This is a genomic window from Roseobacter sp. MH60115, assembly GCF_015644665.1.
Classification (GTDB): Bacteria; Pseudomonadota; Alphaproteobacteria; order Rhodobacterales; family Rhodobacteraceae; genus Roseobacter.
In genome coordinates this window covers 626,599-851,177 of the sequence record NZ_JADOBQ010000002.1, presented here as the reverse complement: position 1 = coordinate 851,177, position 224,579 = coordinate 626,599, and the positions used below count along the sequence as shown (strand labels likewise).

The window sequence follows — 224,579 nt, the reverse complement described above, 5'->3', positions numbered from 1 at the left end:
ATCATTGCCACGGAGTACGGCTTTACCCGCGACGATGCCGACCAATTGGCGGTGGAATCCCAACGTCGGGCCAAAGCGGCATGGGATGACAAACGCTTTGCCAAATCGGTCATTGAAATCAAGGACCAGAACGGCCTGCCCATCCTCGATCATGACGAATACATGCGCCCGCAGACGGATATGCAGTCCCTTGGCGGGCTGAACCCGGCGTTTCAGGCGATGGGCGAGGTCATGCCCGGTTTCGACAAGGTCGCGCTGATGAAATACCCGCATCTGGAGAAGATCAACCACATCCACCATGCGGGCAATTCGTCCGGCATCGTGGATGGGGCCGCTGCGGTCCTGATCGGTTCCAAGGCCTTCGGTGAAAAGCATGGGCTGAAGCCCCGCGCTCGCATCCGCGCCACGGCGAAAATCGGCACCGACCCGACAATCATGCTGACCGGTCCCGTTCCCGTGACCGAGAAAATCCTTGCCGACAATGGCATGAACATCAAGGATATCGACCTTTTCGAAGTGAACGAAGCCTTTGCCGCCGTCGTCTTGCGCTTCATGCAAGCCTTTGATGTGGAAAGTGAAAAGGTCAACGTCAACGGCGGATCGATCGCTATGGGCCACCCGCTGGGGGCCACCGGCGCGATGATCATCGGCACCCTGCTGGATGAGATGGAGCGGGCGGATAAGGAAACCGGCCTTGCCACCTTGTGTATTGCATCAGGAATGGGAGCCGCCACGATCATCGAGCGGGTCTGATTTGTGACCCCCGCCGACGCCATCGCAATCTATCAGGACACGTTGGACGCAATATCCAACGCGATCATGACGGAAGATGCGGTGACGTTACTGGAACGCGTCAAGCTGCCCCACATGTGGCGCACGCTGAGCCACGAAGTCATCGTGGAGACGCGGGAAGACCTGATCGATGGGATGGTGACCTTTGGTCAGGCCATCAAGGGGCTGGGCGCGACCAACCTGGTGCGTCTGGCCACAGATGCTGAGTTTCTCAGCGAGAACTACATCACCGGGCACCACGTCACCCACACGTTGCGCGACGCGGTCCCGGTGATTGAAAGCTACGCAAACCGCATGGTTTTGATCCGCGAGGACGACGTCTGGAAGATGCTGGAACTGGATAGCATGTTGGATAATCCCCATTGGCCGATCTACGTCCCCCGTGTGCAAAAGCACGGGGACGGATTGCTGGCGCCGCGGTCGCCGGAAAACGACGCGCGCCGGCTGTCGGTCGCGCCGCTCACCATCTACCAGAATTTCATCAACGAGCTTTCCGATGCCAACAATCGGGACGATCTGACGCTTTACTGTAGCTACCTGCTCTTCCCCTATACCTCGCACACCGAATCCACCGATACGATCATTTCGACGCCAGAGGAGGTGCGACCCTTTTTTGACATGCTGCGCGACCTGCTGGAGGAGAAATCCTGCGACCGGCTGGTGCGGCGCGCGGAGAAGGCGGAGTTCATCTCCAGCGATCTGATCTGCGGCTACCATGCCACTGAATTCTGCGCGGGCGAGACCTGCGTCTTTGGTCCCATCAAATCGCGCATGGTGCTCAAGCGCGAGAACACCAGCTGGTACCTGAAATCGGTAACCAATTCGCTTTCCAACTCTAATTTCCCGTATAACGTCCCCAAGCCGTCGAACGCCTTGGTGACCCTCAGAACCATCCAAGAAAGGACCCGGACATGACCGAGTTTACAAGCAAGACCGATGGCGACGGCATCGCCACGATCACCTGGGATGTGCCCGGAAAATCCATGAACGTGATGTCCTATGAGGGGCTTACGCAGGTCGACAAACTCATGGATGAGGCGCTGGCCGATGAGGCCGTGAAGGGCATCATCCTGACCTCCGGCAAGGAGGGTTCTTTTGCCGGTGGGATGGACCTGAACCTGATTGCCAAGATGAAGGCGGATGCGGGCGAGAACCCGGCCAAAGGCCTTTTTGACGGTGTCATGGACATGCACCGCCTGCTGCGCAAGATCGAACTGGCGGGCATGGACCCCAGGACGCAGAAAGGCGGCAAGCCCGTGGCCTGCGTGCTGCCCGGTACGGCGTTGGGGATTGGTCTGGAACTGCCACTGTCGTGCCATCGCATCTTTGCCGCGAACAACCCCAAGGCCAAGATCGGCTTGCCCGAGATCATGGTGGGCATCTTCCCCGGTGCCGGTGGCACTACACGGCTGGTGCGCAAGATGGGGGCAATGGCCGCCTCCCCCTTCCTGCTGGAAGGCAAGCTGGTGGACCCGGTCAAGGCCAAGGCAGCCGGTCTGATCGACGAGGTTTCCGACGACCCCATGGCCGCAGCCCGCGACTGGGTGCTGAACGCCAAGGACGCCGATCTGGTGAAGCCTTGGGACGCCAAGGGCTACAAGATGCCCGGCGGCGCGCCCTATCATCCGGCGGGCTTCATGACCTTCGTGGGGGCTTCGGCGATGGTCAACGGCAAGACCCAAGGGGTTTATCCGGCGGCCAAGGCACTGCTTTCCGCGGTCTATGAAGGCGCGCTGGTGCCCTTCGACACCGCGCTGAAGATCGAGGCGCGCTGGTTCACGAGCGTTTTGATGAACCCCTCCTCTGAGGCGATGATCCGCTCGCTTTTCATCAACAAGGAAGCGCTCGAGAAAGGCGCCGTGCGCCCTCAGGACGTGGCCGACCAGAGAGTGAAAAAACTGGGCGTTCTCGGCGCGGGCATGATGGGCGCGGGCATTTCGCTGGTCTCCGCCCAGGCCGGTATCGAGGTGGTCCTGATCGACCAGACGCAGGAAGCCGCCGACAAGGGCAAGGCCTATACAGCCAACTTCGCCGACAAGGGTATTCAGCGCAAGAAAACCACGCCGGAGAAGAAAGAACAGCTGCTCAGCCTGATCACCGCCACCACCGATCTGGACGCGCTCAAGGGCTGCGATCTGATCATCGAGGCGGTCTTTGAGGACCCCAAGGTCAAGGCCGAGATGACGCAAAAGGTCGAGGCGGTGATCCCCGAGGACTGTATCTTTGCCTCCAACACCTCCACTCTGCCGATCACGGAGTTGGCCAAGGCGTCTTCAAGGCCTGAGCAGTTCATCGGCATCCACTTCTTCTCGCCCGTCGAGAAGATGCTGCTGGTGGAGATCATCAAGGGCAAGGGCACCGGCGACCGCGCCGTGGCCAAGGCGCTCGACTACGTGCGCCAGATCCGCAAGACGCCGATTGTCGTAAACGATGCGCGGTTCTTCTACGCCAACCGCTGCATCATTCCTTACATCAACGAAGGTATCCGCATGGTCGCGGAAGGCGTTGAACCCGCGCTCATCGAGAATGCGGCACGTCTGGTGGGGATGCCTCTGGGGCCGCTGCAACTGGTGGATGAGACCTCCATCGACCTCGGCGCCAAGATCGCCCGCGCCACGAAATCCGCGATGGGCGACGCCTATCCCGACGGCGTCGTGGACGAGGTAATCTTCTGGATGGAGAGCGAAGGCCGGTTGGGACGCAAGTCCGCCGCAGGCTTCTATGCCTATGACGACAAAGGCAAACGTCAGGGACTGTGGGAGGGTCTTGGCGAGAAGTACCCGCCGGCGGAGGAGCAGCCGGAGCTGACGGATGTGCAGCACCGCCTGCTCTTTGCCCAGTCGCTGGAAGCAGTCCGTGCGCTGGAAGAAGGCGTGCTCATGGACATCCGCGAAGGTGACGTGGGCGCCATCCTCGGCTGGGGCTTTGCGCCCTGGTCCGGTGGCCCGCTGAGCTGGCTCGACATGATCGGCGCGCCCTATGCCGCTGAGCGGTGCGACGCGCTGACAGAGGCCTTTGGGGATCGCTTCGCCTGCCCGGATCTGTTGCGGGAGATGGCCGCAAAGAACCAGACGTTCTACGGACGGTTCAGCAAGACTGCAGCAGCGGCCTAGCACCCCCGTCGCCGCGCGCCAGAGATATCGACCTGGCGCGCCCAAGCGGTGGCCTAAAGCCCACCTTACCTGTTGGTCTCGTCCGTTGGTTCTGGCAGGTAGGGTGGGCTTCAGGCCACCCCGGGATCACCCCCACGCGCCTGGCCTTCCAAGGGATGACTGGGCCCGGGATCAAAGCGATAGCCGAACCGCGCTATGTCCTCAGCGCAGAAGTCTTCGACACGTGCCCGTGTTTCTGCGTCATAGAGCGACCGGTAGTCATGTGGCCGTTTGGAGGCATTCGCGTGGGGCAGGACCAGAGGAAACCCCAGATTGGCAACAAGCGTTGCAGCGTCGGCCTCGAAGTGCTCAAGCCGGATATAGAGCTCACAGCGCTCAACCCCCGCGACATCCTGCATGTAGCTGCGCGCCGGAGAGTGGCGCAGGCTGTCCTGAATAAAGGGCTCCGCGAGAAACGCGGCAAAGCTGCGGGACTGTGCCAGACCAACCGCAGGGTGATCGAAGCTTTGGACCTGGAGCCAGGAATAGTAGCTCACCATCCGGTCCCAGGGATTGCGGACCAGGGTGAAGGTGAACATCCGCGCGATCTCCGGCGGAGACAGCACCCCGTCGATATCGGCCAGCGTCGCATGCTTCCACAGCCGCCCACGCGGCGTGAGGGTCTTGAGCCGCCCCTTGCGGCGACGCGCCTTTGGCGTGTCTCCGATCAGGATATCGTCTTTCATCGCCCGCGCTTCGAGGGCCAGTGCCAGCGCAGTGCCCCCGGTTTTGGGAATATGCACGAAGATGTAGTTCCGGCCCCGGGAAATGATCACACCAGCCTCCTAAGGTGATATCGAAACCGGCGCGCGCTCCAAATGTAAGACAATTGACTTTCCAAACGCCACAAGAACAATATCCTACTAGCCTTGCGGCACGTAAACTGCCAACGGCAATCGGGGAGGACGACCAAATGGGCTGGATGAGTGACGAAACCGGGCTGGACAAATGTGCGGCCAACTATGTGCCGCTGACCCCGCTGTCACATTTGAAGCGCGCGGCGCACGTTTTTGCCAACCACCCGGCGGTGATCCATGGCGCGCATCGGGTGAGCTATGCGCAATATCACGACCGCTGCACGCGGCTTGCGTCGGCGCTGGCCGCACGCGGGGTGGTGTCCGGCGACGTGGTGGCAACGCTGTTGCCCAATGTGCCCGCACAGGTCGAAGCGAGTTTTGGGGTGCCCGCCTGCGGCGCGGTGCTGAACACGATCAACACGCGGCTGGATGTCGATACGGTAGCGTATATTTTTAGCCACGGCGAAGCAAAGATCGTGCTGGTGGACAGCCAGTTTCTGGGATTGGCAGAAGCCGCTTGCGCGCAGATGGATGGCACCGCGCCCGCCCTGATCGAAGTGCCCGATACGGACGCTGGGTACCCTGCGTCGGGCCGCCACGAGACCTATGAGGAGATGATTGCGGGCGCGGACCCGGCGTTTGACTGGATCCTGCCGCAGGACGAGTGGGAGAGCCTCGCGCTGAACTACACCTCCGGCACCACCGGGCGGCCCAAGGGGGTGGTCTATCACCATCGCGGTGCCTATCTGATGACGATGGGCACGGTGGTGAGCTGGCGCATGGTGCTGCACCCGGTGTACCTGACGATTGTGCCTCTTTTTCATTGCAATGGCTGGAACCACACCTGGATGATGCCGCTGCTGGGCGGCACGATTGTCTGCTGCCGAGACATCACCGCACCCGCCATTTTCGGCGCAATTGCGGATGAAGGCGTGACCCATCTGGGCGGAGCGCCCATCGTGCTGAACATGCTGGTGAATGCCCCTGCAGAGGAGCGGCGCAGCTTCGATCACGCGGTGCAGGTTTTTACGGCGGGCGCGCCCCCTGCCCCCGCCACGCTCAGCAAGATCGAAACCCTCGGCTTCAACGTCACGCAGGTCTATGGGCTCACAGAGACCTATGGCCATGTGACCGAATGCCTGTGGCGCGGCGCGGATTGGGATGGGTTGGCAAAGCCCGACCGGGCGGCAGTGAAAGCGCGTCAGGGGGTGGCCTTTCCAATTATGGAGGACATCACCGTGCTGGACGAAAATATGCAGCAGGTGGCAATGGACGGCAAAGCCCAGGGCGAGATCATGATCCGCGGCAACGCCGTCATGAAAGGCTATTACAAGAATATGCAGGCGACCGAAGAAGCCTTTGCGGGCGGGTATTTTCATTCCGGGGATATCGCGGTGCAGCATGAAGATGGCTATATGCAGATCGCCGACCGGGCCAAGGACATCATCATTTCCGGCGGGGAGAACATCTCGTCCGTCGAAGTCGAGGGCGTGCTGATGGGACACGAAGACGTCATGCTGGCTGCCGTCGTGGCCAAGCCGGATGAGAAATGGGGCGAAGTCCCCTGCGCCTTTGTCGAGCTCAAATCCGGAGCAACCGTCGATGCGGCGGGTCTGATTGCTTTCACGCGGGAAAGACTTGCCGGGTTCAAGACGCCCAAACATGTGGTGTTCGAAGAGCTGCCCAAAACCTCCACCGGCAAGATCCAGAAGTTCGAATTACGCAAGCGCGCCCGGGATATGTCCTGATCGACATGCCAAAGGTGGCCTGAAGCCCACCCTACCTGCCCCTTTGCCCGGCGACAGCCAGATGGTAAGCTGTGGCAAAGCACCAACGAGCAGCAGATCACCGAAATGACCGCCCTCAAGAAATACGCCCGGCTGGAAGCCAGCGGCCTCTGGCGTGCGTCGCCGGAGGATCAGCGGCGCGAGGTGATCATCTCCATCGGTGACGCCACCCTGATGATCTCGGATCTGCAGGATCGGGCCATCACGCATTGGTCCTTGGCCGCCATCCAACGGGCCAATCCGGGAAAGCGCCCCGCGCTCTACCACCCTGATGGCGACACCGGCGAAACCCTGGAGTTGGGCGAAGACGAACACCATATGATCGATGCCATCGAAAAGCTGCGCCGCGCGGTGGAGCGGACGCGCCCCCGGCCCGGACGGCTGCGCTGGCTGGGCATGTCGCTGTCGATTGCGGCGGTTGTCGCGGTGGGGGTGTTCTGGGTGCCCCGCGCTCTGATCGACCACACGCTGGCGGTTGTGCCGGAGGTCAAACGCGTTGAGATCGGCGATGCCTTGTTGCGTCGGATCGAGCGGATGACCGGCCCCGCCTGTGCCGAACCCGCGGGGCTGCGAGCGCTGGCGACCTTCCGGGCGCGGCTTGGGGCGGACCGGATCAGCATCCTGCCCGGCACCGTTCAGACCAGCCTGCATCTGCCCGGGCGGCACATCCTGTTGAACCGCGCGCTGGTGGAAGACTTCGAGGAACCGGATGTGGCGGGCGGGTTTGCGCTGGTCGAGCAAAGCCTGTCCCGCGCGCGCGATCCCCTGCACGACCTGCTGGACGTCAGCGGGACCTGGGCCAGCTTTCAATTGCTCACCACCGGACAGCTGAAAAGCGAAATTCTGGACAGCTATGCCGAAACCCTGCTGACCCGCGACAGACCCGTTCCTTCGCCCGAAAGCCTCCTGCCTGTCTTTGCCGCGGCAAACCTGCGCAGCGCCCCCTACGCCTATGCCCGCGATATCACCGGCGAGACCGTGCTGCCCCTGATCGAAGCCGACCCGATGGCCGGCAAAGAGCCCAAGGCCCTTCTCAGCGACGCAGACTGGCTGCGCCTGCAAAACATCTGTGGTGGCTAGTCAATCAGCCTACTGGGCGAAGATTTGGTCCAGATCCGATGCATGTCTTCATGCCCTGCCAGCGATTGCTCGGCCCGGCGCGGGTTCAGACGATCATCCTCCCAGACCGATCGATAGCCTTTGGGTACTTTGACATTCTGCGTGTTCCGCCGTGCCTCAAAGACATGGCGCGGCAGCACGCGCGTGGTCGGCGTAACGCCTTTGGAGGCCGCAGTCGATGGCGTGACAACCGTGCCCACCAGGCTCGGCTCAGGCGCTCTTCGGGCCGAGGGTGTTCGGTTCGGTACGCCCGGGCGCGTGACGACCGGGGCAGATGCGGGATTGAGGACCAGCACTCTGCTGGACCCTTCGGCTGGCGCCTGCGGCGCCGGGGCGCGCACGGTGAAGGTGGGTTTTTGGCCACAGATCAGACGACGCTCCCGGGTGACACGCGGCACCCATTGCACGGCGTTGTCGACACCGGCCCGAATGAAGGCACAGCCTGCGCTGTCCACGTATTGACGGCCCGTATAACCGGCTGGGGGAAATTCCTTGGGCGCGACGGTTGTCTGCGCCTGAACACTCAGATCCCCGGTCGCCAAGGATGCGGCGGCCGCTAGAATCGCGACAAGTCTGGTAAGTCTCATCATTGCTCCCACAAGATACCGGGGGACGATGCCCGAAGAGCAAATTCAAAGCAAGGCTCGCCGCAGCCGTTTCCACGGCAGCTGTGGCATCTGTGATCTTTACTTGGTGCCGAACATCCGGTCACCGGCGTCGCCCAGACCCGGCACGATATAGCCGATGTCGTTCAGTTTCTCGTCCACTGCGGCGGTCACGATGGGAACATCCGGATGCGCCTCCTTCATGCGGGCAATCCCTTCGGGCGCTGCCAGCAGGCACAGGAAGCGAATGTTGGTCGCACCGGCTTTTTTCAGCAAATCGACCGCGGCCACGGATGAATTGCCGGTGGCCAGCATCGGGTCAACAGCAATGACCAGACGATCATCCAGCCCTTCGGGCACCTTGAAGTAGTATTGCACGGGCTGCAGCGTCTCTTCATCGCGGTAGAGGCCGACAAACCCTACGCGAGCGGAAGGGATCAGTTCCAACACCCCGTCAAGCAACCCGTTGCCTGCGCGCAGGATCGAGATCAGCGCGAGCTTCTTGCCATCCAGCGTCGGCGCATCCATCACCTGCATCGGTGTTTCGATCTGCTTGGTGGTCATCGGCAGGCCGCGCGTCACCTCATAGGCCAAGAGCTGGCTGATCTCGCGCAGCAACTGGCGGAAAACGGCGGTCGGCGTGCCCCTGTCGCGCATGATCGTCAGCTTGTGTTGCACCAGCGGATGGTCAACAACGGTCAGATGGTCGGTCATGGGGCACCTCTTTTTGAACCTGCTTCCGTTTAGACCCGAAGGCTGTCGGGCTGCAAGCAGGCGAGGCAAAATTGCTGGCCCGATCCCGCATCAGATCAGGTGGCAGGCACCGGCACACCCAGATGCTGCGCAACAAGGGTGGCGACGTCGCTGAACCCGATGTGCCCCAGAGCCTCGGTCCCCATGCCGGCGATCAGCACCGGTACCCGTTCGCGGGTGTGATCCGTGCCAACCCAGGTGGGATCGTTTCCATGATCCGCCGTGAAAACCATGATGTCCCCCTCCCGCAACTGGCCCAGCAGCTTGCCGACCTCGGCATCGAACCACTCCAGTGCCCGCGCGTACCCGGATACATCGCGCCGATGTCCATAGAGGCTGTCGAACTCGACAAAATTGGCAAAGACAAGGCTGCCCGGCTCCGCCGTCGCCATCAGACCGGCAAGATGCTGCATCAGCGCCTTGTCCGGCCCTTTCCGCACGCGGTCGATGCCCTGCATCGAAAAGATATCGCCGATCTTGCCGACGCCATAGACCTTGTGCCCAGCGTCCTGCACCCAATTGGTCAGCACGGGTTTCGGAGGTGCGATTGCAAAATCACGCCGGTTTGCAGTGCGGCGAAACCCGGTTTGCGGACTGCCAACGAAGGGGCGCGAAATCACGCGGCCCACGCGCATCTCATGTAGCGTCGGTGCGAGCGCTTCGCAGAGCGTCAGCAGCTTGTCCAACCCGAAGGCCTCTTCATGGGCTGCGATCTGGAACACGGAGTCCGCGGAGGTGTAGCAAATCGGGCGGCCCGTCTTGATATGCTCCGCGCCGTGTATCTCGATGATGGCGGTGCCCGATGCATGGCAATTGCCCAAAATACCATCTGCCTCGGCCAGCGCGATGGTCCTTTCGACCAGATCCGCCGGAAACGCAGGCTCTTTATCCGGGAAATAGTGCCAGTCCCAAGGCACCGGCACACCGGCCAGTTCCCAATGGCCGGACGGTGTGTCCTTGCCCTTCGAGACTTCGGTTGCGACCCCCCAGGTTCCCGTGGGCTCCTGCCCAAGACCCAAGGCGATCTGCCCGCTGGCCAGTTGTACGGCCCGCCCCAGGCCCAAGGCGTCCAGATTGCGCATCCGCAAGGGGCCAAGGCGCCCCTCGGCTGCCGCGCCCTGCGCACAGGCGCGCGCGATGTGGGCAACCGTATTTGCGCCCTCATCCGGAACGACGCCGTTGTAATAGAGCGCCGCGTCAGGCGCCCCACCGATCCCAACGGAATCCATCACAATCAGGAATGCGCGTGCCATCAACCTACTCTCTCTTTGATCAACGGCAGGGCCGCTGCGGCGGATGGGCCGATCATGATCGCCGCCCGCACCGCCGCCGCCGCCCTGTCCGCCGCATCAGGCCGTGCCGCGTGGACAACCGCCAATGGCTGGCCCTGCGCAATCTTGTCGCCCAGGCGCACCACCTGCCCCAAACCGACAGCAGGGTCAATCGTGTCGCTTTCCACCACGCGTCCGCCGCCCAGATCGACCACAACCATGCCCAATGCTTCGCCGTCTATGGCCGTGACATAGCCCGATGCGGGGGCTTTGACCTCGCGGATCACCGTCGCTTCGGGCAGGAAACGCGCCCAGTTCTCGACAAATCGAACAGGCCCGCCCATGGCCGCAATCATCCGCCCAAAGCGCTCTGCCGCGCGCCCGTCCTGCAACGCCGCCGTGATAGCATCCGTGCCCGCCTGCACGTCCTTTGCCAGCCCGGCATTGGCCAGCAAAACACCGCCAAGTGCTGCGGAAATCTCCACGAGGGGGCCGCTTGGGTCGACGGTCAGAACCCGCATCACCTCCGCCACTTCCAGCGCGTTGCCAAGGCTCGCAGCCAGCGGTTGGTTCATGTCGCTGATGACAGCCGTGGTCTTGCATCCGGCGGCATTGGCGGTTTCCACCAGCGCATTTGCAAGCGCACGGGCCGCGTCCATGTCCTTCATGAAGGCGCCGCTGCCGGTTTTCACATCCAGCACAAGACCTTCCAACCCGCCTGCCAGTTTTTTGGAGAGGATGGACGCAGTGATCAGATCAAGGCTGTCCACGGTCGATGTGACATCCCGCACCGCATAAAGCCGCTTGTCTGCGGGCGCGATATCCGCGCTGGCCCCGACGATCGCGCATCCGGCCTCGCCGACGACATCCCGAAAGCGCGCCTCGTCCAGTTGCGTGGTGACGCCGGGGATCGCGTCGAGTTTATCCAGCGTTCCGCCGGTGTGGCCCAGACCCCGGCCCGAGATCATCGGCACAAAGGCGCCACAGGCGGCCAGCGCGGGCGCCAGAACCAGGGACACGCAGTCCCCGACACCGCCGGTGGAGTGTTTATCGACCACCGGCCCGTCGAGTTGCCACGCCAGCACGCGCCCACTGTCGCGCATGGCCAATGTCAACGCGACCCGCGCCGCGTCACTGAGCCCACGCACGCAAACACCCATGGCAAAGGCCCCGGCCTGCGCGTCACTCACCGATCCATCGGCCAGACCATCAGCGAGCCAGACCAGGTGTTCCTTCTGCAAGGCCTCGCCATGCCGCAATCGGGTCAGGATGTTGCGCGCGGTCAGCAGGCTCATGTCTCCATATGCGCCGCGTTGAACACGCCCGGCAAAAGCTCTGCAACCGTCGTGACCTGCTCCACGCCGCTGGTGGTCGCCATGGTGACGCGGGTGGTGCCCTGAGCGAATTCCGCCAGTTTCTGACGGCAGCCGCCACAGGGGGTCACGGGCATCGGCGATCCCGCAATCACATAGGCTTCGGTCAGCGCCGTCTCGCCCGCAGCAACCATTGCAGCAATGGCGCCAGCCTCCGCACAGGTCCCTTCGGGATAGGCGACATTCTCCACATTGCAGCCGACGTAAATGGTGCCCGACTGCGCCCGGATCGCCGCACCGACCTTGAAATTCGAGTAAGGCGCATGCGCGTTCTCGCGCACCGCGTTTGCTGCCTCTTTGAGGGACATCGACAAAGCTCTCCTCACCATCGTTCGGCCCGCAGGGTGTCCTCAGTTGCACAGGTTTGCAAGGGCTCAGCGTGGTTTTCTATGCTATCCCACCGTCGTCCGAAACACGCCCGGCAGGGAGACTTCGAGCAGTTCCACGTCGTCGGAGGGGTCGGCATAGCGTGTTTTCATCCCCGGCGGGATCACGAATGCATCACCTGCTTCCAGCGCGTGAGGCGCGCGCCCGTCACCTTCCAGCACCATGCGCCCCTCCATGACAAAGGTGAAAAGGATATCGCTATCGTGCCGCGTCCACGCGCCGTCACCGCCCGCCTTGCGCACCACATGTACCCCGGCGACGTTTTCCGTGTGCTCGGCGATGGTCGTGTCCCGGCTCTGGAAGCCCGGCACGCGGAACGGCTGCCACCGGGCATGCTCCGCCTTGTGGTGCACAAACCGCTGACCCTGAAACACCCGGTCCGGGTTCGCAGGCCCGTTCGGCAACTCCATCTCGTGATCAATGGTCGTGACATGTTCGGCTGGTACCCCGATCTCGATGACCTCGATGTTGTCGGAGGCATAAAGCACCCGGTGGCGGATTTCCGGTGGTTGGATCACGCAATTGCCCGCATGCAGGCGAAACGGCTCCCCCTGGTCTTCGTAAACCAGATCAACCCAACCCCGGTAACAGAAGATCAGCTGAAACCCGACCGTGTGATAATGCACCATGTCCGGCACCGGTCCACCGTCCGGAATGCGGATGTGGCTGGCGATAATAGACCCGCCGAGCCGGTTGGGGATCAGATCGCGGTAGTGCATACCCGCGCGCCCGATCACCCAGGGCGCCTGATCCGCCAATCGGCGCACGACAAAGCTGTGCACGGTGTCCGGCATCACCAAAGGCTCCTTCAGCGGGCGGATTTCGATGCGCGTGCCATTCGGCGCCGTCAGGTTCGTCCGACCCTCGGCAAAGTCTTTCGGATCATCTGTCAGAATGCGCAACACGCCGGGCGAGACGTCAGCATCCTTTTGCACCCGGACGCGCAGCCCGTGGCCGCAAAAGACGGCGACGGTTGGATCATCTGCCGGATAGATCATCTCCATGCGCATCCCCAACACCTTGGTGAAAAAGGGAATATCCTCGCGCAATTCATGTGTCGGCAGCAATACTTCAGCCCTTGTCTCGCTCATCTCATCCTCACAATCGTCGCGGCAACCTGCGCCCGGTGCCTTGATTTGACAAGCCACCCCACCTTCTTCTGGCCAAAAATATCCGGGGAGCTCGAGGGGCAACGCCCCTCGTTAAATCAGCACCTTGGCCCCTGCGGCCAACTGGTTTAACACTAAACTATCCCGGGGAGAAGGCAGGCAGATCATGAGCGACACCACCAACTTGCGCCAGGCGGCGCTGGACTACCACGAACACCCCAAACCGGGAAAACTCGAAATCCGCGCCACCAAGCCGCTGGCGAACGGTCGCGATCTGGCCCGCGCCTATTCTCCCGGGGTGGCCGAAGCCTGCCTTGAGATCAAGGCCGATCCCTCAACCGCCGCCCGCTACACCGCACGCGGCAATCTGGTGGCGGTGGTCAGCAACGGTACCGCGGTGCTGGGGCTTGGCAACATCGGTGCGCTGGCCTCCAAGCCGGTGATGGAAGGCAAGGCGGTGCTCTTCAAGAAATTCGCCTCCATCGATTGCTTTGATATCGAGGTCGACGAAACAGACCCGGAAAAACTCGCCGATATCGTCTGCGCGCTGGAGCCTTCTTTCGGGGCGATTAATCTCGAAGACATCAAGGCGCCCGACTGTTTCACGGTCGAACGCATTTGCCGCGAACGCATGAACATTCCCGTCTTTCATGACGATCAGCATGGCACCGCCATCGTCGTTGGCGCGGCTGTGAAAAATGCCCTGCATGTATCGGGCAAGTCCTTTGAGGACATCAAGATCGTCTCGACCGGCGGCGGCGCGGCAGGCATCGCCTGCCTGAACATGCTGCTGAAACTTGGCGTGAAACGTGAAAACATCTGGCTCTGCGATATCCACGGGCTCGTCTATGACGGGCGCGAGGTGGATATGAATCCCTCCAAGTCTGAATTTGCGCAAAGCTCCGATCTGCGCACCCTAGAAGACGTCATCCCCGGCGCCGATCTCTTTCTGGGTCTCTCCGGGCCGGGCGTGCTGACGCCTGAGATGGTCAAGCAGATGACCGACCGGCCGATCATCTTTGCCCTTGCCAATCCGACGCCGGAAATCCTGCCCGATCTGGCCCGCGAGGTTGCGCCCGATGCGATCATTGCCACGGGCCGAAGCGATTTTCCCAATCAGGTCAACAACGTGCTGTGTTTTCCCTTCATCTTCCGGGGCGCGCTGGATGTAGGCGCCACCACGATCAATGACGAAATGGAACTGGCCTGTATCGACGGGATTGCCGAGCTTGCGCGCGCCACCACCTCTGCCGAGGCCGCCGCTGCTTATCAGGGTGAAGAACTGACCTTCGGGGCCGACTACCTGATCCCCAAGCCCTTCGATCCGCGACTGGTCAGCGTTGTCTCCTCTGCCGTGGCGCGGGCGGCGATGGAAACCGGGGTGGCCACGCGGCCCATCGAAGACCTGGATGCCTACCGGCAGAAACTCGACGGCTCCGTGTTCAAATCCGCCCTGCTGATGCGCCCGGTGTTTCAGGCGGCCCGCAGCACACCGCGCCGCATCGTCTTTGCCGAAGGCGAGGATGAACGCGTGCTGCGCTGCGCCCAGGCGATGCTGGAGGAAACCACCGAACGCCCCATTCTCATCGGGCGCCCGGAGGTCATCGAGACGCGACTGGACCGCGCCGGCCTGACCATCCGGCTGGGCAAGGACGTCGATCTGGTGAACCCCGAAAACGACCCGCGCTACCGGGACTACTGGGAGACCTACCACGAGCTCATGTCCCGGCGCGGTGGCACGCCGGACATCGCCCGCGCGATCATGCGCACCAATACCACCGCCATTGGCGCGGTGATGGTGCACCGCGAAGAGGCCGACAGCCTGATCTGCGGCACCTTCGGCGAGTTCAGCTGGCATCTGAACTACCTGACCCAGATCCTTGGCCGGGACGATCTGCGCCCTGTCGGGGCGCTGTCGATGATGATCCTCGAAGATGGGCCTCTCTTTGTCGCCGACACGCAGGTGCACCTGCATCCTGACCCCGAGCAGATCGCCGAGATCGCCATCGGGGCCGCGCGCCACGTGCGCCGCTTTGGCATCGAGCCGCGGATCGCCTTCTGCTCACAATCGCAATTCGGCAACCGCGGCGACGGCACCGGCGGGCGCCTGCGGGCGGCCATCAGGCTGCTGGATTCCCAAGGTCACGACTTCTGCTACGAAGGCGAGATGAACATCGACACCGCGCTCGATCCGGAGCTGCGCGCGCGCATCCTGCCCGGCAATCGCATGCCGGAGGGGGCAGCCAATGTGTTGGTCTTCGCCCATGCCGATGCGGCCTCGGGCGTGCGTAACATCTTGAAAATGAAAGGCGGCGGGCTCGAGGTTGGACCGATCCTGATGGGCATGGGCAACCGGGCCCATATCGTCTCGCCCTCGATCACGGCGCGGGGATTGCTGAACATGTCGGCAATCGCGGGCACGCCTGTGGCTCACTACGGCTGACCCCTGTCGACGCGGCGGGCTTTCGGAGACAGGTAATTCTGCAAGGAATGCGTCAGCGGGCGTACAGTCGCGCGCTTTTGAAGCGGACCGAAAACTGCACCCAGAGTGATGCACTCTGGGCGCTGGATGTTTGCGCGATCTAAGCCGTGGCGACCATCGGTGGCGACCCGCTCTTGGCCAGAACCTTGCGCTCAAAGAGCCCGCGTGAAAGGCGCGCGCTCTGCGCCAGTCACGTATCCCCACGCTTGGGTCACGAGGACGCGCATGGGTTGAATTCCGACCGCGAAGTCACATCTCATTTTCACGTCGGTGCAGAAAGTGCCGGTATTTTAGTTCAGAAGGAAATTATCCGGTGTCTCGCAAATTGCGTTTTTCACCCGCCCTCTCCGTGCTCGCCGTTGGGGCCTGTGCCACCGTTGCCGAAGAGCGGCTCAGCTCGATTGTCGTTGACGACGAGAGCTATGTCCTGCGCACCCGGGTGATCGAAACCGAAAACGGCTCCTTCGAAACGACAAGCGCCCGTGTCCGAGGCAAGTATTTCATCTGCAAGATCGACAGCCCCGGCGACTGCGAAGCTGCCGTGCGGCGCGGCAAGGAATCCAATATCTTCGACCGGGACTAATTCTGATCCCAACCGGCGGGCCATCGTGCCACGCGCCTGTCACGCGCGATCACTAGCCTTCCAGATCCTGCAACAATTCGCGCAGCGGCGCGCGCATCTTCCTAGATCGATACGGTAAGGCCCGGCATCCCCCAGAGGCCGCGCCGCCATTGATACAGGAGAATTCCATGAAACACTTCCCCTTACCCGCTGTCATCCTCGGTGCGGCAGTCGCGCTCAGCGCCTCGACCGCCTTTGCGGCCACACAATCCAGCACGGTGACCGTTCACGGTCGTGACTATGAAACCATCATTCGCGAATTCCAGCAGCGCGGCGGCACCGTGCTGACCGGCGAGGTGCGCGTCTATAATCGCAGCTGGGGGTGCAACCCGCTCGCGCCCGGCGATTGTGAAGATGTGGTGCAGCGCGTCCTCAACGCCGACTCGATCAGCACCAATGGCGGGGTCAACGCCAGCCCGATCCGTGAAATAATCGGAAAGCGTTAGCCCTCACATACTTGCTCTCCCCCGCACCTTGGGCGTAACCATGGCGCCGATACGGTTCAGGGGGAGACTAATCGATGACATACCGCGCCACCTATGACGCCAGCATGGCAGATCCCGAAGGTTTCTGGATGCAGGCGGCGGATGCCATTGACTGGATGAAACCGCCCAGCAAAGCCTTGTTTGATCGCGGAGACCATCTTTATGAATGGTTCGCCGACGGGATGACCAATGGCTGCTACAACGCGGTGGACCGCCATGTCGAAAACGGCCGTGGCGATCAACCCGCAATCATCCACGACAGCCCGATCACCGGCACGAAATCCACCCTCACCTACGCGGAGCTGCAGACCCGTGTCGCATCCCTGGCCGGTGCGCTGGCGGCCCAGGGCGTGACCAAAGGCGACCGCGTCATCATCTACATGCCGATGGTGCCCGAGGCATTGGAGGCGATGCTGGCCTGCGCGCGCATCGGTGCCATCCATTCGGTGGTTTTCGGCGGGTTTGCGGCAAACGAACTGGCCGTGCGGATCGACGATTGCCAGCCCAAGGCCATCCTCGCCGCCTCCTGCGGGTTGGAGCCGGGGCGTGTGATCCACTACAAACCCCTGCTGGACGGCGCGATCGAGATCGCCGCGCACAAGCCGGACGTCTGCCTTATCCTGCAACGGGAGCAGGAACGCGCCACGCTGATCGAGGGGCGTGATCTTGACTGGCATGCCGCGCAGAACGGCGTTGCGCCCGCCGATTGCGTCCCGGTGGAGGGCAACCATCCCGCCTATATCCTCTACACCTCCGGCACGACCGGCGCGCCCAAGGGCGTGGTGCGGGCCACCGGCGGGCATCTGGTGGCACTGCACTGGACGATGAAGAATATCTACAACGTCGACCCGGGCGATGTGTTCTGGGCCGCCTCCGATGTGGGCTGGGTCGTGGGCCACAGCTACATCTGCTACGGCCCCCTGATCCACGGCAACACCACCATCGTCTTTGAGGGCAAGCCCGTGGGCACACCGGATGCGGGCACCTTCTGGCGCGTGATCGAAGAGCACAAGGTGCGCAGCTTTTTCACCGCCCCCACGGCCATTCGCGCCGTGAAACGCGAAGACCCCAAGGGCGAATACAAGGCGAAATACGACCTCTCGGGCCTGCGTGCGCTCTATCTTGCGGGGGAACGTGCCGATCCCGATACCATCGAATGGGCGCAGGACCTGCTGGGTGTCCCGGTTTACGATCACTGGTGGCAGACGGAAACCGGCTATACCATCGCGGGCAATCCCGCAGGGCTGGAGGCATTGCCTGTCAAGGTGGGCTCTCCCACGGTCGCCATGCCGGGCTATGACGTGCAAATCCTTGACGAAGCCGGACATCCGCAAGAACCAGGCGAGCTTGGCGCCATCGCAATCAAGCTGCCGCTGCCCCCCGGCACGCTGCCCACGCTCTGGAACGCGACGGACCGGTTCCGCAAAAGCTATCTGACCACCTTCCCCGGCTACTATGAAACCGGCGACGCGGGCATGATGGACGCGGATGGTTATCTCTACATCATGGCGCGCACCGATGACGTGATCAATGTCGCGGGCCACCGGCTCAGCACTGGCGCGATGGAAGAAGTCCTTGCAGGGCACCCGGATGTGGCGGAATGTGCCGTGGTCGGCGTCTCCGATCCTCTCAAGGGGCAATCACCCTTGGGTCTGTTGTGCCTGACCAACGGCGTGAACCGCCCGCACGGTGAGATCACGGGCGAATGCGTCAAACTGGTACGCGAAAAGATCGGCCCGGTGGCTGCTTTCAAGAACGCCCTGGTCGTGGACCGCCTGCCCAAGACACGGTCCGGCAAGATCCTGCGGGCCACGGTTGTGAAAATCGCGGACAATCAAGAGTTCAAGATGCCCGCGACAATCGATGATCCGGCCATTCTGGATGAAATCCGCACGGCCCTGCAGACCATCGGATATGCCAAGGGATAATGCCGACGCCACCAGGCCCGCTGGCCGAGGACACAGATCAATCGTGAAAAGGACCCCCACATGTCAAAGACCTCCGTCAGGCTGGGCGTCGATATCGGCGGGACTTTTACGGATGTGGTGCTGGAAGTCGCGGATCAGTCCTTTTCCACCAAGGTCCTGACAACTTATGCCGCCCCCGAAAACGCGATTATCGCGGGCATGCATCAGGTCTGTGCCAAGGCGGGCATCTCCCCCGACCAGATCGATCAGATCATCCACGGCACCACGCTGGCCACCAATGCGCTGATCGAAAGGCGTGGGGCAAAGACCGCGCTGATCACCACCGAAGGGTTCCGCGATGTCATTGAAATGCGCACCGAATCCCGGTTCGAGCAATATGACCTAAACCTCACGCTGCCTGAACCGCTGCTGCCACGCCAGCGCCGCTATACGCTGTTGGAACGGGTGGATGCGCGTGGCGGCGTGCTGATCCCGCTGGACCGATCCCAGGTGGAAACCCTGGCGGATCAGATCGGTGAGGCGGGCTATGACAGCGTTGCTGTGGGCCTGATCCATTCCTATCTCAACGACGCCCACGAACGTATGATCCGCGAGGTTCTGGCCGAAAAACTGCCCGACGTAATGGTGTCGCTCTCCTGCGAAGTCAGCCCGCAGATGCGGGAGTACGAGCGTTTCAACACCACCGTCGCCAATGCCTATATCAAGCCGCTGATGAAATCCTACCTTGGCCGTCTCAAAGGCCGCCTGCGCGATGAAGGCGCAGATTGTGATGTCTTTTTGATGCATTCGGGCGGCGGCATCATCTCGCTGGAAAGTGCGGCTGAATTTCCGGTGCGGCTGGTGGAATCCGGGCCGGCAGGTGGTGCTGTCTTTGCCGCCCATATCGCCGCGCGCTACGGGCTTGAGAAGGTGCTGAGCTTTGACATGGGCGGAACAACCGCCAAGATTTGCCTGATCAAGAACCAGACCCCGAAAACCTCGCGCGTCTTTGAGGTGGCCCGCACCTACCGGTTCAAGAAAGGCTCCGGCATGCCGATTTCCATCCCGGTGATCGACATGGTGGAGATCGGCGCGGGCGGCGGTTCCCTTGCGCATGTGGATGCGCTGCGCCAAATCCGTGTCGGCCCCGAAAGCGCGGGGTCGGAACCGGGCCCGGCCTGTTACGGGCGCGGCGGTGAGAAACCTGCGGTGACGGATGCCGATCTGGTGTTGGGCAGGCTCGACCCGGACACATTCGCCGGAGGCGCGATCCAGCTTCACGCCGACCGCGCCGAAGCGGCCTTGCGCACCCATCTTGGCGCGGACCTTGAAATGGATGCCCCCACCGCCGCCTTCGGGCTGGCCGAAGTGGTCGATGAAAACATGGCCAACGCCGCCCGCGTGCATGCGGTGGAAAACGGCGAGGATCTCAGCGAATACACCATGATCGCCTTTGGCGGCGCGGCCCCTTTGCACGCAGGCAGGCTCTGCGAAAAGCTGGGCGTAGATCGGTTGCTGGTTCCGCCCGGGGCGGGTGTCGGCTCCGCCATCGGCTTCCTGCGCGCGCCCTTCAGCTTCGAGGCGAACCGTTCCGTCTATATGAAACTCTCGGATTTCGACGCCGCCAAAATCAAGGGGCTGCTGTCTGACCTCAAGGCTGAGTCCGAAGGGTTTGTGCGCAGCTGCGATGCCCGGAGCGACATTCTTTGCGAATTCAAGGTCTACATGCGCTACACAGGCCAAGGCTGGGAAATCCCCATCGTTCTCAGCGCCGCACAGGCCATGGCCCCGGAGGCGGAAACCTTCAAGACACTGTTTGAGCAGGACTATACCAAGCTTTTTGGCCGCACCGTCGCAGGCCTCGACATCGAAATCACCGTCTGGTCGGTGAATGCCACAACACCGCCCGACCCTGTTCTACGCGAAGAGACCACATCCGGCACCCTGCAAGCGCCTGTCGACGCGGAGCGCCAGATGTTTGATCCGGCACAGGCTGCCTTCTTGACCACGTCGGTGGTTCAGCGTGCCGCAATGACCGTGGGCGCAGAGGTTGCAGGCCCCGCCGCCATCACCGAAGACGAGACCACCATCATCGTGCCCGAAAGCCGGCGCGCGATCCGCCAGCCTGACGGCTGCATTGACGTGATCCGGAAAGGATGAACGCATGACACAGCCTTCGAATGTCGCCTATCAGGTCATGTGGAACCGGTTGATTTCGGCGGTGGAGGAACAGGCGCAGGCTTTGGTACGCACGGCCTTTTCCACTTCTGTGCGCGAGGCCGGTGATCTCTCTGCCGGGGTCTATGACACGCAGGGCCGGATGCTGGCGCAGGCCGTCACCGGCACCCCCGGCCATGTGAACGCCATGGCCGACGCGGTGGCGCATTTCATCCGGCGCATCGGGCGGCAGAATATTTTCCCAGGCGATGTCTATATCACCAATGACCCCTGGGAGGGCACCGGGCACCTGCATGACATCACCATGGTCACCCCCTCCTTTCACAACGACGTGCTGGTGGGTTTCTTTGCCTGCACCGCCCACGTGGTGGATATCGGCGGGCGCGGCTTTGGCGCAGATGCCAACAGCGTCTACGAGGAAGGTCTCTATCTGCCGATTATGAAATTCGCCGAAAGGGGCACCGTGGACGAGACCATGATCCGCATCATTCGCGGCAATGTGCGCGAGCCCGATCAGCTGGTTGGTGACATCTACGCGCTGGCCAGTTGCAACGAGATCGGGCACCGCCGCCTGACGGCGATGATGGCGGAGTTTGGCCTCGACAATCTGGATGGCATCGCCGGGTACATTCTGGAGAACTCCCGCCGCGCGACGCTGGAACGCATCAACGCCCTGCCCCATGCCGAGGCCAGCGGCGAAATGACGGTAGACGGGTTTGACACGCCGATCACACTGCGCGTTCAGCTGAGCATCGAGAAAGACCGCATCCTGTCGGATTTCGACGGCACCACAGGCCTCGACAAGAAAGGCATCAACTGCCCGCTGGTCTATACCAAGGCCTATGCCTGCTACGCGCTGAAATGTGCCATCGCGCCGGAAATTCCCAACAACGCGGCCTCGCTTGCGCCCTTTGAGGTCACCGCACCGGAAAACAGCATCGTGCATGCGCTGCACCCCGCGCCCGTCGCCCTGCGCCATATCGTGGGGCATTTCGTGCCGGATGTGGTCTATGCAGCACTTGACCAGATCCTGCCCGGCGTGGTGCCCGCCGAAGGGGCCGGGTGCCTGTGCAACTTTCAGGTCTCCCTGCGCCCGCGCAGCGATGCGCCTGCCCCGGCGGATGCCGTCCGCTCCGAAGTGCTGACGTTCAATTCGGGCGGGTCCGGCGCGCGGCCAGCGCATGACGGGCTGAACGCGACCGCCTTTCCCTCGGGCGTGATGACCATGCCGATCGAGGCCACGGAACACGCGGGGCCGGTGATCATCTGGCGCAAGGAGTTGCGCCCCGATTCAGGCGGCCTTGGCACCTATCGCGGCGGGCTTGGTCAGGTGATGGAGGTCGGCGCGCGTGACGGACACGAGTTCGACATCTCAGCCATGTTCGACCGCGTGGATCACCCCGCCCGCGGCAGACGCGGTGGCACGGCAGGTGCCCCGACGACCATTGCGCAGGATGACGGCACGCCCATGCGCGGCAAGGGCAAACAATTCATACCCCACGACCGCCGCGTGCAAATGGCGTTTCCGGGCGGCGCGGGCTATGGCGACCCACAGGCGCGGGACAAATCGCTGGTCCGCCGGGATCTGCTGCGCGGCTATATCTCGCCCGAAACGGCGCGAGATGCCTACGGTATGAGCGAGGCCGACATCGCAAGGATCGAAACCGCGCGCAAAAGCGGTGACGAGCGCTAGAGCCCACAAAGCTCATCAACGAGCGGGCAAAAGCGACGGCAGAAACGAAAGGGGCTCTGGCAACGGCGAGCGGCAGCGGCATGCCCGGCAGAACATCCGGGTGGATGGCGGCGTTACCCGCTCCGTCTGATACCGGATGTAAAAAGGCGACCCCCTTATGGGAGCCGCCCTTTAAAAAATCAGTCGCGACGAGGTAAATTACGCGGCTGACTTATGCTCTGCGATGAAGGCGTCGATCTGGCGCTCGGCTTCATCCTTGGCCACGCCGTAGCGCTCCTGAATGAGCCCGGCAAGGCGCGTGCGGTCGCCCTCGGCCTGATCGATCTCATCGTCGGTCAACTCGCCCCACTTGGACTGAACCTGACCCTTCATCTGTTTCCAGTTGCCTTTGATAATGTCCCAGTTCATTGGTCTCTCCTTTATCTGTCGAAATCGTTGAACCAAGCACATGCGCATCACATGCTCTTGCCAAGCCAACACACGTCTTTGCAATTGGTTCCCCAAAAAAGTGATCGATGTGGTGGATTTCCGCCGTTGATCGAAAAAGAGCCTGCTCGTAGGCTTCCGGCACAAGAACCGGAGGAATTGCCGCATGCGCCTAATGTTATCCCTGCTCTTATCCAGCCTCGCACTGCCCGGTTGGGCCGCGGAGGGCACCCGCATTCAGGTAACCGGAGAGATCATAGACACCTGGTGCTATTATTCCGGCGTGATGGGCGGGCCTGACGCGGTTGTGGGGTCGGCGCATCATACCTGCGCGCTGTGGTGTTCGGCTGGGGGTATCCCCGTGGGTCTGCTGGCCGAGGATGGCACTGTCTATACGGTTTTGAAGATTGCACAGGATGCAGGATCGGCGAGTGGTGACACCCAGCTCAGCCTTGCGGCCCACACGGTGACAGCCGACGGGATGCTCTATGAACGCGACGGGTTGAAGTATCTCGTCGTCAGCGAGGTGGTCAGCGATATGGATATCGTGAACCCGACCCACGAAGATTACGGCACCGTGCCGCCCTTCTCATTCCCGGAGCCGAAGTGATGCGCAACCTGATTTTAATTTTCGCCCTGACCGCCAGCCCGCTGACGGCGCAGAATTTCTCCGAAGGATCGGAGGCCAAGACCTGGAACCTCTATGCCGAAGTGCCCGCCCGGTTCGAGGCCAAGGTGGTGGATGTGCTCTGTGAATTGACCGGCGATTGCACGGATGACTGCGGTGCGGGGGCGCGCCAACTGGGGCTTGTGCGGTCCGTTGACAATGTCATGGTTCTGCCCATGAAGAACTCGCAGCCCGCGTTCACAGGTGCCGCCGAAGAGCTGGCCCCGTTCTGCAATCAGGTGATAGAGGTCGATGGCCTGATGATCGAGGATGAGGATCTGGGCGCCAGCAACATCTATCTGGTGCAGCGCATCAAAGCCGGGGATGCCGATTGGATCAAGGCCAACACCTGGACCAAGAAATGGGCTCAGAAATATCCTGAAGCCAAGGGCAAGGGCCCCTGGTTCCGCCGCGATCCTCGGGTGAAGGATGTGATCGCCTCCGAGGGGTATCTGGGCCTGGGTCTTGAGGCGGATGACACCTACGCCGAAGAAAACTTCTGATGCGCGCGGCGTTTTGGGTCACGACCTGCCTGGCCACCGGCGCCATGGCAGAGGCCCCACCGCTGCCGTTTGACCTCGGCGGGCCATTTGCGCTGACCAATCAATATGGCGAGACCCGGACGCAGGCCGACCCGGACGGACGCGCGCAGCTGTTGTTTTTCGGATATGCCAATTGCCTGAACATCTGCTCCGCGGCACTGCCGCTGATGGCCGATGTGGTGGACGCGCTGGCCGATGAGGGGTTTGCTGTGACCCCGGTGATGATCACCGTCGCCCCGGATCAGGATCAGGTGGAGACGATGGGCGCGCCGCTGGCCGAAATCCATCAGGACTTTATCGGGCTGACGGGCGATAAGATGGCGCTACAGACGGCCTATGATGCGTTTTCCGTAGAGGTCGAGCCGCTGTTTCAGGACCCCGAATATGGCTGGATCTATGCGCACGGCAGCTTTGTGCATTTGCTGGATGGATCCGGGGAGCTGTTGACCCTTCTGCCGCCCATTCTGGATGCCGCGCGCACCACCGACATTATACGCGGGTATCTGCCCCCCCGCGGGTAAGGGGGCCAGCCCCCGCCTGAGCCTTTGGCTCAGTCTCCCCCGGGATATTTCTTGCCAGAAGAAGCCGGTGTTTCCTCTGGCCCTGGCTGCAAGCCGTAGGGCGCGGCGATGTCCCAGACATGTTCGGGTACCATGTTTTTCATCTTGGCAGGCGCTTCGCGGCGCAGGTGCAGGATAGTTTCCGCCGCTTTCATCTCCACCCGTGCGCGGGCAAACTCGAGCCCTCTGGGTCCGATGCGCGGTTGCAGCCAGCTGACGATGGGGCGTAGCCAATTTGGCATCCGCCGCAGTGGCAGACCGCCGGCGGCACGTTCGGTGTTGGAGACAAATCCCTTTACCGCGCTTGCTCTTTTTCCTGCGCTGCCCGGGGTGCTGAGGCGGATCTGATCGCCAAGACTGTCGAGCATTTCCGCGCCACGGGCGTTGCGCACGAGCAGCCATTGCGCGCCCTGCCCGCCCATGTAGCCCACGGTGATGTCGGCAAGACTGTTGGTGTAGTCCACGCAAGTGCGACAGGTCAGCGGAAAGAAATCTGCAGGCAGATCCGAGATCGGCAGGGAGAGAAACGGGATCAGCCGTTGGCGCCCGTCCGCATAGCGCAGTTCCACTTTGAAATCAGCGCGGAACTCCAGATAGGTGATGCTGGCGGGGTCTTCATCCAGCAAGCTGAGAAAATGGTGAAAATTCTCGGTGGTTGTGTTGTCGGAGCAGGGCGTACCAATGACGTAGAGCCGGTCCAGTCCCAATTCCTCCTCCAGACAGCGGAGCGCGTAGATCTGACAAGGGATGCCGATCACCGCCAGCCGCTTGAACCCCAGGTCCTGCGCGGTCTCCAGCAAAGCCAGCAACGGCGCGTACCCCATGCGTATGCCCCGCGCTTCTGCCATATCCTGCGGGTCCGTGATCAGGGCAGGTTTCGGACGCCAGACATCCGCCGGGTCCGGCACCATGGTCAGCACCGCCTGCACCTGATCGCGCTCCAGCAAGGCGGCGGCCAGTGACGTGGTGATCCCCGTCCACTGCGCCCCTGCCTTTGGCGATGCCATCTCCGCGCGGCACATTGCCTGGAAGGGACCAAAGAAGTGTTCATCCCCGTCTTGCCGGGAGCGCCCGTGCACCTGCCGTTCCAGCCCGGGGTAGTCCGGCGCGATGAACTGGCAGGCCCGCCCGCAGGCCTTGTCATTCTGCATGCGGGAAACGCCGCAATCGGTACAGAGCCCGCGGGGGGCCGCCGGACCGATCTGCGGCGTCAGCGTCACGTGAATTGCTCGTTGATCAGCCGTTCTTCCAGCCCGTGGCCGGGATCAAAGAGGATGCGGTGCACGACGCTTGGTTCAGAGCGGATTTCAACGCTCACCACACCCATGACGGAATTGGCATCGGCCTCTGCCATCACCGGGCGTTTTTCGGGCTCAAGCACGTCGATCTGGACCACTGCCTTTTTCGGCAGAAGCGCCCCGCGCCAGCGCCGGGGGCGGAAGGCGCTCATGGCGGTCAGGGCCAAGACCTCGGAGCCGATGGGGATGATCGGCCCATGGGCGGAGTAGTTATAGGCGGTGGACCCGGCGGGCGTGCTGACCAGCGCGCCGTCGCAGACCAGTTCCGCCATGCGCAGCCGCCCGTCAACGGTGATCTTCAGCTTGGCCGCCTGGGGCCCGGCCCGCAGGAGAGATACCTCGTTGATGGCCAGCGCCTTTGCGGTGCTGCCGTCGGCCTTGGTCGCCGTCATGCTCAGCGGGTTCAGGTCCGCCTCCTCCGCCGCGACCAGCCGGTCCTGCAGATCGATCTCCGAATAGGCATTCATCAGAAACCCGATGGTGCCGCGATTCATACCGTAAACGGGGGCCGCGAGATGTTGCATGTCGTGCAGTGTCTGCAGCATGAACCCATCCCCGCCCAGTGCGACGATCACGTCCGCCTCCTCCGGTTTGGCATTGCCATACCGGGTTATCAGCGCGGCCCGCGCGGTTTGCGCGACTTCTGCACGGCTGGCCGTGAAGGCGATCTTTTGGGACATCTTGTTTCCGATCCGGGACTTTGTGATCCGAAACAAGCACATATCCGCTGCGGAGGCCAGTATTGCGCTGAGATGCCACGGCATGCCGGATTGCGTGAATGCAACGCAGGCCTTATGAACGCCGCACAGAGCCTGACAAAGGTCGCATTACACTCTTTTCCGTCTTGCAGGTTTCCGATAGGAAACTGCATCTTTGCTCATTTATCAGGGAAACCGCTCATGAACGCTCCGCACCGCGCCCCCGGATTTTTCACCAAGTCGCTGGCCGACAGCGATCCGGAAATCTTTGCCTCGATCACTGATGAGCTGGGCCGCCAGCGCGACGAGATCGAACTGATCGCATCTGAAAACATCGTCTCTGCCGCCGTGCTCGAAGCGCAGGGTAGCGTCATGACCAACAAATATGCCGAAGGCTATCCGGGGCGGCGCTATTATGGCGGCTGCCAGTTTGTCGACGTGGCCGAAGATCTGGCAATCGAGCGGGCCTGCAAGCTCTTTGATTGCGGGTTTGCCAATGTGCAACCCAACTCCGGCTCACAGGCCAATCAGGGGGTTTTTCAGGCCCTGCTGCAGCCGGGCGACACCATCCTCGGCATGTCGCTGGATGCGGGCGGTCACCTGACCCACGGCGCAAAACCCAACCAGTCTGGCAAGTGGTTCAATGCGGTGCAATACGGCGTGCGCAAGGAAGACAATCTGCTGGACTACGATCAGGTTGAGGCGCTGGCGAAAGAGCATCAACCCAAGATGATCATCGCAGGGGGATCGGCCATTCCGCGTCAGATCGACTTTGCTCGCATGCGCGAGATCGCCGATATGGTGGGCGCTTATCTGCACGTGGACATGGCGCATTTCGCCGGCCTTGTGGCGGCGGGAGAGCACCCGTCGCCTTTCCCGCACGCACATGTGGCCACCACGACCACACATAAAACCCTGCGCGGTCCGCGGGGAGGCATGATCCTGACCAACGATGAAGCGCTGGCGAAGAAGTTCAACTCGGCGATTTTCCCGGGCATTCAGGGCGGCCCGCTCATGCACGTGATTGCGGGCAAGGCCGTGGCCTTCGGCGAAGCGCTGCGTCCCGAGTTCAAGGATTACATCAAACAGGTGATCGCAAACGCTCAGGCGCTGTCGGATCAGCTGATCAAAGGTGGGCTCGACACGGTGACCCATGGCACCGATACGCATGTGCTGCTGGTCGATCTGCGCCCGAAAGGCGTGAAAGGCAATGCGACCGAGAAGGCTCTGGGCCGCGCGCATATCACCTGCAACAAGAACGGCGTGCCCTTCGATCCGGAAAAACCAACGGTGACATCGGGCATTCGTCTCGGCTCTCCTGCGGGCACGACACGCGGCTTTGGCGAGCCGGAGTTCCGACAGATCGCGGATTGGATCATCGAAGTGGTTGATGGGCTTGCCGCCAACGGCGAAGAGGGCAATGCCGCAGTAGAGGAAAAGGTGAAGGCGGAGGTCGCCGAGCTTTGCGCACGCTTCCCGCTCTACCCCAACCTCTGAGCGTAAAAGCCAAGGTGGCCTGAAGCCCACCTTACCTGCTTTAAGCACCGGTCGCTTTTGAGCGCAATCTTTGTAATTGACAGGTAGGGTGGGCTTCAGGCCACCTTACCCAGGGCGCTGGAAGGAGAAAGCAGATGCGCATTACCAGAGCAGGTAGCCAAGCCTCGAGCAAAGGCGCCGCGGAATACTTCACCGGTGCCGTGCGCATCGATCCGGTGATTGCAACCGATCCGCCTGCCCGGCTGACAGGCAACCATGTCACGTTCGAACCCGGTGCACGCACGGCGTGGCACACGCATCCGCTTGGTCAGACACTGATGATTACGTCGGGGCTGGGGCGTGCGCAGACCCAGGGGGGTCCGATACGGACCTTGCGCCCTGGCGACGTGGTCTGGTTTGCACCTGACGAGAAGCACTGGCATGGCGCGGCGCCCGAAACAGCCATGACACATCTGGCATTTCAGGAAGCCCTGGACGGGAAAGCCGTCGTCTGGCTCGAACAGGTCAGCGACGAAGACTACGCTCAACCCCCGGCCGAGGGCTGAAAACCCGCGACGGAAATCGGCACGTGCTCCGTATCACTCCTATCCAACAGATAGGAGAACCCTCATGCGCTCCCCATGGCCAGCCCCTCTTGCCCTGACAGCGGCGATTGTCTTTCTGGGCATCCTGGCCTCCACCACATCCGCGCGGGTGGAGATGGAAACATCGGAAGACAAACGCTGTGTTCAAACCGACAGCCTGCCGGACCATGCCACAGGGACCTTTCCCAACAGCGGCAATCCCAACCGGATCAAAGCCCAGTCGATCAGCTTCTGCGTAACCACCAAGCCCGAGCGTGGCACACGCGCCCAACCCGTGCGCGTCACAGGCATTGCCGAAAACGGTGTGATCATCCGGCCCGGTACGGCAGATTACTACGACGCCAGCAGCCCGCGCGGCCATTCCCGGGACCGCAGCTCCGGGTGGAACCTCGACGGGATGGGCGCGCGAGCCCTGTTGGGGCTGGATAACTAGAACGCCCATGTGGGTCCGCGCGGAACCTACCACTATCACGGCGTCGCCCCTGCCCTCGCCGGCGCCAGCGAAGACACACGGATCGGCTGGGCTGCGGATGGGTTTGAAATCCACTACCTCGGGGATCAGGGACGCTCCAGCTATCTGCTGCTGCCTGGTGCACGCGAGACGGCGCCCGGTGGCGCGCATGATGGCACCTATAACGAAGACTGGGCCTACATCGCCGGCGCGGGCAACCTTGATGACTGCAACGGCGGGATGATCGATGGCCGCTACGTCTACGTTGCCACGGACACCTACCCTTTCTTTCCCCGGTGCCTTTACGGGACGGACATCACCCGGATCAGATAGCGCCGCGCAGGCGCCCAATGACCACAAGAGCCGTGAACAACAGGATCAGGTTGAAGGCAATCGCAGCCAGAATCGACAGGATGCGGCCACGTCGGGCCTCTGCCCGGTCGATACCTGCCAAATGCGCCGAAACGTCCGAAAAGGCCTGCACGACCCTTTCATGACCCAACTGCCGCAAAAGCCGCGGATTGCCGCGCAGGGCATCCGCCTCCGCCACCAGCTGTGCCTGCGCCCGGAGGCGACGCGGCAGCCTGTGCCCCGCGCGCTTCACCTGCTGCGCCAAAGACTTGCCCTTGACGCCCAAATGCCGCTCCAGCGCGCTGCTCAATGCCTCTGATTTCGCCTCGATATCGATCATGACCGGACCCTAATCACCAGTGCGCAGGTGGCGCAATAGCACTGGCACCACATCTGCAAATCCGTTAGCCCTAGCTGCATGCTCAGCTATTCCGAATTCGGTGCCCCGGATGCCCCTGCCGTCCTTATCGTACATGGCCTTTATGGCTCAGGTCGCAATTGGGGTGTCATCGCCAAACGTCTCAGCAATGAGCTGCGCGTCATCACCGTGGATCTGCGCAATCACGGTCACAGCGACTGGACCGATACGCACAGCTATCCGGATATGGCGCGGGACCTTGCCGAATTGATCCAGCACATCGGGGCCCCCTGCCACGTTGTCGGCCATTCCATGGGAGGCAAGGCCTCGATGGTCCTGGCCGTGGAGAACCCCGATCTGGTCAGCCGTCTGATCGTGGCCGACATCGCACCGGTTACCTACAGCCACAGCCAGATGCAATTCATCGAAGCAATGCGTCAGGTCGACCTGAGCACCTTGTCCCGCCGCTCGGACGCCGAAACCCAACTGGCAGATCTGGGTGTCGAGCCCGCATTGCAGAGTTTCTTTACCCAATCTCTTGATCTGACCAAAAAACGCTGGCGGTTGAACCTGGATGTGCTGGCGGAGGAGATGGATAAAATCCTGAGCTTTCCAGACCTGAACGGGGCTTTCGACGGTCGGACGCTGTTTCTTTCAGGGGCGGACTCCGACTATGTCACGCCCGAACACCGCCCCAGGATCAAATCGCTCTTTCCCAAAGCGCGGTTTGCCAAACTGCCGGATGCGGGTCATTGGCTGCATGCGGACAAGCCTCGGGAGTTCGAGGCCACCGTACGCGCCTTTCTGCAACATCCCTGAGCGGCGCCCCGTTGCCTGTGCTCTGCATTCACATGCACGTGCTGTCGCAGCCACAGTGCATGACGGCGGTCTCGCGACCGGGCAATAGGCGCGCGTCCCTTTGGGACTGGCTCCTTTGGCATTTTAGCACTCTTCACCGGCTCTTGCTCTCCCGGACCCCGCGTCTATTTGCAGCCTAGCAGGTCCGGGTCTCGCCTGGTCATTTGGGCAAAAGCCATCCTTTCGCGAGCGCCTTTTGCATATCTCACGGCAATGCCCCCGGATTCACCTGGCTCGCTGACATTCGGCCCTTGCGCACGGCCCCTTGATGCCTATAACGCAGGACAATTTGGGCACACCTGCGTGCCCGTCTGCCCAGGGGTCGCGCCATGCCAAAAAGAACCGATATCAAATCGATCATGATCATCGGCGCGGGGCCTATCGTGATCGGGCAGGCCTGCGAATTTGACTACTCCGGCGCGCAAGCCTGCAAGGCGCTGAAGGAGGAAGGCTACCGGGTCATCCTAGTCAATTCCAACCCGGCAACGATCATGACCGATCCGGGGCTGGCGGACGCCACCTACATCGAGCCCATTACGCCCGAGATGGTCGCCAAGATCATCGAAAAGGAACGCCCCGATGCGCTGCTGCCCACCATGGGCGGGCAGACAGGGCTGAACACCTCGCTGGCGCTGGAAGAGATGGGTGTGCTGGATGAATTCAACGTCGAGATGATCGGCGCCAAGCGTGCCGCCATCGAGATGGCCGAAGACCGCAAGCTCTTCCGCGAGGCGATGGACCGGCTGGGCATCGAGAACCCAAAGGCCGCGATTGTGACCGCGCCCAAGGATGCCAACGGCAAGAAGGACCTCGCCGAAGGTGTGCGCCTGGCGCTGGACACGCTGGAAGAGGTCGGCTTGCCCGCAATCATCCGCCCCGCCTTTACCATGGGCGGCACCGGGGGCGGTGTGGCCTACAACCGTGATGACTACGAGGCGATCTGCCGCTCCGGTATGGACGCCTCTCCCGTGGGCCAGATCCTCGTGGACGAGTCGCTGCTCGGCTGGAAGGAATTCGAGATGGAGGTGGTCCGCGACACCGCCGACAACGCCATCATCGTCTGCTCCATCGAAAACGTGGACCCGATGGGCGTGCACACGGGCGATTCCATCACCGTGGCGCCAGCGCTGACGTTGACCGACAAGGAATACCAGATCATGCGCAACCACTCCATCGCGGTGCTGCGCGAGATCGGGGTGGAGACGGGCGGCTCCAACGTGCAATGGGCGGTGAACCCCGCTGATGGCCGCATGGTGGTGATCGAGATGAACCCGCGGGTTTCGCGCTCCTCGGCGCTGGCGTCCAAGGCCACGGGGTTTCCCATCGCCAAGATCGCCGCAAAGCTCGCGGTGGGCTTCACCCTTGATGAGCTCGACAATGACATCACCAAGGTCACGCCCGCGAGCTTCGAGCCGACCATCGACTATGTGGTCACCAAAATCCCGAAGTTCGCCTTCGAGAAATTCCCCGGCTCCACGCCCGACCTCACAACCGCGATGAAATCCGTGGGCGAGGCCATGTCCATCGGGCGGACCATCCACGAGTCCATGCAGAAGGCTCTGGCTAGCATGGAAGAGGGCCTCACCGGCTTCAACGAGATCGACATCCCCGGCGCGCCGGACAAAGCCGCCATCGTGAAAGCCATCAGCCAGCAGACGCCGGACCGGCTGCGCACCATCGCCCAGGCCATGCGCCACGGCATGAGCGATGACGAGATCCATGCCGTGACCATGTTCGACCCGTGGTTCCTCGCCCGCATCCGCGAGATCATCCAAGCCGAAGCGGAAGTGCATATGAACGGGTTGCCCCGCGATGCCACGGCGCTGCGGCAGCTGAAGATGATGGGCTTCACCGACGCCCGCCTGGCTGAGTTGACCGGCCAACAGGAAGCCGATGTGCGCCGCGCCCGCCATGCGGAAGGCGTCACCGCCGTCTTCAAGCGCATCGACACCTGTGCTGCCGAATTCGAAGCCCAGACGCCTTACATGTACTCCACCTACGAAAGCCCGGTCTTCGGCGAGGTGGAATGCGAAGCGCGCCCCTCCGACCGCAAGAAGGTTGTGATCCTCGGCGGCGGCCCGAACCGGATCGGGCAAGGGATCGAGTTCGACTATTGCTGCTGCCACGCCTGCTATGCGCTCACCGACGCGGGCTATGAGACGATCATGGTCAACTGCAACCCCGAGACGGTCAGCACCGATTATGATACCTCCGACCGGCTCTATTTCGAGCCGCTGACCTTCGAGCACGTGATGGAAATTCTTCGGGTGGAGCAGGAGAACGGCACGCTGCACGGCGTGATCGTGCAGTTCGGCGGCCAGACGCCGCTCAAGATCGCGCAGGCCTTGCACGCCGAGGGCATTCCGATCCTCGGCACCACGCCCGATGCCATCGATCTGGCCGAAGACCGCGAGCGTTTCCAGCAGCTCGTGCAATCCCTCGGCCTCAAGCAGCCGAAAAACGGCATCGCCCATTCCGACGCCGAAGCCCTTGAAATAGCATCAGATATCGGCTTCCCGCTGGTGATCCGCCCGTCTTACGTGCTCGGTGGTCGCGCCATGGAGATCGTGCGCGATCAGGCCTCTCTCGAACGCTACATCACCTCCGCCGTGGTGGTCTCGGGCGACAGCCCGGTGCTGCTCGACAGCTACCTCGCGGGCGCGGTGGAGCTGGACGTGGACGCACTCTGCGACGGCACCGACGTACATGTGGCAGGCATCATGCAGCACATCGAAGAGGCGGGCGTCCATTCCGGCGACAGCGCCTGCTCCCTGCCGCCCTACTCCCTGCCGCGCGACATCATCACCCAGATCGAAACCCAGACCCACGCGCTCGCGAAGGCCCTCAACGTGGTCGGCCTGATGAACATCCAGTTTGCGATCAAGGACGGTGAGATCTACCTCATCGAGGTCAACCCCCGCGCCTCGCGCACCGTGCCCTTCGTGGCCAAGGCGACCGATTCAGCGATCGCTTCCATCGCCGCCCGCGTGATGGCCGGCGAACCGCTCAGCACCTTCCCGCAACGCCCACCCTATGACGCGGATGCCGCTTATGAGGCCACGCTGCCCCTGGGCGATCCGATGACGCTCGCCGACCCCAACATGCCGTGGTTCTCCGTGAAAGAGGCGGTGCTGCCCTTCGCCCGTTTCCCCGGCGTGGACACCCTGCTTGGCCCCGAAATGCGCTCCACCGGTGAGGTCATGGGCTGGGACCGCGACTTCCCCCGCGCCTTCCTCAAGGCGCAGATGGGCGCGGGCACGATCCTGCCTACCAAAGGCTGTGCCTTCCTGTCGATCAAGGATGCGGACAAGACAGACGACATGCGTGAAGCCGCGGCAATCCTGCTAGATCAAGGCTTTACGCTCGTGGCCACCCGCGGCACTGCCCAGTGGCTCAACGCGCAGGGGTTGAGCGCAGGCGTCGTGAACAAGGTCTACGAAGGCCGCCCTGACGTGACGGACATGATGAAGGACGAAGCGATCCACCTCGTCATGAACACCACCGAAGGCGCACAGGCGGTGGAGGATTCCAAATCCATCCGCTCCATCGCTCTCTATGACAAGATCCCCTATTTTACCACCGCCGCAGGCAGCCATGCCGCAGCGTTGGCGATCCGTGCGCAGGCGGATGGAGACGTCGGTGTAAAAGCATTGCAAGGGTAAGGGGCTGATCAACGGCGGAGGGTCTGAGAAACGGTTGAGGTCCAACCGAACGCAGGCCACATTGAAATTCCCGAGCACCACGGACGTGGAAAAACAGACTTCGAAAAGGGCATCCAACCTTGCCGGGCGCCATCAGATCGCGCGCATTTCAAGGCGAGCACACATACACCAGCGCTGGACTGACTTCTGGGCACCGGGATTTCTAAGAAACGGATCAGACGGCGCGGTCTTTTCGCAAAGCCGTCACACCGGATCAGATTTCCCTATCCGGCTTCGATCTGATCCAGATCGCGGCCACACATTAGGTTGTATGCCGCCTGGATGACCTGCTCTTGCGTAAACGGGCGACTCAGATGCTGCCACTGTGGGAATTGTGTCCTGTCGGCCAGGTCCAGCGTGATAACCGCGCGGCCCTCAAGCCATGACAGATCCTCGCTGTCGAGATCAAGAACACCGTTCTGCGCTGCAATAAAGACCAGCCCGGGATCAAAGTTTTTGTCCGCCGCCGCGCGGACCTGCGCTACGGAACCGAAGGTTTTGCAGATGCATCCAGCCTGCCAAAACGCAAAGATTCCCGACACGTCCTGAGATATGAGTGGGTCTGATACGACGATCCCGACGAAAAGTGTTTGTTGCAAAGAGATATTCTCCGATTCCAGCCAATAGTATGGAACCCTTTTGGATGGTTCGCATTAAACTATGACATAGTAAGGAGCATTACCTATGGTCACCCACTGCGAGTCATGTCCGCTGCGAAAACATTCGTTCTTTCAGGACATGACACAGGACGAAGTGGACAAGACGCAGCGGTTTAAATCCGGTGAGCTATCGGTGGACCCTGGAACGCCCATTCTGATGGAGGGCAGCAATGCACCGCAGCTCTACACGGCGCTGCGCGGCATGGGGCTGCGGTACAAGACATTGCCTGACGGCAGCCGGCAGGTCATAAACCTGATCTTCCCGGGTGATTTCATCGGCCTGCAAGCAGGGATTCTTGGAGAGATGGGCCATTCGGTCGAGGCGACGACACATATGACGTTCTGTGTCTTCGACCGAGGCGATTTCTTCCAATTTTTCCGTAATTCCACCGCACGGGCATTTGACATTACCTGGCTTGCGGCCACCGAAGAGCACTTTCTGGGGGATACGCTGACAACGCTGGGGCAGCGTGATGCGATCTCGGCGATTTCCTGGGCTCTTGTCCGGATTTTCCAGCGGGCGGATGCCTTGGGTATGGTGCGGAGCGGCACGATGCCCTTTCCCTACAAGCAGCAGGATATAGCGGATGCCATGGGGCTGTCGCTGGTTCACACCAACAAAACCCTCGCCCGTCTGCGCGAGCGCCAACTCGTTGTCTGGGATGACGGCGAGCTGAAGATCCACGATGTGGCGGAATTGGCCGCCGTGGCGGAGATGGAGCTCGAACCGCTCAGAGCCCGCCCGCTGATCTGATGTCGCGGCGGTCGCCAATCAGGTCGGGACATGCCATGATGCAGGAACCATACTCATCCGGAGGTTTTTCAAATGCGTTTCTTTCTCCTGACACCCGCGCTGGTACTGGCCGCCTGCGCGCCGACGCCGGAACCTGTCACCGGCTCGCTGCCCTTCTTCGGCGACGGCTACAGGTTCAAGGGCGATATCTGCCGCCGGGTAGGCGAGGATGATTTCACCAACCAGTTCCTCGACGACGCCGCCGACCTTGTGGGCTGCCCGGAGGACGCTGAGAACCTCGGCGTTTTCGTGATCGACACCGGGGCAGTCGAGGTGGCGCGGCGGGATGGCTACGTGCTTTACTCCGTGCCTGTGCGCTGACCACGGCCGCACCGCTCAACGCCTTGCGCACACGCCCTGCACGGCTGTAACGCCACGTCCGCCACCTTGACCTCAGCGGGGGAAATGGGCCACATTGGTTAACCTTTTGGAGAGCCTGTTATGAATACCCCCGCCATCACCGGTACCGGTGTTTTCACCCCGTCTGAGGTCATCACGAATGCGGAACTGGTTGCCGCCTTCAATGCCTATGTCGATCTCTTCAACGCTGAGAACGCCGATGAGATCGCGGCAGGCACAGTGGCGGCAAAGGAGTATTCCTCGGATGACTTCATCTTCAAAGCCTCCGGTATTCAGCAGCGCTATGTGATCGACAAGAAGGGCGTTCTCGACCCGAAGGTCATGCATCCGCTGCTCCGCCAGCGCAGCGACGATGAACCCTCGCTGATGGCCGAGATGGGCGTGAAGGCCGCACAGGACGCTCTGGCACAAGCCGGGAAATCGGCAAAGGATGTGGACCTGGTGATTTGTGCAGCCTCCAACATGGAACGTGCCTACCCCGCGGTCGCCATCGAGATTCAGCAGCAGCTTGGGATCGACGGCTTTGCCTTTGACATGAACGTTGCCTGCTCGTCGGCCACCTTCGGCATTCAGGCGGCGGCAGACATGGTGCGCTCCGGCAGCATTGGCGGCGCGCTGGTGATCAACCCGGAGATCTGTTCAGCCCATCTGGAATGGCGCGACCGGGATTGCCATTTCATTTTCGGCGATGTGGCAACCGCGACCCTGATCGAAACGGCAGAGGCTGCCACCGGCCCCTATTTCGAGATCAAATCCACCCGCTGCGCCACGGAATTCTCGAACAACATCCGCAACAACAACGGGTATCTGCGGCGGTCACGCCCCGATGGGATGCTGGACCGTCGCGACATGCAATTCATGCAGAACGGGCGCAAGGTCTTCAAGGAGGTGTTACCGATGGTCAGCGAACACATCGCCGCGCATATGGCCCGCGAGGGTGTGCAGGCCGCCGACCTGAAGCGCCTTTGGCTGCATCAGGCCAACAAGACCATGAATGACTTCATCGGCAAGAAAGTCCTGGGCCGCACCCCGGCCCCATCAGAGCAGCCCAACATTCTGCAGGACTATGCCAACACTTCCTCCGCGGGGTCGATCATCGCGTTTTCCAAATACTCCAGTGATCTGGAAGACGGGGACAAAGGGTTGATCTGTTCCTTCGGTGCCGGTTACTCCGTGGGCTCCGTGCTGGTGGAACGCCACGTCTAGCCGTTAGACGGCGCCGTGATCATTTTCCAGATGCAGCTTCATATCGATCAGCACCTGCTGCAGTAGCCCGGTTTCCCGCAACAGCCGCTTGGCTTCGTTCACGGTGATCTTTCCGTCTTCCATGGATTGCTGATACTCGCCCATCAGCATGGCAAAGCGCTGGCTCAGCGCGATCACGTCTGCATTCACGCCGCCGGGTCGTTCGGCATTCGGGCGGCGTTCGTCGTATTGCAAAGAGGTGCCCGACAGCTCGGCCAGCGCGCCGGTGACATGCGGATACTTCGCCGCCTGCTCCAACAGGGCCACCGCCTCGACAGGCATGAACCGGTCGGCGTGTTCATCATGGTCGGAATAGTACCGGCCCAGCGTGGCCTTTGACTTGCCGGTCAGTTTGCAGGCCTGTTCAACACCCACGTCTTTCACCAGCGCTTCGGTGTGTTTTTTCAGATACCTGCCGATCGCCGTCATAATCGTCCTTCTCAACAAAACGTGCCGCTTTTCCTTGGCGGGAAAAACCGATTTGGCATTTCCATTAATCGGATGTCAGGGAAATGTCATTTATAAAAGCACTCCCATTGTTCGGGAGTCTAGTGAGTGGCCGGCAATCCCAGCGCCGGTTTCGGTTAGGAGCCCTATTGCGTTCTGCCGATTTTGGGACCGGCAGGTTGGCGTGCGCGCCAGCAGTCACGCAAGGGCTCTGACAATGGGTCCTACCGCTTGCAGCCCCTTCCTGTGCATCCTATCAAGCGGCCATGGCCAAGCTCTACTTTCACTATTCGACCATGAACGCCGGCAAATCGACGGCACTCCTCCAGGCGGCACACAACTACCGTGAACGCGGCATGGTGCCCTATCTGCTGACCGCGCAGTTCGACAATCGCGCCGGTGACGGGCGGATCGCATCGCGCATCGGGATCGGCGAAGAGGCCGACACTTTTGGTGAAAAAGACGATCTTTTTGCCCGCATCGCCGACCGTCAGGAGAAGGAACCGATCGCCTGTGTGTTCGTGGACGAAGCCCAGTTTCTGACGCCCGCGCAGGTCTGGCAACTGGCGAGGGCCGTCGACGACCTGCACGTTCCGGTCATGTGTTTTGGGCTGCGCGTGGATTTTCGGGGGCAGCTCTTTCCCGGTTCGGCCACGCTCTTGGCGCTGGCTGACGAGATGCGGGAAGTGCGCACCATCTGCCATTGCGGCAAGAAGGCCACGATGGTGGTGCGACAAGACAGTGAAGGCCGCGCGCTGCTGGATGGCGCGCAGGTTCAGATCGGTGGCAATGAAGCCTATGTCTCGCTCTGCCGCAGGCATTGGCGCGAAGCTGTGGGTGACAGCTGAGCCGTCACACCAGATTTGGCGGCGTCTCCCCGGCAAAGAACGCTTCGAGATTTGCCACCGTCATCAGCCCCATATCCTCGCGGACTTCCAGCGCCGCCGTCCCGATATGCGGCAGCAGAATCACATTTTCAATCCGCTTCAACGCATCGGGCACCGCGGGCTCGAATTCGTAGACATCCAGCCCGGCGCCGCCGATCTGGCCGTTCTGCAGCGCTTGGATCAGGGCGCTTTCCTCGACCACATTGCCGCGCGCGATGTTGATCAGATGCGCGTGGCTTTGCATGGCCTGCAGCACTTCCGCGTTGATCAGGTGATGGGTTTCATCGCCACCGGGCACCGCAATCACCAGCACGTCCGCGGAAGCGGCCAGGGCCAGCAGGCTCTCTTTCGGCAGAGCCGGGAAGTCCAGATCCTTGGGCGAACGGCTGTGATAGGCCACCTGCATGCCAAACCCAAAATGGCAGCGCCGGGCAATCGCCTGCCCGATGCGCCCCATGCCGACGATACCCACCGTTTTGCCGCCCAGATGCATGCCCAAGAGCTGCGTAGGGTGCCAGCCGTCCCACTGCCCGGCGCGCACCATGCGCTCGCCTTCTCCGGCGCGCCGCGCGCTCATCAACATGAGCGTCATGGCCGTATCCGCCGTGGCATCCGTCACCGCCCCCGGCGTGTTGGTCACGGTGATCCCGGCCGCTTTGGCGGCGGCGACATCGATGTGATTATAGCCGACCCCGAAGTTCGCCAGAATCCGGCAGCGCCAAGTGTCCTGCGCCTTGAAAATCTCCTCCGAGAAGAGATCGCCCAGCGTCGGAACAACTGCATCATATTCGCTCAGCGCCGTGCGCATTTCCTCCACCGTCAGGGGCGAGGTCATCGGGCGGACCGTAACATCGAAAAGCGCCTCAGCCGCGGCTTGCACCTTTTCCGGCAGGGGCCGTGTCATCCATATTTTAGTCAATGCATCCGCCCTCCCTGCGGCACCTCACTGTCCGGCGTGATCAGCACGATCTCTCCGGTCTCATCGGGCAGCCCCAGCACCAGAACCTCGGACATGAAGGGGCCAATCTGGCGGGGTGGGAAATTCACCACGGCAAGCACCTGTTTGCCCACCAGTGCTTCGGGTTCGTAATGCGCTGTGACCTGTGCCGAGGTTTTGCGCTCGCCGATCTCATCGCCGAAATCAATCCACATCTTGATGGCCGGTTTACGCGCTTCAGGAAAAACTTCGGCCCGCAGCACCGTGCCACAGCGGATGTCGACCTTCAGAAAATCGTCGAAACTGATGTTATCCATTGGCCAACTCCCGCGATCTGTCTGTGGCCGCCTTCACCGCGCGGCTGAGCAAAGCGGGAAAGCCGTGTGTTTCATCCATGAGAACCTCCAGCGCGGCCTGGGTCGTGCCATTGGGCGAGGTCACATTGATGCGCAGCTGGCTCGGGTCTTCCTCTGCCGCACAGGCCAGCGCCCCGGCCCCCGCCACGGTGGCCTTGGCAAGTTGCAGGGCCAGATCGGCAGGCAGGCCCTGCTCCGCCCCGGCGGCGGCCATGGTTTCGATCATATGGAACACGTAGGCCGGCCCCGACCCGCTGACCCCGGTGACCGCGTCGATCTGCACCTCCGCCGACAGCCGGACCACCTCACCAACCGCCTTGAGCAAGGTTTCCGCTTCGTCCAGCGCGTCGGCGCTCGCGTGAGCATTGCCGACAATGGCGGTGATTCCCTGCGAGATCGCGGAGGGCGTGTTCGGCATGGCCCGAATAATCGGGGTCCGGTCCCCGAGTATCTCTTCGAAACGTGCGATGGTTATTCCGGCGGCCACGCTGACAAAAACGGTTTCGCCGTTGCCCATGGCCGCCAGCGTGGGCAACGCATCGGCCATCATCTGCGGTTTGACGGCCACCAGCACAATTGCCGGTGTTTCGGGCAGGTCCCCGTTCAGGTGCACCCCCGTGGTGCGCAGCCAGTCGGAGGGATGCGGATCAACGACCCAGACAGCGCTAGGCGGCAGCCCCTTTGCCAGCCATCCGGCCAGCATTGCCGATCCCATCTTGCCGCAGCCCAGCAGAACCAGCCCGTGGCGTGCGATGCGACTGTCTTGCATGTGAATGCCCCCGAAACGATTGATCTCAGGGGCGTAGGTTTACGCGCGACCGTAAGCCTCTGCAATGGCCACCTGCAGCGCCTGTGTCGGGGTCTGGTTGCCCCAGGCCATCAGCTGCATCGCGGGGTAGTAGCGCTCTGCACTCATGACGGCCGCGCCGATCATCGTGTCGATCTGATCCGCGCTGGCCACATGGCCTCCGGCCAGGACAAGGCCGTAGCGATAGACCATCAGCTTTTGTTCTGCCCAGTAGGTGAAAGCCCCGGCCCAGCATTGATCGTTCACATGGTTCAAAAGCTCATAAAGCTCGGGCAGCTTTTCCTCGGGCGGGTCCATGTCAAAGGTGCAGATCATGCGCAGCGTTTCGTCAAAGGCCGACCATGCCAGCGTCAGCGAGTAGGTGCGCCACTGACCTTCCACGGCCATCGCGATCTGTTCGTCCGAAATACGGTCGAAATCCCACTCGTGGTGGGCTGCAAGATGCTCAACGATGTCGATGGGGTGAATGTCGTCTTCCAGATACTGCTCGGACAGGGCCATGGTGCCACCTCTTTTTATCGCGCTAGCGCTTAGGGCCCGGGAGGGCCCCCAACACTAGGTGCCTGCTCTACAGACCGGGGCGAGCCCCCGTGTCCATACCAGATATGGTGCGGCGTGAAGTGCGCTCTGGCAACCCCTATTCTTGTGGGTAACCGCAATAAGTTGTGGATGAGAGGAGATACGCCGCAAAATGTCACCAATCGTAACGATTGGTGATCGTGATTAACCAGATGTTAATAAAAAACGAGCGCGCAATCGACGTTGCGCGCCCGAAAATCAGGGGAATTCAGGATATCAGTCTTTCGACTCAAGCGCGTCCAGCCGCGCCTTGAGCGCTTCGTTCTCTTCCCGCGCTTTTTGCGCCATGGCACGGACCGCATCGAATTCTTCACGGGTGACGAAATCACGATCGGCCAGCCATCGGTCCATCATGCCTTTCATCGCGGTCTCGGCTTCATCGCGCGCACCCTGGGCCACGCCCATCGCGTTGGTCATCAGTTGCGAGATATCGTCGAAAATCTTGTTGCGCGTTTGCATCTGTCGCCTCCGGCTGTTCACAATGAGTATATGGTGCCAAAGAGGGCAACCTGCAAGGTTGACTTCTCCTGCCCGCCCAAGGAAAGGATGCGCCATGCCTGCGATGCTGCCTTTCCCCGACATCTCGCCCGAGATCTTTTCGATCTCCGTTTTCGGCTTTGAATTTGCACTGCGCTGGTATGCGCTGGCCTATATCGTCGGTATCCTGCTCGGCTGGCAGCTGGTAGTGCGCGCCGTACAGACACCGCGGCTCTGGCGCCATGAGACGCCGGTCATGACCAAGGCGCAGATCGAAGACCTGCTCACCTGGGTGATCATCGGCGTTATCCTCGGCGGGCGGCTTGGCTACGTCGCATTCTACCAGCCCACCTACTATCTGCAGCACCCCGCCGAAATTCTCGCCGTCTGGCAGGGCGGCATGGCGTTTCACGGCGGGCTGCTGGGGGTCATCGTCGCAGGGCTCATCTACACGTGGCGGCACAGTATCGCGCGGCTCAGCGCGGCAGACATCATGGCGCTGGGGGTGCCGCCCGGTCTTTTGCTCGGGCGTCTGGCAAATTTCATCAACGCCGAGCTTTGGGGCCGACCGACCGACCTGCCCTGGGGCGTAGCCTTTCCGACCGAGGCGGCGCAAAACTGCCCCGATGTCATCGGCATTTGCGCGCGACACCCGTCACAGCTCTACGAAGCGGGGCTTGAGGGCCTGCTGCTGGGGGCGGTCCTGATCTGGTTGGTCTGGCGATCTGGCGCGTTGAAAACCCCGGGCCTTGTGGCAGGTGTCTTTTTCGCGGGCTATGGTCTGGCGCGTTTTCTGGTTGAATTCGTCCGCCAACCGGATGCGCAGTTCATCTCTGACGGAAATCCGCTGGGTCTGGCCTGGCACATCGGGGGGTGGGGTCTGACGATGGGACAGATCCTGTCGCTGCCGATGATTGCCCTGGGGCTCTGGCTTGCCGCACGAGCGCGCCGCGCTGCATGAGTCTGCGTGCCCTGATCCGTGCACGCGTTGCGCAAAACGGGCCAATCTCGCTCGCTGACTACATGGCCGAATGCCTGCTGCACCCGGAACACGGATACTACACAACACGCGTTCCCTTTGGGGCAGCCGGCGATTTCATCACCGCCCCTGAGATCAGCCAGATGTTTGGCGAGCTGGTCGGGTTGTGCCTCGCCCAGGCGTGGATGGATCAGGGCGCACCCAAACCCTTTACCCTGGCAGAACTCGGCCCCGGACGCGGCACATTGATGGCGGATGTCCTGCGGGCCACGCGCGGGGTTCCGGCGTTTCACGAGGCGGCCACCGTGACACTGGTGGAAGCCTCCTCTCAGCTGGCGCGGCAACAACGGGAACTATTGGCCGGTTTCGACATCACCCACGTCGCAAGCGCGGACGAGATGGCCGACCAGCCGCTGTTCCTGATTGCCAATGAGTTTTTCGACGCCCTGCCGATCAGGCAGTTCATCCGGGCCGGTCAGCGGTGGCGGGAGACCCAGATCGGCCTGTCGGGAGAGGATCTGGTGCTGGGGCAAGGACCCGCACTGCCGCAACCCGCTCTGAAAGATCGCCTGCAAGACACAAGGGACGGCGACATGGTTGAGTATGCCCCGGCGGTTGGCCCCATCATGGATGCCATCGGGGGCAGGATTGCCCGCCACGGCGGGATTGGGCTGATCATTGACTACGGCGACTGGCGCAGCCTTGGAGACACGTTTCAGGCGCTCAAGGATCATCAGCCGGTGGATCCACTTGTCGATCCGGGCACAGCCGATCTGACCGCGCATGTGGATTTCGAAGCGCTGGCCACAGCGGCACCCTGTGAAATCACCCGCCTGACACCCCAGGGCGTTTTCCTCGAAAGGCTCGGGATCACCCAACGTGCACAATCGCTCGCCACCGGGCTTCGCGGATCAGCGCTTGAAGCACACATCGCGGCACATCGGCGCTTGACGCACCCCGACGAAATGGGAAACCTGTTCAAGGTGATGGGTCTGTTTCCAGCCGGGTGCAGTCCGCCGCCGGGGTTGGATCAATGACGCTCGAAATATTGACTTCAGACAGCCTTGCCCCCGTGCGTCACGGGTTTTTCACACGGCGGGGTGGCGCGTCCTCCGGCGTTTTCGCCGGGTTGAACTGCGGTCAGGGCAGCTCGGACCAATCGGAAATCGTCGCCATCAACCGGGCCCGCGTGGCGGATGCCATGGGCGTGGCGCATGAAAATCTGGTCAGCGTGCATCAGGTGCATTCCGCCGACGCGGTGACGGTTGACGGTCCTTTCCGGGACAAGCCGCGTGCCGATGCGCTGGTGACCGACAAACCGGGCCTGGCTCTCTCGGTGCTGACGGCGGATTGCCAACCGGTGCTTTTTGCCGATGCAACCGCCGGGGTCATCGGTGCTGCGCATGCAGGATGGCGCGGAGCATTGGACGGTGTGCTGGAGGCCACTGTGGATGCGATGTGCGATCTCGGCGCAGACCGCGGCGCCATCCACGCGGCCATCGGGCCCTCTATATCGCAGCGCGCCTATGAGGTCGGGCCCGAGTTTTTCGATACCTTTCTGGCGGAAGATGCCGACAACGCCCGGTTTTTTGCCAATGGTCACGACGACCGGATGTTTTTTGACCTGCCGGGCTTTGGGTTGCACCGGCTGCGCAAGGCGGGTGTGGGCGATGCGGAATGGACACGACACTGCACCTACTCCGACCCTGATCGCTTTTATTCCTATCGCCGCACCACGCATGCAAAGGAAGCTGACTACGGTCGCCTCATCGCCGCCATCGCCTTGTGAGAGCTTTTGAATAGAGGCGAAACCTTGGCACCTCCTGCCACGCGGATGCCGCAATATCTGTGAACAATCCGGGCATGGCTCGTGGATTAGGTACGAGTTCAAGCAAATCACACCTCGTTTCCGTCCGAAAAACAAGGGGCCCAGCGAATTGCGGCAAAACCTGCGCATTTGACAGAACTCAGGCAAGAATTCTTGGCGAAAATCTTTCAAATTGCCCTAATGCGGCCCGAATGAGCCGCCACTTTCATGGTTAACCAAGGGCAAGCCTTCAGACCCAAATCGAGCAGGAACAACCATGAAAACAAACATACGCTTTATCAAATCGATCACCGACACCGCGGCGCAATCGGACGCGGTCATGCCGTGGGCATGTGCCAAGTGCCCGACCGCCTGCCATGCCAAATCCACCGACGCGGTGAAGAGTGTAGGCGCCGCCAGCTAAGGGCGGAAATCCAGCACCCCATTCGTTCCCTCCAAAGAACGCGCCCCTCGGATGACGATTCGTTCGGGGGTTTTTCTTGTCCGATTGTGGCAACGGGTTCGTGCGGCAGGAAACAAATCGCACCTCAGGGTGCATTTATCCGTAACGGGACGCCAATGGCACGGCGTTTTTGACAGGCTCCGGCCGAGGCGGGCATCTTGGAGATCAACCCGTTCGAAAGTACATTCGATGTCTTTTCCTTGATCGCCGGTGGGGTCGACATGGAATGTGACCAACCTGAAAAGGGATCTGCATGACCACCCCGCCGTCCGCCGCAACGCCGACCTTCCATCGCGATCGTTCGGGTCAGGCACACGCCTCGTCGCAGCCTCTTGCCACAGCGGGCACGCTTGACGTCAGAATCGTTGATGTCAAAGCACTGCAGGGCGATGGCAATATCATCACCAGTCAACACAAGATCCCGACGCTTCCGATTTTCGAAAATGCATTCTCGGCATTCGCGCGCGGCACACCGTTGCAGACCAGCGCAGGATTCGTCGCCATCGAAGACCTGCAACCGGGGGATCGCGTCCTAACCGTGGACGGCAGCGCCCGACAGGTAGCGTGGATCGGCTCCGCCTGTTTTGCGCCCTCGGACCGGTCGCGTCGCCACGTCGTAACCCGCTTGATGGCGGATTGCTTCGGGATCAACCGACCAGACAGTTTTCTCAGCCTTGGCCCTGCGGCGCGTCTGCTGCAAACACCACCGCATTTGCGGGCTGAAACGGGTGGCAAGCAACGCATGACCCTGGCCAGCGGCTTTGTGGATGGTGTCAACATCATCGAGGTCACGCCGCCAACACCGGTTCGGATGTTCCATCTCAGCCTTGATCGCCACACCGCCGTGATCGCGGGGGGGCTGGAAGTCGAGACATATCACCCCGGCGTCGATCCGATGCGCCCGCTCTCTCACACGCTGCAGTCCGTCTTTCTGTCGCTCTTTCCGCATCTGACGGACATCAGCGCGTTCGGGCCAATGGCCTATGACCGCACCGATGAAGAAGGTGATCCTACCCCGGTGTGAGCCGTTCCTAGGCGGAGGTGCTCAACCGCTCTTCCAACACGTCAAACGGGACGCCCGGCTCGTCCTTGGCCCCGCGAATAACGAGGGATGTCTTCACGCTCGCCACATTCGGGGTCGTGAGCAATTCACCCGTCAGGAACCGCTGGAAACTGGATAGATCAGGGGCGGCACATTTGAGGATGAAATCCACCTCACCGTTCAGCATGTGACACTCCCGGACAAGCGGCCAGGCCCGGCAGCGATTCTCGAAGGCTGTCAGGTCCGCCTCCGCCTGGCTCGCCAGCCCGACCATCGCGAAAACCTGCACCTCGAACCCCAACGCACGCGCGTCCACCTCGGCATGATAGCCCTTGATGTATCCCGCTTCCTCCAGCGTGCGCACCCGGCGCAAACAGGGCGGCGCGGAGATACCCACACGCTTGGCCAATTCCACATTGGTCATACGACCATCTGCCTGCAATTCGGCGAGAATCTTTCGATCAATCGGATCCAGTCGTGTTACAGCCATATCGCCCCCGGATTTTTCGGTTGTTATACCACCGCGCCCAGCACGCGCAATAATATTTCGTAAACGCGCAAGATTCTTTCCGCCACCCCCGAAACCTGCAACCCGGACTTGCAGCCACGGCAAGCACGGCGGGGGTTTAAGAGCGGCCCCGCCCGCTATATATCCGGAGGGCTGTTATGACATCGATTGGGGACTCCTATGGCTGAGACAAGACAAACACGCGTGCTGATCATCGGATCGGGACCTGCCGGGTATACCGCAGGTGTCTATGCGAGCCGCGCGATGCTGAACCCCATTCTGGTGCAGGGGATCGAACCCGGCGGCCAGCTGACCACCACCACCGAGGTTGAGAACTGGCCCGGTGACAGCGAAGTGCAGGGCCCGGATCTGATGATCCGGATGCAGGAGCACGCCAAGGCCATGGGCACCGAAATCATTGGCGATATCATCACCGATCTTGATCTGTCCCAACGCCCGTTTGTGGCCAAGGGCGACAGCGGTACCACCTACATCGCCGAAGCGGTCATTCTGGCAACAGGCGCACGCGCCAAATGGCTGGGTCTGCCGTCTGAGGAGAAATTCAAGGGCTTTGGTGTGTCCGCCTGTGCCACCTGCGATGGTTTTTTCTATCGCGGGCAGGAAATTGTCGTCATCGGTGGTGGCAATACCGCCGTAGAAGAGGCGCTGTTCCTGACCAACTTTGCCTCCAAGGTGACGCTTGTGCACCGCCGCGATGAGCTGCGGGCCGAGAAAATCCTGATCGACCGGCTGATGAAGAACCCCAAGATCGAGCCGCTGTGGTTCCACGAGCTGGATGAAGTCGTCGGCACGGAAAATCCGCTGGGGGTTGAGGCCGTGCGCGTCAAGCACACCAAGACCGGTGCAGTTACAGAGATCCCGGCCAAAGGCGTTTTTGTCGCCATCGGCCATGCGCCCGCCAACGAATTGGTCAAGGACGTTCTGGACACCCACATGGGTGGCTACGTGGTCACGAAGCCCGACAGCACGGAAACCTCCATTCCGGGCGTTTTTGCCGCAGGCGATCTGACCGATCACAAATACCGTCAGGCGGTGACTTCGGCCGGCATGGGCTGCATGGCCGCACTGGAGGCGGAACGGTTCCTCGCCGAAAATGAAGGGGCCGAGATCTCATTGCCATTGGGCTACGGCGCCGAAGTGGCCGAAAGCGCCGCAGAGTAACCACGTCTCTCCGAGAATGCTGCACGTACCGGCACCCCGGTTGTGCCGGGGTGTTGCGTGCGCGCGGTGGGTTAAGAGCCCTCACATCTCCTGACGGGATAAGTCGGTTTGTGCCTCTTGTGGCGCATCCCGATTTTCCTGCTCAGCGAGGTTCACTCATGCCCACCAAAGCCGCCCTTGCGCATATTCCCGGCCCGCCTGCCCTGCCGCTCATCGGCCACACGCTGACCATTGTGAAGGACAGCTATGGTACACAGCAGGACTACATCCGCCGCTACGGCCCGGTGTATAAAACCAACATGCTGGGGGTCTGGCGCGTGAACCTCTGCGGCGCGGATGCCATGGAATTGGTGCTGCTCGACCGCAAGGAGCTGTTCTCTTCCGAAGGCGGCTGGGACGCGCTCAAACGGATTTACCCCGGTGGATTGCTGCTGCAGGACTTTGACCATCATCGGGCAAACCGCCGGATCATGCAGGCGGCGTTCCGGGCCTCGGCCATTCGCGACTACCGGCTGCGGATGACCGGCGCGATGGCGGATCTGCTGGAAAGCTGGCCCAACGGCGAACCATTTTGTTTTTACAAGGCGGTCAAGGATTTGACCCTGCGGCTGGGTGGCGCCGTTTTCATGGGCCTGCCGCTGGATGGCCCGCTGGCCCGTCAGGTCAACCGAGCCATTCAGGATGAAATCCGCGCCTCTCTGGCCGTGATCCGCCACCCCATCCCCTTAACGCCAATGTGGCGCGGCGTGCGCGGGCGGCACTTCCTGCGCGAAACCTTCCGCAAGCTGATCCCCGAACGCCGGGCACAAGGGGGCGATGATTTCTTCTCCCAGATGTGCCTTGCACGGGATGAAGACGGGCGCGGATGGGATGAGGACCAGATCCTAGATCAGTTCAACCTGCTGATCATGGCCGCCCATGACACCACCGCCACCGCCCTGACCGTGATGATCGAAGCACTGGCCTCTCACCCGGATTGGCAAGACCGGCTGGCTGACGAAGTTGCGGGGCTTGGGGACGGCCCCCTGGACGAAGACGCGCTGGCCAAGATGACCCAGACGAACAATGTCTTCCGCGAGGCACTGCGCCTGGTGCCGCCCGTACCCTTCATTCCCCGGCAAGCCACGCGCGATTTTCACTGGCGCGGGTTCGATATCCCGGCGGGGACCTCGCTGGCGCTGAACCCGGGCGTGACGATGCTCTCGCCTGAGCACTTCACCAGCCCGACCACCTTTGACCCGGATCGATTTACCCCTGAGCGCGCAGAAGACCAGAGCCACAAGTTCGCCTGGACACCTTTCGGTGGGGGCGCACATAAATGCATCGGCATGCATTTTTCCACGCTGCAGGTGAAGCTCTTCGTGGCCACCCTGCTGCGCAAACGCCGCGTGCAACTGGCCGCCGCTGCACCGGAATGGCAGCGCATGCCGATCCCGAAACCGAAAGGTGGATTGCCTATCCTTCTCTCACCTGCCTGATCAGGACCCGCCGTCGTCCTGCGGTATGCATGTCTCGGATAGGGGAATTGCGCTGAGCTGATCCATTCTTTGCTTGAAAACACCTCGCTTGACGCGCTAAGGGCCAGCGGAAGGCATTTTTGGGGGGAAATGCCACTGAATTTGTAAGCGAGTGAATTGATGACTACAGCGCCCCTCTCTCCGATTTCCGAACTCTATGTGTCCTACGAATCCGCCCAAAAGCTGAAGCTTGAGGCCGGCGACCTGCTGAGTTGGGATCTGACACCCCGCCAGATCTGCGATCTGGAACTCCTGATGAACGGCGGTTTCAATCCGCTCAAAGGGTTCCTGTCGGAGGCTGACTACGACAGCGTCGTGGATAAGATGCGTCTGGCCGATGGCACGCTGTGGCCCATGCCGATCACGCTGGACGTGAATGACGCCTTCGCGGACCAGCTTGAGGTCGGTCAGGACATCGCGCTGCGCGATCAGGAAGGCGTGATTCTGGCCACCATGACCGTTACGGACCGCTGGACACCGAACAAGGCGCTCGAAGCTGAAAAAGTGTTTGGCGCCGATGACGAAGCCCATCCTGCCGTGAACTACCTGCACAATCACGCAGGCAAGATTTACCTCGGTGGTCCCGTGACCGGCATCCAACAGCCTGTGCACTATGATTTCCGCGCCCGTCGCGACACGCCGAACGAAATGCGAGCCTTTTTCCGCAAGGTGGGGTGGAAACGCGTCGTGGCGTTCCAGACCCGCAACCCGCTGCACCGCGCGCATCAGGAACTGACCTTCCGCGCCGCCCGCGAAGCACAGGCCAACCTGCTGATCCATCCGGTTGTCGGGATGACAAAACCGGGTGACGTGGATCACTTTACCCGCGTGCGCTGCTACGAGGCCGTTCTGGACAAATACCCGGCGGCGACGACATCCATGTCCCTGCTCAACCTCGCCATGCGCATGGCAGGCCCGCGTGAAGCGGTCTGGCACGGTCTGATCCGCAAGAACCACGGCTGCACGCATTTCATCGTAGGTCGCGACCACGCAGGCCCCGGCAAGAATTCCGCCGGCGAAGACTTTTACGGGCCCTACGATGCACAAGACCTCTTCCGCGAGCATCAGGAAGAGATGGGCATCGAAATGGTCGACTTCAAACACATGGTTTGGGTCCAGGAACGCGCGCAATATGAACCGGCAGATGAGATCAAGGACAAAGACAAGGTCACGATCCTCAACATCTCGGGCACCGAGCTGCGCCGCCGTCTGGCCGAAGGGCTGGAAATTCCGGAATGGTTCTCTTTCCCGGAGGTCGTCACCGAGCTGCGCCGCACGCGTCCGCCGCGCAGCCAGCAGGGTTTTACCGTTTTCTTCACCGGTTTCTCCGGCTCCGGCAAATCCACCATCGCCAACGCGCTGATGGTCAAGCTGATGGAAATGGGCGGGCGTCCGGTGACCCTGCTCGACGGTGATATTGTCCGCAAGAACCTCAGCTCCGAACTGGGCTTCTCCAAGGAGCACCGTGATCTGAACATCCGCCGTATCGGCTATGTGGCATCCGAGATCACCAAGAACGGTGGCATCGCCATCTGCGCGCCCATCGCGCCTTACGCCACCACCCGCCGGGCCGTGCGCGAAGACATCGAATCCTTCGGTGCCTTTGTGGAGGTGCATGTCGCCACCTCGATCGAGGAATGCGAGCGCCGTGACCGCAAGGGGCTTTATAAGCTGGCGCGTGAAGGGAAGATCAAGGAATTCACAGGGATTTCAGATCCCTATGACGTGCCTGCCGATCCAGAACTTCGTGTGGAAACGGAGAACGTCGATGTGGACAGCTGCGCCCATCAGGTGCTTTTGAAACTGGAAAGCATGGGGCTGATCGCCGGTCGTAGCTGATCGGTTTTGATGCCCGAAGTGAAAGCCGCCATCCGGATGGATCGGCGGCTTTTTGCGTCTAAAGACTGCGTGGCAAGTGGACCGTGCCCGACATGACGATGGCACCGTGCCCTGAGACCTCGACGCCAGTGATCGCATCCCTGGGTCCGAGAACACGCACCTGAGCGCTGCCCGGGCGCCCCATGCCATGGCCTTGTTCGGCGGTGAAGTCAGGGCTGTCGATCAACCCGCGCGCCCAAAGATACGACGCCATCGCCCCGGTGGCAGAGCCGGTAAAGGCGTCTTCAGCAGGGCTTGGCGGCGCCAGCAGCAGCCTGCTGAAGGTATCACCGGATGGCGTGGCGCCTGACCGTGCGACCCAGAACGGCTCCATCATGTTGCTGTCAGATTGCCCCATATGGGCGCAGAGCGCCTGCAGGGCCGCGCCATCGAACTGCAGGTTTTCAACTGTTGTGCGATCCTTGAGAACGGTCACGCAGAACGGCAACCCGGTGGAGACGATCTGGGGCGGCGCGACGATGTCTTCCGCCCGGATCCCACCAACGGCCGCAACGAGGTCGGCGGGAGCCTCGGGACCAAACTCAGGCGCAATCTGGGTCATCTTGACCTCTGTGCCCGACACCTCAACGGGAATGAGCCCGGCCTGCGTCTCAAGCGTCAGCGACCCATCCTGCACAATCCCGCGCGCCCGCAGCGCGGCGACGGTGGCAATGGTCGGATGTCCGGCAAAGGGTATCTCCCGGCTGGCCAGGAAGTATCGCACCCGGATATCCGCCACCTCCGACGGGCCGGTGAACGTGCACTCCACCAAAGATGTTTCGCGGACGTAGGCCATGCAGACGTCGTCTGGGACACCTGCGGCGTCATGGACAACAGCACAGCCGTTTCCGCCAAAGGCGACCTTTGAAAACGCATCCACCCAATCAAAGTCAAACTGCACCGGCGCCCCCTTGAAACAGAAAAGGCCGCAGCACCCTGCGGCCTTGTCGATCATTTTCACGCCGTGGGCGGGGCGTCAATGCACCGCGACAGCCTCGTAATCGTTCTGACGTGCCAGCTTGAAGGCCAGCTTGCGGTCAGCGACCAGGGCCAGTTGCTGGCCATCGCTGTCATGGACCGCGTAGAGCTGATCCAGATCGCCTGCCTGATCGCGCACCTCGCTTGGCAAATCGGTCACATCGACGGCTTTCACATAGACGATGCGGTTCTCAACGGGCGCTGTTTCAAATGGTTCTTGCATGTTGTCACCCTTTCTTGATGTTGATGGTCTGCACGACGGTCTGTGGTTTCGCACGGGTCAGGTCCACGTGCAGCAGACCGTTCTCCATGATCGCTTCCCCCACATCGACGCCATCGGCGAGCACAAAGCTGCGCTGGAATTGCCGCGCGGCAATGCCACGATGCAGGAAAACCCGGTTGTCCGTGTCCTCGCTCTGTCGTCCCCGGATGACCAGTTGCCGGTCCTCAACGGTGATCGAAAGATCGTCTTCGGCAAAGCCTGCCACGGCAAGCGTGATGCGGTAGGAGTAATCCGACGTCTGTTCGATATTGAACGGCGGGTAGCCTTCGTTACCGGATTTCGCAGTACGCTCCAGCAGTCTTTCAAGTTGCTCGAACCCCAACATATGGGGGTAGGAACCCAGGGTCATTTTCGTCATGCGACACGTCCTTATCAGTCAAGCGACAGTCAGTTTCGGGTCCCGTTTCGGCGGCCCGTAGCCTAAATATGGGGAGCAACAGGCCCTGACGCAAGGGCTATGCGGAGAGTTGGTGAACGCGTATGATGAGAGCCACCCGCTCAACGGAATCACGGATTTATGAACGCACCCACTGACCTGTCGATGAAAACCGATGACGTGTTGCGCGTTGAGCTTGCGGTATTCCAGCGTGAGCACCGCGATCTGGACGAAGCCATTCATGCGCTTTCCGAGAAGGGCATGGGGGATCAGCTGACCCTGCAGCGGCTCAAGAAACGCAAACTGCGGCTGAAGGATCTGATCGCCCAGATCGAAGATCGCCTGACACCCGACATCATCGCCTGAGCGGCCCCAAAAAAACACCGATGACTGCGCATTGCCTCCGCTTTTTCTTTGGCTATAGTGCCGCTTCCTGAACCTGGGCCGAGGGAGGCTTTCACATGACCGGACCCGCTGTGGGCATCATCATGGGCAGCCAGTCGGATTGGCCCACAATGCGCGAAGCTGCCGACCTGCTCGACACGTTGGGCGTCGCCTTTGAGAAACGCATCGTCTCGGCGCACCGCACCCCTGATCGGCTGTGGGACTATGGGCGCACGGCCGTTGAACGCGGGGTGCAGGTGATCATCGCAGGCGCCGGTGGGGCGGCCCATCTGCCCGGCATGATGGCGTCGAAAACACGGGTGCCGGTGATCGGCGTGCCGGTGCAGACCAAGGCGCTGTCGGGTGTGGATTCGCTCTACTCCATTCTGCAGATGCCGCGTGGCTACCCGGTCGCCACGATGGCCATCGGCGCGTCAGGTGCCGCAAACGCCGGGCTGATGGCGGCGGGCATTCTCGCTTTGCAGGATGCGGCATTGGCGGGGCGGCTGGACGCATGGCGCGCCGCACTTTCCGCCTCCATCCCCGAGGTTCCGACTGATGACTGATCCGCTGCCCACCGGCGCAACAATCGGCATTCTGGGCGGTGGACAGTTGGGCCGTATGCTGTCAGTGGCCGCGGCACGGCTTGGGTTTCGCACGCATGTCTTTGAACCCGGGGCGGAACCGCCTGCCGGACATGTCTGCCACCAGCTGACAACGGCTGCGTATGATGACGCTGCGGCACTGCAACGCTTTGCGCGTGGCGTCGATGTGGTGACGTACGAATTTGAGAACATTCCCACGGCTGCGCTGGACATCCTCGAAGCGCTCAAACCGATCAGGCCGGGGCGTGAGGCGCTGCGCATCAGCCAGGACAGGCTGACGGAAAAGACGTTCCTGCAAGATCTCGGGCTGAATGTGGCCCCTTTTGCGGATGTTGCAGATGCGGAAGCCCTGCGCGCGGCTGTCTCGAAAATCGGGACGCCATCGATCCTGAAAACCCGGCGCTTTGGCTATGATGGCAAGGGGCAAGCCCGCTTGAAGGCCGCCGAAGACATGGAGACGGCATGGGCGGATATGGCGGATCAACCGGCCATTCTGGAAGGTTTCGTCGATTTCACCCACGAGGTTTCAGTGATCGCGGCGCGCAGCCCACGGGGCGACGTCGCCTGCTATGACCCAGGCGAAAACGTGCACCGTGACGGTATTCTGCACACCACAACCGTGCCCGCGCGCCTGAGCGCGTCGCATCGAACCGATGCTGTGCTGATCGCCGCTAAAATCCTGAACGCGCTCGACTACGTTGGGGTCCTTGGCGTCGAACTTTTCGTCACGGGCCAAGGATTGATCGTAAATGAAATCGCACCGCGCGTGCACAACTCCGGCCATTGGACGCAGAATGGCTGCGTTGTCGATCAGTTCGAGCAACACATCCGCGCCATTGCAGGTTGGCCCCTTGGGGACGGTACGCGATATGCAGATGTGGTCATGGAAAACCTGATCGGCGACGATATAGACCGTGTGGCTGGGTATTCCCGGCAGGCGGATACGGCGCTGCATCTTTACGGCAAGGCCGACACAAAGCCGGGACGCAAGATGGGCCACGTGAACCGTGTTGTGAAGTAAAGCGGCACTCAGGCGGCAAAAAAGCGATCGGCGATCTCACCTGACAAGTGACTGAAGCGGCCTGCGACAAGTGTCGCGGCAACGCGTTGTGTTGCGGCATCAAGGATCACGATATCCGCACGCTTGCCCGGCGTCAGGGTCCCCCGGTCGGTCAGGCCGAGCACCTGTGCAGGCCCCTCCGAAATCAATCGCCAACTCTCGGCCAAGCTGGCGACCCCCGATTTCTGCAATATCAGCGCCGCGCGGCGCGGGCTGGGATAGTGGTAGTCAGAGGCGAGCGCGTCACACAGCTCCATGCTGATCAGCTCCAACGCAGAGACGTTGCCGTTGTGCGATCCGCCGCGCACCACGTTGGGCGCACCCAGCACCACGGGATCACCCGACGCTTTTGCCGCCTCCGCCGCCTCCAGCGTTTCGGGAAACTCGGCAATCAGCACGCCCCGGTCATGCCAGATTTTGCGCTGCTCCCGGCTCGCGTCGTCATGGCTGCCCATCTGCTTGCCCTGCGCACGCAGTCGCGCGCAGAGCGCATCCAGCGCCTCCGGAACCATGTCTGTCTGCGCATGCAGCTTTTGCATCATCGCGAAATGATCATCCGGATTGCGCCCGGCCTTGAGCGCCTGGCCCACCATACGCGGCGGTTTACGCCCCTCGGAGAGCCGCTGATGGGGCAAGTGATCGTTAAAAACCACGTAGTCCACACCCCACGCATCCACGCGTGAAGGCAGGCTGTCATAGAGGTCGAGAAGGTGGGTTTCGAACCGCAATTGCGCCCGCAGGTCCGTCACCAGCGACGGGCGGACGTCACGGATCGCGCCAAAAACCTGATCTGCAAACGCGAGGCCGCGCAACCCGCCTTCCCAGCTGACAAACTGTGCCAGCACGGCGGTGGTGACGCCATTCGCGGCCAGTTCCGCCTCGGCAGCGACAAGGCCTTCGGCCATTTGCTTCATGGCGCCCCGGCGCGGCGCGAGGTGACGTTCAAACCCATCGCCGTGCAGATCAACAATGCCCGGCAGGACAAGATAACCGTCAAGGTTCACCGACCTTCCAGCCACCCCGTCAACAAGAACACCATCCGAAAGGGACAGGTCATCGACGCACAACCCTTCCCTCCGCAACACCTGTCCGCCCTGAAACCTAAGGTCGGCCAATCATTTCCCCCACACTCGGCACACAATTGCCATTCGGGCAGCCAAGCTGAGACAGGACCGCATCAAACCAGGTCAGCGAGCGATCAAAACGCCCGGTGTTCAGAAAGGCCACCGTCTGCGCAATCACCCGCGGGTTGTTCATCATGAAAGTATGGGTCACCGGCAGGACGATGTGATCGTTCATGCCCGCCACGCGGGTTGACGCCACCGACACCTTACCATCGTCACGTCCCGGCAGGAGGGAGGAAAAGTAGGGGTTCAGCGACTGGTCCCCGGCGATCACGCCCAGATCAAACGTGACCGGCGGCAAGCGACGCGGAAGATCCTCTGGCCCCGTGCCCAGCTGCGCGCCCGCCGGACCGCTGATCCAGTCAAAGGCTTCGATATCGTCCAGTGCATCCACGACTTCGCTCCCTTGGTTGGGCGGGGCCAGCATCACGACGCGACCAATCCGAGCGGCGTCCGTGCTCGCCACCCATTGCCGCAACAGGATACCGCCCATGGAGTGGGTCACGAAGTCGACCTTTCCGCGCGGGCCGCAGTTTGCCATCGCATCGGGCAGCGTCTGCGCAACGAGCTCTGCAACGGGCGCTTCGGTTGACGGGTAGCCGGGGCGCACGACCGTGTAGCCTTCGGCATTCAGCGCCGCTTCCATGACCGCGAAGGAAAGCTCGGTACGCGCCAATCCATGCAACAGGATGGCACATCTTGCCTGGGCCGTCGTTGCCGCGACGACGAAGGCACAGGCGGTCAGCAGAATTTTTGCAGTTCTGGTCATGACTACGGAGATAATGCGAATGTGGCCATGAAAACAGTGTAACGTCACGCGTATTTGACGAAAGAGGGTTTATGTCATCAAAAGCGGTGCGTTTGGCAGCACGGGCAGTGATTGTTCACGAGAAACGCCTTCTTTTGGTCAATGCCTGGGCAAACGGGCGCAGCACTTTGCTCTGCGCCCCGGGCGGCGGTGTCGAAGTGGGGGCATCGCTGACGGAAAATCTGGCCCGTGAGGTTGAGGAAGAGACGGGGCTCACTGTTAAGGTGGGCGCGCCCTGTCTGGTCAATGAGTTTCACGATCCGAGCAGTGGCTTTCATCAGGTCGAGATATTCTTTCGATGCAGTATAAAAGGTAGCCCGGTCATCCCCCAGACTTGGCAGGATCCGGAAAGGATTGTCGACCGGCATGTATGGGCCAGGGAAACCGAAGCCTCTGGGTTGCACATCAAACCCGATAGCCTGGTTGGCGTCGCCTTTGCGCGCACCCCACAGATCAGCTACGACCCTCTTGAACGGATCGTGATGTGATGGCCAGTGCAATGCCGCAGATCACCATCACAGCGGCGATGGCCACAATGATGGTGACAGGCTCGCCCAGCAAAATCGCGCCACCGATCAGGGCGATGACCGGAACACTCAGTTGCACCACGGGCGCGAGGTTCTGTGGAAGCTGAGGCAACACGCTGTACCAAAGCGCGTAGCCGAGACCCGATGTGACCCCGCCGCACAGGATCGCCAATCCCCAGCCGATAGCGGTTGTCTGCGCCGCAAACCCAACCAAGGCCATCGTGACAATGGGCAGGCAGAGGATAAAGTTTGCCGTTGTGGCCGCTAGCGGGTTGGCCGCCCCCCGTCCGGAGATTGTGTAGACCGCCCAGCCGAGCCCAGCGACGATCATGAATGCGGCGCCAATGACATCCGACTGGCCGCCCGGGCCTGGCCACAAGGCAAGAAGCAGCCCCAGAAAGGCAATCCCCGCGCCAAACAGTTGCCGACTATTCGGGTGCGCGCCCGTCATCGCGGCGTGGGCAAACATTGAGATTTGCACGACCCCAAAGAGGATCAACGCCCCAAGGCCCGCGTCAAGGGTCAGGTAAGCAAGGGAAAACCCGGCCATATAGGCTGCGAGACTGATGGCTCCAGCCACGCGGCCGCGCTGCAGCAGCTGAAGCTTGCCGCCCTTCAAAGTCGTGATAGCGCACAGCACGACCACGCCGCCGAGGACGCGGATAATGGCAAAACTGTTTGGATCGATGTGCCCGCCATCAACTGCCATCCGCGTTAGGACAGAATTGGCCGCAAAGGCGATCATCGTAAGGGACGTCAAAAGAAACAAGCGCATCACACCGCAATAGACGTTCCATTCCCAGTCGCCAACCCATTCTCATCATTGAATTTTGCAGCTGGTACTGGCTCGGCGTCGCGAATGAAGTTGGCAGAAGCCCGCTGTACTTAGGTAGAGGCGGAGTCTTCTTGCCTTCAATACATCCCTTCTCAGTTTGCTTGTTTGACCTTCCCACTCTTTTTCACACAGCCCTTTCGACTGCGTTTATTCTTCCGACCGTCCCGCTTTTTCGCGAGGTGCAATCGGTCAGCATAGGCACCTCAACCATACCAGCCGACCCTCTTTGCGGGGACCATCATAGGTTCCGCTCCGGTGGGGGCTTTTGCTGTACTACGCTAAGCGAAGCAGCATGAGCGCCTCCTCGCATTGAAGGTCAAATCCGGCGAACTTTGGTTGCTTTGGCGAGCAATTCGAGTGCTTCCAATTCTTATCCTGCCCTGTTGATTGCTGCCGCCGCGAAACGGGGGAAAAGAGAGGCACCGGAGTTTGGACCACATGCCACTATACGTTCGCGACACGCTTCCGTCTTGGACGTTTTCTAGACCAGTGTGGAGGCAGGATGGATCGATGCGGCGAAACCAGAAGGCGACCCGCGTGAGAAATCCGTCGTACAAACCGGAAATGCTGACAGGTCTCAAATAGGCTAGAACTCTTTCGTCGACATGCCCAGACAAGAGGCATTCACGGGCGACATCTTCACTAGAAGTAAAGTTAGCTATCGGTTTTTGTATATGCTTTGGGACGGGTTGTGCCTAAGCGGCGAGGCGCACTTCAATTGTGGCCCCGCGGCCTTCGGGATTTTCGATAATGCGGACGTCCCCATCATAGTATTGCGCTATCTTGCGCGTGACGGCCAAGCCCATACCGCTGCCCTCAATCTCATCGCGCGGCCGCAGCGTTGTCATTGCGCCGAAAACCTTCTCGTGAAATCCTGCCGGAATGCCAGGGCCGTTGTCACGGACCGAAACGACGATTTGGTCATTGTCGCGGTACGAGGAAACAATCACTTTTCCAACGGTTCGGTCATGATGCTTGATCGCATTGGAAATGAGCGCTGTGAGCAGGGTCAGGATGTCCCTGTCCCCGATGCTGATCCGATCACAATCCAAGGCGCGCACGACTTTGAAGCCAGACGGGATATGCATCTCCTCCAGCACATCATTCAGCGCTTGGTTGAGATCGACCTCTTCAACGGACTGCATGCGTCCCACCCGTGAGAATGTCAGCAGGTCAACCAGCATGCGATCCAGCCGACCAGTGTGCCTGTTCATCAGATCGATGCTCTCAGCAACAGAGCCCTCTACACGCACCCCCGCCTCCGTCAGGTCTTCCGCGATCCATTGTGGCAATTCGATCAGTGCGCGCACGGAATTGCGCACATCATGACTGATGAGATAGATAAAATCCTCAAAATCCTTCGATGAAGGAGATGTCATCACCGGTGTGGATTTCGCAGTTGCACCATACGAAGAAACATGTCGTGTCATGGAAAAAAGGGCCCTGAGATTTCTTGTCCGCTGCAGCATAGGAAAGAGCGCTGAATACACTATTAACGGGAGTGAATTTCACGCTTCATTTTTGTCTCGCAAGTATTGGGAGACGGCAGGGGGGTATTTCGCTCTCAGTTGTTGCCATCTGTTGATTTGCGCAGCCCTCCCGATGCGGCTGGTAATCATTTCCCAAAGCTGCGAGGCGCGTTTCAGCGCGTTCTTTGACGTGACATTTCCATTGATCGCATCGGCCAGCGCTTCGTTCAGAACACGGAAGTACTCGGCCTGGCCCATCAGGTAGAGATCGGGAATCGCCTGTTGTAAGCTGTCCTTGTGCACATCCAGAAACGGCTTGGAATACACGTCCTGAATAACAGGGTCATTGTAATGCTCAGGCCGGGTCGGATCGAAAAAGCCGCCACTTTCGCGCACCGCCCTTGTCGACATTTCCGGACTCGAGGCAAAAAGCGAAAACAGATATCCGACGCGAGGTTGCGTCGAGGCCCGGTTGATCACGTAACTCCATCCCCAGTTGAAATAGGGAATCGGCACGACGGCGCCGCCGGGGCCAATCGCCCCACCCGGTGTCGGGCCATAGCTCAATCGGTTTTTCACGGCAGAGCCAGACCGATTGTAGTATTTCTGCGACCCACCCCAGCCGATATTGCAATAGGATCTCCCCTCAGCAAACGTCCTCCATGTTTCTGAAAACGTTGAATTTTTTGCATCTGGATGAAGAAATTCAGCTGACCGGATCATGTCGTCCAGAGCGGCCTGACCTTCCACCGAGTCGATCTGAGAGACCATATCTTCCGAAAACGGCCATACACCATATGCGTGAAAGCGCACCCACCACTCCCAAGCAAGATATCCGGAGGCCCGCAGAAGCATGCCGCCCCATTGATTGTCTTCGGGACGGTGAAACCACTCCATCTGACGGTCCAGTTCCGCCCAGCTTTGCGGTACATCCAGAGAGGTGCCGAACCTGTCTTCGTACCCAGCCGCCTCCGTCGGATTTTCAAGCATGTCCTTGTGATAGAACATGAGATAGGCGTCACCATCCGCCTGAAATCCATATGTTTTGTGATCAAAACTGTCGCCGATACGATAGAGGGCGTCATCGCGGAACGACGCCGGCTCATACTCCGAAACGAATGTATCGAGCGGCAACACGACATCCGATGCGACCAGATCAGCAACCCCAAAGGTCGCCGGCAAGGCGACGTCGAACTGGCTCTCACCCGCGATCACTTCCAGCGCGATCTGTGTATTCAAGCTCTCGGATGGGACGATGCGGAGTTTGATTTCCACGCCCGTCATCTCCGTGAATGCCCGCGCGATCGGTTCGAGATTCTTTTGAGAGCCATCAGGACACAACACGGACAAAACACCCGGTTTGGCACCGACAACATCCTTCACCCATGCGGCGACCTGCGCATGCAACGGCAGACTGGATTGGCCCATCGCGCCTACCGGCAGTACACCCGAGACACCAAGCGCCGCAGCTGACTGCAAAAGCGATCGGCGCGATAAAGACGCCCTAGAGGTTATTTTCAGGTTCGACATGCGCGCAATCCTCCCGGCGGTGCCATGAACCTAGTTTTCTGCACTTAAGATAAGTTTAAACCATCCTGTGTATTCCCTCCGGTGTGAAAACGCCAAAGACACTCCAGCCCATGAAACGCGGCCTGTTCTCCGGAATTGTCACCCGATTGCGGTTGCTTCTGTTGGTGGGGGGCCTCGTCACCGTTGCGGCCTGCCTTGCCGGTTTTGTGCAACTCCGGGATATCTCGTCCGCACATAGGGCTTTGACCCAGGGCGCCCTGCCGGTTCTGATTCAAACGCAAGCGGTTGAGCGCGAATTAAGCAACATGTTCATGTCGTTGGAACGCGCAACCCTTGCCGAGAACGCAAGTCAACTGAGCAAAGCGCAAGACGAATTGCTGTTGAAGATTCAGGGCTTTCGTGACCAGGTCTTAGATGTTGCGGAGGCGCGTGAACACTCTGACCTGACCGACCGCCTGATTGCCAGGCTCGATCGTTTGGAAAGCTCAACTGAAGAGCTTTTTGAACAGAAAAAAACGCTTTTCCGGACAGAAGCTCAGCTTGAGGCTCTCAAGCGAGAACTCACCGGCGTCAGGACCGATGCACGTAAGGCGCTTGAAAGCCTGAACTATCAAATCACCGTAGAGATTGAAGCCCTACTGAGCCAAGCACGCGAGGGGAGCATCGAATCTGTCGACATCATTGACCAGTTGTTCTCCGATCTGTTTCTGGCCTCTCTCAACCTCAACAGCCTCTCTATGGATATTGAAACCGTAATCGACCTGGCAAGGTTCGATCAAGGTAATGAAACTGCAAAAACTTTTTTTCAACTGCGCACCACTTTGGAGCGCAAGCTGAGGCGTATCGCTTCTATTCTTGCGCAGATCAATCCGAGCGCACAGCGAACGGAACTCGCAGGGCTGACGATCAGACTGAATTCCGGGCTGCTCGGCGACGCGGGTTTGATCGCGATCGGGGAAGCGCGGCTCGCTCACAAGGAAAAGCTAATTGCGCTGCGGCAGGCGCGAGTGGCACTTGCAAGCGAGATATCGCAATTCGTTGAAGTGTTGACAGAGCAGTCGGTCGCATCGGTTGCCGAGAAATCTCAGCTTTTGAACACTGCAACACAGCTGTTATCGCTGGTTCTGGCGGTATCCCTGCTTCTGGCCGCCATGACCACGCTGGTCGGCAACTCGATCATCATCGAAAAGCAAATCAACAGCAGAATGGGTCGCCTGCATCATGCAGTGCGCGAGATTGCAGAGGGCAACCTTGATCATAAGATCGACGTCGGGGGGCAAGATGAACTGGGCGATCTGGCACGCGCGCTGTCGATTTTCAAACAGAATGCCGAGGAGTTGAAGCGCTCCAATGTGGATCTTGAACGCTTCGCATATGTTGCAGCCCACGATTTGCGCTCGCCACTCCGCGCTGTGTATGATCTGGCAGAATGGACGCTGGAGGATGAGGAAAACGCACTGTCGACCGACAGCCGCAGCTATCTCGAAATGATGCAGAGCCGGGCAAAGAGACTGGACAGGCTGCTAACCGACCTTCTGGACTATGCGCGCGCCGGGCAAGAGAACGATGGTCTCGCCGATTTGGACATGGCGCGACTGATCGATCAGATTTCCACCATGTTGAATCCCAAGGACGGCTTCAGGATCAAGTACACCGGAGAGGTCGGCGAAATTCGAACACATACAACGCCTTTGACACAAATTCTGATCAACCTGATTTCAAACGCGATAAAGCATCATGATTGCACCACTGGCAACATCACGGTTTCGGCACACTTTGAGGGCGACCAGTTCTTTGTCGAGGTCGCGGATGATGGTCCCGGCATTCCACAGGAGTATCAGGAGCGGATTTATCAGCTGTTTCAGACCCTGCGCCCGCGCGACGAGGTAGAGGGCAGCGGATTGGGCCTCGCAATCATTCGTAAACTACTGGACCGCTACAAGGCTGACATCGTGCTGGACTCCAATCCGGAAAAGGGACGCGGCGCTCGTTTCCGTTTCAGCTTCCCTGCTGAGGAATGCGCTGAAACCTCACAAGCAACACAGGCTGATGCGGCATAAGAAGTGACACCTTAACAAGAGGTTTTGACGATGCAGGATAGAACAAAAGAAGCCACGTTCCTTCTGGTGGATGACGATCTCATCAGCATCATGGCGATGAAACGGGCGTTAAAAAAACTGAAGATTGTGAACAAAACACTGGTTGCGAAAGACGGACAGGAAGCTCTGGACATTCTGCAGGCCGCCGCACGGGAGGGGCCGAGTGGATTGCCCCCATTCATCGTGACATTGGATCTCAACATGCCGCGTATGAATGGGTTGGAGTTTCTGGAGTCTATCCGCGCGGATCCGGCTCTTCAACGAACAGTCGTATTCGTGTTCACCACCTCCGACATGCCGCATGACATCCAATCGGCTTACAGCAAAAACGTTGCCGGTTATCTGGTCAAGGAAAACCCGAGTGAAACATTCTCGGAAGCGTTGGAGATGCTGGGCAGTTATTCGAGGATTGTCGAGTTGCCGACCTGACAACTGATGAAAGCGGGATCACGCGATTCTGGTCCCGTCTCTCTCGACACTCGCGCAAGGGTTTTCCCCCAGATGGGCCTGTTTGCTCTCAAAACAGCGCCTTCCAGACAAAAAAGGGCCCGCCTTGCGGCGAGCCCTCCATTTTTGCCTGGTGGCGTGGCTTACATCATGCCGCCCATGCCGCCCATGTCGGGCATGCCGCCTGCGGGGGCTGCGCCCTCTTTGGCCGGCTTGTCTGCAACCATGGCTTCTGTCGTGATCAGAAGGCCGGCGATCGAAGCTGCATCTTGCAGCGCAGTACGCACAACTTTGGCAGGATCGATCACACCGAACTTGAACATGTCGCCATATTCTTCGGTCTGCGCGTTGAAGCCGAACTTCAGGTCATCGCTCTCGCGAATTTTGCCAGCCACGACGGAGCCGTCCACGCCTGCGTTTTCAGCGATCTGACGCAGAGGTGATTCAAGCGCCTTGCGCACGATGGAGACACCGACGTTCTGATCGTTGTTGTCGCCCTTCAGGCCTTCAAGCGTTTTACCGGCCTGAACCAGCGCAACACCACCGCCGACAACGATACCTTCCTGAACGGCAGCGCGGGTCGCGTTCAGCGCGTCATCGACACGGTCTTTGCGCTCTTTCACTTCCACTTCGGTCATGCCGCCGACGCGGATCACCGCAACACCACCTGCCAGTTTGGCAACGCGCTCTTGCAGCTTTTCACGGTCGTAGTCCGATGTGGTCTCTTCGATCTGCGTGCGGATCTGAGCAACGCGTGCTTCGATCTCGGCCTTCTCGCCCGCGCCATCGACGATGGTTGTCTCATCCTTGGTGATCTGAACTTTCTTGGCGGAGCCCAGCATGTCCATTGTCACCGACTCAAGCTTCATGCCCAGATCTTCGGAAATGACCTGACCGCCTGTGAGAATCGCAAGGTCCTGCAACATCGCTTTGCGACGATCACCGAAACCAGGGGCTTTCACAGCCGCAATTTTCAGACCACCGCGTAGCTTGTTCACAACCAGAGTTGCCAGCGCTTCACCTTCGACGTCTTCTGCAACAATCAGAAGCGGTTTTTGCGACTGGATCACTTGCTCCAGCAGCGGCACCATGGGCTGCAGCGAAGACAGTTTCTTCTCGTGCAGCAACACGATGCAGTCTTCCAGCTCGGTGGTCATCTTGTCGGCGTTGGTGACAAAGTAGGGGGACAGGTAGCCGCGGTCGAATTGCATACCCTCGACGACGTCTGTTTCTGTTTCCAGACCTTTGTTTTCCTCGACGGTGATCACACCCTCGTTGCCAACTTTCTGCATCGCATCCGCGATTTGTTGACCGATTTCCGCTTCGCCATTGGCAGAGATCGTACCGACCTGAGCAACCTCATCGCTGTCGGAAACAGGACGCGATGCCGCTTTGATCGATTCGACGACTTTGGTTGTCGCCAGATCAATGCCGCGCTTGAGGTCCATCGGGTTCATACCGGCAGCAACCGACTTCATGCCCTCTTTGACGATGGCTTGCGCCAGAACGGTTGCCGTTGTTGTACCGTCACCCGCTTCGTCATTGGTGCGCGATGCAACTTCCTTGACCATCTGCGCGCCCATGTTCTCGAACTTGTCTTCCAGTTCGATCTCTTTGGCAACGGAAACACCGTCCTTGGTGATGCGCGGTGCGCCGAAGGATTTGTCCAGAACCACGTTGCGGCCTTTTGGACCCAGCGTGACTTTGACCGCGTCTGCAAGGATGTTCACACCCTTGAGCATACGGTTACGGGCATCGGTGTCGAATTTGACGTCCTTAGCAGCCATGTTGTTTTCTCCTCTTGAGAATATCTATTTCGAGTTCAGCGATTGAAAATCAGAGCAGCGCGACGGCTTACTCGATGATCCCCATGATGTCGCTTTCCTTCATCATCAGCAGTTCTTCACCGTCGAGCGTGACTTCCGTACCGGACCATTTGCCGAACAGGATCTTGTCACCGGCTTTGACGGCCATCTCGATCAGCTCGCCGCTGTCTTTGCGTGCACCGGCACCCACGGCGACAACTTCGCCCTCGGATGGTTTCTCTTTTGCACTATCGGGGATGATCAGCCCGCCAGCAGTTTTCTCTTCGCTTTCCGTGCGGCGTACCAGCACGCGGTCATGAAGCGGTTTCAATGCCATCTTTGCAGCTCCTTAAGGCTCAAAGTTTCTCCCAGTTGACCCGAACGACATTGCCTTGCACCCGGGTCGTTAGCACTCAACTCATCTGAGTGCTAACGGCGCATAGCTAGGCATGTGCCATCGGCCTGTCAACCAATCGGTTTGTGAAAATTCATGCCATTTGCCGGTTTTTGCCTGCTGCATCGCAGCAATAGCTCAGTCCGCGCCCAGCACCTTGGCGCTCTCGGCAACTGCTGCAGCACCAGCCGGTGTCAAACCGTATATCCCGGTCTCCACCCGTTCAAACCAACCATAATGGTCATCGGCCATCATGCGCGTGGCGCGTGGAACACCGGTCTCGCGGGCCACATCGGCCCCCTTGCTTGCACCGGCCTCATACAAGTAGAGCGCGATCTTCAGCGTGTCCTGCCTGTACGCCGTTACAAGCCCACTGCGCGTCTGCCCCCCATCGTTGGGATCGCCCCGTCGCCGGGCAAATTCGCGCAGCAAAGCGCCTTCGCGCTGCTTGGATTTACGAGGCTGGTAAAGACCCGGGTCGCAATGCACCTGAACCAATCCATCCGACAGACGCACGGTGATCATGCCAAGCCCCAAGCGGCGCGCAAGTTTCAGATTGTCTTTGACAGACTTGGCAAATCGCTTGCCGGTCTGACGCGGCACCGCCAGATAGACGTCTTCCGTCAACGATTGACGGGCCACGCATTGATGGAAGAGCGACAGCGAGAACCCGAGCTTCAACTCGACCACCACCGGCGCCTCCCCACCACGCACCGCCATGACGTCCACCGCACCGACTTCCGATTTGACCACATACCCCTGTTCTTCCAGGAAGGATTTGATTGGCGGATAGAGATCGGTTTCGCGTGGCTTCGACATACGCAAGACCTATCACCAATCGAAATCACAGGCCAAGCGACAAGCCGCATTAAGGCCGATGTCGGCAGGGCGTGACATCGCTGACCACGCCTCCTATAAGGCGCGCAAAATGACCCTTGAAATGCTAGGAATCTCTGATGAGCACGCTTGTTTTTGGCCATAAATCTCCAGACACGGACAGCACCGGATCCCCCATCATCTGGGCGTGGTACCTCAACCAGATCAAAGGTGTCGCCGCCAAGCCCGTGCTGCTGGGCGAACCGAACACCGAAGCGCTTTTCATGCTGGATCGCTGGTCGCTGGACAAGCCGGAGATCATCACGGAACTGGCGGCGGACACGCCCGTTGTGATTGTCGATACCAACAACCCCGCCGAATTGCCGGACAACATCAACGATGCGGATATTCAGGGCATCATTGACCACCACAAGCTGGTTGGCGGGCTGGAAACAAAGGGCCCGATCGATATCCGTATCGAGCCGCTGGCCTGCACCGCGACGATCATGTGGAAGATGATCGGCAAGAACCTGGCGCAGATGCCAACGGAGATCAAAGGGGCGATGTTGTCGTGCATCCTAAGCGATACGCTGGAGTTTCGCAGCCCGACAACCACCAATGAGGACAAGGCCATCGCCTGGGAACTGGCCGAAGACCTCGGCGTCGATATCAAGGCCTATGCGGCCGAGATGTTCGCCGCGAAATCCGATGTCTCCGCTTTCTCCGAGGCGGAATTGCTGCGGATGGACAGCAAGGAATATGAAGTGGACGGCAAACAGTTCCGCGTCTCCGTGCTGGAAACCACCTCGCCGCAGATGGTGCTGGACCGCAAAGACGCGCTGATGGCCGCGATGCCCGGTGTGGCCGAAGAAGATGGCGCCGATCAGGTACTGTTGTTCGTGGTCGATATTCTGGAAGAAGAGGCAACCCTGCTGGTGCCCAACGATCTGGTGAAAACCGTGGCGGAGAAGAGCTTTGACGCTACGGTTTCCGGTGACACGGTCGTTCTGCCCGGCATCATGAGCCGCAAGAAGCAGATCATTCCCAACCTCAAGGTATAACCTCAGCGCCCGGCGTCTTCGCGCCGGGCCTTGCCGGGCCGCTGCGCCTGTCTCACATCATAGGAGCAGACCGTCCATGAGCCGAATTGTCACTCAACTGAGCGAGATCTCCGCGCAATATGATGCGCTTTTCGTGGACCTCTGGGGCTGCGTGCACAACGGTGTCAACGCCCTGCCCGAGGCCGTAAGCGCCCTGCAAAACTACCGCGCGCAGGGGGGCAAGGTCGTGCTGGTCACCAACTCGCCCCGTCCACGGGCAGGTGTGGAAAAGCAACTGATCACCTTTGGGGTGCCGGATAACAGTTGGGACACGATTGCCACGTCGGGGGACAGCGCCCGCTCTGCCATGTACCGCGGCATCGTCGGCGAGAAGGTCTGGCATATCGGCTATCCGGGTGAAGAGAAATTCTTTGAACCCATCGGTGTGGTCGAAGATCCGGTGGACATTCGCATGGTGCCTTTGGAAGAGGCGGAGGGCATCGTCTGCACCGGTCCGCGTGATCCACTGGCCGACCCGTCGGTGATGCGCCCGGAGTTCCTGATGGCCAAGCAAAGCGGGCTCAAACTGCTCTGCGCCAACCCGGATATTGTCGTCGACCGGGGCGAACAACGCGAATGGTGTGCGGGTGCGCTTGCGCAGCTATATGCCGAGATGGGTGGTGAAAGCCTGTACTTCGGAAAACCGCATCCGCCGATCTACGATCTGGCGCGGCGCAGGCTTTCCGCGCTTGGCACGGATATCCCCGACAGCCGCATCTTGGCTATCGGCGATGGCGTTCTGACGGACATCGCAGGTGCCATGGGCGAAGATATCGATTCGCTCTTCATCTCTGGCGGCCTTGCAGCCGCGGAGACCAGAACAGAAACCCAACCGGACCCGGACGCGCTAACCGCTTATCTACAAAAAGAAATGTCCAATCCGACCTACACAATAGGGTACCTTCGCTGACCTATTTTTCGCTTGCTTTTCTGCAATTGCGAAGTAATTAAGTTTCAACAATTACGACGTAATGATTAGAAAATTACCGGAAGGGCCATCATGTTGGACAATTTGCCCCGCGGCACGATCTGCATCGAAGACATTGAAATGGGGATGTCACGCTACCTGCAGAAGGTGGTGACCGACGAAGACATCGAGATGTTCGCGCAGATCTCGACAGACCGGAACCCGGTGCATCTGGATGATGACTATGCCCGCGACACGATCTTTCAGGGGCGGATCGCCCACGGGATGCTGACCGCCGGGTTGATCTCGGCGGTAATTGGCGAACAGCTCCCCGGGCACGGCACAGTCTACATGGGGCAATCTTTGAAGTTTCTCGCGCCCGTGCGCCCCGGTGATCTCGTACATGCCGAGGTTAAGGTGATCGACATCGAGGTGTCGAAGCGCCGCGTGAAGCTGGAATGCCATTGCGAAGTGGACGGCAAGAAGGTTCTGATCGGCGAAGCCACGGTCATGGCCCCCTCCCGCAAATTCGACTGATTTCCTTGCGCCCGTCTGACCCGCTCGGATCGTAAGCGCGCGCTTGCGTGTCCTGCGCGTGACGGCTAGGCAAGACGGATGAAGATCATCCGAGATTACCAGTTTGTCGCTCCCGAAAACCGTGGGGCCAGTGCCGCGATTGGCAACTTTGACGGCGTGCATCTGGGGCACCAGTCGGTGATTGATCTGGCACGCAGTGCGGAGCCCGCCGCACCGTTGGGCATCGTCACTTTTGAGCCGCATCCGCGCAGTTTCTTTGCACCCGACGCGCCGCCCTTCCGGCTCATGGGCCCTGAAGCGCGCGCAAGCCGATTGGAAAAGCTCGGCGTGGAACGGCTCTATGAGCTGAATTTCAACGCCGCCCTTGCGGCCCTCTCGCCGGAGGAGTTCGCCCGCAAGGTCATTTCCGATGGGTTTGGCCTGCGCCATGTGATCGTGGGCGCCGATTTCTGCTTTGGCAAAGGGCGTGCCGGGACGGCTGAGCATCTGCAAGCGTTTGGGAAGGAAATGGGGTTCGGCGTCACCATCGCCCCCCTGATTGCGCATTCGGATCATACGGTTTCCTCCACCGCGATCCGAACGGCGCTGAGCGATGGAAATCCTCGGCTGGCGGCAAAGATGCTGGGGCACTGGCACCGGATCGAGGGGCCGGTGATCGGCGGTGAACAGCGCGGGAGGGAACTGGGATATCCAACCGCCAATATGTCGATCGACGGGCTTCACCCGCCTGCCTTCGGCGTCTACGCGGTACTTGTGGACGTGCTCGAAGGACCGCATCAGGGCAGCTATCATGGTGTCGCCTCCATGGGCGTGCGGCCGATGTTCGGCGAAAACCGACCCAATCTGGAGACCTTCATTTTCGACTTCAAGGGGGATCTTTACGGCACCCCCCTCTCCGTCGGCCTGGTCGAGCATCTGCGCCCGGAAGAAAAGTTTGACGGTCTAGAGGCGCTGATCGCCCAGATGGATGCCGACAGCGCAGCGGCGCGCAACATATTGAGCGCGCTGTGAGCGACCCGATTGACCGCAGCGGATTGAAAGACCGGTTCTGGGAACGCAAACCGCTTGCGAAGATGACCCAGAAGGAGTGGGAATCGCTTTGTGATGGCTGCGGGAAATGCTGTCTGAACAAGCTTGAGGATGAGGAGAGTGGCGCGGTGGCCCTGACCCGCATCGCTTGCCGTCTGCTGGATGATTCAACCTGTCGCTGCGCCCACTATGGAAATCGCCATCAGTTCGTGCCCGACTGCATCGTTCTGAAGCCCGACAACCTGGATACACACGCCTATTGGATGCCCGAAACCTGCGCTTATCGCTTGCTATGGCAGGGCGATCCCCTGCCCGACTGGCACCCGCTGATCAGTGGCACCGCGCAATCGGTGCATGACGCGGGCGTGTCGGTTCAGGGATGGACACTGAGCGAGTTCGATGTCCCCGAAGACGAATGGGAAGAGCACATCATAGAGGAACCTGTCTGATGTTTTTCGCTTCCGACAACGCAGGCCCCGCCCATCCGAAGGTGATGCAACGTGTCCTCGCGGCCAACGAGGGATACGCCATGCCCTACGGGGCCGATGTGCTCATGGATGACGTGCGCACCGGCATCCGCACCCTTTTCGAAGCGCCGGAGGCAGCGGTCTATCTTGTCGCAACCGGCACGGCGGCGAATGCCCTCGCTCTGGCCTGCTACAGCCAACCCTGGCAGACGGTTTTCTGCACGGACGTGGCGCATATCCAGGAAGACGAGTGCAACGCGCCCGAATTCTACAGCGGTGGCGCCAAGCTGAGCCTTGTGCCGGGCGGCGACAAGATGACCCCCGAGGCGCTGCAGGCGCGGATTGCAGCCGAAGAAGTGCGCGGCGTGCACGGACCACAACGCGGGCCCGTCTCCCTCACGCAGGTGACCGAACGCGGCGGTGTTTACACGCTGGAGGAGTTGCGCGCCCTGACAGCCGTGGCGAAATCCTTCGATCTGCCGGTACATCTGGACGGCGCGCGGTTTGCCAATGCGCTGGTCGCTCTGGGCTGTACGGCGGCCGAGATGACATGGAAGGCCGGTGTCGATGTCGTCAGTTTCGGCGGCACCAAGAACGGCTGCCTCGGCGTGGAAGCCGTTGTCTTTTTCGATCCATCCAAGGCATGGGAGTTCGAGCTGAGACGCAAACGCGGCGCGCATCTTTTCTCGAAGCACCGGTATCTCTCGGCGCAGATGGCGGGCTATCTGGAGGATGACACCTGGCTGACGGCCGCCCGGGCCGCCAATGAGAACTGCGCGCGTCTGGCGCAGGGTCTCCGCACCCGTGGGGCGGAATTTTTGCACGAACCGCAAGCCAACATGATCTTTGCGCGGTTTCCGCGGCGCATCCACCAACGGCTGCAGGATGCGGGGGCGCATTACTACATCTGGGAAGGGTCGCTGGCGGGAGACGACCCGGAGGAAATGCTGGCCGCACGTCTGGTCTGCGACTGGTCGATCAGCGCGGAGCAGATCGATCTGTTCCTAAGCCATTTCGACCAGTCTTAGGAGTTCATCCGCCACCGCCTCTGGATGGGTAAGGGGCGCCATATGTCCCGCCCCGGCGATCCAGGCCCGCCGGACATTCGGCATCCGCGCAGCAAGGCTTCTGTTAACCACATCGATAATGTCAGCCGTCTGATCCCCCTGGATCAGCAGGGTCGGCATCGCGGCCTTGGCCAGAGCACCGGGGGCCATGATATGTGCATTGTCCTCAATAATGGCATCGGACTGCGCTGGCACGATGTGCATCCGGTCCGCCATATAGCGGCGCGTCCCGTCAGGAATCTCATCCCATTTGGTGCCGTCGCCCCAGAAGCGATTGAAAAGCCGCGCCGCTGCCATGGTATCCCCCTCGGCCAGCGCAGCGAAATACGGTTGCGCCTCGATCTCATGCGCTGTCATCGCTTCCGGCGCATCTGCGATAGCCGCCGCGAAGAAAACCGGTTCGATCAGCGTCAGGCTGCGCACCAAATGCGGATGCTCGACGGCAATCCTCAACGCGACTGTCGCGCCGAAGGAATGGCCGATAACATCCATCGGTGTCGCAAGATGCGCCAGGGCGGCATCTCTGCATTCTGCGTGTAGATCGCGCCGCCGGTCCCAGTCCTCGCTTTTGCCATGACCGGGCAGGTCAATCGCGGTGAGCGTAAAGTGGTCTTCCAATGCTGCACCCAAGCCACGCCAGGCACCAGAATGCGCAAGCGTGCAGTGGATTGTCAGCGCCGCCCTTTTCCCATGCCCGAACCTCCGGACGTGGGCCCTGGGCGTCGAGGTCATAGCTCTCCGGCGAGATGCGCGTCCAGGTCGTCGATCCGGTCCTGCCCCCAGAACCGCTGACCGCTGTCCGTGATATAGAACGGGGATCCGAAGACGCCGCGCTCAACAGCTTCTTCCAGATTGGCCGCATAGGTCTCCGCGCCTTCCAGCAACCCGCTGTCGGCAAGCGTCGGATCAAAGCCAGCCTCTTCCAGGCAGGCCCGTACGACTGCATCTTCGGCGATGTCTTTTTCTTCCGCCCAGACCGCACGGCAGATCGCGAACATCAGCTTGCCCAGATCGCCCCCTCCGGCGTTTTGCGCGGCAATGAATGCATAAGACGACGGCGCACCGTTCGTCGGCCAATGCGCGGGCTTCAGGTTGAATGGCAGACCCAGTTTCTTGGCCTGACGCACCAGTTCCTGTGCGCGGTACTCCACCCGGCTGATATGCCGGTCCTTGGGCGGCGTTCCCCCTGTCCGCGGAAACAGCGCCAGGATATCGAAAGGCTTGTACGTCAGCGTTGCCCCATGCTTTGCGGCAACTTCCTCGGCCCGATTCCCGGCCAGGTAGGCATAGGGCGAGAGCGTAGAGAAAAAGAGATCGATATGCGCCATTTTGAGGCTCCTGACAGGTGTGAGGTTCTTTGCCGATTGGTAAGGCCGTGTTAGGTGAAGTCAACATCACGAATCTGTCACAAACCTCCCCCCGCTGCTCTTCAGGAAGTGTTCCACATGCCCCAACTCCAAGAACCAAAACTGATCGCTGGCAATGCCAATATGCCCTTGGCCAATGCCATCGCGCGGCGGATGTCGATGCACCGGGGCAAGCAGGTCGGATTGGTGGACGCGCGGGTCGAGCGGTTCAACGATGGTGAGATTTTTGTGGAAGTCTTCGAGAATGTGCGCGGCGAAGACATGTTCATCCTGCAGTCGACCTCGAATCCGGCAAATGATAACCTGATGGAATTGCTGATCATGGCGGATGCGCTGCGCCGGTCGTCCGCGGCACGGGTCACGGCGGTGCTGCCCTATTTCGGTTACGCCCGGCAGGATCGCCGCACCAAGGCGCGCACCCCGATTACCGCCAAGCTGGTGGCCAATATGCTGGTCGGTACCGGCATCGAGCGGGTGCTGACGATGGACCTGCATGCCGCTCAGATTCAAGGGTTTTTCGACATTCCGGTGGACAACCTCTATGCCTCGCCGATCTTTGCACTGGACATCCGAACGGCGTTCAAAAAGCGCATGAACGAGCTGATGATCGTCTCACCCGATGTCGGCGGTGTCGCGCGTGCGCGCGAGTTGGCCAAGCGGATCAACTCCCCCCTCGCAATTGTGGATAAGCGTCGTGAGAAACCCGGTGAGGTCGCAGAAATGACAGTGATCGGGAACGTGAAGGGGAAAACCTGCCTGATTGTGGATGATATGTGCGACACGGCTGGCACGCTCTGCAAGGCGGCCGAAGTTCTGATCGAAAACGGGGCCAAGGAAGTGCACTCCTACATTACCCACGGCATTATGTCCGGCCCGGCGGTGGAGCGGGTGACCAACTCGGTGATGAAATCGCTGGTCATCACGGATTCAATTGCCCCCACCGAGGCCATCCAGAAGGCTCCGAACATCCGCGTCGTGCCCACCGCGCCTGTCTTTGCGCAGGCGATCCTGAACATCTGGAGCGGCACGTCCGTCTCCTCGCTCTTCGAGGCAGACACCCTCAGCCCGATCTATGACGGGACCTACGCCGCCGAGTAGCCCTCTAGCCTTTGTCCGCTCTGTGACCAGGCTGCGACCTCCCTCACCGGCTGGCGTCGGCGCCGCCTTTATTGCGACCAAAGTCTGCACCAAACGACCAAAAGCCATACGCGGCGGTTGTTGACAGCGTTAACCTTTGGCGCCGATACTTTGCGATGGCAGTCAAACAAGGGAGGCCAAGCCTGACCGAGCAGGAACTCTGACACAAGAAATCTGGGAGGAATTTCATGACAGTAATGCAATTCGCCACGGGCGCTGTTCTCAGCGTCGCGATGGCAGGGGGTGCTGTTGCGCAGGACAATATGGACAAACTGTCCAATATGCAGCGCACCGACGCAACCTTCACGATGATCGATCAGTCCGGCGAGCGAGCCGAGGCATTGAAGAAGATTATCCCGCATATCAAGGTTCCGGACGGGTTTGAGGTCAGCCTCTATGCTGTTGTGCCCGACGCGCGATCGATGGCCGTGGCCCCACAGGGCACCGTGACCTTCGTGGGCACCCGCAAGGACAAGGTCTGGTCCGTCGTCGACCGCGACCGGGATCGAGTGGCTGATGAAGTCATGGATTTCGCGCCTTCCGTGACCTTCGACGTGCCCAATGGGCCGTGTTTCTCCAAGGATGGCTTCCTCTTCATTGCCGAACGCAACCGTGTGCTGAATTTTCCCGCCGCGGAATTCTTCTTTGAAGGGCCCGACCCGGCGGTCGCCGTTGTGGTCCCCCAGGGGGAGTTGGTGCCGGTAGAAGAAGAGAGCTTCAACCACACCGCACGGGTCTGTGACGTGGGCCCGGACGGCAAACTCTATATCTCGCTGGGTCAGCCGCACAACGTGCAGCCCGCGGCAAAGGTCGAGATGTACGACAAGATCGGCATCGGCGGCATCATCCGCATCAACACCGATGGCACGGGCCGCGAGGTCTTCACCCGCGGGGTCCGCAATTCGGTCGGTCAGGACTTCCATCCCGAGACGGGTGATCTGTGGTGGACCGACAACCAGGTGGACGGCATGGGGGATGACATTCCGTCAGGCGAGCTGAATCGTCAGACGGCGGCGGGTCAGCACTTTGGCTTCCCCTGGACCAACAGCCGCGTGGAGATCATGTCCGAAAGTGAGCACCCGCGTCCCGAAGGCGTGGAATTCGTTGAGCCGCAGCTGGAGCTGACCGCGCATGCGGCAGATCTCGGCATGAAGTTCTATGAGGGGTCGAGCTTCCCGGACACCTACGATGGCGGGATTTTCTGGGCGCAGCACGGCTCGTGGAACCGCACAACGCCGGTGGGCGCGCGTGTGATGTTCACGGCCCTTGATCCCGAAACCGGCGATGCAGTCGAGGCGCAGGTCTTTGCCGATGGCTGGCTGAATGAAGAGACGGGCGAGTACCGTGGGCGGCCCATGGACATCGCCTTCCTGAAAGATGGCTCGATGCTGGTCTCGGATGACTTCGCGGGTGCCATCTGGCGCATCGCGTACACGCGGTGAGGCTTTTGATGATCCTGTCCGGCGCGCTGTTGTGCGCCGGGCCCTTGGCCGCCGAGCTCGTGGGCGACCGCGACGCGGGGCGCAAGATATCCGGTCAGTGCCGCACCTGCCACGGAGCGGATGGCTTCGCGACGATCCCCATTGCCCCGCATATCGGTGGCGAACCCGAGAGCTATCTGCGCGCGCAGCTCACCGCCTTTCGCGATGGCACGCGCGAGCATGAGATGATGACCATCGTCGCTGCGAACCTCAGCGACCAACAGATCGCGGACCTCGCGGCGTGGTACGGCGGCCATGGGGCGCGGGCGGAGTTGACCGAAGACCCGTCCGGCGCTCCTGAGCTCTGCGTGGCCTGTCACGGTGCCGATGGCATGCATCTGGCAGATGATGTGCCGAACCTCGCCGGTGAGACCAACATCTATATCGACACACAGCTCAAGGCGTTTCGATCCGGGCAGCGCACCCATGAGGTGATGACCGAGGTCGCTGCCGATCTGACCAACGCAGAAATTCGCGCCTATGCCGATTGGTATGCGGCGGTGAAGCTTTACATCGACACGGTCGAGTAGCACGTCACTGCCCCGTCAGTCCGTGAAACAGCTCGCGTTTCAGCGCTGAACGCGCTTGTCAGAATGCGCCCATCGGCCCGTTCTGCTGCCTGCCCGGCGCTCCATCTCGGACATCAACCCGTTGACTTCCGGGTAGTCGCGGCGGCTACTCCAGGCGTCTTGCAGGGTTGCAATTCTGATCGTATCTGAAAGTATGGCGAACATGTTGATCTCCCAACCTTGCTGTCTGGGATCAACATAGGTTCCTGATGTAGTTATCTGCAAAGTAATATGGCTTTCAATATGTGAGTTGAACTAACAGTATGGATTGGCACTACATCCCGTCACTTGCGGCCCTGCGGGCCTTTGAAGCCGCCGCCCGGCACCAGAGTCTGAGTGCTGCGGCGCGCGAGTTGAATGTGACCCACGCAGCCATCGCGCAGCATGTGCGCGCGCTGGAACAGGAATTCTCGGACAGCCTGCTTGTGCGACAGGGGCGCGGTGTGGCGGCGACAGCAGCGGGGCGTGCACTGGCCGAGCGGCTGGGCGACGGGTTTCAGACCATCGCCGAGGCCGTGGGCGATCTGCGCGACCGCAACGCAGACCGGCCCATCAACATCACCGTCACGCCCGGGTTTGCGGGCAGCTGGTTGATGCCGCGCATCGGGGAGTTCTGGTCAAAGCACCCAGAGATCCAGGTGAACATCAACCCCAGTTGCTCGGTCATGGACCTGCGGCAGGAGGGGTTTGATATGGGCGTGCGCTATGGCGCGGGCGACTGGCCGAAGCTGGAGGCGGAAATGCTGACCGCAGCGGCCTATTGCGCGGTGGCGCATCCCGATCTGATCACCGGGCGCAAGGTGCGCAGCTTGCACGACCTGGCCGACCTGCCCTGGGTCATGGACAGCTATGAGCGCGAGCAGCACCGGGTGCTGGAGGGCGAAGGGATTGATCTGGCGGGGCTCGATGTCACCTTGCTGAGCACCAATGATCTCGCGCTCTCTGCGGCGCTGGCGGGGCTTGGGGTGACCGTGCAACCCAGCTCGATTGTCGAGCGGGATGTGCGCAGTGGGCAGCTGGTGAAGCTCTTTGAGCTGAAGGACAACGGGCTGGGCTATCACATGGTCACGGTGCCGGGGCGCAGCACGCCCCACCTGCGGACCTTCATGGCGTGGCTGCGCAAAGTGGCCCGACAGGAACAGGACCACGAAATGAAAAAAGCCCCCGGCGCTGCGGGGGCTTCCTGTAAATCCTGAAGACGCGGGATCAGACGCGGATGTGATCGCCCACGGCCACCATATCGGCGAGCAGTTTGGCGGCGTCATCGACGGGGCCCGGCTCGTTGACAAAGGTCTCCTTGGCATGTGCCAGCGCCTCTTCGGCCTCTTTGACCAGCGCGGCCATATCGTCCGCTGTCACCTCGGCCTTGGGCATGGCGCGTTCGGCCAGCACCGTGACGCCCGCCGCCGTGATCTCGGCGAAACCGCCGGTGACCACATATTCGGAAGTGCCGTCAGGGCCTTCGGTGCTGAGCACGCCGGGACGCAGGGTGGTGATCGTGGGGGCATGCCCCGCCATTGCCGTCATGTCACCGTCAGCGCCGGGAATCTGCACCGCAGTGACGGCAGCCGAGGCCAACCGCCGCTCGGGCGACACCAGATCGAATTGCGTTGTATCTGCCATCAGAGGCCTCCTTAGGCGGCGTCGGCCGCCATTTTTTCGGCTTTGGCTTTCACTTCCTCGATGCCGCCCACCATGTAGAACGCACCTTCGGGCAGGTGGTCGTATTCACCGGCCACAACCGCCTTGAAGCTCTCGATGGTCTCGGTCAGCGGGACCTGCACACCGTCCGAGCCGGTGAAGACCTTGGCCACGTCGAAGGGTTGGCTGAGGAAGCGCTGGATTTTCCGGGCACGGGCCACGGTCAGCTTGTCTTCTTCCGACAGCTCGTCCATGCCGAGGATCGCGATGATGTCCTGCAGCGACTTGTAGCGCTGCAGGATGCCCTGCACGTCACGCGCCACCTGATAGTGCTCTTCACCCACCACAGCCGGGTCCATCAGACGCGATGTGGAATCAAGCGGGTCCACCGCTGGGTAGATGCCCAGCTCGGAGATCGCACGGGACAGAACCGTCGTCGCATCGAGGTGCGCGAATGAGGTCGCAGGTGCCGGGTCGGTCAGGTCGTCCGCAGGCACGTAGACCGCTTGCACCGAAGTAATCGAGCCCGCTTTGGTCGAGGTGATGCGTTCCTGCATCGCGCCCATGTCGGTGGCCAGTGTCGGCTGGTAGCCCACGGCAGAGGGGATCCGACCCAGAAGGGCGGACACTTCGGAACCGGCCTGTGTAAAGCGGAAGATGTTGTCGACGAAGAACAGAACGTCTGTCCCCGACTGGTCGCGGAACTGCTCGGCCAGGGTGAGGCCGGTCAGAGCCACACGCATCCGCGCTCCGGGAGGCTCGTTCATCTGGCCATAGACCAGGGCCACCTGGGAATTCTCCAGGTTCTCGGGGTCGATCACGTTGGATTCGATCATCTCGTGGTAAAGGTCGTTGCCCTCGCGGGTCCGCTCCCCCACACCGGCGAACACGGAGTAGCCCGAGTGCACCTTGGCGATGTTGTTGATCAGTTCCATGATGAGAACGGTCTTACCCACGCCCGCACCGCCGAAGAGACCGATCTTGCCGCCCTTCGCGTAAGGGGCCAGCAGGTCGATCACCTTGATGCCGGTTTCCAGCACTTCCGAGGTGGTCGACTGGGCCGCGAATTCCGGCGCATCCTGGTGGATGGAGCGGGTCTCATCCGCATTCACCGGGCCTTGCTCGTCCACAGGCTCGCCCACAACGTTCATGATCCGGCCCAGCGTGGCGTTACCCACAGGGATAGAGATCGGCCCGCCCGTGTCGGTTACCTTCTGACCACGTACAAGACCTTCGGTGGCGTCCATCGCGATGGCGCGCACGGTGTTCTCACCTAGGTGCTGCGCCACTTCGAGCACGAGGCGGTTACCGTTGTTGTCCGTTTCCAGCGCGTTGAGGATCTCCGGCAGGTGATCCTCAAATTGAACGTCAACGACCGCGCCGATGACCTGGGTTACTTTTCCGACTGCATTTGCCATGTCGTTTCTCCGGTTTGTTCTTACAGCGCTTCCGCGCCGGAAATGATTTCGATCAGCTCGTTGGTGATGACGGCCTGACGCGAGCGGTTGAATTCGATGGTCAGCTTGTCGATCATCTCGCCCGCGTTCCGTGTCGCGTTGTCCATCGCGGACATCCGCGCGCCTTGCTCGGACGCACCATTTTCCAAGAGCCCTGCAAAGATTTGCGTGGCCACGCCGCGCGGCAGCAGGTCGGCCAGAATGGCCTCTTCCGACGGTTCATAATCGAACAAGGTGGAAGGCTCAGACCCTTCCTCTTCCTCGAATGTGGCCGGGATGATCTGCTGGGCAGTCGGGATCTGGCTGACGACGTTCACGAACTTCGAATAAAAGAGCGTGGCCACGTCAAATTCACCCGCGTCGAAACGCGCTAGCACATCCTTGGCGATGGCCTGCGCATCCACATATCCCACGCGTTTGACCTCGGTGAGGTCCACGTGGTCGATGAACAGCGATCCGAAGTCGCGCTTGAGCTGGTCGCGGCCTTTCTTGCCGACGGTCAGGATTTTGACGTCCTTGCCTTCGGCTTGCAGTTTTTGCGCGTGGCTGCGGGCCAGTTTGGCGATGTTCGAGTTGAAGCCACCACACAGGCCGCGCTCGGAGGTCATGACGATCAGCAGCTGCACTTTGTCGCTGCCGGTGCCCGACAGCAATTTGGGTGCGGAATCCGACCCGCCCACCGATGCCGCCAACCCCGCCATCACGGCGTTGAACCGTTCCGTGTAGGGGCGCGACTGTTCGGCAGCCTCCTGCGCACGGCGCAGCTTTGCAGCTGCCACCATCTGCATCGCCTTGGTGATCTTGCGGGTCGATTTGACCGACTCGATCCTGTTTTTAAGGTCCTTAAGACTGGGCATGGGCCTACCTCTTAAGCGAAATCAGCGGCGAATTCGTCGAGTGCCGATTTGATGCTGTCTGCCAGATCGTCTTTCACCTTACGGTCGTTGTTGGTGATGTCGTCGAGCAGCGCCTGATGCTTGGAGCGCAGATGCGCCAGCATGCCGGCCTCGAAACGACCTACCTCTTTCACGTCGACCTTGTCGAGGTAGCCGTTGGTGCCTGCAAAGATCACGCAGACAATCTCGGCGTTGGTCAGTGGCGAATATTGCGGCTGTTTCATCAGCTCGGTCAGACGTGCGCCCCGGGCCAGCAGCTGCTGGGTGGAGGCGTCGAGGTCGGAGCCGAACTGCGCAAAGGCCGCCATTTCGCGATACTGCGCGAGGGACAGTTTCACCGGGCCGGCGACCGAGGACATCGCCTTGGTCTGGGCCGAGGAGCCCACGCGGGAGACCGACAGACCTGTGTTCACGGCGGGACGGATGCCCTGATAGAACAGTTCGGTTTCGAGGAAAATCTGGCCGTCGGTGATGGAAATCACGTTGGTCGGAATAAAGGCCGACACGTCGCCGCCTTGCGTCTCGATGATCGGCAGGGCCGTCAGCGAGCCGTTGCCCGCGTCATCGCCCAGCTTCGCGGAGCGTTCCAGAAGGCGGGAGTGGAGGTAGAAAACGTCACCCGGATAGGCTTCACGACCGGGCGGACGGCGCAGCAGCAGGGACATCTGGCGGTAGGACACAGCCTGCTTGGAGAGGTCATCATAGATGATCAGCGCGTGGCGACCGTTGTCGCGGAAGTGCTCGGCCATCGCCGTCGCGGCATAAGGTGCGAGGAACTGCATCGGTGCAGGCTCGGAGGCTGTCGCGGCCACAACGATGGAATAGTCGATCGCACCGGTCTCTTCGAGCTTTTTCACCAGCTGCGCCACGGTGGAGCGTTTCTGACCCACAGCAACGTAGACGCAGTAGAGCTTCTTGCTCTCATCGTCGCCCGCACCATCGTTGTAGGATTTCTGGTTCAGGATCGCGTCCAGCGCCACGGCGGTCTTGCCAGTCTGACGGTCCCCGATGATCAGCTCCCGCTGGCCACGGCCAATTGGGATCATCGAGTCGACCGCTTTAAGGCCAGTCGCCATCGGTTCGTGGACTGATTTACGCGGGATGATGCCCGGCGCTTTCACGTCCGCCACGGAGGAGGTCTTGGCGTTGATCGGGCCTTTGCCGTCAATCGGGTTGCCCAGACCGTCCACAACACGGCCCAGCAGTTCGTCCCCTGTCGGGACGGACACGATGGAGTTGGTGCGCTTGACGGTGTCGCCTTCTTTAATGTCGCGGTCGGAGCCGAAGATCACGACGCCCACGTTGTCGGATTCGAGGTTCAGCGCCATGCCCTGAATACCGCCGGGGAATTCGACCATCTCACCGGCTTGAACATTGTCCAGACCATAGACGCGCGCGATGCCGTCACCGACGGAAAGCACACGGCCCACTTCGGCCACTTCGGCTTCCTGGCCGAAGTTCTTGATCTGGTCCTTCAGGATCGCAGAAATCTCTGCTGCTTGGATACCCATTTATCCGACCTCTTTCATTGCATTCTGGAGAGAATTCAGTTTCGCGCGGATCGAGGTATCAACCATGCGCGAACCAACTTTGACAATAAGACCGCCGATGAGGCTTTCATCCACGGTCGCATTGAGTGTTACGGTTTTGCCTGTGGAGGCTTTCAGTGTCTTGGCCAGCTTTTCAGCCTGCGTTTTCGTCAGCGCCTTGGCGGAAACCACCTCGGCGGTCACCTCGCCCTTCTCGGCGGCAATGATGTCCCGCAGGGTTTTGACCAGTTGCGGCAGCACGAAGAGACGCCGCTTCTGCGCCATCAGCGCCAGCGTATTGGCCAGCGTGTCCGAGAGATCCATCTTCTTCGCGATGGCGGCAATGGCAGTGCCCTGCTCGTCGCGCGAATAGATCGGCGAATGGATCAAGGCACGGAAATCATCGCTGTCTGCCAGGGCAGACTGCAGCGCATCAAGATCAGTTTCGAGAGATTTTAGAGCTTTGCCGTCCTTGGCAATCTCGTAGACTGCCGTGGCATAGCGCTCGGCAATACTTGTGGAAATCGAAGCTGGTTCTGACACGTCCACCCTTCCGATGTTCTGGCCCCGGATATGCGAAAAAATCGCGTCACCGAGAGTGTTGGCGCGGCTTGAATTAACTCAAGACGTCGAAATCAGCGGTGATGTAGCAGAGAGGCTCACACCCCGCAACATGAGATAGTGTAGAGCGTTTTTGGCTCTTTTCCCATGATTTCAGGCGTTTGGCCCGGGTGCGACCGTTTGGCCTCTCAGAAAGTTTGCGAAATGGCGCAATTATTGCGGCGTTTTGCGATTCCCACGCCCCGAATTTTGGCAAACGGCCTGATAGACAGCGCACGGCGTGGATCGTTTAATCACTAAACCGGCTTGGCCGTTGGTTCCAGCACACCGGGCGCACGCAATTTCCGCGCGGGTTCGACTTTTCCCTTCGGCGGGTAGACCAGTTTCGTGGCTTCGACCATGAAGGCGCCCCCCGCCATCATCGTCGGCAGCCTGCGCCCCATCTTCTCGAATGCAGTGCCGGATTTCATCCACCACCGTTTGGTCGAGGGCACCTGATAGAGCGCGCCAAGGTGACGTTCCGGCAGGAACTGGTGTTTGCGCAGCTGGGTTTCCAGTTGTCCCGGCGAATAGGGCCGCCCGAAGCCAAAGGGCGTACGGTCCCGTCTGGCCCAGAGGCCTGCGCGGTTGGGCACGATGAAGAGCGCCCTGCCCCCCGGCCCCAGCACCCGCCAGCATTCTTCCAGCAGATCAAAAGCGCGCTCAGAGGTTTCTAACCCGTGCAGGACCACCAGCTTGTCGACATGGCCCGTTTCCAGCGGCCAGCAGGTTTCTTCGGTCAGCACCGAAACATTCGGCATATTGGCAGGCCAGGGCATCACCCCCTGCGGCCCCGGCATCAGCGCCATGACCCGTCGCGCCTCCTTTAGGTACGGGCGCAACAGGGGTGCTGCAAACCCGTATCCCACCACCGTCTGCCCCTTGGCCTCGGGCCAGAGCTCCAGCATGCGCCCCCGCAGGCTCGCCTGCGCCGCGCGGCCAAGCGCGGAGCGGTAGTAGAAATTACGCAGGTCTTGCACGTCCAGATGCATTGCAGCCGGTCTCTTCATCGGTCACTGTTGCAGACAGTGTCGCAAACCTGTCGGAGAATGGCCATGGCTCTTGAAATCGCAACCATCCCCTGCCTGTCGGATAATTACGCATTTTTGCTGCACGACAGCGAGACCGGCGAAACCGCCCTTATCGATGTGCCGGAATCCGCCCCGATCCTGCAGGCCGCGCAAGAACGGGGTTGGAAGATCAGCGAGGTCTGGATCACCCATCACCATGATGACCATGTTCAGGGGCTTGGCGACATCCTGAACGCGCACAAGGCCACCGTGCGCGGGGCAGCCAAAGACAAGCATCGCCTGCCCCCGCTCGATGTGGCCCACGACGGGGAAGATCAATTCGAATTCGCTGGGCACAAGGTGCAGGTCCTTGATGTCCCCGGCCACACAATCGGTCACATCGCGTATTACGTGGCGGCCGCAGGCGCGGTTTTCACGGCAGACAGCCTGATGGCGCTCGGGTGCGGGCGGCTCTTCGAAGGCTCGGCAGAACAGATGTGGGGATCGTTGAGCCGCCTGATGGCGCTACCGGCGGACACAATCGTGTGTTCCGGTCATGAATACACCGCGTCCAATGCTAAGTTCGCCTTAACTATTGATCCTCATAATACCGAGCTTATATCTCGGAGCGACGCAATTGCTGCAGCTCGTGCTGCTGACAAGGCGACAGTTCCTTCAACCTTGGCGCTTGAGATGGCAACAAACCCGTTTCTGCGCGCATCTGACCCTGATATTCGCGCCCGCCTGGGCATGACAGACGCACGTGATGTCGAGGTCTTCGCCGAAATACGCGCCCGCAAGGACGCCTTCTAACGCCGAAATCGCAGTCTTTCATGTCCGGTTCACACAATTTGTGACCGCAAAAGTGAAGAAAAAACTTGAAGCGGCGCTGCGATCAACCAAACTCTAATACTATGAGGCCATGGTCGGCTTACGGATCGGCATCAATCAGATCCTCAACCGACCCCGATCAGAAGGAGCACAGCCCGTGCCTTCATTTTCGACCACACTGGAACAGGCAATACATTCCGCGCTGGCGCTGGCCAATGCCCGGCGCCATGAATTCGCCACGCTTGAGCACCTTTTGCTGGCCCTGATCGACGAACCGGACGCGACCCGCGTCATGAAGGCCTGCAGCGTCGATATCGACGATTTACGGGCCACGCTGGTGGAATTTGTTGATGAGGACCTCAGCAATCTGGTCACGGATGTGGACGGCTCCGAGGCCGTGCCCACCGCCGCTTTCCAGCGGGTCATTCAACGCGCCGCCATTCACGTGCAGTCCTCCGGGCGCACAGAGGTTACCGGTGCCAATGTGCTGGTCGCGATCTTTGCCGAGCGCGAGAGCAATGCCGCCTACTTCCTGCAGGAGCAGGATATGACCCGCTATGACGCGGTGAATTTTATTGCCCATGGGGTCGCGAAAGATCCCGCTTATGGCGAACAACGCCCCGTTTCCGGTGCGCCAGAGCATGAGGAAGAGGCGCAGGGCGTCACCGAGGGCGAAAAGAAAGAGAGCGCGCTTGAGAAATACTGCGTGGATTTGAATGCCAAGTCCCGCGAGGGCGATATTGACCCGCTGATTGGCCGCGATGCGGAAGTGGAGCGTTGCATTCAGGTGCTTTGCCGCCGCCGCAAGAACAACCCGCTGCTGGTGGGTGATCCGGGTGTGGGCAAAACCGCTATTGCGGAAGGTCTGGCGCGCAAGATCGTTGCTGGAGAGACGCCGGAAGTGTTGGAGAATACGACGATCTACTCGCTCGATATGGGTGCTTTGTTAGCGGGTACACGCTATCGCGGGGATTTCGAGGAACGGCTGAAGGCCGTGGTGGCGGAGCTGGAGCAGCATGAGGATGCGGTGCTCTTCATCGACGAGATTCATACGGTGATCGGCGCAGGCGCCACCTCAGGCGGTGCGATGGATGCGTCGAACCTGCTGAAACCCGCGCTCGCGGGCGGCAAGCTGCGCACCATGGGCTCGACCACGTACAAGGAGTTCCGCCAACACTTCGAGAAGGACCGCGCGCTGAGCCGCCGGTTCCAGAAAATCGACGTGAACGAACCGTCAGTCGAGGATGCAGTGAAGATCCTGCGCGGGTTGAAACCCTATTTCGAGGATCACCACTCGGTGAAATACACGGCTGATGCGATCAAGACGTCGGTGGAGCTGGCGTCGCGGTACATCAATGATCGCAAGCTACCAGATTCGGCCATCGATGTGATCGATGAGGCGGGTGCCGCTCAGCATCTGGTGGTCGCTGCGAAGCGCCGCAAGACCATCGGCACCAAGGAGATCGAGAATGTAGTGGCCAAGATCGCCCGCATTCCGCCGAAGAACGTCTCCAAGGACGATGCGGAGGTGCTGAAAGACCTCGAAGCCTCGCTAAAACGCGTCGTTTTCGGCCAGGACAACGCAATCGAAGCACTGTCGTCGGCGATCAAGCTGGCGCGCGCGGGTCTGCGGGAACCTGAGAAGCCGATTGGGAACTATCTCTTTGCTGGACCCACGGGTGTGGGCAAGACGGAAGTGGCCAAACAGCTGGCGGATACGCTTGGCGTGGAATTGTTGCGCTTCGATATGTCTGAGTACATGGAGAAACACGCGGTTTCCCGCCTGATCGGCGCGCCTCCTGGTTATGTCGGCTTCGACCAGGGCGGCATGCTGACGGATGGTGTGGACCAGCACCCGCACTGCGTGCTGCTGCTCGACGAGATGGAGAAGGCACACCCGGATGTCTACAACATCCTGCTGCAGGTGATGGATCACGGCAAGCTGACCGATCACAACGGGCGCACGGTAGATTTCCGTAACGTGGTGCTGATCATGACCTCGAACGCTGGCGCAGCTGAGCAGGCCAAGGAGGCCATCGGCTTTGGGCGTGATCGCCGCGAGGGCGAGGATACGGCAGCCATTGAGCGGACTTTCACACCGGAATTCCGCAACCGCTTGGATGCCGTCATCAGCTTCGCACCGCTGCCGAAAGAGGTCATCCTGCGGGTTGTCGAAAAGTTCGTACTGCAACTGGAAGCCCAGTTGATGGATCGCAATGTGACCATCGAGCTCACCAAACCAGCTGCAGAATGGCTGGCAGACAAGGGCTATGACAGCAAGATGGGCGCGCGCCCACTGGGTCGGGTCATTCAGGAGCACATCAAGAAGCCACTGGCGGAGGACCTGCTCTTTGGCAAGCTCGCCAAAGGCGGCATCGTGAAGGTTGGCATAAAGGCTGGCGAGATTGATCTGAAGATCGAAGGCCCGGACAAGCCCCGTCTCTCCGGCAACAAGCCGCCGCTGCTGACTGCGGAGTAAACCTGTCTGATGAGATTTGCGCCCCCGCCGGATCAACCGGCGGGGGCGTTTTTGTTTGGATCAGAAGAACAATGTAATACGCTGTTCTAGCAGCGCCCCAACAGGGCCAAGACCGAAACTGCCACCCGTTGATCCACAACGTGAGACCCCAAGGCCCGCCAACAACCCTCGGGGTTTCGCGCGGGGCACGCCAATCAACGTTCGGTGAATTTCAACTCGATCCGTCGGTTCTGGGCGCGGGCCGCCTCGCTGCTCCCCGAAGCCACCGGCTGATACTGCCCAAAACCATTGGCGGCAAGGCGCTCGGGAGGAATGCCCAAAGCCTCCACCATGTATTTCACCACCGACAGCGCCCGCCCCTGGCTGAGCTCCCAGTTATCCGCATAGCGCCCGGTGCCCAGTAATGGGACGTCGTCTGTATGCCCATCGACCCGCAGGACCCAGTTGATCTCCGGCGGGATGTCGTCTGCAACGCTGGAGATAATCTCCGCGACTTTGGCCACCTCTTCACGTCCTTCCGGCGACAAGGTCGCGCTGGCAGGGGCAAAAAGCACCTCTGACGAAAATACAAAGCGGTCGCCCTCGATCCGCACCCCTTCCTGGCGGCCGAGCACATCGCGCAAACGGCCAAAGAACTCGGACCGGTACTGCTCCAGATCCTTTGTCTCTGCTGCCAGGCGCGCGGCTTCTTCGGCCAGCCGCTTGCGCTCCGCCTCCTCCAGTTCGGCACGGCGGCGCTCCTCGGCAGCCACGCGGGCAAGGGCGGTGTTCAAATCCGACCCCAGCGACTGCAAGCGAACCTGCGACGCAGCATCCCGTGCCACTGCATCGTCCAGCAAGGCCTGCAAATCGCCAAGCTGCGCGCGCAGCGCTGCAACCTGCTGGTTGAGCAGCTCTGTCTGTCGCTGCGCTTCGGCGCTGATCTCTTCCTCTTTGGTAAGCGCCGCACGGGCCTGTGCCAAAAGCGCCGCGCGGCGTTCGGCATCGGTGCTGTTGTCTGCGGCCAAGGTTTCCGCCGCCAGTTTTGCAGCGAGCGCTTCGGCCAGACGCGCCCGCAGATCTTCACGCTCCGCTAAGGATTGCTCGGCAGCTGCATCCAGTTCAGCCTGGAGCGCGCGTTCTGCGGCACGCAGGCTGTCGATTTCCTCACCCGCCGTATCCGCCGTTTCCTCCAGCCCTTCGATCCGAAGCAGTGCTGCCGCCAATTGCGTGTCGAGATCGCGCTCCGCCGCCCGCGCGGCGGCCAGCAGTGTCAGCGTATCCTCTGCCTCCTTGCGCTGCGCTTCGAGCGCGAGCGTCATTGCTGTCAACTCTGCATCAGCATTCCGCAGCCGATCCCGCAGCGCCTCGGCGGCCGCGGCTTCGGCAAGGCGCGCCGCCTCCTCGGCGCTGAGCGCCTCACGTGCGTCGTCCAGTTCCGCACCTAACGTATCAACCTGCCCCTGCGCCTCGGCGTTGCGGGCGCGCAGATCGGCAACCAAAGCGTTCAAAGCATCCCGTCGCGCGGCCGCCAGCCGGGCGGCCTCCTCCTGCGCATCAATCTCACTGCGCGCGGAGGATAGGGCCAGGTTAAGCGCTTCCTGCGCGCTCAAAAGCTCGGCTTGCTCTGCTTCCAGAGCACTGACATCGCCCAATGCCGTGTCACGCTGCGCAATCAATGCGGCCACCTGCGCCTCGAAACCCGTGATCCGCGCGGCGGCCTCATCAAGGGCTGCGGCCTGAGCGTCGCGCGTCGCAGTCAGGGTCGCGATCCGCGCCTCCGCGTCCGTCAAAGAGGTGCGCAACTCTCCCATCCGGCCTTCCAGATCTGCCGAGGTCTGCCGCTCCAGACCCAGCGCCTGCGCCAGGGCGGCGACTTCACCTGCGAGTTGGTCGAGTTCGGTTTCCTGACCCGTAATCCGCTCTGTCAGGACGAATTGCACCACCATGAAGATGGTCAACACGAACATCAGCACCAGCAAAAGACCGGTCATCGCATCGACAAAACCCGGCCAGATGGACGCCTGAAAACGTGTGCCAGTGCGTCGCGACAGCGCCATGGTTATCCATCCCCTGCGAGGGTCGTGTTACCGCTGCGGGGCCGTTTCCCGCGCATCGCTTCCGCCAACCGGGAGATGTCCATGCGCAGTTCGGCCATGCTTTCCTGACGCCCGGCGGAGATTTCTTCGAGAATGCGCAGCATCTGAACGTCGATGGACCGCAGGCGCATGCGGCTCTCTGCATCAATCCCGTCGCCCTGCCCCTGATTTTCAAGCGCGGAAATCAGCCGTTCCTGCCCCGCAGCGACCCGTTCAAGGGCCGCGCTGGCCGGATCCATGCCGTCCATCTTCTGTGTCATACGCTCAATGGATCCCGCCAGGGTGCCGAGGTTTTCGTTGATCTCGGACCGGCTGACATCGGAATGCTGGAACATCTCCTGCAGGCGCTCCATCTGTTCCACCATGTGCTCAACCACACTGGCAAGCACACCCTGATCTCCTGCCGCCTCGTCGCCCGAGGTAAAGCCGACGCGGGTGATGGAACTCAACCACTCTTCCAGTTCGCGGTAAAACCGGTTTTGACCATGCCCGGCAAAGAGCTCCAGCAGCCCCACGATCAGAGACCCTGCAAGACCAAGGAGCGAGGAGGCAAAGGCGACGCCCATCCCGCCGAGCTGCGCCTCAAGCCCGGTCATCAGACGGTTGAAGACCTGCACCCCGCCTTCGCCATCCTGCGGTGCGAGGCTGCGGATGGTGTCCACGACCGCCGGAACCGTCGTGGCAAGGCCGTAGAAGGTTCCCAAAAGGCCCAGGAAAATCAACATGTTGACGATGTATCGCGTGATTTCGCGTGCTTCATCGATACGGGTTGCCACTGAATCGAGGATCGACCGGGTCGAGGTTGCGCTGACCTGCATGCGCGCCCCGCGCGACCGCAACAGCGAAGCGAGCGGCGCCAGAAGCTGCGGTGCCTGAATACTCGTGTCCTGGGTGTCGGAGGCAAATCGTTCGATCCAGCGCACCGAACCGATCAGTTGAAACACCTGATAGAAGCAGGCCAGCACCCCGATGAAAAAGACGAAAATGATGAAGCCGTTCAGATAGGGGTTCGCCTCGAAAACCGGCAGCACGCGGGGCAAGGCCAGAAAACCGCCAAAGCCGGAAAGGGCCAGCACGATCAGCATCAGCGAGATTTGCCGCACCGGTTGCGAAAAGACCGGTCTCGCCTCTTGGTTGGGCCACGCCATGCGCAATTGCTCCCCGCGCTTTATTCTTCTGCTCTGGCGGCAGCTTACACTGAAAACCAGCGCAAGCGCCAAGGATTTATGCGCTCAGATGGCGCACCCGCTGGCTCAGCCATTCAAGGTCGGGATCATGCAGACCGATCTCTGTCAGATGGCTTGCCGTATTGTAGAGATATTCGGTGTTCGGCCCCATGCCACCGGCCGCGCGGGCGATGATCTGCGCCTGCTCTTCCAGCGGCATGCCCCCACAATACTGGCGGTGCTCGCGGTTGATGATGTAGGCCAGCGCCTGTACCCGACGTCCGTCCACCAGATCGACGTCCAGTTCCCGTTCAAGGTAAGCCGAAGAGATCAACTCGCGCTCACGCAGGTAGGTCAGTGTGGCCTCCTCTGCACCCGCCCGCACGGCGAGGGCCACACCCTCACAGGCATGGGCGGGTTCCTCATCCAGGGCCAGCACAAGACCCGGATCGTCTTCGGTGCCGCGATGGTGAATGGACCACATGCAGAAGGATCGCGAATAGCCGGGCAGCTTGGCCACCACCTGCTCGGCCACGTCAAATCCGGGGTTCCACAACAGGCTGCCGTAGCCGAATACCCACATCGTCATCTTACTGGTTCTCCTTGGCTGCATTGCGTAAACCTCAAATCAACGGAAAACGCAAAGAGGTCTGCGATGCGTCGGGTGATTTGGGCGGCCTTGGTTTTGGCACTGATCTGGGGTGGCTGGTGGATCTGGGCGGCGCAGGCCGCGCGACAGGCAACAGAGCAGTGGTTCGCAGATCGCCGCGCGGAAGGCTGGCAGGCCGATTTCGGCGGTTTGGATGTCTCCGGCTTTCCGCTGCGGTTCGACGCCGTGATGACGCTGCCGGCACTTGTGGACCCCGAGACCGGCGTGGCGGTGACCACCAGCGGCGTCACCTTCTCCGCTCCCGCATGGTGGCCCGGTGACGTGACGGTGCGACTGCCGCAGGATCCGGTCACCTTCGCCAGCCCGGAGGGCCGCGCCACCCTGGACATGGATCAGGCCGTGGCACATTTGCGCCTGAAACCCGGCAGCGCATTGGACCTCGAAGCGGCGCAGGTCACCTCCGGTGCATGGTCGCTGAGCGCGCATATGGGGGATGTTCTTTCCGCCGCCGATCTGAACGTCTCCGTGCAGCAGGTCGCGGCGGGCCAGGCCAGCTATACCGTTGCCCTGAACGCCGCCGGTCTGCAACCCGGCACGGTGCCGCGTACGGCCTTGCGCGTTCCGACAAACTGGCCACTGACATTCGACAAGTTTGCGCTGGACATGCAGGTTGCCTTCGACCGGGTTTGGGACCGTCGCGCCATCGAGGTTGCGCGCCCGCAACCCCGTAGCCTCCGGATCGACCTGGCCGAGGCCGCGTGGGGGGATCTGCAGCTGCGTGCCGCCGCAGATCTGACCATCGATGCGCAGGGCACACCGGAGGGCACCCTGTCCCTGCAGGCCCGCAACTGGCGGGAGATGCTCACCCTGGCCGAAGCCGCCGGCGTGCTACCGTCTGCCGTGCGGCCTCAAGCCGAAAGCGTGCTGTCCGCTCTCGCTCAGGCCACGGGCGATCCACGGTCCATTAATGTGGACCTAACGCTCAGGAAAGGTCTGATTTTATTGGGGTTTGTGCCACTGGGCCAAGCGCCGCAGCTGGTTTTGCGTTAACGGCAGTAGGTACCGCTGCGGTACCGCGCCGTATCGAAGTGAAAGTGGTCGCGGTGAAACCTATCGGCATTCGGCCCCAGAACCGTCCCGAACGGCCCGCAGGCATCGCGGTGCATCCGGCGCAGGGCCTGGCTGCTGCCCCGCGCGGTCCAACCCTTGAGAACGGAGATGGTCGAGCCATCTCGCAGCCGAAACCCCGAGATATCGATGGCGCGCCCCTTGCCGTGCTCGGAAATCCGCGCGCCTTTCTTGTTGTTCCGTGTCCGACAGGCGTAATGCGCCGCCACCCGCAGGCCCGCGACCCCGCCACCGGATGTGCGGAGCGTGGGTTTCACCGACCCTTCGATCCACGTCTTCAACGCCTGCGCCGTGCCACAGTCCATGATCGCCCGCTGGCTGAGCGTCACGTCAGACACCGATTTCACCCGCACGGCCTGCGTCACCCCGCAGCCGGAAATCCTGCCCGGCACGCGACCGATAACGTCGCCCTGAATATCGGGATCACCACACACCGCGCCTCTTGCGCGCAATTTCTGGTGCTGACGTATGAGTCTACGGACGGCCCGGGTGCGTTTCTGGGGTCTCAGCGATGTTCTGGGAGCATTGCCCCGCACCATCGTGACCTGTGCCTCAGGCGAACGGGCGGGAGAGGTGATGGCCCCGGAAGGGTCCAGATTGACGGGAAGTGCCCCGCCTGCGGTTGACCCCGGGCGGCCCACAGGCCGTTTGGAGGTATCGGGCACCTCAGCAAGCGCAACACCGGCAATGACCGTGAAAAGAAGCACCCAGGCTTTCACGAGGATTTCTTTGCCCGTCCGAAATCGGGCGCGTCCGTGTCCTGCCCCGCCTCGATGATGCCCCTGCGGATCGCACGGGTGCGAGTGAAGTAATCGTGCAGATGATCGCCGTCGCCGGTGCGAATGGCGCGCTGTAACGCGAACAATTCCTCCGTAAAGCGCCCCAGAATTTCCAGTGTCGCATCCTTGTTGGTCAGGAACACATCGCGCCACATGGTCGGGTCACTGGCGGCGATGCGGGTAAAGTCGCGAAATCCGGCGGCGGAATACTGGATGACCTCGCTGTCGGTCACGCGGCGCAGGTCGTCCGCCACGCCCACCATCGTGTAGGCAATCAGGTGCGGCGCATGGCTGGTCACGGCGAGCACCAGATCGTGGTGATCCGCCTCCATCTCTTCGACGTTGCTGCCCAGGCCTTCCCAGAGCGCGCGCAGTCGCGCAACGGCCGCCGGGTCTGAGCCGGGCACCGGCACCAATAGGCACCAGCGGTTGTCAAAAAGCTCCGCGAAGCCGGATTCGGGGCCTGAATGCTCGGTTCCGGCAAGGGGATGGCCGGGGATGAAATGAACGGTGTCGGGCAGATGTGGTGCGACATTCTCGATCACATCCCGCTTGACGGAGCCGACATCGGTAACGGTCGCGCCGGGTTTCAGGCTGTCTGCAATTTCGGCTGCAATCGCACCCATGACGCCCACCGGCACGCAGAGGATTACGAGATCGGCACCTTCCACGGCATCGGCGGCACTGTCGCACACGCGGTCACATAGACCGATGCGGCGGGCAGTGTCGCGGGTCTCGACGCTACGGGCATAGCCCGTCACCTCGCCCGCAAGCCCGCCCCGCTTCATGGCCCAGAACATTGAGGAGGCGATCAACCCGAGCCCGATGAGGGCCACCCGATCATAGATCACGCTCATGCCGCGCCCTTGAAGTTCGCAAGCGCGTCGAGCACGCGCGTGACGTCTTCGGCCCGGCCCACGGTGATCCGTAGCGCCTCGGGAAAGCCGTAGCCTTTCACGAGACGCACGAGAATGCCCACCGACTTTAGATGCGCATCTGCGGCCAGTGCCTCATCCTCATCGGCAAAACGAGCCATCACGAAGTTGGCCTGACTGTCATCGCAGGCAATACCAAGCTGGCGCAGCCCGCCGACAAGCCGGGCGCGCTGTTCCGCGTTCTCTGTCAGGCAGGTCTCTACAAAACGGCGGTCGTTTACCGCCGCCTCCGCCCCGGATAGCGCGACGCTCGACATGTTGAAGGGCCCCCGAATACGGTTGAGCACGTCAATGATGTCCCGGGATGCATAGCCCCACCCGACGCGCAGCCCCCCAAGCCCATAGAGCTTGGAGAACGTGCGGGTCATCACCACATTGGCGCGCGCTGTGACAAGGGAAGCGCCACCATCATAGCCGTCGAAGAACTCCGCATAGGCACCATCCAGAACCAAGAGGCAATTCTCGGGCACCGCGTCCGCCAGTCGGGTAAGCTCTACCCTATCCAGCGCCGTGCCCGTGGGATTCGCCGGGTTCGCAATGTAGATCAGGCGTGTCGCTTGTGTGATCTTCGCAATCAGCGCATCCACGTCGACGCGGCGGTCTGTTTCAGGGGCCACCACGGGCGTCGCTCCGGCGGAAAGCGCGAAGATGCGGTAGAGCGAAAACCCGTGCTCTGTGTAGAGCACCTCATCCCCCGGCCCGGCAAAGGCCATGGCAAGCAGCGTCAGGATTTCATCAGAACCCACACCACAGATGATCCGCTCCGGCGCTAACCCATGCACCTCCGCGATGGACTGGCGCAAACGCGCATGGTCGGTCGAGGGGTAACGATGCAGCTTCAGGGCAGCGTCCGCGACCGCCTCCGCAGCCTTGGGGCTGGCGCCAAAAGGGTTCTCGTTGGAGCTCAGCTTGAGCGGATCGGCCTGCCCGTCAATCTGGGAAGCACCGCCCTGGTAAAGGGCGATATCCATTATGCCGGGTTGTACGCGGATTGCAGTCGTCATGGGGTCATCTCCTGTCCGGCGGACATTAGCGATGTGCCGCACGCTGTGCCACCGTCAAAGTTACCGCCCTCCGCATAAGCGCCCCATCCGCTCCGCATGGCAACAAAAAGGGGCCCGACTGTGCGGACCCCTCTTCATATTCTGGCGATCACCCCGCACCTCGAGAGGTGTCGGGTCTGTACAGGAACCCTACCTGACGGCAGCGTCTCGGTGGTCAGGCCTTGCGCGCTTTGGCCTTGCGGCGGCCAGCCCAGCCAAGCCCGCCCACTGCGGCCCCCAGCAGTAGAGCAGATGCAGGCAGCGGCACCGGGTCAGGCTGGTTGTTATCGTCAACGGAAGTGACCGCAATGCCATCGATGGAGAAGCCATCGTTCAGCTTGTATCTGTCGCCGCCGGACGTGAAGAAATTGCCCAGAACGATTTCCGCAGAGGACACCGCCTGACCGAAATCGATCTCTACCGTGCGTGCGTTGCCGTTAGGCAGCCTGCCGCCAGTGCGCAACTCCTTGGAGATACCGCCAGCGACGATGCGCAGGAAGGCGCCCTGGTCACTGCCGTCGTTCAGGACAAAGGACAACCGGTTGAACAATCCGCCCGTGCTGACCGCCCAGTTCATGCCCCAGGTGTCGTTGCTGTCCAGGAACCACGATCCGCCCTGCGGGACCGTGTTCTTGCGGCCAAAGACCTTGCCGTCCCGCAGCGCGAGCTCTGTACCGGTGCCGATCACGGACCCGCCCGAGCCTGTGCCGCCCAGCGTCTTGAATGTGCCCACGGAGGTGGAAAGTGCGGGACCAACCTCGCCCTCGCCTTTGGACCCACCCAGCCGCTCGAAATCTTCTCCGACATTGCCCGGCGCCCCGAAGCCACCGTTGTAGGTTGCCGTATCGAAGGTCGAGACTGTGATTGTCGCGGCACTGGCACCAAAGGTGCTGGCCAGGGTTAGAACGGCTGCAAGAGCCACCTTGTTGATACTCATTACGCACTCCATAAAATTTTTACTGTATTTTCAAAGTTCCAGTTATGTTCCCGCTGCCTTTCGGTCAAGCGGAGAACCGCTCAACAGACTGTTTCCAACGTAACGTAACTTGATCGATTTGCCCGGCTGACCTCCCTTGGACGGCGCCCTTTTCACCCCACCTCATCCATGCGAGAAACATGCCATGGAACATGTTGGTTCGGGCCCTGAAGATCCTTACGAAGCTGTTGCGCCAAATTGGTCCGACAAGATGCGGGTTTTGGGCTATTACGACGGCTATCTGGGGTTTCTGTCGGATCGCAGACCCGACCTGCCCGCGCGCATCGAGGTGATCGACATCGGGACCGGGACCGGCGCCATGGCCGAGGCCTGGACAGCCCTGCACGGCGCGCCTGACCGGATGGTGCTGCTGGATCGCTCGCCGGCGATGCTGAAATTTGCCAAAGGCGCATTGGCGCAGCGCGGGGTCAACTCCGAAACCTGCGATATCGGTCTTGAAGAGGCCCGGCTGGGTTCGTTTGACGTGCTGCTTGCCGCCCATGTCATCGAACATTTCGACGATCCGCTCAGCGCACTTAAGGCGATGCGGTCGATGGCGCGCCCCGGGGCGCGGCTGTGGATGTCCGTCTCCAAGCCCCATTGGTGCAACGTGATCATCTGGCTGCAATGGCGGCACCGGACATTTCGACCGCGGGAAATCGACGAGCTGTTGCGGGCTGCGGGTTTCGCCGTCGAGGCGCATTACAGCTTTCCCGCCGGACCGCCGTCGAGGACCAGTTTCGGCGTTGTTGCACGGGCAGTCTGAGCAAAAAGAAAGCCGCGTCGGACGTGCGACGCGGCTTTCTGAAACGGCTTGGGAAAAACCTTAGTTTTTCGCGTAGAATTCGACGACGAGGTTCGGTTCCATCATCACCGGGTAGGGCACGTCGCCCAAGGCCGGTGTGCGCACGAATTTCGCGGTCATTTTGGAATGATCGGCCTCGATGTAATCCGGCACGTCACGCTCAGGCAATTGTGTCGCTTCGAGCACGACGGCGATCTGTTTGGAGCGGTCGCGGACTTCGATCACGTCACCTTCCTGCACGCGGTAGGACGGGATGTTGACCTTCTTGCCGTTCACTTTCACGTGGCCGTGGTTCACGAACTGGCGTGCCGCGAAAACGGTTGCAACGAATTTGGAGCGATAGACGACGGCGTCCAGGCGACGCTCCAGCAGACCGATCAGGTTTTCACCGGTGTCGCCTTTGACACGCTCGGCTTCGGCGTAGATGCGGCGGAACTGCTTTTCGGTCAGGTCGCCGTAGTAGCCCTTGAGCTTCTGCTTGGCGCGCAGCTGAATGCCGAAATCGCTGAGTTTGCCCTTGCGGCGCTGACCGTGCTGGCCGGGGCCATATTCGCGGCGGTTCACCGGGGATTTCGGACGGCCCCAGATGTTTTCGCCCATACGGCGGTCGATTTTGTACTTGGCAGACGTGCGTTTGGTCACGGCTGATCTCCTTCTAAAGATGCCCAGACGGGCGTGAAGGGCGTTGTCCTCTGGCTTGCGCCTGACAGGCTGTCCCTTGCGGGGGCCACCAACACCAATGAAACCGCGCTTATACTTTGCAAAAAGGCAGAGTCAACGCCCCTTTACCGCCATATCCGTAACGGCCCTGTGACGCGGGCAGGTCACCAGATGATCATTGACCATACCGACCGCCTGCATGAAGGCGTAGACGATTGTCGGCCCGCAGAATCGAAAGCCTGCCTTCTTGAGGTCCTTGGAGATTTGCGTGGAAAGCGGCGTGAAGGCCGGGACCTCTTCCAGTGTCCGCCATTGGTTCTGCAGCGGCGCGCCATCCACATAGGTCCACAAAAATCTGTCGAACCCCTCACGCGCTTCGATCTCCTGCCAGACACGAGCATTGCTGATCGTCGCCTCGATCTTGCCCCGGTGGCGTATGATACCGGGGTCCGCGAGCAAGGTCTCGATCTCACCTTCGCCCCAGCCTGCAATCACATCTGGATTGAACCCCGCGAAGGCAGCGCGAAAATTCTCCCGCTTTTTCAAAATGGTAAGCCAGCTCAACCCGGCCTGAAATCCATCCAGAACCAGTTTTTCCCACAGCGCACGACTGTCATACTCGGGCACGCCCCAATCCGTATCGTGGTATTCAAGATAGATTTCTTCTGGCCCTGCCCAACCGCACCGCTCCATCGGGTTTTCCTTTTGTTTACGTTAGTTTTCAATCGATTAAAGCACAAATCAAATTAGAACAAAATGAGAATATTTACGCGATTTTAGGATGTGTGGTCATAGAGTGACGCAACCACTTCAATGCGAGGGCATGATGGCCGGACCGAGAAAAAAGCGATTTGCGGACGTGCCGCCAGGCGCGGAAAACCCTCTGCAGTTCGCCCTGTCCCAGCGCGACAGGAACACCGTGGACATGGTTGCAGAGGCCATCAAGCACAAACAGGTTCTTCTGGCCTTCCAACCGGTCATGCAAGCCCGCGCGCCCGACAAGGTGGCCTTTTACGAGGGCCTGATCCGTGTTCTGGATTCAACGGGCCGTGTCATTCCGGCCAGCGACTTCATGGACACAATCGAGAATACAGAACTGGGCCGTCAACTTGATACGCTGGCCTTGGGTTTGGGGCTGCGGGCCCTGAACGACAACCCGGGGCTGAGGCTTGCAATCAATATGTCCGCGCGCTCCATCGGGTACCGCCAGTGGAACCGCACGCTGGATCGCTGGCTGAGCCGCAACGCCATGATTGCCGAGCGGCTGATCCTGGAGATCACGGAAAGCTCGGCCATGCTGGTGCCGGAGCTGGTGGTGGATTTCATGGACCGGTTGCAGATCGAGGGGATCAGCTTTGCCATGGATGACTTTGGCGCGGGTTATACAGCGTTGCGCTACTTCAAGGACTTCTATTTCGACATTCTCAAAATTGACGGTCAGTTCATCCAGGGGATCGCATCCGACCCTGACAATCAGGCGCTGACGGCGGCGCTGGTCTCCATTGCACGCCACTTCGACATGTTGACCGTCGCCGAGTTCGTCGAAAACAAGGAAGATGCGGAAACACTCATCGGGCTCGGTGTGGACTGCCTGCAGGGTCATTACTTTGCCGCTGCGTCAACGCGTCCTCATTGGCTGCGCAACGTCGAAAAACAAAAAGCCGTCTGAGATGCAGGCCATCCGAGGGCCAGACCTGCTGCGACGCGCCATTTGGTTGCTGCCCTTACGTGAATAGTCTATGGACCGAACCATTGAAGGTGAGGGGTCAGGGCCCTGAAAACCAAGGCCCGGCGAGAACGCCCCTTTTCCAGAACTGGCAAAGGACCAATCCATATGACGAATGTCGTTATCGCATCCGCAGCACGCACCGCCGTTGGCAGTTTTGGCGGATCTTTCGCAACCACGCCCGCCCATGACCTTGGTGCCGCAGTTTTGAAAGAAGTCGTGGCACGTGCAGGCGTCGATGCTTCCGAAGTTTCCGAAACCATTCTGGGTCAGGTGCTGACCGCAGCGCAGGGCCAGAACCCGGCGCGACAAGCGCATATCAATGCCGGCCTGCCACAGGAAAGTGCGGCCTGGACCATCAATCAGGTCTGTGGCTCCGGTCTGCGCGCCGTTGCCCTGGCAGCACAGCACATCCAGTTGGGTGATGCATCGATCGTCGCCGCGGGGGGTCAGGAAAACATGACACTGTCCCCTCACGCTGCCTCGCTGCGCGCTGGCCACAAAATGGGCGATATGAAATACATCGACACGATGATCCGTGATGGTCTCTGGGATGCTTTCAACGGCTATCACATGGGGCAAACTGCGGAAAATGTTGCCGAAAAATGGCAGATCGGCCGCGAGCAGCAGGACGAATTCGCCGTTGCTTCGCAGAACAAGGCCGAAGCGGCCCAGAAAGCCGGCAAGTTTGCGGATGAGATCATGGCCTTCACGGTCAAGGGCCGCAAAGGCGATACCGTGGTCGATCAGGACGAATACATCCGCCACGGCGCAACGGTGGAAGCTATGCAAAAACTGCGCCCCGCCTTCACCAAGGACGGTTCGGTCACGGCAGCAAATGCTTCTGGCTTGAACGATGGCGCAGCGGCCGCGCTGATGATGACAGCGGATGAAGCCGAAAAACGCGGCATTGAGCCCCTGGCGCGCATTGCGAGCTATGCCACCGTTGGTCTCGACCCGGCCATCATGGGCGCGGGTCCCATCTTTGCCAGCCGGAAAGCGCTGGAAAAAGCCGGGTGGAAGGCCGAAGACCTCGATCTGGTCGAAGCAAACGAGGCCTTCGCGGCGCAGGCTTGTGCCGTCAACAAGGACATGGGCTGGAACCCGGATGTGGTGAACGTGAACGGCGGCGCCATTGCCATCGGTCACCCGATCGGCGCATCAGGCGCGCGTATTCTGAACACGCTGCTGTTCGAAATGAAGCGCCGCGATGCCAAGAAAGGCCTTGCGACCCTGTGCATCGGCGGCGGCATGGGCGTTGCCATGTGCCTTGAGCGCCCCTGATTCAGATCAAGGCGGCGCAGCATCGCGCCGCCTAAACACTCCAAAAACACCTGCTTGCTGGATTTACTTGCGCAATATTGTTGCGCAACCTGAAATCAATCCGTAACAAGATTATCAGAAACACGAAGGAGAATCCCACATGTCCCGCGTCGCACTTGTCACTGGAGGCAGCCGAGGCATCGGTGCCTCTATTTCCAACGCCCTGAAAGATGCCGGCTACACCGTCGCTGCCACCTATGCAGGCAATGACGAGGCAGCCGCCAAGTTCACCGATGAAACAGGCATCAAGACCTACAAATGGAACGTGGCCGACTATGACGCGTGCAAAGAGGGCATCGCGGGCGTCGAAGCCGACCTTGGCCCCATCGATGTCGTCGTGGCAAATGCCGGGATCACCCGGGACGCGCCATTCCACAAGATGACGCCGCAGCAGTGGCAGGAAGTCATCGACACCAACCTGACGGGCGTCTTCAACACGGTGCATCCGATCTGGCCCGGCATGCGCGAGCGCAAGTTCGGTCGGGTGATCGTGATCAGCTCGATCAACGGTCAGAAAGGCCAGTTTGCGCAAGTGAACTATGCCGCGACCAAAGCCGGCGATCTGGGGATCGTAAAGTCATTGGCGCAAGAGGGCGCGCGCGCAGGCATCACCGCCAACGCAATCTGCCCGGGCTACATCGCAACGGAAATGGTTATGGCGGTGCCAGAGAAGGTACGCGAATCCATCATCGGGCAAATTCCCGCCGGACGGCTGGGCGAACCTGAAGAAATTGCGCGCTGCGTTGTGTTCCTCGCCTCGGATGATGCGGGTTTCATCAATGGCTCGACCATTTCCGCGAATGGAGCACAGTTCTTCGTCTGACGTCTTCACATCCAGAATGAAGAAAGGGCCGGTGATGATCACCGGCCCTTTTCACATCCCGTAAGATCGCTGCAGTCGATCAGCGGGAAGAGTGAAACAGCCAGTTCCAGGCATCTTTCATCGCTTGTGCCCGCTCTTCGTGAGCGCGCTGCATGGCGTTGCGGGTGTCGCTGTTTGTGGTAGCTTCGAACATGGCGTTGCTCCTTGCGTGCATAAACTCAATTGATCTGAGACATATATGGCATGCGCTAACGAAGCCGACAAACGAGACTTTCCATCCACTCACTTAAGCTGTACTTAACTGAATATGATCGACCGCCTGCCACCTCTGACTGCTTTGCGTGCCTTCGACGCGGCAGCACGGCACATGTCCTTTGCCAAGGCGGCAGAAGAACTCTCCGTGACACCGGCTGCGCTGAGCTTTCAGATCAAGTCCCTTGAGGAACACCTTGGCGCGCCCCTCTTCAGGCGTTTGAATCGCGCCGTGGAACTCACCGAAGCAGGCGTGGCGCTGGCACCAGGGGCCCAGGATGGGTTTCAGACACTGGCGAATGCCTGGCGCGCAGCACAACGCCTACAGGACAGCCAGTCCCTCACGATCACCGCCGGGCCGGCATTCACCGCAAAGTGGCTGGCCCCACGGCTCTACGAGTTTGCCCAGGCGCATCCAGAAATCGAATTGCGCTTCTCAGCCTCTCTCAAGATCATGGACTTCGGACGTGATGCCATTGACGTGGCCATTCGGTTTGGGCGTGACAAGGATGAGGATCTCTACAGCGTGCCCTTGGCGGAGGAATGGGTTGCGCCGGTTATGACGCCTGCTCTCGCCGAAAGGTTTCCGGACGCACAAAGCCTGGTCGAGGCGCCGCTGATCTTTGACGATTCGATCAACTTTCTATACCCGCGGTGTGACTGGAAGGCATGGTTTGCCGAGATGGGTATCGATTTTGATCCAACGCACGGGCCCCATTTCAGCCAGGCGGATCACGCCGTGGATGCGGCCCTTGCCGGGGTCGGTGTGGTGCTGGGACGGCGCGCTCTGGTGGTCAAGGATATCGACGAAGGCCGTTTGGTCACCCCTTACGGCATGGCCCTGTCCACCGGCGCCAGGTTTCGCTTTCTTTGTCCGAAAGGCACTGAAAATCGTCCGCAGGTCAAAGCGTTCCGCGAGTGGATGCTGCGCGAAATCAGCAAGACGACCTATATCACCGACAGCCTGCGCGTCGTGACTGTAGAAGACCCCCTTCCATGACGAGAATGCGCGCAACGCTGATCGGATTTGTCGCGGTGATCCTTTGGGCCCTGCTTGCGCTGCTGACCGTCGGGTCCGCGCCGACGCCACCGCTGTTGCTCAACACCATATGTTTCACCATCGGTGGCACCTGCGGCTTGATCTGGACATATCATTCGGGCGGGTTTGCGATGCTGCGATCTGTGCCCTTACGCGTCTATATCTCTGGTACGCTTGGGCTTTTTGGCTACCACGCGCTCTATTTCTCTGCCCTGCGTCTCGCACCGGCTGCCGAGGCAGGGCTCATCGCCTACCTTTGGCCTTTGTTGATCGTCATCCTGTCCGGTCTGCTGCCCGGCGAAGAAGTGCGCAGAGGTCATCTCATCGGCGCGGCCATCGGCTTCACAGGCGCAGCGCTGATCATCTCGGGCGGCGGCAGTGGTTTCCGCATCGACTATCTGCCCGGCTATGGGCTGGCGCTGATCTGCGCACTCACCTGGTCGAGCTACTCGGTGCTTTCCCGTTTGGTGGGCGACGCGCCGACACAGTCCGTCACCGTGTTCTGCTTAGGGGCAGCCGCCCTGTCCCTGCCGCTGCACCTGATATTCGAAGACACGGTTTTCCCACAGTCCGCTCTGGGCTGGAGTGCAACGCTTCTGCTTGGCCTCGGCCCCGTGGGGCTGGCCTTTTTCGTCTGGGACATCGGCGTCAAACAGGGCGATATACAACTCTTGGGCGCTGCGTCCTACGCGGCCCCCTTGTTATCGACCTTGGTGCTTGTCATGGCTGGCGTTGCCCCGTTGTCGGCGACATTGGGCATCGCGGCGATTCTCGTGACTGGCGGCGCAATGATCGCGGCGCGCGCCAGTCTGCGTAAAAATGCTAGCTCGACAGGCGCGTGATTTCTTCTTTGAGACGGAGTTTCTGCTTTTTCAGGTCTGCGATTGCAAGATCATCGATGCCGGGGGCGCGTTGGGCTTCTTCTACGGCTTCGCTCAGGGACTGATGCTTCTTCTTCAGCTGATCGACATGTGCAGTAACGCTCATTCATTCCTCCTGTGTGCAACGGTATGGCGTTCAGTTGACCACACCTTGTGAATCAAGTCACGCCGCATAGGCAGCATGCGCATGATACCCGTTAAGATTGTATTAATGTGCTTAAAAATCAAGTGCGGCGCCATCCCGCAGGACCGATTTGACCCGTGGGACGTAGCTGTCAGCGTCGCTTTCGTGACGCGCGCCCTTGTGAAGAATCAAGGGCGGATGCAGTTTGAATGCCCCGCGCCCGTTCTTACGCGCACGCACGATGACCAGCTCCGCCAGCCGCCCCACGCGCGGGCTCAGCGGCAAAACCTCGATGCTGCCCATCCCGTTCGGCAGCGCACCGAGGGTGTCCGGAAGACGTTCTGCGCGATGAATGATATGCACGTATCCCTTCGGTTTCAGCCGTTTGGCCGCGGCCTTCACCCAATCCGCCAAGGGTGTCGTTTCGCCAAGGGCCGCCTCGCGCCCGGCGTTGCGGGCGCTGCCGCTGGCGCTCCGGTCAAAATACGGGGGGTTCGTGATCACATGATCGAATTGCCGCTGCCGCAGCTCAAGCGGTAGCGCGTTGATATCGGCAGTGACAACTTCCAGGTCGCCCCCTCCGTTTCGCCGCGCAAGGGCTGCGTACTCCGGTTGCATTTCCACACCCGTCAGCGCCAAACCGGGCACACGCGCGGCGAGGCATAAAGCCGCAGCCCCCACACCGCAGCCCAGATCGAGCACCGATTGCCCCGCCCGAGCTGGCACACTGGCGGCCAGCAATACCGGATCCACCCCGGCGCGATAGCCCAATCGAGGCTGATATAAGTGCAGCCGCCCGCCCAGAAATGCATCCCGGGTCAGGTCCGGCGTCATTTGCCCAGTGGGATGTCGTTGTCGTGCATGACCCGTGTCGCGACATCGTGATCGTCGGTGCGTACCATGAGCCTGCGGGGGAAGATTCCGATGCCACCTTCGAGCACGCTCATATTTACGTCCAACTCAAAGCAGTCTATATCCTCGCCTTGGAGAAGGGCCGTGGCAAAGGCGATGATCGTCGGGTCTGTGCTGCGCAAAAGTTCCTTCATATCAGGGATGTAAGGGCAAGCTGGCGGTGATGTCGAGCCTGCAGTTGGGAAGTTGATGCCGAAGACCGAGAATTCGCAGAAACCGCATGATCGAATGGCCGCCTTTCTGGCTGCTGACCTTGAGGCGGTGAACGCACTGATCCGCGCCAGAATGGCCTCTGAACATGCGCCGCGCATTCCCGAAGTCACCGCCCATCTGGTCGAGGCGGGCGGCAAGCGGCTGCGCCCCATGCTGACGCTGGCGGCGGCCCACCTTTGCGGCTACGACGGGCCGTACCACATCAATCTGGCGGCAACGGTGGAGTTCATTCACACCGCGACCCTGCTGCACGATGACGTGGTCGATGAGAGCGGCCAGCGGCGCGGGCGGCCAACCGCCAACCTGCTGTGGGACAATAAATCATCGGTGCTGGTGGGCGACTATCTCTTCTCCCGCAGCTTTCAGCTGATGGTGGAAACCGGATCGCTGCGCGTGCTCGACATTCTCTCCAACGCGTCTGCGACCATCGCGGAAGGGGAAGTGCTGCAACTGACGGCCAGTCAGGATCTTGCTACCACCGAAGCGGTCTATCTTCAGGTGGTCCGTGGCAAGACAGCGGCCCTGTTCTCGGCGGCAACCGAAGTTGGCGGTGTGATCGCAGACGCGCCGGATGCGCAGGTGCGCGCGCTCTACGAATATGGCGATGCTCTGGGCGTGGCCTTCCAGATCGTCGACGATCTTCTCGATTTTCAGGGTGATGCAGGGGCCATCGGCAAGAACATCGGAGATGACTTCCGCGAGCGCAAGCTGACCATGCCGCTCATCAAGGCGGTCGCAAAAGCGGATGCCGAGGAGCGCGCCTTTTGGGAGCGCACCATCGAAAAGGGCAAGCAGACCGATGACGACCTCGGCACGGCCAGGGCCTTACTGGACAAGCATGATGCGCTCACCGAGACAGCAGAGGCGGCACGAAGCTGGGCGTCCAAGGCAAAAGCTGCCATTGCGCCTCTGCCCGACCATGAGATCAAGGAAATGCTGAGCGATCTGGCGGATTACGTGGTCGAACGGATCAACTGAGCCGGGGCTGTGCCCGCTCATTCTGCGAGCCCAGCTCCGTCGGTTTGACCCACCACTCCGGTTGATGGCGCGCGATGGCGGCTGCCGCCTTTTGCGCTGCCGCCAGTGTCGGGAAAAGACCGAAACAGGTAGCACCCGACCCGGACATCCGGGAGAGCAGGCAGTCCGGCTGCGTGGAAATCGCTGCTTTCACGACATCAATCATCGGTTCAAGCTGCGACGCTGCAGGCTCAAGATCGTTCCGCTGTCCGCGCAACCAGTTGGCCAGATCGCGGGTGCCGTTGAACGTGGGAAGATCTCGGGGCATGGGCGCGTTTTGCCGCGTCGTCATCGCCTTGAAGACAGCCGGCGTGGCAACTTCGCGGCGCGGGTTCACCAGCACCGCAGGCAGCGCTGGCAGTAACGCAACGGGTGTGATCTGTTCGCCAATGCCGCCAATACGCGCAGCCCTGCTGGTCAGACACATCGGAACATCCGCGCCCAGCTTCAGCAGTGTCTCGGGCGTGGGGATCTGAATGTCCGCCTCTCTGGCGACGGCGGACAGGGCGCGATACGCGGCGGCAGCATCTGCAGACCCGCCGCCAATCCCCGAAGACACCGGCAACTCCTTGGTCAGGTGAAACGCCGCACCCGGAAGGTGATCAAAGAGGTCCGCAACCTGCAAGATGAGATTTGAGGCGTCCTCGGGCAGTGTCGCGGCCTCTGAACCCTGCATTTTCAGGGAAAACCCATTGTCCATCTGCACGCCCAACTGGTCACCCACCGTTGCAAAGGCGACAAGGCTGTCCAGCAAATGGTACCCGTCGGCCCGCTGGCCGACGACATGCAATGTCAGATTGATCTTGGCAGGTGCAAAGACGTCCACAGAATGTGGCAGGCGGGCCTCAGTCCCTGGCAACTTGCAGCGGCTCCGCGCCCTCTTCGGCCAGCACGGCGTCGAGACCGACTTCAAGCTTGCGTCGAATCCGCTCGGGCTTGGCTTCGCTCATCGGATCAGTCTCATCGACAAAAGACAGCGCGCGCGCCCACTGGAATTCCGCCTCGCGTTTGCGGCCAACGGCCCAATAGACATCGCCAAGGTGATCGTTCACCACCGGATCGACGGCCATCAGCTCGACCGCCCGTTCCATGTGCGGCAGCGCCTCATCGTAGCGGCCCAGACGGTAGAGCGCCCAGCCCAATGAATCGATGATGTATCCGCTGTCCGGGCTCGCCGCGGCCGCGCGCTCGATCATCTCCAGCGCTTCATCCAACTTGATCTGTTTCTCGACCAGCGAATAGCCGAGGTAGTTGAGCACTTGCGGCTGGCCCGGGTTGATCTCCAGGGCCGCGCGAAAATCCGCTTCGGCAGCCTCCCAGTTGCCCAGCCGTTCATGGCAAATCGCACGGGCGTAGTAGAGGAACCAGCTTGGTCCGCCCCGATCTTCGACCAGGGCCGCCGCCTTGTCATAGGCAACAACGGCCTCGGCAAAACGGTCCTGCTGGCGCTGCGCGTCGCCCAGTGCCGAATGAACGGTCGCCAGATGCCCGTGGCTGCGCGCCAGCTGTTCCAGTACCTCGATCGAGGCTTCGGGTCTGTCCGAGCGGCGCAATGCTTCGGCCCGGCCAAGCTCGGCAGCGTGGTAGGCGGGATCGTTTGCCGGAACCCGCTTGTAGACAGCAATGGCCTGAGCGTATTGCTCAAGCGTTTCAAAGAGATCCGCGGTCAGAAGCAGCCCGTCCACGTGATCAGGCCGCAAGGTCAAGGCAACCTGGGCATAGAGGATCGTGTATTCCGGGCCCGCCTCGCTGCGCAGGGCAGCCGCCACAGAGAAAAAGACCTCTGCAAAGCCATCCCGCACGGAGGTGATGTGCCGGAAAGGAACCGGCGTATCCCCGTTCAACGCCTCGATCACCTGTTCGATTTCGGGATCGGTGGCGCCGTTGAACATCCGCTGCAGCAATTCCAGCGCCTCGGCATCCCTGTCCAGTTGCGACAGGATTTCCGCACGCGCCAGAACCCCACGGCGTGTCTGCACCACGGCACCTGCCGTATCGGCGCTGAATATCTCTTCGGCTCCTTCGAAATCCCCGACAGAGGCCAGCGCCATCGCCTTATGATAGAGCGCAAACCCCTGCAGCCCCGGTTCTTCAGAGATGCTGTCAAAGGCGGCCAGCGCGTCATTCGCCCGCCCCGCCCCCATGAGGGCCCAGGCCTTGATCAACCCGTCCACAAGGGGGCCGACACCTTCACCCTCGGGCGTCGTCGCCAACAGCCCCTCGTAATCCTCCTCGAGGATCATGTTCGCCGTCAGCACCAGCTGCGCGATCTGGCTGGGCTGGCCGAGGTTCAGCAAGGCTTCGGCCACGGGCAGGGCGCGATCTACGCGCCCCAGGGCCAGTTGTGACACGACAACGCTTTCCATTATGGCAGTGTTGCGAGGATCACGCGCCAGCGCTTGCGTAAAATAGGAGGCGGCCTGCTCGAAATCGCTTTGCATTGCGGCGGATCGCGCCGCCAGATATGCGCCGGCGTTGGATTGCGCAGAGACCGGCGCTGCAATCGTCAGCGATAGTGCAAGTACTGCGGCGGAGGTCATCAATCTGTGAAGCACGGTTGCTCTCTCATGAAACGCGGGGTGAGCGGCAGGCTATCAGGTTACGGCCCAAGCGCAATCCTGCGGCCCTGCCGGGCGGCATAAAATCACCATAGCGCACGCGCGTTAATCGCCCCCTCGCAGTGTCAAACCCAGGCCGCAGGCATCACATGTTGGGATAGTTCGGCCCATCCCCGCCCTGCGGCGTCGTCCACACGATGTTCTGCGCCGGATCCTTGATGTCACAGGTCTTGCAATGCACGCAGTTCTGGAAGTTGATGACAAACCGGGTATCCTTGCCTGCCTCTTCGACGAACTCGTAGACCCCTGCCGGGCAGTAGCGTGCCGATGGGCCTGCGTATTTTGGCAGGTTGCTGTTCACCGGGACCTCCGCATCTTTCAGCGTAAGGTGCGCAGGCTGGCTTTCCTCGTGATTGGTGAAGGAGAACGCGACATTCGTCAGGCGATCAAAGGAGAGTTTGCCATCGGGCTTCGGGTAGTCGATGGTCTGGTGTTTGGAGGCCTCTTCGGTCGCGTCAGCATCCGATTTACCGTGTCCCAGCGTGCCCAGCAGCGAAAAACCCAAGGTGTTGGTCCACATGTCGACCCCGCCCATCACCAGGCTCGCCGTCAGCCCGTATTTTGACCACAGCGGTTTGACATTGCGCACCTTGCGCAGGTCCTGACCGATCTTGCCATTGCGTACTTCGGCCTCGTAGTCGGACAGCTCGTCACCGCTGCGATCGTCTGCGATCGCGGCCATGGCGGCCTCTGCCGCGGCTTTGCCCGACAGCATCGCGTTGTGATTGCCCTTGATGCGCGGCACGTTGACCATGCCTACGGAGCAGCCCAGCAGCGCGACACCGGGCGCGACCATCTTGGGCATGGATTGGAACCCGCCCTCCGAGATCGCCCGCGCACCGTAGGCGACCCTTTTGCCGCCCTTCAGCAAATCCGCGACCATCGGATGATGTTTGAAGCGTTGGAATTCCATGTAGGGGAAAAGATGCGGGTTCTTGTAGTTCAGGTGCACAACAAAGCCCACGTAAACCTGATTGTTCTCAAGGTGGTAGATAAAGGAACCGCCGCCCGCGTTGCCCCCCAGGGGCCAGCCCATGGTGTGGGTGACAGATCCTTCGCGGTGCTTGGCCGGGTCGATCTCCCAGATTTCCTTCATGCCAAGACCGTATTTCTGCGGCTCATGCCCGTCCGAGAGATTGTATTTGGCAATCACCTGCTTGGAGAGCGATCCCCGAACGCCTTCGCTCAGGAAGACATATTTGCCATGCAGTTCCATGCCCGGCTCGTAACCGTCGCCCTTGCTGCCATCCGGGTTCTTGCCGAATTCACCCGCAACGACCCCTTTTACCCCGTTGTTTTCGTCAAAAACCAGCTCAGAACACGACATACCAGGAAAGATTTCCACGCCCAGCTCTTCCGCCTGCTCCGCCATCCAGCGACACACATTGCCCATGGAGACGATGTAGTTGCCGTGGTTGTTCATCAGCGGTGGCATCGGGAAATTAGGGATGCGCAGCTTGCCCGCCTCACCCAGCATGAAAAAGTTGTCGTCTTTCACCGGCACATTGAGCGGGGCACCCTTCTCCTTCCAGTCCGGGATCAGCTCATCCAGACCGACCGGATCCAGAACGGCCCCCGACAGAATATGCGCGCCCACTTCGGAGCCCTTCTCCAGCACAACGACATTGCAGTCGGCATCCAGCTGTTTCAAACGGATCGCCGCAGACAGGCCCGCCGGACCTGCGCCCACGATGACCACATCGTATTCCATTGCTTCGCGTTCCGTCTCCGACATGTCCCGGCTCCCTTACAATCCAACGGGGCGCGACCTCTGCCGCGCAACAATCTTTCGCGATTGGCTAAACCACGTCACCCCCCAATGCAATCGCAACTGGGCGTCATAAGTGGCACAAATCGTCGATTTCCTGACCGGGACGGATGATTTTGATCACATCTCCGGCAGATCGCCCATCAGGAATCGCGGACCCGGTCCTTTTTCCGCGATCCGGTCCGTCGGATTGTACAGCGCACAGTTCGGCAGGCTGAGACAGCCACAGCCGATACATCCATCCAAACTGTCCCTCAGCCGCGTCAATGTCTCGATTTTCTCGTCCAGCCGAGCCCGGAAGCCCGCGCTGATCCGTGCCCAATCAGCCTTGGTCGGCGTACGCCCGCCTGGGAGCCGGTCAAGCTCCGCCCGGATCTGCGGCAAGGTGAACCCGAACTGCTGGGCGATCATCACGAAACTGAGCCTGCGCAGGTCGGAGCGCTCAAACCGGCGCTGCCCGCCGGCGTTGCGCCACGGCCGGATCAATCCCTGCGCCTCGTAATAGCGGATCGCCGAGACGGCCAGCCCGGTGCGCGCCGCCAATGCCCCGATCGAAAGCCCGTCACTGACTGCCATAAAATTCTCCTTGACCTAAAGTTAGGTTTAGAAATTACGGTGAGTGTCATCAAGGCAAATCTCAAGGAGAAGATCGATGACCGTACGGCTTGAACACGCGAACTACACCGTTTCTGATGGCGAGGCGACTGCGGCTTGGATGCAGGAGCTTTTTGGCTGGCACATTCGTTGGAAAGGCGATGCGACCAGCGGCGGCCAATCCATCCATGTGGGTTCGGACACGCAGTACCTGGCGCTTTATACGCCCGCTCAGAACACCAGCGAGAAGGCAGACAGCTACACCACCCGCGGTGGGCTCAACCACATCGCCGTGGTGGTAGACGATATCGACGCGATGGAGGAGGCTGTGAAAAAGGCGGGTTTCACCACCGGCAATCATGCGGATTATGAACCGGGCCGGCGGTTTTACTTCCACGATCACGACGACATCGAATATGAGGTGGTGCAATACGACTGACCCCGCGCGGGTAATCTCAGCCAGACCTCTTGCAATTTCCTTCACCTTTGGGTCAGGTAGTTGCCAACTCTCACCAGCGGCCCCCGGATAGCCCGGCGGGCCGCGTCATTTCGTGGACGCTACTGATGGATAAAATTCCCATGACCCGCAAGGGCCACGCTGATCTGGAAGCGGAACTCAAGCAGCTGAAATCAGTGGAGCGCCCGGCCATCATCAAGGCCATTGCCGAAGCGCGCGAGCATGGCGATTTGTCCGAGAACGCGGAATACCATTCGGCGCGCGAAAAGCAGTCCTTCATCGAAGGCCGGATCAAGGAGTTGGAGGGCGTTCTGGGGCTGGCCGAGGTGATCGACCCGGCCAAGATGTCCGGCACCATCAAGTTCGGCGCCACGGTGACGCTGGTCGACGAGGACACCGATGAAGAAAAGACCTGGCAGATCGTCGGCGAACATGAGGCCAGTATCGAAAAGGGCCTGCTGAACATAAAATCGCCGATTGCGCGCGCTCTGATTGGCAAGGACGAAGGGGACAGCGTAGAAGTGCGCACGCCGGGCGGCGAGAAGTCCTATGAGGTGCTCAAGATCGTCTACGCCTGACGGGAATTGCGACGATGGCCGACACAACCGAAACCCCGGAAACCACCGAAGCGCGGGCACGCCCCACGCCGCTTGGTATTTATGACCGGCCGGGCACCGAGGGCATCAGCAGCATAGAAATCGCGGCGCTGGTCCTGTCGGGGCTTTGGCTTCTGGCGTCAGCGCTCTTTTTCCTCTTCATGCCCAGTGACAACGTCGCGGGCGAAGGTCTTGGCGCGCTTCGATTTGTCATGATCATGCTGGCCGTTTTCATGCCGGTTGGCATGATCTGGGTCGCGGCCACCGCAGCGCGCTCGAGCCGGATCATGCGGGAGGAAAGCCAGCGCCTGCAGGCGGCCATCGATGCCATTCGCCACGCCTATATCGCGCAGAACCAAAGTGGCGTGACGGGCCCGGAACCCGGTTCGGTTGCGCGGAAACTCGATGAACTCACGGAAGCAGCCCGCAAGACCGAATCCGCGTTGGCCACTTTCACGTCGCGCCGGGAGCAGGAACGCCAAACAGGCGGCACGGTCGCCCCCGCCGCAGAGCCCCCCCGCGAAGACCAACCCGCGCTCGCACTCGGAACGCAGGCGGTCGATATGGCCCCGCCGCTTGCGGTGGAAGATTTCATCCGTGCCTTGAACTTCCCCGAAACAGCGGAAGATGAAGCCGGGTTCTCAGCCCTGCGGCGGGCGTTGAAAGATCGCTCCGCTGCGCAATTGATCCAGGCAGCACAAGACGTGCTGACCCTGCTCAGCCAGGATGGCATCTACATGGATGACCTGCTGCCGGATCGCGCCCGCCCCGAGGTCTGGCGCCAGTTTGGCCAGGGCGCACGCGGCAGGCCTATCGCCGCCCTGGGCGGTGTACGGGACCGGTCGTCGCTCGCGCTGACGGCGGGTCGGATGAAGCAAGACCCGATTTTCCGCGACGCCGCCCACCATTTCCTGCGGCGGTTCGACAAGACTTTTGCCGAGTTTGAAACAACGGCGACGGATGGCGAAATCTCTGCTCTCGCGGAAACCCGCACGGCACGCGCTTTCATGTTGTTGGGGCGCGTGGCGGGCACCTTCGACTAAAGTGTCAGGTACAGACCTTGGCGCGGTTGTTGGCGTCAAAAACCGCTTCCAGCTCCGAACCATCCGTCAGGCTGAAGAGGGCGCGCGCACCTGAAAGCTCCCCACCCGTCACTCTGATCTGGCCCAGATCGGACTGCGCCTGCTGATCGTCCACGTCAATTGTGAACCCCGTACGCTGGCCTGCCGATAACTCGGTCAAACGGATATCGAGGCGCTGCGCGCCATCGGCGACATCGACGCCCTGCATCCCCTCACCCGGCTCAAAAGGCTGAAACACTTGTGTGCCGGAACCGCCAGCCGCCGTGTCAAAGACCAAAGCCCCCTGCGAGCCCGCCAGATCAATCGCCACGCCGGTCACGAAAACACCCGTCGCGGTATGAATGATGTCAAAGCGGTCACGCGGCGCGCTTTCCACGAATTTCACGGTGAGCGCCTGCGTACACTCTGCCTGCGCGCCCACTGCGAAGACAGTAAGCACAGCGGCGGTTAGTGGCATGACTTTGGGCATCTGTTTTCCTCGGTAACTTGGCCTGTCGGCCGATCTGCGTTGAAACATAGCTCCATGTGACCAAGAGGACAGTAGTTTTCACAGCCCAAAGCTGGCGAACGGAATGTAGCGCACCAGTGTCCCCGGCACGATCTCCGCCGCCTCATGCGGCAGTTCGACCAGCCCCTCGGCCCAGCTCAGCCCGGAAATGCGCCCTGACCCTTCGGAGGCGAAGACTTCCGCCCTTCCCTCCCTGATCCGCGCGCGCAGGTATTCCGTGCGCCCGTGTTTCTTGTTTTTCTGAAAGGCGGCGGGAACCTCAAATCCCTGCGGGGCCCGCCACGCGCCCCCGGCCAGTCGGACCATCGCCGGGTGTCCGAAGATCAACGCGCATGTCATCGCAGCCACCGGGTTGCCCGGCAGCCCGAACACCGGCACGCCCGCCCACATGCCCAGAGCCAGTGGCCTGCCCGGTTTCACCGCGATGCGCCATAGGGTCATGGCCCCGGCTTCTGTCAGCAGGGCCGAGACGTGGTCCTCATCGCCCGCGGATGCGCCGCCGCTGGTCAGGATCAGATCGGCGGTTTTCGAGGCCGCGTGCAACCGCTCTGCGAGGACCTTGCGGTCATCCGGGACGCGCCCCATGTCCACCGGTTCGTGTCCAAAGCGCCGTACCATCTCCAGCAGCATCGGGCGATTCGCATCGAATATCTGTCCAGGGGCTGCCGCCTCCCCGGCCTCAACCAGCTCGGCACCGGTAGAGAGCACAGCCACGCGCAGAGGTTTGCGGACCGGCACCTCGGCAAGACCAACGGCGGCCAGCAAGGCGGCCTGCGCGGGGCCAATCCGCGTCCCCTGCGTCAGTGCGATGTCACTTTGCGCCACGTCCTCTCCCGCGCGACGCGTGTTCGCGCCCGCCTTGATCGGGCCGTGAAAGGCGATATGACCGTCACTCACGGTAACGTCCTCCTGCAGGATCACCGTATCGACCCCCTCGGGCAAGGCCGCGCCCGTCAGGATGCGCACGGCGGTGCCGGATGGCACCACTCCGGGGCGGTCACCAGCGGCGGCGCGCCCTTCCGCCAAGGGCATGCGGTGCACGCCTGCCGCTTTTCCGCCGGAGAACCCATAGCCATCAACGGCGGTGTTCGGCAGGGGCGGATTGGACCGGACAGCCGTCACATCTTCAGCCAGAACCCGACCGGTGGCCGCGGCAACAGGCAGATGCTCAACCCCTGTCACCGGGCTCAACCGTTCCTGCAAAAGCGCCAGCGCCTCCTGCACCGGCGTCCAATGCACCCCCGGCGGCAAGGCAAAGCAATCATTGGTCAGACGCGGGGGCTGGGCGCTGGCCTGCCGCAGACGGTCCTCGTGGCCCAGACCGAATATCCACCCCTCTTCCGGAGCATCCACGGCCAGCATCTCCGCCAAGGCGTCGGGCTCCAGCGTCGAGACGGTGCGCGCAACCTCGCGGACCTGCCACGCATCCTTGATCTGGTCCTCCGGTGCAGCGCCCAGCGTCAGGGACGGCCAGATTTCCACGAGGGCGATTTGTTTGTCTAACTGTTCAAACGGCCAGACGGCGACCTCAAAACGCCGCCGCAACCGCGCAAGCACCGGCAGACCCATCATGACCTGAGAACCAACGGCCCCCGTCCCGCCCAACTGCCAGCAGGAAAAGGCCCCTTTGGCCTGCTCTTCTGCCAGACGTCTGTCCGGGAACGGGTTTTCATAGCCGGTTTTCTTGCGCGGCAACCCGTCGATGTCGCGCTTCAACCCGTTGAACCAGAACGGACCGCGCCCTCCGAACCGCCGGTTGATTTCTCCGGCCAGATCAAAGCGGTTGTTGGCCTGCGGGCTGTCTTCGATCCGGTCCTCCAGCCAGTGCCAGACGGCGAAGGGATCGCTTTTGCCCGTCAATGCCGTCGCGAATCCCGCCGGATAGCCAAAAGGGAAATCAAAGCCCGTCAGAACACGCCGCCCCGCCGCGATTTCGGCCTCGAACAGCCGGGCCAACCAATCTTCGGCGACACTGCGATTGCGCAGATATTGCGGTGCCTCGGCCCGGCCCAGACGGGCGACACAGGCCCAGATCGCATCCCTCCGTGGGGATTTTCCGGTATCGTTCCCCCCGGACCAATCCACCATCACAACGGTGTCGAAGCCGGTCACAACCCGACCTCGGAGAGGATGAAATCGGCAATTGCGGCGGTATCATTAAGGTCAAAAACCGGGCGATCCAAGCTCAGCATCGTATCGCTGGCCACGGCGCGGATTGTCGGGTCATCGGGGGCGATGAGCGGGTTGCTGGTCTCGGCCCGATGCGCCTCGACCTTGGGGTGCGTGTCGCGTTTGTAACCTTCGATCAGCACCAGATCGACCGGGCTGAGCTTGCCCAGCAAGTCGTCCAATGTCGGCTCGGACACGTCGCGCAATTCATGCATCAAAGCAAAGCGTTTGCGTGAGGCGAGCAGCACTTCCGTGGCACCCGCCTTCCGATGCCGGTAACTGTCCTTGCCCGGCTGATCCACGTCGAAAACGTGGTGGGCGTGCTTGACGGTCGACACGCTGAAGCCGCGCCCCGAAATCTCCGTGACGAGACGTTCCATCAGGCCGGTCTTGCCTGCGTTTTTCCATCCGACAACACCGTACAACTTCATAAAAGCGCCTCTGCCCGGGCCAGATCCTCGGGCGTGTTCACATTGAAAAACGGATCGAACGTCGTGACGGGAAAGAGGGCCTCGCGGCCTTGGTGCGCGTCCGTCCACAGCACCACCTTGCGCAACCCGTCTTGCAATGCCGCGCGCAGGTCATCGCGCAGTGCCACCGGCCAGAGGCCAAAGGTGGGGTGCCGCACCCGCCCCCGCGCGGGATCAGGTGTCGCAGACAGGACCAGCGGATGCTCCATCCCGTCGCTGGCCAGCAGCAGCTGCGGCACCAGATCGGCCGGGAAGAAGGGCGTGTCCGCCGCGGCGGTAACGATGGTTTCCGCGCCCCGCTTTGCCGCCCAGTCCAGACCGGCCAACACACCGGCCAGCGGCCCCGCAAACCCTTCGATGCTATCGGGCAGAACCGGCAGGCGGTACCCGTCAAAGCGGCTCGGATCGCCATTGGCATTCAGCGCAAGCCCCGCCACCTGCGGCTCCAGCCTGTCGATCACCCGGGTCAGCAGGCTTTGGCCCCCAAGGCGCAACAGCCCCTTGTCGCCGCCGCCCATGCGCGTGGCCTGCCCGCCCGCAAGAATAACGCCCAGGGGTTGCTTCATTCCGCGCTCTTTCGTCCGGCGCGGCGCGGCTCCAACGGCACGGTTGCGGGATCGGTGTCGCGGATCAGGCGCGCCTCGCCCGACAGACAGACGAACCGCTGTCCCTTCATGCGGCCGATCAGCGTCAGGCCCACCTGTTGCGCGATCTCCACCCCCCAGGCGGTGAAACCGGACCGCGATGCCAGCACCGGAATGCCCATCATCGCGGTCTTGATCACCATCTCTGAGGTCAGCCGCCCGGTGGTGTAGAGGATCTTGTCATCAGCACTGACACCCTCCGACAACATCCAGCCGGCGATCTTGTCTACCGCGTTGTGACGCCCGACATCTTCCATATAAACCAAAGGCTTATCTTCATGGCACAGCACCGTGCCATGTATCGCCCCCGCCTCCAGGTACAGCGATGGCGTCCGATTGATACGTGCACTGAGTGCATAGAGCCACGAGGTCCGCACCGCTGTTTCCGGCAGGCTGACGTCCTCCAGCCCGGCCATCATGTCACCAAACACCGTACCCACGGCACAGCCGCTCGTGCGGGTCTTCTTGCGGATCTTCTCTTCGTAATCGGTCTTGCGCGCGGTCCGCACAACCACCGTTTCCAACTCTTCGTCGTAGTCCACGCCGGTGATCTCGTCAGACGCGCGCAACATACCCTGATTGCGCAAAAACCCCAGCGCCAGATAGTCAGGGTAGTCCCCGATGGTCATTGCCGTCACGATCTCCTGCCCATTGAGGAAGATCGTGAGCGGGCGCTCCTCCACCACAGTGGCGACAACGGCGGCCCCCTCATGATCCGTCCCGGCAACGGCGCGGGTCAGCCGCACCGCCTTGGGATCGGGCGCGATCAGGTAATCGCTGGTGTCGTCCAATTTGGCCAATTGCATCCTCCGCAGGGCTGAGCTACGCCTTGGCCGTAACTTTAGAAGCATCTTATGCCCTCCACCACTCCCAAAACGCGCACACGTGCCTCTGCCTATTGGAAAGGCTTTGCTGACGGTGCTCCCTTCCTGCTGGTCGTGATCCCTTTCGCGATGCTCTTTGGCGTATTGGCGACGGAAGCGGGCCTTAACGTGCTCGAAACGCTGTCTTTTTCCGCCGTGGTCTTTGCCGGGGCTGCACAGTTCACCGCCCTGCAGCTGATGCAGGAAAACGCGCCTACGGTGATTGTGCTGGCCTCAGCCCTTGCCGTGAACCTGCGCGTGGCGATGTATTCCGCCTCCCTCACCCCCTGGATCGGTGCCGCGCCCCTTTGGCAGCGCGCGATCGCCGCCTATTTCACCGTCGATCAGTCCTATGCCTGTTCCGTTGTGCAGTTCGAGAACGAGCCTCAGATGACCGTGCCGCAGCGCATGGCCTATTTCACCGGCGTGCTCAGCCCGATTGTGCCGTTCTGGTACGCCAGCAGCATTCTCGGCGCCCTCGTTGGCACGCAGGTGCCCGACAGCTGGGCACTGGATTTCGCGCTGCCCATCACCTTTCTGGCGCTGGTGGCCCCGATGCTACGCACTGCCGCCCATGTGATTGCCGCCCTTGTGGCCATCATCACCAGCCTGCTGACCGCCGCAGTACCCTATTCGCTGGGCCTGATGATCGCGGGCACCTTGGGCATGATGGCCGGTGCGCAGGCCGAAGTGCTGCTGGAACGCAGAAAGCTGCGCCATGATTGACACCGGCACCCTCTGGATCGTGATTATCGGGCTTGGCATCGGCAGCTACACGCTGCGGTTTGCCTTCCTGGGGATTGTGGGCGACAGGCCAATGCCTGCCTGGCTCCTGCGCCATCTGCGCTACACGGCGGTGGCGATGTTGCCCGCGCTGGTCGCGCCACAGGTCGTATGGCCTGCTGCAACGGATGGACAGGCGGATCTGCCGCGCATGTCTGCGGCCCTGGTCACACTTGTGGTCGGGTTGCTCACCAAGAACGTACTGGCCGCGATTTTTTCGGGTGCCGCCACGCTCTTTGGCATGCTCTGGCTCTTTGCCCTCTGATCCGGAATCAGCCCTGCGCCGCCTCGATGCCGGCACGCACATCACCCGCGTCGTTCTCAAAGTACCGGTCGGTGACCACACCGGGCCGCGCTTCGATCTGCTTCATGAGTTTGACCGGGTAAAAGGTGACCTGAATGTCCTCGAACCCCGGCACCCGCCGCAGAATAGATGACGTGGAATTGGTGCAGAACGCGCCCGGCACCGCCCCGTTTTGACGCACCAGTTGCAATGCCGTTTCGGCCTGCTCCGGCGTCACGACGATTTCCTGGCTGACCACGTGATGTGTGCTGCGCGCGTGCGCGCTCTTGTAGGATTGCACCCAGGAGGGCGAAATACCGTAGAGCACATCGCCACGCTCGGCGATCAATTCATGTTGAAACGATCCTGCCGGGTCGAAAATGACCTGTTGCGAGCCCGAGACCATCAAGGCGGTGTGACCCCCGTGGCCGGTCTCATTGTTTACCATGGTGAAAATCGTCAGTTTGGGCGGCCCGTTCGGAACGTAAGCTTTTGCTGCAATTTCTTCCGGGGATGCTTCAAAGGGTGAAGACACCGCGCAGCCGGTCAGGGTCGCCAGAACGGCCAGTAACATCAATACACGCATGAAAAGCTCCTGCGGGAGGCACGCTCAGGTAATGAAAATCGCCATCCAGACAATCAGCACGATGATCGCAATCACGATCCGCGTGGTCCAACGCATGAAGCCGTCGAATGTCTTTTCCTGGGTGGTGACGTCCATATCACCGTGGTTGTGATCTGCCATTGCCGCAGCCCTTCTTTGAATAATTGGCATCAGCCCTAATGGATTCGTCACGCGATGTCACCCATCCGCGCGTTCAATGCGCGCATTGCGGTTGCGGATTTACCGCAGGGCTCAACTGTCTGCCGCAATGTCTTGCGCCAGGCGAAACCCGATCCGGCGCGCCTCGGTCTTCTCGGCGGGTTTTGGCAGGGCACGCAGCATGACGTTCAACTGGCTGACATGCTGCACCATTTGCGTGCGGCCCCCTGCCCCGTCCGTGCCATAGAAAGTCACGATATCGGGGTCGAAATACCCCATGCCTTCAATCCGCAGCACGCCCGCGTCGCCGCCGGTGAACCCCATGGCGACTTCCTGCGTGCTGTCCAGCTGTTCCTCGAAATTCTTGAGATAGATGATGATGCGTTCATAGGCCCATTGCGCGGGCGATTTCTGGCCGGTGGGCTTGTTGGCGATGGCCTCGGGCACATCCGCCTTTGTTGGTGCCGGAGTTTCCGGATCACAATGCACGTCGTGGCGGCGCGGCAATGCCGCGGCTTCGGCCACCTCTGCCGAGGTTTCGATGTTCTCACCCATGCTTTACCCTTTACGCTCGTAGACCCATGCATCATCCGCGCCCCGGCTGCGCGTGGCAAGCCCATCCTGATAGAGATGGCTGAGATGCGCGACCGCCTCGACCAGCGCCAGGCCGTATTCAGCCGACCCGATCTTGCGTTTAAACAGCGGGGCAAAGCATTCCCCGGCGGATTTGGGCGTGTCGAGGTACTCCAGAAGACGCTTCAGGGCCCCGTGGTGGTTGTCGATCAACTGCCGCATGCGGGTTGGCAGGCCGGTAAAGGGCAGCTTGTGCCCGCCCAGCACCAAGTGATCCGCGCGGGCAAGCCCGGCCAAACGTTCGCAGGCCTCCAGCCAGTCAGCAATCGGATCGGCCATCGGCTCTGTTGCATAGACGCCGATGTTCGGGCTGATCGAAGGCAATATCTGATCGCCCGCCAGCACAAGATTGTCGTCACGGCTCCAGAAAGTTGCGTGTTCGGGCGCGTGCCCGTTGCCGATGTGGATGTCCCACATGCGCCCGCCCATCCTGATCGTGTCACCCTGCTGGATGCGGGTGTACCCGAGGGGCAGCGGCGCCACGATATCGGCAAAGTTGAAGGGCCGTTCGGAGGCGCGCTCAGCCAGAATATCCGGCGCCATACCCGCGTCGCGGTAAAATTTCAGCGTTTCAGGTGAGGGCACGGGCTGCTCGTCCAGCGTCAGCATGCGCGCCATCAACCACGCGGTGCGCGTGGTGACCAACTCCGCGCCGTGATCTGACTGTAGCCACCCGGCCAGCCCGATATGATCTGGGTGGTGATGGGTCACCACCACGCGGCTTATCGGTTTGCCGCCCAGTGGGCCCGCCATCAGCCTCTCCCAGATCGCCTTGCTGCGTTTCGAGGCGAACCCGGTGTCGATCACGGTCCAACTGTCACCGTCATCCAGCGCATAGACATTCACATGATCAAGCTTCATCGGCAGCGGCAGGCGCATCCACAACATGCCTGCGGCCACTTCTATTGCTTCACCTTCCGCCGGTGGCGTGTCCCATGGATAGCGCAGGCCCTCTGGCGGTTGATCTTTCATCAGGCGGCCAGCTCATCAGGGCTCAGACTGTAAAGCCCCTCCGCCCCGGCCTGCGCATGTGCCAGCAGGCCGACATGTTCCGGCAGCAACCGTTTGATGTAGAACCGCGCGAGTGCTTCGCGCGCACCGCCCTGATCGGCCAGCGCTGCCTTGAGGTGCAGATAGCCGCCCAACACACGTGCAAAGGCGCGCAGAAACGGCACGGCACCGGCGAAACGGGTCGTCATATCCTGCTGCGCGACCAGCCATTCCGTGACCTCGCGCAGGCTTTCCGATGCCTGCCAGACAGGCTCCGCCAGGTCCGGCAAATGGCTGCGCGCCTCTTCCGCGCAGGCTTCGATCTCGTCGAGCAACCGCGCCGCCGCCTCGCCGCCATCCATCATCTTGCGTGCCACGAGATCCATCGCCTGAATGCCGTTGGTGCCTTCGTAGATGGCCGTCACACGCACATCCCGGCTGAACTGCGCCGCCCCGGTTTCCTCAATGAAGCCCATGCCGCCGTGCACCTGCACGCCGGTCTCGGCCACATCCATGCCCGTCTCCGTGCCAAAGGCCTTGGCAATCGGCGTCAGGAAAGCGGCGCGCGCGTCCCATTCCGCCGCACCGGTGGCATGGGCCATGTCGATGGCCATGGCACAGCTGAGTGCAATGGCACGGGCGGCGAAGATATCAGCCTTCATCGTCATCAGCATGCGCCGCACATCGGCATGATCAAGTATCGTACCGGTGCCGCCATCGACGGCCGTCTTGCCCTGCTTGCGCTCCTGCGCATAGGCCAGCGCGTGTTGATAGGCACCTTCGGCCACGCCGATGCCCTGCCCGCCAACGCCCAGCCGCGCGTTGTTCATCATTGTGAACATCGCGGCCATGCCGCCCTGTTCGGGCCCGACCAGCCAGCCGGTGGCCCCGTCATATTGCATCACGGCAGTGGGCGATCCGTGCAGACCGATCTTGTGCTCAAGGCTTACGACGCTCACACCATTGCGCTGACCGGGGTTACCCTCTGCATCGGGAATGAACTTTGGCACCAGAAAGAGGCTGATCCCGCGGGTGCCAGCAGGTGCGCCGGGCAACCGGGCCAGCACCAGATGGCAGACGTTTTCTGCCACGTCATGATCCCCCCAGCTGATATAGATTTTCTGCCCGGTGATCGCATAGGTCCCGTCCCCCTGGTCCTCTGCCTTGGTCGACAGCGCACCGACGTCCGACCCGGCCTGCGGTTCGGTCAGGTTCATGGTGCCGGTCCACTCCCCGGCAATCAGCTTGGGCAGGTAAAGCGCCTTGATCTCATCGCTTGCGTGATGCTCCAGCGCCTCGATCTGGCCCTGACTCATCAGGGGGGCAAGCTGCAGCGACAGGCAGGCACCGCTCATCATCTCGTTCACCGCAGAGGTCAGCGTCATCGGCAGGCCCATGCCGCCAAATTCGGGATCTGCCGCGATGCCGACCCAGCCACCTTCGGCAATGGCCTTCCAGCCCTCGGCGTAGCCCGGCGATGTGCGCACCACACCGTTCTCCAATCGTGCCGGATGCAGATCACCGGGGCGTTGCAGCGGCGCAAGCACCTCGTCACAGAGCTTGCCCGCTTCGGTCAGGATGGCCTGCGTGACATCCGATGTCGCCTCACTGAACCGTTCAGTGGCCTGAACCTGCGCAAAATCCACCACGTGATCAAACAGAAAGGAAAAGTCATCGACCGGGGCGTGATAGGGCATTTCTTCGTCTCCATGCGGGCAGGCACCCGTCTTGGCAACGGGCATACTACCCTATAAGGGTCTTTGCCATCAAAGATGAGCCGCATCGCCGCGCCCGGCAACCGAAACGCGGCGTCACGGAGCGCAATGACAACATCTCCCTCCCCCACGTTATACCCTGATGCAGAGGGCATTGCACAGGCAGCAGCCCTTTTGCGCGCGGGACAGCTGGTCGCCTTCCCGACGGAGACGGTCTACGGGCTGGGTGCAGACGCCTGCAACGGTGAAGCCGTGGCCGCCATCTATGCCGCAAAGGGGCGCCCGAGCTTCAACCCCCTGATCGTGCACCTCCCATCCGTGCAGGCCGCGCAGCGTTACGTGGTCTGGACAGATGACGCGGACCGGCTTGCGCAGGCCTTTTGGCCCGGCCCCCTGACGCTGGTTTTACCGCTGCGCGAGGGGCATGGTCTGTCCAGCCTCGTGACGGCTGGGCTGTCGACGCTGGCCCTGCGCGTGCCGGAAAAAGCCTCTGCGCAGGCTTTGCTGGAGGCGTTTGGGGCGCCGGTGGCAGCCCCGTCCGCAAACCCATCCGGCAAGATCAGCCCAACGACTGCGCGACATGTTCTGGATGGTCTGGGGAACAAGATCGCGGCCGTGCTGGATGATGGACCCTGTTCGGTGGGCGTTGAAAGCACCATCGTCGGTCTGGATGGTGCGCCCGCGCTGCTGCGGGCCGGTGGGTTGCCTTTGGAGGCCCTCGAAGCCGCGCTTGGCGCGCCGCTGGCGCTGAAAACCACCCCGGACGGCAGCACGGACATCACGGCACCGGGCCAGCTGCAATCGCATTACGCGCCCAAAGCGCCACTGAGGATGAATGCCGACGCCCCGCGACCCGGCGAAGTGTTTCTGGGCTTCGGCCCCATGGCCTGCGACGAAACCCTGTCAGAGAGTGGCGATCTGCACGAGGCTGCGGCGCGGCTCTTCGATCTGTTGCACAAGCTGGACGCAAGAGGACAGCCGATTGCCGTGGCACCGGTGCCGACACATGGGTTGGGACGTGCGATCAATGACCGTCTGGCACGCGCTGCCGCCCCGCGCCCGAACGACCCCGGGCCGACCTAGGCGCGCCCGGCAGCGGAGGAGAGACCAAGTGGGTCGATCCCCAGACTTTCCACTGTCTTCGCCCACTTCTCGGCAGCGGGCGTGTCAAAAATTAGCCGTGGGCTTGCATCGGCTGTCAGCCACCCGTTACGCGAGATTTCCGCTTCCAGCTGCCCGGGCCCCCACCCGGCATATCCAAGCATCATCAGGGCGTTGCCCGGGCCGCGATCACGGGCGATCTCTTCAAGGATGTCCAAAGTTGCGGTCATCCCGAACCCACCCCCGACGCGCAGGGTATGCAGGCTGGACTGATAGTCATCCGAATGCAGCACAAACCCGCGCCCGGTTTCCACCGGTCCGCCAAAATGAACCGGCATCGCCGCCGCGCGGGGCGAGGGGTCAATGTCCAACTGATCCAACACATCGCTCATGCCGACATCGCTGCTGGGCTTGTTGATGATCAACCCCATGGCCCCCTTGTCGGAATAGGCGCAGAGCAAAATCACCGCCCGTTCAAAACGCACATCGCTCATGGACGGCATGGCCACCAGCAGTGAGCCCGTCAGATCAAGCGTTTCGGTCTGGATATCCGGTGATCCCATGATCCAAGAATGACCCGCACCCCGGTTCGGTGCAAGGGCAATAGACCCGCAGGTGGCGAAACATGGCTAACTGGATCGTGACTTGGCATTTCAGCGCGGCTCGACCATATCGAAAGCATGAAAACACCGATGATTGCCCTGACCCTGGCGGGCCTGACCGCCTTGCCCCTATCCGCACAGGACCGTTTTGACATGCCCGTGACCGCGCAGGTTCTGCCCGGATGGGTGCAGCCCGACGGCACGCGCATGGCGGCGGTCCATCTGTCGCTGGAGCCGGGCTGGAAAACCTATTGGCGCGCGCCGGGCGATGCCGGCATTCCACCCAGCTTTGACTGGTCGGGATCGCGCAATCTGCATGCTGTCTCCGTCTCTTGGCCCACACCCAAGGTTTTTGACGACAACGGCATGCGCTCCATCGGTTATGCCGATGATCTTGTGATCCCGCTGACCCTGGCCCCGACGAACGCCGGTGATCCCGTCCGCGTCCGCCTGACGATGGACATTGGGGTCTGCTCCGATATCTGCATCCCGCACCAGCTGACCTTTGACGAAACAATCGCCAGCACCGACACGCGCCCGACCCCCGCAATTGCGGCGGCTTTGGCGCAGAGCCCCTACTCGGAACGCGAGGCGGGTGTGACAGCGGCCGAGTGCCGGATTGAGCCAACGTCGGACGGCCTGCGGATCGAGGCGCGGGTGCGTGTGCCCTCGGCGGGCGGTCCGGAGGTCATGGTGATCGAGCCCGGTCTGGGCGATGTCTGGGTCAGCGAAGCCGAGACGCACCGGTCCGGCAGCGAGGTCATTGCCGTCTCCGAAATGATCCATGTGAACGGCGGGCCGATTGCCCTGGACCGATCCGCCATTCGAATGACCATTCTGGGCAGCAATCACGCCGTTGACGTGAAGGGTTGCACACCGGGCTAGACCGCGCTGTCCCGCCGGTTGAGCAAAACGGTGACTGCCGCGAGCACATAGGCAAGCAGAACGAGCGCAGCCGCCCCCGCCGCAAAGAGAAACAGCGCCGCTGACATCACCGGCCAGCCTGCGACAGCGGGCACCCATGCCGCCAGCGCCGGCATCAACGCGCCGTGGAAGATGGCCCATCCCAGCGTCAGCCCGCCCCAGCCCAGAACCAGCGCCCAGAGTGCTGCAAACCCATAGCGCACCGCGGCAACCGGCGCCGCCAACCCGCGGCGCATGGCGTTGATCTGGCGGGAGACGTCATGCTGAACGGCGACAAGGGCGGGCACCAACAACAGCACGATGACCATGCCGAACCCCAACCCGTAGACCAGCGTGACCACCGTGGGCTTGAGAAACTGCGCCTGCCTGCTTGGCTCGTAGAGCAGCGGCAGCATGCCCAGCACGGTTGTCATCGTGGTCAGCATCACCGGGCGCAGCCGGTCGGCGGCCCCGTCAATGATGGAGGGGATCAACCCCCGCTCTTCCGCATAGTCATCGATGGTCGTGATCAACACGATGGAATCGTTGATGATGATCCCCGTCATCCCCAACAGCCCCACAACCGAGAAAATATTCAGCGGGATGTCCCAGACCATGTGCCCGTAGATGGCCCCCACCAACCCGAAGGGCACGATGGCCATGACCAGCAAGGGCCGCGTCCAGCTGCCAAAGACCCAGGCCAGCACCAGATAGATGCCCAAAAGGCACAGGGTCAGGCCGTTGGATGCCTCTGCCAGAAACCGGTTTTCCTGTTCGGCCAGCCCGGACAATTCCCAGTCGACCTGATGCGCGCTTGCAATCGTCGGAAGAATTTCTTCTTCCAGCGCCTTTTGGATCTCGACCGCCCTCTCGGGATCGTCTTCCGAGATGTCGCCGGTCACGGAGATCACGCGCACGCCATTCACCCGGTTCACGGTGCTGAACCCGATGCGGCTTTGCACGGTGACGATATCGGACAGGGGCACATAGACCCCCTCCGGCGTCCGCATCTGCGTACGCTCCATGAAGTCAGCCGTCAGCTCGCCCTCGGGCAGGCGCACCAGGATGGTCGCGCTACGCGGGCCATCGGGAAACTTCGCCGCCTCGATGCCGCCCAACCGGTTGCGCAACATCTGGCCCAGTTGATCGATGGTAAAGCCCAGCGCCTGCCCCCGGGCCGTGAGATCGAGGATCAGTTCTTCCTTGTCGTAGGCCAGGTTGTCCTCCATCGCGAGCACTTCCGGATAACGTAGCAGGGCCGTTTGCAGATCCAGACTGGCGGCCTTCAGCGTATCCGTGCCCGGACCGGAAAACTCCACACTGATCGAATCGCCGCTTTGCCCGCCCCGCGCCCCCCGAAAGGCCACGACCTCGGTCAGGGGATGGTTGACGACGCTGTCGCGCAAGTCCCCGGCGAAAGCGGCGCTGGAATACGGCCTCTCATCCGAGCCGATCAGCGAAATGGCAATCGCGCCCAGAAGATCGCTGTCCTTGGTGCCGACGCCCGACAGCCCCCTGCCTGACGTGCCCCCCACCTCCGCAATGGCGTAGTCGACCGGGTTCACGCCATAGCGCGCCTCGTAGTCGCGGGCCAGGGTTTCGGTCGCGCGCTGCAATTCGGCCATCATGGCGCGCGTATCGTCGCGCGTGGCGCCCTCGACCATGGCGAAGTTTGCCGTGACCGAATTGCGTTCCGGTGCGTGGAAGAACCGCCATTTGACATCGCCGCGCAGGAAATGCGCCGCCTGCAGCGCGAGGATCAGCACCAAACCGGCCAGCAGCACATAGCGCGCCGCGATGACGCCCGCCATCATCGGTCTAAAGAGGTTTTCCCGAACCCAGGAAAAGCCGTGATTGACCTGGCGGCTGGGCCAGTCGTACCAGCGTTCCTTGGCCCGCGCGGCAAGGGCGTGCGCCATATGGTTGGGCAGGATCAGGAAGCATTCGACCAGCGAGGCAATCAGCACGGCGATCACGGTCATCGGGATATCCTGAACGATGCCGCCAAACCACCCGCCCAGCAAAAACAGCCCCATGAAGGCAATCACGGTCGTGATCGTGGCGGCAAACACCGGCAGCGCCATACGCGCCGCGGCCCGCTCTGCCGCAACAAAAGGGGGTTCGCCAAAATGCCGCGCCCGGTGATCGGCATGTTCGGCCACCACGATCGCATCGTCCACCACGATCCCCAGCGTGATGATCAATCCAAAGAGCGAGATCATGTTGAGCGTGAGACCGCCCGCATACATCAGACCAATGGCGGCCATCATCGCGGCAGGGATGCCCGCTGCCACCCAGAAGGCGGTCCGCGCATTCAGGAACATGAACAGCAGGCAGACAACCAGCCCGAGCCCGGTCAGACCGCTGTTGACCAGCGAGTCCAGACGCGAGGTGATCGCCTCTGCCCGGGTGCGGATCAACTCTATGGTCATGGAGCCTTGGACCGTGGCCTTCATCTCTGCCACGACCTCTTCGACGGCCCGCTGAATGGCGATGGAATCGCCGCCGTCCGAGCGGTTCACCCGGATCGAAATCGCAGGATCTTCGCCAACGAAGTAGGCCCGGTTGCGGTCCGCCCGCTCCCGCACCACGCGAGCGATATCGCCGACCCGAAGTTTGGACCCGTCCGGGTTGGAGCGCAGTACGATCTGGGCAATCTGTTCCGGCGCGCGTTTTTCGGTGCCCGTGCGCACCCGCGCGTTCACCCCGGTGACGCTGCCGGCGGGGTCGGTGTCCACTTCTGCCGCAATCGCTGCTGAAATCTGTGCCATGCTCAGGTCATTGGCAATCAGCTGGACCGATGGAACCTCCACGGCAATCTGAGGCGCTGCAAAGCCGCGGAAGGTCGTCCGCGTGACGCCAGCGGCAAAGAGGCGTTTCACCAGCTCGTCACCGTAAACACCCAGTTGCGCAGGCGAAACAGGGCCCGCTATAATCACATCCGTGACGCGATCACTGCGCACGGATCGCCGCACACGGGGCTCCTCGGCGTCATCGGGCAACTCCGTGATCGCATCCACGGCGTCCTGCACATCGCTGACCGCCCGCGACATATCCCATTCGGGTTCAAATTCGAGCGTGACGGTGCCGCGCCCCGCGCGCGCCGAGGCGCGGGATTTCATCACGCCCGCCACGCGCATCAGCGCCGGTTCAAGCACCTGGATGATGGCGCCGTCGACGTCATCGGCGCTGGCCTGGTCCCAGTCGGTGGCCACCGTTATCCTGTCCAGGCTGACATCGGGGAAAAACTGCGCCCGCATATTGGGCAGCGCGAAAAGCCCGGCAACCATCATCACGACGAAGAGCAGATTGGCGAGCGTCCGATGCCGCGTGAAATAGGATAGGATGCCGCCTGCGGCCGGAGGGATCTGCCGCACCATGCGTTACCCTCCCATACGGCTTTCGATGCGTGCCACCATCCGTGCCGGTACCTCGCGCTCGGCCAGCTGCGCCAACACCCGCTCCTTGGTCTCTGCCGGCATGCGGTCACTGTCCTGCACAAACGCCATAAGCCGCGCACGACGCTCCTCGCTGAGCTCCAGCATGTCCGGCAAAACCGTGGACAGGCCAGAGTTTTGCTGCAGCGGACGCACGGCGACGCCCGGGCCCAGCAAGGGTGTCCGCGCCTTCACAACGTCGCGCCCTTCCAGACCTTCGCCACGCACCAAGACATCATCCCCCTGACGCCGCACGAGCGTGACCGGCAATGCCGCAAGACGGTTTTCGCCCTCCAGCACCAACACCTCACCGCTGGCATCCAAGGCCGACGCGGGCAGGCGCACGACATTATCCAGCGGCTTTTCCTGAATTCGGACGGTGACAAAATCCCCCGGACGAAACCCCGGCGCACGTTCCAGCCGCGCAAAAACCTGACGTCCGGATTGGCCTTCGCCTGCGGCGGCACTGACACGGCTGAGCACGCCGGTGGCCTGCATGTCGACGCCGGTGACATCGAGCGTCGCGTAAACCGGCGTGGAAATCAACGACCCGTCGGCCTCCAGCAGACGCACGTATTGCGCCGTGGAGACGCGGAACGCGACCTCGAGATCACGCGGATCAATCAGGTCTGCGAGCTTTTCATTGGTCGCGACGAGACGGCCTTCGACAACCGTCGTATCGCTGAGCGTGCCGGTGAACGGCGCCTCGAGCGCCGTGTCCGCCAGATTGCGCTGCGCCTCCGCCAGCGCAATCCTCTCGCGCGACAGGCGTGTGGCGGCCTGATCGATGCGTGCTTCGGCCTGCGCCACCACCTGACGGCGCGCCAAAACGGTGGCGCGCGCGGCGGCGGCAGCCAGTTCAGCGGTTTCAATCGCCGCCGCCGTACCCACACCACGTTCCGCCAGATCAAACTGCCGCTGATAGGCTTTCTGGCGCAGGACCACCTGCTCTTCGGCAGCCACCTGTTCGGCGCGGGCCAGATCCAGCCCCCGTGCGGCATCGCGCGCCTCGGCTTCGGCATCGGCAAGATCGGCGGTCAACCGGTCCACGGCGGACTGCATGTTCGCAGGATCAATGCGCACCAGCACATCGCCGCGCCGCACGTTGCCCGCATCCTCAAAATTCTCGTGCAGCACCGTTACCCGTCCAGCCACGGCGGCGCGCAATTCAAGTGTCCGGCGCGACGACACCTCGCCAAAGGTCTCCAGCACCGGCGTAATGGTTTCGCTCTGCGCGCGCTGCAGGTTCACGGCAAACACCCGCTCCTGTGCGGGTGGCACGACGGCCTCGGCATTCAAGCGATCCTGCACGGCGACACTGACCACATGGCCTGCATAGACCAGCAGCCCAAGGCTCACCGCCGCCAGAAAAAGGCCGATCATGCTTTGCCGCAAAAACCGCATTTCGTCGTGATCCTAATACCTTAACTCAATGACCTTATACCTCAGACTGGCCGAGAAGAATACCAACCCACAATAGTGTTACGTACCGCCAGATTACTTCCGTCGGTGATGTTCGTCCAACCGCGGAAAAATTTCGACAAAATTGCAGGGCCGGTGCCGATAATCCAGCTGCAGCGCCAGAATTTCATCCCATGCGTCCTTGCACGCCCCGGGGCTGCCAGGCAGCGCAAAAAGATAGGTTCCATTGGCCACACCGCCGGTTGCGCGGCTCTGCACGGCGCTGGTCCCGATCTTTTTCATCGATACGATGGTAAAGACGGTGCCGAAGGCGTCGATTTCCTTTTCATAGACATCCCTGTGCGCCTCGACGGTGACATCACGCCCGGTCAGGCCGGTACCGCCGGTGGAAATCACGACATCCACCCCGCTGTCCTTGCACCAGGCGCGCAGCTGGCCTGCGATCTGGTCCCGCTCGTCGGGCAGGATGCGGCGGTCCGCCAGCTCATGCCCGGCCTCGGTAAGCCGCTGCACCAGCACATCCCCCGATCGGTCCTCGGAGAGACCGCGCGTATCGGAAACCGTCAGGACCGCGATCCGCACCGGCACGAAATCCTTGGTCTCATCGATTTTGCTCATCTCAGCTTTTCTCCAAAAGGGCGAGACGCCCGGCAAGGGCAGTGAAAATGCCAGCGGTCAGCCAGTCCAGCACCCTGCTGCCCTGTGCAAGGCGCCGCCCGACCGAGCCCGCGAAGACACCGACCAGCCCGTTCACGACAAAGCCGCCCACACCGATGACCGCGCCGAAAACCATGAACTGCACCAGGACCGACCCGGCGGAGGGCACAACGAATTGTGGCACGAACGCCAGGACGAAGAGGATGACCTTTGGGTTTGTCAGGTTGACCAGCAGACCGGACAGAAAGGCCTGCCCGCGCGGCGTGACCACGCCATGATCCAAGTCGGGTCTGCGACGCAGGGCCTGCACCGCAAGCCACAGAAGATAACCAACGCCAATCCAGCGGATCACGTCAAAGGCAAAAGGGACCGAGGCGACCAGAGCACTGAGCCCAAGACCTGCAAGCAGCACATGGATCATACCGCCTGTCGCAATGCCCGCGCTGGACAGCCACGCCGCGCGTGCGCCGCCCCTCGCGCCCTGCCCCAGACAGAACATCATGTCGGCCCCGGGCGTGAGGTTCAGCGCAAGCGCCGCCGGCACGAAGGCTGCGAGGATCACCGGATCAACCATCGTTAAGCCGGGCCTTGAGGCTGAGCAAGTCGGCCCAGGCCTCGCGTTTCGCGGCAGGCTGGCGCAGCAGATAGGCGGGGTGGAACATCGGCAGGGCTGGCAGACCAAAGCAGTCGGTCCAATTGCCGCGCAGCCGGGTGATCCCGCGTTTGCCCAGTAGCGCCTGCGCACTGATATTCCCCATGATCACAAGGGCCTGCGGCTTCGCCAGTTCAATGTGGCGCTCCAGAAAGGGCCGCATCATCGCAATTTCATCAGGCTGCGGATCCCGGTTTTGCGGTGGCCGCCAGGGCAGGACATTGGTGATGTAGACGGGCGCGTTCTCATCCCCCCGTCCGCGACCGATGGCTGCCAGCATTTTGTCGAGCAGCTGTCCGGCCCGCCCGACAAAGGGGCGCCCTTCGCGGTCTTCATCGCGCCCTGGTGCTTCGCCGATGATCATCACCGGCGCACCCGCGATGCCATCAGAAAAGACCAGACTGCGCGCACCACGCTTCAGTGCGCAATGCTCGAAACCGGCCAGCGCGTCCCGGAGCGCATCAAGGTCCTGCGCTGCGGCGGCTGCACGTTTCGCTTCGGCCACCGGGTCAACCTCGGTGGCGGCTTTCGGTGCCTGCGAGATGGCCTGCGGGCCGGTCGCCGCCTTCGGTTTCGCCAGCGTATCGGGCAATTCATAACAATTGACGGGCGCGTCACAGATCGCCTCGGTTGCGCCAAGCTCAACCTGCCAATCCAAAAGCGCCAACGCATGATGAAACTGAGATGATTCCATGTGGCCACTCTAAGGCGTCACGGCATCGAACTGAACAGGCATAAGCGTCGCTTGCCCGTCCCGCGCACCCTCCCTATAAGGTGTGAAATCACGATAGGCTGCCGCACATGACATTCCCGCACCGCCACCTTCTTGGTATCGAAGCTCTGCGTCCGGAAGAGATCACCACGCTGCTTGATCTGGCAGATCGATATGCCACCCTGAACCGACAGCCCGACAAACACGCCGATGCTCTGGCAGGTCTGACACAAATCAACATGTTCTTTGAGAACTCGACACGCACGCAGGCGAGTTTCGAGATTGCAGGCAAGCGCCTGGGCGCGGATGTGATGAACATGGCGATGCAGGCCAGTTCGGTGAAAAAGGGTGAAACGCTGATTGACACCGCGCTGACACTGAACGCGATGCACCCCGATCTGCTGGTGGTGCGCCATCCGCATTCCGGCGCCGTGGATCTGTTGGCGCAAAAGGTGAATTGCGCAGTGCTGAACGCAGGTGACGGTCGGCATGAACATCCGACGCAGGCTCTGCTCGACGCGCTGACCATCCGTCGCGCCAAAGGGCGCCTGCACCGCCTGTCGATTGCCATCTGCGGGGACATCGCCCATTCCCGCGTGGCCCGGTCGAACATCATGCTGCTCGGCAAGATGGAGAACCGCCTGCGCCTGATCGGGCCGCCGACGCTGATGCCCTCGGGCATCGCGGAATTCGGTGTCGAGGTCTTCTCGGACATGGCGGAGGGGCTGCGCGATGTGGACGTGGTGATGATGTTGCGCTTGCAGAAAGAGCGCATGGATGGCGGGTTTATCCCCAGCGAGCGCGAGTATTACCACAGGTTTGGCCTGGATGCGGAGAAGTTATCCCATGCCAAGCCGGATGCGATCGTGATGCACCCCGGACCGATGAACCGCGGAGTGGAAATCGACGGGACACTGGCTGATGACATCAACCGCAGCGTTATTCAAGATCAGGTGGAGATGGGCGTGGCCGTCCGCATGGCCGCGATGGATCTGCTTGCCCAAAACCTTGTACTGACCCGGGCGGAGACGGCATGAACACACCCATCGAGATCCAGAAAAACGAGCGTGGCGCGATCCGCGTCTTTGCCATCAACCTCGCACCTGCGGAAGTCACCGAGACACTCAAAACGCTCCCCAAGCCGGATTTTGCGCGACAGCTGCTGGGCAGCCCGCACCTGAACACCGCCAGCGCCGAGATTTTCCCGATCTCCGACCTGACCGGCATGGGGTTGAGCACTTACCTCAGCGAGGGGTATGCGGTCGAGGAGGCTGAAATCGGCGCCGACAAAAGCAGGCTCGATGCGCTGGAAGGTTATGTTCTGCTGCTCTTTTCCGACAGTTTTGAAGGGCTTGAGATGACGCTGACACCCGGTGCCGAGCTCACACTCATCGGGACTTATGCGGAATATGCCCCCTCCGGCACCGCACCGCCGATCACAACGGAGAGTGCCCGACCTTACAGCGGCACACCCGGCATGACCCCGCCCACGCCACCGCGCGGACCCGCTGGCAGCGCGCTCATCGTGATCGCGCTGGCCGTGCTTTTGGGCCTCGGCCTCTGGTGGCTTTTTACGTGAGACAGGAGGCGCGGAAGACGTGAAGGAACCCAAAGACCCCAAGATGTCCGGGCGCATTGCTATGATGGCCCTGCTGGTCGCCTTCGGTATTGTCGGGCTGATGTTCTGGGTGGGGACATGAACCTCCACCATCAGAGGACCGTCCCCGAGACGCCTGTGCAAAGGATGCCCGGATGACCAAGCTGACCTTCCTGAATGCGCGCCTCGTCGATCCTGAGAAAGACGAGATCATCACTGGCGGCCTTGTGGTCGAAGACGGTCGTATCACCAGACATCTGCCCAAGGATGCGCCGCGCCTGACATCTGGTCGCGTCATTGATTGCGATCTGAAATACCTCGCCCCCGGCATCGTCGATCTGGGCGTGAAAGTCTGTGAACCGGGAGACCGGCACAAGGAAAGCTACCGCTCCGCCGGGCTGGCAGCAGCGGCTGGCGGCGTGACCACGATGATCACACGCCCCGATACAGATCCGGCCATCGACAACCCGGAAACGCTGGAGTTTGTCACGCGGCGCGCCAATGAGGTCTCTCCGGTGAACGTCTTGCCGATGGCAGCGCTGACCAAGGGACGCGCGGGCCGCGAGATGACAGAGATCGGTTTCCTGATGGATGCCGGGGCGGTGGCCTTCACCGACTGCGACCGGGTTGTCACCGACACCAAGGTGTTTTCCCGCGCGCTCACCTATGCCAGCGGTCTGGGCGCATTGGTCGTCGCGCATCCGCAGGACCCAGGGTTGAGCAAAGGGGCGGCCGCGACGTCAGGCAAGTTTGCATCGCTGCGGGGCCTACCCGCGGTCTCTCCGATGGCCGAGCGCATGGGGCTGGACCGCGACATCGCGTTGATCGAAATGACCGGGGCCCGGTACCACGCCGACCAGATCACCTGCGCCCGCGCCCTGCCCGCGCTTGCCCGCGCCAAGGCCAATGGCCTCGATATCACGGCGGGCACGTCGATCCACCATCTGACGCTGAACGCGCTGGATGTCGCCGACTACCGAACCTTTTTCAAACTGAAACCGCCCTTGCGGGACGAGCAGGACCGGCTGGCCGTGGCCGAGGCGGTGAAATCCGGGCTGATTGACGTGATCTCCTCCATGCACACGCCGCAGGATGAGGAAAGCAAGCGCCTGCCCTTCGAGGAGGCGGCCTCTGGCGCCGTGGCGCTTGAGACGCTGTTACCGGCAGCGATGCGGCTATACCATGCAGGACTGATCGATTTGCCGACCCTATGGCGCGCGATGTCGCTGAACCCTGCGAAACGCCTCGGGCTGGAGAGCGGTCGGCTCGCCATTGGCGCTCCGGCGGATCTTGTCCTTTTCGATCCCAACGCCCCGTTCCTGATGGACCGCGCCACGCTGCGCTCGAAATCCCGCAACACACCGTTTGACGGCGCGCGGATGCAGGGTAAGGTCCTCTCCACCTATGTGGCTGGCACCTGCGTGTACGAGAGGACCTGATGCCCATTATCGAACATTCCGCCGCAGTTCTCCTGCTCTGGGGGCTCATTGGGTATCTGATGGGGTCAATCCCCTTTGGCATGGTCCTGACCCGCCTCATGGGCTTGGGCAACCTGCGCAACATCGGGTCCGGCAACATCGGTGCCACCAACGTGCTGCGCACCGGGAACAAAACCGCCGCCGCCCTGACGGTGCTGCTCGATGGAGGCAAGGGGCTGGCGGCTGTGCTGTTGGCCCGCGCCTTCGGCGGAGAGGATACCGCGCAGATCGCGGGGTTGATGGCCATGATCGGGCATTGCTACCCGGTCTGGCTCCGCTTTGCAGGTGGCAAGGGTGTTGCCACTTTCCTCGGCATTTTGCTCGCACTCAGTTGGCCGGTCGGCGTCGGGTGCTGTCTGGCATGGCTCGCAGGTGCATTGATTTCACGTATCTCGTCGATGGGGGCCCTTTTTGCTGCGGCGGCGAGCACGCCTTTGATGATCTTCACCGGCCTGCCGGACGGTCTGTTTCTGGGCATTGCGCTGACGCTGATCATCTTCTGGCGACACCGGGCAAACATCTCCCGCATTCGCGCAGGAACCGAACCGACCATTGGCCAGAAAACCTGAGCAACACTCTCTCGACGCCTTTGAGACAGCCCTTGAGAGACTGCCAAGCGGCACCTTCACGGGACGGTCTCAACACCGCCGATACATCGTGACAAAAACCACATTCTGCGGCGGAAAGTCTGTCAAACTGGTCGCGGAAGAACTGGGCGGCACCGACTACATCAGCCTGAATTTTTATCGTCTGCAGAGTGGCGCGCGTCTGTTCCCCTGCGAAATGAGCACGCGCAAGATTTTCGATTTTATGACGACGCTCCGTCCAGATCAGGACGCGGCGTAGCTGCCGTCCGGGCCATGCACTTCATCGCCTTGCAGCGCGGGCGAGAAAACGCAGATCAGATGCAAGGGCTCGGACCCATCCACCCGCACCTCGTGACGCTCGTGTGCGTTGGGTGCGTAGAGAACACCCGGTGTGAGCGGATGCTTCTCGCCGGTCTCAAGCTCCGTCACGGTGCCCGCACCGCCAACGCAATAGCAGGCCTCGATATGGTTTTTGTACTGCAACGTGAGAACGGCCCCCGGCAGGACCTTCGTGTCCGTCATCGAAAACCCCATGCCGTCGGATTTCACCAAAAGCCGCAGGCTGTTCCACCCCGGACCGGAGGCATCCCGCATCGTCCCGATGAGATGCGATTTTTCCGTGACGATCATTTCGGAAACTCCTGCGTGTGTTCTACCGGATTGATTATTGCACGGCGTCACTGGTCGTGCCACTTCTGATGCCATGACAAAACACCTCACCAGCCCCGACGGCACCCCTGCCAGCCGCCTCGCTTTTGGCACCATGCAATTCGGAGGTCGCGCAGACGCCGCAGCCTCCCGCGCGCTGTTCGATGCCTCCATCGCCGCGGGCATCACCCATTTCGACACAGCCTATGTCTACAACGACGGCGCCTCGGAGGAGTTGCTGGGCGCGATGCTGGGGGCGCAACGCGACCGCCTGATCATCGCAACCAAAGCCGCCTATACCGGGGGCGGGTCGAAAAAGAACATTCAGGACAGTTTTGCCATTTCCCGCCAGCGCCTGAACATGGACATGGTCGATATCCTCTACATGCACCGGTTTGATCCCGACACGGACCTGCATGAAAGCATGGAGGCCATGGCCGAGCTGAAATCGCAGGGGTTGATCCGCTATGTCGGTGTGTCGAACTTTGCGGCCTGGCAAGTGGTCAAGGCGATTGGGATTGCCGCGAAGTTCGATCTGACCATCGATATCCTGCAGCCGATGTACAATCTGGTGAAGCGTCAGGCGGAGGTGGAAATCCTGCCGATGTGCGCCGATCAGGGTGTGGCTTGTGCGCCTTATTCGCCGCTGGGCGGCGGGTTGCTGACCGGCAAATACGGCGCAGGCGGTGCCGGACGATTGACCGAAGACGACCGATATGCCGCGCGTTATGGGCTGGACTGGATGCATCAGGCGGCCGTCGGTTTGAGTGAGGTTGCCGCCGATGTGGGCGTCGATGCCGCGACCCTCGCCGTTGCCTGGGCGGCGGCCCATCCGATGGGGCCAACGCCGATCATCTCTGCCCGGTCCGTCGAACAGCTTCAACCGTCACTGGCCGCCATGACCTATGAGATGAGCCCTGAGCTCTATGCCCGGCTGGCCGCATTGAGCCCGACGCCACCCCCGGCAACGGACCGCATCGAAGAGCAGGAATGACCGATATCCTGTTGATCGGCGGTGGGGTGGCCGGTCTGAGTGCCGCCGCCGCATTGTCCGGTTCTGCGAATGTCACCGTGCTGGAGGCGGAGACCTCCATTGGCTATCACGCCTCTGGCCGGTCGGCGGCGCTGATCGAGCAGAACTACGGCGCGCCCAGCGTTCAGGCGCTCAATCGGGCCAGTGTGGAAACGCTGGCACAGGGCGGGTATCTCAGCCCGCGCGGTCTGATGATCGTCGCCCAGGCGCATGAACGCGAGGCCTATGAGAGCGATATCGCCACGCTGGGCACCACACCCATCAGCCTCGCCGAGGCGCGTGACTTTGTGCCCGTGCTGGACCCCGCAAAGCTCGCCTTTGCAGCCTATCACGCGGACGCACAGGACATCGACACCGACCGGATGTTGCAGGATTTTGCCCGCACGCTGCGCCAGAACGGCGGTGCGGTTGAAACCGGCTGCCGGGTGGAAAGTATCCGGTTCGATCAAGGCATGTGGACCGTCAGATGCGGTGACAAGAGCTTTCACGCTGCCACACTGATCAATGCGGCAGGTGCCTGGGCGGATCAGGTGGCCGGGATGGCAGGCATTGCGCCCTTGGGGATCGTGCCGCATCGGCGGTCCATGGCGCGCATTCCGGCCCCCGGCGGGCATGAGGTGCGCCACTGGCCCATGTTCTTTGGCGTGGGCGAAAGCTGGTATGCGAAGCCGGATGCGGGGTTTTTGCTGGTTTCGCCCGCCGATGAAGACCCGGTCGAACCCCATGACGCCTGGGCAGAGGACATGACGCTGGCGCAGGGCCTGGCCCTCTACGAGGAGATGGTGACCGAACCTGTGACCCGTCTGCAATCGAGCTGGGCGGGGCTGCGCAGTTTCGCACCCGACCGCACGCTGGTGCTGGGATGCGATACAATGCAACCGGCATTCGTTTGGTGTGCGGGCCAGGGCGGCTATGGGTTCCAGACGGCCCCCGCAGCCGCACAGCTACTGGCGGATGAGGTTTTGGGCCGCCCGACGGCGCTCGACCCGGAGATCGTGGCCGCGCTGTCACCCCGGCGGTTTCAATGACCGCACGCCTGCCCAAAACCGCAAGTGTCGCGACCGCGGCAGAAGGTGCGAAACTGCACGCGCCAGCAGCCGCGCGGAATGTCGGTTTTCTGTGTGACCTGCTGCGAGAACACGCGCCACTGTCAGGCGATGCGTTGGAGATTGCCAGTGGCACCGGTCAACACATCGTGGCATTCGCAGAGGCCCTGCCCGGCCTGACATGGCAGCCGACCGAAGTGGATGCCCCACGGCGGACCAGCATCGACGCCTACGCCGCAGATGCAAAACTGCCGAACCTGCGCCCCGCCCGCACCTTGAATGCCACAGCCCCCGGGTGGCATGCAGCGCAAACGCCGCTCGATCTGGTTCTTCTGGTCAATCTGCTGCATTTGATCAGCGATGCAGCGGCAGAGGTACTGTTGCGTGAAGCCATGGCAGCGCTACGCCCATCAGGGCGTTTCATCCTCTATGGTCCGTTCAAACGCGCGGGTGTCCTGACCAGCGCCGGAGACACCCGTTTCGACGCAGACCTTCGCGGGGCGGATCCTGCGATCGGGTACAAGGATGATCGCGACATCACACGCCAGCTTGAAACGGCGGGCGCGTCGTCCGTTCGACAAATCGACATGCCCGCCAACAATCTGGCCTTCATTGCCACCAAAACCTAGCGGCTAGCCGTCGACGCGAATGCGCGCGTTTGTCGGATCATAGGGGCTGTCTTCCACGATCTCGGCGTCCCAGAGCTGATCGAACATCTTGACCTTCAGCTTGGTGCCCGGCACCGCCAGATCGGGGGTGACATAGCCCATGCCGATGCTCTTGCCGAAGGCCACGGAATACCCGCCGGAGGTCAAACGTCCGACCCGCGTGTCGCCATGGTACAGCACCTCGCGGCCCCAAGGATCGGCATCTTCGGGTCCGTCAATCAGCAGCGTTACACATTTGGACCGCACGCCGATCTCTTCCATCTTCGCCTTGCCGTGAAACTCTTTTGACAGGTCGACAAAGCGCGGCAGATCGGCCTCCAGCGGGGTGGCATCACGGCCCAATTCGGTGCCAAAGGCGCGGTAAGATTTTTCCTGCCGCAGCCAGTTTTGCGCCCGCGCGCCCACCAGCTTCATCCCGTGCTTTTCACCCGCTTTGTCAAGCTGGTCGAAGAGGTAATTCTGCATTTCGATGGGGTGATGCAGCTCCCAGCCCAGCTCCCCGGTATAGGCCACGCGGATTGCCCGCACCGGGCACATGCCCAACTCAATGTCGCGATAGGAAAGCCATGGGAAGCGCTTGTTCGAGAGCACAGTCGCCGGGTCCGCATCCTTGACCAACGCGTTCAGCACATCGCGCGATTTCGGCCCTGCAATGGCAAAGACACCCCACTGCGTGGTTACGTCCTGTTCATTGATGCGCCCGAATTCGGCTTCCTTCTCCATGATCGCCTTGTAGAGGTAATCCTGATCGTAGGCGTGCCAGGCGCCCGCAGAGACGAGGTAGTAATCGTCCTCGGCCAACCGCACGATGGTATATTCCGTGCGCGTGGTTCCTGCTGCCGTCAGGGCGTAGGTCAGGTTGATCCGCCCCACTTTCGGCAGTTTGTTGGTGGTGAACCATTCCAGAAACGCCGTGGCGCCCGGCCCGCTGATCCGGTGCTTGGTGAAGGCGGTGGCGTCGATCAGCCCGACGCCTTCGCGGATGGCTTTAGCTTCCTCGACGGCGTATTGCCACCAACCGCCGCGCCGGAAAGACCGTGCATCGTGATCGTTGAAACCCTGCGGTGCATAGTAGTTCGGGCGTTCCCATCCGTTGACCTGCCCGAATTGTGCCCCGCGTGCGGCCTGACGGTCATAGGCTGGCGATGTCCGCAGGGGCCGGCAGGCCGGGCGTTCCTCATCCGGGTGGTGCAGGATGTAGACGTGCTCATAGCATTCTTCGTTTTTGCGCGCGGCGTATTCGGTTGTCATCCACGGCCCATACCGTTTGGGGTCAAGCGACGCCATGTCGATCTCGGCCTCGCCGTCCACCATCATCTGCGCGAGATAGTAACCGGTCCCGCCCGCCGCGGTGATCCCAAAGGAGAACCCTTCCGCGAGCCACATATTGTCCAACCCCGGTGCCGGCCCCACCAGCGGATTGCCATCGGGCGTATAGCAGATCGGACCGTTGAAATCGTCCTTCAAACCGCTGTCCTCGCAGGACGGAATGCGGTGGATCATGGCAAGGTACTGCTCCTCGATCCGCTCCAGATCAAGCTGGAAGAGATCGGCCCGGAAACTGTCGGGTACGCCATATTCAAAGCAGGCGGGCGCGTTCTTCTCGTAAACTCCGAGAATCCAGCCACCTCGTTCTTCGCGCACATAGGATTGCGCATCGGCATCGCGCACCACGGGGTGCTCCACATGGCCATCGGCACGGAATTTGACCAGATCCGGGTCCTGATCCATGACGATGAACTGATGCTCCACCGGGATCGCCGGGATCTTGATGCCCAGCATCTTTGCCGTGCGCTGCGCGTGGTTGCCTGAGGCCGTCACAACGTGCTCGGCCGTGATCACGATCTGCTCTTCCGACGGCACCAGGTTGCCGCCCTTCTCCACCATTTTCGTGGCCGTGACTTCCCAATGCGTACCGTTCCACTGAAACGCATCCGCCTGCCATTTGCGCTCGATCATCACGCCGCGTTGACGGGCACCCTTGGCCATCGCCATGGTCACATCCGCAGGATTAATGTAGCCGTCCGTGTGGTGGTAGAGCGCACCTTTGAGGTCAGAGGTATTGATCAGCGGCCATTTTGCCTTGATCTCGTCGGGCGTCATCCACTGGTAGGGCACGCCGCAGGTCTCCGCCGTGGAGGCGTAAAGCATGTATTCATCCATGCGCGCCTGCGTCTGCGCCATACGCAGGTTACCCACAACGGCAAACCCGGCGTTCAGCCCGGTCTCTTCTTCCAGCGTCTTGTAAAAGCGGATCGAGTAGTCGTGGATATGGGTCGTGGCGTAGGACATGTTGAAATAGGGCAGCAGACCCGCTGCGTGCCAGGTGGAGCCCGACGTGAGTTCGTCGCGTTCCAGCAGCATCACATCTTCCCACCCCGCGCGGGCAAGGTGATAGGCAATCGACGTCCCGACGGCGCCGCCGCCAACAACAAGGGCTTTGACTTGGGTTTTCATGGCTCGCGCTCCGTGACACTGCTGTTTCGATAGCATTAGCGCGTGCGGCGCAATGGAACAAACTGCGCCCGACCGGTCATGGTGGGAAAGCGACATCGTGGCACAGGTGGCCTGAAAGCCCACCCTACCTGCCGGATGAAACCTGGGTGGCAAGCAGGTAAGGTGGGCTTTCAGGCCACCGTTTTCGCCAGCACTGCGCTAGAGGATTTTGCCGGGGTTCATGAGGTTGAGAGGGTCCAGCGCCTGTTTGATCGCGCCCATCACAACAGTGGCCTCTCCAAGTTCCTTGACGAGATAAGGCCGCTTGCCCTGCCCGATACCGTGTTCGCCCGTGCAGGTGCCGTCCATCGAAATTGCCAGGTCGTTGAGCCAGCTGACGAAGCCTGCGGCCTTTTCCAACTCATCGGCATCGGACATGTCCACCAGCAGCGACACATGAAAATTACCATCCCCTGCGTGTCCCAGGATCGGCGCAATCAGGCCAAGCTCCGAAACGCGCCGCTGCGCCTCGCCCACGCAATCGGCCAGGCGTGAAATCGGCACGCAGACATCCGTGGCAATCCCCTGCGCCCCCGGCCGGTATTGCAGCATTGCCCAATAGGCGTCGTGCCGCGCCTGCCAGAGCCTGTTGCGTTCCTCTGTCGTGGTGGTGGCCTGATAGCCGACGCCGCCATGCTCCTCTGCCAGCGCGCCGAATATCTCCGCCTGCTCGACAACACTTGCCTCCGTCCCGTGAAATTCCAACAGCAGCAGAGGCGTTTCGGGCAGGTCGAGCTTTGAATAGGCGTTCACCGCCTTGACCGTCGTGTCGTCCAACAGCTCAATCCGGGCAACGGGCAGCCCGTATTGGATCACCGACATCACGGTCTGGCAGGCGGCGTCGACGGTTGGAAAGGAGCAGCTTGCGGAGCTGATCGCCTCCGGGATGCCCTGCAATTGCAGGGTGATCTCGGTGATCAGGCACAGGGTCCCTTCTGACCCCACCAGCAATCGCGTCAGGTCATAGCCGGCAGAGGATTTGCGCGCGCGCGTGCCCGTTCGAATGATCCGACCGTCTGCCATCACCGCCTCGACCGCGAGCACATTGTCTTTCATGGTGCCGTAGCGCACCGCATTGGTCCCGGAAGCATTCGTTGCGGCCATCCCGCCAAGCGACGCATTGGCCCCCGGATCGATTGGAAAGAACAGCCCCTGATCGCGCAGATGCGTGTTCAGCGCCTCGCGTGTCACCCCGGGCTGCACCCGGCAGTCCAGATCACCGGAATTGACCTCCAGCACCCTGTCCATCTGGCTGAGATCGACGCAGATGCCGCCCGCCGGTGCGTTCACATGCCCCTCCAGCGAGGTGCCGGTGCCATAGGGGATCACCGGCACGCGGTGCTGCGCACAGGTCTTGACGATCTCCGACACCTCTTGTGTCGAAGCGGGGAAGACAACCGCATCGGGGGGCTGGTTCTCGATCCATGTCGTGGTGTGGCCGTGCTGCTCCCGGATCGCGGCACCGGTTTGAAACCGCTCGCCAAATTGCTGCTTGAGCACGCCCAAAGCCGTCTCGATCCCGGTTTCGTTGCGCGGCAAACTCGCGTGTTTGACCATGATCAGCCTCCCCTCTCCGCCCGGGTTACTGCCCGAGCGCGATGCCTTCGCGGCGCGGGTCTGCTCCACCCTGCAACCCGTCACCAATCGCAATCGCATGCAGGCCGGAGGTCAGCGCCCGGCTGCCGACTTCATATCCCAAGGCGGTCAAAGGCTCTGCCAAGGCCTCTGCCGAGGTGCCTTCTTCCACGTCATATTTGCCAAATCGGTTGACGGCATGCGGCACCGCAAGAGCCTGTTGCACATCCAATCCCCAATCCAGATAGGCGATGATGCTCTGCGCGACATAACCGATGATCCGGCTACCACCGGGGCTGCCAATCGCCAATGCCGGCGCGCCGTCCTTCATCACGATGGTCGGTGCCATGGAAGACCGCGGGCGCTTGCCCGGCTCCACCCGGTTGGCCACGGGCACGCCATCCACATGGCTGCGGAAGGAGAAATCCGTCAGCTCGTTATTCAACAGAAAGCCCCGCACCATCAGACGGCTGCCAAAACCATTCTCAATCGTCGTGGTCATGGAAGCCACGTTCCCCGCCGCATCCACGATCACGAAATGCGAGGTCGAGGGCAGTTCGATGGAGGCATCATCTGCCCAGTTCAACGCATGATCAAATTCCGGCGTACCGGGGGCCACTTCCGGCAGGGCATCATCGCCCGCCAGCAAGGCAGCGCGCCCGGCCAGATAGGTCTGATCCACCAGACCCTCGGTCGGCACCGGCACAAAATCGCTGTCGGCCATGTACCGCCCGCGATCCGCAAAGGCGAGCCGCGCCGCATCGCCCATCAGACGGCGCACCTCCACATCATCCGGCCCGGCAGAGAGGTCATAGGTATCGAGCATGCCCAGAATCTGACCGACGGTCAGCGCCCCCGACGACGGCGGCCCCATACCGCAGACATCATGCGCGCGGTAGCTCACGCAGACGGGCGCGCGTTCCTTCACCGCATAGATGCTCAGATCAACCGTGGACAGGACGCCCGGATTGCCTTCGGCCTGCTGCACGGTCGACACGATATCGGCAGCGATATCACCGGTGTAAAACGCGCGCGCGCCATCGTCGGCCATGGCTTGCAAGGTCTCGGCGTAGGCCGGGTTCTTCAGCAGATCACCCGCTGCCAGAGGGGTTCCACCCGGCAGGAAATAGTCGGCAGTGGTGCCGAACCGTCCCAGACGTTCCGCATCGCCCTCAACCAGACCGGCCAGACGCGGGGACACCTCGAACCCCTCTTTGGCGCGCTCAATGGCCGGGGCCAGAAGCTCCGCCCACTCAAGGGCGCCCCAGCGCAAGTGCACCTCTTCCATCAAGGCAGGGGTGCCGGGGGTGCCGACGGAAAGCCCGCCAACGACGGCATCAAAAAAGCCAAGCGGCTCCCCCTCGCCATCCTGAAACAAGCGCGGCGTCGCCGCCAGCGGGGCTGTTTCGCGGCCATCAAGGGTGGTCAGTGTCCCGGTTTCTGCATCGAAATAGACCAGAAAGGCACCGCCTCCCAACCCGGAGGATTGCGGCTCCACCAGCCCGAGCATGGCCTGCACCGCCACCAGAGCATCTGCTGCCGTGCCGCCCTTGGCCAGCACATCCGCCCCGGCCTTGACCGCCCAGGGGTTGGCGGCGGCCACCATCCAGTTTTCGGCCGTCACCGGCGTGCCCGCGAATTTCGCCTCCAGCGCTGCGGCAACCTCGGGCGAGATCGCCTGAAAGGCGCCCTGCGTGGCGGCTTCGGGCTGTACCGCGTCAGCCGCTTGCTGGGCCTGCGCCGCCGTGGCAGCAAGAAAGGCAAGTCCTGTCAGAATGTGTCGCATGGTCTCTCCAATCTGGTGGCTGGGATGTCAAAGCATTGACGGAATGACCTGATCCGGTGGCCGGTGGCCATCGTCGAAGGTCTTGATATTGATGATGACTTTCTCGCCCATCTCGATGCGGCCCTCGCGCGTGGCGGACCCCATATGCGGCAGCAGCACAACATTGCCCAATTGCCGAAGACGGGGGTTCACGTGGGTGCCGCGTTCATAAACGTCGAGACCGGCGCCGGCGATCTCGCCCGCGCGCAACATGCGGGTCAGCGCGCTTTCGTCGATCACCTCGCCGCGCGAGGTATTCACAATCACCGCCTCCGGCTTCATCAGTTTCAGCCGCCGCGCGTTCATCAGATGAAAGGTGGAGGGCGTCGCCGGGCAATTGATGGAGATCACATCCATACGCGCCACCATCTGGTCGAGGCTTTCCCAATAGGTCGCCTCCAACGCCTGCTCCACCTCAGGGCGCAGGCGGCGGCGATTGTGGTAGTGTACCTGCATGCCAAAGGCGGCGGCCCGGCGGGCCACGGCCTGCCCGATGCGCCCCATGCCGAGGATGCCCAACCGGCGCCCCGCAACGCGCCCGCCAAGATAGGCGGTGGGGGCCCAGCCCTCCCAGTCGCCCGACTGCATCACGCTCAACCCCTCGGGCATCCGGCGCAATACCGCCAGCATCAGCGCCATGGTCATATCGGCCGTGTCATCGGTCAGCACCCCGGGCGTGTTGGACACCAGAACACCACGCTGGCGGGCCGTTGCCACGTCGATATGGTCCACCCCTGCCCCGTAATTCGCAATCAGCTTCAGCCGGTCACCGGCCTGCGTGATCAGGGCGGAATCGATCTCATCCGTCACCGTGGGCACCAACACGTCCGCCGCCTTCATCGCCTTGGCGAGATCCGCCCGGCTCATCGGGGCATCATCATCACGCAGGGTCACATCGAAAAGCTCTGACAGGCGGGTTTCCACCACCTCCGGCAACCGTCGCGTAACGACAACACTCAGCTTTGGCTTTGACATTTCGAGCCTCCCCGGACTTGGCGCATCAGCCTGTTTTGTGCCATGGTGGCCGAGATGGCGACGGGGCACAAGAACCTCGGGCCAGCAAACGGGCAATTTACGAATAACAGGCAGTGTCATGACCAAATACCTTCTCGCAGCCCTTGTCGGGGCCTTGTCCCTTGCCTGCATGGGCACCCCGGGCATAGCGCGCGACACGGGGCCCGTGACCAACCTGCCGCTGCCGCGATTTGTCTCGATGAAGGCGTCCGAAGGGAATGCGCGACGCGGTCCGTCCCTGACCCACCGCATCGACTGGGTGTTCAAGCAGCGCGACATGCCCCTGCAGATCACCGCCGAGCACGGCCATTGGCGGCGGGTTGAAGATCGTGAAGGTCAGGGCGGATGGGTTCACTATTCGCTGCTGTCCGGGGTGCGCACGGTGATCGTGGAAAAGGATATGCTGTCTCTGCACATGCGCCCGGATGTGGAAACGCCCGTGACCGCGGCCCTGGAAGCGGGTGTCATCGCGCGGCTGGGCAAATGCGACCTCGAATGGTGCCAGCTCAAATCAGGCGGCTACCGTGGCTGGGCCCCCAAATCGCGCCTCTGGGGCGTGAAGCCCGATGAGGTTCGGGACTGAGGACGTAGTCTGATTTCACATCGCATGGCTTGTGCCTGACGCGCGCGCAGCTAGGGTGGCCAGAACCGGACCGTTTGGAGCCCGCACAATGCGTATCATCAGCTATGAGAGTTTCGGAAACGCCTCCGATGTCTTGCACTTGTCGGAACAGGAACTGCCGACACCTCAGGTCGGCGAGGTCTGCGTCGAGCTGGCTTACTCGGGCGTGAATCCGTCGGACGTCAAGGCCCGCGCCGGATCCCGCCCCGGCGTCACCACGCCGCCGTTTCCCAGGATCGTACCCCATAGTGACGGCGCAGGCATCATCTCTGCGGTGGGTCCGGGCGTAGATACCGCCCGGATCGGCGAGCGGGTGTGGATATGGAACGGGCAGTGGCAACGCGCCTTCGGCACTGCCGCGAGCCACATCGTCCTGCCTGCCGACCAGGCTGTGACCTTGCCGGACAAAGTCAGTTTGGAGACCGGCGCAATCCTTGGCATTCCGGGCCTGACAGCGGCACATACGGTGTTTGGCGGCGGTGAGATTGCCGGGCAGACCGTCGTTATTCACGGTGGCGCTGGCACGGTTGGATATCTCGCCATCCAGCTTGCGAAATGGGGCGGCGCCACGATCATAGCCACGGCCCATGGTGCCGGAGTGGCGCGTTGCGAGGCCGCAGGAGCGGACGTCGTTCTGGACTACAAGGCAGACGATCTGCCCGATCAGATTCTGGCGGCCAACGATGGAAACCTGATACCTCGGATCATCGAAGTGGAGTTCGGCCAGAACATCGCAACCGATACGGCGGTCATCGCGCCCAATGGGACGATCGCAGCCTATGGCTCAGCGCTGAACATGACCCCCACGCTTCCCTTCTATCCTCTTCTTTTCAAAGCCGTGACACTCGATATCGTGTTGATTTATCTTCTGGGCAAGGCCGAGCGGATACATGCCATCGACAGGCTGCATGATGCCCTCGTCGACGGTGCTCTGAAATGCCCGGTGCAGGATATCTTTGACCTTAAAGACACAGCACTAGCGCATGAAGCCGTTGAAGCGGGCGGGCGCGCCGGTGCCATCCTGATCGACGTCACAGCCTGATACCCTGCGCCGATGACCGCCAGCGCGCACCAAGGCGCTTAGGTTGAGAGGCGATGGGCGTTGCGAGAGCGCCAAGCCACCAAGGCGTTCCATAGGAAACGCTTGGATTGGAAATTGCAGGCTTTTTCTCGAAATCAGGTCTTGCGCGTCTGGCCAGAGAGGCTTAATTACCGGCCCACGTTGGGATGTAGCCAAGTGGTAAGGCAACTGTTTTTGGTACAGTGTACCGTAGGTTCGAATCCTACCATCCCAGCCAAACACTTCTTGTTGTGTCGTCCGGCATGAACCGCAACTTGTCCGGCGAGACTTACAACTTTTGTCGGGTAAGAACGTCACATTAAGCATCTTTGCTGATTTTCAGGGGCTCAGTAGCCTAACACGGTTTTTTGAAATTTTCGGTGAAAAGCCCCTAGCCAAAACGCCATTAATGCCGTCCACGGCCCATTCCGGGCGTTCGACCTCTAGTCAAGCGCGCAGCACAGCTTCACCAGACCGGACTTTCGCAGCGAATGCATAATCCAAGCATCGTTGAACTCACCTCAATGCGGCCACACTTGGACCGCCACTTGTATAAAGTAGCGTCGCTCAACTTCATATCTGACGCGTTGGAAGACGGGCGCAGGCTCCGGGTCTTGAACTTCATCGACGACTTCAGCCGTGAGTGCCTGGCCGCAGTGGTCGACACATCCATTGGCGGCGCGCGTGTCGCTCGCGAACTGGATCGCATCGCCGAACTGCGCGGCTATCCCTGCATAGTGGTCTCAGACAACGGGACTGAGCTGACCAGCAACGCGATGCTCAAGTGGCGAGAGGATCGCAACGTCGGCTGGCACTACATCGCGCCCGGCAAACCCATGCAGAACGGTTTCGAGGAAAGCTTCAACGGAAGGATGCGCGAGAAGTGCCTGAACGAACACCTGTTCCCATCTCTGCGCCATGCCTGCCGCATGATCGCGGCATGGCGCAGAGACGACAACTACACCCGGCCTCACTCCAGCCTCGCTGGCCTGACGCCACACGAATATGCTAACCGGTCGAGGGAAGACCAAAACCTGAACAGAGCTTACCCATAAACGCGGTCTCTAAGGCGAGCAGGTCAGGTTTGATCAGGGGATCGTGTTGGGCAATGGCGGACTATCCATACGGGCTGCCATGAATGGGCTGGGCATCGTCATCGGCGACGACATCCTCTGTGCCGACGCTCTGAAATGTGGCGATCTGACAAAGGTCGGAGATACATTGCGCCCCGGGCGTGACGACTATTGGCTGTCAGCGCATCCGGACATGAGAGGTGACCGGATTGCCGACAAGTTCGGCGCATGGCTATTCTCTGAACTCGCGGATGTGACTGGCAATCGAGCGACCTAGCTCCTGCCCGTTTTATGCAAATGGCGTTGGCCGAATGTACGCGTGGCTCCGTTTAATCACTGAGAAGACATGGCGCCAATCGAAAAGCACGCAAAGCCACCCTTGCGGTTTTACAACAGCATCTGGTCGCTGATTGCTTAGGATCAGCACATCAGCACCATTTTTGACGCAGGGTCATACCGCGATGAACCACTACGGGGGCTGTCAATGCGGCGCCATTCTATACGAAACAGACAACAAACCTGTCGTTGCCTCTTGCTGCCATTGAGCTGACTGCCAACAACAGTCCAGCAGCGCTTGTGGTATGTCTGTTTGGTTCCCTGCGGATGCATTCCAAGCGACGTCCGGAGTACTTTCGACGTGGAAAACAACAGGCGACAGCGAGAGTGAAGAGGTCTGCACTCCCTGTTCGACATGTGGCACCCGCATCTATCACGCTTTCCTGGGAGTGTCGGACACACTCGGTGTGAAGGGCGGCTCACTGGATGATATAAGCAAGACTTCTCCCGCCGCACATATCTGGACAAAAAGCGCTCAACCACGAATGTTGCGGATCCTCATCGATTAAATCTGCCATTGGACCGAGCCTGACACGTTCGACCGCCTGATCGCTGAATTCCAACAAAATTCAAACTGATTGCTTTCACTTTTGCCACTGCCCCGACCCGCGCTCAAGAGCGATGGACTGCCCCTGGGCGGGTGCATGATCTTGGTTGCGCACGTGGGATGATACGATCTGGCTTGCAAAACAGGGATGGGCCGCGACAGGCGTCAAAGTTACGCAGCCGGCAATTGATGTGGCACAATCAGCAGCGGAAAATCTTGGCGTTGGAGAACCCGCGCGTATTGGCCCAATCCCTCTTGAACCGGTGTCACTCTATTGAAGCAGAACCGTCCACATTGTTCACAACCCCAAAACGGTTATCGCAAGAGCCTGATTTTCTGCCGCAACTCTTTGCTGAACAGCGGCGCAGGCTTGAATGTCTCCGGCCACGCAGGCGGCATCAACCTGCTTGCGTGCGGAAATCTCAGCGGGCGTTTCGCAAGCACAGAGGGCAAAGAGAGCCAGGATTAGGTATCGTTTCATAAAAGTGTCTTTCTCAATCTTTTCACATTTCGACAGCGCCGAAGTCGATGCGCCGCATCGAACCCACGGGCGTGGTGGGCGGTGAGCTAAATCTCGGTTTTCCGTAGTTTGAGGGCAAGTGAGTGAAGTGGTTTTGGCTGTCTCCTGATCCGCAATGACTGGACCGGATGTCGCGTGATCACCCTTTGCTGTCATCCATCCCAACAGGGCGAGACACTGTTTTTCGATAACTGGTGGGGGTTTGGCCGGTGACACGCTTGAAGGCGTTGTAAAAGGAAGACCGCGCATTGAAGCCCACATCGTAGGTGATGTTGAGAACAGTTTCATCGGTCGTGGACAACAGCGTCATGGCCTCGGCGATGCGGTACCCGTTGACGAAATCAAAGAAGTTCTCGCCAATCACCTCGTTCAGCGTCTGCGAAATATAGTTTGGCGATGCACCGATATGTCGGGCCAAGATCCACAGCGAAAGATTGGGGTCACGGTGCAGGTGATCTGTTTCCATCGCGGCACGCAGTTTGCGGGTGATACGTGTCGTTGCCTCTGCCGTCAGCGCAGATTTTTCATATTTCTCACTCGACTTTTCCTGTGGCTGATCAATGGGTATTGTCGGCGTTTGTTCGGCTTCGACGTCGGGCACCAGAGCCGGGCGTTGTCGCAGGCCCCAATGTGTTGTCGTCGCAACCAGAGCGAGGCCAGCAAAACCGGCAACACTGATGAACGCAGGTGTCGCGCCCGTTGGCTTCGGGTCAAAGGCGATGAACAGGACAAGCGCTTGAGCCACCCAGAAAAGCACCCCCAAACCGCCAATCACGTAAATCCAACGCAGTTCGTGTTCTTCGGTACTGGCATAGACATCGCGCAGCATCAGTCGATAGCGCATCAGACGGCGTATGATCAGGAAAAGGTAGACGGCCATTTGCGGATAAACCGCGAGCTGCAAGAGTAAGACAACAAGAACAAGCGCCACCAGCCAAGGCGAAGACGGTAGAGGCCCATTAGAATAGAGCGTTCCCGATACCTCTTGCGGAGACAAGAGGATTATCACCCCAGACAGCACCGCAAGAACCGGCAAGAGAATATGGCGAAAGAGATGCGCGGGCCGCCGTTGTTCGGGTGATGTCAGTGTAAACACGTACATCCAAAACAGCGGTGCAAGTAAAAGCGAACTGGGCAGCCATATGATAGACTCGGCCGGTTGGATGTAGGCATCCGGCAGTGTCTCAATCATGCGATTGAATGCATCCGGGACGTTGTTCACTGCCACAGCGGCAAGGAACGCCGCAAAACTTCTACTCACGCAGGAGTGCTCTGTCTGCGTGAGACAAAATGCGATGCCGAACAACGTGATTGCGATAGTGGCCGTGCTGGCCATTTCAACGATGATTAAGTCCATACCACAAATTGTCCCGAACACCGCAGGGAGACCAGAATGCAAACGCACTCAAGGCCCCTCAATCTGTCCTTCCCTGTGAGGATGGACAGCCCAGAATTTGGAACTGCCGACCAACGCGGTACAAGTGACCTAAAACTGCGACAGGATCAATCCGGCACCAACTGCCGGGCATAGGTCTCAAGCGCCCCGTTTCGGTTCGTGACCGCGGCGCGAACCCTTCCGGTCGCAAGCTCAGCAGCCATTACGGAGTCAAATCCAAAATTGCGCCCTTCGTGCAAAATCGTGGCGGAGGGTGTCACAAATACGCCCAGGCCTGAGCGCCAGCTCACTGGCGTGACCATCCGCTGCGCCAGTGCCACGGGAATAAGGGCATCGCGTGCGCCACTCAGGGAGTGAAGTACCGCTTGCAGGACCTTTGCGAGGTCCGATGCAGTTGCCCAGAGCCCGGCCGCAGCGCTTTCCGGGTGCCTTCTGAACCCGCCGACCAGCGGCCACCCATCTGCATAAAACCCATGTGCGAAGGCTGGTTCTGGCTTTAGAGCAAAGGTTGCGCGAGGGGCGCCAATCGGGGTCAGGACCTCCGTAGTGGTGTATGTCGCGAAACCCATTCCGGTAATGTCTTCAATCAATGCTTGCAGAACCATTGTGCCGCCGCCGCTGTACCTGAATTGGCGAAACAGACGGCGACGTGTCCGCACAGGATTTGAATTGGCGGGATGGCGACCAGAAAGGATATCCGGCAGGTTCGGAATTTCGATGCCCGGCCCATACCCCTCAAACCCATGAACTGTGGTGCCTGCGGTATGCGACAGCAATTCCGCGATTGTCGCAGTGGCACCTCTGGGACCTGGCAATTGCCACTGCCGAAGATACCTGTTTGCGGCTTGGTCAAGCTCAATACGGCCATCCCGAACCAATGTCAGAACTGCCAACGCGGTTACGGTTTTGGAACACGAGGCCACTTGAAACAGCGTGTCATCATCAACAACGGCGTGCGGGGTTGCCATCCCCCCGTGTCCCGCAGTTAAGCGTCCACCATTGATTTCGGCGACCTGATAGCCGGGCAAATCGGTCGTTGTCTGTTGCGCAAATGACGGACGCGGCAGTGGTGCCAGAGCCGCTGCCAAACTGGTCGCAGTGAATGTACGTCGGTTCATTGTGTCGATCTTCCTGTTCAGCTGAAGGCAAGACCCACCAAGCATCGTGGGTATCGCAACGCTGTGTCCCAGCTGCCAGAAAGTCGCCCGTTCCTGCAGGTTTGGACAAGACAGTCGGACAAGAGTTTTCAGGAAAGTCGCTCAGCTCAAAATCGAGAACGAAGGCACAGGTGGTCCAAAATCCACGTCAATCGTGCCAGCATAACTGCGTTCCACCATGGCCAATGTCAGCTATGCCGCGCTTGGCTGCAGACCGCGAACAACGCATATTGGCGAGTGGTGGACGTTAGAAATGACTTGCACAGCTGTCATCAAACCCGATCAACCGAAGATCTGCACCGTGGACAAGCATTCAACTGATCGCCGCAACACATCGGCCAAATTTCTTGGCTGGCGTCTCAGGCGGCACGTCTTTCTGGGTCACTTATTCATCTGTCTCGCAACGGCGCTGAGGTTGGTCTGGCCATTGGTCGACATATCCGGGCAGCGCGGGGAGTATTGTTGCAAAAGCCGATTGGCGTTTTCATTGCTCGTCCTTTGCCACGGTAACTGGTGGTCCAAGAGGCAGAAATCATTCTGGCCGCCATGGGAACCGGGCATGGTCGGTCATTTCCGGACCACGATTCCGGGTCTGTGATTTGTCCTTAGCCGTCGCCTTGCATGCGCACACGTCGCGGCTCTTGGTCCGGTTCGGTGCGGTAGCGTGGCAAAACCGCGAGGTCGCTCCCGTCGTTACAATGCAAATACAATGCTTTGCGCAGGTCACAAGGCTTTAGCCAAACACTGGCTTGCTGTAGCTGACGGTCGAGAGCATGGGCCACAACAGCTGGCGCCGCGACCGTGGATGCCAACCGTTTGAGGATCGTCGATATCAATGAGACGGCGGATAACTGTGCCTTCAGTTTTGATCTCACGGGGATGGGGTGGACGACTATAGCGTTACCGCGGTTAACCGGGGAAAAGGCGCCTTTGGAGCTATCACCAGCCTCGCCGAAAGCAATTTCGACGACCCGGCGGGGACCGTGCTCACTGATGGCAAGCTGAACCGTTTTCGTCTGGCTCTCCTCTTCGAAGAAGGTGATGCGCTTGATGCCGATGGTGGCGGCGACGCCCACCGTTTCGCCAGCGCCTTTGTCAATGACCAGGGTCCCTTCGCGACGGTCGGGGACACCGGTTTTATCGGTCTTATCCTATCGCTTTTGGACGAAGATGGGGTCGCGCACACACATTTCGGTTGGGCCGAGCTGGAACGCGGTTGCGAAGACAGTCTGTCCCTGCTGCGCATCGGGTTCCAGACCAACGCCAACACGGCGGCTGAAATCCCGAGTGGTGGCGAGGATCCCGCCACCGTGCCGCTCCCTGCAAGCCTGTGCCGCTGCTGTTGGCCGGTGCGGGCGGTCTGCTGGCGCTCCGACGTCGTCGCGGCGCCCAAGCGGCGTAGCCCCCGGATCTGAGGGGTTTTCCCCGATCACGCCGGCGAACCAGGGATCCTCGCGCACCGGGTTCGCCCATTAAACTGTTCTATGCAAATGCGGCTCTTGTGGCTGCTGACCAAGGTAGAGTTGGACACTATCATCACCCAGCCCCGATTGAGGCTGGCGGCATCGGCAAGCTCTTTGCCGGACAGTCGCTGCGGTTTCCAACAGCCGCTTTGCCGCATGGTCGTAACCCCGCTAATCGAGGAGGCGTCCGGCCCGATTGGTTGCACGCCGAGTGGAGCGTCGTGATCTACTTGTGCCGCCCGTCTGGGAACACGTCGCTGCCGCCGGTGTCTCCTGCACCGCGGTCGTCTGGCCGATCACCCATCCGGCCACCGGGGCGGACAATCTGCTGGTGGTCAGCAACAACTTTGTCGACGCCAGCGGGGATGCGTTTGAGACATGGCCCTTTGACCCGCGGACGGTTTCCCATCCCAACCTGCATACTGTTTTTTCCGACCTGCGCCTACATCCCGGCGACGTCAGCGCCGAGACGATGCTGCCGTTTCTCGACAAACCCGGGACCATCGATAGCGGCAGCGACGAACGGCTCGACCTGCTCGCCCGAACCCTGGCGCGCACGCTGACCCTGCAAGGCGCGGCCACCTGGATCGCCGAGCACAGCAGGCCGGACTTCCTAGCGGTGAATGTCGATCTGGTTGACTTTCTGTCCGCCACCTTCCTGCAATACCGCGCCTCGCGCATGGGCCATGTCACCCAGACCAATCATGCGATTTGCCAGTGTGGTCGAGGAGGCGTACCGGATGTCCCACATGATGCTGGCCCGCTATCTGGAGCTTGCAGGCGACGGCACGCGGGTCGTCATTCCCTCCGATCACTGCCATCTGGGGGATGCACTGCGCAAACGCCCGGCAGAGATACGCGGCGGCAAGGTGAATCTGGCGTACCGCGACCCCTGCATACTTTGAACGGCAGGTCCCGGCATTCCCGAGGATCGTCCGGTGTTCGGGGCGCTGCAAACGGACGTGGCGCCAACGCTGCCGGCCCTCGCGCCGGGCAACATCACCGCCCATATCCTGACAGCGCAATGCAGTATTGCTCTGGGGCGAGCAGAGTATGCCGCAACCGCCGATTTTACACGTGCCGCACGAAAGACAGCAAAGACCGCAGAGGGCAGCCGACAGCGCACCTCAATCGGCTGGGCGCAGATGTGCCTCAACGCCCATGACGCGGCCGGCCGCAGCTTTGAACGGGCCCTGAGCATCGACAGCGTATCGACACTGGCTCTGGGCGATCTCGGCACCGTCCATCTGTACCACAAGAGATATACGCAGGCGCTGTCCTGTTTTCAAAGCGCGCTCAGAGGCGCTCAACAGCAGCCCAAGGTTCACGCCCGGCGCGGGTTTGCCTTGCTCGGTCCAAACCACTTGAGCGAGGCGCGCTTCGCCTTTGAGACGGCGCTGTCCCTTGCGCCGGGGTTGGCGCTTGCGGCGGACGGTTTGCAAAAACTCGATCAGATTGCCATCGGCACCGCGATAGAAGTTCATTTGCAAGACAGGCGCACTGCGGACATGAAGGTTTAAATGTTCAACTGGTCCGGTACAATCCACGATCTTGCGACAGGCAGCCGACTGTCTGGCCCGGAGCTTGACGCCGAAGTCCACCGTCGCGCTGGCATCCTGCTCTGGATAGGCATTCGCCGGAAGGACTGTGTGGCCATTGCGCATTCCAACTCACCGGCTTTCTTCGCAGACCTATTTGCGATCTGGTCGGTGGGGGCGACGTCGGCCTGTCTGAACCCGAGGCTGACGCGCGCGGAGTTTGCCCACCTGATCGCTTTGTCAGACGCCGTGGCGCTGCTGACGGGCGGTCAGAAAATGTGCTTCGGCGTCCCCGTGCATGACCTTTCGGAACAAAACCTGCCCGCGGACCTTTCGCGCGACCGCTCTGGACGATGCCGCGCTGATCCTCTTCACCTCGGGAGCGACCAGCACGCCAACGGACGTCGCCCACACGCTGCGCGCCCATATCGGCGATGACGCCTTACACAGCACCCTGCCCACCCGTTTCGGCCACGATCTGATCAGCAATTGCCTGACGCCGTTTTTCGCGAGGGGCACGGTCTATCTAGGCGCCCATCTGGGTGCAGCGCTGGCGCTCAACCTCGATCATGTCCTTGCCAAGCATCGGATCGATTTCATGAGCTCGGTCCCCGCCTTCTGGCGACTGGCCACCCGTGGAACCAGCCCGGAGCCGAAGGCGTGCCTCAAAGGAATTCACATCGGGTCGGCACCGCTATCGGCCAAACTCTGGCATGAGGTAATCGACTGGAGCGGGGGCGCCGATGTGGTCAACATGTAAGGAGACCGCGAATTGGGTCGGCGGGGCTTCGTCCCGTGACGCAGCGCCTCAGGACGGCCTGATCGGTCGGCTCTGGGGCGAACGTGCCGCGGTGCTATCCGATGGCGGCAGTCTTCACGGGACCGGGCAAGGCGAGATTGTGGTGCAGACACCAACACTGATGCGGGCCTATCTGAACAACCCGGCGCTGACCAACGACGTCTTCACGCAAGACGACACAGTCAGCGGCGAAAACTGGCGGTTGCCGTATTTTTGGCTGACGGTGCCGATGCGGACTCAAGAATGCTGGCCGGTTGGGCCAAGCCCCGGATCCGCAAGGACGCGCATCCGGCAACGGTTTTCCCGTCGCCCAGCGCCAGCGAAGCTAGGTCAAGCCTTTCGCGCGTGCGTCTTATCCTGTCGCTCGAAGAACAGCTTGGCCGTCGCCGCGCGCCGAAAGAGATCGTGTCTGTTACATCCGCAAATGCCGTAGAGGCGCTTTTCTCCAAGGGACCGGCTCATGCGCGAACGGGCGATACCTGAGGCGAGCGCATCTTGCGAAACCCTTGCCATGTGCGGCCACTGAAACCCGTCCGAGCCTCTTGTCCAGCACCGCGCCCAGACGATGGTTTCTCTTTTATCGGTAGGTTTGATTTCTGCTCTTGTCCAAGAAGGACTGCCCTTTCGGAAGTTTGCAATGAAAGCGATGTCCCGACGTTCCTCGACCAATCATCATCAATTTGCATCTACCTCGCCAAACAACCTTCCCGCCCAACGCCCCGAAGACAGGCGCACTTGGGTCGCTACACACTTTGTGTGCACCCGCACCGGTCGTGACGCGTCCGTCCGGATATTCGGCTTGCGCCGTCCAGAGAGTCGCTATTTGCCTTTGGACAGAGCGCGCAATGACGTTCAAGACCGGACAGCCATTGTCGGCTAATGCGACAATTGCCAAATCTGATTGTTCAAATGCGACAGCGTTTGTGGCAGCGTTTCTCTCGGAATGCGCCCGCCAAGGCAAATGCGCACAAACTGATCTTTGCTCGCTGACGTGTGAAAAGCGCTTTCGGGGGCAATGCCAATTTCATGGTTCGACATATTCGCCATCAGGGAAGCGCATGTCACTCCCTGGGGTAGCCGCAGCCAGATGTTGAAGGCATGCGGGTTGGCAACAAACTCCGCCTCGGTGACGATCTCCGCAGCGATGTTCTGACGGATTTCGGTCTCTTTGCGAATGAAGCGCCGGATCTGGTCGGCTGTCCCGTCGAGCACCCAGCGGGTCGCAAGCGCCATGGAAACCGGTGACGACATGACGGAAGCCGCGCGAATACCGTTTTCCAATGCAAAGCCGGCACGTGCATTGGGGGCGACCGAATAAGCCAGACGCAGCCCCGCGCCGATGCATTTTGCAAGGCCGCCGATGTACCACGTCAGGTCGGGCGCACTGGCCGCCATGGGCGGAGGCGCATCCGGTAAAACAAAGCCATAGGCGTCATCTTCGATCAGCGGAAGTCTATGCCGCTTCATAACGTCGGCAATCTCTAACCTTCTGTTCTGGGGCACGATCATGGTTGTCGGATTGTGAAGCGTCGGGTTGAGGTACAGCGCGCGCGGTGAATGGGTTTGGATCGCGGCGTCCAGCGCATCGGGAAGGACGCCGTATGCGTCCATCGGCAAGCCGACGAGTTTCAAGCCGAGCTGCGCACAGATCTTCTTGAAACCGGAATAGGTAATCTCTTCGCACAGGATACAGTCACCCGGTCGCGCCAGCACGCTCAGGATGGCCAGCATCGTCGCATGCGCACCGGGCGTGACCGCGACACGGTCCAGATTGGGGACCAGCCCGCGCATGGACAGCCAGATCGACGCCGCCTCCTTGTCGACGCTGCCGCCAATCGGATCCTGATACCGCAGCAGGTGGACCAGATCGTCAGATACCGCAGACAGACCTGCCCGCATCCTTTCCAGCAACTCCGGGTCGGTGGGCTCCGGCGGCGCGTTCATGGTCAGATCGTTTGCCAGAGCACGCCGTTCGTCGCCGCTGCTGATGCTTTTCTGCGGCAGCACGAAGGTTCCACGCCCCACATGGGACGCGATCAAACCGCGTTTGATCGCTTCGGTATAGCCGCGTGAGACGGTTGTGAAATTCGCCCCGATGATATCCGCCAGCTGCCGTTGTGGGGGCAGCTGGTCCCCGGGTAAAAGCACACGGTCTTTCATGTCCTGCGCAATGCAATCCACGATTGCCAAATAGCGCGGTCGACCGGATTGCTTGATTCGCTGGGGCCAGTTTTGCATCGTATATCCTCAGATCTAACGATAAACACTCATATTGTATGCATACTATGCAGACAATTTATGGAACGTATTTGGAAGGCTGAAGTGCCAATTTTGAACAGTAATCGCCCATAATTCGGTCATTTTTGAACGTTCGAGCCTACTCCATAGGCATAGTCATACAATCAATACAATTACATTGATCGCAAAATTGTATGCACTAATAGCCTGCACCCGCGTTTTGCACCTAGCTGGAGGCAACAGCAAATGCGCACGACAGGAGAACGCAATGCCCGAAGTCACCACACCCGCCCACAAAGATGGCGATTTTTTTGTAAACTACGAAGACAAGGTCTTTGAGGACGTTCAGGCGGAAGAAGGCCAGAAGGCTCTGGTGACCTTCCACACGGTGGCTTTCGAAGGCTCCATCGGCTTGGTCAACATCCTTCAAGCCATTCGCCTGCAGCGCAAGGGGTTTGAAACCTCCGTTCTGCTCTATGGCCCAGGCGTGTCCCTGGGCGTGCAGCGTGGTTTCCCGACCCTTGGCGATGAAGCCTTCCCCGGTGCGCAGAACTACGCCGCGAACCTCACGAAGTTCATGAAAGAGGGCGGCAAGGTCTATGCCTGCCGTTTTGCCCTGCAGATGCTGATGGGCCATGGCGAGCCATCGCTGCTGCCCGGGATCACGCCGATTGCCCCGCAGGACGTGCTGGATCTGAAGCTGCTGCACGTGCGCGACAACGCACTGATCCTCGACACCTGGACCCTCTGAACCACCAGCCGGGCCGGGGTCGCAATGGCGTCGCCCCGGCCTAGCCACATCCCTCACCTTGGCGGCAACGGCGTCGCCTCCCGCGCCCGAAAGGACACCCATCATGTCTGATGCCGAGACCCGCCAGATCGTGCGCGCCGCCGCCGTCCAGATCGCGCCGGATCTGACAAGCCGCGCTGGCACCATCGAACGTGTTTTGAACGCCATCGCCGACGCCGCCGAAAAGGGCGCCGACCTGATCGTCTTTCCAGAGACCTTCGTGCCCTACTACCCCTATTTCTCGTTTATCCTGCCCCCGATCCAGCAGGGGCCCGAGCATCTGCGGCTCTATGAGGAGGCGGTGGTCGTCCCCTCACCCGAAACACAGGCGGTGGCCGATGCTGCGCTCAAACGCGGTGTGGTCATCGTTCTGGGGATCAACGAGCGTGACAACGGCTCCCTCTTTAACACGCAGCTCATTTTCGATGCGGATGGGTCTCTGGCGCTCAAACGGCGCAAGATCACCCCCACCTATCATGAACGCATGATCTGGGGGCAAGGGGATGGTGCCGGGCTGAAGGTGGTCGAGACCAGGCTGGGCCGCATTGGCGCGCTGGCCTGTTGGGAGCATTACAACCCGCTCGCCCGCTATGCTTTGATGGCGCAGCACGAAGAGATCCACGTGAGCCACTTCCCCGGCAGCCTTGTCGGCCCGATCTTCGGCGAGCAGATTGAGGTCACCATGCGCCACCACGCGCTGGAAGCCGGGGCCTTTGTGGTCAACGCCACCGGATGGCTGACCGACGAACAGATCGAGAGTATCTCGCCTGATCCCAAGCTACAAAAAGGGCTCCGTGATGGCTGCATGACCTGCATCATCTCGCCCGAGGGTCGCCACGTAGTCCCTCCGCTGACCGAAGGAGAAGGCTTACTCATCGCTGATCTGGACATGGCGCTGGTGACCAAGCGCAAACGGATGATGGACAGTGTGGGCCACTACGCCCGCCCCGAACTGCTGCATCTGGTGCATGACGCACGCCCCGCGCAGCCTGTGCACCGGATCGAGACCCCCGCCGACCTGTTGGGAACCCCAGAACCGGAGGTCGAAGATGTCTGAAGCTGACCTGATCAACGAACTGCAGACGCGCGGCATGCGGCTGGTCGACCCTTCTGCGGGGATGGAAAGTCGTCGCGGGGGCGCGGGCCCGACTGACCACAAGGCCATCACGGTGGGCGGCACCACGGTGATGGTGCCGGTACATACGGCCCCGGCCTTTGACAGCCCCTATCTGGTGGAGGCGCCGGGTGCGGATGGCCTTGCCGAAGTGACCAAATCCGGTGTGTCTCTGGGACAGGTTCGGTTCCCGACGCGGCCCCGGTTCTATGACCTCAAGACTGCCGATGGTGTGGACTACTGGAAGATCGCGACGCTGCATTCCGAGGACGTGCTGGCCACCACCGTTCTGCAGACCTGCATCCGCTATGAGAGCCGCAAGAAAACCTGCAAGTTCTGCTCCATCGGCCAATCGCTCGCGGCGGGGCGCACGATCGCCCACAAGACGCCCGCGCAACTGGCCGAGGTCGCCAGGGCAGCGGTGGAGCTGGACGGCGTCAAACATATGGTCATGACCACCGGAACGCCCGCAGGCAAGGACCGGGGTGCTGCCGTCATGACCGACAGTGCAGCGGCCATCAAAGCTGCCGTCGACCTGCCGCTTCAGGCGCAATGCGAACCGCCCGAGGATGATGACTGGCACGCCCGCATGGCCGAAGCCGGTGTCGACGCCCTTGGCATGCATCTGGAGGCTGTCACACCGGAGGTGCGCGCGCGGATCATGCCAGGCAAGGCGCAGGTAAGCCTTGAAAAATACTTCAGCAGCTTCGAAGCCGCCGTGAAGGTCTTTGGGCGCGGTCAGGTCTCGACCTACATCCTCGCCGGGCTGGGCGATACGCCCGGGGCGATCCTTCAGACTTCACAAGAGCTTTGCAAGATCGGGGTCTACCCTTTCGTGGTGCCCTTCGTCCCGGTCTCCGGCACGCCCTTGGAAAGTCATCCGGCCCCTGACGCGGACTTCATGGCGCGGATCCTCAGGCCGCTTGCGGGCATGATTCTGCGCGCGGGCATGAGCGCCGAAAGCGCTAAGGCGGGCTGCGCTAAATGCGGCGCGTGCTCGGCCCTCTCGGTCTATGAAAAGCTGAGGGTGTCATGAGTTTTCAGAACGCCCGCGTTTTTCTGTCGCCGGATTTCATCATCCGTGCCGCGTCGCAGGCTTGGGAGCTGGCGGGTGTACGCGATCTGCGCCACCGGGTCTTTGTGGAAGAGCAAAAGATCTTTGCCGCAGACGACAAGGACGAGATAGATGCCATCGCCCTGCCGCTGGCCGCGATCAGCACGCTGGCCTCCGAGGCGGATCAGGTTGTGGGCACCGTCCGCATCCATGAGGACGGCCCGCGCATCTGGCGCGGCTCGCGGCTCGCCGTCACTAAAACCCACCGGCGCATGGGGCGACTTGGCGCTGAGCTGATCCGGCTGGCGGTCTGCACTGCCCATGGCCGAGGGTGTGACCGGTTTCTGGCGCAGGTGCAGATGCAGAATGTGAAACTCTTCGAACGCCTGCATTGGGTTTCGCTGCGTGAGATTGAGGTGCACGGCGTCCCGCACATGGAAATGCAGGCCGATCTTGCGGCCTATCCGCCCATTCCCGACCCCTTCGTGGGGTGGAAAACGCTCTCCAATAAGCGAGGGCAGCGGTGATGAAACCGCACATCCCCCTGCGCCAAATGGTGCGCGATTTGCGGGATCACCCGTCGGTGCGCGGCAAACTCGATATCGCGCACAGCACCGCGACGCTGGGCCTGACTGCCGACAGCACCGGGCAGCCGGGGGACGACTGCGCAGTGCTGCCCGCCAAAGACGGCTATGACCTTTTCGCCTGCGAAGGCTTCATTAACGCGTTTGTCGAAGCGGACCCGTGGTTTGCCGGCTGGTGCGGTGTGATGGTCAACATCTCTGACATCCTGTCGATGGGCGGGCGGGCGCGCTGTGTGACCAACGCCATCTGGGCCCCCTGTGCGGACCTGGCGCAACCGGTTCTGGCCGGGATGAAAGCGGCGGCACAGGCCTACGGTGTACCTATCGTCGGTGGGCATACCAACCTGCGGGCTGAAGGGCTGCAACTCTCGGTCTCGATCCTCGGGCATGCGCGCTCCGTCATCTCAAGCTTTACCGCGCAGCCGGGCGATGTGCTGATCTGCGCCGTGGATCTGCGCGGCAGCTACCGCGAACCGTTCGACAACTGGAACGCCGCACTGACGACACCGCCTGCGGCCTTGCGCGCGGCCCTGTCGATCCTGCCCGAGATCGCGGAGGCTGGTCTTGCGACTGGCGGCAAGGACATCAGCCAGGGCGGCATCGTGGGCACGGCGCTGATGCTGGCCGAGGCGTCGGGTGTCGGCATCGATATCCAGTTGGAGGCGCTGCCGCGCCCTGAAGGCGTCGAGATGGGCCGCTGGCTGCGCAGTTTCCCCAGCTTTGGCTTCCTGCTGACGGCGTCGGCAAAGGATGCAGACGCGATTTGCCACGCTTTCGACGACCACGGCGTCTCGGCCAGCATCTGCGGCGATGTCACAGATGGCTCCGCCGTAAATCTGACCAGCCGCGAAGGATCGGCTCTGTTCTGGGACTATGCCCGGACTCCCTATCTCAATCTTTCATCGCAGGAGGCGCGCCATGCCTGAGACCCGTTTCACCGTCCGCTGGCCCGATGGTCAGACGGAGCAGCTATATTCTCCGTCCACCGTGGTGCGGGAGTATCTGGCCGCAGGCACGACCTATCCACTGGAGGACTTTACGCAACGCTGCCGCATCGCCTTGGAACAGGCCAGCATGCGGGTCGAGGCGAAATACGGTTACCGCTGCACCAGTGCCGACGCTCAGCTGGCCGACATCGAGCGCACCGTCAGCACTTTCTCCGCGCCCGCAGATGTCGTCTGCCTCTCGATCTCATAAGGACCATTCCCATGACCCATCGTGAACATATCCCAGTTGTTATCGTCGGCGGCGGTCAGGCTGGCCTGTCCGTCAGCTACTACCTTGCCCAGAAGGGGCTCGATCATGTCGTGCTGGAACGCCATGAGAAATTCCACTCCTGGCGCGTGAACCGGTGGGATAGCTTCTGCCTTGTGACCCCGAACTGGCAGTGCCGCCTGCCGGGGTTCCCCTACAATGGCAACAACCCCGATGGGTTCATGGTCAAGGAGGAGATCACCGATTACCTGGATGCCTTCGCCGAAACCTTCGCGCCGCCGCTTGTCGAACACTGTGAGGTCACCCGGATCACCAAACGCCCCGGTGGCGGCTATCTGGTCGATACAAGCCAGGGCAACTATTCGACCGATCAGGTCGTGATCGCAACCGGCGGGTACGACAACCCCATCGTGCCGCCCTATGCCGATCAGCTCGACCCGTCGATCCTGCAGATGCACTCGGTGGACTACCGCCGTCCCAGCCAGATGCCCGAGGGCGCCACCCTGATCGTCGGCACCGGCCAGTCGGGCGTGCAGCTGATGGAGGATCTACATCTGGACGGGCGCGACGTACATCTGGCTGTCGGGCCAGCACCACGTTCCCCGCGCAAGTATCGCGGGCGCGACGCCATCGACTGGCTCTACGACATGGGGCACTATGAGATCACCATCGACAAACACCCCAACCCCCAGCACGCGCTGACCAAGACAAACCACTACATGACCGGGCGCGACGGGGGGCATGAGATTGACCTGCGCCGGTTCGCCACTCAAGGCGTGTCGCTCTACGGGTCGGTCAGCGGAATGAACGGCACCAAAATCGAATTCCTGCCCGATCTTGAGACCAATCTTGATGACGCCGATGCAAGCTATCTTGGCATCCGCACGGCCATTGACGCCTTCATCGAGAAAAACGACATCGACGCACCACAGGAGCCGCCGTTTGAAAAACTCTGGCGCCCCGAGCAGGAGATCACCGAGATTGATTGCGAGAAGGCGGGGATCACTTCGATCCTCTGGGCCATCGGGTTTCGTCCGAACTACAGCTGGGTCGATGTTGATGTCTTCGACGCGCAGGGCCGCCCCCAGTTTACCAGAGGCATTTGCAAAGAAGACGGCTTCTATTTTATCGGTCTGGGCTGGCTCAACACCTGGGGATCGGGTCGATTTCTGGGGATTGACGAAGACTCGCGCTACCTTGCCGATGCAATTGTGTCACAATCCAGAAGGGTGCTTCGAGCTGCATCATGACCACGGCCTTGTCCCCCACAACGTCTGGTCCGGCGAAGCGCACTTGGCCTTGGGCGTAAAGACAGCCGGGATATCACGACCTGTCCGAAGACTGTTGGTTCTGTCGCCTGTCTCAGTCAGCCAGCGCAAAAGACGATCCAGCAGGAGGCTGGAAAAAACGATGGAAATTTTACCACTCTTTGCAAAGCGGGTTTTGAACGCAAAGCAGACCGTCAGAAAGGTGTTCACAGCGGTCGTTTTTGGCAATCCCGAGATCATGAGCGTGCTCCAGCATCGACCAGGCACTCGCCGGTTTCAATTGGTGATATTGAGCAAACGACCCGGCCTTACCGCACGGATTTGAAATTTCTGATCATGCTGGATGCGAGGAAAATCAGGGCTGCGACGCAGACGATTGATGGGCCCGCCGGTGTATCAAACACATATGCCGCGCGCAGACCAACGACAGCCGAGAGCGTCCCGATGGTACCCGCCGCGATGGCCATACCCTCGGGCGTTCTTGAAAGTGGTCGGGCCGCAGCCGCGGGAATGATCAGCATGGCGGCGATCAGCAGAACCCCGACGACCTTGATCGCGACCGCGACGGTGATGGCCAGGGCCAAGGTCAATACGAGTTGTTCGCCTTTTGGATCGATCCCGCTGGCGTGCGCCAGATCTTCGTTCAGCGTTGAGGTCAGCAGGGCCGACCAACGCCAGCCGATCAACGCAACGACAAGGGCAGCACCGCCCCAGATGACCGCAAGATCCCCGCGTGAGACGGCCAGGATATCGCCGAAGAGATAGGCCATCAGGTCAATCCGCACGCCCGAGATGAAGGACACGGCAACCAGCCCGAAGGCCAGCGCTGAATGCGCGAGCACCCCGAGCAGCGTGTCCATGGCATAGCCCCGACCAGACAATACGCTGACCGTCAGCGCCATCAGCAGGGCCACCGCCATGGTCCCGATGAAAATCGACATCGAGAACGCAAGCGACAGAGCCACGCCGAGAATCGCGGCATGCGCCGTCGCATCCCCGAAATACGCCATGCGTCGCCAGACCACGAAACACCCCAGGGGCGCCGCCGCGATGGCTACGCCAATACCGGCCAGCGCGGCACGCACCATAAAGTCATCAAGCATTACTCAGCGGCCTCTGTATTGTGGTCGTGGTTGTGGTCGCCATGATCATGCCCGTGGTCGTGCTCATGCCGGTAAAGCGCCAGTGCACCGCCCGTCCCTGTCCCGAAGAGCGCTCGATACTCCGGCGCGGATGCGACAACCGCTGGCGTGCCTTCGCAGCAGACATGACCGTTGAGGCAAATCACGCGGTCAGAGGCGCTCATCACCACGTGCAACTCATGGCTGATCATGAGAACGGCACAGCCCGTGTCCTGCCGCACCCTTTCGATTTGTTGGTAAAATGAGGCCGAACCGCGTTGATCCAGCCCTTGTGTGGCTTCGTCCAGCAGCAGCAGATCAGGTTTCCCGATCAATGCACGCGCCAGCAAGACCCGTTGAAACTGCCCGCCCGACAGCTGCGACAGCTGCGCCCCGGATAAATCCGGCACGCCTGCCTGTGTCAGCGCCTGATTGATGTCTGCGGCTGCGACGCCCCCCGGCAACTTCAAAAACCTGGACACCGTGATGGGCAGGGTTTCATCAATGTGCAGCTTTTGCGGCACATATCCGATTTTCACGCCACTGCCGTGCACGACGCGGCCCCGGAACGGTTTCACCGCTCCGATGATGGCGCGCAACAGGCTGGTTTTTCCTGAACCGTTAGGGCCGACAATGGTGACGATTTCGCCTGCCGAGACGCTTAAGGAAACATGCGACAATACGGTCCTTGCGCCATAGCGGACGCTCAGGCCGTCAACCTGGACGAGGCTCATGCGTCCGCCTTGTCGGCGCATGCGGGGCAAACACCCTCTGCTTCAACGACGGTACGCTCTATCCGAAAGCCAGTGGCGCGGGCGGCATCTCCCAAAGCCCCGCGCGCAGGCGATGATTGCGTTTCGGCAACGGCATCGCACAACCGGCAGATCATGAACGCAGGGGCATGAGAATGACTTGGATGAGCGCAGGCGATAAACGCATTGAGCCGTTCAATCTTGTGGGCCAGCCCGTTCAACACAAGAAAATCGAGCGCCCGATAAGCAACGGGCGGTTGCGATCCGAACCCATCCTCACGGAGCCGGTCGAGGATGGCATAGGCGCCAAGGGCACGGTGCTCCTGCAGCAAAATCTCCAGCACCTTACGACGCACCGGCGTAAAGCGAAGCCCGTCAGCGGCGCAGCGTGCCTCGGCCGCGGCAAGCGTATCGCTCACACATGCCGCATGATCATGGTGCGCAAACCCAAGCGGACCATCGCCAGTATCACCATTTTTGGAGTCACTTGTCATGTTATCACATTTTGTCTATCCAATGCGTAATGTTATACAATCACATGGAGACTCCGATGTCCAGAAAGCGTCTTGCCCTCTCATTGACGGCCACATTGATGGGAGGAGCCGCTTTTGCAGAAGTGCCTCAGGTCGCGGTTGATATTGCGCCTGTGCACTCTTTGGTCGCACGGGTGATGGACGGGGTGGGCACGCCTGATCTGATCGTTCAACAAGGTGCCAGCCCGCATGAATACAGCTTGCGCCCGTCTGAAGCGAAGGCACTGCAGGACGCTGATCTGGTGTTTTGGATTGGCGCCGATCTGACACCATGGCTGACAGAAACAATTGAAACGCTGGCCTCGGATGCTGCGGTGACCGCCTTGCTCGAAGCCGACGGCACGATCGAACTGGAGTTTCGGGAAAGCGCCCTGTTTGAGGCACATGACCACGGAGATCATGGCGCGCACGGGGATGAAGATCATGCAGAACATGGCGATGATCACAAAGACCATGAGGATCACGCCGAAAAGGCGCATGACGACCACGACCACGAAGAAGCTGGCCACGAGGATCACGGCCACGACGATCATGGTCACGAAGAAGCCGGGCATGACGAGCATGGTCATGAGGACCACGAAGATGAACACGCCGGACATGAGGGGCATGGCCACGGCGCTCATGATCCACACGCCTGGTTGTCGCCGCAAAACGCCATGACATGGCTGAATGTGATTGCCGGTCAGCTGTCTGCCGCCGACCCGGAGAACGCAGGTGCGTATTTTGCCAATGCCGCCGCAGGCCGTGCAGAGATCGAAACGCTGATTGGTGAAGTGAAGGCAACGCTCGACCCGGTGCGTGCTGGACAGTTCATCGTTTTTCATGACGCCTACCAGTACTTTGAAGAGGACTTCGATTTCCCCGCGTCCGGCGCGATTTCGATTGGTGACGCGTCGGATCCAAGCCCGGCCCGGATTGCCGAGATTCAAGCACGGATCGCAGAGCAAGGCATCGACTGCGTTTTGGCGGAACCACAGTTCAACCCGGGTCTCGTTGCCACGGTTCTGGATGGCACTGAAGCCAAGACCGGCATCCTTGATCCGCTTGGGTCCAGCCTGGAGCCGGGATCGGCGCTTTACCCCCAATTGATCCGGAATCTTTCGGCGGCCCTTGCAGGTTGTTTGTAATCGCTTAGGTCTTCGGGAGACCCTGAAACCTGATCTTGGGCGTGGAGGCCGCGTGTCACGCATTTTCTGGAGTATGCTTTTTGCTGCGATGTGCCTGGTATCGACGGCCAAGGCACATCCGCATGTCTTCGTCGATGCGCGCACGGGTTTCATCTTCAACAATGACGGCTATCTGGAGGCGGTGCGGATCTCATGGACCTATGACCAGTTCACAACACTGATCCTCTTTGAATCGCTTGATCTGGACCGAGACCTGGACGGACGCCTCAGCGCCGCCGATCGCGCGGAGATCATCGCCGGTGAGACCAATTGGTCTGCGGAGTACAATGGCGATGTCTATCTGGAGGTGGAGGGTCAGGAGCGGCCAATGGGGCGGCCAAAGAATGCAACCGCCAGCTTGGAAAACGATCAGATCACGGTCGCGTTTGACCTGCCGCTGTCCCAGCCTGCAGGTCTTGCCGGGCGCACGGCGGTCCTGCGTCTATACGATCCGTTTTTTTACTATGCCTATACGATCCTTGCCGATGCCGAAAAGCGGGGCCTGCCGCCGGGCTGTCAGGCCGACCTGATTTCCTTTGAGCCGGACGCCGCCGCCAGTGCATTGCAGGAACAGCTCGCGGCCTTGTCGCGTGAGGATACGCCGGATCAGCCAAACGTGGGGCGTCTCTTTTCGGATGAGGTCGTGCTGGCATGTGGTTGAAACTCGGCGTCATCGTCCTGGGCATCCTGATCGCGGGTGCCGCTGCCTGGAGCGTGGTGCCGTGGTATGAGATCCAGCAATGGGCCGCAGGGCAACAGCGTATGTTTCAAAACGCAATGGCCGGCGCGCTCCGCGCCATTCAGACGGGCGATCTGCTGGCCATCTGGACCTTGTGCAGCGCGACGGCCGCTTATGGTTTCTTCCACGCCCTTGGGCCGGGGCATGGCAAGGTGCTGATCGGCGGGGCCGCCCTTGCCAGTGGCGCAACCCTGAGGCGTCTAAGCGTATTGACGGTTCTGTCCAGCCTGGCACAGGCCGCGACTGCGATCTTTTTAGTCGGCAGCCTCTATTTTCTTTTGCAAATGCGGTCGGGTGATCTGGCGGACATAACCGAGGCTTGGCTCGCCCCCGCAAGTTACGCCGCAATCGCCGCGATAGGCGCTGTGCTGGTGTTTCGCGGCGCAAGAAGCTGGCGCAGAATTGGAGAGGCGAAGCAGGCAACGCAGGGCTGCTGCGGTCACGCGCATTCCCCTGACGTCAATGACGTGATGACACTGACCTCCTCGCGCGATGCAGTGGCTCTGATTGCCAGCATCGCGTTGAGACCTTGCACGGGCGCATTGTTTGTTCTGGTGATCGCGGCCCGCTTCGACGCCTTTGCGGTGGGCTGTCTCGCGGTGATCACGATGGGCCTTGGGACCGCCGCCTTCAACCTCACCGTTGCGACCTCAGGCGTCGCCGCGCGACGGCTGGCCGGGCTTGGTGCGCGGGGCCACGAAGGCGTTCAGGCCATCTCGGCCACACTGCACGTGACGGGGGGTATTCTGATCATTGCGCTCAGCACAGGCATGTTGCTGCCTTATCTGACATGAGCATCTTGTTTTCCTTGTAAGTGTTATGTCATAACATTACAAATCAACGAACTGATACAGAGTGACCGATATCCATGCACGCCACGGACACCCGATTCCCGGTCACCTTATTGACGGGATTTCTAGGCGCGGGAAAAACCACGCTGCTCAATGCGATACTCTCCAAGGGTCCCGCACCAAAGATCGCCGTCATCGTGAATGAGTTCGGCGAGGCCGGGCTGGACCATGACCTGATTGAGGCAGTGGATGAGGACATCATTCTGATGCAATCAGGCTGCCTGTGTTGCTCCATGCGGGGGGACCTGTCGCGTACTCTGCAGGACCTGGTCACGCGCAAACACGAGGGCCGCGTCACGTTTGACCGCATCGTGATCGAGACAACAGGCCTGGCAGACCCCGTTCCCGTTCTCCAGACTTTCCTGATCGACCCTTATCTGGCCGAGAATTTCCGCATGGACGGGGTCGTCACGGTGGTCGATGCCGCCACCGGCCCGGACACGCTCAACCGCCAGTTCGAAGCGGTGTCGCAGGTCGCAATGGCCGATTTGCTTGTGCTGAGCAAGACCGACCTGGTGCCCGAGAGCGCCTCGCAGGCCTTTGACGCGCGGCTGCGCTCCCTTAACCCGACAGCGGACATTCTGCGGGCAGACCGTGGTGTGGTGCCAACCAAGGCCCTCTGGGACCTGAGCGGCCTGCGCCATCAGGCAAGACCAGAACAGGCACAGGCGTGGTTGACGCCAGCGGCTGACGCTGATCCGCTTGGCAACCTGTCTGGCATTGCGCCGGCCCCCTCCCTCGCACCGCCCCCGCGTCCTCACGATGAACGGATCGGGTCCGCCTCCATTGTCTTGGATGACCCCATTCCTCATGCTGCTTTCGATCTTTGGCTCGACACCCTCATCCTGCTGCGTGGTCCCGATATCCTGCGGGTGAAAGGCATCGTGCATCTTGAGGGGATTGAGACGCCCTTTGTGTTCCATGGGGTACAGCACCTCTTTGATCCGCCCGTGCCCCTGCATGACTGGCCGGGCGGAGATCGCACATCCCGCATCGTCATCATTGCCCGCGACATGACGCGCTCAGAGCTGGTCCACAGCCTCGACATGCTGCGCGCCCGCCAACCTTCCGAAGAAAACAACGCCCAACCCGTTTGAGGATACGCGCCGCATGACCCAAAAACTCCCTGTCACCGCTCTGTCCGGCTTCCTTGGCGCCGGAAAAACCACACTTCTCAACCGTGTCCTCAACAACCGTGAGGGGCGCCGCGTTGCGGTCATCGTCAATGACATGTCCGAGGTGAACATTGATGCCGACCTCGTGCGCGCAGAGACCGAACTCAGCCGGACCGATGAAACGCTGGTCGAGATGTCGAACGGGTGCATCTGCTGTACGTTGCGCGACGACCTGTTGGCTGAGGTGCGACGGTTGTCGGCCGAGGGGCGTTTTGACTATCTGCTGATCGAGTCGACCGGGATTTCCGAACCGCTGCCCGTCGCTGCCACGTTTGAATTTCGCGACGAAGATGGCGAGAGCCTGTCCGACGTTGCGCGTCTTGACACAATGGTCACCGTGGTGGATGCGGTAAACCTGCTGCATGACTACTCCAGCCATGACTTCCTAAGCGACCGTGGCGAGACACTCGGCGAAGACGACGAACGCACCTTGGTTGACCTGCTGGTCGAACAGATCGAATTCGCGGATGTGGTTGTGTTGAACAAGGTCGCGGATGCCGAGCCCCATAAGGTACAGGCCGCACGCCAGATCATCCGAAGTCTGAACGCAGACGCAGAAATCATCGAGACCACCCATTCGGATGTGCCGGCAGATGCGATCCTCGACACCGGGCTGTTCGACTTTGACAAGGCGCACGACCATCCAATGTGGGCCAAGGAGCTTTACGGCTTTGCCGATCACGTGCCGGAAACAGAGGAATACGGCGTCGCCTCATTCGTCTACCGCGCGCGCAGGCCGTTCGAGCCGGAGAAAATAATGTCGGTCTTGAACGGCGACCTGCCGGGTGTCATCCGCGCCAAAGGACATTTCTGGATCGCGACGCGGCCGGAGTGGGTGGCAGAGTTTTCGCTGGCAGGGGCGCTATCCTCCGTCAAGCCAATGGGCACATGGTGGGCGTCCGTTCCGGAGGATCGCTGGCCTGATCATGAGGGCATACGCGCCTACATGGCCTCGCATTGGCAAGAGCCTTGGGGCGACCGGCGGCAGGAAATCGTCTTTGTCGGGTCCGGTATTGAGTGGTCCGACATCAAGGCCCGGCTGGATGCCGCACTTGTACCCGCATATCTGGCCCCGACGCCCGACGCCCTGCCCGATTTCCCCGACCCTTTCCCACTGTGGCGCCGTGCGGAGCAGGCGGCATGAACATGGTGCAAGACGTGCTGCAAAGCGCCGCCATCGGGGTTGGCGTCGCCCAGACCCCAGAGAACCTGAGTATCATCAAGACGCCAGGATGTGCCGCTGCGCTGTGGCAGCGGCCCCCCAATCCGGTTTTCCAAAGGTGGATTGACGCGCTGGACCCTGAGCATCTCCCCTCAGCGCGCGTGATCCTGCGGCCTCAAAGCGTGAAGACTGCCCTGCGGGACTTCTGCGACAAAGCGGGCACGCCGCGCGGGCCAGAGCGCGAGCACCTGATTGAGGATATTGCGGCATTGACAGATGTCTTTTGCGGCGTGATGGGCGCACCCTTTATCCGTCTGCGGCTTGATCGCGTGACCACGAATGCGTGCCGTAGATTCCACATCGATGCGGTGCGGGCTCGGCTGGTCTGCACGTATCGGGGAACCGGCACGCAATATGGAGTCTCGACCGATGGTGCAGCGCCTGGACGCATCTTCACCGTGCCAACGGGCGCCCCGATCCTGCTGCGCGGAACACTCTGGCCAGAGCAGCCGCATGCCGGTCTGCTGCACCGGTCGCCTCCGATTGAGGGGTCTGGCGAGACGCGGTTGGTTCTGGTCTTGGATCCGATCTTTGATCTGGAAGACGAGACATAACCGGCGATATCGGACCCGGGAAGGCTGTTAAACGACGTCAGGCAGCAGACCAGTGCAAGGCCGGTTCTGTCCCAGACGATCACTTTCCAACGATCCGGGCGCTTGGAGCGAAAGATGAAATTCGCGCCTCAAAAGAGATCGAGCCCAAATTCGTTCATGACAAGTGATGCCGAGCCATCCATCCCCTTGCGGAAGTCGACCGGCTTGGCGGCGACATGGAATTTGAAGCTGCCAGCAGGTGAGATCATGTTTTGCCATCAAGAGCGCAGATCAGCTGCGCACTGCTTGAGCGGTTGGTCCTTGGGCAACGTCACCTCGGTGGCGCCATGCTTCAGAGCAATCCGGCTGTTCGAACACGCATCGGCTGGCATGCGCAGGCTGATCAGAAGGTACCTAAAGGGTCAGATGCAACGCTTGTGATGGATTGGGGCGCTTACTTGCCGCGATGCAAGTGCCGCATCGCGTGTCTTTCGTGGCCTTTGGTGTGGAAGAGATTGGTTATGCCCGACGGAGACATGCGGGTGTGAAGTCCCGATCTTGAGAACCTGAACCTGACATCGTCATGCATCAGGAAGGCGCCATCAGAACCTGCCAAAGCCCGGACGGGCGCGGGAGGTCAATTGCTGGCGTCCAACCCATCGCGGAAATCGTTCCAGCCGCCATCTACAGACGATGGCGCATCATGCCATTGGTGCAGCACCTCGCCTGTCACCGGGTCGCGGTCGGGAATGGGCAGCATCATGATCCGCTTGCAGGCCTCGCGGTAGAGGTCGGGCGTCAGGAAAGCCTCCTGGATGTTGTCCCAGTCCCGGCCACCGGCATAGCCCCCGCACATCATAATATCATCGGCATGCCCAGTCATCTCGTGGCTGACGCCTGCAGGCATGACGATGACGTCGCCCACCTCGAGCCGCACCCTGGTCCAGCCTTCGACAGAGAGGTTGAACTCCATCCAGCCCGCCGCGCAACCCAGACACTCATGCGACGTCGAATGGAAATGCGCGTATTCGTAGATGCCCGGGTATTCCCAATTGTTGCCCCAGCCGTTTTTGCGGAACCGGGCCTTGACCGCATCGACGCCACCACCGGGGATGGCCCTCCGGTGGATCAGGAGCGGAAATCGGCTGTTCGGGATCTTGCCTTCTGGCTTGGAGGTGTAGCTTTCCGTTTGCATAATGCTGTCCCCTGATTTGCTGTTCAGACTAAGGCCGCGGCGCGCCCTGCGTGTTCAGATAGACGGCGCGCAGCGTTGTGGTCGCGCAGATGAACAGCCGGTTGCGCTTGATGCCGCCGAATTCGACATTGGCCACAACTTCACCGGTCAGGATCTTTCCGATGAGGTCACCCTCGGGCGTGTAGCAGTGCACACCATCCCCCGCGGACGTCCAGATATTGCCATGAACATCCACCCGAAACCCGTCAAAGAGGCCAACATCCGTCGTCGCAAAGATGTCGCCGCCAGACAGGGCGCCACTGTCACTGACCGCAAAGGTTCGGATGTGCCGGGGGCCGTTTTCGACATGCGTGGCGCCGGTATCGGCCACGTAGAGCAGGCTTTCATCGGGAGAGAACGCCAGGCCGTTTGGCTTGACCATATCGGTGATCACAGCGGATACCGCACCGGTGTCTGGATCAATGCGGTAGACATGCGAGCCGTCTTGTTCCGCCTCGGCCTTGTCGCCTTCATACTCGCCGTCGATCCCGTATGTGGGGTCGGTGAACCAGATCGACCCGTCGGATTTCACCACCACGTCGTTCGGCGAATTGAGGCGCTTGCCGTCGTAGCGGTCTGCGAGAATGGTGGTGGAGCCATCCACTTCGATGCGGCTGACACAGCGCCCCCGATGCTCGCAGGCCACCAGACGGCCTTCGCGGTCGACAGTGTGGCCGTTGTGATTGCGGCAGGGTTTGAGGAATTCCGACACCACGCCGTTCGTCTCATCGTAGCGCAGCAGGCGGTCGTTCGGAATGTCCGACCAGATCAGATACTTGCCCGCCGGGAAATAGGCGGGGCCCTCCGACCAACGTGTCCCTTCATAGAGGGTTTCGAGGTGAACGTTGCCCATCGCATAGCGCGTGAACCTCTTGTCGATCACTTCAAAGGCATCGGTGAGCATCTCCGTTTCTCCCTAACTTGTGACCTTTCGCCCGCGTCCATAGACCAGCAGCATGACGATGATCACGGTACCGTAAATGATCTGGCGACCGGATTCCGGCATCTGCATGATCGACAGTACCGAGTTCAGCAAGACGATCAGGATCACGCCGATCAGCGTGCCGAGATAGCGCCCGCGACCGCCCAGGATATGGGTTCCGCCGATGACCACCGCGGCGATGGCGGGCAGCAGGTAGGCGTCGCCCATGCCTTGGTATGCCTTGGTCGAATATCCGGCCAGCAGGGTGCCGGAGAGACCCGCCAGCATCCCGCAGAGACAAAACGCCGTGACGATCACACGCTTGGTCGGCACACCGGCAAGATAGGCGGCGGCTTCCTTGTTTCCGATGGCATAGATGCTCTTGCCCACCGCTGTCCGCTGCAACAGAAGCATGACCGCGATGGAGACCACCGCCCAGACCATCAAGGCGACCGGGATCCCCAGGATCTTGCCCACCGCGAGATATTGCATCAGATCGGTGGCGGCGGTCTGGGGCGCAAAGCCACCGGTATGGGCGACCATCAGGCCACGCATGACCGCGTTGACCCCCAGCGTGAAGATCATCGACGGGATCCGCAGGTAAGCGACCCCGAGCCCGTTCACCAGGCCCACAATAAGCCCGACCCCAAGACCCACCGGGATCGCCATGGGCCCGCCCACGGTCGTCGCCATCATCGCCCCGGCGGCAATCGTCCAGGGGATCGACAGATCGATATGCCCCAGCAGAATGACCAGCATCATGCCTGCCGCGACGATCCCGAGGAAGGCGCCGACCTGGAGTTGCTGCAACAGGTACTCCGGCGACAGCAGCGTTGCCGTGCCCTGCGTATAAAGCGTGTAGATCGTCCCCACGGCGAGGATCACCAGGATGAACCCGGCGGACATCACGATGGGCTTGTCATCCTCGCCGAGCTTGAAGCGGGAGGACGCGGGATCTTGCGGCAGGGAGGTCATCGGAAAAGCTCCAGCGTGTTCTTGACCCGCAAGACCCGGAACGCCCCAAGGCTCACCGCGGCCAGCAGAACGACGCCTTCAAAAAGCGGTTGCATCAACGGGTCGATCTCGAAAATCCGGAAGTTGAATGAAATGGTGCGCAGGATCAGCGCGCCGAAAATCGACCCGATGGCCGTGCCCACCCCGCCCAGAAGCGAGGTGCCGCCAATAACGACAGCGGCGATGGAATTCAGGGTGTAGGCCCCCGCTTGCGGGATGTCGGCGTTCCCCGAAGAGGTCTGCAGTGTGAGGTAAAGCCCGCCGATGCCCGCAAAGAAACCGCCAAGTGTGAAGGCCGCGATCTTGGCGCGATCAATCGGCAGGCCCGACATATAGGCCGCGCCCTCGCCCGATCCTACCGCATAGACCGTACGCCCGGTGACCGACCGGGCGAACGGAAGCCAGACCAGAACCGCCACCAGGACCAACAGCACAAGCGGCACGGGAATCCACGAAATGGGCTGGAACCACGCCGCCTCGCCATTCTGTGCGTAACCGTATGTTGCGGCGATCTCGTAGAGATCATTGGTGGCCGCCCAAGACAGATCATCGTCCACATTGCCGCCCGGTGACGGGCGCAGAAACAGCGCGAGCCCGAGAAAGATCGCGCCGGTGGCCAGCGTGGCGATGATCGGCTGGATGCGCCCGTAAACGACAATACAGCCGTTGACGAAGCCGCAGGCGGCCCCGGCGGCAAGACTGATCACCATACCCAACGCAATCTGCAAAGGGCTGCCGTTCAGCAGGTGGCTCGCGATGGTGTTGACCAGCGTCATGATCGCGCCCACCGACAGGTCAAGCCCGCCCATCAGCACCGGCACGGTCTGCGCCATTGCCACCATGGCGAGGGTGAACACTTCGTTGGAGTTCTGAATGAGCACCGCCACCGAAAAACCGCGCGGATGGTTCATGTTGTAGAAAACATAGGACAGGATGAAGATCGCGATGGCGGTCAGCAAGGCCGCGTTTTGCGACAGCCGCACTCTTATGTCATTCATTCGGCGGCCTCATCCATCTTGAGCGCGGATGCGATGATGTTGCGCTCGTTAATCTCGTCGCCCTGCAATTCGCGCACGATCTCGCCGTCATACATGACAGCCACCCGGTCGCAGCAGCCGATCAGCTCTTCGTAGTCGGTCGAGTAGTAGATGATCGACGCCCCGGTTTCGGCGAGGTTGCGCAGCAGGCGATAAATCTCCTGCTTGGTGCCCACATCGATGCCCCGTGTCGGATCATTCAGCAGAATGATCTTGGGGTCGGTCATCAGCCATTTGGCAATCACCACCTTCTGCTGGTTGCCGCCCGACAGGGTGGAGACCGGATCCGAATTCGATCCGACCTTGATCTGCATCCGCTGAATGCCATCCTCGACCGCCGCGGTCAGCGCGTCGCCGTCAACGAATATCCCGCGCGACAGGCGTTTCAACGATGCGATGGTGAGATTGTCCGCGATGGACATGGGCAGCATCAGACCTTCGGTCTTGCGATCCTCGGGGATCAGAGCCAGATCGACCCCTGCCCTCTTTGCGTCCTGTGGGGAGTTGATATCGACCGCTTTGCCCTGAACGGTCACCTGTCCGCTGGTGCCCTTGAGCACGCCAAAAAGCCCCAGCAGCAGCTCTTTCTGCCCCTGACCGTCCAAGCCGCCGAGACCGACGATTTCGCCAGCACCCACCGAGAGGTCAATAGATTTGAGCTTGTCCTCCCAGGAGTATTTTTCAAGCTGCAGCATGGGTTTGGGCGCATCGGGCGGCGGCGGTTTGGGTGGAAAATGCGCGGTGATTTCCCGGCCGATCATCATCTGCACGATCTCCCCTTCGGACCGCGCGCCCTGCTGGAAGGTCTCGATGTGCCGACCATTGCGGAACACGGAGCACTTGTCGGCAATCGCTTCGATTTCATGCATCCGGTGAGAAATCGTCAGGATCGAGATCCCATCATCGCGCAGACGGCGCAGGATATCGAAGACAGTCTCCACGTCGGCGGCGGTCAACGCCGAAGTCGCCTCATCGAGGATCAGCACGTTCGGGTTCTTGGCCAATGCTTTCGCAATCTCGACCATCTGCCGGCGGGACAGCGGCAAATCGCGCACCCGCGACATCGGATTGACGTCCTCGCAACCGATGCGTGCCAGCAGTTCTTCTGCCCGCCTGCGTTGGGCTTTGCCATCAATCAGACCGAACCGACGCGGTGGATCGGCGATTGAGATGTTGTCCGCCACGGAAAGGTCCGACAGCAGTGACAGCTCCTGAAAAATGCAAACAATGCCCTGCGCATTCGCGGCGGCCGGGTGCGAGAAACTGACGGGCGTGCCGTTCAGACGGATCTCGCCTTCGTCGGGCTGCACCACGCCGGACATGATCTTGATCAGCGTCGACTTGCCCGCGCCGTTCTCACCCAGCACGGCATGCACCGATCCCAGCTCACATTCGAAATCGACGTTGTCGAGCGCCGTCACGCCGCCGTAGCGTTTGGTGACGCCGGTCAGTTGGACGTGCGCTTGTATAGGATCGCGTTGGGCTGTGGACATGGAATTCCCGAAACACTCAAAAGGCTGAAAATGCGACGCCGGACCAGAAGCCCGGCGTCATTATCTATCGTGCTATTCGAGGTTTTCGGCGTCGTTGGTCATGATCTCCCGTGCGGTGATGTTGACACCGCAGGCCGGGAATTCGTTGACGGTAAAGAAGTTGTCCGTCAGATCGGGCCAGTAGTTCTTGCCCGCTTCAAGCTCATCATACCGTGTCGCCGGGATCGGAATGGAGATCAGCTGCGGCATGACCTGACCGTCAAGGGCCGCGAGTGCGGCCTTCATCGCGACCGACACCATGCCGGGCGACTGTCCGATGGAAATCGCTTTCAGCCCATTGTCAGCCTCTTCCGCCAGGATCTTGCGGAACCCGTTCTCGGCTTCGCCTGCCAGCGGGACCATGGGGTGGCCTGCGTCCAGCATGGCGCGTACGGCACCGGTGGTGCCGCCCTGGACAACGACGCCATCGAACTGGCTATGCACCGCAATGGCATCCGCGGTCACCTTCTGCGCAGTGCCGTCGTCCCAGTTGCCGACCACTTCGACGATGTCCCAGTTGCCGCCCGATGCGTCCATAACCTCGTGGAAACCAATGTTACGGTCGCGGTCCACCGAGTTGCCCGGCAGGCCACGCACTTCAAGGATCTTGCCTTCGGACTTGTCCCCGAATTGTTCAAGCAGCCAGCGCCCGTACATCCGGCCCATCTCAAGCTGGTCTTTGTTCACCTGCATCACCTTGTCGGTGTCCAATACGTTATCGAATGGTACGAGCACGACGTCGTTGCGGTCCGCAAGGCGAATGACGCGGTCAAATCCTTCGGGGGACACAGCGATGGTCACGATCGCATCGTATCCTTGGTTGATGAAGTCCTCGATCGCACCCAGTTGCGCGGCCACATCCGTGCCGGTTGAGACAACCTTGAATTCTTCGATCTGTGACGCAATCTCGGGCTGCGCTGCATAGGCCTTCGCCGTCTGGATCATCTGGATCCGCCAGGTGTTGCCGACAAACCCATTCACGATGGCGATCTTGTGCGGGCCTTCGCGCTTGTCCCACTGGAAGTAGCCGATGTCGTCAGTCCACGGCGCAAAACACCCCGCGTCAAACCCAGGCCCGGACACTTTATTGGGGGCTGCAACGGCCGCGCCGGCCATCATCACAAACGCCAGTGCCGAAGGGGCAATGGCCCTCTTTAAATTGATCATTCTATTTCCTCCACTTGATGTTGGTGGGCCTTATTCGCCCATTATTATTTTCGTAAATCCGCGCCGAAATCCGGCGTCAGTCAAAATTTTTATCGGTTGACGATAGCCGATTCTGGTTTCTTTGCAAGGCATTGGAGTTTTGTACAACTGACGCGCGCAACTGGATTTCCGGACCAGTGGGCCACTCAAAGCTGGACGGAATGTGCCCCGCTTTGCGCACCGAGATATTGGGAAGTAACCCAGCGGTTTACATAAAGGAAAACAACGGCTTGTCGCATGTCGGTTCCATCGGCAGCTGGCCTTCGGGCGTCCTGTGTCGACAAAAGATCTGTACCCTTCCAACTTCTCGAGAGACCACGTTCGTCGCCGATCTGTCCCGGATGAGCGGCCCGGTTTGCCCGCTCTTTCACGACCGTTGTCTGATCGGGTCAAAGAGTGGTTGCAAGCACTCGTGAGGGATCGCCAAGAGTGCTTTCTGATCGGTTCATGCCACGACGCCATGCCCATCATCCGAGAAAGATTTTCCTTCTCTTTGGAGTTGCGGAGGTATGGGTTTTTGGCCATCGCTAACAACCCTTCGATCCACAAAACATACGTCGCCGAATGTATTGCGCAGACAATGGTAGATCTGCCAGGTGATGTGCCCCGGGTGTATCGCATCCAGACGGACTGCTCCCGGACCGCAGGGCTCCTCAAGCTGTTGCTGTGTGATAGCGCGGCAGTCATATCGCAAATTCCGACAAGAAATGATCCGGCTTGTGCTTTGACGACCTGATCATGCGTTCCAGATCGTGATCACTGACCTCCGCATTCACCCCAGTTCGAACAAGCGCCGTTCTGAAACCTGCCGCGCCTCCGCCCATGATATCGTGCTGCAGGCTGTCGCCGATGCAGAGCACGCTCTCGGACCGGATGGTGCCCAACCGTTCCTTGGCGCGGTCGTAGATCAGGGGATGAGGTTTACCGAACCACTGCAATCGTCCACCGAGGCTCTGAAACATCTGACCAAGCTGTCCGGCGGAGGCGATCAGGCCCTGCGATGTCAGCATTTTCAGGTCTGGATTCACACAGATGCCGGGCACGTTGCGGTCCGCAAGCCTGGCCAGGATCGGCTCATAGCTTTCGATGGGCTTGGCCGGATCGCGGCTGACGATGAGCACAAGGTCCGCCGCGTCGGGCGTGTCGGTGCGGATGACGTTCAGACCTGCAAGCGGCGGCGTGTCCCCATCCTTGATCAAGACCAGAACCCGCGCCCGACGTGGCACTGTGTGGCCAATTTCGGCAGCAAGATGCTCATAGGCGATTTCACCCGAGGTCAGCACGGTGTCGAAGTGCGCACGATCAAAGCCATTGCGTACCAACCGCGCGCAGTTTGGCGCGCTGCGTTTACCGGAATTGGACAGGACGACCACCGGCTTGCCCCGCGCGGCCAGCGCTGCCAATGCAACATCGGCCCCCGGATAGGGACCAGAACCGCTCATCAAGACACCGAACTGGTCGATCAGAAAGGCGTCATATTGATCGAACAGATGTTCCAGGCTGTCATACGTCAGGCTCACTGGTGCATTCCATAACGTGCGAGAACTGCGACGCCGTAGGCCGCCTCTCCATTTTGGGATGCTGGCATGGGGACGGCGAGAACGCGTTTGCGTATGCGGGTCCAGGCGGCGTTTTTAGCGCCGCCACCGACCGTTCGAACCGACCTTAGCGGCGGCCCGCCGAGGTCGTGCAGTTTGCGGTACCCAAGCGCTTCGACATCCGCGATGCCTTCCAGCATGGCTTGAAGAAAATCGACGTCCTGCGTGGGTCGGGGTGTCATCCTCACAGGCAGATGCGGGTCGGCAATCGGAAAGCGTTCACCGGGCTGACGCAGCGGGTAGTAGCCCAGTTGCAAGGGCTTATCGGGGGCCATTTTGGGGGTCAATGTCTCGATTTCGGCGTTGGAGAAATGCTCCAGCAGAACACCCCCGCCCGTGTTGGAGGCACCGCCAGCCAGCCAGAGCCCCATGATATGATGCGAATAAATCCCGCTCTCTGGCGCAAAGATCGGCGTGTCGGAGAGCAGTTTCAGAACCAAGGTCGTGCCCAACGACGTAACGCCATCACCGGGCTGGGCGGCGCCGGTGGCCAGAAAGGCGGCGCACCCATCTGTTGTTCCACTCAACACTTGCGTTTCCCTGGGCAGGTCAAATTCGGCTGCGACATCTGCGCGCAAGGGCCCCAATGGCGTACCGGGGCGGTGAACCTCGGGCAGCAGACCGATACGCGCGCCTGTCTCGGCAATCCAGTCCGGCCAGCAGGCATGGATTGAATCGTACCCGGTCTTCAAGGCGTTATTGTCATCTGAGGCGTAGACGCCGCAGAGATGTCCGGCGATCCAATCGGCCTGATGCAATATCTTCGTGGCGCCAGAGGTGTCCTGCAGCATCAGCACTTTGGCAAGGCCGCTGGTGGCGCCATGGGCGGCGCTGGTTGTGGGCGCATGCGCTGCAATCCGCTCCAAAAGCCGCGGGTCTTCGCAGGGGTCGTTGTACATCCGACCCGATGCAAGCGGTTTGCCCTCTGCGTCAACGGACAGCATCGTCCCCGAGGTTCCATCGACACAAATCGCCCGGACGCGGGTTCGGTCCATACTGGAACATAGCTCGGTCAGGGCAGCCCTGGCAGCGCCCAGCCATACTTTGGGATCGCGGTGATCGGGGCCGTGGTCGCTCATCTCGGACCGGGCCGAGCCCAGCGGCGTGCCGTCGGCTGACATGGCCAAGGCGCGTGCACCGGAGGTGCCGATGTCGAGCCCGATGAAAACCTCAGCAGGCATTGAGTTCCTGCCGATACTTTTCCGCATCCCAGTCCAGCAGCTCCAGGTTCTGTTCGATGCTGAGGTAATTGAGGGCGGCGTCTTGTGGCACCCGTGCCATGACATCCGCGAGGCAGCGCATCATCACGCGCGCCGGAACGCCCGCGTCCTTGCGCAGCAGAACACCCGCGCCCGGAACGATGAGCCAGACAGGTGCAGGCGCACCGGTCTGCGTTATGCGATCTACCGCCTGATCGAGTGTCTCACCGGCCTGTACCGCCGCCACGGCAATGCCGCAGAAAATCACGTGGTCCGGGTAGAGGCTGCCTTTGGTGACCCGCGCCACCCGATGTGGATCAAGAGCCAGTTGGTGCAGGTGAGGGTCTTCGGCGGCGGCATACGCGCCGTCCCCTACCAGAGCATTGAGCGCGACGGTGTCGGTCGGTTTCAGCCCGGCCGCAGGCAGCGACAGGGCCTCATGCACCCGGGACTGCAGATCGGCGACCGCACTCGCGCTCTCTCCGGCAACGATCAGCCCGTGGTTGCCCAGCACGACGACATTGGTATCCGGTCCGAGCACCGCCTGCACACCGCGTGCCAGATTGGCACCGGGCTTTTTGTAGTCGACAAAGGCCCAGTCGAATTCCTGCAACCTGTCCGCAAGACATGCGCGTGCGTCTTTCCGAACAGCGTGGGCGAGGGTGTGAATGCAATGGGTGTGCAGAACGACACGCTGCGGGAAGACCGCGTGCAGGCTCGTCTCGATCGACGGGCGCAGCGATGGACAGCCTGGCAGACAAAAGGTTGCCGGTTGATCTGCTGTCGGGTCGTTGCTGCCCAGCGCACGTCGCATCGCGGGCAAGTCGGTGTCCACGAAGATTTCCTTGGTCAGGGCTTCCGCCAACAGGGTGCCGGAGGCCTTGATCCACATGACCGCCCCGTCTTTGACGGAGGCGTTGCCGCCCGCGCCCTGGATGTGCATGGGGTCTGAGCCGAACCTGACAGATATCTCGCGGAGATCCTGCAGGGCGTCAGGCTGTCTTGGCGAACCTGTCATTGAACCAGCTTTCCAATCTGTCTTTTTCCGCGGGCTCCAAGTGCAGCCCGTGTTTCGTGCGCCGCGTCAGGACGTCCTCTGCGCAGCGCGCCCATTCATGTTCAGCCAGATAAGAGACTTCGGCCTCATAGAGCAGCGCCCCGAAGTGCTGACCCAGACCGGTCAGTGTCGTGGCTTGCGCGATGATCAGGCTGATCCGTGTCCCGTAAAGCCGCGCGTAGTGCTTGGCGAGCGCGCGCGGCAGCCAGGGGTGATCGTCGCGCACCTGCCCGAGGAAGGTCTCAAAGTCCTTGTCCGGCATGTCTCCCCCAGGGAGCGGGGTCTTAGCGGTCCATGAGGCGCGCATTTCGGGAAAGACGCCCTTCAACTGATCCACGGCATGCTCAGCCAGCTTGCGGTAGGTCGTGATCTTGCCGCCGAAGATGTTCAGAAGGGGCGCGCCGCGCGCCTGATCCAGATCGAGCACATAATCGCGGGTCACAGCACTGGGGTTGCCCTGCCCGTCGTCAAAGAGAGGCCGCACGCCCGAGAACTTCTCGATCACGTCGTCAGGGTTGAGCTTTTGCTTGAAGTACCGGTTCACGGCGGCAATCAGATAGTCGACTTCATCAGGGTCCGCCTGAACCGCATCCGGCGCTCCCTCATAGGCGATGTCGGTGGTGCCAATGAGGGCCTTGTCGCCCTCATAGGGGTTGATGAAGATCACCCGCTTGTCGTTGTTCTGCACCAGATAGGCCTGCTGACCCTCCCAGAACTTCGGCACGATGATATGGCTACCCTTGACCAGACGGACCGCACGGCGGGAGTTGCCGCCTGCGACCCGGCCAATGATGTCATTGACCCAGGGGCCTGCAGCATTGGCCACCGCCTTGGCCCTGACCACACGTTCCACGCCGGTCTCCGCATCCTTCAAGGTGGACAGCCAGACGCCATTGTCGATCTGCAGGGACACGCAGGCTGTCCGCGGCAGAATTTCAGCGCCCTTCTCACGCGCGCCAAGGGCGTTCAAGACCACCAGCCGCGCGTCATCCACCCAACAGTCGGAATACTCAAAGCCCTTGGTGTATTTCGACTGGAGAGGTGCGCCTTCCGGGTCGCGGCGCAGGTCCAGAACGCGCGTCCCGGGCAGCTTCCGGCGCCCGCCCAGATGGTCATAGAGAAACAGCCCCAGCCGCACCAACCACGCGGGGCGATCCATCGGGCTGTGGGGCAGCACGAAACGCATCGGCCAGATGATATGCGGGGCGGCCTCCAGCAAGACCTCCCGCTCGATCAGAGCTTCCCGCACGAGGCGGAATTCGTAGTATTCCAGATAACGCAGCCCGCCATGCACCAGTTTGCCCGAGCGCGAAGACGTGCCCTGCGCCAGATCATCCTTCTCGCACAGGGCGACGGAGAGCCCCCGTCCGGCCGCATCCCGTGCGATCCCGGCGCCATTGACGCCGCCACCAATCACAAGAAGATCGACCTGATCGGGCATCAGTGCTTGTCTACCTCCTGGGGGCCGTAGGATTCAAAGGATTTTGCGGTTTCGGCGATTTCGGCATCGCTCAGGATATGCGGCGTGCCCGCGAGCAGGCTGTGGTAATACTGGCTGGCCAGCAGCTCGATCTCACCGGCGAGCCACATGGTGCGGGTCATGTTCGGCCCGGCCACGACCATCCCGTGATTGGCCATGAGACAGCCATTGGCCCCTTCCATGGCCTTGATCACCGCTTGGGAGAGCTCCGGCGTGCCATAGCAGCAATAGTCCGCCACCTTGATTTCGGTCGTGCCAAACGCCGCCATCATGTAGTGCACCGCCGGGATCGGTTTGCGCAGGATCGACAGGATGGTGGAGAACGGCGCATGGGCATGCACCACCGCGCCCGCATCCTGACGATTGCGCAGGATGTCGCGGTGAAAGCGCCACTCTGAGGACGGCTTGCAGGGGCCGTCATAGCCGCCCGCGTCATCGTCGATGCGCAGTTTTGCGACCTGTTCGGGTTGCATCAGAGCGGACGGAATGCCGGAGGGCGTGATCAGCATATGCTCGCCCAAGCGGGCAGAGACATTGCCCGAGGCCCCCTTGTTCATGCCCTCGGCACTCAATTCCTGATAGGCCGCAACGACCTCTTTGCGCAGTTCTTTTTCGGTCATGGAAGGTCCCTCAGCATAGGTTCAAAAGCGGTTCACCGGCGAAGTAGCGGCGCACGTCTTCGGCAAGCACTTCGGCGGCATAGGTCGCGGTGCGCACCGAGGCGCCCGCGATGTGGGGTGTCAGGGTGACATTGTCCAACTGCAGCAGCGGCCAGTCTGGCGGGACTGGTTCAACGGAGAATGTCTCCAGCATGGCCGATCCGATGACCCCGTCGCGCAGGGCCTCATAGAGGTCGTCATAATTGCAGAGCGGCCCACGTGCGGTGTTGACCAGCAGCGCGTCGGGCTTCATGCGCGCCAGGCTGTCCTTGTTGATCATATGCGTGGTCTCTTCGCTGACGCGCGGGTGCAGGGTGACCACGTCACTCTGTTCCAGCAGCGTCTCAAGCGATACCTGCTCGACGCCTGCAGCAACGTCTTCGGGATCAAGCTGCACGTAAGGGTCGCAAACCAGAACCCGCGTGCCAAAGGCGCGCAACAGCTTGGTCACCCGCGTGCCGATCTTGCCGTAGCCAATCACACCAACGGTCATCTCGTTCAACTCCCGGCCCGTGGTGTCCACGCGGTAGAGATCGCCACGCCAGTTGCCCGCCCGCAAGGCTTCATGGCCGGTGCGGATCTTGCGCGTCTCGGTCAGGATGGCGCCGATGGTGAACTCCGCCACTGCCGTCGCATTGCGCCCCGGCGCGCGCACCACGCGCACCTGCCGCGCGCGGGCGGCCTCGATATCGATGTTCACAGGCCCCCCGCGCGAACAGGCGATCAGGCGCAGGTTTGGCAGTTGGTCCAGCATCTCCGCCGTGATCGGAGACAGGTGCGTAACAAGAACCTCGGCATCGCCGACGAACTGGGTCACCTCCTCAAAATCGCCCAGGTACTCCTTGACGGTGACGTCCGTTTCGCCGTGATAGCCGTGCACAGCAGGCGTGTCGGGCCAATCGGTCTGATCCAACCGGCAGGTCAGGTCGGTGCCGATGCAGGCCCTGCGCAGCTCCCGCTCGAAGACTTCGGGCAGGATGAAATAATCGCCGATGATCGCGATCTCGCGTGTCATACCAATGTGCTCCTGTGCTGTGCCATGGCGTGCCAGATGGGCCTGACCGCTGCGCGTGAAGCGACGTATTGCGGATAGACCCGGTCGTAGATCGCGCTCAGCGACGGGTCCGGTGCCTCCGGATCCGTCAGCGTCGGGACCACCCAATCCTGGATGCAGGCGGTCATATCCGCGTAGACACCGGTTCCGACCGCCGCGATCATGGCCGCACCCGCCGCACCTGCCTCCGCGCGGGACGACCGCCGCACCGAGGCCCCCAACGTCGCGGCCAGCGTCGCCCGCAGGGCGTCGGAGCGGGCAGCCCCGCCGGTCAGGGTCACACTGGCGGGGATCGGACCCATGGCGCTGTAGCAATCGCGCGATGCCATCGCCAACCCCTCCACCGCGCCGCGCACCAGATCGGCAAACCCATGCGCCGTCGACAGACCGATGAAGCTCGACCGCGCGGTCTGGTCGATGAAGGGGCCGCGTTCCCCCGCCTCAGAGATATGCGGGTGATAGATCAGGTGACCGGGCGGGCTGTCGGCCATCCACCGTTCCACGTGCTCCAGAAGCCGCTCTTGCGTGACCTCGACCCCCAAGGCTGTGCAGACATCGCGGGCCAGTCCCAGCACCCAGTCGATGTTCATGGTCCCTGCCATGTTGGTTTGCAGATGAGCGACCACTCCGGGGACGGGCATGGTCATGACATAGCCGGTGCGTTCCGCCGGGTTGAGCTGCACGTCCGTGTCCTGCTTGCAGCCGATATGGACCCCGGTGGTGCCGACAATCGTGCAGCCTGTGTCCTGCCCGGGCAGATAACCGCCGCCACCCAGCGTGGTGCAGGTGACGTCCACATGTCCCAGAGCAACGGGCGTGCCCGCCCGCAGACCGGTGGCCTCGGCTGCCTCAGGGGTCAAGGCATGCTGGGTGGCCGTTCCATCACACATCGGCGGCAGCAGATGGCGCTGCGCCGTCAGGCCCAGAAACTCCAGCACCCCATCGTCATAGGTCCGGGTGCGAAAATCACCGAAGGTAAAGCTGCCCTCGGAGGGGTCCGTGACCCGTTCGCCCGTCAGCTTCAGATAGAGCCAGTCCTTGCAATGCAGCGCACATTCCGCCTGCGCGAGCGCCTCCGGCATATGGGTCTGCATATAGGCCAGCTGCGCGCCCTGCTGGCAGGCGTTCAGACCGGTGCCCGTTGCCATGTACCGGGCCGTGTCCCCATCACGCCGGCGCATCTCTTCGGCGAGGTCTCCTGCCCGCGCATCCAGCCAGAGCCAGCCGTCACCGACGGGCGTGTTGTCCGCGCCCACCAGCCATGTGCCATCGCCCTGTCCTGTCACGGCGATGGCCGCCACGCGGGACGGCAGGTCAGGCATCTTGTCCGCCAGCGCACGCAGGGTGGCCGCGCAATCGGACCAGGTCCGCGCCAGAGGTTGAGTGACCGCGCCGCCGGGACCGGTGTCATAGCTGTTGGGCCGCGAGGCCACATCCAGCTGCCGGCCCGACAGATCAAAGGCGACCGATTTGATCACCGACGTGCCTGCGTCAATGCCTATGATGATCTCGCGGCTCATCCGACCAGTGACGCCCCATGCGAAATCGCGGCCCCGGTCCGTGGATCGAAGATGTGCAGATCCTCGGGGTCTAGCTGGACGGCAATCTGGTCACCTTCGGCCAGAGCGGCTCGGTCATGTTCAACCAGTACCAGCGCACCACCCGCGAATTCGGCGGCGATATGGCTTTGGTCTCCCAGCCATTGGTTCGCCAGAACCCGCGCCGCCGCTCCGGTCTCCTTCCGATGCACCGCGTAGGGTCGCACGCCCAGGGTGACCTTGCCCAACCCCACGATCCGGTCATGCAGCGCGGCCGCGAAGGAAGATTTCGGGAAACTCAACTCGGACCCGTCCTGCAGCGCAAAGACAAGGGCCTTGTCGGACGCCGTGGCCTGCGCCTGGAAGACATTCATCGGCGGCTCCCCCACGAAGGTGCCGGTAAAGAGGTTCGCGGGCGCGTCCTTGATCTCTTCCGGGCTGGCGTATTGCTGCATCTCGCCGTCTTCCATCACGGCGATCTTGTCGGCCAGCGCATTGGCCTCGGTCTGGTCATGGGTCACCAGGATCGCGGTCAGGCCGCGTTCCTTGATGTAGTATTTGATCCGCCCGCGCAGCAGCGTGCGCAACTGCGGTTCCAACTGACCCATGGGCTCGTCCAGCAAATAGAGATCCGCGTCCCGGATCAGCGCCCGCGCCAGCGAAGCCCGCTGTTGTTGACCGCCGGAGATGGACGAGGGAAAGCGCTCCAGAATGTCGGTGATCTCCAGCATCTCGGCAATCTCCGCGACCTTCTCCGCGATCTCGGCTGCGGGCCTACCACTGCTCTTCAGGGCAAAGGCGATATTGTCGCGGACCGTGACCGTGGGGTAGAGCGAGTAGCCCTCGAACGCCATGGCCACATTGCGTTTGACTGGCGGCAGCGTCTGTACCTCACGCCCCGCAATCGAGATGCTGCCACGGCTGACCTCCTCAAACCCCGCTATCATCCGCAGGGTTGATGTCTTGCCGCACCCCGAAGAGCCCAGCAGCGCGATGATGTCCCCGCGCGCCACATCCAAAGACACGTTCTTGACCGCATGGACGCCCAGATCGAGCGGGCCATAGAACTTGTCCACGTTGCTGATCTGTAACATGGCTTCGCTCATGCGACCTTCCCCTTGGTTTTCGCATCCTGCGACGGGATCAGGGCGCCGGTGTCGCGATCAAACAGCAAGGCGGCGCTGGCGTTGATGCCCATATGCGCGGCGCCGGTGCTGGGGCCCGGCGTCCCGGCGGGGCGCGACATCATGATTTCACGCCCCCGCGCCGTCACGGCCAGGGTCACGGTCTTTTCGTTGAGCGGCGCCTCGGTCTCCACCGTCAGCGGGATCGCCCCGGGCGCGCCTGCCTCGACAAAGCGCAGGGCCTCGGGGCGCAGTCCCAAAATGCAGGGGCGATCCACATCGCCAACGTGGCTGGGCGGCAGCACCAGGTGCTGATCAGAGACAGATACAAACGGACCCGACGGCCCCATTTGCGGCGTCACCTCCAGAAGGTTGATGACCGGATCGCCGAAAAGCCGCGCGATGTCGGTATTGGCGGGTGTCAGATAAATCTCCGCCGGGCTGCCCACCTGCTGCACCCGACCGCCGTTGATCACAGCGATTTCGTCGCCGAAGGCCATGGCCTCCTTGTAGTCCTGCGTGACGTAAATGACGGTTGCGTTCTGGTCCTTGATCAGGCGTGGCAGTTCCAGTCGCATCTCGAAGCGCAGCTTGGCATCCACGTTGCGCAAGGGATCATCCAGCAGGAGCACATTCGGCTGCCCTGCCAAGGCCCGCGCCAGGGCCGTGCGTTGCTTTTGCCCGTTCGACAGTTCCTTGGGCTTATGCCCCAGAACATGGTCGATCTTGAGCAGTTTGGCGAGACGTTGCACCCCATCGGCAATGGCCGATTTGCTTTGTCGCTGGGCCGTCAGGGGGGAGGCGATGTTCTCATGCGCCGACAAATGCGGAAACAGTGCGAAGTTCTGAAAGGCCATGCCGATGCCGCGGTCTTCGGGCTCGACCCCGTGCATGTCGCGCCCGGCAATTGCGATCTCACCCGCGTCAGGTTCGATCACCCCCGCGATCAACCGCAACAGCACCGTCTTGCCCGCACCCGATGGGCCAAAGAGGACGAGGGTTTTGCCCGTCGGCACCTCCAGCGAGACACCATCCAGCACCACGTCTTTCTTAAAGGATTTGTGGACGTCCTTGAGGCTGAGCGACATGGGCTATCCTTTCACCGCGCCGAGCGACAGGCCTTCAACGAGGTAGCGCTGCGCATAAAGCGCCAGCGCAAAGGTCGGCGCAATGGACAGCATGATACCCGCCGCAATCTGCCCGTAGTTGATCCCCGAGGCGGTGATGAACGCCAGCGCGCCGACGGTCACAGGCTGTTTGTCAGCCGAGGCGAGCACCAGCGCAAAGATGAAATTGTTCCAGGCGAAGATGAAGGCCAGCAGCCCGGCGGCCGCAATCCCGGGCCCGGCCAAGGGCAGTGCGATCTTGGTGAAGGTGGACCAGAACCCATGCCCGGCAATTCGGTGGGCATATTCGATATCGCTCGGGATGTCCTCAAAGTACCCGCGCACGATCCACAGGATCAGCGGCAGCACGATGAGCTGGTACACCCAGATCAGCCCGACGTAGGTGTCCGCCAGGCCGATTTTCTGAAAGTAGATGGTCAGCGGCAGCAGGACCAGCAGCGGCGGGGCAAAGCGAAACGACAAAAGCGTGAAGGCGATGTCTTCGGACCCCCGGAACTTCAGCTTGGCAAAGGCATAGGCCGCCGGAACCCCCAGCAGCAGACCCACCGTCACCGAGGTGACCGACAGAAACAGCGAGTTGTAGAGATTGCCCATGAAGCGGATTTCCAGCGTCGCAGTGCTGCCCTCCAGCGTGCCGGAAATCAGCGAGCGATAGTTGGTGAGCGTGGGTTCAAAGACCATCGAAGGCGGCACGCGCAGGATGGTTTCATTGGTCTGGAACGACATCAGGAAGATCCAGAAGATCGGAAACATGAAAAAGAAGATGACAAGGCTCAGCGCTGTGCCGCGCAAGACCCGCTCCAGTGTGCTGACTGATTGCATGACCGCCTCCCTACGCCTCGCCGCGTGCGCGTTCGCGCAGGCGCAGCCAGTTCTTGATGAAGATCGTCGACAGGATATAGGTGATCACCCACAGGATCATCAGCAGCGCGGCGGACCGCCCCACGTTGGTCGACTGGAAGAAGTTTAGATAGGCCTCGACCTGGAAGACCGTCAGCTTGTCGCCCGGGCCGCCTTGCGTCATCGCATAGATGATATCGAACTGCTGGATCGACTCGATCACCCGGAAAAGCACAGCTGTGAGCAGGAACGGCGTCAGCATCGGCAGCGTAATCTTCCAGAAGACGAAGAGCCGCGGCACGCCGTCCAGCTCCGCCGCCTCGAACGGCTGGCGCGGCAAGGATCGCAGCCCGGCGAGCAGCAGGATCATGATGAAGGGCGTATAGACCCAGACGTCGACCAGCACGACCGTCAGCATCGCGGTCGAGGGATCGGAGGCCCACCGCATGTCGTCGATCCCGATCAGCGTGGCCCAGTAACTCAGCACCCCGAAACCCGGGTTGGTCATCAGCTTCCACATCAGCGAGGCCAGCGCGGGCGCCGTCATCAGCGGCATCAGCAGCATGATTGAGACGAAATTGTTGAACCGGGTGCGTTTTTGCAGCAGCAGCGCAATCCCGAGCCCCAGCAATAGCTCGATACCCACGGTCAGGAACGCATAGGTCAGGGACACTTGCAGCGTGTTCCAGAACGCCGGATCGGTCATGAAATTCAGATAGTTCTCACCCCAGTTGTATTGCCGCGCCCAGGGCTGGGACAGCCTGTAGCGCTGCAGCGAATAGGCCACCGCCGTGAAGAACGGGATCAGGATGCCGATGCAGACCAGCAACGCGGGCAAGCTCAGCACGTAGGGCAGATACCGCTTGCTGATCTTGAAGCGCTGTTTGGGTGGCATGTCGGTCGTGTGGGCGGACATTCCTCAAGCCTTCCGTTTCGGCGCTGTGGCCGAGCCTTTGGGATAGGGCCCCACCCGGTGTTCGGATGGGGCACAGCAGGTTTCGGGATCAGCCGAGCCCGGCTTCCTTGAGCTGGCGGTTCACGCTGGCTTCCAACTGGCCCAAGCCTTCATCGACGGGGACCTCCTTGGCGACCATCTTCTGCAACATCGCGGCCCATTCGGTCGTCAGGTCAAAGAACAGCGGCTGCGCGGTGAAGTGGATCTTGGCGCCCGGCGCCGACAGGTCATGCATCTCCACATAGCCGGGATAGCTGTTGTCGAGGCGGCTGCGGAAGCCCGCATCGGCCCAGACGGATTTCCGCACCGGGTTCACGAAGTCCATCTGCGTTGCGCCAAAGAGCCCATGCTCCGGGCCCGAGGCCCATTGCAGGAAGTACCAGGTCGCGTCCTTCTGCTTGCCCGCGCTGGCCATGGCCAGCGACCAGATCCAGATATTCGGTGTCGGTGCGTCTGCGTCCGGGTTTGCCGCGAAGGGCGCGAACTCAAGATTGCCCGCCTCGGCATTGTCGCCGCCGTTCATGAAATAGCCCAGAATATCGGCGTCGAAGATCATCGCGGACTTGCCCGCGCCCAGATCGGTCCCCGCCTGATACCAGGTATGCGTGGACCAGTCCGGCGCCCCGCTTTCCTGGATCATCTGCACCCACTTCTCGTGGAACGTCCGCGACACATCGGTGTTCATGGCTGCCGACAGCTTGCCGTCATCGCCGACCGTCAGGTCCTTCTCGCCGAAGTTGGCATAGCCGGACAGGAAGCCGGGGTGAATCGTGGCCCAGGACCGCGACCCGCGCACGCCGATGCCGTAGGCGCCATCGACCTTCGCCTTGGCCTCTGCCGCCGTGGCCACAAGCTCATCGATGTTCGTGGGGACGCTAAGACCCGCTTCCTTGAACATCCGCCCATTGTAAGACAGGTTGTTCTGCTCATACCCCCACGGGATACACCATTGCTTGGCATCGTCCGAGCCGAGCGCGCCGCCAGGCTGGCCGTTCCACGCACAGGAGTCGCGCACGCCCTCCAGCATGTCGTCCCAATTGTAGTCCGGGTTCGTCTTTTCGGGATCGGTGATGTACTCGTTCATGTCGTCAATCCAGCCCGCCGGACCGTAAGTCCAGGTCATATAGGCTCCGGTCATGAAAGCGTCATACTCGCTGGACCCCGAGGACAGAGCCGCAGTCACCTTGTCGAAATACACATCCTCCGGGAAGATGTCGTATTGCACGTCCATCCCGGTCAGGTTCTTGAAATTCTCAAGGTTCGCGATCATCGCATCCGCGTAAGGATGCTGGTTCAGCAGCAGCTTGACGGTCTTGCCGGAATGCTTCTTCCAGTCGAACCCGTTCTGCGCCAGCGCCTCGGTCGCGGCGGCATTAACGAGCACGCTCGCCGTGGCAGCCGTGACACCCATCGACGCCAACCCGCGCAGCATCCCGCGACGGCTGATCGAGCCGCTCAGGTATGATTGCACCAGTTTCTTTTCTTTATCGTACATGGTTTTCTCCTCCCTTGGATTAGTGACCGACGATGGCCTTTGCCGTGCGTTCGTCGGTAATCAGGCCGTCCAGAAGACCACTCTTCAAAATCGCCTGAATTGCGTTGACCTTTTCCTCTCCTCCGGAAACGGCCACGATGCGGCTGTTGTGCAAATCATCGAGGCCAACCGACAACGTGCGCTCGGACAGCTCTGTTCTCACCGGCTGGCCTTCGCTGTCAAAAAAATGACCGATGAGTTCGCCGACGCCGCCGCGGTTGCGCACGTCCTCCATCGTGCTTTCGGACAGCACGCCGGCCATGACCGTCTGCGCCGAAGGACCGACCGTGCCGATGCCCACGAACTTCAGGTTCGAGGTCGCGGCCATCGACATCACCTCCGGCACGCCGCGCTGCCCCAGCATGACCTGACGATCCTGAGCGTTGTTGGCAAAGAACGGCACCGGCATGAAATAGGCCTCGGCTCCCGTCTTCTCGGCCAACCTGTGCATGACATCATGCGGGTTCGCTGCGAAATTACGCGTCAGCCCACCCATCAGGGACACGAATTTGACGGTCTCGGTGGTCATCGACGCCATGTTGCGAATGCAGGATTGTAGCGTCCTGCCGTTCCCGATGCCGATGACTTTGTTCGCCGGGTTCGCGATCTCCCGGGTCAGCCATCGCGCCCCGCCAATGCCGAGGGCACGGACGGGCAGCCCGGCTTCCTCAAGATCAGGCACAACCTCGCAGTAGTTCAGCCCGAATTTTTCGCTCAGCGCCATCTCCAGTGATGCGCATTCCGCGATCTCGCCGTCAAAGCTGATTTTGACAAAACCTTCCTGGTTGGCGCGGCTGATCAGCCTGTGCGCCTTGACCTTGGTGACCGACAACCGCTTGGCCACATCGGTTTGGGACAGCCCGCCCCCGTAATGCAGCCACGCGGCTCTGGTCGCCAGGCTCAGTTCGTTATCCGGATTGCGTGCGGGCACCAAATCCCCCGATTCTTGCCATTATTTGGAATATATTGCATTCAATGAAACTTATTTCAACTCTCCTTTTTTCCCAGACCTCGCAGGGAACGGCGAAACGGATGCCCCATCCGGTTGCGAAGGAAAGGAAAGCTGCATCTGCAATCGCGCAATCGGACCCGCGTTGTGCTCTATTGGCGCGCATACACCGCAATCGGCGAAAACCTGTAGCTAAAGGGCCGGAAATCCGAAATACTACCCGAAAACGAGGCAGACAAACGCGCGTCACGGTCCTGAAACGGATGTCTTGACCACCAAAAACAGCAAATCGCGCGTGCAGGAGGGGAAAGGGTCACCGGACTTGGCGGATCTTCATCGTATTGGAATGCTTTGGGTCGCGGGCCCGTTGAGCTATTTGGAACAGCTGTGCATCCAGTCCTTTCTGGACGTGGGACATCCGGTCACCCTGTATCACTATGCGCCGATCTCCGGCGTCCCTGAGGGGGTCGAGCTTGTGCATGGGAGCGCCGTTCTCGACCGTGACGAATTCATCGCCAACACGCGCACCGGCAGCACGGCGCTTTTCTCCGACGTCTTTCGATACCATATGCTGTCCCAGCGCGATCATGTCATCTGGGCAGACACCGATGCCTATTGCGCCAAGCCTTTCACAACAGAAACCGGCCACTTTTTTGCATGGGAAAGTGATCATCATATCAATGGCGGCGTGCTGGGATTGCCGCGTGACAGCCCCGCCCTGCAGGGCCTGTTGGAAATGACCAAAGACGAATACGGCATCCCCTTCTGGTACGGCCCACGCGCCACGCGCCGATTGACGCGGCAGGCGGATGCGGGCACCCCGGTTCATGTGAGCGATATGCCCTGGGGCGTCTGGGGACCCCATGCCGTCACCGCTTGGCTTCAACGGACAGAAGAGGACAAACACGCCCTCTCCGCTGCCGCGCTTTATCCTGTTGCTTTCGAGAAGCGGCGGCATCTGGTCAAGGCGCGGCGTCTGCGGGATGTCCAGGCGATGATCACCGAGGAAACACGGTCCATTCACTTTTATGGTCGCCGGGTGCGCGAGTATCTGGCGCTCAATCCAAACGGGCTGCCGGATGACGGAGGGCTCTTGCATATGTTGTTGGAAAAGCACGCAATTGATCCAGGTGCTGCACCAATACCCCACACGGACAAGATCAAACGGAAGCTGGCCGAGCGGCAGGAAAGGGAAGAGGCTCTTGACCGGGACTGAGGCAGGTAAAGTGAGCAAGCCGGTGAACCTGACAGATCTTGCGGATCGCTACGGGTCCGACAAAGGCTCACGCAAGCACCGGTACACAGAACTCTACCACATGCTGTTTCTGCCCTATCGGCAGCGCGAGATTGTCTTTCTGGAAATGGGTTTGCTGATCGGGGGCCCTGAAATGGGCATTGACGCGGATCGGGAGACCCGGGATTGCCCCTCCATCCGCATGTGGCTGGAGTACTTCCCGAAGGCCGAAATACACGGGTTGGATGTGTCGGATTTCTCGTGGTTCAAGCATGACCGTTTCACCTTTCACCGCTGTGACATGGACGACCGGGCGGATATCGCCCGAGCGGCCGGGTCTTTCAAAAACGGACCGGATATCGTGATCGACGATGCCAGTCACGCCTCGCACCACCAGCAAAACGCCTTTCTCGAAATCTTTCCTCTGATGCCCTCGGGCGGCCTCTACGTCATAGAAGACTTAAGATGGCAGCCGCCGACATACGAAAAAGAGACCACCAAAACGGCGGCGCTGTTTCGCAGCTATCAAGACAACTTGCAATTTTCCCATTCCGACCCCGAAACGCAGGCGGCTTTCAACGCCCTGGTGCCGGATATCTCGGCCTGTATCATCGAACCTGTGCGCTATCAGAAAAAACGCCGTGACCAGCTTCTGGTGGTGCACAAGCGATAGTGCGCCGCTTGCCAGTGAACCACAGCTTTGGTGATTTCATAGGTTTGTGTTCGGATGTTGTAAGGCAATTTGGTGCAAGGCTATAGTGAGCGGAACGGAAGTCGGGCGATCCGGCAAAAACCCTGAGCAGTGAAAAGTCAAAAGTGGCAACCGACACCGAAGATAATGAGTTGTTGCAGGCCGTTCCCTTCTGGTTCGATGACTTGCGCCCGGGGGCGACCGGCGCAGGCTTTCTTGAAAAGAACTTGCGCCATAGCCTGTTGTTCTCAAAACGTCCGTCATCGCGGCTATTGGTAACTTTTGATAACCTGTCCAATGTAAACGATGCGGATCCAATGCGGGAACCCTGGGCGTATAAATTCGCGCTGGATCAGGGGGTGTCGCATCTTGGCGTGATGGCACATGTGAGCGACTGGTATCGCGATGCCGAATTGATCGAGCGGTTTGAGACATTTGCTGCCGACGGATTCTTCGAGGGATACGAACGGGTCATTTTTGCAGGCGTTTCCATGGGCGCCTATGCAGCCATTGCGTTCGCATCGCTGGTGCCAGGCGCGCATGTCGTGGCCATCAACCCGCAGACCACGCTCGACGAGGCTCTGGTGCCGTGGGAGACACGGTATGAAAACGGGCGCCGCCAGAACTGGGCCCTGCCACTGGGCGATGCTGCCGCGCTGACCGGGTCATTGGGTCGGGTCAATGTCTTCTATGACCCATACCACGCGCTTGACCAGAAACATGTCGACCGCCTGGGCGGCGAAAATATCCACATCTACAGGTGCCGCTACTCGCAACACAAGACAGCCGTTTTCCTGCGCAAGATAGGCGCGCATAAGACGGTGATGGAGCGCTGTATCTTTGATGAATTGACCGACGCTGAATTCTACAGGCTATACCGCGCCAGACGTAATTTGCCGTGGTTTCGCGGCTCGGTCTCCTCCTACTTTAAGGACAGTGGCAGAGAAGAAACCGCCAAGCGGTTCGATCTGCTTTTTCGTGCACGGCTGCGGACACGGGCGAAAGAGGCGGACAAGCAGACCGATGCCGGGCGGGACGGCACGGATACCGCCGAGATCGCGCATGTGGGCTCAAAAATAAGAGGCCAGCCCAAGCACGACACGAAGATCGTGGCCCCGACGGGCGGCGGACAGACCGCGCCTGCCGAAATCCCGCGCGCGGAGATGGGGTCGCGCCTTATCGTGACCACCATGAAGAACGAAGGCCCGTTCATGTTGGAATGGGTGGCCTACAACCGGGTAATCGGGTTTACCGATTTTCTGATCTATACAAATGATTGCGCCGACGGGACGGATCTGATCGCCGACCGTCTGCAGGCACTGGGATTGGCACAACATCGCGAGAACCGTTTCCGAGACGGCAAAAGCCCCCAACGGGCGGCACTGGCGCAGGCGCAGAATGAGGCGATATACACATCAGCCGACTGGCTGATGTGTGCGGACTGTGACGAATTTCTCAATATTCGCGCCGGACGTGGCAGGCTCGATGATCTCTTTGCGGCGGTCGGAGATGCCGATGCCATATCGGTGTGCTGGCGGCTCTTTGGCAACAGCGGGCACGTCGCCTTCGAGGACGCGCTGATCACGGAACGCTTCGACTGTTGTGCGGGGGAAGATGAATACAGCAACTTCCGCGCCCGGGGCATGAAAACGCTGGTGCGCAACAACGAGCTGTTCCGCAAACTGCGGGTGCATCGGCCTGCCTTCAATCTGGGGCGCGGTGACGTGAAATGGGTAGACGCGGGCGGATTGCCGATGCCGTCCTTCTACCTGGATGGCGGATGGAAAACCCACACCGGCTTTAGGCATGATCACGCCCGTCTTCACCACTACGCCGTGCGCTCGGTGGACAACTTTCTGGTCAAACGTGACCGGGGGCGCACCAATCATATCCATGACGATCAGGGCGAGGACTACTGGACCAACATGAACGTCAATTCGGAAAGAGACACGTCGATCCACAAGTATCTGGCGCCACTGCGCGAAGAACTTGCGATGCTGATGAGGGATCCCGAACTGGCGCGCCTGCACGCCGATGCCGTCATCTGGCACCGCGACAAGATCAGCGAACTCAAAGAGCGCGATACCTGGGCCGACTTCCGCGAAAAGATTGCCCGCATCAACGCCGCCACCCAAGCTGAGACGGGTTGAGCCGTGGCGGTGCAACAGGAAGGTCAGCCTTATGTGATCGTCCATGGCGGTGTGAACAAAACAGCCACGAGCTATGTGCAAGCGATACTGAAACGGAATGCCGGCAAGCTCAGAAAGCGTGGCGTGCACTACATTCACCATCGTCATACGCGAAAGGATTACACGTATCCGTGCCAGCTGAACGGATATGAGAAGTTGGGGCTGGACTATCGGCGAAAGTTTTCGGACGCGGCACTTGCTGACCAGGCGCGTGCATTCTTCGACACGGTGCCCGCCGGGCCGGGGGAGCGGATCATCCTATCGGACGAAAACATGTCCGGTCATTGCGGCCACTGTGTGCGCACCGGCGATGTCTACAACCTGCGCAACACATTGGTGCCGATCTTCGCATCGAACATACCGTTCCCCGTGAAAGAAGTGCATCTGGCAATTCGCGAATACGCGGATTTCTTCGCCTCGGCCTATGTCGAATTCCTGCGGTCTGCCAGCGGGCAGCATCTTGTGTCAGACCTTGAGATGAAGCGCGCCGTTCTCAGCCGCTTGCCGAGTTGGGTGGACCTCGTCGAACTGGTTCAAAAGTCCTTTCCCACCGCGGAAATCATATTGTGGCGACACGAAGACTTCGGCGCTCTTTCTCCGCGCATTATCAGAAATCTCTGCGGATCGGAGGTCGATGTGAGCGATTTTGCCTTACCCAAAAGGTCTAATGACCGACCCTCCGCTTCCCATCGCGCCATCGAGGTTTTGCTGAGTGAGGCATCCCGCATCGGCGGCGCGGCTGCCTTGGCAAAGCGGGCGGAGATTCAGGACACGTATCCGCGCGGCCCCGACTGGCCCCGATACGATCCCTGGTCTCCGCAAGAGCGTGATCATTTTCGCATGCTATACCGCAAAGATACGGATCTGCTGCGTGACATGAAAGATGTGACCTTGCTGGCGCCATCTGAATAGACGTTAGTCGGACGCTTGATGTCCGCCGAGCCGACGCGATGACAATCCAGGCACCGCCAGGCCGGTTCACCAAGGCGTAGTGCCTGATACAAGTTCGTCACTGCAGATCAGCAGAATTTGGTCGCCAATCGGTTAACTGCCATACTACAAGGGTAACGATTGGTCAGGAACGATTAGAAGAATGTACCTTTTGCTGAAGACCGTCAGTGTGATCGGCGCAACCCTCTGGATGGCTGGCATGTGGGCTATAGCGCTCATCCTTTGGGCTCTTGGCGTAGCGTACGAGCGACGCATGCGACTGCGCAACATGTTCAACCAAGTCGAGACAGCCGCGATGACCGCGCTTGTGCGCTGCCGCGCATATCGCTCCCAGAGAAAGCGATATGCCTGTCGGCCAGGCTCACCTCTTGCGGGGAACGATGGTGCCCCAAAAAGGAGCGCCCTGTGACGTTGGAAACTCTTTTTGAGAACGACCTCATCAGCCGGTCACCGGAACGATAATGCAACTGTGCCTCTTTTTCTTTCCCCGCGATCAGGTTCCATGTTGGGATGGCATCTGACATGGAAAGCACGCGCAAGTCATTTGCTGATGGCACGCACCGCATTGTCAGCCCGGCCCAGACACTTGAGACCGTAGGATCTCGTTTGGCCGCCATGGGCATTACGCGCGTGGCCAATGTCACGGGGCTTGATCGGATCGGCATTCCGGTCGTCAACGCCTATCGCCCAAATTCGCGCTCTTTGTCCGTTTCACAGGGTAAGGGTTTGAACCTTTCAGCGGCCAAGGCATCCGCGGTCATGGAGGCAATAGAAGGGTTTCATGCGGAAGAGATCGATCTGCCCCTGGTCGAAGGCAGTTACGACGACATGAGCACGCGCGGACGTGTCATTGACATTGAACGTCTGCCATTTTTGCACGGTACCGCGTTTCACGCGGATCGGTCGATCCTTTGGGCAGAAGGTCGCGACCTCATCTCGGGCGACCGCGTTTGGCTGCCATCGGAATTGGTACATACGGACTACACTCTGCCGAGGCGGCCTCACTCAGGATGCTTTGTTGCAAGTACAAACGGTCTGGCCTCTGGCAATCATCGTCTGGAGGCGATGGTGCACGGCATATGCGAGGTGATTGAACGGGATGCGCATACCCTTTGGCATATCCTGCCGTTTGGCGCTAAGACGGAAACCAAGTTGGACTTGGACAGCATAACCGATGCGGCGTGTCGGTCCCTGCTTGAGGCGCTGCAAAAGGCCGGCATGTCCGTGGGCGTTTGGAATATGACCGGGGACGTCGGGGTTGCGACGTTTCACTGTCTGATCACGGATATGCTTGTCGAGAACGGGCACTCCGGCAGCGGGGCGGGCACCCATCCCAGCAGCAAAATCGCTCTTCTACGGGCCTTGACCGAAGCGGTGCAGGTGCGGACCAACTATATCACCGGTGCCCGCGATGACCTACGGCATGATGAATACACAACAAAGGGCATTGCCGAAAAGAACCGATATGCACAGCGTCTGATGTCCGCGCCGTCGCCCAATCTGACCCCGTTCGAGGCCGTCCCTTCAAATGCGTTCGACACCTTGGAAGAAGATCTGGACTGGGTGCTGGAGCGCCTCATGGGAGTGGGTGTCACAGAGGTCATAGATGTGGATCTGACCAAGCCCGCCTTTGACATCCCGGTGCATAGAATTGTCATCCCCGGGCTGGAAGGTCCGCATGATCACGATGACTATTGCCCCGGAGAGCGTGCGCACAGAGTGTTGGAGCAGGCCGCTCGATGATCCATGTATTCACCGGCCCGACACTCCACGCAGCTGACGTCAGGGATGTGTTAAATGACGTTGAGGTGCGCCCCCCGGCGCGTGCAGGCGACATTTATGCGGCCTGCCAGGAGGGGGCGTCAGGAATTGGCCTCATCGATGGGTACTTTGACGGTGTCCCGTCGGTTTGGCACAAGGAAATCCTGTTTGCGATTGCGCGAGGCATTCCAGTCTTTGGCGCATCGAGTATGGGCGCGTTGCGGGCCGCCGAATTGCACAGTTTCGGGATGATAGGTGTCGGCGCGATTTTTGAGGCATTCCGCGATGGAACGCTCGAAGACGATGATGAGGTTGCGCTGCAGCATGGTCCTGCGGATCTGGGATATGTGGCGCTCTCGGTCCCGATGGTCAACATACGCACATCACTCGAACGCGCCGTGTCAGCGGGCGTGTTGGAGGGTGCCGATGCAAGCTGTCTAGTAAATGTCTCCAAGAAAATGCACTTTCCCGAACGGTCATGGGACAGCCTTGTCAAGCAAGCCAAGGAACAACATCCCGCGTTAAGCCTAGAGAAATTGCAAACATGGCTGCCGACCGGCGCTGTAGACCAAAAACGCCTGGATGCGCTCGACATGGTATCGACGATGGCGTATTTGCGCAAAGAAGCACCCTCCCCTCCCGCACAAAACTTTGAATTCCAACACACCGCAATGTGGGAAACGCTGACACGGTCGATTGAGCAGACCGGCCCAAGCCGTGAGGTGTTGCTCGTGCTTGATCAACTGCACTTGGATCCGAACTTCTATGCTGACCTGCGCCGCCGCGCGGCAAGCAGTCTACTGTCTGAACAGAGTTTGGACGTGGCGCAGGCAGATGTAGGCCGCGCAATGACCAGGTTTCGCGCAGAAAACCGACTATACACCGGACAGGCTCTGGAAAGCTGGCTGGCCGCCAATGATCTGGACGTATCCGCGCTTCAGGACCAGATTGCGGATGAGCTGCGCCTGACGGCAACCATTGCCGCCCATCGTGATGCCTTTCGCCGCGCAATGATCGAGACGCTGAAAGCGGACGGAAGCTACGCAAAGCTATTGGCCGAAGCAAAGCGGAGGGCGGTATCTCTTGATCGCGCTGGCCTCTCCCACCCCGAGCCGAGCGATCTGGATATAAACCCCGGCATGCTTTTGATCTGGTACTTTGAACAGGTCCGCGATCAAGCGGTGCCGGACGATCTCGCGGCATTCATTAAGCAAAACGACTTTGCAGATCGCTCCGAATTCGAACAAATGATGGCCCGGGCATATGTCCTTTGGCAAAATGAAGCACGGCGAGATGATGAACCCGATGCTCCGGCGCAACCGCCCTCAATGGAAAGGTAGAACGCGTGCGATACGTTGAAACTGAACATTCCGGTGGCACGCGTTTTCGACTGTTTCCGCAGTTGCCATCACTGGACCAGAAACAAGAGCCCGAAACAGTCTGGGTTTCTTCACCTGCGGGGTCGCTGTTGCCCGGTCCTGCAGATGACCGCATGTATGTCATCGATCCTGTGGGTAAGGAACGCGCCTACGGCTACTACCCGACACCCAGCGGCGCGACGTTTCACTACCGCCCGCCCTGGGATGGACCGGTTCTGCCCGAAGCCCACCCGGACCCGGAGGGCCATTTCGACCATCTGGAAATTGGCACCTATGCCTTCGAGCAGGCCCATGCATTCGGCGCTATCCGCTTCACGATGGATATCTGGGAGCACTATTTCGAGCGGCGGTTGGAGTGGCATTTTCAGGACCACTACGAGCGCCTTGAGATCCTGTTTCTGCGCGGGTTGGACAATGCTTTCGCCGGGTTCGGCTCCATCGAGATTGGCTCCTACACCCTTAAAACCGGAGAGCTGGTGGAATTCGGCCTCAGCTTCGATATCCTGTCGCATGAGCTGGGACATCTCATCATCTACAACGAGATCGGGCTTCCCGGCAAAGTCGAGGTGAACGGGGAGTACTTCGGATTTCACGAATCTGCCGCTGACATGGTTGCGCTGATCTCCCTGCTCCATTTCGACAGCGCTGTGGTCGGCCTGCTCGAATCGACAAGCGGAAATCTGTATTCTTTCAACAGGCTAAGTCGTTTTGGTGAGGTGTCGAACAGCAGCCAGTTACGATCCGCCTCCAACGACCGAACCCTTTATGAGTTTGCCGATGGCTGGGCCTATGAACACGATCTGTCGCAAGTGCTGACTGGGGCGCTCTTTGACATCTGGATTGATGTTTTCCACGAAAACCTTCTACGAGGCGACCTGATCTCGGAAGAGCTGGAGGACTTGTCCGACCGTCTCGAAGGCGATCCAGACTATCACAAGATTATCCAGCCGCTCTTTGACGAGGCATACGCGCGAAATCCGAAATACTTTGCAGATGCGTTGGTCGAGTCGCGAGACTACATGGGGTTCGCCATGGCAAGTGTCTGGGACCGCCTCACAATCGAAACACTGGATTTTGCGGATGTCTACGAGACCTTTCTGGAGGTCGATGATGCGATGACGGGCGGGCAGTACCACCGCATTATCGCCCTGAATATGGAGCGTCGCGGCATCGGGGTCATCAGCGCAGGCCCGCGCCTCGCGCCCCCTGATGAATCAAGTCACGCATTTTCCAGTCGCACAGATGTTCCCGATGACATCCCGCATCGCTGCGGAGGGCGCTTACCCTTTAGAATGCTGCGTGAAATTGCACAGGTACGGTAGGATCGCCTTAAAGAAAATGCTGACATCCGGCAGGCCCATGTGCCATAAGCACACAGAGGTGCGGCCAAAGAAATTGGCCGCTGGTGCTGTAGGAGGGAACAGACGTGGGTGATAGATTAATCAATTTTTCGAAAATTTTTCTGTTTGGCAGAGAATTGGATGACTTTAAATACAATTCGGTTCCGGCGCCGCAAAAGGGTGCGGGCGGAACGGATGGGCAGACCGGAGAAGAGACGAAAACACCTATACAAGAAGACAGAAACGGCTTTTTGGACGCACAATTGGCAGGCGACAATGCGCGGTTTGCCAGGATCTTCGGGTTCAGCTTCGAAGGTCACTACTATGACCTGGCGCGACCTCAGATTTTTCTTGTTCACGGCGGTGGCGCCCCAGCGGAAGATGCCAATGCTGTCGCAAATCGCGGCCGTGGCAGCGTTGATCAGGCCGGTCTTGCACAGCGCAATATCCTGTTTGCTGATGATGTCCGGGCCTGGGCTTATGAAAAGTCCGACTTTTCCATTCGTTTGGATCCCGAGATTGGCCCGTTGGATCAGATTTTGCTGGACGCGGAACTCAGCCAAGGCGGTGCGGTTCATAGCGGCGGCAAGGCGTATAGCGGCGGTAAGGCCTATAGCGGTGGCAAGGCCTATAGCGGCGGTAAAGCCTACAGTGGTGGCAAGGCATTTGGTGGCAGCGACTAAGAGCTGCCCCAGCCCTATCTAAAATGACTACCCGGCCTGCCTGGTTTCATATCGCATGTGAATTTTTGTATCGTCCTCAGATACTTGGCGAAAGCCTAACCTGCGATATAAAGTATGGGCCGGGTTGCCATGAACGAATGACAAGCAGACATTCTTGTCTTGATCTGCGGCCTCCGAGATGATGGCCTTGACCAAGGCTGTGCCGATCCCCTGACCACGCACGTCTTTGATCAGGTAAAGCTGATCAATACACACGTCGTGGTCAGTTTCGGATACCTGGAACCAGCCGACATCCCGACCGTCCAACGTTACAAATTTGATCTCATCCGGGATGAAATAGCTGCGAAACGCCATTTCCATTTCATCTGCGTTCCATGCGTCCAGCGCCATCAGCAAGGGCTTCATTGAGTTCATATAGAGACGCCGGGCAAAACCGAAATCATCCGCTCGAGCGGCTCGCAGCTCGAATTCCGGAGGCTCAACACCTGATATCGATGCCGGGTTGCTCGACGTACTCACTCCAGACCTGCTTTCTTCAACCCTTCGATCAATCGATCCCGAGGCCCAGGATTGCGGTCAGGAGGTACATTTTCCCAATGCGCGAGCGTGAATTCCGGATGTGTCTTGAGGATTTGCGCCGCATGCCCTTTGGCCACATCCATGCGCCCAAGCAGGGCGTTGCTGGCCGTTAACATGCGATACGCATCGGTCTTGTCCCGCATCTGGGTCAATGTTCGTATCGCTTCTTCGTAGTCACTCATATCAAAATAGGCTTCGCCGAGATGCCACAAGTACCAATCCGGATAAAAGGGATTGAGCTGCATGGCGCGTTTGATCAATTCGACGGCACGCTCCGGCTCTCCGTAAACACCTGCAGAATGGCCCATTTCGGCCAGAATATCAGCATCGTTCGGGTTGAATTGGATGGCACGTTCGTAAGCTGCCAATGACTCGTCATGGCGGCGTTTGTAAAGGCAAGCGTTGCCAAGCGCTGCATGGCCACGCGCATCGTCAGGGTCCAGGCGCAAGGCCATCTCCGCATTTGAGATGGCATCCTCCAGAGCACCGTCGGGATGGTCAACCCAGTTGAACCTCCAGGCGTCATTCGACGTGCGTGAGATGCTGGTGTAGGAGGCCGCATAGTCGGGATCAATGGCAGAGGCTTGCTCGAACAGCCGACGCGCGTGCAGGTTAAGCTCTCGCCGGGGCTGCGTGTACAGATCGCGACCGCGCAGAATGAGTCCGTACGCCTGCAGGTCTGACGGCGCCTTCCGCTGCTGTCTCTGCCGCTCGGCCTTGTCGATCTTTACCGACAAGCAGGATGCGATGATCGCGGTGATTTCATCCTGAAAAGTAAAGACATCCTCGATGTTGCCATTGAAGGTCTCGGCCCAGACCGAACGGCCCGAGTCCGCCTCGAGAAGTTGAATTTGAACGCGCAACTGGTTGTGGGAACGTTGAAAACCCCCGGTCGCCAGGTACCTGACACCCAGCAACCGGCCAATATCACCGATTGGCATGTGCCGCCCTGCAAAAAGGTTCGACGACTGCTGTGCGATCACATGCAAAGCCTTGAACCGCGTCAAGTTGGAAATGATATCTCCGGTTACCCCGTTGCAAAGATGCGCGTTTTGAGGCTGTCCAGACAGATTTTCAAGCGGCAGCACGGCAACCGAATTGTCCGGTAGGTCCTGCAGTGTCGCAATCCGCTCGATGATCGTCGGCGCTTCGGCGGGTGCGCGCATCAAAAGTGCCTCGGGCTCGATCTCAAAGACTTCGATCTCGTCGTCAATGTTTTTCAGATCAGGCGTGCCAAGCGATTTCAAAGGCAGTTTGATTTGATCACGTGCGACGCGCGAAACGGCTTCTGACACGCAGATACCACCGGGTTTTGCCAGGCTCTGAAGCCGCGCAGCCACGTTGATCGCATGACCGTGCATGCCGAAATGCCCTTCTCGCACCTCGCCCATATTGATACCGATACGGAAAGAGATCGGATCGGATTTGGAGTTCCAAACGGCATCATTCAGAAATTCCTGCTGCATGGCGACCGCAAACTGCACACTGTTCGACACGCTGTCAAACAACGCGAGCACGCCGTCTCCGGCGATGTTTTTGATTGTTCCACCGTAGTCGATTGCCAACTGTCGGATCAGGTCGATGGCTCGTGATACGCGTACCGAGGTCTCTTCCTCGTCGCGGCTCATCAGTCTTGAGAAGCCATAGATATCCGCGACAAGAACCGTGGTAAGACCGTAATGTGTGACTTGAGAAGGTTCCATCCAACACCCACTCCCACTTTGGTGCCAGAAATGGCGAGGTGTGGGCCGACCGCAGTTTGATAACCCTCTTTTGATAGCAGTTACTATAGCAAATTAGAAGAAACGATCATTTGGGCATCCGTTGAGTTGCCTGTTTCCAGAGAGCTGGGTAACCGCGCCAGGGCGCGAGGCTGACGGTCTCACCGCCTGACAAAGCAGCAGCAGCAAGCGGGCCATGGGCGCCAGAACGCCAACGGCGCTCCTGCAAACGATCATCTGTTTCCACCCCTGTGCCATGCCTTCTGGATGATCGCGGTGTCGTCCAGATTTCTCAGGACATCCGCTTCGTCGAAGACAAACTTCCTGAGATATGCTGCCGTGCGATCACAGCCCAGTTCATGGAGAACCAGGTCGTTGCGCGTTTCGAGCTGACGTTACTTGAAGGCGCCGCATGATCAATGTCACGCCCGCGCACCAAAATACCCTCAGCCAATTGATGCAACAGTCCCATCTAGAAAGATAAGGACATCGACCGGGGGCCGACGCACAGCCTTTGACTCTTCATGGATCATGGAGGAAACCTGCCAGAACCGCACAGGTTGTGTTGAAAGGTTCTGGCACTTCTAAGTCATTGATCCAGAGCAGATAGAAAGACCCCACCGTCAGCACAGATTAGTTTCAGGCCACATAGCCAATAGATAACGTTTGCGGCGTGGGCGATGGCTGAGAGGAAGACTTTTGGGCATCGGTCGTATCGGGTTGCCACGCGCCTCCAGTCTTTGAGCCTGGCGAACATGATCTCGATCCAGTATCGGCGCTTGTCGTATCGGATTGTCGTATTGCCTTGCTTTCGACCCGGTATGCAGGGGCGTATTCCTTTGCCTTTCAACGCTTCTCTGAATCAATCCGCGTCATAGCCAAGATCCCCGAGCAACCAATCAACCTTCGGCAAACTGCTCAGCAGCGTCCGTGCGCCGATCTAATCACTCACTTGTCCAGCGGTGACGAACAGGTTGAGCGGACGCCCTCGGCTGTCGCAGATCGCATGCAGTTTCGTGCTCATACCGCCCATTGTACGGCCAATCAGGCGTCCACATCCCCCTTTTTCACCGCAAGGCTGGACGCCATGCAATAGGCTTTGAGATATGTTGCGTCGATCATGACCGTCTTCTGTCCACCGTGATTGGCCGCCAGTCCGATGAGCATCCGCGCAAAGATGCCCTTGTCGCTCCATCGCTTCCAACGGTTGTGCGTTGTGGTAAAGCTGTCAATGCCGGTGGGCGAGGGTAACCCTGTACATTTTCGACTGGCAATGGGTCTGCTTGCGTTATGCTGCGTGATCCAGTCCAAAACACTTATCGTGGACATAATGCTGGGCATTCATGTCGCGAAGTGACCAAGTCGAAGGAGCGCGTCAATCAGACTTCGGCCCATTCCCGGCATTGGACACCCAGCCTGGCTGCTGCAGTCGCAGCCCGCAAACCAGCCATTCACTGCAACGGCAAAATTTGGGGGCTGGTGAACTAACGGATCGCGGACGAAAGTGTGCCTTCGCTGCGGCTGCACCAATGGCCGCTTTTTAAAAAACGGCGGGGCGACACGATATGCCGTCCCACCTAGTTCGATGATGATTGCCAGACTTACAGGTCTTCGACCGCAGTACTGCGGATATCTTTCCACTGGTTTTCGGCCTTGGAGATCGTGGCAGTACGGTCTTTGTTGAATTCGTCAAAGATGGCGCGGTTCAGGAAGACATAAAGGGCACCGTCGATAACAGCGTGGTACTCTGGGTCGCCGTCGAACTTCTTTCCAACCGACACGCCGAAGGTGCAGTAGCCGCCGTTCTGCGGCAGATATGCAGCCGGATCAGCTTCGAAAGTCTTCATGTTGTTCTCGCTGGAGAAGTAATAGGCAACGCCGTCATGCACTGCTGTGTAAGCAGCGGAGCCCTCGACAGGGTTCGCAGTTGCGATGAACTCAACCGGGTCCACGCCATGCAGGCCCAGAGGCGCACCGGCAGCGGTAATTCCACGCGACACGTTGTATTCGTCTGCTGCCATACCGTCTTGTTCAGTGACCTGGATAACAGACTCTCAGCCTAGGATAAAAACTGCAGTCGCATCCCGCATTGAGGACCTTCATGGCTGCAATAATTTGCAACCAGTCCTGCATAGTGTCGCAGGCTAATTGGTTCCTACGATTCCAAAGCTTCAAGTATGGCGCGCGATTGACGGCACTCGGCCAGACCAGGCCGGGTTACGAAATATAGAGACGCCGTGGTGCCGCTCAGGCAAACGGCGCGCTCTGTAAGAGCTCCATGTCGTGTTTTGGCGGCAAGCAGCAGCGCATCAAGTTCGTTGGCCCAGATCAGTTCGACATCATCCGTCGCTCGCATCTCCCGGACATAGGGCTCAAGCTCCTTTGAATGCCGGGGCCATCCGTTTGGCAGACGGTCAGCGACAAGGGGATCTACACCTATGCTCAACTTGCGACCGTTGAGCGCAGGGGCAACTGCTTCGGTCGCCTCTGTCAAAACGTCGAAGGCGCGCGAAATCTCCGGGAGATAGTCCGCACCCTCACGGGTCAACAACAACCCCTGTGGCAACCGTCGGAAGAGCGAAATGCCGAGAGACATCTCTAACCGCTTGACTTGCTGGCTGACGGCACCGGCCGTCACCCCAAGCTCGGCGGCTGCTGCCTTGAAGCTCAAGTGTCGCGCGGCCGCTTCAAACGCCTTGAGGCCGTTCAGGGAAGGAATTCGATAAGTCATATGGCCTTCTAACACGGGCGCCCGACACAAGAGACCGAGATTTTCTAAGCCTCGCGCTCAATTTCTATCGTTTGAATAATGTAGGACCATCCACGTAAATCCTCTCAACAGACAGAAAGAGGACCTCATGACGATCAGATACAATCCCTCGACCGGATGGCCGCAACTTGGCCGCCCCTTCCATCATGGCGTGGTCGAACCAAAGGGCCGCGTTCTCCATATGACGGGGCAAGTCGCCTGGGACAATGGCGGGAACGTCATCGGCAAAGGCGACTGTGAAGCACAGGCCCGGCAATGCTTCGATAATGTCGAAAACATCCTGAAGGCCGTCGGCGGGCGCTTGGACGACATCGTTTCCTTGACCGTCTTCTACCTTGATCCGGCAGACATGCCTGCAATCCAGAAAGTCAGGGCCGAACGCCTCCAACTGGCGCATGGCCCCGTCAGCATTCTCATCCAGGCCGCCGGGCTGATCACACCTGACCTTCTGGTCGAGGTCGCGCCCATTGCCGTGATCCCCGACGCCCGCTTTCACGAACCAAGATACTGAGGTTAGACTGCTATGAACAAACATGACGGTTTCAAAGCCATTCGCAGCTTGGACTATGTGATCCTTCTTTGCGATGACCTCGCGAAGATGAAAGCGTTCTACCAGCGGCTGTTCGAGTTCCAAGTCGAAGAGGATTTTCCGGAACGGAAGGTCTTCTTTCGGGTCGGCACCCTGTTTCTTGGTCTAAGGAAACGCGGCCGCCCTTACGACGGACCAAGCATGCCTACGCCATCCGCATCCATTCAGATCAGCTTCCGTGTGCCGCCAGCCGACGTTGATCTCGCTTATGACAGGCTGACCGAAGACAGGATTGACGTCATCGAGCCTCCGACAAACCAGGACTGGCCCCACAGGACACTGTTTTTTCACGACCCAGAGCACAACATCATTGAAATCTTCGCCGACATTCACCCGCGTGAGACATTGGCCGAACCTTCCGGCGCTCATCAGGTTGTCGACTGAAGTCGGTTGGCTGTGACTGTGGTCCACATTCGCAGGCGATCCCTTCTTCCGTGAAGTCAAAGGACGCGATCAACATCGGCGTCTGCAAACCCGAACGCTTTCATCAATCGTCGATGCTCAGTCCCGCCGATGAACGTATTCAGAACGTGATTAACGCGAAATCTGAGATCAGTCGCAGCCCGTGCAAAAGCGAAGCATCCAAAAGCCGGAGCCCTTTCCCGGAGCGGGACGTTCACGACGGCTAGGCCAGGAGCAGCGCTCGTTTGGAGGAAGCCTTTATGCGCTCGAGCGACACTGGCAAAGGCGCTGACCGTTCCGTCTTGCACCGCCTGCGCCGCGTGTGCATAGGTTTCAAACACGCGGAACTGGCCAGGCGCCACGCCGAGTTCAAGGGCGGTCACATGCTGTACCTGATCCCGTATCACCGCAAGTTTCAGATCCCTTGCTGTGGCAAGGCAGCGGTACCCGGCTATGAGCTCTGCATCCGCTGCCCGGACCAGCAAACCGTCAGGCAAAGCCCAGATCGGCCTGCTGAACAAAGCAACGCGCCGCCGTTCGGGAGACGCGAAAAGACCTGTGGTCATTTGCCAATCATCGCGCGCGAGACCGGGCAGAAGCTGGGCGAATTCGGTTTCAACAAACTCAACGTCATTGATGCCCAGTTGACGAAGGACAAATCGCGCCAGTTCGACATCGCATCCGGTAACGGCTTCTGCGTCATCAACGTAGTTAAAGGGCGGCTCGATGAGATATGCGACCCTCACTCCACGATCACCACTTGACCGTTGATCGCCCCCTCAACGCATTTGGCAAACGCCCGTTCGACCCGCTCCGACGGCACCCGCTCGTGACCCGGAAACAAAGCGCCATAACGACGTTCGGACACATCGAGCAGCCCCGGGCTCACCATGTTGGTCCGCAGCCCAGGGGGCACCTCGATCGCGGCGCCTTTTACGAAACCAGCCAGCGCACCGTTTGCCAGTGCAGCGTCGGTGCCAGCGACAACCGGGTCGCGGTCCAGCACGCCGCTGGTCAACGTGAAAGAGCCTTTACCCGCGAGCCGCTTCAACCCTGCCAGAACAAGGTTGATTTGCCCCATCACTTTGTTCTCAAGCCCCATTTTCAGTGACGCGTCCGTCTGCTCCGCAAGCGGGGCGAAATGAACGTGGCCAGCGGCTGAGACGAGAGCATCAAAGGCTCCGACTTTACCATACATGGTCTCGATTACGCTGCGGTCAGAGATATCGGCGCGCACGTCCCCTGTCTTTCGTCCAATACAAACGACGTCATGGCGCTGTGAAAGCTCGGCAAAGGCGGCCTGCCCGACATCGCCCGAGGCGCCAACAAAAATGATTTTCACCACAGATACTCCTCATAGATTTCGAGCTTTCTCGCAAGAATTTCGTCACACCGATCCAGATCATCGCGGCGCTTGGCCAAAAGCCGGGAGTGATCAAGCAGAATGTCCTTGCGATCCGGGATTGTCTCATCCCCCTGCGCATAGAGCGCCGCAAACCGCTGCATCACCTTCATCGGCATACCGGTTTCGCGAAGCCAGAAGAGCAGTGTCAGCCAATCGACATTCTCAGGAGAAAACCGCCGCTGCCCGTCCGAGCCGCGCATGACATTGGGGACGAGCCCCTCTGCCTCGTAGTACCGGATCGTATCAACGTTGAGCCCCGATCGGGCCGCAGCCTCAGAGATGCGCATGACAATAGACCTCCTGTAAACTGGCAGATACCGGCCTTGAGTAACTCTAGGTCAAGAAGAAATCCGATAAAAAGGTGTGGCCCAAACCGGACCCTCTGCACAGCATCGTGATGCCGTGGATCGCAACCCGCAATGCCGTCATTCGCTTTAAGTGCAAAGTCGGGATGGCCCAACTCAAGCTGGGCGGAGATAATGTTGAAAAAGTCTGTTGATTGGTCGGTTCGGCCCTGATTCACTCGTTTTGAGAGTGGAGGGTCAGGCGATGATGGGACCAAGGCATGTGGCGCAAGGTGCGCTGTTTTATGAGTTCTCGATTGAAGAGTTTGTGCCTGGCGATCATCCGTTACGCGGCATTGATCGGTTCCTCGACCTTTCGGATGTTCGTCCTCTTCTGGCACCGTCTTATAGCTCGCATGGTCGTCCTTCGATTGACCCCGAGCTGATGATCCGGATGCTGTTGTTGGGCTACTGCCAAGGCATTCGATCCGAGCGCCGCCTCTGCGAGGAGGTCCACGTCAATCTGGCGTACAGGTGGTTTTGCAGGCTCGACCTGACTGACCCGGTGCCGGACCATTCGACCTTTTCGAAGAACCGGCCCTCTCGGCGATGCAAGCATCGCCTGCCGGGCAATACATGGGCGCTTCCGGGAGAGCGGTTTGTTCCGACACCTTTTCGAGATAGTTTTGAAGCGTTGCATCGATGAGGGCCTCGTCGGTGGCGAGAGCTTTGGCGTCGATGCCAGCCTCATCCCTGCCAATGCGAACCAGACCCGTGGCATTGATAGTAGACACGCAGCGATTGTCTCCTCTTATGGGCCGCACTGCAGCATCTACGAGCTTGGCTGAAGGTCCGGTGGGCCGTCCTTGATGTGCCCTGGGTGCCACGCGACTGCAGATGCTGTGCCATCTCGGAGGTTGGCAGGGGCCCAGACCAGACCCAACCACGATCGCTCGTGATCCATGTTCGGTGGTTCTAGAGACGCGGCTGGACGCTTGACCAAGGTCCGAGGCGTCGATGGACGGAACTATGAACTCTCCGGGCCGCGAGGCACGTGGGACCCTTGGCGAAGAAGACGGCACCGCAGGATGGCCAAGTTTCATTCCCCGGCAGCGTCGCGCCAGGTCGCTGCCTCGCTTAACAGTCCCGTCGAATTAAAGACCGTGATGGTGTTGCCGTTTGCATCGAGTGCGATGAGCCCACCTTCGCCCGCAATGCCTCCAAGCGTCTCCAAAACCGCACCGCGCGCGGCCTCCTCGACTGATTGTCCGCCCCACCGCATCCGCGCGGCAACCTCGTGCGCCAGAGCGGTCTTGAGGAAGCTTTCACCGTGGCCGGTGGAGGCGACGGCGACAAGGCCGTTTTCCGCATAGAGGCCGGCGCCGGGAACCGGTGTGTCGCCGATGCGGCCAGCCATCTTGTCCTCGAAACCTCCGGTAGACCCCGCCGCCGCGAGATCGCCGCATCGGTCCAGGGCCACGGCCCCGACGGTGCCCTTCTGTTCGAAATCGGCTTTCGGCGTGACGGACGGGAAGTAGTCGGGGTCGACCGTTTCCGCGCCGAGCGCGGCGAGCGTGTCGTCGGCGCTAGTCCCGGACAACAGAACGTGGGGCGTCCAGCTCATAACGAGCTTCGCCCCGCGAATGGGGTTCTTCATTCGCCGGACGCCCGCAACCGCGCCCACGTTAAGGTCGCGGCCGTCCATGATGGCGGCGTCGAGTTCGACGAACCCTTCCCGGTTCACAATCGCGCCACGGCCAGCGTTGAAGATCCCCGCATCTTCCATGAGGACAACCGCTTCCTCGACAACCGAAAGGGCGGGCGCGCCTCGGCGCAGCCAGCCTCCGGCGCTTTGCGCGATCTCGCGAAGAAGACGGGTCCTGCTCGGGTCGTCGTCCATACCCCAATAGGCACCGGCGTGGACAATGAGGGCGAAACGCTCGCTGTCGTCGCATGCGAGCTTCGGATTCGCCATCCGTGCTTCCATCCATGCCATGTCGGCACGCGCAGATTGAGAAAGCGACAGAAACACCGCGCAACAGAGAAAGCCGAACAGAACGACCGGACTGAGCCCTTCGTTTAGGGTCGTGGTGACGGAGTATCCTCGCTCCGGTCCGTGATCATTGGTGCGTACCATGTTCATCCTTTGGGCGGGAGACATATTTTAGCGGTCAAACCTATCCAGATCGCCAAGAACTGGCGACGAGGATGGAACCCTTTCGGAGGGCTCGCAAAGCAACCATCCCGTCTGGTCTATACATGCAAAGGTCGAATTGACTCCAGGGGCCTTCGCCGCGCGATGCATCAAGGTAGTGCTTGGTGGATCAATCCAACCGTCGAGGACTGTTTGCAAAGGTCATAAAGTCGCGCATTTTGTTGGTTCAAGTGGCTGCGGATATTGCACGCGCGGCGAAAGGCAGGAATGCAGGCTGCTAGCGTAGCATCTTGACCCACTGGCCAACGGCAGGAACGGGCCGCTCCGTTGCAGAGCGCGCCGCACCGATTGAACCTGCTGCCGCCGATCCAAGGACCGCGGTGAGCCCATTTGGACCGATGCTGCGCCTGTTGGGATATCCGCATCGGCAGAAACCCCAGCAAATCTGCGACGGGAACCGCTCCGATGCTCGTTTAAAGTCCGTATCGTCTCTGAAAGGAAACCCCGTGCCACCGAGCCTGCACGTTCCCAGAACAGTACTTGCGTCTCACCAAACGCCTAGTCATGCGAGATCTGTGCAAAAGCAAAGATGTATGTTCCGAACTGAAGTCTTTTTTGCACGCGAATGATGCACGCCATAAGCTTTTGAAAGTTTCGGGGTGCACCAAGCGTGCATAAATCACAAGTTACGCACGCGCATCGCTGAAGAGTGGCAAACCAGCCCTCAACGGCTGCCACCGCGCAGTAAAAGATATCGCCCACAGAGATCCTGTATCGCCGATTAAGGGCTCCTGGAGATTATGTTGTATTGAAGCATCCTCGCCCAAAGAATGATTACTCTTTATCAGATTCCGGTAATTTTGAAATCATCATCTTCAATGGAAGGTACTTCTTTCTCCCAATGTCCATCCTAATTCTGTACTGTGACGCCGCCTTAAAAAGCTTCACCCGAGATGCACGATCTTTTGGAACTTGCCCATTTTTTATATCATCGCCCGTTCGAAGTTTCTGGGCATATCGAGTTCTCTCATCGAAGGCCTCCATAGCCTCTAGGTTATATTTTTCTGAATCATCAACTTGACCAAATAATTTAATACCAAATTTGCTCGTCGTTGTGGTCGCGTTATCGCGTCTCATTGCGTCAAGCAGCTTCTCGTATGTTGTAATTTCTTCTTGAAATATTTGATCTAGCTCTTCTCCATTTTCATAGTTCTCCATGCGATCTATTATTTCTTGAAGAGCTCCGCGATGCTTCAATGCTGCAGAATATACAAACTCCGGAGAAACTATTTGCAGAAATGAGAATGCCGTTCTGTATTCACCTATTCTATCGTTTTGCGTGTTTCCCCGTGTATCAGCTATATGAGCCGATATTGACTCAGCCGCTGAAATGTAGTCGCGGTATATCTTGCGCCTCTCTCTAAGTGCCTCTGACTCACGTTCAATAGTTCTTTGCCATCTATAGAATGCAAGTCCGCCCAATAGGGCGATCAAAGCGGCTACTACCGGGGACCAGTTCATCGCGTTCCTATACTCAAGTCTATAACAAGAGCGATCATTTATCATAGTGCTAGATGCAGATCACCCCCTTTAGCTTGACATACCCTGCTCTGCAGTCCCCCAAGTTTGGTTGAGTGAGCAAAAATCCCGACTTCTGAACGCTCTGCTCCAGCCAATGTTTTCAAATGTTTGCCTCGTGCGCAAGCAGTGTGCACAACTCTCCACCGGAAGCGGACATTGGACCACCGGCGCTTCATCCCGCGATCCGTTAGTTCGTCATGGCTCAGCATTTGCAGTTGCAGCGAATGTCTCATCTGACGGGCCACACCGCGGTATCGTGAAGGTAGGTCGAAGGGCCGCAAAGGGCCGTAACTTGCGTGGGCGTCTACTCGAATACCTCGAAGAGACGCAGCCACATCCGCTGCATCCCGCTTGCCCGCTTGAGCGGGCACAGCTCCGGGCGTGGATAGAATTCGGATCGGCGATGCTGCACGACATCGCGGGATTCTACAACGAGCTCGATACGGCGGCTTTTGATGTAAAGACTGCGTCGCTCTCGGCCAAGGCCGACCGGCTGGAGGGCGAACTCCGGCAGGGACCTTATTTTGCAGGCGAGACCTTCAGCCTCGTCGATGCCGTATTCGGGCCGGTCTTTCGGTATTTTGACACGTTCGATGAAATCGGTGAATTCGGCATCCTCGCGGAGCGCCCGAAGCTCGCGGCGTGGCGAGCGGCTCTGGCGGCGCGTCCCTCGGTGGCGGCGGCTGTTGGTGCTGACTATCCGGAACGGCTCATGGCATTCCTGTCTCGGCGCAAGAGCCACCTCGCCCGGAAGATCGCTGCGGGGACCGACGAACCGTCAGGCAAGGCCACCGGACGGTCTTTGGAGGCGTGCTCGCACAGACCGATCATGCACCCGGCCTGATGTACTGTGGTTGATCACAAAGAGAAACGGACATGCATAACTCTACATGGACACCGCCAAGCTTCACGGATCGTTATTCTGGAAGCTGCTTTTTTTGATTGAACCTGTCATAAGAGCAGGCCATCGGCCGCGCAGTCGATGGCATTTTCTGCTCTCACTTTTCCGTGCACTCCGGCGTGGATCTTTGCCAGCGACATGCAGGTTGCGTAGTAAGGTCGCACGTAGATTACGAGTTTCAGGTCGCGTAGTATGATTTTGATCGTGGATGGATGGCGTATCGATGTGCCCGCCCGGAGCGCGGAGCGCCGCGATCAGAGCGTGCGGCTCTCGCCGCGCGCGATACGGTTCCTGAAGGTCTTTGCTGAGGCACCCGGAGATACCATCCCGCGCGAAACGCTCTTGGACCGGGTCTGGCCCGATGTCACGGTCAGCGATGAAAGCCTGACGCAGGTGGTGGCGGAACTGCGGCGCAAGCTCGCAAGCAAGGATCTGATCGCCACGATCCCACGTGGCGGCTACCGGCTCACCGTGCCGATCTTGCGCGATCTTGCCAATGGACCGGGGCCGACCCATGGCCCGGACGGCTCTCTTCCGATCGATGCCTACGCGCTGTTTCTTGAGGCGCGCTCTTGTCTCGCGCGCGGCGATGAAGGCGCGCTGCGTACCTTTACCGCACTGGCAGCCGAGGCCGTCGCACGGGCCCCTGGGGATGCGGAGATCAGAGCATTTTACGCAACAGCGTTGCTCAAACAGCATATCTATTGGTCCGAGGGGGCCACTTTGTTGGACGCGGCGCTAACTGAAGCGGAAAAAGCCGTCACAGTGAACCCAGACAATGCCGAGACGTTGCTCGCGGATGGTGCTGCGCGCATCGAGGCCGGCATGAAAGACGCCGGTCTTCGTGCGATCGCCAGGGCGCTGTCGCTGGCGCGAAGCGATGCCGGATTGCATCTGGAGGCCGCCATGCGGGTGATGGCTGCCGGTGACCGGCGGAGCGCAGCGGCATTGGCGCTCCGCGCGGCCGAACTGGCGCCAACCGGGTTCCGCGGTGACCAGCTGGCCGCCCGCTATCTGGAACGGGATGAACCTGACCGTGCCCGCGTTCATGCGGAGCGTGCATTGCGCAAGGTGCGTACCGAGCTGGAGATCGACCCCAACGCGCTGCGCGCGCTTTATGCACTCGGTCCGCTTCTGGCACAGCTTGGTGATGCGCATGCAGCGCGCGCAGCGCTTGAGGCGGTGCCGCATCACAACAGCCCGCTGGAATACTACCGCGCGGTCGGATTCTCCCGTATCGGTGATGTCACTGCGGCACTGGAGCGGATCACCTTCCTGTCGTCGCACGGCTGGCGCGGCTATTTCAGCATCAACGCCGACGAAGGCTTCCGCGCGGCCCAGACGGATGCCCGTTTCAGGCGTCTTCACGCCGAGCTCCTATCCGCCTGACGCGGTTTTCAGAACTGTTTCACAAGACGTTCAGGATCGCCCGGCTGACGCGGTGTAGACCGCTTCATGCACCGCCCCTTGCCAAGGCCGGTGGTGTGCCAAGTAGCATTCAACAAAAGGATTTGAGATGCCATTAGCCATCAACAGCGCCGCCCCCGATTTTAAGGCGCATAGCACGCACGGTATGATCTGGTTTCACAACTGGATAGGGGACGCCTGGTGCGTTCTCTTCTCGCACCCCAAGGATTTCACCCCGGTCTGCACGACGGAAATGGGTGTGATGGCGCGGATGAAGCCCGAGTTCGAGCGACGGGGGGTGAAGATCATCGGGTTGTCCCTCGACAAGGTCGAAGATCATAACCGCTGGTCCGAGGACATACGCACTGCCACGGGGCACGCGCTCAATTACCCCTTGATCGGCGATGTCGACCTGCGGGTGGCCAAGCTCTATGACATGTTGCCTGCGGATGCGGATGACACCGAAGCGCGCACCGCCATGGACAACGCAACGGCGCGGACGCTGTTCGTCATTGGGCCGGACAAGAAGATCAAGCTCACGCTGTCCTATCCGATGACGACGGGCCGCGATTTCAACGAGGTCCTGCGCGCCATCGACAGCCTACAACTCACAGCACGGCAACAGCTTGCGACACCGGCGAACTGGAAACACGGCGAGAACGTGGTGATCGCTTCTTCCGTCTCAGACGAAGAGGCGCGCGAACGTTTTCCGGACGGCTGGGACGCGCCGGTTCCCTACCTGCGGCTCGTTGAGATGCCAGCGTGAACGAAAGGAGAAATCAAATGAATACGAACCTCTCGCGCCGTTCCATTCTGACGCTTGCGCTCGGCGTCGCGGCAACCTGCATACCGAGTGTCAGCCTTGCATTGTCGGGCGACTATCAGAATCCGCAGCTCCTGAAAGAGCCGCAAAGCTTGATGTCGGACATGACGATCAAGGCCATGGGCGCTGTCGTGCGCCAGAGCACCGTGATCGACCTGCGCCCCGAAGCGGAGTTTGCCGCAGGGCACATCCCCGGGGCGCGGCATCTACCGCCTGACGCCGTCGCCGCTGAACATGGCGCGGTTGCGGGCGCGCTGCGCCCCGTGGCAGACATTGAGGCGATGCTTGGCGCGTTGGGCATCGCCCAAGGCGAGCGTGTGATCTTCTACGATGATCGCGGCGGATTCCACGCCGCGCGGATGCTCTGGCTTCTGGAATACTTTGGCCATCGAAACGTCTCGGTTCTGAACGGCGGGTGGTCAGGCTGGCTGGAAGCGGGCGGGACGGTCACGCGCGATCTTGGACGCGTCAAACCCGCCCGCTTTGAGGCCACGCTGACGCCCCGCCGGTATGCCAGCGCGCAGGATGTGCTTGCCCACAAGGGCCAGCCTGACGCCGTGCTGATTGACGTCCGCCCTCCGAAACTTTTCGCGGCGGGCCATATTCCCTGGGCGATCAACGTGCCGTGGTCCCAGAACCTCGACGAGGGCGGCCGCTTTCGGTCGGAAGACGAACTGGCCGCACATTTCGAGCGTCATGGTATTGCGCAAAAAAGCGACGTGATCATGCATTGCCAGAACGGGCTTGCATCGTCCCACAGCTACGTTGCGTTGCGCCTGCTCGACGTGCCGCGCGTGCGGGTTTACCACCGCTCCTGGGCGGAATGGGGATCGGCGGATGACTTGCCGATCGCCACAGGCTGAACGCCATCTTCGGAAGTGTCGGCGCGGAGAGCTGCTCCTCGCCGACATATCCCCGGTCCGCCCATATCTACAGTCCTGAATGCCGAACAGTGCATGAACGGCTACAATGCGAAAGTTGCACCGCGGCGAGCCGCCGTCGTTTCTTATGTCGATGCGGCAGTTGCAGACCTTCTTCGCCCCATAAACGTTCAACCTTCTTGTGATTGACCTGCCAACCTTCCATCCGCAAAAGCGCTGTCACTTTCCGGTAGCCATATCGTCCATACTGCTTGGCCAGCCGGATCATCGCCAGGCGCAGGGCATCGTCATTCGCAGGCTTGGACCGATAGCGAAGACTGGACCGTGCCACACCCAACACGGCGCAGGTGCGGCGCTCGGATGTGTTCAGTTTTTGGCGAGTGTGAACAACCGCCTGACGAAGTTGCTCCCGCGTCAGGCCTTCGGCTTTAAATGATCCAGGCTCTCCTTCAGGATCAACTTGTCGAGCTGAAGATCAGCGACAATCTTCTTCAGCCGTTCGTTCTCTTTTTGCAGCGCCCGCATCTCCGACAACTGAGGTCTGCCCATCCCGCCAAACTTCTTGCGCCAGTAGTAATACGTCTTGTCCGAGATGCCTGCTTTCCGACACGCACTCACAACATCCAACCCATCGTGCAAATGCACGTCAATCTCACGCAAAAGCTTCAACGCATCTTCATCCGAATACCGCTTCCGCGCCATCCATCATCCCTCCTGTGACACCAAAATAGTGGCACAGTTCTACGGGGCTAAGACATGCTGCAATGGGCCAATATGGGCTGGTTGATTCAAGTGGAATTGGTGACAAAAAGCGCATTAAGGTTAGTGCAAACGGTCGCAGGATTCTTGAAGACAACCGTCCGGGTGTCCGTGAATCTCTTTGCTCGGAGGCCGCGCTTTTGCCGAAGATGGTGCGGGGTGTATATTTTGGCGAAGACGACATGCCTCAATGGGGCAGCAACAGGCCAAGTGACAACATCGCTGAAAGTTCCCTCAGGTTCGACCTGAACTTTACTAGCGACGCAGCGAGGCGCTTTCTGGCTGTGTATGACGTGACGATCAAGAGCATAGTTGACATCGAAACGGCTAATGAAACTGTAGACATTTTCACTCCTGACGCGCTAAAATCTGGTGACAATGAACCAGAGTCGGAGGTGCCGAACATGCAGGCCTCAACAGCAGAACAGCCAACAAGGGCCGCACCATCTCCAGTCGATCCTGAATTGAATGACATCGACTTTCAAAAAGCGGGCAAAGGCAAGATCAAGATAACAGCAGTCCTAGACGCAGACGGTCTGAATTTACTCGAAAAGCAAATAGCAGTATTTAGGATGCTGGTAAACTAGTCGATATCTCTCTACCGCACCTTTGCAGTCTTTTTCAAAATCTCACTGCGCTCTTCTGGTGAGGGCTTATGAGATCACGCCTTTCTTACTACTGCGTGTTAGGTCTTGCGTAGGTCAACCGCTTGCCAGCAGCGCCGCGTAGCGCAACTTAGCTACGTTCAGCATCGTCCACACCATTTGCAATCCGGTTGTTATAGCGGAAGTCGAATTCAGCAGCATAGCGGTGCAGATGCTGTTTCCCGCAGTGCTGATACACGCCCTTCATGCCGCGCTTGAAGATGCTGTAAAAGCCTTCGACGGTGTTGGTGTGCATTTCGCGATCCTCAAGGTTAACATATTCGCCCGCGCTGTGATTGGTCCAGCCGTGGGCCTCGAATACCCTGCCAGCGCCAATGCCCTGATACTGACGGGCTTCGTCGGTCATGACATAGGCTTCGCGGGCGATGTTCTCTTGCAAGATGGGGATCAGCGTGGACTTCCTGAGTTCATCCACAACGATGCTCTTGGCGCGTTTGGTGTCGCGGTCTACCAGCGTTAGCATTTTCATTTTGTGGGAGCCGCCACGGGCGTTTTTCGCCTTCGTGACACCCGGTTCTTTGCCAATGAATGTTTCATCGACGTCTACAATGCCGCCATTGCCACCAAAGCCAGCCAACGCACCGTCACGCATGCACTCACGGATGCGGTGCGTCAGGAACCATGCTGATTTGTACGTGATGCCCAGAACGCGGTGAAGCTGGTGGCTGCTGATGCCCTTTTTGCTGGACACCATCAGGTGAATGGCTTGCAGCCAGAGGTGCAGCGGCAGGTGGCTTTCCTCGAAGATCGTGCCTTTACGAACCGTGAATTGTTTGCGGCATTCGCGACACTTCCATAGGCCGTGGCGCTCTTTGCCTTCTGGGTTTTTCTTGCTGGGCTTTGTGCGAACACCCTCAAGACGATACGCACGATCAACAACGCCACAGTGTGGGCAAACTGGACCATCTGCCCAAAGCATCGCCTCCACGTGCGCAAAAGCGGCGGCTTCATCATGCATGTATTTGGCGGACAGAACGGACATTGCGGAAATCTCTAACTTGTTTAGTTATATATAGGTATCCGCCTTGGGTTTGTCAAATATACAATCTCCTAGATTTATGAATGTCAGCTTTTGAGAAGCAACGCACTTAATTGCGTGCTGTAGCTAAAGACCGCACCCGTCTAACCTTTCGAGCAAATTGACTTCGTCAACGTCCCATGTATTGGGCTTTTGTAGCTGCGGTCCTCCGTTTGGGATAATGGCAAACTTATGAGTTCAAAATGGCAATCCCTAGGGCCAAAATGGCAATACTATGGGTGCGTCCATCTGGAACGACACATAAGGTGACACTTTTTGCGACTGCCCCCCCTTGTTTTGTAGGGCTTCCTGATAGCGCCGACATCTAACTTGCCATTTCCCGACACGTAACTTGCAACTCATCGAACAAATAAGTGCTGCAACCCCCAACCCACGGCAATTCTCAATAAATCTCAACCAAATGACAGGTCTTCGCGCCTGAAAATTCCCCTCGGCATTGCCCGACACTGACTGGGTGTAGAATCCAAACCCTTTTGATCGATAGATGAGAAAATTCGGTCACTTGCTACAAGGCATACAGACCGAAATGAGCTTTGTTTGTCGCTAGGTTTCAATCGAAGCATCGTCAGCAGCACAGATCGCGTTCAATACCTCTCTGAGTTCCCGTCTCACGATCTCAACGCGTTGCATTGCCAAAGTCTCATGACGTCCAGCTAGCTCCAAAACCACGTCCATCACACTATCCGAGTGTTTCATCAAACCAATCAAATGCTCACCACTTGGGCCGTATGAACCGGCTATCCAGTTCTTTGCGGTCCTTTCGCTTACTCCTGTCCACTTTATCGTCGCTTTCGCTGCCCGGCCCGCGCCTCCCAGTTCATAGGTCAGCGCAGACCTAACGGCCTCTCGATATTCTACAGCCGAAACCAGATCCTGGCTGCCTCCATGAAAGATGTTGCCCTTTTTATGAAACATGTTTCCGTCTCCCTTCCGATAAGTTCGTGAAAGGAATCGCAGAACTGCTGCTCAAAATTACGAATTTGAATATGGAGGGCCACGTCATTGAGTTGGCCAATTAACAAATCAGACGGAGACAAACGCCGGAACGCAGCCCAGTACGTTCGTATGTCGACCGAGCACCAGCGATACTCAACCGAAAACCAAGCCGACGCCATCCAGCGATATGCGGAGGAACGCGGTTACAAGATAATCCAAACCTATTCTGATGCTGGCAAAAGCGGATTGAGCATTCAAGGCCGAGCCGGTCTTTCGCAACTCATTTACGACATCGAAGCAGGTGAGACCGATTTCAAAACAGTCCTGGTCTATGATGTCAGTCGCTGGGGCCGTTTTCAGGATGCGGATGAAAGCGCCTATTATGAGTATATCTGCAAGCGCGCTGGCATTTCTGTCGAGTATTGCGCCGAGCAATTCGAAAACGACGGAAGTCCCGTTTCCACCATTGTGAAAGGCGTCAAGCGCGCGATGGCTGGCGAATACAGTCGCGAGCTGTCGCAAAAGGTCTTTGCAGGACAGCGCCGACTGATTGAGTTGGGCTATCGACAAGGCGGCGCG

225 protein-coding genes, 1 tRNA gene and 5 pseudogenes (2 of these 231 only partly in view) are annotated in these 224,579 nt (G+C 60.7%); 114 read left to right on the top strand and 117 right to left on the bottom strand.

The annotated features are described in order from the left end of the window. The 3 genes in view from ISX84_RS09795 to ISX84_RS09785 are tightly spaced (at most 3 nt apart) and all read left to right on the top strand, a layout consistent with a single transcriptional unit that may run on beyond the window. Positions 1–753 carry the 3' portion of an acetyl-CoA C-acetyltransferase gene (locus tag ISX84_RS09795; RefSeq protein ID WP_195820141.1) on the top strand. The gene continues 459 nt to the left of window position 1, outside the view, so the window shows 753 of its 1,212 coding nt (coding positions 460–1,212); its start codon lies beyond the left edge, outside the window; the stop codon is at positions 751–753. A 3-nt stretch (positions 754–756) separates the two neighbouring features. Next, positions 757–1,707 carry a hypothetical protein gene (locus ISX84_RS09790; protein WP_195820140.1) on the top strand — a complete coding sequence of 317 codons (951 nt, stop codon included), beginning with the start codon at positions 757–759 and terminating at the stop codon, positions 1,705–1,707. After that, positions 1,704–3,905: a 3-hydroxyacyl-CoA dehydrogenase NAD-binding domain-containing protein gene (locus ISX84_RS09785; protein ID WP_195820139.1), complete on the top strand. Its 2,202-nt coding sequence runs from the start codon at positions 1,704–1,706 to the stop codon at positions 3,903–3,905. The genes ISX84_RS09790 and ISX84_RS09785 overlap by 4 nt, the downstream gene beginning before the upstream one ends. A 110-nt stretch (positions 3,906–4,015) precedes the next feature. On the opposite strand, the gene ISX84_RS09780 is transcribed toward ISX84_RS09785, so the two are convergent. Continuing rightward, entirely contained in the window at positions 4,016–4,720 is a 705-nt protein-coding gene (locus tag ISX84_RS09780; protein WP_195820138.1) for a sulfotransferase family 2 domain-containing protein, read from the bottom strand. Between the two features lie 137 nt (positions 4,721–4,857). On the opposite strand from ISX84_RS09780, the gene ISX84_RS09775 reads away from it, so the two are divergent. Next, on the top strand, positions 4,858–6,489 hold the full coding sequence (locus ISX84_RS09775) for an AMP-binding protein (RefSeq protein ID WP_195820137.1): 1,632 nt from the start codon (positions 4,858–4,860) through the stop codon (positions 6,487–6,489). 105 nt (positions 6,490–6,594) lie between these two features. Then, positions 6,595–7,608: a hypothetical protein gene (locus tag ISX84_RS09770; protein ID WP_195820136.1), complete on the top strand. Its 1,014-nt coding sequence runs from the start codon at positions 6,595–6,597 to the stop codon at positions 7,606–7,608. Here ISX84_RS09770 and ISX84_RS09765 read toward each other — a convergent pair. The 6 genes from ISX84_RS09765 to ISX84_RS09740 form a co-directional block, all read right to left on the bottom strand. After that, positions 7,605–8,234 (bottom strand): hypothetical protein, encoded by a 630-nt coding sequence (locus tag ISX84_RS09765; RefSeq protein WP_195820135.1) that lies wholly within the window; start codon positions 8,232–8,234, stop codon positions 7,605–7,607. The two genes, ISX84_RS09770 and ISX84_RS09765, sit on opposite strands and share 4 nt — an antisense overlap. Before the next feature lie 99 nt (positions 8,235–8,333). Beyond that, positions 8,334–8,966 carry a uracil phosphoribosyltransferase gene (gene upp / locus ISX84_RS09760; RefSeq protein ID WP_195820134.1) on the bottom strand — a complete coding sequence of 211 codons (633 nt, stop codon included), beginning with the start codon at positions 8,964–8,966 and terminating at the stop codon, positions 8,334–8,336. Positions 8,967–9,061: 95 nt separating this feature from the next. Further along, complete coding sequence (locus ISX84_RS09755) at positions 9,062–10,258, bottom strand: phosphopentomutase (RefSeq protein WP_195820133.1); 1,197 nt, start codon at positions 10,256–10,258, stop codon at positions 9,062–9,064. Further along, complete coding sequence (locus ISX84_RS09750; RefSeq protein WP_195820291.1) at positions 10,258–11,562, bottom strand: thymidine phosphorylase; 1,305 nt, start codon at positions 11,560–11,562, stop codon at positions 10,258–10,260. Before ISX84_RS09750 ends, ISX84_RS09755 begins: the two co-directional genes overlap by 1 nt. A 5-nt stretch (positions 11,563–11,567) precedes the next feature. After that, positions 11,568–11,957 (bottom strand): cytidine deaminase, encoded by a 390-nt coding sequence (locus tag ISX84_RS09745; RefSeq protein WP_195820132.1) that lies wholly within the window; start codon positions 11,955–11,957, stop codon positions 11,568–11,570. An 84-nt stretch (positions 11,958–12,041) separates the two neighbouring features. After that, entirely contained in the window at positions 12,042–13,127 is a 1,086-nt protein-coding gene (locus ISX84_RS09740) for a cupin domain-containing protein (RefSeq protein ID WP_195820131.1), read from the bottom strand. Positions 13,128–13,311: 184 nt separating this feature from the next. On the opposite strand from ISX84_RS09740, the gene ISX84_RS09735 reads away from it, so the two are divergent. From ISX84_RS09735 to ISX84_RS09710, 6 genes are all read left to right on the top strand, one after another. Beyond that, on the top strand, positions 13,312–15,588 hold the full coding sequence (locus ISX84_RS09735; RefSeq protein WP_195820130.1) for an NADP-dependent malic enzyme: 2,277 nt from the start codon (positions 13,312–13,314) through the stop codon (positions 15,586–15,588). Between the two features lie 352 nt (positions 15,589–15,940). Further along, on the top strand, positions 15,941–16,210 hold the full coding sequence (locus tag ISX84_RS09730) for a hypothetical protein (protein WP_195820129.1): 270 nt from the start codon (positions 15,941–15,943) through the stop codon (positions 16,208–16,210). A 167-nt stretch (positions 16,211–16,377) separates the two neighbouring features. Then, complete coding sequence (locus tag ISX84_RS09725; RefSeq protein ID WP_195820128.1) at positions 16,378–16,695, top strand: hypothetical protein; 318 nt, start codon at positions 16,378–16,380, stop codon at positions 16,693–16,695. A 74-nt stretch (positions 16,696–16,769) separates the two neighbouring features. Continuing rightward, positions 16,770–18,662: a propionyl-CoA synthetase gene (locus tag ISX84_RS09720; protein WP_195820127.1), complete on the top strand. Its 1,893-nt coding sequence runs from the start codon at positions 16,770–16,772 to the stop codon at positions 18,660–18,662. 60 nt (positions 18,663–18,722) lie between these two features. Continuing rightward, complete coding sequence (locus ISX84_RS09715; RefSeq protein ID WP_195820126.1) at positions 18,723–20,801, top strand: hydantoinase/oxoprolinase family protein; 2,079 nt, start codon at positions 18,723–18,725, stop codon at positions 20,799–20,801. Between the two features lie 4 nt (positions 20,802–20,805). Then, positions 20,806–22,512, top strand: a complete 1,707-nt coding sequence (locus ISX84_RS09710; RefSeq protein WP_195820125.1) for a hydantoinase B/oxoprolinase family protein — start codon at positions 20,806–20,808, stop codon at positions 22,510–22,512. A gap of 198 nt (positions 22,513–22,710) precedes the next feature. On the opposite strand, the gene ISX84_RS09705 is transcribed toward ISX84_RS09710, so the two are convergent. Continuing rightward, on the bottom strand, positions 22,711–22,920 hold the full coding sequence (locus ISX84_RS09705) for a CsbD family protein (RefSeq protein ID WP_195820124.1): 210 nt from the start codon (positions 22,918–22,920) through the stop codon (positions 22,711–22,713). A 184-nt stretch (positions 22,921–23,104) separates the two neighbouring features. Here ISX84_RS09705 and ISX84_RS09700 point away from each other — a divergent pair, with 184 nt between their 5' ends. The 3 genes from ISX84_RS09700 to ISX84_RS09690 are packed head-to-tail and all read left to right on the top strand — an operon-like array spanning position 23,105 to position 24,668. Then, the gene (locus ISX84_RS09700; protein WP_195820123.1) at positions 23,105–23,548 is read left to right on the top strand and encodes a hypothetical protein; all 444 of its coding nucleotides are present in this window, start codon (positions 23,105–23,107) and stop codon (positions 23,546–23,548) included. Next, the gene (locus tag ISX84_RS09695) at positions 23,548–24,108 is read left to right on the top strand and encodes a hypothetical protein (RefSeq protein WP_195820122.1); all 561 of its coding nucleotides are present in this window, start codon (positions 23,548–23,550) and stop codon (positions 24,106–24,108) included. The genes ISX84_RS09700 and ISX84_RS09695 overlap by 1 nt, the downstream gene beginning before the upstream one ends. Continuing rightward, positions 24,108–24,668: an SCO family protein gene (locus ISX84_RS09690; RefSeq protein ID WP_195820121.1), complete on the top strand. Its 561-nt coding sequence runs from the start codon at positions 24,108–24,110 to the stop codon at positions 24,666–24,668. Before ISX84_RS09695 ends, ISX84_RS09690 begins: the two co-directional genes overlap by 1 nt. A gap of 29 nt (positions 24,669–24,697) precedes the next feature. On the opposite strand, the gene ISX84_RS09685 is transcribed toward ISX84_RS09690, so the two are convergent. Together ISX84_RS09685 and ISX84_RS09680 are read right to left on the bottom strand one after the other, a co-directional pair. Beyond that, a complete protein-coding gene (locus ISX84_RS09685) occupies positions 24,698–25,927 on the bottom strand; it encodes a Coenzyme F420 hydrogenase/dehydrogenase, beta subunit C-terminal domain (protein WP_299865367.1) in 1,230 nt (409 codons plus the stop codon). Continuing rightward, positions 25,924–26,727: an NAD kinase gene (locus ISX84_RS09680; RefSeq protein ID WP_195820289.1), complete on the bottom strand. Its 804-nt coding sequence runs from the start codon at positions 26,725–26,727 to the stop codon at positions 25,924–25,926. Before ISX84_RS09680 ends, ISX84_RS09685 begins: the two co-directional genes overlap by 4 nt. A 177-nt stretch (positions 26,728–26,904) precedes the next feature. On the opposite strand from ISX84_RS09680, the gene glyA reads away from it, so the two are divergent. The 4 genes from glyA (at position 26,905) to ISX84_RS23205 (ending at position 29,568) form a co-directional block, all read left to right on the top strand. Next, the gene (glyA, locus tag ISX84_RS09675) at positions 26,905–28,200 is read left to right on the top strand and encodes a serine hydroxymethyltransferase (protein WP_195820120.1); all 1,296 of its coding nucleotides are present in this window, start codon (positions 26,905–26,907) and stop codon (positions 28,198–28,200) included. A 134-nt stretch (positions 28,201–28,334) separates the two neighbouring features. Continuing rightward, on the top strand, positions 28,335–28,745 hold the full coding sequence (locus ISX84_RS09670) for a (R)-mandelonitrile lyase (protein ID WP_195820119.1): 411 nt from the start codon (positions 28,335–28,337) through the stop codon (positions 28,743–28,745). 64 nt (positions 28,746–28,809) lie between these two features. Beyond that, positions 28,810–29,217, top strand: coding sequence for a hypothetical protein (locus tag ISX84_RS23210; RefSeq protein WP_229884195.1), 408 nt, complete (start codon positions 28,810–28,812; stop codon positions 29,215–29,217). A gap of 9 nt (positions 29,218–29,226) precedes the next feature. Further along, complete coding sequence (locus ISX84_RS23205; protein WP_326838723.1) at positions 29,227–29,568, top strand: YHYH protein; 342 nt, start codon at positions 29,227–29,229, stop codon at positions 29,566–29,568. Here the strand turns inward: ISX84_RS23205 and ISX84_RS09660 are convergent. Continuing rightward, complete coding sequence (locus ISX84_RS09660; protein ID WP_195820118.1) at positions 29,561–29,926, bottom strand: hypothetical protein; 366 nt, start codon at positions 29,924–29,926, stop codon at positions 29,561–29,563. The two genes, ISX84_RS23205 and ISX84_RS09660, sit on opposite strands and share 8 nt — an antisense overlap. Positions 29,927–30,004: 78 nt before the next feature. Here ISX84_RS09660 and ISX84_RS09655 point away from each other — a divergent pair, with 78 nt between their 5' ends. Together ISX84_RS09655 and carB are read left to right on the top strand one after the other, a co-directional pair. Further along, entirely contained in the window at positions 30,005–30,763 is a 759-nt protein-coding gene (locus ISX84_RS09655) for an alpha/beta fold hydrolase (protein ID WP_195820117.1), read from the top strand. A gap of 368 nt (positions 30,764–31,131) precedes the next feature. Then, entirely contained in the window at positions 31,132–34,464 is a 3,333-nt protein-coding gene (gene carB, locus ISX84_RS09650) for a carbamoyl-phosphate synthase large subunit (RefSeq protein ID WP_195820116.1), read from the top strand. Positions 34,465–34,727: 263 nt separating this feature from the next. Here the strand turns inward: carB and ISX84_RS09645 are convergent, their stop codons facing one another. Continuing rightward, positions 34,728–35,102, bottom strand: a complete 375-nt coding sequence (locus tag ISX84_RS09645) for a hypothetical protein (RefSeq protein WP_195820115.1) — start codon at positions 35,100–35,102, stop codon at positions 34,728–34,730. A gap of 85 nt (positions 35,103–35,187) precedes the next feature. Between ISX84_RS09645 and ISX84_RS09640 the strand changes: the two genes are divergently transcribed. The 3 genes from ISX84_RS09640 to ISX84_RS09630 all read left to right on the top strand — a co-directional run bounded on the left by ISX84_RS09640 (position 35,188) and on the right by ISX84_RS09630 (position 37,521). Further along, on the top strand, positions 35,188–35,916 hold the full coding sequence (locus ISX84_RS09640) for a Crp/Fnr family transcriptional regulator (protein WP_195820114.1): 729 nt from the start codon (positions 35,188–35,190) through the stop codon (positions 35,914–35,916). Between the two features lie 72 nt (positions 35,917–35,988). Further along, on the top strand, positions 35,989–36,276 hold the full coding sequence (locus tag ISX84_RS09635; RefSeq protein ID WP_195820113.1) for a hypothetical protein: 288 nt from the start codon (positions 35,989–35,991) through the stop codon (positions 36,274–36,276). Positions 36,277–36,396: 120 nt separating this feature from the next. Further along, positions 36,397–37,521, top strand: coding sequence for a beta-ketoacyl-ACP synthase III (locus ISX84_RS09630; protein WP_195820112.1), 1,125 nt, complete (start codon positions 36,397–36,399; stop codon positions 37,519–37,521). 3 nt (positions 37,522–37,524) lie between these two features. Here the strand turns inward: ISX84_RS09630 and ISX84_RS09625 are convergent, their stop codons facing one another. Then, positions 37,525–37,989, bottom strand: coding sequence for a hypothetical protein (locus ISX84_RS09625; protein ID WP_195820111.1), 465 nt, complete (start codon positions 37,987–37,989; stop codon positions 37,525–37,527). 284 nt (positions 37,990–38,273) lie between these two features. Here ISX84_RS09625 and ISX84_RS09620 point away from each other — a divergent pair, with 284 nt between their 5' ends. Continuing rightward, positions 38,274–38,855, top strand: a complete 582-nt coding sequence (locus ISX84_RS09620) for a thymidine kinase (RefSeq protein ID WP_195820110.1) — start codon at positions 38,274–38,276, stop codon at positions 38,853–38,855. Positions 38,856–38,859: 4 nt separating this feature from the next. On the opposite strand, the gene ISX84_RS09615 is transcribed toward ISX84_RS09620, so the two are convergent. The 5 genes from ISX84_RS09615 to ISX84_RS09595 all read right to left on the bottom strand — a co-directional run bounded on the left by ISX84_RS09615 (position 38,860) and on the right by ISX84_RS09595 (position 42,033). Further along, positions 38,860–39,798 carry a 2-hydroxyacid dehydrogenase gene (locus ISX84_RS09615; protein WP_195820109.1) on the bottom strand — a complete coding sequence of 313 codons (939 nt, stop codon included), beginning with the start codon at positions 39,796–39,798 and terminating at the stop codon, positions 38,860–38,862. Positions 39,799–39,809: 11 nt separating this feature from the next. Continuing rightward, positions 39,810–40,148, bottom strand: coding sequence for a tRNA-binding protein (locus ISX84_RS09610; RefSeq protein ID WP_195820108.1), 339 nt, complete (start codon positions 40,146–40,148; stop codon positions 39,810–39,812). Continuing rightward, the gene (gene proC / locus ISX84_RS09605) at positions 40,141–40,956 is read right to left on the bottom strand and encodes a pyrroline-5-carboxylate reductase (RefSeq protein ID WP_195820107.1); all 816 of its coding nucleotides are present in this window, start codon (positions 40,954–40,956) and stop codon (positions 40,141–40,143) included. The genes ISX84_RS09610 and proC overlap by 8 nt, the downstream gene beginning before the upstream one ends. Before the next feature lie 39 nt (positions 40,957–40,995). Beyond that, positions 40,996–41,496 carry a YbjN domain-containing protein gene (locus tag ISX84_RS09600; RefSeq protein ID WP_195820106.1) on the bottom strand — a complete coding sequence of 167 codons (501 nt, stop codon included), beginning with the start codon at positions 41,494–41,496 and terminating at the stop codon, positions 40,996–40,998. A gap of 294 nt (positions 41,497–41,790) precedes the next feature. Beyond that, positions 41,791–42,033, bottom strand: coding sequence for an accessory factor UbiK family protein (locus tag ISX84_RS09595; RefSeq protein WP_195820105.1), 243 nt, complete (start codon positions 42,031–42,033; stop codon positions 41,791–41,793). 94 nt (positions 42,034–42,127) lie between these two features. On the opposite strand from ISX84_RS09595, the gene lgt reads away from it, so the two are divergent. The 5 genes from lgt to ISX84_RS09570 all read left to right on the top strand — a co-directional run bounded on the left by lgt (position 42,128) and on the right by ISX84_RS09570 (position 46,324). Continuing rightward, positions 42,128–43,012 (top strand): prolipoprotein diacylglyceryl transferase, encoded by an 885-nt coding sequence (lgt, locus tag ISX84_RS09590; protein ID WP_195820104.1) that lies wholly within the window; start codon positions 42,128–42,130, stop codon positions 43,010–43,012. After that, complete coding sequence (locus tag ISX84_RS09585) at positions 43,009–44,067, top strand: class I SAM-dependent methyltransferase (protein WP_195820103.1); 1,059 nt, start codon at positions 43,009–43,011, stop codon at positions 44,065–44,067. Before lgt ends, ISX84_RS09585 begins: the two co-directional genes overlap by 4 nt. Then, positions 44,064–44,819 (top strand): peptidoglycan editing factor PgeF, encoded by a 756-nt coding sequence (pgeF, locus tag ISX84_RS09580; protein WP_195820102.1) that lies wholly within the window; start codon positions 44,064–44,066, stop codon positions 44,817–44,819. The genes ISX84_RS09585 and pgeF overlap by 4 nt, the downstream gene beginning before the upstream one ends. A 295-nt stretch (positions 44,820–45,114) precedes the next feature. Next, on the top strand, positions 45,115–45,261 hold the full coding sequence (locus tag ISX84_RS09575) for a hypothetical protein (RefSeq protein WP_195820101.1): 147 nt from the start codon (positions 45,115–45,117) through the stop codon (positions 45,259–45,261). 292 nt (positions 45,262–45,553) lie between these two features. Then, complete coding sequence (locus tag ISX84_RS09570; RefSeq protein ID WP_195820100.1) at positions 45,554–46,324, top strand: Hint domain-containing protein; 771 nt, start codon at positions 45,554–45,556, stop codon at positions 46,322–46,324. 7 nt (positions 46,325–46,331) lie between these two features. Here the strand turns inward: ISX84_RS09570 and ISX84_RS09565 are convergent, their stop codons facing one another. Beyond that, positions 46,332–46,832 carry an Lrp/AsnC family transcriptional regulator gene (locus tag ISX84_RS09565; protein WP_195820099.1) on the bottom strand — a complete coding sequence of 167 codons (501 nt, stop codon included), beginning with the start codon at positions 46,830–46,832 and terminating at the stop codon, positions 46,332–46,334. Positions 46,833–47,030: 198 nt separating this feature from the next. On the opposite strand from ISX84_RS09565, the gene trxB reads away from it, so the two are divergent. The 3 genes from trxB to ISX84_RS09550 all read left to right on the top strand — a co-directional run bounded on the left by trxB (position 47,031) and on the right by ISX84_RS09550 (position 51,388). Next, positions 47,031–48,032 carry a thioredoxin-disulfide reductase gene (gene trxB, locus ISX84_RS09560; RefSeq protein WP_195820098.1) on the top strand — a complete coding sequence of 334 codons (1,002 nt, stop codon included), beginning with the start codon at positions 47,031–47,033 and terminating at the stop codon, positions 48,030–48,032. A 158-nt stretch (positions 48,033–48,190) separates the two neighbouring features. Beyond that, complete coding sequence (locus tag ISX84_RS09555) at positions 48,191–49,510, top strand: cytochrome P450 (RefSeq protein WP_195820097.1); 1,320 nt, start codon at positions 48,191–48,193, stop codon at positions 49,508–49,510. A 159-nt stretch (positions 49,511–49,669) separates the two neighbouring features. Further along, a complete protein-coding gene (locus tag ISX84_RS09550; RefSeq protein WP_195820096.1) occupies positions 49,670–51,388 on the top strand; it encodes a bifunctional sulfate adenylyltransferase/adenylylsulfate kinase in 1,719 nt (572 codons plus the stop codon). 58 nt (positions 51,389–51,446) lie between these two features. On the opposite strand, the gene ISX84_RS09545 is transcribed toward ISX84_RS09550, so the two are convergent. The 3 genes from ISX84_RS09545 to ISX84_RS09535 all read right to left on the bottom strand — a co-directional run bounded on the left by ISX84_RS09545 (position 51,447) and on the right by ISX84_RS09535 (position 53,046). Beyond that, positions 51,447–52,328: a PhzF family phenazine biosynthesis protein gene (locus tag ISX84_RS09545; protein WP_326838722.1), complete on the bottom strand. Its 882-nt coding sequence runs from the start codon at positions 52,326–52,328 to the stop codon at positions 51,447–51,449. 75 nt (positions 52,329–52,403) lie between these two features. Further along, positions 52,404–52,628, bottom strand: coding sequence for a DUF1150 family protein (locus tag ISX84_RS09540; RefSeq protein ID WP_195820094.1), 225 nt, complete (start codon positions 52,626–52,628; stop codon positions 52,404–52,406). Positions 52,629–52,632: 4 nt separating this feature from the next. Further along, on the bottom strand, positions 52,633–53,046 hold the full coding sequence (locus ISX84_RS09535) for an Hsp20 family protein (protein ID WP_195820093.1): 414 nt from the start codon (positions 53,044–53,046) through the stop codon (positions 52,633–52,635). 159 nt (positions 53,047–53,205) lie between these two features. Here ISX84_RS09535 and ISX84_RS09530 point away from each other — a divergent pair, with 159 nt between their 5' ends. The 3 genes from ISX84_RS09530 (at position 53,206) to ISX84_RS09520 (ending at position 55,074) form a co-directional block, all read left to right on the top strand. Then, positions 53,206–53,430, top strand: a complete 225-nt coding sequence (locus ISX84_RS09530; protein ID WP_195820092.1) for a YdcH family protein — start codon at positions 53,206–53,208, stop codon at positions 53,428–53,430. A gap of 95 nt (positions 53,431–53,525) precedes the next feature. Further along, positions 53,526–54,014: a 5-(carboxyamino)imidazole ribonucleotide mutase gene (purE, locus tag ISX84_RS09525; protein ID WP_195820091.1), complete on the top strand. Its 489-nt coding sequence runs from the start codon at positions 53,526–53,528 to the stop codon at positions 54,012–54,014. Then, complete coding sequence (locus ISX84_RS09520; RefSeq protein WP_195820090.1) at positions 54,007–55,074, top strand: 5-(carboxyamino)imidazole ribonucleotide synthase; 1,068 nt, start codon at positions 54,007–54,009, stop codon at positions 55,072–55,074. Before purE ends, ISX84_RS09520 begins: the two co-directional genes overlap by 8 nt. A gap of 8 nt (positions 55,075–55,082) precedes the next feature. Here ISX84_RS09520 and ISX84_RS09515 read toward each other — a convergent pair whose 3' ends face one another. Further along, complete coding sequence (locus tag ISX84_RS09515) at positions 55,083–56,228, bottom strand: alpha-D-ribose 1-methylphosphonate 5-triphosphate diphosphatase (RefSeq protein ID WP_195820089.1); 1,146 nt, start codon at positions 56,226–56,228, stop codon at positions 55,083–55,085. Further along, complete coding sequence (locus tag ISX84_RS09510) at positions 56,215–57,006, bottom strand: alpha/beta fold hydrolase (protein WP_195820088.1); 792 nt, start codon at positions 57,004–57,006, stop codon at positions 56,215–56,217. The genes ISX84_RS09515 and ISX84_RS09510 overlap by 14 nt, the downstream gene beginning before the upstream one ends. 71 nt (positions 57,007–57,077) lie before the next feature. On the opposite strand from ISX84_RS09510, the gene ISX84_RS09505 reads away from it, so the two are divergent. Next, entirely contained in the window at positions 57,078–57,533 is a 456-nt protein-coding gene (locus tag ISX84_RS09505) for an NUDIX domain-containing protein (RefSeq protein ID WP_195820087.1), read from the top strand. On the opposite strand, the gene ISX84_RS09500 is transcribed toward ISX84_RS09505, so the two are convergent. From ISX84_RS09500 to ISX84_RS09490, 3 genes are all read right to left on the bottom strand, one after another. Then, a complete protein-coding gene (locus ISX84_RS09500; protein ID WP_195820086.1) occupies positions 57,499–58,347 on the bottom strand; it encodes a DMT family transporter in 849 nt (282 codons plus the stop codon). The genes ISX84_RS09505 and ISX84_RS09500 overlap by 35 nt on opposite strands. A gap of 755 nt (positions 58,348–59,102) precedes the next feature. Then, on the bottom strand, positions 59,103–59,786 hold the full coding sequence (locus tag ISX84_RS09495; RefSeq protein WP_195820085.1) for a sensor histidine kinase: 684 nt from the start codon (positions 59,784–59,786) through the stop codon (positions 59,103–59,105). A gap of 129 nt (positions 59,787–59,915) precedes the next feature. Then, on the bottom strand, positions 59,916–61,406 hold the full coding sequence (locus tag ISX84_RS09490; protein WP_195820084.1) for an extracellular solute-binding protein: 1,491 nt from the start codon (positions 61,404–61,406) through the stop codon (positions 59,916–59,918). A gap of 110 nt (positions 61,407–61,516) precedes the next feature. Here ISX84_RS09490 and ISX84_RS09485 point away from each other — a divergent pair, with 110 nt between their 5' ends. Then, a complete protein-coding gene (locus tag ISX84_RS09485; RefSeq protein ID WP_195820083.1) occupies positions 61,517–63,466 on the top strand; it encodes an ATP-binding protein in 1,950 nt (649 codons plus the stop codon). A 30-nt stretch (positions 63,467–63,496) separates the two neighbouring features. Continuing rightward, positions 63,497–63,934, top strand: a complete 438-nt coding sequence (locus tag ISX84_RS09480) for a response regulator (RefSeq protein WP_195820082.1) — start codon at positions 63,497–63,499, stop codon at positions 63,932–63,934. A gap of 161 nt (positions 63,935–64,095) precedes the next feature. On the opposite strand, the gene groL is transcribed toward ISX84_RS09480, so the two are convergent. The 3 genes from groL to ISX84_RS09465 all read right to left on the bottom strand — a co-directional run bounded on the left by groL (position 64,096) and on the right by ISX84_RS09465 (position 66,970). Next, positions 64,096–65,739, bottom strand: coding sequence for a chaperonin GroEL (gene groL / locus ISX84_RS09475; RefSeq protein ID WP_195820081.1), 1,644 nt, complete (start codon positions 65,737–65,739; stop codon positions 64,096–64,098). A 67-nt stretch (positions 65,740–65,806) separates the two neighbouring features. Further along, positions 65,807–66,094: a co-chaperone GroES gene (groES, locus tag ISX84_RS09470; protein WP_159980541.1), complete on the bottom strand. Its 288-nt coding sequence runs from the start codon at positions 66,092–66,094 to the stop codon at positions 65,807–65,809. A gap of 195 nt (positions 66,095–66,289) precedes the next feature. After that, positions 66,290–66,970 (bottom strand): DUF2161 domain-containing phosphodiesterase, encoded by a 681-nt coding sequence (locus ISX84_RS09465; protein WP_195820080.1) that lies wholly within the window; start codon positions 66,968–66,970, stop codon positions 66,290–66,292. Between the two features lie 137 nt (positions 66,971–67,107). Here ISX84_RS09465 and ISX84_RS09460 point away from each other — a divergent pair, with 137 nt between their 5' ends. The 6 genes from ISX84_RS09460 (at position 67,108) to ISX84_RS09435 (ending at position 72,035) form a co-directional block, all read left to right on the top strand. After that, positions 67,108–68,028 carry a manganese-dependent inorganic pyrophosphatase gene (locus tag ISX84_RS09460; RefSeq protein WP_195820079.1) on the top strand — a complete coding sequence of 307 codons (921 nt, stop codon included), beginning with the start codon at positions 67,108–67,110 and terminating at the stop codon, positions 68,026–68,028. Positions 68,029–68,104: 76 nt separating this feature from the next. Beyond that, the gene (locus ISX84_RS09455) at positions 68,105–68,977 is read left to right on the top strand and encodes a TIGR01459 family HAD-type hydrolase (RefSeq protein ID WP_195820078.1); all 873 of its coding nucleotides are present in this window, start codon (positions 68,105–68,107) and stop codon (positions 68,975–68,977) included. A 90-nt stretch (positions 68,978–69,067) separates the two neighbouring features. Continuing rightward, a complete protein-coding gene (locus tag ISX84_RS09450) occupies positions 69,068–69,511 on the top strand; it encodes a MaoC family dehydratase (RefSeq protein ID WP_195820077.1) in 444 nt (147 codons plus the stop codon). 78 nt (positions 69,512–69,589) lie between these two features. Further along, on the top strand, positions 69,590–70,522 hold the full coding sequence (locus ISX84_RS09445) for a bifunctional riboflavin kinase/FAD synthetase (protein WP_195820076.1): 933 nt from the start codon (positions 69,590–69,592) through the stop codon (positions 70,520–70,522). Continuing rightward, the gene (locus tag ISX84_RS09440) at positions 70,519–70,989 is read left to right on the top strand and encodes a YcgN family cysteine cluster protein (RefSeq protein WP_195820075.1); all 471 of its coding nucleotides are present in this window, start codon (positions 70,519–70,521) and stop codon (positions 70,987–70,989) included. The genes ISX84_RS09445 and ISX84_RS09440 overlap by 4 nt, the downstream gene beginning before the upstream one ends. Beyond that, positions 70,989–72,035 (top strand): threonine aldolase family protein, encoded by a 1,047-nt coding sequence (locus ISX84_RS09435; protein WP_195820074.1) that lies wholly within the window; start codon positions 70,989–70,991, stop codon positions 72,033–72,035. The genes ISX84_RS09440 and ISX84_RS09435 overlap by 1 nt, the downstream gene beginning before the upstream one ends. Here ISX84_RS09435 and ISX84_RS09430 read toward each other — a convergent pair. Together ISX84_RS09430 and ISX84_RS09425 are read right to left on the bottom strand one after the other, a co-directional pair. Beyond that, a complete protein-coding gene (locus ISX84_RS09430) occupies positions 72,012–72,806 on the bottom strand; it encodes an alpha/beta fold hydrolase (RefSeq protein ID WP_195820073.1) in 795 nt (264 codons plus the stop codon). The two genes, ISX84_RS09435 and ISX84_RS09430, sit on opposite strands and share 24 nt — an antisense overlap. Further along, a complete protein-coding gene (locus ISX84_RS09425; protein WP_195820072.1) occupies positions 72,803–73,402 on the bottom strand; it encodes a 2-hydroxychromene-2-carboxylate isomerase in 600 nt (199 codons plus the stop codon). Before ISX84_RS09425 ends, ISX84_RS09430 begins: the two co-directional genes overlap by 4 nt. Before the next feature lie 117 nt (positions 73,403–73,519). Between ISX84_RS09425 and ISX84_RS09420 the strand changes: the two genes are divergently transcribed. The 3 genes from ISX84_RS09420 (at position 73,520) to ISX84_RS09410 (ending at position 76,589) form a co-directional block, all read left to right on the top strand. Beyond that, the gene (locus ISX84_RS09420; RefSeq protein WP_195820071.1) at positions 73,520–74,539 is read left to right on the top strand and encodes a ribose-phosphate pyrophosphokinase; all 1,020 of its coding nucleotides are present in this window, start codon (positions 73,520–73,522) and stop codon (positions 74,537–74,539) included. Between the two features lie 227 nt (positions 74,540–74,766). Next, positions 74,767–76,020, top strand: coding sequence for a PQQ-dependent sugar dehydrogenase (locus ISX84_RS09415; protein ID WP_442800617.1), 1,254 nt, complete (start codon positions 74,767–74,769; stop codon positions 76,018–76,020). A gap of 8 nt (positions 76,021–76,028) precedes the next feature. Next, a complete protein-coding gene (locus tag ISX84_RS09410; RefSeq protein WP_195820070.1) occupies positions 76,029–76,589 on the top strand; it encodes a c-type cytochrome in 561 nt (186 codons plus the stop codon). A 39-nt stretch (positions 76,590–76,628) separates the two neighbouring features. Here the strand turns inward: ISX84_RS09410 and ISX84_RS09405 are convergent, their stop codons facing one another. Next, positions 76,629–76,793 carry a hypothetical protein gene (locus ISX84_RS09405; protein ID WP_195820069.1) on the bottom strand — a complete coding sequence of 55 codons (165 nt, stop codon included), beginning with the start codon at positions 76,791–76,793 and terminating at the stop codon, positions 76,629–76,631. A gap of 98 nt (positions 76,794–76,891) precedes the next feature. On the opposite strand from ISX84_RS09405, the gene ISX84_RS09400 reads away from it, so the two are divergent. Continuing rightward, entirely contained in the window at positions 76,892–77,824 is a 933-nt protein-coding gene (locus ISX84_RS09400) for a LysR family transcriptional regulator (protein WP_195820068.1), read from the top strand. A 10-nt stretch (positions 77,825–77,834) separates the two neighbouring features. Here the strand turns inward: ISX84_RS09400 and ISX84_RS09395 are convergent, their stop codons facing one another. The 6 genes from ISX84_RS09395 to ISX84_RS09370 form a co-directional block, all read right to left on the bottom strand. Next, positions 77,835–78,251, bottom strand: coding sequence for a F0F1 ATP synthase subunit epsilon (locus tag ISX84_RS09395; RefSeq protein ID WP_195820067.1), 417 nt, complete (start codon positions 78,249–78,251; stop codon positions 77,835–77,837). Between the two features lie 11 nt (positions 78,252–78,262). Next, positions 78,263–79,687 carry a F0F1 ATP synthase subunit beta gene (gene atpD, locus ISX84_RS09390; RefSeq protein ID WP_195820066.1) on the bottom strand — a complete coding sequence of 475 codons (1,425 nt, stop codon included), beginning with the start codon at positions 79,685–79,687 and terminating at the stop codon, positions 78,263–78,265. 20 nt (positions 79,688–79,707) lie between these two features. Continuing rightward, a complete protein-coding gene (locus ISX84_RS09385; RefSeq protein ID WP_195820065.1) occupies positions 79,708–80,583 on the bottom strand; it encodes a F0F1 ATP synthase subunit gamma in 876 nt (291 codons plus the stop codon). Positions 80,584–80,594: 11 nt separating this feature from the next. Then, complete coding sequence (gene atpA / locus ISX84_RS09380) at positions 80,595–82,133, bottom strand: F0F1 ATP synthase subunit alpha (protein ID WP_195820064.1); 1,539 nt, start codon at positions 82,131–82,133, stop codon at positions 80,595–80,597. Continuing rightward, positions 82,134–82,694, bottom strand: coding sequence for a F0F1 ATP synthase subunit delta (locus ISX84_RS09375; protein ID WP_195820063.1), 561 nt, complete (start codon positions 82,692–82,694; stop codon positions 82,134–82,136). A gap of 314 nt (positions 82,695–83,008) precedes the next feature. After that, positions 83,009–83,743, bottom strand: coding sequence for a hypothetical protein (locus tag ISX84_RS09370; RefSeq protein ID WP_195820287.1), 735 nt, complete (start codon positions 83,741–83,743; stop codon positions 83,009–83,011). 63 nt (positions 83,744–83,806) lie between these two features. Here ISX84_RS09370 and gloB point away from each other — a divergent pair, with 63 nt between their 5' ends. Both gloB and clpA read left to right on the top strand, forming a co-directional pair. Further along, a complete protein-coding gene (gene gloB / locus ISX84_RS09365; protein WP_195820062.1) occupies positions 83,807–84,574 on the top strand; it encodes a hydroxyacylglutathione hydrolase in 768 nt (255 codons plus the stop codon). A 175-nt stretch (positions 84,575–84,749) separates the two neighbouring features. After that, positions 84,750–87,071 (top strand): ATP-dependent Clp protease ATP-binding subunit ClpA, encoded by a 2,322-nt coding sequence (gene clpA / locus ISX84_RS09360; RefSeq protein ID WP_195820061.1) that lies wholly within the window; start codon positions 84,750–84,752, stop codon positions 87,069–87,071. A 194-nt stretch (positions 87,072–87,265) separates the two neighbouring features. Here the strand turns inward: clpA and ISX84_RS09355 are convergent, their stop codons facing one another. The 3 genes from ISX84_RS09355 to ISX84_RS09345 form a co-directional block, all read right to left on the bottom strand. Next, entirely contained in the window at positions 87,266–89,110 is a 1,845-nt protein-coding gene (locus tag ISX84_RS09355; protein WP_195820060.1) for a peptidoglycan -binding protein, read from the bottom strand. Positions 89,111–89,112: 2 nt separating this feature from the next. After that, entirely contained in the window at positions 89,113–90,297 is a 1,185-nt protein-coding gene (locus ISX84_RS09350) for a biopolymer transporter ExbB (protein WP_195820059.1), read from the bottom strand. A 76-nt stretch (positions 90,298–90,373) separates the two neighbouring features. After that, complete coding sequence (locus ISX84_RS09345; RefSeq protein WP_195820058.1) at positions 90,374–90,904, bottom strand: gamma-glutamylcyclotransferase; 531 nt, start codon at positions 90,902–90,904, stop codon at positions 90,374–90,376. A 66-nt stretch (positions 90,905–90,970) separates the two neighbouring features. Between ISX84_RS09345 and ISX84_RS09340 the strand changes: the two genes are divergently transcribed. Beyond that, the gene (locus ISX84_RS09340; protein ID WP_195820057.1) at positions 90,971–91,975 is read left to right on the top strand and encodes a DUF2125 domain-containing protein; all 1,005 of its coding nucleotides are present in this window, start codon (positions 90,971–90,973) and stop codon (positions 91,973–91,975) included. Here the strand turns inward: ISX84_RS09340 and ISX84_RS09335 are convergent. The 4 genes from ISX84_RS09335 to ISX84_RS09320 form a co-directional block, all read right to left on the bottom strand. Further along, on the bottom strand, positions 91,972–92,772 hold the full coding sequence (locus ISX84_RS09335; protein ID WP_195820056.1) for an extensin-like domain-containing protein: 801 nt from the start codon (positions 92,770–92,772) through the stop codon (positions 91,972–91,974). The genes ISX84_RS09340 and ISX84_RS09335 overlap by 4 nt on opposite strands. Then, the gene (locus tag ISX84_RS09330; protein WP_195820055.1) at positions 92,769–93,689 is read right to left on the bottom strand and encodes a prephenate/arogenate dehydrogenase family protein; all 921 of its coding nucleotides are present in this window, start codon (positions 93,687–93,689) and stop codon (positions 92,769–92,771) included. Before ISX84_RS09330 ends, ISX84_RS09335 begins: the two co-directional genes overlap by 4 nt. Further along, positions 93,686–94,771 (bottom strand): histidinol-phosphate transaminase, encoded by a 1,086-nt coding sequence (gene hisC / locus ISX84_RS09325; protein ID WP_195820054.1) that lies wholly within the window; start codon positions 94,769–94,771, stop codon positions 93,686–93,688. Before hisC ends, ISX84_RS09330 begins: the two co-directional genes overlap by 4 nt. A 214-nt stretch (positions 94,772–94,985) precedes the next feature. After that, entirely contained in the window at positions 94,986–95,747 is a 762-nt protein-coding gene (locus ISX84_RS09320; RefSeq protein ID WP_195820053.1) for a VPLPA-CTERM sorting domain-containing protein, read from the bottom strand. 184 nt (positions 95,748–95,931) lie between these two features. Here ISX84_RS09320 and ISX84_RS09315 point away from each other — a divergent pair, with 184 nt between their 5' ends. Then, positions 95,932–96,552 (top strand): class I SAM-dependent methyltransferase, encoded by a 621-nt coding sequence (locus ISX84_RS09315; protein WP_229884193.1) that lies wholly within the window; start codon positions 95,932–95,934, stop codon positions 96,550–96,552. Between the two features lie 60 nt (positions 96,553–96,612). Here the strand turns inward: ISX84_RS09315 and rpsD are convergent, their stop codons facing one another. Together rpsD and ISX84_RS09305 are read right to left on the bottom strand one after the other, a co-directional pair. Next, the gene (gene rpsD / locus ISX84_RS09310; protein ID WP_195820052.1) at positions 96,613–97,233 is read right to left on the bottom strand and encodes a 30S ribosomal protein S4; all 621 of its coding nucleotides are present in this window, start codon (positions 97,231–97,233) and stop codon (positions 96,613–96,615) included. 132 nt (positions 97,234–97,365) lie between these two features. Beyond that, the gene (locus ISX84_RS09305) at positions 97,366–97,944 is read right to left on the bottom strand and encodes a DNA-3-methyladenine glycosylase I (RefSeq protein WP_195820051.1); all 579 of its coding nucleotides are present in this window, start codon (positions 97,942–97,944) and stop codon (positions 97,366–97,368) included. A gap of 133 nt (positions 97,945–98,077) precedes the next feature. Between ISX84_RS09305 and ISX84_RS09300 the strand changes: the two genes are divergently transcribed. From ISX84_RS09300 to yddG, 5 genes are all read left to right on the top strand, one after another. Further along, positions 98,078–98,920: an EAL domain-containing protein gene (locus ISX84_RS09300; protein ID WP_195820050.1), complete on the top strand. Its 843-nt coding sequence runs from the start codon at positions 98,078–98,080 to the stop codon at positions 98,918–98,920. Between the two features lie 165 nt (positions 98,921–99,085). Further along, complete coding sequence (locus ISX84_RS09295; RefSeq protein ID WP_195820049.1) at positions 99,086–100,261, top strand: acetyl-CoA C-acetyltransferase; 1,176 nt, start codon at positions 99,086–99,088, stop codon at positions 100,259–100,261. A gap of 139 nt (positions 100,262–100,400) precedes the next feature. Next, entirely contained in the window at positions 100,401–101,123 is a 723-nt protein-coding gene (gene phbB, locus ISX84_RS09290) for an acetoacetyl-CoA reductase (protein ID WP_195820048.1), read from the top strand. Between the two features lie 307 nt (positions 101,124–101,430). Then, positions 101,431–102,375 carry a transcriptional regulator GcvA gene (locus tag ISX84_RS09285; RefSeq protein WP_195820047.1) on the top strand — a complete coding sequence of 315 codons (945 nt, stop codon included), beginning with the start codon at positions 101,431–101,433 and terminating at the stop codon, positions 102,373–102,375. Further along, positions 102,372–103,256 carry an aromatic amino acid exporter YddG gene (yddG, locus tag ISX84_RS09280; protein ID WP_195820046.1) on the top strand — a complete coding sequence of 295 codons (885 nt, stop codon included), beginning with the start codon at positions 102,372–102,374 and terminating at the stop codon, positions 103,254–103,256. Before ISX84_RS09285 ends, yddG begins: the two co-directional genes overlap by 4 nt. Here the strand turns inward: yddG and ISX84_RS09275 are convergent. From ISX84_RS09275 to ISX84_RS09265, 3 genes are all read right to left on the bottom strand, one after another. Continuing rightward, positions 103,237–103,401 (bottom strand): YdcH family protein, encoded by a 165-nt coding sequence (locus tag ISX84_RS09275; protein WP_195820045.1) that lies wholly within the window; start codon positions 103,399–103,401, stop codon positions 103,237–103,239. The two genes, yddG and ISX84_RS09275, sit on opposite strands and share 20 nt — an antisense overlap. A gap of 111 nt (positions 103,402–103,512) precedes the next feature. Next, positions 103,513–104,253, bottom strand: a complete 741-nt coding sequence (locus ISX84_RS09270; protein WP_195820044.1) for a tRNA1(Val) (adenine(37)-N6)-methyltransferase — start codon at positions 104,251–104,253, stop codon at positions 103,513–103,515. After that, a complete protein-coding gene (locus ISX84_RS09265) occupies positions 104,250–104,465 on the bottom strand; it encodes a putative signal transducing protein (protein ID WP_195820043.1) in 216 nt (71 codons plus the stop codon). The genes ISX84_RS09270 and ISX84_RS09265 overlap by 4 nt, the downstream gene beginning before the upstream one ends. Before the next feature lie 55 nt (positions 104,466–104,520). Here ISX84_RS09265 and ISX84_RS09260 point away from each other — a divergent pair, with 55 nt between their 5' ends. Further along, positions 104,521–105,522 carry a polyprenyl synthetase family protein gene (locus ISX84_RS09260; protein ID WP_195820042.1) on the top strand — a complete coding sequence of 334 codons (1,002 nt, stop codon included), beginning with the start codon at positions 104,521–104,523 and terminating at the stop codon, positions 105,520–105,522. Here ISX84_RS09260 and ISX84_RS09255 read toward each other — a convergent pair. From ISX84_RS09255 to soxR, 4 genes are all read right to left on the bottom strand, one after another. Then, entirely contained in the window at positions 105,515–106,420 is a 906-nt protein-coding gene (locus ISX84_RS09255) for a 4-(cytidine 5'-diphospho)-2-C-methyl-D-erythritol kinase (protein WP_229884192.1), read from the bottom strand. The two genes, ISX84_RS09260 and ISX84_RS09255, sit on opposite strands and share 8 nt — an antisense overlap. After that, positions 106,407–108,116: a tetratricopeptide repeat protein gene (locus ISX84_RS09250; protein ID WP_442800616.1), complete on the bottom strand. Its 1,710-nt coding sequence runs from the start codon at positions 108,114–108,116 to the stop codon at positions 106,407–106,409. The genes ISX84_RS09255 and ISX84_RS09250 overlap by 14 nt, the downstream gene beginning before the upstream one ends. A 148-nt stretch (positions 108,117–108,264) precedes the next feature. Continuing rightward, positions 108,265–109,914 (bottom strand): electron transfer flavoprotein-ubiquinone oxidoreductase, encoded by a 1,650-nt coding sequence (locus tag ISX84_RS09245; protein ID WP_195820041.1) that lies wholly within the window; start codon positions 109,912–109,914, stop codon positions 108,265–108,267. A 153-nt stretch (positions 109,915–110,067) separates the two neighbouring features. Further along, complete coding sequence (gene soxR, locus ISX84_RS09240) at positions 110,068–110,523, bottom strand: redox-sensitive transcriptional activator SoxR (protein WP_195820040.1); 456 nt, start codon at positions 110,521–110,523, stop codon at positions 110,068–110,070. A gap of 76 nt (positions 110,524–110,599) precedes the next feature. On the opposite strand from soxR, the gene ISX84_RS09235 reads away from it, so the two are divergent. From ISX84_RS09235 to ISX84_RS09225, 3 genes are all read left to right on the top strand, one after another. Beyond that, a complete protein-coding gene (locus ISX84_RS09235) occupies positions 110,600–110,980 on the top strand; it encodes a VOC family protein (RefSeq protein ID WP_195820039.1) in 381 nt (126 codons plus the stop codon). Positions 110,981–111,105: 125 nt separating this feature from the next. Then, positions 111,106–111,576 (top strand): transcription elongation factor GreA, encoded by a 471-nt coding sequence (greA, locus tag ISX84_RS09230; RefSeq protein ID WP_195820038.1) that lies wholly within the window; start codon positions 111,106–111,108, stop codon positions 111,574–111,576. A 14-nt stretch (positions 111,577–111,590) separates the two neighbouring features. Then, positions 111,591–112,637: a hypothetical protein gene (locus ISX84_RS09225; protein WP_195820037.1), complete on the top strand. Its 1,047-nt coding sequence runs from the start codon at positions 111,591–111,593 to the stop codon at positions 112,635–112,637. Between the two features lie 4 nt (positions 112,638–112,641). Here ISX84_RS09225 and ISX84_RS09220 read toward each other — a convergent pair whose 3' ends face one another. The 5 genes from ISX84_RS09220 to fdhD all read right to left on the bottom strand — a co-directional run bounded on the left by ISX84_RS09220 (position 112,642) and on the right by fdhD (position 117,273). Continuing rightward, complete coding sequence (locus ISX84_RS09220; RefSeq protein ID WP_195820036.1) at positions 112,642–113,145, bottom strand: aggregation factor core; 504 nt, start codon at positions 113,143–113,145, stop codon at positions 112,642–112,644. 78 nt (positions 113,146–113,223) lie between these two features. Beyond that, a complete protein-coding gene (locus ISX84_RS09215) occupies positions 113,224–115,272 on the bottom strand; it encodes a molybdopterin-binding protein (RefSeq protein WP_195820283.1) in 2,049 nt (682 codons plus the stop codon). Between the two features lie 20 nt (positions 115,273–115,292). Continuing rightward, the gene (gene mobB, locus ISX84_RS09210; RefSeq protein ID WP_195820035.1) at positions 115,293–115,784 is read right to left on the bottom strand and encodes a molybdopterin-guanine dinucleotide biosynthesis protein B; all 492 of its coding nucleotides are present in this window, start codon (positions 115,782–115,784) and stop codon (positions 115,293–115,295) included. Further along, a complete protein-coding gene (gene mobA / locus ISX84_RS09205) occupies positions 115,781–116,389 on the bottom strand; it encodes a molybdenum cofactor guanylyltransferase MobA (protein WP_195820034.1) in 609 nt (202 codons plus the stop codon). The genes mobB and mobA overlap by 4 nt, the downstream gene beginning before the upstream one ends. Continuing rightward, positions 116,386–117,273: a formate dehydrogenase accessory sulfurtransferase FdhD gene (gene fdhD, locus ISX84_RS09200; protein WP_195820033.1), complete on the bottom strand. Its 888-nt coding sequence runs from the start codon at positions 117,271–117,273 to the stop codon at positions 116,386–116,388. Before fdhD ends, mobA begins: the two co-directional genes overlap by 4 nt. A gap of 48 nt (positions 117,274–117,321) precedes the next feature. On the opposite strand from fdhD, the gene ISX84_RS09195 reads away from it, so the two are divergent. Continuing rightward, positions 117,322–118,056 carry an AzlC family ABC transporter permease gene (locus tag ISX84_RS09195; protein WP_195820032.1) on the top strand — a complete coding sequence of 245 codons (735 nt, stop codon included), beginning with the start codon at positions 117,322–117,324 and terminating at the stop codon, positions 118,054–118,056. Beyond that, positions 118,049–118,378 (top strand): AzlD domain-containing protein, encoded by a 330-nt coding sequence (locus ISX84_RS09190; protein ID WP_195820031.1) that lies wholly within the window; start codon positions 118,049–118,051, stop codon positions 118,376–118,378. Before ISX84_RS09195 ends, ISX84_RS09190 begins: the two co-directional genes overlap by 8 nt. Positions 118,379–118,385: 7 nt before the next feature. Here the strand turns inward: ISX84_RS09190 and ISX84_RS09185 are convergent, their stop codons facing one another. The 5 genes from ISX84_RS09185 to ISX84_RS09165 all read right to left on the bottom strand — a co-directional run bounded on the left by ISX84_RS09185 (position 118,386) and on the right by ISX84_RS09165 (position 122,479). Beyond that, the gene (locus tag ISX84_RS09185; protein WP_195820030.1) at positions 118,386–118,982 is read right to left on the bottom strand and encodes a hypothetical protein; all 597 of its coding nucleotides are present in this window, start codon (positions 118,980–118,982) and stop codon (positions 118,386–118,388) included. Positions 118,983–119,006: 24 nt separating this feature from the next. Further along, positions 119,007–119,141 carry an aa3-type cytochrome c oxidase subunit IV gene (locus tag ISX84_RS09180; protein ID WP_195820029.1) on the bottom strand — a complete coding sequence of 45 codons (135 nt, stop codon included), beginning with the start codon at positions 119,139–119,141 and terminating at the stop codon, positions 119,007–119,009. 111 nt (positions 119,142–119,252) lie between these two features. Beyond that, complete coding sequence (locus ISX84_RS09175) at positions 119,253–119,714, bottom strand: DUF6173 family protein (protein WP_195820028.1); 462 nt, start codon at positions 119,712–119,714, stop codon at positions 119,253–119,255. A gap of 3 nt (positions 119,715–119,717) precedes the next feature. Next, a complete protein-coding gene (locus ISX84_RS09170; RefSeq protein ID WP_195820027.1) occupies positions 119,718–120,764 on the bottom strand; it encodes an MBL fold metallo-hydrolase in 1,047 nt (348 codons plus the stop codon). Further along, a complete protein-coding gene (locus tag ISX84_RS09165) occupies positions 120,764–122,479 on the bottom strand; it encodes an acyl-CoA dehydrogenase (RefSeq protein ID WP_195820026.1) in 1,716 nt (571 codons plus the stop codon). Before ISX84_RS09165 ends, ISX84_RS09170 begins: the two co-directional genes overlap by 1 nt. A 126-nt stretch (positions 122,480–122,605) precedes the next feature. On the opposite strand from ISX84_RS09165, the gene ISX84_RS09160 reads away from it, so the two are divergent. Next, positions 122,606–123,580 carry an L-threonylcarbamoyladenylate synthase gene (locus ISX84_RS09160; protein WP_195820025.1) on the top strand — a complete coding sequence of 325 codons (975 nt, stop codon included), beginning with the start codon at positions 122,606–122,608 and terminating at the stop codon, positions 123,578–123,580. On the opposite strand, the gene ISX84_RS09155 is transcribed toward ISX84_RS09160, so the two are convergent. Further along, on the bottom strand, positions 123,577–124,161 hold the full coding sequence (locus ISX84_RS09155) for a YqgE/AlgH family protein (RefSeq protein WP_195820024.1): 585 nt from the start codon (positions 124,159–124,161) through the stop codon (positions 123,577–123,579). The genes ISX84_RS09160 and ISX84_RS09155 overlap by 4 nt on opposite strands. Positions 124,162–124,290: 129 nt before the next feature. Between ISX84_RS09155 and ISX84_RS09150 the strand changes: the two genes are divergently transcribed. Beyond that, positions 124,291–125,085 (top strand): protein-disulfide reductase DsbD domain-containing protein, encoded by a 795-nt coding sequence (locus tag ISX84_RS09150; protein ID WP_229884191.1) that lies wholly within the window; start codon positions 124,291–124,293, stop codon positions 125,083–125,085. Here ISX84_RS09150 and ISX84_RS09145 read toward each other — a convergent pair. From ISX84_RS09145 to ISX84_RS09125, 5 genes are all read right to left on the bottom strand, one after another. Further along, the gene (locus tag ISX84_RS09145; protein WP_195820023.1) at positions 125,082–128,483 is read right to left on the bottom strand and encodes an efflux RND transporter permease subunit; all 3,402 of its coding nucleotides are present in this window, start codon (positions 128,481–128,483) and stop codon (positions 125,082–125,084) included. The two genes, ISX84_RS09150 and ISX84_RS09145, sit on opposite strands and share 4 nt — an antisense overlap. A gap of 3 nt (positions 128,484–128,486) precedes the next feature. Continuing rightward, the gene (locus ISX84_RS09140; protein ID WP_195820022.1) at positions 128,487–129,944 is read right to left on the bottom strand and encodes an efflux RND transporter periplasmic adaptor subunit; all 1,458 of its coding nucleotides are present in this window, start codon (positions 129,942–129,944) and stop codon (positions 128,487–128,489) included. A gap of 93 nt (positions 129,945–130,037) precedes the next feature. Beyond that, positions 130,038–130,580 (bottom strand): molybdenum cofactor biosynthesis protein B, encoded by a 543-nt coding sequence (gene moaB / locus ISX84_RS09135; RefSeq protein ID WP_195820021.1) that lies wholly within the window; start codon positions 130,578–130,580, stop codon positions 130,038–130,040. Between the two features lies 1 nt (position 130,581). Then, complete coding sequence (locus tag ISX84_RS09130) at positions 130,582–131,193, bottom strand: LysE family translocator (RefSeq protein WP_195820020.1); 612 nt, start codon at positions 131,191–131,193, stop codon at positions 130,582–130,584. Further along, on the bottom strand, positions 131,186–131,965 hold the full coding sequence (locus ISX84_RS09125) for a uracil-DNA glycosylase (protein ID WP_195820019.1): 780 nt from the start codon (positions 131,963–131,965) through the stop codon (positions 131,186–131,188). Before ISX84_RS09125 ends, ISX84_RS09130 begins: the two co-directional genes overlap by 8 nt. A gap of 107 nt (positions 131,966–132,072) precedes the next feature. On the opposite strand from ISX84_RS09125, the gene ISX84_RS09120 reads away from it, so the two are divergent. From ISX84_RS09120 to plsY, 4 genes are all read left to right on the top strand, one after another. Continuing rightward, positions 132,073–133,020, top strand: coding sequence for an aspartate carbamoyltransferase catalytic subunit (locus tag ISX84_RS09120; protein ID WP_195820018.1), 948 nt, complete (start codon positions 132,073–132,075; stop codon positions 133,018–133,020). Further along, complete coding sequence (locus ISX84_RS09115) at positions 133,017–133,562, top strand: hypothetical protein (RefSeq protein WP_195820017.1); 546 nt, start codon at positions 133,017–133,019, stop codon at positions 133,560–133,562. Before ISX84_RS09120 ends, ISX84_RS09115 begins: the two co-directional genes overlap by 4 nt. Before the next feature lie 173 nt (positions 133,563–133,735). Then, on the top strand, positions 133,736–135,019 hold the full coding sequence (gene pyrC / locus ISX84_RS09110; RefSeq protein WP_195820016.1) for a dihydroorotase: 1,284 nt from the start codon (positions 133,736–133,738) through the stop codon (positions 135,017–135,019). After that, complete coding sequence (plsY, locus tag ISX84_RS09105) at positions 135,019–135,627, top strand: glycerol-3-phosphate 1-O-acyltransferase PlsY (RefSeq protein WP_195820015.1); 609 nt, start codon at positions 135,019–135,021, stop codon at positions 135,625–135,627. The genes pyrC and plsY overlap by 1 nt, the downstream gene beginning before the upstream one ends. Positions 135,628–135,888: 261 nt before the next feature. On the opposite strand, the gene ISX84_RS09100 is transcribed toward plsY, so the two are convergent. Then, a complete protein-coding gene (locus ISX84_RS09100) occupies positions 135,889–136,275 on the bottom strand; it encodes an ectoine synthase (RefSeq protein WP_195820014.1) in 387 nt (128 codons plus the stop codon). A 73-nt stretch (positions 136,276–136,348) separates the two neighbouring features. Here ISX84_RS09100 and ISX84_RS09095 point away from each other — a divergent pair, with 73 nt between their 5' ends. The 3 genes from ISX84_RS09095 to ISX84_RS09085 are packed head-to-tail and all read left to right on the top strand — an operon-like array spanning position 136,349 to position 139,001. After that, a complete protein-coding gene (locus ISX84_RS09095; RefSeq protein WP_195820013.1) occupies positions 136,349–137,287 on the top strand; it encodes an aldo/keto reductase in 939 nt (312 codons plus the stop codon). Beyond that, the gene (locus ISX84_RS09090) at positions 137,284–138,354 is read left to right on the top strand and encodes an NAD(P)/FAD-dependent oxidoreductase (protein ID WP_195820012.1); all 1,071 of its coding nucleotides are present in this window, start codon (positions 137,284–137,286) and stop codon (positions 138,352–138,354) included. The genes ISX84_RS09095 and ISX84_RS09090 overlap by 4 nt, the downstream gene beginning before the upstream one ends. Further along, positions 138,351–139,001, top strand: coding sequence for a DUF938 domain-containing protein (locus tag ISX84_RS09085; RefSeq protein WP_195820011.1), 651 nt, complete (start codon positions 138,351–138,353; stop codon positions 138,999–139,001). The genes ISX84_RS09090 and ISX84_RS09085 overlap by 4 nt, the downstream gene beginning before the upstream one ends. A 3-nt stretch (positions 139,002–139,004) precedes the next feature. Here ISX84_RS09085 and ISX84_RS09080 read toward each other — a convergent pair whose 3' ends face one another. The 4 genes from ISX84_RS09080 to ISX84_RS09065 form a co-directional block, all read right to left on the bottom strand. Then, positions 139,005–141,497 (bottom strand): GcvT family protein, encoded by a 2,493-nt coding sequence (locus ISX84_RS09080; protein WP_195820010.1) that lies wholly within the window; start codon positions 141,495–141,497, stop codon positions 139,005–139,007. Positions 141,498–141,695: 198 nt separating this feature from the next. Further along, entirely contained in the window at positions 141,696–143,093 is a 1,398-nt protein-coding gene (locus tag ISX84_RS09075) for an FAD-binding oxidoreductase (protein ID WP_195820009.1), read from the bottom strand. A 25-nt stretch (positions 143,094–143,118) separates the two neighbouring features. Next, entirely contained in the window at positions 143,119–144,897 is a 1,779-nt protein-coding gene (ggt, locus tag ISX84_RS09070; protein WP_195820008.1) for a gamma-glutamyltransferase, read from the bottom strand. Positions 144,898–144,924: 27 nt separating this feature from the next. Continuing rightward, positions 144,925–145,911 (bottom strand): 2-hydroxyacid dehydrogenase, encoded by a 987-nt coding sequence (locus tag ISX84_RS09065; protein WP_195820007.1) that lies wholly within the window; start codon positions 145,909–145,911, stop codon positions 144,925–144,927. 118 nt (positions 145,912–146,029) lie between these two features. On the opposite strand from ISX84_RS09065, the gene ISX84_RS09060 reads away from it, so the two are divergent. From ISX84_RS09060 to ISX84_RS23560, 6 genes and pseudogenes are all read left to right on the top strand, one after another. Beyond that, positions 146,030–146,533 (top strand): SH3 domain-containing protein, encoded by a 504-nt coding sequence (locus tag ISX84_RS09060; protein ID WP_195820006.1) that lies wholly within the window; start codon positions 146,030–146,032, stop codon positions 146,531–146,533. Positions 146,534–146,621: 88 nt separating this feature from the next. After that, positions 146,622–147,614: an NADPH:quinone reductase gene (locus ISX84_RS09055; protein ID WP_195820005.1), complete on the top strand. Its 993-nt coding sequence runs from the start codon at positions 146,622–146,624 to the stop codon at positions 147,612–147,614. Between the two features lie 181 nt (positions 147,615–147,795). Then, a tRNA-Gln gene (locus tag ISX84_RS09050) sits at positions 147,796–147,870 on the top strand. 325 nt (positions 147,871–148,195) lie between these two features. After that, a pseudogene (locus ISX84_RS09045) lies at positions 148,196–148,687 on the top strand (integrase core domain-containing protein); the annotation flags it as partial. A 79-nt stretch (positions 148,688–148,766) separates the two neighbouring features. Beyond that, complete coding sequence (locus ISX84_RS09040; RefSeq protein WP_195820004.1) at positions 148,767–148,982, top strand: hypothetical protein; 216 nt, start codon at positions 148,767–148,769, stop codon at positions 148,980–148,982. A 283-nt stretch (positions 148,983–149,265) separates the two neighbouring features. Continuing rightward, a pseudogene (locus ISX84_RS23560) lies at positions 149,266–149,550 on the top strand (GFA family protein); the annotation flags it as partial. A gap of 697 nt (positions 149,551–150,247) precedes the next feature. On the opposite strand, the gene ISX84_RS09030 reads toward ISX84_RS23560, so the two are convergent. Both ISX84_RS09030 and ISX84_RS09025 read right to left on the bottom strand, forming a co-directional pair. Beyond that, positions 150,248–151,465 carry a helix-turn-helix domain-containing protein gene (locus ISX84_RS09030; protein ID WP_195820002.1) on the bottom strand — a complete coding sequence of 406 codons (1,218 nt, stop codon included), beginning with the start codon at positions 151,463–151,465 and terminating at the stop codon, positions 150,248–150,250. A gap of 146 nt (positions 151,466–151,611) precedes the next feature. Further along, complete coding sequence (locus ISX84_RS09025) at positions 151,612–152,592, bottom strand: serine hydrolase domain-containing protein (protein ID WP_195820001.1); 981 nt, start codon at positions 152,590–152,592, stop codon at positions 151,612–151,614. A gap of 953 nt (positions 152,593–153,545) precedes the next feature. Here ISX84_RS09025 and ISX84_RS09020 point away from each other — a divergent pair. Next, positions 153,546–154,076 (top strand): hypothetical protein, encoded by a 531-nt coding sequence (locus tag ISX84_RS09020; protein ID WP_195820000.1) that lies wholly within the window; start codon positions 153,546–153,548, stop codon positions 154,074–154,076. A 661-nt stretch (positions 154,077–154,737) separates the two neighbouring features. Here the strand turns inward: ISX84_RS09020 and ISX84_RS09015 are convergent. Next, positions 154,738–154,875 carry a hypothetical protein gene (locus tag ISX84_RS09015; protein WP_195819999.1) on the bottom strand — a complete coding sequence of 46 codons (138 nt, stop codon included), beginning with the start codon at positions 154,873–154,875 and terminating at the stop codon, positions 154,738–154,740. Between ISX84_RS09015 and ISX84_RS09010 the strand changes: the two genes are divergently transcribed. From ISX84_RS09010 to ISX84_RS08995, 5 genes and pseudogenes are all read left to right on the top strand, one after another. After that, on the top strand, positions 154,865–155,029 hold the full coding sequence (locus ISX84_RS09010; RefSeq protein WP_195819998.1) for a hypothetical protein: 165 nt from the start codon (positions 154,865–154,867) through the stop codon (positions 155,027–155,029). The genes ISX84_RS09015 and ISX84_RS09010 overlap by 11 nt on opposite strands. A gap of 33 nt (positions 155,030–155,062) precedes the next feature. After that, positions 155,063–155,644, top strand: coding sequence for a tetratricopeptide repeat protein (locus ISX84_RS09005; RefSeq protein ID WP_195819997.1), 582 nt, complete (start codon positions 155,063–155,065; stop codon positions 155,642–155,644). Next, positions 155,645–155,929, top strand: a pseudogene (locus ISX84_RS23555) (AMP-binding protein); the annotation flags it as partial. A gap of 31 nt (positions 155,930–155,960) precedes the next feature. Next, the gene (locus ISX84_RS09000) at positions 155,961–156,422 is read left to right on the top strand and encodes an AMP-binding protein (protein WP_195819996.1); all 462 of its coding nucleotides are present in this window, start codon (positions 155,961–155,963) and stop codon (positions 156,420–156,422) included. A gap of 282 nt (positions 156,423–156,704) precedes the next feature. Further along, positions 156,705–156,944, top strand: coding sequence for a hypothetical protein (locus tag ISX84_RS08995; RefSeq protein ID WP_195819995.1), 240 nt, complete (start codon positions 156,705–156,707; stop codon positions 156,942–156,944). Between the two features lie 393 nt (positions 156,945–157,337). Here ISX84_RS08995 and ISX84_RS08990 read toward each other — a convergent pair whose 3' ends face one another. Beyond that, positions 157,338–158,699, bottom strand: a complete 1,362-nt coding sequence (locus tag ISX84_RS08990) for an aminotransferase-like domain-containing protein (protein ID WP_195819994.1) — start codon at positions 158,697–158,699, stop codon at positions 157,338–157,340. Between the two features lie 268 nt (positions 158,700–158,967). Between ISX84_RS08990 and ISX84_RS08985 the strand changes: the two genes are divergently transcribed. From ISX84_RS08985 to ISX84_RS08955, 7 genes are all read left to right on the top strand, one after another. Then, positions 158,968–159,450 carry an MSMEG_0572/Sll0783 family nitrogen starvation response protein gene (locus ISX84_RS08985; protein ID WP_195819993.1) on the top strand — a complete coding sequence of 161 codons (483 nt, stop codon included), beginning with the start codon at positions 158,968–158,970 and terminating at the stop codon, positions 159,448–159,450. Between the two features lie 103 nt (positions 159,451–159,553). Continuing rightward, the gene (locus ISX84_RS08980; RefSeq protein WP_195819992.1) at positions 159,554–160,546 is read left to right on the top strand and encodes a Nit6803 family nitrilase; all 993 of its coding nucleotides are present in this window, start codon (positions 159,554–159,556) and stop codon (positions 160,544–160,546) included. After that, positions 160,539–161,639, top strand: coding sequence for an MSMEG_0568 family radical SAM protein (locus ISX84_RS08975; protein ID WP_195819991.1), 1,101 nt, complete (start codon positions 160,539–160,541; stop codon positions 161,637–161,639). The genes ISX84_RS08980 and ISX84_RS08975 overlap by 8 nt, the downstream gene beginning before the upstream one ends. Next, positions 161,636–162,184, top strand: a complete 549-nt coding sequence (locus ISX84_RS08970; RefSeq protein ID WP_195819990.1) for an MSMEG_0567/Sll0786 family nitrogen starvation N-acetyltransferase — start codon at positions 161,636–161,638, stop codon at positions 162,182–162,184. Before ISX84_RS08975 ends, ISX84_RS08970 begins: the two co-directional genes overlap by 4 nt. Beyond that, positions 162,184–163,167: a sll0787 family AIR synthase-like protein gene (locus ISX84_RS08965; protein ID WP_229884189.1), complete on the top strand. Its 984-nt coding sequence runs from the start codon at positions 162,184–162,186 to the stop codon at positions 163,165–163,167. Before ISX84_RS08970 ends, ISX84_RS08965 begins: the two co-directional genes overlap by 1 nt. Next, on the top strand, positions 163,160–163,438 hold the full coding sequence (locus ISX84_RS08960; RefSeq protein WP_195819989.1) for an MSMEG_0570 family nitrogen starvation response protein: 279 nt from the start codon (positions 163,160–163,162) through the stop codon (positions 163,436–163,438). The genes ISX84_RS08965 and ISX84_RS08960 overlap by 8 nt, the downstream gene beginning before the upstream one ends. Positions 163,439–163,449: 11 nt before the next feature. Beyond that, positions 163,450–164,706: an MSMEG_0569 family flavin-dependent oxidoreductase gene (locus tag ISX84_RS08955; protein WP_195819988.1), complete on the top strand. Its 1,257-nt coding sequence runs from the start codon at positions 163,450–163,452 to the stop codon at positions 164,704–164,706. Here ISX84_RS08955 and ISX84_RS08950 read toward each other — a convergent pair. From ISX84_RS08950 to ISX84_RS08935, 4 genes are all read right to left on the bottom strand, one after another. Continuing rightward, entirely contained in the window at positions 164,701–164,964 is a 264-nt protein-coding gene (locus tag ISX84_RS08950; RefSeq protein WP_195819987.1) for a hypothetical protein, read from the bottom strand. The two genes, ISX84_RS08955 and ISX84_RS08950, sit on opposite strands and share 6 nt — an antisense overlap. Positions 164,965–165,032: 68 nt before the next feature. Next, positions 165,033–165,827 carry a metal ABC transporter permease gene (locus ISX84_RS08945; RefSeq protein ID WP_195819986.1) on the bottom strand — a complete coding sequence of 265 codons (795 nt, stop codon included), beginning with the start codon at positions 165,825–165,827 and terminating at the stop codon, positions 165,033–165,035. After that, positions 165,827–166,579: a metal ABC transporter ATP-binding protein gene (locus ISX84_RS08940; RefSeq protein ID WP_195819985.1), complete on the bottom strand. Its 753-nt coding sequence runs from the start codon at positions 166,577–166,579 to the stop codon at positions 165,827–165,829. Before ISX84_RS08940 ends, ISX84_RS08945 begins: the two co-directional genes overlap by 1 nt. After that, complete coding sequence (locus ISX84_RS08935; RefSeq protein WP_195819984.1) at positions 166,576–167,091, bottom strand: Fur family transcriptional regulator; 516 nt, start codon at positions 167,089–167,091, stop codon at positions 166,576–166,578. The genes ISX84_RS08940 and ISX84_RS08935 overlap by 4 nt, the downstream gene beginning before the upstream one ends. A 56-nt stretch (positions 167,092–167,147) precedes the next feature. On the opposite strand from ISX84_RS08935, the gene ISX84_RS08930 reads away from it, so the two are divergent. From ISX84_RS08930 to ISX84_RS08905, 6 genes are all read left to right on the top strand, one after another. After that, on the top strand, positions 167,148–168,257 hold the full coding sequence (locus ISX84_RS08930) for a zinc ABC transporter substrate-binding protein (RefSeq protein WP_195819983.1): 1,110 nt from the start codon (positions 167,148–167,150) through the stop codon (positions 168,255–168,257). Positions 168,258–168,309: 52 nt separating this feature from the next. Then, positions 168,310–168,957: a DUF1007 family protein gene (locus tag ISX84_RS08925; RefSeq protein WP_195819982.1), complete on the top strand. Its 648-nt coding sequence runs from the start codon at positions 168,310–168,312 to the stop codon at positions 168,955–168,957. Next, positions 168,948–169,829: a nickel/cobalt transporter gene (locus ISX84_RS08920; RefSeq protein WP_195819981.1), complete on the top strand. Its 882-nt coding sequence runs from the start codon at positions 168,948–168,950 to the stop codon at positions 169,827–169,829. The genes ISX84_RS08925 and ISX84_RS08920 overlap by 10 nt, the downstream gene beginning before the upstream one ends. A gap of 74 nt (positions 169,830–169,903) precedes the next feature. Then, entirely contained in the window at positions 169,904–170,983 is a 1,080-nt protein-coding gene (locus tag ISX84_RS08915) for a CobW family GTP-binding protein (protein WP_195819980.1), read from the top strand. Between the two features lie 13 nt (positions 170,984–170,996). Then, positions 170,997–172,205, top strand: a complete 1,209-nt coding sequence (locus ISX84_RS08910; protein WP_195819979.1) for a GTP-binding protein — start codon at positions 170,997–170,999, stop codon at positions 172,203–172,205. Next, positions 172,202–172,837: a DUF1826 domain-containing protein gene (locus tag ISX84_RS08905; RefSeq protein ID WP_195819978.1), complete on the top strand. Its 636-nt coding sequence runs from the start codon at positions 172,202–172,204 to the stop codon at positions 172,835–172,837. The genes ISX84_RS08910 and ISX84_RS08905 overlap by 4 nt, the downstream gene beginning before the upstream one ends. Before the next feature lie 616 nt (positions 172,838–173,453). Here the strand turns inward: ISX84_RS08905 and ISX84_RS08900 are convergent. The 19 genes from ISX84_RS08900 to ISX84_RS08810 form a co-directional block, all read right to left on the bottom strand. Further along, positions 173,454–174,011 carry a hypothetical protein gene (locus ISX84_RS08900; RefSeq protein WP_195819977.1) on the bottom strand — a complete coding sequence of 186 codons (558 nt, stop codon included), beginning with the start codon at positions 174,009–174,011 and terminating at the stop codon, positions 173,454–173,456. Positions 174,012–174,039: 28 nt separating this feature from the next. After that, positions 174,040–174,954: an SMP-30/gluconolactonase/LRE family protein gene (locus tag ISX84_RS08895; protein WP_195819976.1), complete on the bottom strand. Its 915-nt coding sequence runs from the start codon at positions 174,952–174,954 to the stop codon at positions 174,040–174,042. Between the two features lie 12 nt (positions 174,955–174,966). Continuing rightward, on the bottom strand, positions 174,967–175,947 hold the full coding sequence (locus ISX84_RS08890) for an ABC transporter permease (RefSeq protein ID WP_195819975.1): 981 nt from the start codon (positions 175,945–175,947) through the stop codon (positions 174,967–174,969). Next, positions 175,944–176,984, bottom strand: coding sequence for an ABC transporter permease (locus ISX84_RS08885; protein WP_195819974.1), 1,041 nt, complete (start codon positions 176,982–176,984; stop codon positions 175,944–175,946). Before ISX84_RS08885 ends, ISX84_RS08890 begins: the two co-directional genes overlap by 4 nt. Beyond that, a complete protein-coding gene (locus ISX84_RS08880) occupies positions 176,981–178,516 on the bottom strand; it encodes a sugar ABC transporter ATP-binding protein (RefSeq protein ID WP_195819973.1) in 1,536 nt (511 codons plus the stop codon). The genes ISX84_RS08885 and ISX84_RS08880 overlap by 4 nt, the downstream gene beginning before the upstream one ends. Before the next feature lie 72 nt (positions 178,517–178,588). Next, complete coding sequence (locus ISX84_RS08875) at positions 178,589–179,722, bottom strand: sugar ABC transporter substrate-binding protein (protein WP_195819972.1); 1,134 nt, start codon at positions 179,720–179,722, stop codon at positions 178,589–178,591. Between the two features lie 722 nt (positions 179,723–180,444). Then, positions 180,445–181,281 carry a TIGR01459 family HAD-type hydrolase gene (locus ISX84_RS08870; RefSeq protein WP_195819971.1) on the bottom strand — a complete coding sequence of 279 codons (837 nt, stop codon included), beginning with the start codon at positions 181,279–181,281 and terminating at the stop codon, positions 180,445–180,447. Beyond that, entirely contained in the window at positions 181,278–182,540 is a 1,263-nt protein-coding gene (locus ISX84_RS08865) for an FGGY-family carbohydrate kinase (protein WP_195819970.1), read from the bottom strand. Before ISX84_RS08865 ends, ISX84_RS08870 begins: the two co-directional genes overlap by 4 nt. Beyond that, on the bottom strand, positions 182,530–183,501 hold the full coding sequence (locus tag ISX84_RS08860) for a class II aldolase/adducin family protein (RefSeq protein WP_229884188.1): 972 nt from the start codon (positions 183,499–183,501) through the stop codon (positions 182,530–182,532). The genes ISX84_RS08865 and ISX84_RS08860 overlap by 11 nt, the downstream gene beginning before the upstream one ends. A 49-nt stretch (positions 183,502–183,550) precedes the next feature. Continuing rightward, positions 183,551–185,056, bottom strand: a complete 1,506-nt coding sequence (locus ISX84_RS08855) for a glycerol-3-phosphate dehydrogenase (RefSeq protein WP_195819968.1) — start codon at positions 185,054–185,056, stop codon at positions 183,551–183,553. After that, positions 185,056–185,715, bottom strand: coding sequence for a class II aldolase/adducin family protein (locus tag ISX84_RS08850; RefSeq protein ID WP_195819967.1), 660 nt, complete (start codon positions 185,713–185,715; stop codon positions 185,056–185,058). Before ISX84_RS08850 ends, ISX84_RS08855 begins: the two co-directional genes overlap by 1 nt. Before the next feature lie 10 nt (positions 185,716–185,725). Then, on the bottom strand, positions 185,726–186,769 hold the full coding sequence (locus tag ISX84_RS08845) for a 2-hydroxyacid dehydrogenase (protein ID WP_195819966.1): 1,044 nt from the start codon (positions 186,767–186,769) through the stop codon (positions 185,726–185,728). Further along, positions 186,766–188,328 (bottom strand): FGGY-family carbohydrate kinase, encoded by a 1,563-nt coding sequence (locus ISX84_RS08840; RefSeq protein ID WP_195819965.1) that lies wholly within the window; start codon positions 188,326–188,328, stop codon positions 186,766–186,768. Before ISX84_RS08840 ends, ISX84_RS08845 begins: the two co-directional genes overlap by 4 nt. After that, positions 188,325–189,452, bottom strand: coding sequence for an ABC transporter ATP-binding protein (locus tag ISX84_RS08835; RefSeq protein WP_195819964.1), 1,128 nt, complete (start codon positions 189,450–189,452; stop codon positions 188,325–188,327). Before ISX84_RS08835 ends, ISX84_RS08840 begins: the two co-directional genes overlap by 4 nt. Further along, entirely contained in the window at positions 189,449–190,558 is a 1,110-nt protein-coding gene (locus ISX84_RS08830; protein WP_195819963.1) for an ABC transporter ATP-binding protein, read from the bottom strand. Before ISX84_RS08830 ends, ISX84_RS08835 begins: the two co-directional genes overlap by 4 nt. A gap of 3 nt (positions 190,559–190,561) precedes the next feature. Next, entirely contained in the window at positions 190,562–191,419 is an 858-nt protein-coding gene (locus ISX84_RS08825) for a carbohydrate ABC transporter permease (protein ID WP_195819962.1), read from the bottom strand. Positions 191,420–191,429: 10 nt separating this feature from the next. Then, a complete protein-coding gene (locus tag ISX84_RS08820; protein WP_195819961.1) occupies positions 191,430–192,353 on the bottom strand; it encodes a carbohydrate ABC transporter permease in 924 nt (307 codons plus the stop codon). Between the two features lie 88 nt (positions 192,354–192,441). Beyond that, complete coding sequence (locus tag ISX84_RS08815) at positions 192,442–193,887, bottom strand: ABC transporter substrate-binding protein (RefSeq protein ID WP_195819960.1); 1,446 nt, start codon at positions 193,885–193,887, stop codon at positions 192,442–192,444. Positions 193,888–193,906: 19 nt separating this feature from the next. Further along, entirely contained in the window at positions 193,907–194,857 is a 951-nt protein-coding gene (locus ISX84_RS08810; RefSeq protein WP_299860305.1) for a sugar-binding transcriptional regulator, read from the bottom strand. Positions 194,858–195,221: 364 nt separating this feature from the next. Here ISX84_RS08810 and ISX84_RS08805 point away from each other — a divergent pair, with 364 nt between their 5' ends. The 8 genes from ISX84_RS08805 to ISX84_RS08770 all read left to right on the top strand — a co-directional run bounded on the left by ISX84_RS08805 (position 195,222) and on the right by ISX84_RS08770 (position 205,103). Then, positions 195,222–196,091 (top strand): hypothetical protein, encoded by an 870-nt coding sequence (locus tag ISX84_RS08805; RefSeq protein ID WP_195819959.1) that lies wholly within the window; start codon positions 195,222–195,224, stop codon positions 196,089–196,091. After that, positions 196,078–196,782, top strand: a complete 705-nt coding sequence (locus ISX84_RS08800; RefSeq protein ID WP_229884187.1) for a class I SAM-dependent methyltransferase — start codon at positions 196,078–196,080, stop codon at positions 196,780–196,782. The genes ISX84_RS08805 and ISX84_RS08800 overlap by 14 nt, the downstream gene beginning before the upstream one ends. A gap of 335 nt (positions 196,783–197,117) precedes the next feature. Beyond that, positions 197,118–198,950, top strand: a complete 1,833-nt coding sequence (locus tag ISX84_RS23195) for a glycosyltransferase family 2 protein (protein ID WP_229884186.1) — start codon at positions 197,118–197,120, stop codon at positions 198,948–198,950. A gap of 3 nt (positions 198,951–198,953) precedes the next feature. Further along, on the top strand, positions 198,954–199,901 hold the full coding sequence (locus ISX84_RS08790; RefSeq protein ID WP_195819958.1) for a hypothetical protein: 948 nt from the start codon (positions 198,954–198,956) through the stop codon (positions 199,899–199,901). A 561-nt stretch (positions 199,902–200,462) separates the two neighbouring features. Then, a complete protein-coding gene (locus ISX84_RS08785) occupies positions 200,463–201,683 on the top strand; it encodes a YcaO-like family protein (protein ID WP_195819957.1) in 1,221 nt (406 codons plus the stop codon). Then, positions 201,680–203,041, top strand: a complete 1,362-nt coding sequence (locus tag ISX84_RS08780) for a TfuA-like protein (RefSeq protein ID WP_195819956.1) — start codon at positions 201,680–201,682, stop codon at positions 203,039–203,041. The genes ISX84_RS08785 and ISX84_RS08780 overlap by 4 nt, the downstream gene beginning before the upstream one ends. Positions 203,042–203,193: 152 nt before the next feature. Continuing rightward, entirely contained in the window at positions 203,194–204,402 is a 1,209-nt protein-coding gene (locus ISX84_RS08775; protein WP_195819955.1) for a hypothetical protein, read from the top strand. A 104-nt stretch (positions 204,403–204,506) separates the two neighbouring features. Beyond that, on the top strand, positions 204,507–205,103 hold the full coding sequence (locus ISX84_RS08770; RefSeq protein ID WP_195819954.1) for a hypothetical protein: 597 nt from the start codon (positions 204,507–204,509) through the stop codon (positions 205,101–205,103). Positions 205,104–205,130: 27 nt separating this feature from the next. Here ISX84_RS08770 and ISX84_RS08765 read toward each other — a convergent pair whose 3' ends face one another. The 5 genes and pseudogenes from ISX84_RS08765 to ISX84_RS23460 form a co-directional block, all read right to left on the bottom strand. After that, the gene (locus ISX84_RS08765; RefSeq protein WP_195819953.1) at positions 205,131–205,622 is read right to left on the bottom strand and encodes a GNAT family N-acetyltransferase; all 492 of its coding nucleotides are present in this window, start codon (positions 205,620–205,622) and stop codon (positions 205,131–205,133) included. Continuing rightward, positions 205,619–207,385, bottom strand: a complete 1,767-nt coding sequence (locus ISX84_RS08760) for an adenylate/guanylate cyclase domain-containing protein (RefSeq protein ID WP_195819952.1) — start codon at positions 207,383–207,385, stop codon at positions 205,619–205,621. The genes ISX84_RS08765 and ISX84_RS08760 overlap by 4 nt, the downstream gene beginning before the upstream one ends. A 667-nt stretch (positions 207,386–208,052) precedes the next feature. Next, positions 208,053–208,621 (bottom strand): annotated as a pseudogene (locus ISX84_RS08755) (IS5 family transposase); the annotation flags it as partial. Between the two features lie 383 nt (positions 208,622–209,004). Beyond that, on the bottom strand, positions 209,005–209,424 hold the full coding sequence (locus tag ISX84_RS08750) for a YHS domain-containing (seleno)protein (RefSeq protein ID WP_195819951.1): 420 nt from the start codon (positions 209,422–209,424) through the stop codon (positions 209,005–209,007). 134 nt (positions 209,425–209,558) lie between these two features. Continuing rightward, positions 209,559–210,134, bottom strand: coding sequence for a LysR family transcriptional regulator (locus ISX84_RS23460; protein WP_195819950.1), 576 nt, complete (start codon positions 210,132–210,134; stop codon positions 209,559–209,561). Positions 210,135–210,261: 127 nt separating this feature from the next. Between ISX84_RS23460 and ISX84_RS08740 the strand changes: the two genes are divergently transcribed. Beyond that, positions 210,262–210,684 carry a RidA family protein gene (locus ISX84_RS08740; RefSeq protein WP_195819949.1) on the top strand — a complete coding sequence of 141 codons (423 nt, stop codon included), beginning with the start codon at positions 210,262–210,264 and terminating at the stop codon, positions 210,682–210,684. A gap of 57 nt (positions 210,685–210,741) precedes the next feature. After that, entirely contained in the window at positions 210,742–211,146 is a 405-nt protein-coding gene (locus ISX84_RS08735) for a VOC family protein (protein WP_326838729.1), read from the top strand. A gap of 56 nt (positions 211,147–211,202) precedes the next feature. Here ISX84_RS08735 and ISX84_RS23550 read toward each other — a convergent pair whose 3' ends face one another. Genes ISX84_RS23550 through ISX84_RS08720 form a run of 3 tightly spaced genes read right to left on the bottom strand, consistent with a single transcriptional unit; the run spans position 211,203 to position 212,856 of the window. Continuing rightward, positions 211,203–211,910 carry a transporter substrate-binding domain-containing protein gene (locus ISX84_RS23550; RefSeq protein WP_195819947.1) on the bottom strand — a complete coding sequence of 236 codons (708 nt, stop codon included), beginning with the start codon at positions 211,908–211,910 and terminating at the stop codon, positions 211,203–211,205. Continuing rightward, a complete protein-coding gene (locus tag ISX84_RS08725) occupies positions 211,907–212,506 on the bottom strand; it encodes a short chain dehydrogenase (RefSeq protein ID WP_195819946.1) in 600 nt (199 codons plus the stop codon). Before ISX84_RS08725 ends, ISX84_RS23550 begins: the two co-directional genes overlap by 4 nt. Next, positions 212,503–212,856 carry a MerR family transcriptional regulator gene (locus ISX84_RS08720; RefSeq protein WP_195819945.1) on the bottom strand — a complete coding sequence of 118 codons (354 nt, stop codon included), beginning with the start codon at positions 212,854–212,856 and terminating at the stop codon, positions 212,503–212,505. Before ISX84_RS08720 ends, ISX84_RS08725 begins: the two co-directional genes overlap by 4 nt. A 262-nt stretch (positions 212,857–213,118) precedes the next feature. Between ISX84_RS08720 and ISX84_RS08715 the strand changes: the two are divergent. Then, a pseudogene (locus tag ISX84_RS08715) lies at positions 213,119–213,635 on the top strand (transposase); the annotation flags it as partial. A 317-nt stretch (positions 213,636–213,952) separates the two neighbouring features. Here the strand turns inward: ISX84_RS08715 and ISX84_RS08710 are convergent. Next, a complete protein-coding gene (locus ISX84_RS08710) occupies positions 213,953–214,990 on the bottom strand; it encodes an isoaspartyl peptidase/L-asparaginase family protein (protein WP_195819944.1) in 1,038 nt (345 codons plus the stop codon). A gap of 852 nt (positions 214,991–215,842) precedes the next feature. Then, positions 215,843–216,529 carry a hypothetical protein gene (locus tag ISX84_RS08705; RefSeq protein WP_195819943.1) on the bottom strand — a complete coding sequence of 229 codons (687 nt, stop codon included), beginning with the start codon at positions 216,527–216,529 and terminating at the stop codon, positions 215,843–215,845. 352 nt (positions 216,530–216,881) lie between these two features. Between ISX84_RS08705 and ISX84_RS08700 the strand changes: the two genes are divergently transcribed. The 4 genes from ISX84_RS08700 to ISX84_RS08685 all read left to right on the top strand — a co-directional run bounded on the left by ISX84_RS08700 (position 216,882) and on the right by ISX84_RS08685 (position 220,583). After that, positions 216,882–217,433, top strand: a complete 552-nt coding sequence (locus ISX84_RS08700; RefSeq protein ID WP_229884184.1) for a glutathione S-transferase family protein — start codon at positions 216,882–216,884, stop codon at positions 217,431–217,433. A gap of 249 nt (positions 217,434–217,682) precedes the next feature. Continuing rightward, on the top strand, positions 217,683–218,879 hold the full coding sequence (locus tag ISX84_RS08695; protein ID WP_195819942.1) for a winged helix-turn-helix domain-containing protein: 1,197 nt from the start codon (positions 217,683–217,685) through the stop codon (positions 218,877–218,879). Positions 218,880–219,006: 127 nt separating this feature from the next. Further along, positions 219,007–219,663 (top strand): peroxiredoxin, encoded by a 657-nt coding sequence (locus ISX84_RS08690; protein ID WP_195819941.1) that lies wholly within the window; start codon positions 219,007–219,009, stop codon positions 219,661–219,663. Positions 219,664–219,680: 17 nt separating this feature from the next. Beyond that, positions 219,681–220,583: a sulfurtransferase gene (locus ISX84_RS08685; protein ID WP_195819940.1), complete on the top strand. Its 903-nt coding sequence runs from the start codon at positions 219,681–219,683 to the stop codon at positions 220,581–220,583. Positions 220,584–220,650: 67 nt separating this feature from the next. On the opposite strand, the gene ISX84_RS23545 is transcribed toward ISX84_RS08685, so the two are convergent. Next, positions 220,651–220,932, bottom strand: coding sequence for an IS3 family transposase (locus ISX84_RS23545; protein ID WP_442800621.1), 282 nt, complete (start codon positions 220,930–220,932; stop codon positions 220,651–220,653). 83 nt (positions 220,933–221,015) lie between these two features. Continuing rightward, entirely contained in the window at positions 221,016–221,303 is a 288-nt protein-coding gene (locus ISX84_RS08675; RefSeq protein WP_170548140.1) for a transposase, read from the bottom strand. A gap of 62 nt (positions 221,304–221,365) precedes the next feature. Here ISX84_RS08675 and ISX84_RS08670 point away from each other — a divergent pair, with 62 nt between their 5' ends. After that, positions 221,366–221,947, top strand: coding sequence for a hypothetical protein (locus ISX84_RS08670; protein ID WP_195819938.1), 582 nt, complete (start codon positions 221,366–221,368; stop codon positions 221,945–221,947). A gap of 148 nt (positions 221,948–222,095) precedes the next feature. Here the strand turns inward: ISX84_RS08670 and ISX84_RS08665 are convergent, their stop codons facing one another. Continuing rightward, a complete protein-coding gene (locus tag ISX84_RS08665; RefSeq protein WP_195819937.1) occupies positions 222,096–223,007 on the bottom strand; it encodes an IS1595 family transposase in 912 nt (303 codons plus the stop codon). A 600-nt stretch (positions 223,008–223,607) separates the two neighbouring features. Then, complete coding sequence (locus tag ISX84_RS08660) at positions 223,608–223,979, bottom strand: hypothetical protein (protein ID WP_195819936.1); 372 nt, start codon at positions 223,977–223,979, stop codon at positions 223,608–223,610. A 99-nt stretch (positions 223,980–224,078) separates the two neighbouring features. Here ISX84_RS08660 and ISX84_RS08655 point away from each other — a divergent pair, with 99 nt between their 5' ends. Further along, positions 224,079–224,579 carry the 5' end (the start) of a recombinase family protein gene (locus ISX84_RS08655; protein ID WP_326838728.1) on the top strand. It continues 1,044 nt past the right edge of the window, so only the first 501 of its 1,545 coding nucleotides appear in the window; it begins with the start codon at positions 224,079–224,081; its stop codon lies off the right edge, out of view.

What these genes read in the sequence shown, in the direction of transcription:
- ISX84_RS09785 (WP_195820139.1), top strand. Translation starts at nt 1,704, where the DNA reads ATGACCGAGTTTACAAGCAAGACCGATGGCGACGGCATCGCCACGATC.
- ISX84_RS09775 (WP_195820137.1), top strand. Translation starts at nt 4,858, where the DNA reads ATGGGCTGGATGAGTGACGAAACCGGGCTGGACAAATGTGCGGCCAAC.
- ISX84_RS09770 (WP_195820136.1), top strand. Translation starts at nt 6,595, where the DNA reads ATGACCGCCCTCAAGAAATACGCCCGGCTGGAAGCCAGCGGCCTCTGG.
- ISX84_RS09765 (WP_195820135.1), bottom strand. Translation starts at nt 8,234, where the DNA reads ATGAGACTTACCAGACTTGTCGCGATTCTAGCGGCCGCCGCATCCTTG.
- upp (WP_195820134.1), bottom strand. Translation starts at nt 8,966, where the DNA reads ATGACCGACCATCTGACCGTTGTTGACCATCCGCTGGTGCAACACAAG.
- ISX84_RS09755 (WP_195820133.1), bottom strand. Translation starts at nt 10,258, where the DNA reads ATGGCACGCGCATTCCTGATTGTGATGGATTCCGTTGGGATCGGTGGG.
- ISX84_RS09745 (WP_195820132.1), bottom strand. Translation starts at nt 11,957, where the DNA reads ATGTCCCTCAAAGAGGCAGCAAACGCGGTGCGCGAGAACGCGCATGCG.
- ISX84_RS09740 (WP_195820131.1), bottom strand. Translation starts at nt 13,127, where the DNA reads ATGAGCGAGACAAGGGCTGAAGTATTGCTGCCGACACATGAATTGCGC.
- ISX84_RS09735 (WP_195820130.1), top strand. Translation starts at nt 13,312, where the DNA reads ATGAGCGACACCACCAACTTGCGCCAGGCGGCGCTGGACTACCACGAA.
- ISX84_RS09725 (WP_195820128.1), top strand. Translation starts at nt 16,378, where the DNA reads ATGAAACACTTCCCCTTACCCGCTGTCATCCTCGGTGCGGCAGTCGCG.
- ISX84_RS09720 (WP_195820127.1), top strand. Translation starts at nt 16,770, where the DNA reads ATGACATACCGCGCCACCTATGACGCCAGCATGGCAGATCCCGAAGGT.
- ISX84_RS09715 (WP_195820126.1), top strand. Translation starts at nt 18,723, where the DNA reads ATGTCAAAGACCTCCGTCAGGCTGGGCGTCGATATCGGCGGGACTTTT.
- ISX84_RS09710 (WP_195820125.1), top strand. Translation starts at nt 20,806, where the DNA reads ATGACACAGCCTTCGAATGTCGCCTATCAGGTCATGTGGAACCGGTTG.
- ISX84_RS09705 (WP_195820124.1), bottom strand. Translation starts at nt 22,920, where the DNA reads ATGAACTGGGACATTATCAAAGGCAACTGGAAACAGATGAAGGGTCAG.
- ISX84_RS09700 (WP_195820123.1), top strand. Translation starts at nt 23,105, where the DNA reads ATGCGCCTAATGTTATCCCTGCTCTTATCCAGCCTCGCACTGCCCGGT.
- ISX84_RS09695 (WP_195820122.1), top strand. Translation starts at nt 23,548, where the DNA reads ATGCGCAACCTGATTTTAATTTTCGCCCTGACCGCCAGCCCGCTGACG.
- ISX84_RS09690 (WP_195820121.1), top strand. Translation starts at nt 24,108, where the DNA reads ATGCGCGCGGCGTTTTGGGTCACGACCTGCCTGGCCACCGGCGCCATG.
- ISX84_RS09680 (WP_195820289.1), bottom strand. Translation starts at nt 26,727, where the DNA reads ATGTGCTTGTTTCGGATCACAAAGTCCCGGATCGGAAACAAGATGTCC.
- glyA (WP_195820120.1), top strand. Translation starts at nt 26,905, where the DNA reads ATGAACGCTCCGCACCGCGCCCCCGGATTTTTCACCAAGTCGCTGGCC.
- ISX84_RS09670 (WP_195820119.1), top strand. Translation starts at nt 28,335, where the DNA reads ATGCGCATTACCAGAGCAGGTAGCCAAGCCTCGAGCAAAGGCGCCGCG.
- ISX84_RS23210 (WP_229884195.1), top strand. Translation starts at nt 28,810, where the DNA reads ATGCGCTCCCCATGGCCAGCCCCTCTTGCCCTGACAGCGGCGATTGTC.
- ISX84_RS09660 (WP_195820118.1), bottom strand. Translation starts at nt 29,926, where the DNA reads ATGATCGATATCGAGGCGAAATCAGAGGCATTGAGCAGCGCGCTGGAG.
- ISX84_RS09655 (WP_195820117.1), top strand. Translation starts at nt 30,005, where the DNA reads ATGCTCAGCTATTCCGAATTCGGTGCCCCGGATGCCCCTGCCGTCCTT.
- carB (WP_195820116.1), top strand. Translation starts at nt 31,132, where the DNA reads ATGCCAAAAAGAACCGATATCAAATCGATCATGATCATCGGCGCGGGG.
- ISX84_RS09640 (WP_195820114.1), top strand. Translation starts at nt 35,188, where the DNA reads ATGGTCACCCACTGCGAGTCATGTCCGCTGCGAAAACATTCGTTCTTT.
- ISX84_RS09635 (WP_195820113.1), top strand. Translation starts at nt 35,989, where the DNA reads ATGCGTTTCTTTCTCCTGACACCCGCGCTGGTACTGGCCGCCTGCGCG.
- ISX84_RS09630 (WP_195820112.1), top strand. Translation starts at nt 36,397, where the DNA reads ATGAATACCCCCGCCATCACCGGTACCGGTGTTTTCACCCCGTCTGAG.
- ISX84_RS09625 (WP_195820111.1), bottom strand. Translation starts at nt 37,989, where the DNA reads ATGACGGCGATCGGCAGGTATCTGAAAAAACACACCGAAGCGCTGGTG.
- ISX84_RS09620 (WP_195820110.1), top strand. Translation starts at nt 38,274, where the DNA reads ATGGCCAAGCTCTACTTTCACTATTCGACCATGAACGCCGGCAAATCG.
- ISX84_RS09615 (WP_195820109.1), bottom strand. Translation starts at nt 39,798, where the DNA reads ATGACACGGCCCCTGCCGGAAAAGGTGCAAGCCGCGGCTGAGGCGCTT.
- ISX84_RS09610 (WP_195820108.1), bottom strand. Translation starts at nt 40,148, where the DNA reads ATGGATAACATCAGTTTCGACGATTTTCTGAAGGTCGACATCCGCTGT.
- proC (WP_195820107.1), bottom strand. Translation starts at nt 40,956, where the DNA reads ATGCAAGACAGTCGCATCGCACGCCACGGGCTGGTTCTGCTGGGCTGC.
- ISX84_RS09600 (WP_195820106.1), bottom strand. Translation starts at nt 41,496, where the DNA reads ATGGCCCTGTCCGAGCAGTATCTGGAAGACGACATTCACCCCATCGAC.
- ISX84_RS09595 (WP_195820105.1), bottom strand. Translation starts at nt 42,033, where the DNA reads ATGCAAACGCGCAACAAGATTTTCGACGATATCTCGCAACTGATGACC.
- lgt (WP_195820104.1), top strand. Translation starts at nt 42,128, where the DNA reads ATGCCTGCGATGCTGCCTTTCCCCGACATCTCGCCCGAGATCTTTTCG.
- ISX84_RS09585 (WP_195820103.1), top strand. Translation starts at nt 43,009, where the DNA reads ATGAGTCTGCGTGCCCTGATCCGTGCACGCGTTGCGCAAAACGGGCCA.
- pgeF (WP_195820102.1), top strand. Translation starts at nt 44,064, where the DNA reads ATGACGCTCGAAATATTGACTTCAGACAGCCTTGCCCCCGTGCGTCAC.
- ISX84_RS09575 (WP_195820101.1), top strand. Translation starts at nt 45,115, where the DNA reads ATGAAAACAAACATACGCTTTATCAAATCGATCACCGACACCGCGGCG.
- ISX84_RS09570 (WP_195820100.1), top strand. Translation starts at nt 45,554, where the DNA reads ATGACCACCCCGCCGTCCGCCGCAACGCCGACCTTCCATCGCGATCGT.
- ISX84_RS09565 (WP_195820099.1), bottom strand. Translation starts at nt 46,832, where the DNA reads ATGGCTGTAACACGACTGGATCCGATTGATCGAAAGATTCTCGCCGAA.
- trxB (WP_195820098.1), top strand. Translation starts at nt 47,031, where the DNA reads ATGGCTGAGACAAGACAAACACGCGTGCTGATCATCGGATCGGGACCT.
- ISX84_RS09555 (WP_195820097.1), top strand. Translation starts at nt 48,191, where the DNA reads ATGCCCACCAAAGCCGCCCTTGCGCATATTCCCGGCCCGCCTGCCCTG.
- ISX84_RS09550 (WP_195820096.1), top strand. Translation starts at nt 49,670, where the DNA reads ATGACTACAGCGCCCCTCTCTCCGATTTCCGAACTCTATGTGTCCTAC.
- ISX84_RS09540 (WP_195820094.1), bottom strand. Translation starts at nt 52,628, where the DNA reads ATGCAAGAACCATTTGAAACAGCGCCCGTTGAGAACCGCATCGTCTAT.
- ISX84_RS09535 (WP_195820093.1), bottom strand. Translation starts at nt 53,046, where the DNA reads ATGACGAAAATGACCCTGGGTTCCTACCCCCATATGTTGGGGTTCGAG.
- ISX84_RS09530 (WP_195820092.1), top strand. Translation starts at nt 53,206, where the DNA reads ATGAACGCACCCACTGACCTGTCGATGAAAACCGATGACGTGTTGCGC.
- purE (WP_195820091.1), top strand. Translation starts at nt 53,526, where the DNA reads ATGACCGGACCCGCTGTGGGCATCATCATGGGCAGCCAGTCGGATTGG.
- ISX84_RS09520 (WP_195820090.1), top strand. Translation starts at nt 54,007, where the DNA reads ATGACTGATCCGCTGCCCACCGGCGCAACAATCGGCATTCTGGGCGGT.
- ISX84_RS09510 (WP_195820088.1), bottom strand. Translation starts at nt 57,006, where the DNA reads ATGACCAGAACTGCAAAAATTCTGCTGACCGCCTGTGCCTTCGTCGTC.
- ISX84_RS09505 (WP_195820087.1), top strand. Translation starts at nt 57,078, where the DNA reads ATGTCATCAAAAGCGGTGCGTTTGGCAGCACGGGCAGTGATTGTTCAC.
- ISX84_RS09500 (WP_195820086.1), bottom strand. Translation starts at nt 58,347, where the DNA reads ATGCGCTTGTTTCTTTTGACGTCCCTTACGATGATCGCCTTTGCGGCC.
- ISX84_RS09495 (WP_195820085.1), bottom strand. Translation starts at nt 59,786, where the DNA reads ATGACATCTCCTTCATCGAAGGATTTTGAGGATTTTATCTATCTCATC.
- ISX84_RS09490 (WP_195820084.1), bottom strand. Translation starts at nt 61,406, where the DNA reads ATGTCGAACCTGAAAATAACCTCTAGGGCGTCTTTATCGCGCCGATCG.
- ISX84_RS09485 (WP_195820083.1), top strand. Translation starts at nt 61,517, where the DNA reads ATGAAACGCGGCCTGTTCTCCGGAATTGTCACCCGATTGCGGTTGCTT.
- ISX84_RS09480 (WP_195820082.1), top strand. Translation starts at nt 63,497, where the DNA reads ATGCAGGATAGAACAAAAGAAGCCACGTTCCTTCTGGTGGATGACGAT.
- groL (WP_195820081.1), bottom strand. Translation starts at nt 65,739, where the DNA reads ATGGCTGCTAAGGACGTCAAATTCGACACCGATGCCCGTAACCGTATG.
- groES (WP_159980541.1), bottom strand. Translation starts at nt 66,094, where the DNA reads ATGGCATTGAAACCGCTTCATGACCGCGTGCTGGTACGCCGCACGGAA.
- ISX84_RS09465 (WP_195820080.1), bottom strand. Translation starts at nt 66,970, where the DNA reads ATGTCGAAGCCACGCGAAACCGATCTCTATCCGCCAATCAAATCCTTC.
- ISX84_RS09460 (WP_195820079.1), top strand. Translation starts at nt 67,108, where the DNA reads ATGAGCACGCTTGTTTTTGGCCATAAATCTCCAGACACGGACAGCACC.
- ISX84_RS09455 (WP_195820078.1), top strand. Translation starts at nt 68,105, where the DNA reads ATGAGCCGAATTGTCACTCAACTGAGCGAGATCTCCGCGCAATATGAT.
- ISX84_RS09450 (WP_195820077.1), top strand. Translation starts at nt 69,068, where the DNA reads ATGTTGGACAATTTGCCCCGCGGCACGATCTGCATCGAAGACATTGAA.
- ISX84_RS09445 (WP_195820076.1), top strand. Translation starts at nt 69,590, where the DNA reads ATGAAGATCATCCGAGATTACCAGTTTGTCGCTCCCGAAAACCGTGGG.
- ISX84_RS09435 (WP_195820074.1), top strand. Translation starts at nt 70,989, where the DNA reads ATGTTTTTCGCTTCCGACAACGCAGGCCCCGCCCATCCGAAGGTGATG.
- ISX84_RS09430 (WP_195820073.1), bottom strand. Translation starts at nt 72,806, where the DNA reads ATGACCTCGACGCCCAGGGCCCACGTCCGGAGGTTCGGGCATGGGAAA.
- ISX84_RS09425 (WP_195820072.1), bottom strand. Translation starts at nt 73,402, where the DNA reads ATGGCGCATATCGATCTCTTTTTCTCTACGCTCTCGCCCTATGCCTAC.
- ISX84_RS09420 (WP_195820071.1), top strand. Translation starts at nt 73,520, where the DNA reads ATGCCCCAACTCCAAGAACCAAAACTGATCGCTGGCAATGCCAATATG.
- ISX84_RS09415 (WP_442800617.1), top strand. Translation starts at nt 74,767, where the DNA reads ATGACAGTAATGCAATTCGCCACGGGCGCTGTTCTCAGCGTCGCGATG.
- ISX84_RS09410 (WP_195820070.1), top strand. Translation starts at nt 76,029, where the DNA reads ATGATCCTGTCCGGCGCGCTGTTGTGCGCCGGGCCCTTGGCCGCCGAG.
- ISX84_RS09405 (WP_195820069.1), bottom strand. Translation starts at nt 76,793, where the DNA reads ATGTTCGCCATACTTTCAGATACGATCAGAATTGCAACCCTGCAAGAC.
- ISX84_RS09400 (WP_195820068.1), top strand. Translation starts at nt 76,892, where the DNA reads ATGGATTGGCACTACATCCCGTCACTTGCGGCCCTGCGGGCCTTTGAA.
- ISX84_RS09395 (WP_195820067.1), bottom strand. Translation starts at nt 78,251, where the DNA reads ATGGCAGATACAACGCAATTCGATCTGGTGTCGCCCGAGCGGCGGTTG.
- atpD (WP_195820066.1), bottom strand. Translation starts at nt 79,687, where the DNA reads ATGGCAAATGCAGTCGGAAAAGTAACCCAGGTCATCGGCGCGGTCGTT.
- ISX84_RS09385 (WP_195820065.1), bottom strand. Translation starts at nt 80,583, where the DNA reads ATGCCCAGTCTTAAGGACCTTAAAAACAGGATCGAGTCGGTCAAATCG.
- atpA (WP_195820064.1), bottom strand. Translation starts at nt 82,133, where the DNA reads ATGGGTATCCAAGCAGCAGAGATTTCTGCGATCCTGAAGGACCAGATC.
- ISX84_RS09370 (WP_195820287.1), bottom strand. Translation starts at nt 83,743, where the DNA reads ATGCATCTGGACGTGCAAGACCTGCGTAATTTCTACTACCGCTCCGCG.
- gloB (WP_195820062.1), top strand. Translation starts at nt 83,807, where the DNA reads ATGGCTCTTGAAATCGCAACCATCCCCTGCCTGTCGGATAATTACGCA.
- ISX84_RS09355 (WP_195820060.1), bottom strand. Translation starts at nt 89,110, where the DNA reads ATGGCGCTGTCGCGACGCACTGGCACACGTTTTCAGGCGTCCATCTGG.
- ISX84_RS09350 (WP_195820059.1), bottom strand. Translation starts at nt 90,297, where the DNA reads ATGGCGTGGCCCAACCAAGAGGCGAGACCGGTCTTTTCGCAACCGGTG.
- ISX84_RS09345 (WP_195820058.1), bottom strand. Translation starts at nt 90,904, where the DNA reads ATGACGATGTGGGTATTCGGCTACGGCAGCCTGTTGTGGAACCCCGGA.
- ISX84_RS09340 (WP_195820057.1), top strand. Translation starts at nt 90,971, where the DNA reads ATGCGTCGGGTGATTTGGGCGGCCTTGGTTTTGGCACTGATCTGGGGT.
- ISX84_RS09330 (WP_195820055.1), bottom strand. Translation starts at nt 93,689, where the DNA reads ATGAGCGTGATCTATGATCGGGTGGCCCTCATCGGGCTCGGGTTGATC.
- hisC (WP_195820054.1), bottom strand. Translation starts at nt 94,771, where the DNA reads ATGACGACTGCAATCCGCGTACAACCCGGCATAATGGATATCGCCCTT.
- ISX84_RS09320 (WP_195820053.1), bottom strand. Translation starts at nt 95,747, where the DNA reads ATGAGTATCAACAAGGTGGCTCTTGCAGCCGTTCTAACCCTGGCCAGC.
- ISX84_RS09315 (WP_229884193.1), top strand. Translation starts at nt 95,932, where the DNA reads ATGGAACATGTTGGTTCGGGCCCTGAAGATCCTTACGAAGCTGTTGCG.
- ISX84_RS09305 (WP_195820051.1), bottom strand. Translation starts at nt 97,944, where the DNA reads ATGGAGCGGTGCGGTTGGGCAGGGCCAGAAGAAATCTATCTTGAATAC.
- ISX84_RS09300 (WP_195820050.1), top strand. Translation starts at nt 98,078, where the DNA reads ATGGCCGGACCGAGAAAAAAGCGATTTGCGGACGTGCCGCCAGGCGCG.
- ISX84_RS09295 (WP_195820049.1), top strand. Translation starts at nt 99,086, where the DNA reads ATGACGAATGTCGTTATCGCATCCGCAGCACGCACCGCCGTTGGCAGT.
- phbB (WP_195820048.1), top strand. Translation starts at nt 100,401, where the DNA reads ATGTCCCGCGTCGCACTTGTCACTGGAGGCAGCCGAGGCATCGGTGCC.
- ISX84_RS09285 (WP_195820047.1), top strand. Translation starts at nt 101,431, where the DNA reads ATGATCGACCGCCTGCCACCTCTGACTGCTTTGCGTGCCTTCGACGCG.
- yddG (WP_195820046.1), top strand. Translation starts at nt 102,372, where the DNA reads ATGACGAGAATGCGCGCAACGCTGATCGGATTTGTCGCGGTGATCCTT.
- ISX84_RS09275 (WP_195820045.1), bottom strand. Translation starts at nt 103,401, where the DNA reads ATGAGCGTTACTGCACATGTCGATCAGCTGAAGAAGAAGCATCAGTCC.
- ISX84_RS09270 (WP_195820044.1), bottom strand. Translation starts at nt 104,253, where the DNA reads ATGACGCCGGACCTGACCCGGGATGCATTTCTGGGCGGGCGGCTGCAC.
- ISX84_RS09265 (WP_195820043.1), bottom strand. Translation starts at nt 104,465, where the DNA reads ATGAAGGAACTTTTGCGCAGCACAGACCCGACGATCATCGCCTTTGCC.
- ISX84_RS09260 (WP_195820042.1), top strand. Translation starts at nt 104,521, where the DNA reads ATGCCGAAGACCGAGAATTCGCAGAAACCGCATGATCGAATGGCCGCC.
- ISX84_RS09245 (WP_195820041.1), bottom strand. Translation starts at nt 109,914, where the DNA reads ATGTCGGAGACGGAACGCGAAGCAATGGAATACGATGTGGTCATCGTG.
- soxR (WP_195820040.1), bottom strand. Translation starts at nt 110,523, where the DNA reads ATGGCAGTCAGTGACGGGCTTTCGATCGGGGCATTGGCGGCGCGCACC.
- ISX84_RS09235 (WP_195820039.1), top strand. Translation starts at nt 110,600, where the DNA reads ATGACCGTACGGCTTGAACACGCGAACTACACCGTTTCTGATGGCGAG.
- greA (WP_195820038.1), top strand. Translation starts at nt 111,106, where the DNA reads ATGGATAAAATTCCCATGACCCGCAAGGGCCACGCTGATCTGGAAGCG.
- ISX84_RS09225 (WP_195820037.1), top strand. Translation starts at nt 111,591, where the DNA reads ATGGCCGACACAACCGAAACCCCGGAAACCACCGAAGCGCGGGCACGC.
- ISX84_RS09220 (WP_195820036.1), bottom strand. Translation starts at nt 113,145, where the DNA reads ATGCCCAAAGTCATGCCACTAACCGCCGCTGTGCTTACTGTCTTCGCA.
- ISX84_RS09215 (WP_195820283.1), bottom strand. Translation starts at nt 115,272, where the DNA reads ATGGTGGATTGGTCCGGGGGGAACGATACCGGAAAATCCCCACGGAGG.
- mobB (WP_195820035.1), bottom strand. Translation starts at nt 115,784, where the DNA reads ATGAAGTTGTACGGTGTTGTCGGATGGAAAAACGCAGGCAAGACCGGC.
- mobA (WP_195820034.1), bottom strand. Translation starts at nt 116,389, where the DNA reads ATGAAGCAACCCCTGGGCGTTATTCTTGCGGGCGGGCAGGCCACGCGC.
- fdhD (WP_195820033.1), bottom strand. Translation starts at nt 117,273, where the DNA reads ATGCAATTGGCCAAATTGGACGACACCAGCGATTACCTGATCGCGCCC.
- ISX84_RS09195 (WP_195820032.1), top strand. Translation starts at nt 117,322, where the DNA reads ATGCCCTCCACCACTCCCAAAACGCGCACACGTGCCTCTGCCTATTGG.
- ISX84_RS09190 (WP_195820031.1), top strand. Translation starts at nt 118,049, where the DNA reads ATGATTGACACCGGCACCCTCTGGATCGTGATTATCGGGCTTGGCATC.
- ISX84_RS09185 (WP_195820030.1), bottom strand. Translation starts at nt 118,982, where the DNA reads ATGCGTGTATTGATGTTACTGGCCGTTCTGGCGACCCTGACCGGCTGC.
- ISX84_RS09180 (WP_195820029.1), bottom strand. Translation starts at nt 119,141, where the DNA reads ATGGCAGATCACAACCACGGTGATATGGACGTCACCACCCAGGAAAAG.
- ISX84_RS09175 (WP_195820028.1), bottom strand. Translation starts at nt 119,714, where the DNA reads ATGGGTGAGAACATCGAAACCTCGGCAGAGGTGGCCGAAGCCGCGGCA.
- ISX84_RS09170 (WP_195820027.1), bottom strand. Translation starts at nt 120,764, where the DNA reads ATGAAAGATCAACCGCCAGAGGGCCTGCGCTATCCATGGGACACGCCA.
- ISX84_RS09165 (WP_195820026.1), bottom strand. Translation starts at nt 122,479, where the DNA reads ATGCCCTATCACGCCCCGGTCGATGACTTTTCCTTTCTGTTTGATCAC.
- ISX84_RS09160 (WP_195820025.1), top strand. Translation starts at nt 122,606, where the DNA reads ATGACAACATCTCCCTCCCCCACGTTATACCCTGATGCAGAGGGCATT.
- ISX84_RS09155 (WP_195820024.1), bottom strand. Translation starts at nt 124,161, where the DNA reads ATGGGATCACCGGATATCCAGACCGAAACGCTTGATCTGACGGGCTCA.
- ISX84_RS09150 (WP_229884191.1), top strand. Translation starts at nt 124,291, where the DNA reads ATGATTGCCCTGACCCTGGCGGGCCTGACCGCCTTGCCCCTATCCGCA.
- ISX84_RS09145 (WP_195820023.1), bottom strand. Translation starts at nt 128,483, where the DNA reads ATGGTGCGGCAGATCCCTCCGGCCGCAGGCGGCATCCTATCCTATTTC.
- ISX84_RS09140 (WP_195820022.1), bottom strand. Translation starts at nt 129,944, where the DNA reads ATGCGGTTTTTGCGGCAAAGCATGATCGGCCTTTTTCTGGCGGCGGTG.
- moaB (WP_195820021.1), bottom strand. Translation starts at nt 130,580, where the DNA reads ATGAGCAAAATCGATGAGACCAAGGATTTCGTGCCGGTGCGGATCGCG.
- ISX84_RS09130 (WP_195820020.1), bottom strand. Translation starts at nt 131,193, where the DNA reads ATGGTTGATCCGGTGATCCTCGCAGCCTTCGTGCCGGCGGCGCTTGCG.
- ISX84_RS09125 (WP_195820019.1), bottom strand. Translation starts at nt 131,965, where the DNA reads ATGGAATCATCTCAGTTTCATCATGCGTTGGCGCTTTTGGATTGGCAG.
- ISX84_RS09120 (WP_195820018.1), top strand. Translation starts at nt 132,073, where the DNA reads ATGACATTCCCGCACCGCCACCTTCTTGGTATCGAAGCTCTGCGTCCG.
- ISX84_RS09115 (WP_195820017.1), top strand. Translation starts at nt 133,017, where the DNA reads ATGAACACACCCATCGAGATCCAGAAAAACGAGCGTGGCGCGATCCGC.
- pyrC (WP_195820016.1), top strand. Translation starts at nt 133,736, where the DNA reads ATGACCAAGCTGACCTTCCTGAATGCGCGCCTCGTCGATCCTGAGAAA.
- plsY (WP_195820015.1), top strand. Translation starts at nt 135,019, where the DNA reads ATGCCCATTATCGAACATTCCGCCGCAGTTCTCCTGCTCTGGGGGCTC.
- ISX84_RS09100 (WP_195820014.1), bottom strand. Translation starts at nt 136,275, where the DNA reads ATGATCGTCACGGAAAAATCGCATCTCATCGGGACGATGCGGGATGCC.
- ISX84_RS09095 (WP_195820013.1), top strand. Translation starts at nt 136,349, where the DNA reads ATGACAAAACACCTCACCAGCCCCGACGGCACCCCTGCCAGCCGCCTC.
- ISX84_RS09090 (WP_195820012.1), top strand. Translation starts at nt 137,284, where the DNA reads ATGACCGATATCCTGTTGATCGGCGGTGGGGTGGCCGGTCTGAGTGCC.
- ISX84_RS09085 (WP_195820011.1), top strand. Translation starts at nt 138,351, where the DNA reads ATGACCGCACGCCTGCCCAAAACCGCAAGTGTCGCGACCGCGGCAGAA.
- ISX84_RS09080 (WP_195820010.1), bottom strand. Translation starts at nt 141,497, where the DNA reads ATGAAAACCCAAGTCAAAGCCCTTGTTGTTGGCGGCGGCGCCGTCGGG.
- ISX84_RS09075 (WP_195820009.1), bottom strand. Translation starts at nt 143,093, where the DNA reads ATGGTCAAACACGCGAGTTTGCCGCGCAACGAAACCGGGATCGAGACG.
- ggt (WP_195820008.1), bottom strand. Translation starts at nt 144,897, where the DNA reads ATGCGACACATTCTGACAGGACTTGCCTTTCTTGCTGCCACGGCGGCG.
- ISX84_RS09065 (WP_195820007.1), bottom strand. Translation starts at nt 145,911, where the DNA reads ATGTCAAAGCCAAAGCTGAGTGTTGTCGTTACGCGACGGTTGCCGGAG.
- ISX84_RS09060 (WP_195820006.1), top strand. Translation starts at nt 146,030, where the DNA reads ATGACCAAATACCTTCTCGCAGCCCTTGTCGGGGCCTTGTCCCTTGCC.
- ISX84_RS09055 (WP_195820005.1), top strand. Translation starts at nt 146,622, where the DNA reads ATGCGTATCATCAGCTATGAGAGTTTCGGAAACGCCTCCGATGTCTTG.
- ISX84_RS09040 (WP_195820004.1), top strand. Translation starts at nt 148,767, where the DNA reads ATGAATGGGCTGGGCATCGTCATCGGCGACGACATCCTCTGTGCCGAC.
- ISX84_RS09030 (WP_195820002.1), bottom strand. Translation starts at nt 151,465, where the DNA reads ATGGACTTAATCATCGTTGAAATGGCCAGCACGGCCACTATCGCAATC.
- ISX84_RS09010 (WP_195819998.1), top strand. Translation starts at nt 154,865, where the DNA reads ATGTCCCACATGATGCTGGCCCGCTATCTGGAGCTTGCAGGCGACGGC.
- ISX84_RS09015 (WP_195819999.1), bottom strand. Translation starts at nt 154,875, where the DNA reads ATGTGGGACATCCGGTACGCCTCCTCGACCACACTGGCAAATCGCATG.
- ISX84_RS09000 (WP_195819996.1), top strand. Translation starts at nt 155,961, where the DNA reads ATGACCTTTCGGAACAAAACCTGCCCGCGGACCTTTCGCGCGACCGCT.
- ISX84_RS08995 (WP_195819995.1), top strand. Translation starts at nt 156,705, where the DNA reads ATGCTGGCCGGTTGGGCCAAGCCCCGGATCCGCAAGGACGCGCATCCG.
- ISX84_RS08990 (WP_195819994.1), bottom strand. Translation starts at nt 158,699, where the DNA reads ATGCAAAACTGGCCCCAGCGAATCAAGCAATCCGGTCGACCGCGCTAT.
- ISX84_RS08985 (WP_195819993.1), top strand. Translation starts at nt 158,968, where the DNA reads ATGCCCGAAGTCACCACACCCGCCCACAAAGATGGCGATTTTTTTGTA.
- ISX84_RS08980 (WP_195819992.1), top strand. Translation starts at nt 159,554, where the DNA reads ATGTCTGATGCCGAGACCCGCCAGATCGTGCGCGCCGCCGCCGTCCAG.
- ISX84_RS08975 (WP_195819991.1), top strand. Translation starts at nt 160,539, where the DNA reads ATGTCTGAAGCTGACCTGATCAACGAACTGCAGACGCGCGGCATGCGG.
- ISX84_RS08970 (WP_195819990.1), top strand. Translation starts at nt 161,636, where the DNA reads ATGAGTTTTCAGAACGCCCGCGTTTTTCTGTCGCCGGATTTCATCATC.
- ISX84_RS08965 (WP_229884189.1), top strand. Translation starts at nt 162,184, where the DNA reads ATGAAACCGCACATCCCCCTGCGCCAAATGGTGCGCGATTTGCGGGAT.
- ISX84_RS08960 (WP_195819989.1), top strand. Translation starts at nt 163,160, where the DNA reads ATGCCTGAGACCCGTTTCACCGTCCGCTGGCCCGATGGTCAGACGGAG.
- ISX84_RS08955 (WP_195819988.1), top strand. Translation starts at nt 163,450, where the DNA reads ATGACCCATCGTGAACATATCCCAGTTGTTATCGTCGGCGGCGGTCAG.
- ISX84_RS08950 (WP_195819987.1), bottom strand. Translation starts at nt 164,964, where the DNA reads ATGATCTCGGGATTGCCAAAAACGACCGCTGTGAACACCTTTCTGACG.
- ISX84_RS08945 (WP_195819986.1), bottom strand. Translation starts at nt 165,827, where the DNA reads ATGCTTGATGACTTTATGGTGCGTGCCGCGCTGGCCGGTATTGGCGTA.
- ISX84_RS08940 (WP_195819985.1), bottom strand. Translation starts at nt 166,579, where the DNA reads ATGAGCCTCGTCCAGGTTGACGGCCTGAGCGTCCGCTATGGCGCAAGG.
- ISX84_RS08935 (WP_195819984.1), bottom strand. Translation starts at nt 167,091, where the DNA reads ATGACAAGTGACTCCAAAAATGGTGATACTGGCGATGGTCCGCTTGGG.
- ISX84_RS08930 (WP_195819983.1), top strand. Translation starts at nt 167,148, where the DNA reads ATGTCCAGAAAGCGTCTTGCCCTCTCATTGACGGCCACATTGATGGGA.
- ISX84_RS08920 (WP_195819981.1), top strand. Translation starts at nt 168,948, where the DNA reads ATGTGGTTGAAACTCGGCGTCATCGTCCTGGGCATCCTGATCGCGGGT.
- ISX84_RS08915 (WP_195819980.1), top strand. Translation starts at nt 169,904, where the DNA reads ATGCACGCCACGGACACCCGATTCCCGGTCACCTTATTGACGGGATTT.
- ISX84_RS08910 (WP_195819979.1), top strand. Translation starts at nt 170,997, where the DNA reads ATGACCCAAAAACTCCCTGTCACCGCTCTGTCCGGCTTCCTTGGCGCC.
- ISX84_RS08905 (WP_195819978.1), top strand. Translation starts at nt 172,202, where the DNA reads ATGAACATGGTGCAAGACGTGCTGCAAAGCGCCGCCATCGGGGTTGGC.
- ISX84_RS08900 (WP_195819977.1), bottom strand. Translation starts at nt 174,011, where the DNA reads ATGCAAACGGAAAGCTACACCTCCAAGCCAGAAGGCAAGATCCCGAAC.
- ISX84_RS08895 (WP_195819976.1), bottom strand. Translation starts at nt 174,954, where the DNA reads ATGCTCACCGATGCCTTTGAAGTGATCGACAAGAGGTTCACGCGCTAT.
- ISX84_RS08890 (WP_195819975.1), bottom strand. Translation starts at nt 175,947, where the DNA reads ATGACCTCCCTGCCGCAAGATCCCGCGTCCTCCCGCTTCAAGCTCGGC.
- ISX84_RS08885 (WP_195819974.1), bottom strand. Translation starts at nt 176,984, where the DNA reads ATGAATGACATAAGAGTGCGGCTGTCGCAAAACGCGGCCTTGCTGACC.
- ISX84_RS08880 (WP_195819973.1), bottom strand. Translation starts at nt 178,516, where the DNA reads ATGTCCACAGCCCAACGCGATCCTATACAAGCGCACGTCCAACTGACC.
- ISX84_RS08875 (WP_195819972.1), bottom strand. Translation starts at nt 179,722, where the DNA reads ATGATCAATTTAAAGAGGGCCATTGCCCCTTCGGCACTGGCGTTTGTG.
- ISX84_RS08865 (WP_195819970.1), bottom strand. Translation starts at nt 182,540, where the DNA reads ATGCCTGCTGAGGTTTTCATCGGGCTCGACATCGGCACCTCCGGTGCA.
- ISX84_RS08860 (WP_229884188.1), bottom strand. Translation starts at nt 183,501, where the DNA reads ATGCACATCCAGGGCGCGGGCGGCAACGCCTCCGTCAAAGACGGGGCG.
- ISX84_RS08855 (WP_195819968.1), bottom strand. Translation starts at nt 185,056, where the DNA reads ATGCCCGATCAGGTCGATCTTCTTGTGATTGGTGGCGGCGTCAATGGC.
- ISX84_RS08850 (WP_195819967.1), bottom strand. Translation starts at nt 185,715, where the DNA reads ATGACCGAAAAAGAACTGCGCAAAGAGGTCGTTGCGGCCTATCAGGAA.
- ISX84_RS08845 (WP_195819966.1), bottom strand. Translation starts at nt 186,769, where the DNA reads ATGACACGCGAGATCGCGATCATCGGCGATTATTTCATCCTGCCCGAA.
- ISX84_RS08840 (WP_195819965.1), bottom strand. Translation starts at nt 188,328, where the DNA reads ATGAGCCGCGAGATCATCATAGGCATTGACGCAGGCACGTCGGTGATC.
- ISX84_RS08835 (WP_195819964.1), bottom strand. Translation starts at nt 189,452, where the DNA reads ATGAGCGAAGCCATGTTACAGATCAGCAACGTGGACAAGTTCTATGGC.
- ISX84_RS08830 (WP_195819963.1), bottom strand. Translation starts at nt 190,558, where the DNA reads ATGTCGCTCAGCCTCAAGGACGTCCACAAATCCTTTAAGAAAGACGTG.
- ISX84_RS08825 (WP_195819962.1), bottom strand. Translation starts at nt 191,419, where the DNA reads ATGCAATCAGTCAGCACACTGGAGCGGGTCTTGCGCGGCACAGCGCTG.
- ISX84_RS08820 (WP_195819961.1), bottom strand. Translation starts at nt 192,353, where the DNA reads ATGTCCGCCCACACGACCGACATGCCACCCAAACAGCGCTTCAAGATC.
- ISX84_RS08815 (WP_195819960.1), bottom strand. Translation starts at nt 193,887, where the DNA reads ATGTACGATAAAGAAAAGAAACTGGTGCAATCATACCTGAGCGGCTCG.
- ISX84_RS08805 (WP_195819959.1), top strand. Translation starts at nt 195,222, where the DNA reads ATGCTTTGGGTCGCGGGCCCGTTGAGCTATTTGGAACAGCTGTGCATC.
- ISX84_RS23195 (WP_229884186.1), top strand. Translation starts at nt 197,118, where the DNA reads ATGCGGGAACCCTGGGCGTATAAATTCGCGCTGGATCAGGGGGTGTCG.
- ISX84_RS08785 (WP_195819957.1), top strand. Translation starts at nt 200,463, where the DNA reads ATGGAAAGCACGCGCAAGTCATTTGCTGATGGCACGCACCGCATTGTC.
- ISX84_RS08780 (WP_195819956.1), top strand. Translation starts at nt 201,680, where the DNA reads ATGATCCATGTATTCACCGGCCCGACACTCCACGCAGCTGACGTCAGG.
- ISX84_RS08775 (WP_195819955.1), top strand. Translation starts at nt 203,194, where the DNA reads ATGTATGTCATCGATCCTGTGGGTAAGGAACGCGCCTACGGCTACTAC.
- ISX84_RS08760 (WP_195819952.1), bottom strand. Translation starts at nt 207,385, where the DNA reads ATGGAACCTTCTCAAGTCACACATTACGGTCTTACCACGGTTCTTGTC.
- ISX84_RS08750 (WP_195819951.1), bottom strand. Translation starts at nt 209,424, where the DNA reads ATGGCAGCAGACGAATACAACGTGTCGCGTGGAATTACCGCTGCCGGT.
- ISX84_RS23460 (WP_195819950.1), bottom strand. Translation starts at nt 210,134, where the DNA reads ATGACTTATCGAATTCCTTCCCTGAACGGCCTCAAGGCGTTTGAAGCG.
- ISX84_RS08740 (WP_195819949.1), top strand. Translation starts at nt 210,262, where the DNA reads ATGACGATCAGATACAATCCCTCGACCGGATGGCCGCAACTTGGCCGC.
- ISX84_RS08720 (WP_195819945.1), bottom strand. Translation starts at nt 212,856, where the DNA reads ATGCGCATCTCTGAGGCTGCGGCCCGATCGGGGCTCAACGTTGATACG.
- ISX84_RS08710 (WP_195819944.1), bottom strand. Translation starts at nt 214,990, where the DNA reads ATGGTACGCACCAATGATCACGGACCGGAGCGAGGATACTCCGTCACC.
- ISX84_RS08705 (WP_195819943.1), bottom strand. Translation starts at nt 216,529, where the DNA reads ATGAACTGGTCCCCGGTAGTAGCCGCTTTGATCGCCCTATTGGGCGGA.
- ISX84_RS08695 (WP_195819942.1), top strand. Translation starts at nt 217,683, where the DNA reads ATGATTTTGATCGTGGATGGATGGCGTATCGATGTGCCCGCCCGGAGC.
- ISX84_RS08690 (WP_195819941.1), top strand. Translation starts at nt 219,007, where the DNA reads ATGCCATTAGCCATCAACAGCGCCGCCCCCGATTTTAAGGCGCATAGC.
- ISX84_RS08685 (WP_195819940.1), top strand. Translation starts at nt 219,681, where the DNA reads ATGAATACGAACCTCTCGCGCCGTTCCATTCTGACGCTTGCGCTCGGC.
- ISX84_RS08675 (WP_170548140.1), bottom strand. Translation starts at nt 221,303, where the DNA reads ATGGCGCGGAAGCGGTATTCGGATGAAGATGCGTTGAAGCTTTTGCGT.
- ISX84_RS08670 (WP_195819938.1), top strand. Translation starts at nt 221,366, where the DNA reads ATGGGCCAATATGGGCTGGTTGATTCAAGTGGAATTGGTGACAAAAAG.
- ISX84_RS08665 (WP_195819937.1), bottom strand. Translation starts at nt 223,007, where the DNA reads ATGTCCGTTCTGTCCGCCAAATACATGCATGATGAAGCCGCCGCTTTT.
- ISX84_RS08660 (WP_195819936.1), bottom strand. Translation starts at nt 223,979, where the DNA reads ATGTTTCATAAAAAGGGCAACATCTTTCATGGAGGCAGCCAGGATCTG.